Genomic DNA, 226,889 nt, shown 5'->3' with positions numbered 1-226,889 from the left:
CGACTGCAGGCGCCAGCCCTGGTCGAGGCGGTTCTGGAAGACGCGCGCGACCTTCGGGAAGTCCTCGGCGACGCGGGCCTCGCGCTGCACGAGCGAGGCGAACACGACGGTGCGATAGCGGTTCTCGACCGGCACGCCCGCCGCGTCGAGCGACTGGTACATCCGATTCACGAGCGTCTGCAGGATGTCGTGCGCCGAGGTGCCCGGGTCGATGTCGTAGGTCGCCGGGAAGAGGAAGCCCTCGAGGCTCGTCGCCTCGGCGGGGAGACCGTAGGAGCCCCAGTCGGCCGCGGCCGCCTCGAGGTCGGCGAGGGCGACGCCCGAGCCGTCCGCGATCAGCGGCAGCGCGCCCTTGAGCGAGGTGCCCTCCGGGATGACGAAGGTGTTGGCGAGCCTCGTCGAGTCCGAGTCGAGCAGCGCCGACAGCGCCGCCTTCGCGCTCATCTCCGCCTTCAGCGAGTAGGCACCGGGCTGGAAGACGGGCTCGGGGTTCTCCGCGAGGAGCAGCTCGTAGAACGGCGTATACGACTTGATGACGCCGTCCGCGACGAGGTTCTCGGCGATGGTGCTGCCGCCGTCGCCCTGGTGGATGGTGAAGACCACCTCGCTCGTGCCGGTGCCGGTGAAGTCGGTCGGCTCCGGCTCCGCGAACAGCGCGCGGACGGGCTCGACGAAGATCGTCACCGCGATCGCGACCAGGGCCACGAAGACGCCGAAGGCGAGGAGCCCGCCGATCAGCCCGCGACGGCTGCGTCGGGGCCTGTTCTCGCGCTTCGCGCGGCGGCGGCGGGTGGAGGGGGCGGCGTCGGGGTGCGCGGCGGCGACGGCTTCTCCGCGGTCGCGCGGGGCGCCGACCTCGGGGCCGGCGAACAGGTGGTCGATCGAGTCGGCCGCCGTCGGCTCCGTCTCAGAGGCGGGGTGCTGCTCCGGGTCGTGCGGGAGCTGACTCTGCTGATCGGCCTCCGCGGCGCGGGCGGCGCGGCGGCTCGGGGGGACGTCGGTCACGGCTGGGTCGTCCTTCGTTCGGTTCGAGCGCGGATCCGGCGGGGGTACCGGACGAGCGCTCGGAATCGATGGCGTGCTGCAGGATCACCACGGCGGCGACCTGGTCGATCACGGCGCGGGAGCCGCGGGTGCTGCGTCCCGAGCGGTGCAGCGCGCTCTGGGCGCTCACCGTCGAGAGCCGCTCGTCCACGAGCCGCACCGGGGCGGTCGGGACGGCGGAGGCGAGGCGCGCCGCGAAGGCGCGGGCGTCGTCCGTCGAGGCCGTCTCGGCGCCCGACAGCGACAGCGGGAGGCCGACGACGATCGCCGACGCGCCGAACTCGGCGGCGAGGGCCGCGATCCGGGCGACGTCGGCGCCGTCCGGCGCCTCCGCGACGCGCGCGACGGTCTCCACCGGCACGGCGAGGAGGCCGTCGGCGTCGCAGCGCGCGACACCGATGCGGGAACGGCCCACATCGATGCCGAGCCGGACGCCGAACCTCTCCATCTAGCGCGTCGCCTCCTCGACGACGGCGTCGAGCGCCGCGCCGATGGCGGACACGTCCGAGCCGCCGCCCTGGGCGAGGTCGTCCTTGCCGCCTCCGCCGCCGCCGAGGACACCGGCCGCGCGACGGGCGAGAACGCCCGCCTTCCGGCCGAGCTCGCGGGCGGCGGGGGTGGTCGCCACGATCACGGCGGGCTTGCCGGCGACGTCGGCCGCGAGGGCGACGACCGCCGCGTCCTGGCCGAGGCGCTCGCGCACCGAGATGACGAGCGAGCGGAGCTCGTCGCCCGAGCCGGCCGTGCCGACGTTCTCGGCGACGATCGTCACGCCGTTGATCGAGCGCTTCGTCGCGGCGATCGCGGGGACCCGCTCGGCGAGGGCGCGGGCCTCGAAGGTCGCGATCCGCTTCTCGGCGGCCTTGAGGCTCGCAACGAGCTCGGCGATCCGGTCGGGCAGCTGCTCGCGCGGGGTCTTGAGCGAGGACGAGATGGTGCTGACCAGGGCGCGCTCGGCGACGAGCTCCCTCAGCGCCTCGCGGCCGACGAGCGACTCGACGCGGCGGTTGGTCGAGCCGACCGAGGACTCGCTGATCAGGCTGATCAGCCCGATCTCCGCGGAGGTGCCGACGTGGGTGCCGGCGCACAGCTCGCGCGACCAGGGGCCGCCGATGTCGACGACGCGGACGACCTCGCCGTACTTCTCGCCGAAGAGCGCCATCGCGCCGAGCGCCTTGGCCTCGTCGAGCGGGAGCTCGCGGGTGACGACCTCGAGGTTGTCGCGGATCGCGCCGTTGGCGATGTCCTCGATCTCGCTGCGGGTCTCGAGCGAGAGCGCCTGGTTCCAGGAGAAGTCGAGGCGCAGGTAGCCGGCCTTGTTGAACGAGCCGGACTGGTGCGCCTGCGAGCCGAGGACCTGGCGGAGCGCCGCGTGGATGAGGTGGGTGCCGGAGTGCGCCTGACGCGCACCGCGGCGCCAGTCGCGGTCGACGACGGAGGTGGCGGCGTCGCCGACCCCGACCTCGCCGCTGGCGACCTGGATCTTGTGGCTGATCAGGCCCTTGACGGGCTTCTGCACGTCGAGGACCTCGAGGTCGAAGCCGTTGCCGACGATGCGGCCGGCGTCGGCCTCCTGCCCGCCCGACTCCGCGTACAGCGAGGTCGCCTCGAGGATCACCTCGGCGATGTCGCCGGCGACCGCCTTCTGGACCGCGTGGCCGCCGACGATGAGGCCGAGGATCCGGGACTCCGTGTCGAGGACGTCGTAGCCCGTGAAGAGCGTCTCGCCCTTGGCGCGGAAGTCGGCGTAGACCGAGAGGTCGGCCAGGGCGTTCTTCTTCGACTTCGCGTCGGCCTTCGCGCGGGTGCGCTGCGCCGTCATCAGGGAGTCGAACGCCTCGCGGTCGACGCTGAGGCCCGACTCCTCGGCGATCTCGAGGGTGAGGTCGATCGGGAAGCCGAAGGTGTCGTGCAGGAGGAAGGCGGTGTCGCCGGGCAGGGTCGCCGCCTCGGCCTTCTTGGTCTTCAGCACCGCGAGGTCGAGGATCTCGGTGCCGGCCGCGAGCGTGCGCAGGAACGCCTCCTCCTCGCCGTAGGCACTGGTCGACAGGCGCTCGAACTCGGTGGAGACCTCGGGGTAGGCCGAGGCCATCGCGTCGCGCGAGGCGGTGAACAGCTCGGGGAACGTCGCGGTGTCGACTCCGAGCAGGCGCATCGCGCGCACGGTGCGGCGCATCAGGCGGCGCAGGATGTAGCCGCGGCCCTCGTTGGACGGCGTCACGCCGTCAGAGAGCAGCATCAGCGAGGAGCGGACGTGGTCGGCGATGACGCGCATCCGCACGTCGTCCTCGTGCACGGCGCCGTAGCGGCGGCCCGAGAGCTCGGCGGCGCGGTCGAGCACCGGGCGCACCTGGTCGATCTCGTACATGTTCTCGACGCCCTGCTTGAGGAACGCGACGCGCTCGAGACCCATGCCGGTGTCGATGTTCTTGCTCGGCAGCTCGCCGAGGATGTCGAAGTCGACCTTGCTCGTGCCCTGCCCGCGCAGGTACTGCATGAAGACGAGGTTCCAGATCTCGACGTAGCGGTCGTCGTCGGTGGCCGGGCCGCCCTCGATGCCGTAGGCGGGCCCGCGGTCGAAGAAGATCTCCGAGCAGGGCCCGGCGGGGCCGGGCTGGCCGGTCGACCAGTAGTTGGTGTCCTTGTCGAGGCGCTGGATCCGCTCGTCGGGCAGTCCGGCGATCTTCTTCCAGAGCGCGATGGCCTCATCGTCGTCCTTGTAGACGGTGACCCAGAGGTCCTTCTCGTCGAAGCCGAGGTTGCCGTCGCTCTCACTGCCGGTGAGAAGCTCCCAGGCGTAGCCGATCGCCCCCTCCTTGAAGTAGTCGCCGAAGGAGAAGTTGCCGTTCATCTGGAAGAACGTGCCGTGGCGAGGGGTCTTGCCGACCTCCTCGATGTCGTTCGTGCGGATGCACTTCTGCACGCTCGTCGCGCGGTCGAACGGCGCGGGGACGACCCCGGTGAGGTAGGGCACGAAGGGCACCATGCCGGCGACGGTGAAGAGGAGGCTCGGGTCGTCGCTGACCAGGGAGGCGGAGGGGACCACGGTGTGCCCGCGGCTTCCGAAGAAGTCGAGCCAGCGGTTGCGGATGTCTGCGGTCTGCATGGGTTCCGTTACGTTTCGGTCGACCTGGTCGACGCGGGTGTCTGTCGGGTGGTGCGGTTCCAGCGGGTGGTGCGGGTCTGTCGGGTGCGCCGGGACGGGCAGGGCGTCAGCCCTCGCCGATGGCGGCCTTGAGCTCGGCCTCGCGCTGGTGGTAGCCCTCGGAGACGGCGTCGCCGAGCTCCTTCGCCGTGCGGTTGAGGTCCTCGAAGAGACGAGCACCCGCCTCGGTGCGCGCGACCTGGTGCGCGACCGCGAATCCGAGACCGATCCCGATGACGATCAGCACGATGTTCTTCACAGCGATTCCTCCCACAGCGTTTCCTGCTCACGGCAGCCGGCCCGAGGGCGCGGCGACCCCCTCGATTGTAGGGCGCGGGCAGGGGGCTACCTGGAGGACGACCTGCGGGTGCGCCGAGAGCGGCGCGCGGCGCCGCGTCCGACCGCGGCACCCGCCTTGTCGGCGGTGCGGCCGGCGACGAGGACGGCGCGGACTCCTGCGGTGAAGCCGGCGAGCTTGATCAGCGGTCCGCCGATCGTCGCGGCGGTCAGGGCGACGAGCGCGTTGACGTTGCCGGTGACCTCGGCCACGTCCTTCGTGATGGTGTCGACGCGAGCCAGCTGCTGGTTCGCCTCGCGCAGCGTCGACGCCGATTCGTCGAGGATCGGGGTCAGGCCGTCGCTGGCCTGCTTGATGGCCTCGCTCGTGCTGTCGAAGACCCGACCGAGCTTCCAGAGCGGGATCGCGGCGACGGCGACGAGGATCGCGAACACCCCCGCGGCGATGAGCCCTGCGATGTCTCCACCGGACACGATGACCTCCGTTTCGGCGCCGCCGGATGCGGCACCCCAGCCTACCGACGGCGCACGGCGGCCCTGGTCCGGCCGGAGGCGGCACCGGCACGCCTTCGGCACGTGAGAACGGCCCCGGCACGCCGGAACACCCGGAATCCGCGAGCCGGAGCTCGGATCGCGAGCCGGACCGACCTGGCTGCACGGCGGCGGCTGCGCGCCGAGGAGGCCCGGGAACGAGGAAAGGCCCCGGCAGGAGCCGGGGCCTTTCCAACGGGGGTGCGCTGACTAGCGGGCCGCGTAGTACTCGACGACGAGCTGGACTTCGCAGGTCACGGGGACCTCGGCGCGCTTCGGGCGGCGCAGGAGCGTCGCCTGGAGCTTGTCGATCTCGACCTCGAGGTAGCCCGGGGTCTTGGGGAGGACGTCGACGTGTCCGCCGGCGGCCGCGACCTGGAAGGGCTCGGTGCCCTCGGAGCGGGTCTTGACGTGGATGACCTGGCCCGGCTTCACGCGGAAGGAGGGACGGTCGACCGTCTGGCCGTCCACCATGATGTGGCGGTGGGTGACGAACTGGCGGGCCTGCGCCGTGGTGCGGGCGAAGCCCGAGCGCAGGACGAGGGCGTCGAGGCGCATCTCGAGGAGCTCGACCAGGTTCTCACCGGTCAGGCCCTGGGTGCGGCGCGCCTCCTGGAAGGCGATGCGCAGCTGCTTCTCGCGGATGCCGTACTGGGCTCGCAGACGCTGCTTCTCTCGCAGGCGGACCGCGTAGTCGGAGTCGGCCTTGCGCTTCGAGCGGCCGTGCTCACCGGGAGCGTAGGGACGCTTCTCGAGGTAGCGGGCGGCCTTCGGGGTCAGGGGGATGCCGAGGGCGCGCGAGAGGCGCGTCTTCGAACGGGTACGTGAGGTGGTCGACACTGTGGTCCTTCCAGGGTCTGAGAGGTTCGGTCGCAGTCCTCGTCCGCCGGCTCCGGGAGGAGGGCGGGCGCCGAGGTCGTGTCCCCCCGCGGGTGCGGGAGGCAGGGTGACCGCGGTGGCGGACTGCGCGATTCAGAGGGATGCGCTGCTCCGCTCGGCTACAGAGCGGTGGGCAACCTCGCAAGACTACCAGGCGCGGGAGCCCGCGTCACGCGCGGTTCCGGGTCCGCCGTCCCCGACCGTCAGCCGCGGCCTCGGATGATCCGGAGAAGCTTCGCCAGCCGGGCCGACACGTCGCGCTCGTTGCCGTGCTCGGTCGGCGCGTAGTAGCGCGCGCCGCGGAGCTCGTCCGGCAGGTACTGCTGCTCGAGGACGCCGAGCTCGGCGTCGTGCGGGTAGCGGTAGCCCTTGCCGTGGCCGAGCCGCTTGGCGCCCGGGTAGTGCGCGTCGCGCAGGTGCGGCGGCACCCGGCCGGCCTTGCCCGCGCGGACATCGGCGATCGCCCTGTCGATGGCCGTGTAGGAGGCGTTCGACTTCGGGGCGGTGGCGAGGTGGACGACGGCCTGCGCGAGCGGGATGCGCCCCTCCGGCATGCCGATGAACTGGACGGCGTCGGCGGCGGCGATCGCGACGACGAGCGCCTGCGGGTCGGCCATCCCGATGTCCTCGGAGGCCGAGACGATGATCCGGCGGGCGATGAAGCGCGGGTCCTCCCCCGCCTCGATCATCCGGGCCAGGTAGTGCAGCGCCGCGTCGACGTCCGAGCCGCGGATCGACTTGATGAACGCGCTGATGACGTCGTAGTGCTCGTCGCCGTTGCGGTCGTAGCGCAGCAGCGCGCGGTCGACGGCGCGGGCGACCACCTCCACCGTGATCAGCGGGAGCTCGGGCTCCTCGACGACGGCGGGCTCGGCGGAGACGCCCTCGTCCTCGTCCTCCTCCTCCTCGCTCTCGCCCGCGGTCGCCCGCGCGACGCGATCCGCCTCGCGCGCCTCCGACCTCGCGGAGGTAGCGGCGGCCTCGAGCGCCGTGAGCGCGCGTCGGGCGTCCCCGGAGGCCAGCCGGACGATGCTCGCGCGGGCCTCGTCGTCGAGCCGCACCGAGTCGCGGAGCCCGCGCTCGTCGTGCAGCGCGCGGTCGACGAGCAGCCCGAGGTCCTCGTCGTCGAGGGTGTTCAGCGTGAGCAGCAGGGAGCGCGAGAGCAGCGGGGCGATCACCGAGAAGGACGGGTTCTCGGTCGTCGCCGCGATGAGGATCACCCAGCCGTTCTCGACGCCGGGCAGCAGCGCGTCCTGCTGCGCCTTGGTGAAGCGGTGGATCTCGTCGAGGAAGAGGACGGTCGACGTGCCGTAGAGGTCGCGGGTGGAGAGCGCCTCCTCCATCACCTGGCGGACGTCCTTCACGCCGGCCGTGACGGCGGAGAGCTCGACGAAGCGCCGGCCACTGGAGTGCGCGACGGCCTGGGCGAGCGTCGTCTTGCCGGTGCCGGGCGGGCCCCAGAGGATGACGGAGACGGCTCCGCGCTCACCCGTGGTGTCGGCCGCGAGGGCCACCAGCGGCGAACCGGGCGTCAGCAGGTGCCGCTGCCCCGCGACCTCCTCAAGGCTGCGGGGACGCATGCGCACGGCGAGCGGCGTCGCCCCGGAGCGGAGTCCGGCCTGCTGCATGGTCATCGCACCAGCGTAACGACGGCCTCCGACAGTCGGCCCCGGCGCCCGCCCGGCACCCGGCGTCGCGGCGTCCGGCGAGGGCGCGGCGATTCTCGTAGGCTCGACGCGCTCCGCGCTCGCGCGGGGCCGCGCCGGACGCAGGCGCGACGCACGACGGCGGAGGAACACGTGGCCCAGGGCAGGACGAACGATCGCGAGGCGCGCACCCGACTGAGGGCCTACCAGGCGCGGCAGACCCTGCACCGCACGCGCGCCAAGCGCCGGGTCCGCGACAACGTGATCGCGGCCGTCGCGGGCGTCGTCGTGATCGCCCTCGCGGTCGTCGCGCAGCTCCTCTACTTCTCCGGCGGCCCGGGCACCCCGGTCGCCGAGCCGACGTCCTCCGAGAGCGCGACCCCCACGCCGACCCCCGAGGCGACCGGCCAGAACACCGGGGACGTCCCCTCCGCCGACATCGCCGAGGGCCGCGACTGGACCGGCACGATGTCGATCAACAGCGACGAGCTGGGGATCACCCTGGCCGGCGCCGCCGCCCCGCAGGCCGTCTCCTCCTTCCTCTCCCTGTCGCAGTCCGGCTTCTACGACGGCGTCTCCTGCCACCGGCTCACCACCGAGGGCCTCTACGTCCTGCAGTGCGGGGACCCGAACGGCGACGGCACCGGCGGCCCCGGCTACAGCTACGGACCCGTCGAGAACGCGCCCGCCGACGGCGTCTACCCGGCCGGCACGATCGCGATGGCCCGCCAGGGCGGCAACGGCTACAGCCAGGGCAGCCAGTTCTTCGTCGTCTACCAGGACACCCAGCTCCCCGAGGACGCGGCGGGCGGCTACACGGTGGTCGGCCAGGTGACCTCGGGTCTCGATGCGCTGATCGCCGACGTGGTCGCGAAGGGCACGGCGGACGGCTCCGGCGACGGCGCTCCCGCCGAGCCGGTCGCGATCGGCGGCATCTCGCTGCAGTAGCCCTCGCGCGCGCCGCCGACGAGCGGCGCGCGCGACCCGCGGGACCGCGGACGAACGGGGGCGCGGGGAGTGCAATAGGCTTGTCGTCACTGCCCGTTCGCGGCTGAGCGCGGTCGTCGGCCTCCGGCTGTCGAGCACCGAGGCCGAGGGGCGGGACGACAGCGAAAGGCGGCACCCGATGCTGACTCCAGACGGCGACATCGACACCGTGTCCACCCCCGGCACCGTGTCACCCGACGACAGCGCGTCCTCCGAGACGACGGACGCTCCCGAGAGCACCGGCGCCCCCGAGGGCGCCGACGCCCCGGCCGAGACGGACGCTCCCGAGACGGGAGAGGGCTCCCCCGAGACGGCGACGCCCGGATCCGAGACGGCGACGCCCGACGAGGTGGCGGCCCCCGAGGAGGCAGCGGCCTCGGACAAGACGGCGCCCTCCGAGGGCGAGACAACGACCTCGGACGAGACGGCGACCTCCGGCGAGGCAGCGACCGCCGATGAGACGACGGCTCCCGAGAACGCGGCGCCTCCCGTCGTCCCGACGGCTCCCCGCCCGCAGGCGGGCGCCCGGCAGCCGTGGGGCCGCGTGGCCGACGACGGCACGGTCTACGTCCGCGTCGGCGACGAGGAGCGCGAGGTGGGCCAGTACCCCGACGCGACTCCCGAGGAGGCCCTCGCCTACTACGAGCGCAAGTACACCGAGCTCGCCGGGCAGGTCTCCCTGCTCGAGCAGCGGGCCAAGCGCGGCGCTCCGGCGAACGACGTGTCGCGCGGAGTGCAGACGCTCACCGCGGCCATCTCGCAGGCGCACGCCGTCGGCGACCTCGACGCCCTGCAGGCCCGCGTCAGCGCGCTCAGCGGTTCCGTCGAGGATCTGACCGAGCAGCAGGCCGCCGAGACGAAGGCCGCCCTCAGCGACGCGATCGCTCACCGCGAGGCGATCGTCGCCGAGGCCGAGGCGCTGGCCGCCGTCGACCCGGCGAAGACGCAGTGGAAGCAGGCCAGCGCCGCGATCGACGACCTCTTCGCCCGCTGGCAGAGCCACCAGCAGCAGGGTCCGCGCCTCCCCAAGAACGACGCCAACGAGCTGTGGCGCCGCTTCCGCGGAGCGCGCACGACGATCGAGCAGAACCGCAAGGCGTTCTTCGCCGACCTCGACTCGGCGCACCGCGAGGCCAAGCAGGCCAAGCAGTCGCTGATCGATCAGGCCGACGCCCTGGTCTCACGCGGTGCCGAGGCGATCCCGGAGTACCGGGCCCTCCTCGAGCGCTGGCGGGTGGCCGGTCGCGCGGGCAAGCGGTTCGACGACGCCCTCTGGGCGCGCTTCAAGGCCGCCGGCGACGCGATCTACGGCGCGAAGGCCGAGGTCGTCGCGCAGGAGAGCGTCGAGTACACCGAGAACCTCGACCTCAAGCTCGCCCTCCTCGAGGAGGCGGAGCCGCTCCTGCAGGAGCAGGACCGCGAGAAGGCCAAGCGCGTGCTGCTCTCCGTGCAGGAGCGCTGGGACGCCGTCGGCCGCGTGCCGCGCGAGCAGGTGCGCACCGTCGAGGACCGCCTCCGCAAGGTCGAGGCGCACGTGCGCAAGCTCGATGAGGAGCACTGGAACCGCAGCAACCCCGAGCGCAAGGCGCGCTCGGAGGGCCTCGCCTCGCAGCTGACCGCCGCGATCCAGAAGCTGCAGGACGAGCTCGACGAGGCGAAGGCCCGCGGTGACCGCGCCGCCATCGCCCAAGCGCAGGAGGCCCTCGACGCCCGCAAGGTGTGGCTGGACGCCCTGGGCTGATCCCGGCCTGCTCGCGTGCTGGTCGAGCGGCCGCCGGCGGCGGGGTGTGGAGACCCACTCCTCGGACGATGTGGATCTCGATACGCCCGCTGCGCGGGCTACTCGATCAGCATGAGCACGCGTCCGTGACCGACATGCTGGTCGAGTAGCCGCCGGAGGCGGGGTGTCGAGAACCGCCCCTCGGACGACGTGGATCTCGATACGCCCGCTGCGCGGGCTACTCGATCAGCATGAGCACGCGTCCGTGACCAGCATGCTGGTCGAGTAGCCACCGGAGGCGGCGTATCGAGACCCGCCTGTCGCCGGCGGGAACCGCACGGCGATGGTTCTCGCGGATCCGTCCACAGATGTGCTGCGGCTGTCCCGCGGGGACGACGGCTCGGACAGCATGGGCGGATGACGCGCCTCCTCCCCTCCGTGCTGCTCCCGGGGCAGCTGCCGCTCGCGGAGCTCTGCGCCGCCCGTCTCGACGGCGAGGTCGTCGCGCTCGACGAGGGCTTCCTCCTCGCCGATCTGCCGGTGGGCCCGGCCGAGCGCGGCGAGGCGCTGCGGGCGGTCGTCCCGGCGAAGGCGGTGGCCGACCGGCTGTCGGCGGCCTGGGTGCACGGCGCGATGCCCGCCGCTCCCCCGGTGCACAGCGCCTCCATCGACCGACGGAACCGGCTGCACCCGCCGATGCTCGCGCGGGTGCGCTTCCACGAGGTGCGGCTCACCGACGAGGACGTCGTGCTCCTCGGCGGCTGCTCCGTCACGACCCCCGAGCGGACCCTGATCGATCTGGCGCGCACCCGCAGCACCTGCGACGACGACCTCCTGCGCAGCCTGGCGGCCGTCACCGGTGTCTCGCTCGAGCGGGTGCTCGAGCGACTGGACAGCGGTCCTCCGGTCTCGAGCCGCCGGATCGCCCTGCTCCGCCTGACCGCGGCCATCGGCTGACCTCGCACTGCGCCCGGGCACTGCGCCGGCCGCGCCGGGCGATCAGCCCGCGTTCACCCGGTAGACGTCGTAGACGGCGTCGATCCTGCGGACGGCGTTGAGCACCCGGTCGAGGTGCGTCGTGTCGCCCATCTCGAACACGAACCGGCTGATCGCCAGTCGGTCGCTGGAGGTGGAGACCGTGGCCGACAGGATGTTCACGTGGTGCTCGGAGAGCACGCGCGTGACGTCGCTGAGCAGGCCGGACCGGTCGAGCGCCTCGACCTGGATCTGCACCAGGAAGATGCTCTTCGAGGACGGCGCCCACTCGACGTCGACGATCCGCTCCGGCTCCTTGAGCAGCTCCTGCACGTTGTGGCAGTTGGCCTGGTGCACCGAGACGCCGGCGCCACGGGTGACGAAGCCGACGATCTGATCGCCCGGAACCGGGGTGCAGCACTTCGCCAGCTTGACCAGGATGTCCGGCGCGCCCTTGACCAGGACCCCGGACTCGCTGCTGCGGCTGCGCGGACGCGGGGAGCGCGGGAGGGTGACCTCGTGCTCGTCCGACTCCGGGTCGCCCTGGATGGTCGCGACGACCTTCTCCAGCACCGACTGCGTGGAGACGTGCCCCTCGCCGACCGCGGCGTAGAGCGCCTCGACGTCGTTGTAGCGCAGCTGGCTGGCCACCTCGGTGAAGGTGTCCTGGCTCATCAGCTTCTGCAGCGGCAGGTTCTGCTTGCGCATGGCCCGCGCGATGGAGTCCTTGCCCTGCTCGATCGCCTCGTCGCGGCGCTCCTTGGTGAACCACTGGCGGATCTTGTTGCGAGCCCGCGGGCTCTGCACGAAGTTCAGCCAGTCCTGGCTGGGGCCGGAGTCCGGGTTCTTCGAGGTGAAGACCTCGACGACGTCGCCGGTGGTCAGCGAGGACTCGAGCGGCACGAGACGCCCGTTGACCTTGGCGCCCATGGTGCGGTGGCCGACCTCGGTGTGCACGGCGTAGGCGAAGTCGACCGGGGTCGCGCCCGTCGGCAGGCCGATGACGCGCCCCTTGGGCGTGAAGACGTAGACCTCCTTCGCCCCGATCTCGAAACGGAGGGAGTCGAGGAACTCGTTCGGGTCGGTCGTCTCGGACTGCCAGTCGGAGAGGTGCGCGAGCCACGCGAGGTCGGTGTCGTTCGAACCGGAGGCGACCTTGCCCGTCGCCATCTGCTCCTTGTACTTCCAGTGCGCCGCGATGCCGAACTCGGCGTGCTGGTGCATCTCGTTGGTGCGGATCTGGATCTCGACCGCGCGGCCCTTCGGCCCGATCACCGTGGTGTGCAGCGACTGGTACAGGTTGAACTTGGGGGTGGCGATGTAGTCCTTGAAGCGACCGGGCATCGGGCTCCAGCGCGCGTGGATCGAGCCGAGCACGGCGTAGCAGTCGCGCACGGAGTTGACCAGCACGCGGATGCCGACCAGGTCGTAGATCTCGTCGAAGTCGCGGCCGCGGACGACCATCTTCTGGTAGATCGAGTAGTACTGCTTCGGCCGGCCCACGACGCGGCCGCGGATCTTTCCCGCCCGCAGGTCCTCGCCGATGAGGTCGATGATGCTCTGGACGAACTCCTCGCGCTGCGGGGTCCGCACCTTCACGAGGCTCTCGATCTCGTTGTAGATCTTCGGGTAGAGCACCGCGAACGACAGGTCCTCGAGCTCCCACTTGATCGCCTGGATGCCGAGGCGGTTCGCCAGCGGCGCGTAGATCTCGAGGGTCTCGGTCGCCTTGCGGGCCGCGGACTCGGCGGGAACGAAGCCCCAGGTGCGCGCGTTGTGCAGGCGGTCGGCCAGCTTGATGATCAGAACGCGGATGTCCTTCGACATCGCCACGATCATCTTGCGGACGGTCTCGGCCTGCGCGCTGTCGCCGTACTTGACCTTGTCGAGCTTGGTGACGCCGTCCACCAGCATCGCGACCTCGTCGCCGAAGTCGGCTCGGAGCTCGTCGAGCTTGTAGTCGGTGTCCTCCACCGTGTCGTGCAGCAGCGCGGCGGCGATGGTCTTCGAGCCGATGCCGAGGTCGGCGAGGATCTGCGCGACGGCCAGCGGATGCGTGATGTACGGCTCGCCGCTGCGGCGCTTCTGGTTCGCGTGCGCGCGCTCGGCGACCGAGTAGGCCCGCTCGATCAGCGCGATGTCACTCTTGGGGTGGTGCGTGCGCACCGTCCGGACGAGCGTGTCGACCGCCCCGGAGGGCTGTGCGCGCGAGAAGATCCGCGGGACCAGCCGGCGCAGGGCGGCGGTCGAGGACGTGGTCGTGGTGTCGCTCACGCGGAGATCTCCATCGCCTCATTATCGCCCGTCGCGCGGGCGCCGCGTGACCGGTCCGCCGGGAGCGGACAGGCCCGCGATCAGTCGATCCGGCCCGGACGTCCCTCGTCGTCGACGACATCGCCGCCGGCGGCGGCCCAGGCCGTCATCCCGGCCTCGATGTTCGCCGTCTCGTAGCCGGCGCCGTCGAGCGCCTGGACGACCATGGCCGAGCGGACGCCGGAGTGGCAGACGACGAGGATCGCCGCGTCCCGTGGGAGCTCGTCCTGCCGCTCGCCGATGCTGCCCATCGGGATGTGGTGCGCCGCTGCGGCGTGCCCGAGCGCCCACTCGTGCGGCTCGCGCACGTCGAGCAGCCAGACCTCGTCGCGCTCGACGAGGCCGATCGCGTCCGCGGCGGTGACCTGCGCGTAGTCGGCCACGATCAGCCCTGCACGACGGGGGTCGCGGCGCGCTCGCGGGCCGACACGACCCGCGTGTCGTGCTTGCCGATCTCGGCCTCGCCGCTGCGCAGCTGGGCGTAGAGCGGGGCGGCGACGAAGATCGTCGAGTAGGTGCCGACGATGATGCCGATCAGCAGCGCGAGCGAGATGTCGCGCAGCGTGCCGGCACCGAGGACGAAGGCGCCGATCACGAGGATCGCGGCGACCGGCAGGGCCGCGACGATCGAGGTGTTGATCGAGCGCACCAGCGTCTGGTTCTCGGCGAGGTTGACCGTCTCGGAGAAGGTCTTGGTGGTGCTGCCGAGCGCCTCCGCGGTGTTCTCGCGGATCTTGTCGAAGACCACGACGGTGTCGTAGAGCGAGTAGCCGAGGATCGTCAGCAGTCCGATGACCGCCGCCGGCGACACCTCCGTCCCGGTGATTCCGTAGACGCCGGCCACGATCACGAGGTCGTGCAGGAGCGCGACGATCGCGGCGAGGGACATCTTCCAGGTCCGGAAGTACGCCCACATCGCCAGGGCGGCCAGGATCACGAAGATGATCAGGCCGCGGACCGCCTGCTGCGTGACGTCCGAGCCCCAGGCGGCGCCGATGAAGGACGACGCGACCTGCTCCGTCGGGACGGAGTAGGCCTCGGACAGGGCGTTGCGGACCTGGGTCGACTCATCGGTCGACAGCTGGCTGGTCTGCACCCGGATCGAGTCGTCGCCGACGATCGAGACGCGCGGGACCGCGTCGGGCGAGACCGAGGTGACGGCGTCCGTCGCGGCGGTCTGGTCCAGACTCTCCGGCGCGGTGACCGTGAACTCGGAGCCGCCGGTGAACTCGATGCTGAAGTTGAAGCCACCGCGCGCCGCCGTGCCGAGCACGGTGAGCAGGATGATCGCGATCGAGATGAGGTACCAGGTGCGGCGGCGGCCGACGAAGTCGACCGAGCGCTTGCCGGTGTAGAGGTCGTTTCCGAACTGCGAGAAGCTGGCCATCACGCGTCCTTCCCGTTCGAGTCGTTCGAGGAGCTGCGCGCGGCGGCCGCCTCGGCGGCCTTGCGCTCGGCGATGGTCTGGCGGCGGGCGGCCTCGCGGGCGGCGGAGGAGCCCTTGCCCGAGGCCCCCTTGCCGGCGAGCACGGCGTCCTGCGGACGGAACGCCGCTCGGCCGCGGTAGACCGCGCCGAGTGCGCGCGGATCCAGTCCGGAGGCCTTGTGCCCCTCGGAGAAGAACTTGGTCGTCGCGAGCAGCTGCAGCATCGGGTGGGTGAAGAGGATCACCACCACGAGGTCGATCAGCGTCGTGATGCCGAGGGTGAGCGCGAAGCCGCGGACGCTGCCGACCGCGAGGGCGAAGAGCACGACGGCGGCGAGCAGGTTCACCATGTCGGAGGCGAAGATCGTGCGCAGCGCGCGCCGCCAGCCGGCCTCGACCGAGGACTCGAGTCCGCGGCCGTCGCGCAGCTCGTCGCGGATCCGCTCGAAGTAGACGATGAACGAGTCCGCCGTGATGCCGATCGCCACGATCAGACCCGCGACTCCCGCGAGCGAGAGGCGGAGTCCCTCCCGCCAGGAGAGCAGGGTGACGACGAGGTAGGTGACGATCGCCGCCACCATCAGCGACGCGATGGTCACCGCGCCGAGCACGCGGTACTGCGCGATCGAGTAGACGACGACGAGGATGAGCCCGATCAGGCCCGCGAGCAGGCCGCTGGCGAGCTGGGTCGAGCCGAGCGTCGCGGAGATGCTGTCCGAGCTCTGCACCTGGAAGCCGATCGGCAGGGCGCCGTACTTCAGCTGGTCGGCGAGGGTCTTCGACGACTCCTGGGTGAAGGAGCCGGAGATCTGCGCGTTGCCGTCGGTGATCGCCGCGTTGGTGGACGGCGCCGAGATGACGCGGCCGTCGAGGACGATCGCGAACTGGTTCTGCGCGCCCTGCAGGCCGACGAGGCGCGAGGTGACGTCGCCGAAGGCCTGGGTGCCCTGGTCGTCGAAGGAGAGGTTGACGGCCCAGGTGCCGGTGCTGGCGCCGGAGGACGTCGTCATCAGGCCGTTCGAGGCGTCGGAGATGTCCTCACCGGTGATCTCGACCGGGCCGAGGATGTACTTCGCCGTGTCGTTGTCGTCGCAGGTGATCAGGGGCTGATCGGCCGGCGCGAGGTTCGGGTCCTGGTCGTTGAGGAACGCGCAGTCGAACGAGGTGTACTGCGCTTCGAGCGCCGGCGTGATGTAGGCGAGGTCGCTCGCGCTGGTCGGCGCGGCCGTCGGCTCGGTGGCGAGCGAGGGGTCGACCGGGGTCGGCGTGGGCGAGGCGGACGAATCGCCGCCGACCGAGCTGTTGGTCGCCTGGCTGGCGACGAGCACCGGGCGGAAGTCGAGCTTCGCCGAGGCCTCGATGCGCTGCAGCGTCGCGTCGTCCGGCGTGCCCGGGATCGAGACGACGATGTTGCTCGAGCCCTGGGTCGTGATCTCGGACTCGGAGACGCCCGCGGCGTCGATCCGCTGGCGGATGATCGAGACGGCCTGCGTCAGCTGCTCGGACGAGACGGTCTGGCCGTCCGAGAGCTGGGGCTGGAGCACGATCTGGGTGCCGCCCTCGAGGTCGAGCGCGAGCTTCGGCGTCCAGGAGCCGCCACCGAAGGCGACGGCGGCGGCGTTGAGGCCGACGAGCGCGAGGATCAGGACGCCGAGCCAGCTCAGCGAGCGCCGGGCCTTCCGGACGGGGGTTGATGCGGCCACCCAGGGCTCACCTTCTTCTTCGGTCGGCGCCGGCTCTCCGGCCGACGCTGGCTCTGCGGTCGACGTCGATCCTCGCGCAGGCGCCGACCCCGGGGGCCGCGCCTGTCGTCCGATCGACGGTCTTCGGTCCGGGGCGCACCCCGGACGTGGAAGGGCGGGCGGGGTGCCGATGCACCCTGCCCGCCCTGGAGACTACTGCGCGTCGGGCCTGCGGTCGCGCTCGACCGGGTCGACCAGCGGGTCGGACGTGTGCGCGGCGTCGCGCTCGCCGAACGCGGGCGACTCGACGGCCGCCACGGACTCGGCCTCGTCCTCGTCGGCGACGACCGCGTTCTCGGTCGGGTCGATGAGGCGGGCGATGGCCTGACGGTGGATCGTCAGGAGCGTCCCGGGGGTCGACTCGATGACGATCTTGTTCTCGTCGTCGTCGATCGAGACGACGGTGCCGAACAGGCCGGAGCCGGTCATCAGCTCGACACCGGGGACCAGCCCGGACTTCATCTTCTCCGCGTCGCGCTGCCGCTTCTTGTTGTTGCGGAACATGAAGATGATCATCACGGCGAGAAGCAGGACGAGCAGGATGATCGTCGGATCCATGGGTGAGCCTTCCGGAGTTGAGGGTGATCCGCCGCGCACACAAGGGGTGGCGCATGCGGATCGAGCGGCCCGTCGGGCCTTGAAGATTATAGGTCATCTCCGAACAGGGGCCGCTGGGAGGCCGAGGCGGCTCCCCCGCGCGGATCCACGCCGAAGTGCCGGTACGCGGCCGGGGTCGCGACGCGGCCGCGCGGCGTGCGGGTGAGCAGCCCGATCCGGACGAGGAACGGCTCGACGACCGCCTCGACCGTCTCCGCCTCCTCGCCGACGGAGACCGCGAGCGTGTTGAGGCCGACCGGTCCGCCGTCGAAGCGGGTGAGCACGATGTCCATCACGGCGCGGTCGAGGCGGTCGAGGCCGAGCTCGTCGACGTCGTAGAGGTCGAGTGCGGCGCGGACCGCGGTGACGTCGGCACGGCCGCCGTGCACGAGCGCGAAGTCGCGGACCCGGCGCAGCAGGCGGTTCGCGATGCGCGGGGTGCCCCGGCAGCGGCCCGCGATCTCGGCGACCGCCTCGCCGTCGATGTCGAGGTCGAGCAGCCGCGCGGCGCGGGTGAGCACCTGGCGCAGCTCGTCCTCGGCGTAGAACTCGAGGTGGGCGGTGAAGCCGAAGCGGTCGCGCAGCGGATTCGGCAGGAGGCCCGAGCGCGTGGTCGCGCCGACGAGGGTGAACGGCGCGAGGTCCAGGGGGACGGAGGTCGCGCCGGCGCCCTTGCCGACCATGATGTCGATCCGGAAGTCCTCCATCGCGAGGTAGAGCATCTCCTCCGCGGAGCGCGCCATCCGGTGGATCTCGTCGATGAAGAGGATCTCGCCGGGCAGCAGCGAGGAGAGCACGGCGGCCAGGTCGCCGGCGTGCTGGATCGCGGGGCCGCTGGACATCCGCAGCGGCGAGGAGCTCTCCTCCGCCACGATCATCGCGAGGGTGGTCTTGCCGAGGCCGGGCGGGCCGGCCAGCAGGATGTGGTCGGGCGTGCGGCCCTGCATCGCCGCCGCCTTGAGCAGCAGCTCGAGCTGGCCGCGGACCTTGCGCTGGCCGACGAACTCGCCGAGGTTCTTCGGGCGGAGCGCCCCCTCGAAGGCGATCTCGGCCTCGGACGCGACCTCGGGGCCCATCACGTCGTCGCCGCTCACGAGCGCGCCGCCGGACCGAGCCGGGCGAGGGCGAGGCGGAGCAGCGACTGCACGCTCGCGGCGTCGGAGGCCTGGGCGTCGAGCAGGATCTCGTCGACGACCTCGGCGGCGACGCGCTCGGGCCAGCCGAGGCCGACGAGGGCCGAGAGCACGCTCTGCGCGGCCGTCGCACCCGGCCCGGAGCCGCGGGCGGCGCGCGGGCGGACGGCGAGCTTGCCCGCGAGCGACAGGATGATGAGCTTCGCGGTCTTGGGGCCGATGCCGGAGACCTTGCGGAAGACGGCGTCGTCCTCGTCGGCGACGGCCTGGGCGATGCGCTCGGGCTCCACCGAGCCGAGCACGCCGAGCGCGGACTTGGGACCGACGCCGGTGACGCCGATCAGCAGCTCGAAGATCTCGAGCTGCTCCTCGTCCGGGAAGCCGTAGAGGGTCAGCGAGTCCTCGCGCACGATCAGCGTCGTCGTCAGCACGGTCTCGTCGCCGACCCGCAGCTCGAGCGCGTGCTGCGGCGTGACGTTGACCGCGTAGCCGACGCCGTGGACGTCGACGACGGCGAGGCTCCCGCGAGCGGAGAGGACGGTGCCGCGGAGGGAGGAGATCACCGCGTCAGTCTAGAGGCTCGAACAGGCGTTCGAGCGGCGGCCTCCGCGGCGCGCCAGGCCCGCTGGGCCGCGCTCTCCCCCTCGGCGGCGGCGGGGCCCGCGGCGAGGGGACCGCGCCAGGCGTGGCAGACGGCGAGGGCGAGGGCGTCGGCCGCATCGGCCGGCTTCGGCGGGGCATCGAGCCGGAGGATGCGCTGGATCATCGTGGTGACCTGGCGCTTGTCGGCCGCTCCGTAGCCGGTGACCGCGGCCTTGACCTCGCTGGGCGTGTGCATGCCGACGACGAGGTCGCGGCGGGCGGCCGCGACCAGGGCGACGCCGCTGATCTGGGCGATGCCCATCACCGTGCTGACGTTGTTCTGCGCGAAGACGCGCTCGATCGCCACGGCCTCGGGCCGGTGCTCGTCGAGCAGCGCCTCGATCCCGTCGCCGAGGGCGAGCAGCCGGCGTTCCAGTGGAGCATCGGTGGGGGTCCGGAGGACGCTCACGTGCACGAGCGTCGCGCGCCGGTCGCGGCCGACGTCGACGATGCCGACGCCGCACCGGGTGAGCCCCGGGTCGATCCCGAGGACGCGCATCAGCGCGCCCGCTCGGGACGAGCCGGGGTCACCGGGTCACTCCTCGTCGTTCTCGAGCTCGGCCCGGACCTCGGGCGTGATGTCGAGGTTCGTGTAGACGTTCTGCACGTCGTCCGAGTCCTCGAGCGCGTCGATCAGGCGGAAGACCTTGCGCGCCGTCTCGGCGTCGGCCTCGACCTGCAGCGAGGCGACGAACTCGACGTCGGCGGCGTCGTAGTCGATGCCGGCCTCCTGCAGCGCCGTGCGCGCCGGGACCAGCTCGGCGGCCTCGGTGCGGACCTCGAAGGACTCGCCGTGGTCGATGACGTCGTCGACGCCGAAGTCGAGGACCGCGCCGAGCACGTCGTCCTCGGTGACGCCGTCACCGTGCGGGACGGTGATGACGCCCTTGCGCGCGAAGTTGTAGGCGACGCTGCCCGGGTCGGCCATGGTGCCGCCGTTGCGGGTCATCGCGGTGCGGACGTCCGCCGCGGCGCGGTTCTTGTTGTCGGTGAGGCACTCGACGAGCAGCGCGATGCCGTTCGGGCCGTAGGCCTCGTACATGATCGTCGTGTAGTCGATGACCTCGCCGGTGAGGCCCGCGCCGCGCTTAATCGCGCGGTCGATGTTGTCGTTCGGGACCGAGGTCTTCTTCGCCTTCTGCACGGCGTCGACGAGCGTCGGATTGCCGGACATGTCGGCGCCGCCGATCTTGGCGGCCACCTCGATGTTCTTGATCAGCTTGGCGAAGGACTTCGCGCGGCGCGAGTCCTTGATCGCCTTCTGGTGCTTGGTCGTGGCCCACTTGGAATGCCCGGACACGGTGCTCCCTCGGAAATCTCGTTCGTGCGACTCCCTCGGGCGCCGCTGATGGCTGGTCCAGTGTAATCGAGCACCGGGCGGGGCGGCCCGAGCCGCGCCCGAGGGCGGGATGCCGTGGTGCTCCTCGCCCTGGGCGCCGTCCGCCGCAAGAGCGGCTGAACTGCACGAATCCGGCCAGGCCTGCGTCCGCTGCCAGGAATGACCATGTGCAGTCGGGTCTGCGGAAGGGTTGCCGCGGGGCGGACCAGGCCGCCGCGCAGCCGAGACGAGAACGAGGACCGCGATGATGAACGACCCGCAGAGGGACGGCACGACCGGGCAGGACGGGGCTCGTCCTCCGGGGATCGGGCGCCGATCGGCGCTCGCGGTCGCCTGGACGGTCCCGGTGATCGCGGGAGCCGCGGCGGCCCCCGCGGCCTCCGCCTCCACGCCGCCGAAGGAGGACGGCACGTTCCTCGGTGTCTGGCTCGTCTCCGACGGCCTGGAGTCCTCGCGGGCCTTCCGCGTCGAGGTGTACCTCGACGGGACCGGGACCCCGGGCACCCCGGTCGTCCTCCCCCAGGACGCGGTGGTGCGCGTCACCTGCTCGAACCACGACGTCGCCGTCTGGGCGGACGGGATCGTTCCCGAGGGGCCGCGGGCCGGCTCGATCACGATCCCCGCCGGGGTCTACCCGACGGTCGGGGAGTACACGATCGGCGACAGGAGCGTGGTGGTCACCGCCCCGTACCCGGGGCCGCAGACCGTGTGCGAGCTCGCCGCCGAGCCGCGGGGACGGTTCGCGGTGGAGGCGAAGGTGACTCGCGGGCCCACCTATCGTGGCCCCGACCCGTACGCGGTCGGCATCTACGGCCGCCCGTCCGCGGTCGTCGTCCTGGAGTTCTGAGAGGCCTCCGAGTCGCAGAGAACCGTCACCGGTTCGGCGGGGCGGAGTCCGCGCGGAATCGAGCCATCCGGCACCGTTCCCGCCAGAGATTCGGCACGCTTCACGCCCGGTCGACAGAGTGTCCGAGGCGAGGCAGCCCCCCTGAGTCCAGTCGACGCGACCGAGAACGAGGACACCGATGACACCCGATCAGCACCACTCACCGAGCGACGATCGCCCCACATCGATCCCGCCGGGAGTCGCGCGCCGTACCGCGATCGCCGCCGCGTGGACGACGCCGGTGATCGCCGCCGCGGTCGCCGCGCCCGGCGCCTCCGCGTCCCCCGTCGGAGCTGGGATCTTCGCCGGTGTGTCGATCAGCTCCAGCCTCGGAGAAGGCCGCTTCTTCGTCCTCGTCCTCCTCAACACGACTGCGACGACGACCACGACGGACGTCGTCTTCGGAGAGGACGTCCGGGTGGACATCGCCGCTGAGCATGACGTCGCGCCCTGGGGCGAGGGGGTCGTCGCCGACGGTCCGCGCAGCGGGCATCTCGTGATCCCGGCCGGCTCGCACCCGGTCACGAACAGCTACGAGACCGAGGGGAGACACGCTGCGGAACTCACGAGGCTCTGCTTCTGCGGAATCACCGCCTCCCCCAAAGGCAGCATCACCGTCTCGGCCACGGTGATCCGAGGGCCTCTTTATCAGGGGTCGGACCCCGCCGTGAAGGCTCAGTACGGGAGCTCGTCGGCCGTGGGCACGATGACGATCTGACGAGTCGGATCCGCGCGCTCGGGTTCTCCGATCGCGCCACCGGCACCGTCTCCGCCAGCGATTCGTCACTCGCCGCTCCTCGTCGACAGGGTGTCGGGCGAGCCGGGCAGTCCCCGCCGTCCCATCGACGCGAACGAGAACGAGGACACCGATGACACCTGATCAGAGACACCCGGATGCCGGCGATCCCCGTCCGTCCGATCGTGCGGGAGTCGCGCGGCGGACCGCCGCCACGGCCGCCGAGACGGCGCTGGTGGTCGCCGCGACGGCCACCGTGACCCGCGGCCCCGTCCACTTCGGGCCCGATCCCGCCGCCGTCCGGCTGTTCGGAGCGACGTCCTCGACGGAGACGGTGCAGAACTGACGGGCGCGCTACTTCAGCAGTCGGGACAGCACGCGGTCGGCCAGCGGCTTGCCGCCGGTCTGGCAGGTGGGGCAGTACTGCAGCGTCGAGTCGGAGTAGATCACCTGGCGGATCGTGTCGCCGCAGACCGGGCAGGCCTCGCCGGTGCGGCCGTGCACCCGCATCCCGAGCTTCTTCTCGCGCTTGAGATCGGCGGCGTGCAGCCCCTCGGCCCGGCCGAGCGCCTCCTCGAGCGTGTAGTGCAGCGCGGTGTACAGGCGGTCGAGCTCCTCCGGCGTGAGCGTCGCCGGCTTGAACGGCGACATCTTCGCGACGTGCAGGATCTCGTCGGAGTAGGCGTTGCCGATGCCCGCGATCCGGGACTGGTCGCGGAGGACGCCCTTGAGCTGGGCGCGGCCCGCGGTGGCCAGGATCGCCCCGAGGATCTCGCGGGTGAACTCGGGGTCGAGAGGATCCGGACCGAGCCGCTCGACGCCCGGGACGTCCCGCGGGTCTCTCACGATCGAGATCGCCAGGCTCTTCTTCGTGCCGGCCTCGGTGATGTCGAAGCCGGAGCCGTCGTCGAGGATCAGGCGCGCGGCGAGCGGGCCGCGGCCCGGCTTCACCGGCGCGGTCGGCCGCTCGGGGCGCCAGCGCACCCAGCCCGCGCGGGCCAGGTGCAGCAGCACGTGCACGTCGCCGATCGCGAGATCGAGGAACTTGCCGTGCCGGCTCACACCGTGCACCGTCTCCCCCGCGAGCGAGGACGGCGGGATCGCGACGGTCTTCAGCGCGGAGATCGCGAACACGTCGAGTCGCTCCAGCACGCGGCCGCCGAGGCGCTCGTCGAGGTCGCGGGCGAGCGCGTGCACTTCGGGGAGTTCGGGCATGCCCCTACTGTGCCGCGCCGAAGCGGGTGGCCGCGACCTTGCGCAGGAACAGCTCGTGGAAGCGGTAGTCGCCGGTGATCTCGGGGTGGAACGAGGTGCCCAGCAGGGCGCCCTGCTCGACGGCGACGACCCGGCCGTCGGCCAGGGCCGCGAGGGCGTGCGCGCGCTCCCCCAGCTCCTCGACGACGGGGGCGCGGATGAAGACCGCATGCATCGGCGGGTCGCCGATGCCGTCGATGTCGAGGTCGGTCTCGAAGGAGTCCAGCTGGTTGCCGAAGGCGTTCCGACGGACGGTCACGTCCAGGCCACCGAAGCTGCTCTGGCCGTCGATGCGGTCGAGCACGCGGTCGGCGAGCATGATCAGTCCGGCGCAGGTGCCGTAGACCGGCAGACCCGCGGCGATCGCCTCCTTCACCGGCTCGGCGAGGCCGAACAGGCGCGAGAGCTTGTCCATCACCGTGGACTCGCCGCCGGGGATCACGAGACCCGCGACCGACGCGAGCTCGGACGGACGGCGCACCAGCACCACCTCGGCGCCGAGCTCGCGCAGCACGTGCGCGTGCTCGCGGAAGTCGCCCTGCAGGGCGAGGACGCCGACACGGAGCCCTGCGAGGGACCCCCGGGTCTCGTCCTCGCCCGCGACGGGCGCGCTCTCGCTACCAGCCACGCTCGGAGAGGCGGTGCGGCGCGGGCACGTCGGCCACGTTGATGCCGACCATCGCCTCGCCGAGACCGCGGGACGCCTCGGCGACCACCTTGGCGTCGTCGAAGAACGTCGTCGCCTTGACGATCGCGGCGGCGCGCTTCGCGGGCTCGCCCGACTTGAACACGCCGGAGCCGACGAAGACGCCGTCGGCGCCGAGCTGCATCATCAGCGCAGCATCGGCCGGGGTGGCGACGCCGCCGGCGGTGAAGAGCACGACGGGGAGCTTGCCGGTCTGCGCGATCTCGGCGACCAGCTCGTAGGGAGCCTGCAGCTCCTTCGCGGCGACGTAGAGCTCGTCCTTCGTCAGGGACTTGAGGCGGTTCACCTCGGCCGAGATGGTGCGGATGTGCTTGGTGGCCTCGGAGACGTCGCCCGTGCCGGCCTCGCCCTTCGAGCGGATCATCGCTGCACCCTCGGTGATGCGGCGCAGGGCCTCGCCGAGGTTGGTGGCGCCGCAGACGAAGGGAACGGTGAAGTTCCACTTGTCGATGTGGTTCACATAGTCGGCCGGCGAGAGGACCTCGGACTCGTCGATGTAGTCGACGCCGAGCTCCTGGAGGATCTGCGCCTCGACGAAGTGGCCGATGCGGGCCTTGGCCATCACGGGGATGGAGACGGCGGCGACGATCCCGTCGATGAGGTCGGGGTCGCTCATCCGCGCGACGCCGCCCTGCGAGCGGATGTCCGCGGGGACGCGCTCGAGCGCCATCACGGCGACGGCTCCGGCGTCCTCGGCGATGCGCGCCTGCTCCGCGTTGACGACGTCCATGATGACGCCGCCCTTGAGCATCTCGGCGAGCCCGCGCTTGACGCGGCTCGAGCCGAACTGCTCCGAGGCGGAGGAGGACGTGGGGGTGGTGTCGGTCATGTTCGCGAGTCCTGTTCTGTGCGGCGACTTCCGCCGACGGCAGCGTCCAGTCTACGAGACGGGGCTGACCGACATCGGCGCTGGACAAGGCGGGCGGGGCGGGTCTCGAGACGCGGCAGTGGGGCTGGTCGACGAGCATGAGGCGCCGCCACGCCGCTGCCCGACAGGCATCGGGCGCCGGTGCGGGCCCACACGACCAGCAGGGGGCCCACCATGCTGATCGAGTAGCCCGCCGAGCGGGCGTATCGAGATCCACCGGCACCGGGACTGGAGTCTGCAGACTCGGCCTGCTGACGACGGTGGGTCTCGATACGCCCCTGCGGGGCTACTCGACCACCATAGGTGGCCGCTGCGCGACTACTCGAGAGGCGGCGGGCTAGGGGCGGGGCCAGGCCGCGGCGAGGCTCGCGCGGACGTCGCCGAGGAGCTGGGGCAGGGCCTTGGTGCGGGCGATGATCGGGAAGAAGTTGGCGTCGGTCGCCCAGCGCGGCACGACGTGCTGGTGCAGGTGGGCGGCGATGCCGGCGCCGGCGACGGCGCCCTGGTTCATGCCGAGGTTGAAGCCGTCGTTGTTCGAGACCTCGCGGAGGACGCGCATCGCCGTCTGGGTGAGCGCGCCGATCTCGGCCACTTCCTCGGGAGTGGCCTCGTCGTAGAGCGGGATGTGCCGGTACGGGCAGACCAGGAGGTGGCCGGAGTTGTACGGGAAGAGGTTCAGCAGGACGAACGCGTGCTCGCCGCGCGCGACGATCAGCGCCTCCTCGTCGCTCAGCGTCGGCGCGACGCAGAACGGGCAGTCGTCGTCGCCCGGCTGGCCCTTCCGGATGTACACCATCCGGTGCGGGGTCCACAGGCGCTGGAACTCGTCGGGGACGCCGGCGAGGTGCGCGGAAGACTCGGCGCCCTCGGGGACGGCGTCGTCGAACGGCTCCCCCACCGCTAGACCTGGGCCTTGGTCGCGATGGCCTCGCGGATCCGGGCGACGGCGTCGGCGACGGGGATGCCGTTCTCCTGGGTGCCGTCGCGGAAGCGGAAGCTGACCGCACCGGCGTCGCGGTCCTTCTCGCCGACGATCAGCTGGAACGGGACCTTCTGCAGGGTCGCGTTGCGGATCTTCTTCTGCATCCGGTCGCTGGAGTAGTCGATCTCGGCGCGGACGCCGGCCTTCTTCAGCTGACCGACCACGTCCTCGAGGTAGGGCAGGTACTCGTCGGCGATCGGGATGCCGACGACCTGCACCGGCGAGAGCCAGACCGGGAACGCTCCGGCGTAGTGCTCGGTGAGGATGGCGAAGAAGCGCTCGATCGAGCCGAAGAGGGCGCGGTGGATCATCACCGGGCGCTTCTTCGAGCCGTCGGAGGCGGTGTACTCGAGCTCGAAGCGCTCGGGCTGGTTGAAGTCGAGCTGGATCGTCGACATCTGCCAGGTCCGGCCGATGGCATCGCGGGCCTGGACCGAGATCTTCGGGCCGTAGAACGCGGCTCCACCCGGGTCGGGGACCAGCTCGAGGCCGGACTCGACGGCGACGGCGCGCAGCGACTCGATCGCCGACTCCCACTGCTCGGGGTCGCCGACGAACTTCGGGTTGCCCTCGTCGTTGGTGGAGAGCTCGAGGTAGAAGTCGTCGAGGCCGTAGTCGCGCAGGACCTGGAGCACGAACTCGAGGTTGCGGGTCAGCTCGGCCGACACGTCCTCCTGCGTGACGTAGATGTGCGCGTCGTCCTGGGTCAGCCCGCGGACGCGGGTGAGGCCCTGCAGGGTGCCGCTCTTCTCGTAGCGGTACACGGTGCCGAACTCGGCCAGGCGCAGCGGCAGCTCGCGGTAGCTGCGCCCGCGCGAGCGGAAGATCAGGTTGTGGAACGGGCAGTTCATGGGCTTCAGGTAGTAGTCCTGGCCCTGGCGGGTGACGGTGCCGTCCTCGTCCTGCAGCTCGTCGAGGTGCATCGGGGGGAACATGCCCTCGGCGTACCACTGCAGGTGGCCGCTGGTCATGAAGAGGTCGCCCTTGGTGATGTGCGGCGTGTAGACGAGCTCGTAGTCGTGGGCGAGCAGCTGCTCGCGCATGTACTGCTCGATCTCGTAGCGGATGATGCCGCCCTTGGGGTGGAAGACCGCGAGGCCGGAGCCGATCTCGTCCGGGAACGAGAAGAGGTCGAGCTCGTGGCCGAGCTTGCGGTGGTCGCGGCGGGCGGCCTCCTCGAGGCGGGCCTGGTGCGCGCGCAGCTCGTCCTTCGTGGGCCAAGCGGTGCCGTAGACGCGCTGCAGCTGCGGGTTCTTCTCCGAGCCGCGCCAGTAGGCCGCGGCGTTGCGGGTCAGCGCGTAGCCGCTGCCGATCATCCGGGTGTTGGGCAGGTGCGGGCCGCGGCAGAGGTCCTTCCAGACCGTCTCGCCGGTGCGGGGGTCGACGTTGTCGTAGATGGTGAGCTCAGCGCCGCCCACCTCGACCGACTCGCCGTCGGCGCCCGCGCCCTTGAGGCCGATCAGCTCGAGCTTGTACGGCTCGGCGGCCAGCTCGGCGCGCGCCTCGTCCTCGGTGACGACGCGGCGCACGAAGCGCTGGCCCTGGCGGATGATGCGGTCCATCGCCTTCTCGAGCGCCTTCATCGCCTCGGGCGTGAAGGGCTCGGTGACGTCGAAGTCGTAGTAAAAGCCGTCGGTGACGGGCGGGCCGATGCCGAGCTTCGCCTCCGGGTTGCTCTGCTGCACGGCCTGCGCGAGCACGTGCGCGGCGGAGTGGCGGAGGATGCTCAAGCCGTCGGGCGAGGAGATCAGGACGGGCTCGATGCTGTCGCCGGGGACGACGTCGGCGGCCAGGTCCTTCAGCTCGCCGTTGACGCGGATCGCGACGACCGCCCGGTCGGTGAAGTGCGTGAACCCCGTGCCGGCCTCGGTGACGACGGCGGCGTCGGCGGTGGGACGGGACGATTCGGGGACGTTCGACGTTGCGTTCGACACGCGCGGGTGCTCCTCTGGGGCTGGGGGACCCCTCGACTTTAGTCGTCGGCGCGGCCGCCTCGACGCGTCGACGCGGCCCGGAAGGTGACCTCCCGGGCCGCGCAGGGATTCCCGCGCCCCGTCTCGATTCCTGGCGATCGGGGGCGGCAGTGCTCCCCTGGCGCCGGGGCGCGACCCGATCGCACTCCCGGCACCGGGACGATTCTAGGAGGATCGCTGAGGAGCGCCCGGGAGTCGGTCGAGGATGTCACCCCTTCTACGACCCTCTTACTGGGGCCACGCACCGGGTTGCCAGGAGCGCTATGTTCGGCTGAGAACCACCCGACCACCGGGACCGGAGCGCACGAACCCTGTCGTGCCGCGCCGCCCCGACGCGAGGCCCCACCTCGACCGATCTGCTCATCCTGGGAGTACGACGGTCACAGCGGTGCCGACGTGGCGACGATGCATCGCGGCCCCGAAACCGCGACGTCCTCTGAGCCCGCCCTGCAGTACCCCCCTTCCCTGTAAACCCGAAATGCAGGTTGATCCTTTGTATGCACCACTGGTGCGCGCCTCCAGCGCGCCCACACGGCTCCCTCCCTCCTCGAGACCCCGTCGCCTCCCCCCGGCGACCCGGCATACGAGCGGCGGTGAGAGCAGGAGACCGCGGTGACCGCCGTCTCCACCGCGGCCCCGACTCCTCAGCGCGATCCGCGCGCCCTCGTCCTCGTTCCGGCACCGCCGGCGGAGGCCTCGAGCTGGCGACGCCGATTCTCGCGGAGGGTCCTGGCCGCGGACGTCTTGGTCGTGCTCGGGTCCGTGTCGCTGGCCGCCGGCCTGCGCTCGACCGTCGTAGCGCGATCCGCCGAGGCGCGCTCGGCCGACCTCGTGGTCGCCGGCGTCCTCGGCACCCTCTGGGTCTGCTCCGTCCTCCTCGCCCAGCGGCGCCTCGCGCACCGCATCGGAGCGGGAGCGGACGAGTTCCGCCGTCTGCTCTCGGCGACGGTCGCGACGTTCGGCCTCGCCTCCGTCGCCTCGGTCCTCACCCACGTCGACCTGCCGCGGGTGCACGTGCTGATCGCCCTGCCCGTCGGGCTCGGCGGGATGCTGGCGGCGCACGCCCTCAGCCGCGGGCACCTGGCCCGGGAGCGACGGGCCGGCCGTGCCCTGTCCCGGGTGATCGTCGTCGGCAGCGCCGGCGACGTGACGCACATCGTCACGCAGATCGACCGCCGGCGCGGCCGCGTCGAGTACGACGTCGTCGGCGTCGCGCTCTCGACCGGCGGTGAGCGCACGCTCCTCGCCGACCCGCGGCGCTCGATCACCGTGCGCGGCCGCTCGATCCCGGTCGTCGGAGCGATCGACACGATCGCCCAGGCGGTCGTCGAGCAGCGCGCCGACGCGGTCGTCGTGGCCGGTCAGGTGGACGGCGGCGACGCCTACCTCCGCCGGCTCTGCTGGGCGCTCGAGCCGTTCGCGGTCGAGCTGGTGCTCGCACCGGGGCTCAGCAGTGTCGCCGGACCGCGCATCCACTGGCGCCCGGTGGACGGTCTCCCGCTGATGCGGGTCGAGCCGCCGCGCTACTCCGGTCCGCGCCACGCGCTCAAGCGGGTGCTCGACGTGAGCGTCTCGGCCCTCGCCCTGCTGGTGCTCTCGCCGCTGCTGGCCGTGCTCGCGGTGATGATCCGCCGCGACAGCACCGGGCCCGCACTCTTCCGGCAGCAGCGGGTCGGCCGCGCCGGTCACCTCTTCACCATGCTCAAGTTCCGCTCGATGAGCATCGACGCGGAGTCGCGGCTGGCGGAGCTGAGCGCGGCGAACGAGGGCTCCGGCCTGCTGTTCAAGCTGCGCGACGATCCACGGGTGACCCCGCTCGGCCGCGTGCTGCGGCGGTACTCGCTCGACGAGCTGCCCCAGTTCTGGAACGTGCTGCGCGGCAGCATGAGCCTGGTCGGCCCGCGCCCGCCGCTGCTGAGCGAGGTGGAGCGCTACGACGACGTCGTGAACCGCCGCCTCTACATCAAGCCCGGCATCACCGGGCTCTGGCAGACCGGCGGCCGCTCCGAGCTCGATTGGGAGGACGGGATCCGACTCGACCTCTACTACGTCGAGAACTGGTCGCTGGCCGGCGACCTGCTCATCCTCTGGCGGACCCTGCGCGTGATGCTCCGCCCGGTCGGCGCGTACTGACGCACGACCGCTCCCCTCCTCTCCTCTCCCTCTCCTCCTCCGGCGCTCTCCCCGCCGTCCCCTCCCTCGGCGCGCCCTGACGCGCCGTCCCCACCCGTCCGCGCGCTCCTTCTCCCTGGTCGGAGCGCCCGGTCCCCTCGGCGTGCCCGCATGCCGCCCTCCTCACCCGAAGGAACCCGCCATGACCACCACCATCCCCTCCCGGAGGCTCCGCGTCGCGCTCGTCGGCGCCGGCTACTGGGGCCCGAACCTCGCCCGGAACTTCTCCGCCAGCGCCGACTGGGACCTGGTCGCGATCTGCGACCTCGACCCGGTCCGCGCGGAGGCCGTCTCCCGCGCCAACGGCTCCGTGCCGGTGCTGCGCTCGCTCTCGGACGTCCTCGACCTGCCGGGACTCGACGCCATCGCCATCGCCACGCCGGCGCGCACCCACCACGCGATCGCCATGGCGGCGATCGCCGCGGGACTGCACGTGCTGGTCGAGAAGCCGCTCGCCGACTCGAGCGTGCTCGGGATCGACATGGTGAACGCCGCCGAGCGCGCCGGTGTCGTGCTGATGGCCGACCACACCTACTGCTACACGCCCGCCGTGCTGAAGATGAAGGAGCTGATCGCCGCCGGCTCGCTCGGCGACGTGCTCTTCGTCGACGCGGTGCGGATCAACCTCGGTCTGATCCAGCCCGACGTCGACGTGTTCTGGGACCTCGCCCCGCACGACCTGTCGATCCTCGACTTCATCATCCCCGGCGGCCTGCGCCCCGGGAACGTGGCCGCCCAGGGCTCCGACCCGCTCGGCTCCGGGCGCGCCTGCGTCGGCTACCTGACCGTCCCGCTCGGCCAGGGCGCCATCGCCAACGTTCACGTGAACTGGCTCAGCCCGACCAAGATCCGCCGGATGGTGATCGGCGGCTCGCGGCGCACGCTGGTCTGGGACGACGTGAATCCGCAGCAGCGCCTCAGCGTCTTCGACCGCGGCGTCGACCTCGGCACCTCGCTCCGCGGCGGGACCTCCCGCCACGACGCGGCGATCTCCTACCGCCTCGGCGACACCTGGTCGCCCGCCCTGCCCGAGCGCGAGCCGCTCGCCGACATGGTCACTGAGTTCGCGACCTCGATCTCGGAGCGCCGCGCGCCCCGCACCGACGGCCGCGCCGCCCTGCGCGTCCTCAGCGTCCTGGAGCAGGTCAGCGACCGGCTGCTCGACGCCGGCCAGGTCAGCCGCACCACCGCTCCGGCGGTCCGCCTGGAGGAGGCGTCGTGGCTGAGCTGACCCCCTCCCCCGTCTCGCTCGAGGGCGCCGAGGTCCTGGTGACCGGCGGTGCCGGCACCATCGGCTCGACGATCGTCGACCGCCTCCTCGACACCGGCGTCAGCCGGGTCGACGTCCTCGACAACCTCGTCCGCGGGCGCCGGCAGAACCTCGAGCACGCGCTCGCGGACGGCCGGGTCAGGCTGATCGAGGGCGACATCCGCGACCGCGCGATGGTCGACTCGGTCGTCCGCGGCAAGGACGTCGTCTTCCACCAGGCGGCGATCCGGATCACCCAGTGCGCGGAGGACCCGCGCCTGGCCTTCGACGTCCTCGCCCAGGGCTCCTTCACCGTCTTCGAGGCGGCGGCGGCGCACGGCGTGGGCCGGGTGGTGGCCGCGTCCAGCGCCTCCGTCTACGGACTCGCGACGCAGTTCCCCACTCCCGAGAGCAACAACCCCTACGCCAACGACACGATCTACGGCGCGGCGAAGGCCTTCTCGGAGGGCATGCTCACCAGCTTCGGCGCGATGAACGGCCTGCGCTCGACGGCGCTGCGCTACTTCAACGTCTACGGACCGCGGATGGACGTGCACGGCCTCTACACCGAGGTGCTCGTGCGCTGGATGGAGCGGATCGAGGCGGGCGTCCCGCCGCTGATCATGGGCGACGGCGCGCAGACGATGGACTTCGTGCACGTGGACGACGTCGCGCGGGCCAACGTGGTCGCGGCGACGGCGGGCCGCGACGGCGCCTTCAACATCGGCACGGGGGTCGAGACCAGCCTGCTGGAGCTCGCCCGCACGCTGCTGCACGTCATGGAGTCCGACCTCGACGTCGTCTTCGCACCGGCGCGCTCGGTCAACGGCGTCACCCGCCGCCTGGCCGACACCCGGGCGGCGCGCGACGAGCTCGGCTTCGTCACCGCGTACGACCTGGAGAGCGGTCTGCGCTCCCTGGTCGAGTGGTGGCGCGCCGAGCGGCTGGACGCCCCCGTCCTGAGCGGAGCGACCCGATGAGCGCGGCGAGCACCGGCGCGGCGAGCACCGGCGCGGCGAGCACCGGGCGCATCGACGTGATGCGCCCCTGGCTGGGCACCGAGGAGAGCGACGCGCTCGCCGAGGTGATCGCTTCCGGCTGGATCGCGCAGGGCCCCCGGGTCGCGCGCTTCGAGGCGGCCTTCGCCGAGGCGATGGGCGTCGGCCACGCGGTCGCGCTGTCCAGCTGCACCACGGCCCTGCACCTCGGGCTCGTGGTCGGCGGCGTGAGCGCCGGGGACGACGTCGTGGTCCCCTCCTTCTCCTTCATCGCGACCGCCAACGCGGTCGTGCACGCCGGCGGCCGGCCCGTCTTCGCCGACGTCGACCCGGTCACGGGCAACGTCACCGCGGAGACGATCGCCGCGGCGCTGACCCCGGCCACCCGCGCGGTGATCGCGGTCGACCAGGGCGGCGTGCCCGTCGACCTCGAGCCGATCCGCGCACTCTGCGACCCGCTCGGTGTCCTCGTCCTCGAGGACGCCGCCTGCGGCGCGGGCTCGCGCTACCGCGGCCGCTCCGTCGGCGCCGGCGCGGCTCTGACCGCCTGGTCGTTCCACCCGCGCAAGCTCCTCACCACCGGTGAGGGCGGGATGCTCACGACGGACGACGCGAACCTCGCGGCCCGCGCCCGCCGCCTGCGCGAGCACTCGATGTCCGTCTCCGCGGCGGACCGGCACGGCAGCGTGCTCGCCGCACCGGAGCACTACGACGAGGTCGGCTTCAACTTCCGGATGACCGATCTGCAGGCGGCCCTCGGCCTCGTGCAGCTCGGCCGGCTGCCGGCACTGATCGAGCGCCGCCGGGCGCTCGCGGCCCGCTACGCGGCGGCCTTCGCCGACGTCCCGGGCCTGCGCACGGTGACCGACCCGGAGCACGGCACGAGCAACTTCCAGTCGTTCTGGATCGAGGTCGGCGACGACTACCCGCTCGAGCGCGACGGCCTGATGGCCGAGCTCGCCTCCCGCGACGTCTCCGCCCGCCGCGGCATCATGGCGGCCCACCGCCAGCCGCCGTACCGCGCCCACCCGAACGCGGACCGACTGCCCGTCACCGAGCGCCTGACCGACCGGACGCTGATCCTGCCGCTCTTCCACGCCCTCACCGAGCAGGACCAGGACCGGGTGATCGAGGCCGTTCTGGCCCCGTCGCGCCTGGCCCGCGAGCACGAGACGGCGGTCCTCCGTGCGTGATCTGATCCTGGTCGGCGCGAGCGGACTGGCGCGCGAGACCCTCGCCCTCCTCTCCGTGAGCGGCAGCCACCGCGTCATCGGCGTGGTCGACGACGGCGCCGCGCGCTGGGGCACCGAGATCTCGGGAGTCCCCGTGATCGGCGGCCTCGACGCGATCGCCGAGCACCCCCGCGCCGAGATCGCCGTCTGCGTCGGCCACGGCAGCGGCCGGGCGCGCATCGTCGACCGCCTCCGCGCGCTCGGCGTGCACGACCACCGCTACGCGCGGATCGTGCACCCGGCCATCCACGTGCCCGACGACTGCCGGATCGGCGCGGGGAGCATCCTGCTCGCCGGCGTCGTGCTGACCGCGGATGTGGCGATCGGCCGGCACGTGGTGGCGATGCCGAACGTGACCCTCACCCACGGCGACCGCATCGGCTCGTTCGCCACCCTCTGCGCCGGGGTCACCCTCGGCGGCGGGGTGCGGGTGGGCGAGGAGGCGTACCTGGGCATGGGTGCCTCCGTCCGCGAGCGCTCGCGGATCGGCCGCCGGGCGACGCTCGGCATGGGCGCGGTGCTGCTGCGCGATCAGCCGGCCGGCGAGACCTGGCTGGGCGTGCCCGCGGCTCCGCGGATCGAGCCCGACGCCGTCCGGCGCACGGACAGCACCCTCGAAGGAGCGTCCGCATGAGCGCCGTCCGCGGGCACCGGTCGCCGGTGCTCCCCCTCTCCGGCCCGGCGCCGCTCGTCTCGGTCGTGATCGCGGCCGTCGACGGCGCATCTCCCCTCGCCGCGCTGGCGAGCGTCCTCGCGCAGCGCGGCGTCCGGCTGGACGTCGTCGTCGTGACGGACGCGGATCCGGTCGTCGACGACGAGCGCGTGCGCGTGCTCGAGGTGCCCGCCGGCCTCGGCACGATCGCCGCCCGCAACGCCGGGCTCGCGCTCGTCCGCGGCGAGTCCGTGCTGGTGCTGCCGAGCACCGACGCGCTCACCGCCGGGGCGCTCGAGCGGGCGGCGGCCCTGCTGGCCGCGCACCCGTGGGTAGGCGCCGTGCACGGCGACGCCGAGATCTCGGTCCGGCCCGCGACCGCGGCCACCGGGCGCGTGGAGTGGACGCTGTGGAGCGGGGCCGACTGGATCGAGCGCACGAGCCGGCACGGCTCCGACCTCCTGGTCGACCACGCCGTGCTGGTCCGCCGCTCGATCGCCGACGCTCTCGGCGGCTACGCCGAGGACCTCCCCCGCACCGCCGACCTCGACTACGGGCTGCGGCTCGCGGCGCTCGGCGGGATCGGCCGCATCAGCGGCGTCGTCCAGACCCGCTGCCACCCGCAGCCGAGCAGCGACCCGCTGGCGGAGCTGCGCGAGCGCCGCGGCACGATCGAGCACTTCTTCACCAGCGCCGGGCACGACTCCTCCGGCCGCCGGGCGCAGGGCGGGGACCGCCGCGCGAACGCCGGCCGCGCCCTCGCCCACGAGGCGATGGGCCGGGCGCTGCGCAGCCGCGCCTCGGCACGCCCCGAGGATCAGGCCGAGGGCGCCCGCTTCGCCTCGATCGCCGCCGAGTGCTGGCCGGCGGTCGTCGACACGGCCGAGTGGCGGCGGTTCGTCCGCGCCGGCGAGCGCGCTCGGAAGCCGCTCTCGTGACCGCCGTCGAGTCCCCTCCGGTCTCCGCGGGCCGGAGCCGCATCGCATCGGCCCTGGGCTGGAGCGCGCTCAGCACGATCGCGCTCCGGCTCGGCAGCCTCGCCCTGGGCGTCGTGCTGGCCCGGCTGCTCGCGCCCGAGGCGTTCGGCGTCTACGCGCTCGCGCTCACCGTGCAGTCGGTGCTGATGGCGCTGTCCGACTTCGGACTCAGCACCGATCTGATCCGCTCGAGCGAGCCCGAGCGGCGCGCGCCGACCGTGGCCGTGCTCGGCCTGGTCCTCGGCGGGACTCTCGGCGCGGCGATGGCGGCCTCGGCGCCGATGATCGCCGCGGCGACGGGCTCGCCCGAGACGGCCGGCGTGCTGGCGGTCCTCGCGATCACCCTGCCGCTGGCCGGGGCAGGAGTGGTCCCCTACGCCGCGCTGCAGCGCCGCTTCGCTCAGCGGCCGCTCTTCCTGATCGCCGCCGTCGACTTCGTCGTCTCCACCGCGATCACCCTGGCGCTGCTCGCCGCCGGGACCGGGGTGCTGGCGCTCGCCGTCGCCCGCGTCGTCGCGCAGACCTGCACGATGGTGCTGCTCTTCGTCGCCGCCCGCGAGCGGCCGCGCCTGGGGTGGGACCGCGCGATCGCCCCCTCCGCGCTGCGCTTCGGCCTGCCGGTGGCGATCGCCAACCTGATCTCCTGGGGCGTGCTCGGCACCGACAAGGTGGTGATCGCCGGGCTGATCGAACCGGTGGCGCTGGGCTACTACGTCCTCGCGTTCAACATCTCGACCTGGCCGATGACCGCGGTGGGCCAGGTGGTCCGCTCCGTCGCTCTGCCCGCGTTCTCCCGGGCGCACGAGGACGGCCGCCCCCTGCCCGTCGCCGCGGCGACCGGGCTGACCTGGGCGCTCGCCGCTCCGCTCGGCGCGCTGCTCGCCGCCCTGGCCGCCCCGCTCGTGCACGTCGTCTACGGCGAGCGCTGGGCTCCCGCCGCGGCGGCGCTGGGGCTCCTCGGCGTCGTCGGCGCGCTGCGGGTGGTGGCCGATCTCTTCAGCTCGGCGGCACTCGCGAAGGGCGGCTCCGGCCGCGTCGCGATCGTGCAGGGCGTCTGGTTCGCGGCGCTCACGCTCGCGCTCGTCCCGGCGGTCCTGGGCGGCGGCTTCGTCGGCGCGGCCTGGGCGCAGATCGGGGTGGCCGCGCTCGTGGTCGGTCCCGTCTTCGCCTGGCTGCTGCGCTCGATCGACGTCGACCTGCGCGCCGTGGGCCGCTCCCTGCTGCCGCCGGCGCTCGCCGCGGCGGCCGCGGCCGGTGCCGCGCTGCTCGTCCCGATCGGCCTCGACGCCGTCGGCCTCGATGCCGACTGGCTCGCCCTCCTCGGGGGCGGCGCGACCGGCGGCGTCCTCTACCTCCTCCTCCTGCGGACCTGGCTGCTGCGCCGGGTCCGCGAGCTCACCTCCGACCGAAGGAACCCGTCATGACCACCGAGCCGATCGTCCCGCTCGCCGATCTGCACCTCCAGCACCTCGTCGTCGCCGACGTGATCCGGGAGGGCTTCGACCGCGTGCTCGCGGACTCGTCGTTCGTCCGCGGTCCGGACGTGTCCCGCTTCGAGGAGGAGTTCGCCGCGTACTGCGACGTGCGGCACACCGTCGGCGTCGGCAACGGGACGGACGCGCTCGAGCTCGCCCTCCTGGCGCTCGACCTCGCACCCGGCGACGAGGTGCTCGTCCCCGCGAACACCTTCGTGGCGACCGCCGAGGCCGTCGTGCGCGCCGGCGCCCGGCCGGTGTTCGTCGACTGCGACGACGACTACCTGATCGACGTCGACTCGGCCGCGGAGGCCGTCACTCCCCGCACCCGCGCGGTGATGGCCGTGCACCTCTACGGGCAGTGCGCCCCGGTGGAGCGGCTGTCCGCCGCTCTCGGCGAGGAGGTGCGGATCGTCGAGGACGCCGCGCAGGCCCAGGGCGCCCGGCGCTTCGGCGCCCGCGCAGGCTCGCTCGGCGCCATCGCCGGCACCAGCTTCTACCCGGGCAAGAACCTCGGCGCCTACGGCGACGCGGGCGGAGTGATGACCGACGACGACGAGCTCGCCGCGGCAGTCCGGCGCCTCGGCAACCACGGCGGCCTCAGCGCCTACCGGCACGACGTGGTCGGCACGAACTCGCGGCTCGACTCGCTGCAGGCGGTCGTGCTGAGCGCGAAGCTCGCGCACCTGGACGAGTGGAACCAGCAGCGCCGCGACGCCGCCGCCCGCTACGCCGAGCTCCTCGACGGCGTCGACGGGCTGGTCCTCCCCCGCACCGCGCCGGGCAACGAGCACGTGCACCACCTCTACGTCGTGCGCACCCCGGAGCGGGAGCGCCTGCGCGCCGCGCTCGCGGAGGCCGGCGTCGCGACCGGAGTGCACTACCCGACCCCGGTGCACCTGCTGGCCCCGTTCCTCCCCGCCTCCGGCCGCCCGCGCCCGCTGCCGCGCGCCGAGGCGTTCGCCGGGCAGCTGCTGACGCTGCCGCTGTTCCCCGGCATCACGGCGGCGCAGCAGGAGTACGTGGCGGAGTCGCTGATCGCCGCGCTGCGGAGCACGACCTCCGCCGCCCCGAGCCCGGCGGGGGTGCTGTCGTGACGACCGCCGTCGCCGCGGGGACCCGGCGCGGTCGCACGGTGCCGGTCGAGGACGTCGACACCTCCGACGCCACCGTCTCGGTCCTCATCCCGCTGCACGACTACGCGCAGTTCCTGCCCGCCGCCGCGGCGAGCGCCCTCGGCCAGACGGGCGTCCGCGTGCAGCTGGTGATCGTCGACGACCGCTCCACCGACGACTCGCTCGCGGTGGCCCGCTCGATCGCGGCCGGCGACGACCGCGTCCTGGTGCTGGCGAACCCGCGGAACCTCGGTCCCGTCGGCAGCGTGCTCGCCGCGCTGGCCGTGGCGACCGGCGAGTTCTCCTGGTATCTCGACGCCGACGACGTGATCGCTCCGGGCGCCCTGGCCCGCGCGGTCGCCGTCGCCCGCGCGCACCCGTCGGTCGGGCTGGTCTACGGCCACCCCGTGCACTTCCCGGACGGGTCGGTGCTGCCGACCGCGCGGACGACTCCGACGTCGTGGCTGCTCTGGTCCGGCGGCGACTGGCTGCACGAGCGCTGCCGCACCGGGCTCAACGTGATCACCTCGCCCGAGGTGCTCGTGCGCCGGTCCGTCCTCGACCGCGTCGGCTGGCCCCGGCCGCTGCCGCACACCTACGACATGGAGCTCTGGCTGCGCCTCTCGGCCGCGTCCGACGTCGCCTACATCCAGGGCGTCGACCAGGCCTGGCACCGCGAGCACGCGGGCAGCCGCTCGGACACCGTGACGCCGCTGCACGACCTGCGCGAGCGCCTGCTCGCCTTCGAGACCTTCTTCGCCGATCCCGGCGGACCGCTCGAGCGGCGCGACGAGCTCGAGCACCTCGCCCGGCGGGCCCTCGCCCGCGACGCCCTCGTCAAGGGCGCGCAGCGCTTCGACAGCGGCGGCGCCACCGCGGCGGACCTCGAGGAGCACCTCGGCTTCGCGCACCAGGTCTACGGCGACGCGGCCCGGCTGCCCGAGTGGGAGCGCCTGCAGTCGCGGCTGCTGAGCGCGCCGAGCGACCGCTTCTCCCCGCGCTTCCTGCTGGAGCGGGTGCTGCGGCGCCTGCGCACCGACCGGTCCTGGCGCCGCTGGCACCGCGAGGGGAGCTTCTGATGCGCGCCTCCCGCGTCCCCCGCGAGCTCGTCCGGCGCCTGCGGAGCACCGGCGGCCGCGATGTGCTGCAGCGCGCCGTCCGCTCGCTCGGCGACCGCGTCGGCGTCCGCGAGCTCGACATGCCGCTGCTCCCCGGCGACATCGCCGACTCCGGTCTCCTCGATCTGCCCGGCGCCCCGGTCCGCGCCGAGGGCCCCGCGTCGATCGGCTGGATCTGCACCCCGCCCGACCGCGGCTCCGGCGGCCACACCACCCTGTTCCGGATGGTGCAGGGCCTGGTCGCGCGCGGCCACCGCTGCACCCTCTTCCTCTACGACCGGCACGGGGCCGACTTCGAGACCCGCGCCGCGATCATCCGCGCCGGCTGGCCGTGGCTCGACGTGGACATCCGCAGCGCCGACGACGGCGTCACCGGCGTGGACGCGGCCGTCGCGACCTCCTGGGAGACCGCGCACGTGCTCGCCACCCGAGGAACGGCGCCGATGGCCCGGCTGTACTTCGTGCAGGACTACGAGCCGTTCTTCCACCCGCGCGGGACCCTCGCGGCCCTGGCGGAGGACAGCTACCGATTCGGCTTCCGCACGATCGCCCTCGGCGAGATGGTGCGCTCGCACCTCGACGCGCTCGGCGTCACGAGCGACCTCGCGCCGTTCGGCTGCGACACCACCACCTACACGCTGGACAACCCCGACGGCGAGCGCTCGGGCGTGGTGTTCTACGCCAAGCCCGCCGCCGACCGGCGCGGCTACCTGCTCGGCCGGCGGGCGCTCGCGCTCTTCCACGCCGAGCACCCCGAGGTGCCGATCCACGTCTACGGCACGGCGCCCGGAGTGTGGGACGTGCCGGTGATCGAGCACGGCACCCTCGCGCCGAGCGAGCTCGCCGCGCTCTACAACCGCTGCTCGGCCGGCATCGCCCTCTCCTTCACCAACATCTCGCTGGTGGCGGAGGAGCTGCTCGCCTGCGGCGCCGTCGCCGTGGTGAACGACGCCGTCGACGCCCGCGCGGACCTGCCGCACCCCGGCGCGAGCTGGGCCCGCCCGACTCCGGCGGGCATCGCGGAGGCGCTCGGCCGCGCGGTCGACGCCGCCCGTCCCGGCCGCGAGGTCGCCACCGGCGTCCGGCACGGCTGGGGCGTCGCCCAGGAGGTCGTCGAGCGCGTCGTCCTCGACGAGCTCGCCCGGACGACCCTCGCCGGCCCGGCACGCACCGCGGCCGCTGCCCCCGCCCCCGCACTCGTCCCCTCACTCGCCCCCGCTCGATCGGAGAGCTGACCCATGACCCTCGAAACCCACCGCCGGGTCGTCCTCGGCGGCAGCCCCGTCGATCTCGCCCGGCACGAGGAGGCGGTCCGCACCATCGCGGACCGCGCCGCCGCCCTGCACGACGCGCCGCTGGGCGTCCTCTCCGTGAACGTCGACCACGTCAACCACTTCGGCCACGGCGGACGCTGGCAGCACGTGCTCGAGCGTCGCGCCCTGCCGGTCGCCGAGGCGCCGACCCTCGTCCTGGTCCCCGTGGCCGAGGGCGAGACCGAGTGGACCGACGCGCCGCTGGACGTCCCGGCCCGCCCGGTCGAGTGGCTCTCGCTCATCGACGGCAGCCCGATCGCCAAGCAGGCCGAGCGCCTCACCGGCGTCTCCTGGCCGCGCCTGGCCGGCAGCGACCTGATCGGGCCGCTGCTGGACCGCGCCGCGACCGACGGCGTGCGCGTCGGCGTGCTCGGCGGCTCCGAGGTCGCGCAGTCGCGGTTGCGCGCCCGCCTGTCCGAGGAGCGGCCCGACCTGGTGATGGCCGGGCTCTGGTCGCCCTCCCGGGCCGAGCTCGCCGACCCCGCCGCCAACGCCGCGCTGGTCGAGTCGATCCGCGGCGCGCGGGTCGACCTGCTCATCGTCGGACTCGGCAAGCCCCGCCAGGAGCTCTGGATCGACGAGCACGGCCCGCGCACCGGCGCGCACGTGCTGCTGGCCTTCGGCGCGGCCGTCGACTTCCTCGGCGGCTCCGTCCGCCGAGCGCCGCAGTGGGTCGCCGACCGCGGCGTGGAGTGGCTCTGGCGCCTCGCCCTCGAGCCGCGCCGCCTCGCGCGCCGCTATCTCGTCGAGGGGCCGCTCGCCTACGCGAGCCTGCGCCGGCACAGCTCGACCACCCCGCAGCGCGGCCCCGTGCTCGGCAGGGCCGCGCAGCCCGCCGCGCCGTCCCCCGTGCTGCCCGTGGTCCTGCCCGGCGGAAGCGCCCGCTTCGTCGGAGCCGGCGAGCGCGCCGACGTCGCCGCCCTCGTCGTCAGCTACCGCTCGGCCGCGACGATGGAGCGCCTGCTGACGAGCCTGCGCGCGGAGGCCGCGACCGGCGTCCGGATCCGCGTGGTCGTCGTCGACAACGCCTCCGACGACGGCTCGCTCGCCCTCGCCTCGGCGCACTCCGACGTCGTCGCCGTCGACGCGGGGGCCAACGTCGGCTACGCCGCCGCGATCAACATCGCCCGGCGGCACGCGGGCGACGCGGGTGCGCTGCTGGTGCTGAACCCCGATCTGGTCGTGCTGCCCGGCGCCGTCTCGACGCTGCTGGCGCGGATGGACTCCTCCTCCGCGGGCATCGTGGTGCCGCTCCTGCTCGACGCCGCGGGCGCCCCGTCGCGCTCGCTCCGCCGCGAGCCGACCCGGCTGCGCGCCCTCGGCGACGCAATGCTCGGCGACAAGGTCCTCGACCGCCCCGCGTTCTCCAGCGAGACCGACAGCGACCCGGAGAGCTACCGGCACGCCCACCGGATCGACTGGGCCACCGGCGCCGCGATGCTGATCGACGCGCTGGTCGCCGCCCGCCTCGGCGACTGGGACGAGCGGTTCTTCCTCTACTCCGAGGAGACGGACTACTTCCGCCGCGCCCGCGACCTCGGCGCCGAGGCCTGGTTCGAGCCCGCCGCGCAGGTCGTGCACGACGGCGGCGGCTCCGGTTCCTCCACCGCCCTCGCCGCGCTGCTCGCCGTGAACCGGGTGCGCTACGTGCAGAAGTTCCACGGCGCGCTGTACTCGAGCACCTTCCGCCTCGTCGTGCTGGCGGCGGAGTCGGCCCGCAGCGCCCTCCCCGGCGCCCGAGGCCGCGAGCACCGGCACGCGGCCCTCGCGCTCGCGGTCGGCGCCCGGCTCGCCTCGCTCCCCTCCGGCGCGCTCGCCCGCCCGCTCGCCGCACCGCACCCGAGCGGCTCGGTCGTCGTCCCCGCGCACGACGAGGAGGCGGTGATCGCCCGCACCCTGGCGCCGCTGGCCGCCGCCGCTGCGAGCGGAGCCCTGGAGGTGATCGTCGTCTGCAACGCCTGCACCGACGCCACCGCCGAGATCGCGCGCGGCTTCGCCGGCGTCACCGTGGTCGAGATCGCCGAGGCGTCCAAGACCGCGGCCCTGAACGCGGGCGACGCGGTGGCCGCCACCTGGCCGCGCCTCTACCTCGACGCGGACGTCGGCGTCACGGCGGACGCGGTCTGGAACGTCTTCGACGCGGTCACCCGCGGCGGGCTGCTCGCCGCCCGGCCGACGGCGGTCTACGACGCGACCGGAGCCGACCCGCTGGTCCGCGCCTACTACCGCGCCCGCTCGCGCACGGCCTCGCTGCACACCGCGCTCTGGGGGGCCGGCGGCTACGCCGTCAGCGGCCCGGGACACGAGCGGATCGGGACATTCCCCGCGCTGATCGCCGACGACGAGTTCGTCGACGGCCGGTTCTCCGTCGCCGAGCGCGCCGTCGTCGCCACCGCCCCCGCGGTGGTGCAGGTGCCCCGGAGCGCGACCAGCCTGCTCGGCGTCCTGCGCCGCACCCAGCGCGGCAGCGCGCAGCTGGCGGCGGCGACCCCCGGCGGCGAGCGCCGCTCGTCCCGCACGGCCGTGCAGGTGCTGCGGGCCGCCCGGGGTCCGCTCGAGCTCGCCGACGCCGCCGTCTACCTCTGCTTCGCCCTCGCCAGCCGGCTGCCGGAGCGGCAGGCGGCGGGCTGGACCCGCGACGAGACCACCCGCCGGGCCTCCTCCGCGCAGTCGGGGGCCTGAGCCGTGGCCGTCATGATCGAGCGGACCGGACCACCGACGCTGCTGCGCCTGGTCGCCTACGCGCTGTTCCTCTTCCCCGCGGATCAGGTGCTCGCTCCCCTGGGCGCGTCCGGCTCGGTCGCGATGGTGCTCGCGCTGCTGCTCACCGGCGCGTGGGCGGCGTCGGCCCTGCTGGGGCTGCACGACCCGATCCCGATGCGCCACCCGGGGCGGGCCGCGCTCACCCTGCTGCTGCTCGTGAGCATCGCGTCCTACGTCCGCTACGCCGTCAACGACACCATCCCGCGCACCGGCGAGGGGCAGCTCAGCGCCGACCGCTGGCTGCTGCTGCTGCTCGCATCCGCCGGGATCGCCCTGGTCACCACCCAGAGCGTGCGCACCCTCGAGGACGCGCGGGTGCTGCTCGGCTCGCTCGTGAACGCGGCGTCGTTCTGCGCGATCGTGGCGATCATCCAGTTCACCACCCACGTCGACCCGGTCGAGTGGATCCGGAGCGTCATGGTCGGCTTCGTCGACAACGGCGGCAGCACGCCGTTCCAGGACCGGGACGGGCTCACCCGGGTGGCGGGCACCACCTTCCACCCGATCGAGCTCGCGGTCGTCTCGGCGATGCTCCTGCCGCTCGCCGTCTGGCGGCTGCTGTACGACCGGACGTCTCCGCGGTTCCTCCGCGCCGCCTCCTGCGTGCTGCTGGTCGTCGCCCTGGCGCTGACGGTCTCGCGGTCGGGGGTGCTCTCCCTGGTGGTGGGCGCAGTCGTCTGCGCGGTCTTCCTGCCCGCGTACGCGCGGAGGTGGGGCTACGTGATCGCGCCCGTCGCCGTCGCGGCGTTCTTCGTGACCACGCCGGGTCTGCTCGGCACTCTCACCGGCTCGATCGGCGCGGGCACCAGCGACTCCTCGATCACCAACCGCCTCGACAACTACCCGCGCGTGGCGGCCCTCGTCGCGCACCAGCCCCTGCTGGGCACCGGCCCGGGCACCTACCTCCCGGACAGCGCCCTGCTCATCCTCGACAACCAGTACCTCGGCGCCGCCATCACGCTCGGCCTCCTCGGCGCCGTCGCGGTGCTCGCCTACTTCGGCGTCCCGGCCCTCTTCGGGCTGATCGCCGCCCAGTTCGCCCGGGACCCGCGCCTGCGCGCCCTGACCGGGAGCGTCGCCGCCTCCGCGACGGTCGCCGCGGTCGCCTCCGCCACCTTCGACTCACTGGGCTTCCCGGTGTTCGCCCTGCTGTACCCGTTCGTGCTCGGCCTGTCCGGGAGCTGCTGGCTCCTGGTCCGCGCCGAGCTCGGACTCCCCTCCGCCCTGAGCACGGACGCCTCCGTCCCCGCCCGCGGCGCGATCGATCACGTCCCAGAAAGGCTGTCCTGATGGACCCCGTCTCCGTTCTCCGCACCCTCTGGCGCCACCGGCTCCTCGCCGGCGTCGTCCTCGTGCTCACCGTCGCCGCGATGGCCTACGTCCTCGTCCTCTCACCGCGCACCTACGCCTCGACCGCGACCTACGCGCTGGTCAATCCGAAGCTGCCCTCCACCGCGGAGCTGGAGGCCGACCCGGCCCTCGCCGCGCTGAACTCCGACAACCCGTACCTGCGCTCCTCGGACAACTCGCTCGCCGCCCAGGTGCTCGTCACCGTGATGAACAGCGACGACACCGCGGACGCGCTCGCCGCGCAGGGTCTCAGCACCCAGTTCGCGGTCGAGCGCTCGGCCTGGGCCGGCCAGGGGCTGCTGCTGAGCGTGACCGCCGACGCACCGACGGCCGACGGCTCGCTCGCCACGACGACGGCGCTCGGCGACCGGCTCGTCGACACGCTGCGCAGCATGCAGACGATCAACGGCGCGGACGACCGCTACCTCTTCACCGCGCTCGAGGTGCAGACGCCCGGCAAGGCCGTCGAGCAGATCTCGGACCGGCTCCGTGCGGTGATCATGGTCGCCGTCGGCGGCGTGGTGCTGCTCTTCGGCGCGATCTCGATCGCCCGCGCCGTCGACGGCCGGCGCGCCGGACGACGGGGCGCCGCGGCCGGCACCTCGACGGCGGCGGCACCGTCTCCGCGCCTCCCGATCGCCGCGCCGAGCGCGACGACCTCCGCGCACGACGCCCCGCCCGCCTTCCGCGCCGCCCCGCACGCCGGGCACAGCACCCCGCCCGCCCTGGTCCGGCACCGCGACCCCGTCCCCGAGCGGAGCGGGCTCACCCCGCACCGCAGCTGAGCGGGCCGCGGCGCCGGACGCCGTGCGGGCCGGGCCCGGTGCGGGGCAGGCGCGGACCTCAGACCCGGCTCAGCACCCCGTCGCGCTCGACGTACTCCTCGCCGGTCTCCGGGCAGCGCCAGAGAGCGCCGTCCGCACCGTCTCCGGCCGCCTCGAGTCGCGCACCGGCCCGCCCGACCCAGCCGACCCGCCGGGCGGGCACGCCGACCACGAGGGCGAAGGGCGGCACGTCGGCTGCCACCACGGCGCCGGCCGCGACCATCGCCCAGGCACCGATGCGCACCGGAGCGACGCAGACGGCCCGGGCGCCGATCGCCGCGCCCTCCTCCACCACGACCCCGACGGCGTGCCAGTCGTCCGCCGACTTCAGCGCCCCGTCCGGAGTGACGGCGCGGGGCCGCAGGTCGTTCGTGAACACCACGGCGGGGCCGACGAACACCCCGTCGCCGAGCACGGCCGGCTCGTAGACGAGCGCGTGGTTCTGGATCTTGCAGCGGTCGCCGACCACGACGCCGGGGCCGAGGTAGGCGCCCCGGCCGATCACGCAGTCCCGGCCCACCCGGGCCCGCTCGCGCACCTGGGCCAGGTGCCAGACCAGCGTCCCGTCGCCGACCTCGGCGCGCGGATCGACGTCCGCCGACGCCTCGACGCGCGCCGGCCGCAGCGAGCGCCCGAAGCAGACCGAGTGCTCCGAGCCGAGGTAGGAGCCGAACAGCGGGATCGGCGCGTAGCCCTGCCGGGTGTAGAACCGGATCGCGTCCGGCTGCAGCGTGCCCGTCTCCAGCACCAGGCGGACCGCCCCGCGCTCGCGGGCCCTGTCCTCCAGCGCGGCGAGCACGGCCGCGGCGACTCCGGAGCCGCGGGCGGACCGGTCGACGAACATCCGCTTCACCTCGACGACGTCCGGCCCGAGCACCGAGTCCGGCAGCGGGCGCAGCCCGCCGCAGGCCATGGCGGCGCCGCCCTCGTCGACGGCGACGAGGAACACCGGCACGTCCTCGGCGGACGGCGGCGTCCCCGGCTCGTGGTCGTCCGAGCCGTAGCGCTCGTCCAGCTCGACCCGCTGCGCCGACCGCAGGCTCTCGGCCCGGGGGTCCGCCCACTCGACCTCGACGATGCTCCAGCCCATGGCTCCTCCTCCGGCGACCGCGCGGCGAGCCCGCTCGACGGGTCCATCCTGCCCTGCGCCGCGGTCCCGCACCCGGCGGCGACCGGGCGGGACGGCGCTCCCGGTCCCGCCGCCCGGCCGCACTGCTCCGCGCCGCCGTCCTAGAATCAGCGCATGCCCGACGACTCCGCCCCTCTTCCCGCGCCCGGCTGGTACCCGCACCCCGCCGACCTCGGTGCCGAGCTCTACTGGGACGGAGCGGCCTGGACGGATCGCTCGCGCCCCGCCGTGCCGCCCGCTCCCGCCTACGGGACGCCCGAGCCCGAGCAGCCCGCCACCCCCGGCTACGGAGCCGCGCCCGGGTACGGGGCCGCCCCCGGCTACGGAGCCGCCCCGCAGTACCCGGTCGCCCCGGGCTCCGGACCGGCCCCCGGCTACGGCCCGGCCGCCGGCTACGGCGCCGCCCCCGCACGCCGCAACTCCCTCGCGATCGCGAGCCTCGTCCTCGGCATCGCCAGCATCCTGATCAACCCGCTGCTCGTCCCGTCGATCCTCGCGATCGTCTTCGGCGTCCGCGGCCGGGCCGCCTCCGCGCAGCTCGGCGGCCGCGGCTTCGCCACCGCGGGCCTGATCACCGGTGTCATCGGCGTCGTCTTCGGAGTGCTGTCCTTCCTGGCACGCGCCGCCGGGCTCTCCAGCTGACAGGCGTGACGAGGCGGAGCGCCCCCTGGCTCTTCGTCGTCGCCGTGGCCCTGGTCGCGCTGGTCCTCCGCGGCCCGATCGTGGCCGTGGCTCCCGTCATCGACGCGATCCGCGACGACCTCGCGCTCTCCTCCGGCCAGGCGGGCGTCCTCACCAGCATCCCGGTGCTCTGCTTCGCCCTGGCCACGCCGCTGGCCCTGCTCGTGATCCGCCGGGTCGGGCCGGACGCCGCGGTGACCGTCACCGTGCTCGGCGTCGCCCTCGGCACGATCCTGCGCTCGGCCGGCGACGTGGTCTCCGTCGTCGCCGGCACGATCCTCATCGGCGTCTTCATCACCATCGGCAACGTCGTGGTCCCCGTCGTCATCCGCCGCGACGTCGCACCCGAGCGCGTCGACCTCACGACCGGCGTCTACACCGCCGCGCTCAACATCGGCTCGACCATCACCTCGCTCGGCACCGCGCCGCTCGCCCTCGTCCTCGGCTGGCGCGGTGCCCTGCTCGCCTGGCTGGTGCTCAACGTCCTGGCCGTCGCCGGCTGGCTGCTCGCCCGCGGACCCGCCCGGGCCCTCCGCCCCGCCCCGCGCCCGCCGGCCGCGCGCGGACCGCAGGAGCCGGCGCCCCGGATCTGGCGCAGCGCCACCGTGCTCGCGCTCGCGGTCTGCTTCGCCAGCCAGGCCTTCTCCTACTACGGCGTCACCGCCTGGCTGCCCTCGCTCCTGGTCGACCGCAACGGCTTCTCGATCGAGGCGGCCGGAGCGAGCTCCTCCGTCTTCCAGATCGCCGCGATCATCGGCGCGATCGGCGTCCCGCTGGTGGTGCGCCGGCTCCGCCCGCTCGGCAGCATCGTCCTGATCGGCGTGCTCTGGTGCACCGTCCCGCTCGGCCTGCTGCTCGCCCCGCAGCTCTGGGCGCTCTGGTGCCTGCTCGGCGGCGCGGCGCAGGGCGGCGGCATCACCGTCGTCTTCGTCCTGCTCGTGCGCCTCTCCCGCTCCGACCGGCACGCCTCGCGGCTCTCCGCCACCGTGCAGGGCCTCGGCTACGCCGTCGCGGCCACCGCCCCGACCGTGGTCGGCCTCGCGCACGACCTCAGCGGCGGCTGGGACGCCCCGCTGCTGATCGTGCTCACCGCGACCTGCTCCTTCCTGGCCTTCGGGATCCTCGCCGCGAGCCGTCAGGGCCGCAGCGTCTGAGGCACCGGCTGAGGCGCCGTCGCGGGAGCACGGCCCGCGGCCACCCGGTCGACGGCGCTGTCTGAGAGCGCTCCCCTCCCGGATCGGGCGGCGCGGCGTCAAGGGGCCACCGTTCTCCCGCGCGGGGCAATAGCGTGGCGGCATGGCCGAGAAGAGCACGACCCGCGAGAAGACCGCGCCCGAGCCCGACGACGCGCGCAAGCCGGACGACGTCACCGACATCACCAAGCGCTCCTGGTTCTACGTCCTGAAGAAGACCGGACGCGAGTTCGGCGCCGACCAGTGCACCGACCTCGCCGCCGCCCTCACCTACTACGCCGTGCTGGCGCTGTTCCCGGCGCTGCTCGCCATCGTCTCCGTCCTCGGCCTCTTCGGCCAGGCGCAGGCGACCACGCAGACCGTGCTCGACCTGGTCGGCAACCTGGCCTCCGCCGAGGTCGTCGACCTGCTGCGCGACCCGATCCAGTCGCTGGTCAACTCGCCGGCCGCCGGCGTCGCCTTCGTCACCGGTCTCGTCGGCGCGCTCTGGTCCGCCTCCGGCTACGTCGGCGCCTTCGGCCGCGCGATGAACCGCGTCTACGAGATCGACGAGGGCCGCCCGTTCTGGAAGCTGCGCCCGACCATGCTCGGCGTCACCGTCGTCACCGTGATCCTCATCGTCGTCGCCGCGCTCATCCTGGTGCTGAGCGGCCCGGTCGCCACCGCCGTCGGCGACGTCGTCGGTCTCGGCCCCGCCGCGCTGTCGGTCTGGAACATCGCCAAGTGGCCGGTGCTGGTGATCATCGCGGTGCTGACCATCGCGATCCTCTACTACTGGGCGCCGAACATCCGCCAGCCGAAGTTCCGCTGGATCAGCGTCGGCTCGATCCTCGCCCTCGCCATCTGGCTGCTCGCCTCCGTCGGCTTCGCCTTCTACGTCGCCAACTTCTCCAACTACAACAAGACCTACGGCTCGCTCGGTGGCGTGATCGTCTTCCTGCTCTGGATCTGGATCACCAACATCGCCCTGCTCTTCGGCGCCGAGTTCGACGCCGAGCTCGAGCGCGGCCGCGAGCTCCAGGCCGGCATCGAGGCGGAGGAGACCATCCAGCTCCCCCCGCGCGACACCGCCGCGAGCGACAAGAAGGCCGCGGTCCACGAGAAGGACGTGCGCGACGGCCGCTGGCTGCGCCTCTCCAGCGAGAACCGCGGCCAGAAGGGCCCCTCGCAGGACGACGAGGCCGCGAAGGACTCCGAGAAGGCGGCCGCGAAAGACTGAGACACCCGCGGACATGCTGGTCGAGCAACCGCAGCAGGTGGCGCCACGAGCTCATGCCGGTCGAGCAGCCCCGCAGGGGCGTATCGAGACCCACCGCACTCAGCACACCAGCTCCGCGGACTCCTGATCCGACGCCGGCGGATCTCGATACGCCCGCTCAGCGGGCTGCCCGATCAGCATGGCCGAGCTCCCGAGTCGCACTCGGTTCAGGACTCGAGCCGCCACAGCTCCCGGTAGTACTGCGCCCGCTCCTCGTCCGGCTCGATCCCGTACTCGCGGAGCAGCAGCGGCCCCCAGCCCTCGCCGTAGTTCCAGCCGAGGCTGACCGCCGCGACCGCGAGATCCGCCCAGCGATCGCCCACGCCGAGATCGCCCACGTCGACGGAGGCGCACCAGCGGCCGTCGCTGCCGATCAGAGTGTTCGGCGCGCAGGCGTCCCCGTGCACGACGACGGGCTCGTCCAGCGCCGGAGCCGCACCGAGCGCCGCGGGGCGCCGATCGAACCACGAGTCGCCGCGCAGCGCCGCGGGTACGTCGGCCACCGGCAGCGCGTGCACCGCCCGCAGTGCCGCCGCGATCGCCCGCACCGCCTCCTCCGGCCGCGCGATCCACGCCGGAGCGACCGCGCTCGCGCCATCGAGCGGCGCCGTCAGCAGCCACTGCGCCTCGGCGTCCTCCCCGCGCTCGAGGATCCGCGGCACCGGATGCCGTCCGGCGAGCCACTCCAGCCGCACCGCCTCCCGCCCGAGGTCGACGCCGCTCGCCCGCGGGTTCCACTTCAGGTAGCCGTCCCGCACCCGGAAGGTCAGCCCGTCCAGCTGGTTCCGCCACACCAGCTCCGGCGCGACTCCCCCGTTGAGCGCGATCGCCACCTCGGGCACCCGCACCCCGACCATCGACGTCTGCCTGCTCAGATCCGGCCCGCTCATGCCCCCACCCTCCCGCGAGATGCCACTTGTGCACGCAATCCTCGGCGTGTCGTGTGCACAAGTGGCATCTCGCGGGAGGGGTCAGCGCAGGTAGCGGAGGAGGAGGGTGTCGCCGGCAGCCAGCACGTGGGCCAGGCGCATCTCGCGCGGAGTCGCAGCGCCGCGGGCGATGCGGCCGGCGTCGCCCGACTCGAGGGACGGGCTGATCGTCAGGCACAGCTCGTCGACGGCGTCCGCGGCCAGCAGTGTGCCGAGGAGGCCCGGACCGCCCTCGCAGTGGATCCGGCCGAGCCCGCGCTCGACGAGCGCCGCGCGCATCCGTCCCGCGTCCAGCGCGTCCTCGCCGCAGACCAGCACGTCGGCCACCTCCGCCAGCTCCGCGCGCCGCCGCTCCGGCGACGCCCCGGTCGTCACGACGATCGGCCGCACCGGCGCCTCCGTGAAGATCCGCGACCCGGGATCGAGGTCCAGCGACCCCGACACGATCGCGAACACCGGGTGCGGAGGCAGCCCCGCCGCCGTCCGCGCCGCCGCGGCCTCGTCGCCGAGCACCATCGGCCCGTAGCCCTCGGTCCGCACTGTGCCCGCCGCGACGAGCACCACGTCGGCCAGACGCCGCAGCAGGTCGAAGACCCGCAGATCCGCCTCCCCGCCCAGCGCCCCCGAGACCCCCTCGCGGGTCACCGCGCCGTCGATACTCGAGACGAAGTTCACCCGCAGCCACGCGTCACCGGCGCCGTCCGCGTAGGCCGCGAGCAGCTGCTCGTCGTCGAGGTCCTGGGCGGGCGCCGGCCGGAGCCGGTCGATCGCCGCGCTCACGCGCGGTCCGCCGTCTCGCCGGCCGCGACGTTGTGCCGCAGATACGCCGGCGCCCGCCAGCCGAGCACCGCCTCCGTCAGCCGCACCGCGTCCACCGCCTGCCGCACGTCGTGCATCCGCACGATCCGCGCGCCGTTCAGGATGCAGATCACCGCCGCCGCCAGCGATCCCTCCAGCCGCTCGCCCTGCGGCCGGTCCAGGGTCTCGCCGATGAAGTCCTTGTTCGACACCGCCGCGAGCACCGGCAGCCCGAGCACCGCCAGCTCCCCCAGCCGCCGCGTCAGCTCCAGCGTGTGCAGCGTGTTCTTGTTGAGGTCGTGCCCCGGATCGACGATCAGCCGGTCGTCGGGGATCCCCGCGGCCCGCGCACGGTCCACCCGGACGCGCAGGTGCTCGATCACCTCGGCCACGACGTCGTCGTACTGCGGCGCCGTGGGCTCGCTGCGCGGCGCACCGACGCTGTGGGTGACGACGAGCTGGGCGGAGGAGCCCGCGAGCACCGCGAGCATCCCGGGATCGTGCAGCCCGCTGGTGTCATTGACGACGGAGGCGCCCTCGGCGATGCTCGCCCGGGCCACCTCGGCGCGGGTCGTGTCGACGGAGATCACCACGTCGCTGCGCCCGTGGATGGCCGCGACCACCGGCACCACCCGGTCCAGCTCCTCCTGCAGCGAGACGGCGGGCCCGCGGCCGAACGGCACTCCGCCGATGTCGACCCAGTCGGCGCCCTGCTCGGCGGCCCGCACCGCGGCGTCGACGGCCCGGTCGAGCGCGAAGGTGGAGCCCTTGTCGTAGAAGGAGTCCGGCGTGCGGTTCACGACCGCCATCACCGCGACCTCCCGCTCGAAGTCGAACCCGCGTCCGCCGATCGTGCGCCTCATCGTCCGTCGTCCCTCCGGCTGCCCGCGCCGAGCGAGCGTCGGCGCGCTCACCCTAGACGAGCCGCATCGGCGAGGGCTGCGGCGGCAGCAGCGGCGGCGTCGCGGCGTCCTCGAGCAGCACCTGGAAGAGCAGGTGGTCCTGCCACTCCCCCGCGATCCGCAGGTAGCGCCGGGCCACTCCGATCCGCTCGAAGCCGTTGCGCTCGAGCACCGTCTGCGAGCCGACGTTGTGCAGCAGCGTGCCCGCCTGCACCCGGTGCAGCCGCAGCTCGTCGCGGGCGAGGCCGAGGGTCGCGCCGACCGCGCGGGTCATCACCCCGCGGCCCTCCAGCTCGCCGTCGACCCAGTAGCCGAGGTCCGCGCTGTCGAAGGCGCCGCGCACCACGTTCGAGAGCGTCACCCGCCCGACGAGCTCGTCGCCGCGCTCGAGCACCAGCGGGAGCAGCGCACCGGACCGGTGCCCGTGCAGCGCGTCGGCGATCGCGTCGGTCTGCCCGCCGGCCTCGAAGAACCGCGCCGACCGCAGCGGCTCCCAGGGCGCGAGGCGGCGCCGGTTGCGGCGGTACGCCTCGGCGAGCGCGGGACCGTCCTCGCGGACGATCAGGCGGAGGACGGTGCCGTGACCGACGGCGATCGAGGCTGACACCCTGCGAGGCTAGACCGATCCGGTCCGTTAACGCACGAACCCCCGGCCGGGGCCGGGGGTGTCGTCGTGGTGGGCGATACTGGGATCGAACCAGTGACCTCTTCCGTGTCAGGGAAGCGCGCTACCGCTGCGCCAATCGCCCGCTGCCCCCGGAGGAGCGCCTCGCTCGGTGAACGATCGAGGTGGATACGGGATTCGAACCCGTGTATACGGCTTTGCAGGCCGCTGCCTCGCCTCTCGGCCAATCCACCGTGTACGGGATTCGGTGTCGGCGGCCCCTCGGAGCGTGAGCTCCCGGGGCCTACCAGGTGAAACACCGGCCCGAGGGCCGGTTCTTCGAGCGGATGACGAGATTCGAACTCGCGACCCTCACCTTGGCAAGGTGATGCGCTACCACTGCGCCACATCCGCATGATGTGTTGGATTCCTGTCTTGCTGCCGATTGCTGGTCTTGCCTGTCTCCCCGGCGCTTTCGCTGCCCGGCTCGACCTAGAAGACTGTATCCGAACGCCGCGCGAACTTCCAAATCGACGGCGCCCCGATTCATGCACCGCGACGCCGGACCCGCGTCGTTCCGCGCGAAACCGGCCCGCAACCCGCTGTTCACCCGGGCGTGGCGCGCCGTTCCCGGTGCATCGGAGCGCCGCGGATCCGCTACGATCGTTTCTCGGGTCGTCCACAAGACGGCCGTCAGGGCGATTGGCGCAGTTGGTAGCGCGCTTCCTTCACACGGAAGAGGTCATCGGTTCGAGTCCGGTATCGCCCACCACACTCCTCCCTCCACCTTCCGCATCTCCACCCGCGCATCTCCACACCACCCGCGCATCTCCACACCGCGGAGGCACTCTCGTGATGGGTCGCTCCCACGCCGTCTCCGGCGCGCTCGCCTGGTCCGTCGTCACGACCGTCCCGGCCCTCGCCGCGCCGCTCGGCCTCGCCGGCCTGCCGCTCGACCTGCGGCTCGTCGGTCTCGGCGTCGCCGCCGGCTGGGCACTCGTCCCGGACGCCGATCACGCCCGGGCGACGATCTCGCGCTCGGCACCCGGCGCGTCCCTCCTCACCGCGACCGCCGGCCGCATCAGCGGCGGCCACCGGCACGGGATGCACTCCCTGCTCGCCGTGGCCGTCGTCTGGTACCTGATCCCGCTCCTGGTCGCCCTGCGCTTCCCCGTGCCGCTCGTCGGCCCGGTCTCGCTGGCCGCCGTGCTCACCCTGCCGGCGATCGCCTTCGCCGCGAAGGCGGTCAGGGCGGCGCCCTCCTGGCCGATCGCCTGGGCCGGTGCGCTCGTCGTGACCGTGCTCCTGGTCACCCTCGCCGACGGCACCTGGGCCTGGCTGCAGGTCGCCGCGACCCTCGGCTACCTCGTGCACGTCGCCGGCGACGCCCTCACCACCGAGGGGATCAACTGGCTCTGGCCGCTGCGGATCCGCTCCCCGCGCTGGGTGCGCCGCACGCCCGTGCTGAGGCGGCTCTGGACGTCCGGCGGCTACGCCGCGATCCCCGTCCTCGGCTCGGCCGGCTCCTGGCGCGAGACGATCCTCTACTGGCTGATGTCGGCCGCCACGATCGTGCTGACGGCCTGGCTGCTCGCGGAGGAGCTCCTCTGATCCGGGCGGAAGCTCTTAGTACACCGCGCCCGGGTTCATGATCCCCAGCGGATCGAACACCGCCTTGATCCCGCGCTGCAGCGCCATGGAGTCCTCGCCGAGCTCCTCCGCGAGCCAGCGGCGCTTCAGCAGCCCCACCCCGTGCTCCCCGGTGAGGGTGCCGCCGAGCGCGAGCGCCGTGCGGAACAGCTCGCCCGCCGCCGCCCAGACCTCCTCGCCGACCCCGTCGGACCCGGCTGGCACGACGAAGTTCGGGTGCAGGTTGCCGTCGCCCGCGTGGGCCACGGTCGGGATGCTCAGCCCGGTGCGCTCCTCGATCCCGCGGATCGCGGCGAACATCGCGGGCAGCGCCGAGCGCGGCACGCAGACGTCCTCGATCAGCACCTCGCCCTCGGCCTCGAGCGCGGGATGGAAGGCCCGCCGCACCGCGAGCAGCGCCTCGCCCGCCACCGGGTCGTCCGTCGACTCGGCGTCCCCGCCGGCCCCGGTGACGATCGCGAGGATCCGGCGCGCCTCGTCCTCCGCTCCCCCGCCGTCCGTCTGCACGAGCAGGTAGGCGGCGCCGCGGTCGAGCTGTGCGCCCGTGTAGCGGCCGATCGCGGCGAGCGCCCCCTCGTCCATCAGCTCCATCACCGCCGGTCGCAGCCGGGCCGCCGTGATCGCTGCCGAGGCGGCCGCGGCCGCGACGACACTCGGGAAGTACGCGCCGATCGTCACGACGCGGCCCGCGGGGATCGGCCGGAGCTTCACCGTCGCCTCGACGATCACCCCGAGTGTCCCCTCCGAGCCGGTGAGCAGCGCCGTGAGGTCGTAGCCGGCGACGCCCTTCACGCTGCGCCGCCCGGTCCGCACCAGGCGCCCGTCGGCCAGCACGACGGCCAGACCGAGCACCGCCTCGCGGGTGACCCCGTACTTCGCGCAGAGCAGCCCGCCCGCGTTGGTGGCGATGTTGCCGCCGATGCTCGAGATCGCCTTGCTCGCCGGGTCGGGCGAGAAGATCAGCCCGTCCGCGGCGACCGCGTCGGACAGCGCCTGATTGAGCACGCCCGGCTCGACCACCGCGAGCTCGTCCTCGAGCGAGATCTCCAGGATGCGGTCCATGGCCGCCGTCGAGAGCACGATCGCGCCGTCGCGCCCGACGGCCCCCGCGGCGAGCCCCGTCCCCGCACCGCGCGGGACGACCGGCACCCGGTGCTCGGTGGCGAGCCGGAGCGTCGCCTGCACGTCGGCGACCGAGCGCGCGCGGACCAGCGCGAGCGCGCGTCCGCCGGCGGTCCACCCCGACTTGTCGGTGTGCGCGGACTCGAAGTCCGGCCCCTCGGTCGTCACCGCGTCGCCGAGCTCCTCGCGCAGCCTCCGGAGGACGAGCGCACCGCCGACGGCCTCGGCACCGGTTCCGGTGTGAACGGTCTCGGCGGCGCTGGTCTCGGTACGGCTGGTCTCGGTGCTGCTCATGCGGGTCACTCCGGGCGGATCGCGGGTCGGCCCCTCGATCCTTCCACGGCGGCCCGGGCAGGCGGCAGGATGGGCGGATGAGCGGAGCGCGGCGATGACGGGACCCACGAGCGCGGGGATCCTCCTGCACCGGCTGCGCGGCGGCGAGCGCGAGGTGTTCCTCGGCCGGATGGGCGGCCCACTGTGGACCCGCCGCCCGCGGGCCTGGTCGATCCCCAAGGGCCTGCACACGCCCGAGGAGGCACCGCTCGACGCCGCTCGGCGCGAGTTCGAGGAGGAGATCGGCGTCGCCGCCCCGGACCTCGACTACGCGCTCCTCGGCGCCTACCGCCAGCGCTCCGGGAAGACCGTCACCGTCTTCGCCGCCGAGTGCGCCGCCGACATCGCCTTCGTCGCCAGCAACACCTTCGAGCTCGAGTGGCCGCGCGGCTCCGGAGTGATCCGCGCCTACCCGGAGATCGAGCGTGCGGAGTGGCTGCCGCTCGATCGCGCCCGCGAGGAGATCACCGCCGGGCAGGTGCCCGCGCTCGACGATCTCGAGCGGGCCCTGACCGCGACGGACCGACCGGCGGCCGAGCGCTCGGGAGCGCAGGACTCGGCTCAGTAGTCGAGGACGTCCAAAGGGATCGCCAGGTCGTCGTCGGTCGCCATCGGCACGGGCCGGCCGAGTCGGCGGGCGCGGTCGGCCAGCTCCGCGACCAGCGCCTCGTCGACGATCTCCGCGGCGTCCTCGGGCTCGTCCTCGACGAGCATCTGGCTCGACGGTCCGAGCAGCAGCCGGGCCGTCAGCACGCCGCCCCCGCGCCGGACGGGGATCTCCACCGTGGCCGCGGTCGCCGTCGAGGCGAGCATCCGGGCGTACTCGAGCACCGCGTCCGCGATGTCGTCCCCGGTGAGGACGCTCCCCTCGGCGTAGTGGATGCGTCGCACGGCGGACTCCTTCAGTCGGCGGAGCGGCCGGCTGCAGGAGAGCCCGGCCGGCTCCCTCCCCAGGGTGGCACGCGCTCCCCGGCGCGCAGGCGGATCGGCGGACATCCGCCGGGGGCTTTACTTCCCGGCACCGCCCCCGCCGTGCCCGCGGTCGTCGGCCGCCGAGTAGACCCGCAGCGCCAGTGGCACGATCCGGACCCTCGCCTCGTGGAACCCGTCCGGCTCGCCGTCGAACACCTCGCTCTCGCCGTCGTGCGCCCACTCCGGGTCCACGCCGGCCGGTCGCCGCGCGCCGACCACGACGCCCGCGGTGCTGGCCGACTCGACCACCGGCGCGCGCCAGCCGGGCACCCGCCCGACCACCGGCGTCGCGCCCCGCCCGAGCGCCAGCGACACCGCGCCGCGGGTCCGGGGCGTCCGTCCCGAGTGCAGCACGCGGATGTCGAGCTGCCCGTCGTCCAGGCGCCGGCGGGCGAGCGGCGTCGCGGTGCGCGGGTGCTCCCGGTTCACTCCGACGAAGTACGACCAGACCAGCTCCGTCCGCCCGTCGCGCCGCAGCTCGAACGGGTCGGTCGAGCGCACCACCTCGAAGGCGGCGAGGACCGCGGCGAGCGGCTTGCCGATCACCTTCTCGCGCTTCTCCCGCGCGGCCACGAACTCCGGGTACAGCCCGATCGAGACGGTGTTCAGCACCGTGACCGGCTCGGCGTCCCCGGCCGTCACCTCGGCCACATCGACGTCGCGGCGCTCGCCGTGCGCCGCCGCGTCGAGCGCGTCCTGGATCGTCACCAGGCCCAGCGCCTTGGCGAAGTGGTTCATCGTCCCGCCCGGCAGCACCAGGAGCGTCATCCCCTCGGCCCGCGCGAGCCCCGCGCCGACCGCCATCGTCCCGTCGCCGCCGTAGACGCCCAGCACCTCGGGCGGAGCGTCGCCGGCGCGCGCCGAGCGCACCACGTCGCCGAGGTCCTCGCCCTCGGCCAGCCGGTGCACCCGCGCCGCGGGAAAGCGCTGCAGGAGGAGCGGCTCCGGATCCGGCCGGTGCGAGTCGCGCCCGGCGCTCGGGTTGAGCACCACCAGCAGGCCGGCACCGTCGCCGAGCGGACGCACGTCGACCGGCGGCCGGCTCGTCCGCTCCGAGACGGGGACGTGCCGCGGGCGCGCCGGCACCAGCACCTTCCCGAGGCCCGCGACGGCCGCGCCGAGCGCCGCTCCGCCGACCACGTCGGAGAGCCAGTGCACCCCGACGTGCAGGCGCGAGAAGGCGACGGCCGCGGCGAGCGGCGCGACGGCGAGTCCCACCCGCGGGTTCTCGAGCGCGACCCCGGCGGCGAAGGCGGCGGCACTCGCCGCGTGGCCGGAGGGGAAGCTCGGCGAGGTGGGCACGCGGGCGAGCCGCCGCCCCACCGGCACATCCACCACGAGCGGCCGGACCCCGCCGAAGAGCTGCTTGCCGACGAGGTTCGCCGCGGCGCTCGCCGCCGCCAGCGACGCCGCTCCCCGCGCCGCCTCGCGGGGCCGGCCGGCCAGGAGCAGCAGCGCCCCGAGCCCGAACCAGAGCACCCCGTGATCGGCGGCGCGCGAGAGCCCGACCAGCGCTCCGTCCACGAGCGGCACCGGACGGCGCGCGTTGAGCTTCCGGGCGGCGCGGGCATCGGCCCGGCGCACGGCGCGCGGCACCGCGAGGACGCGCCGGAGCAGGACGGACGGGGGTCGGGTTCCGCGCAGAGGCATGCCTCCAGGGTAGGAGGCGCCTTCCGCGACTCCCTGAGCCCTGGGCGGCTAGACCTCGCCGAAGCCCGACTCGACCAGGTCGGCGAGCCGCCCCACGGCCTCCTCCGCCTCGGCGCCGGTCGCCGAGATCGCGACCTCGTCGCCGCGGTCGAGCCCGAGCGACATCACGCCGAGCAGGCTCGTCGCGTCCTTGCCGTTCACGTCGATCCGCGCGTCGAAGCGGGTGGCGAGGGTGACGAAGTCGGCGGCCGGCCGGGCGTGCAGCCCGTTCGGGTTGATCAGCCGCACCGTCCGCCGCACGCTCGCCGACTCGGCGGGGGCCGCGGGCGACTCGGCGAGCAGCGCGCCCCGCGCCGACTCCGCCGCCGCGAGCACGTCCGCCAGCGCGGCACCGGTGCCCGCCGCCACGGCCGCCGCCACGGCACCCTCCACGAGCGGCGCGTCCGCGATCCGGACCCGCTCCCGCGCCTCGTCGTCCAGGAACTCCACCGCGGTCTCCGCGGTCATGATCGCCGAGCCGAGGTCGCAGAGCACTACGGCGCCCTCGCCGGAGTCGGCCTCGGCCAGCGCCGCGGTGATCCGCTCGAAGCTCGTCCCGATCCCGCCGTCGTCCGTGCCGCCCGCGGCGATCAGCGCGACGTCGGGCGCCATCTGCGCCGCCAAATCCACGAGTCCCTCGGCCAGTCGCGCGCTGTGCGAGACGAGGACGAGCCCGACGCTCACGCCGCCGCCTCGGCCGCGGCGCGCAGCAGCAGGACGCTCGACACGCTGCCCGGATCGCGGTGCCCGACGGCCCGCTCGCCCAGGTAGCTCGCCCGGCCCTTCCGTGCGACGAGCGGGTCGGTCGACTCCGCTCCGCCCTGTGCCGCGTCCGCTGCCGCGGCGAGCACGGCGGCCGCCGAGGAGCCGTCGGCCGAGGCGGCCTGCGCGGCCTCGACCGCCGGCGTCCACGCGTCCACCATCGTCTTGTCGCCGACCTCGGCCTTGCCGCGCAGCACGATCCCGTCGCGCGCCGCCGCGAGCAGGGCCGCGACCGCGGCACCGTCGAGCGACTCCTGCCCGGTGACCGCGCCGGACGCCTTGAGGAACGCGGTGCCGAACAGCGGCCCGGAGGCTCCGCCCACCGTCGAGATCAGCGTGGTCGCCACCAGCTTGAGCACCTCGGCCGGAGTCGCGAGCTCGGCAGCCGCGTCGAGCTTCGCGACCACGGCCTGGAAGCCGCGGTCCATGTTCTCGCCGTGGTCGCCGTCGCCGATCGCGCGGTCGAGCGTGATCAGCTCCACCCGGTGCTCCGAGACCGCCTGCGCCGCGGCCCGGATCCACACCACCGCCCATGCCGCGTCGAGCCCCTGCGCTCCCTGTCCGTCCTGCATCGATCCGTCCTCTTTCCCTGTGTCGCCTCTGCGACCGTCGTGTCGTCGTGCGGTCGTGTCGTCGTGTGCGCGCCGCTGTCCGGGCCGGGCGCCCGCCCTCTGCTCGGGGCCGCTCAGCGCCCCCAGCGCAGCGCCGCGGTCTGCACCGGTGCGTCCCAGAGCTCCGTCAGCGCGTCGTCCAGCTTCAGCAGCGTGATCGAGACCCCCTGCATCTCCAGCGAGGTGACGTAGCTGCCGACCAGGCTGCGCCGCACCGTCACGCCCTTCTCGGCCAGCACCTCCGCGGCTCGCCGGTAGACGAGGTAGAGCTCGACCTGCGGGGTGCCGCCCAGTCCGTTGACGAAGAGGAGCACGTCGTCGCCGGAGGAGAAGGGCAGGTCCTCGAGGATCGGCGCGAGCAGGCGGTCGACGATCCGGTCGGCCGGCTCGAGCGGGATCCGCTCGCGGCCGGGCTCGCCGTGGATGCCGATGCCGATCTCGATCTCGTCCTCGGCCAGCTCGAAGCTCGGCTCCCCCGCGTGCGGCACCGTGCAGGGCCGCAGCGCGACGCCCATCGAGCGGACGTTCGCGATCACCGTCTCGGCGATCGCCGCCACCTCGTCCAGCGAGTCGCCGCGCTCGGCCGCCGCTCCGGCGATCTTCTCCACCATCACGGTCCCGGCCACGCCGCGGCGCCCCGCCGTGTAGAGGGAGTCCTTGACGGCCACGTCGTCGTCGACGATCACCGAGCGGACCTCCACGTCGTCGGCGAGGGCCAGGTCGGCCGCCGTCTCGAAGTTGAGCACGTCGCCGGTGTAGTTCTTCACGATGTGCAGGACGCCCGCACCGCCGTCGACCGCCTTCGTGGCGGCGACGATCGGATCGGGAGTGGGCGAGGTGAACACGGGCCCGGGCACTGCGGCATCGAGCATGCCGACGCCGACGAAGCCGGCGTGCAGGGGCTCGTGCCCGCTGCCGCCGCCGCTGACGATGCCGACCTTCCCCTGCCGAGGAGCGTCGATGCGCACCACGAACAGCGGATCGGGCTCGACCCGCACCAGGTCGGCGTGCGCGAGGCCGAATCCGGCCACGGACTCCGCGACGACGTTCTTCGGGTCGTTGATGAGCTTCTTCATCGAGGTCTCCTCCAGGGCGCTCCGCTCCGTCGCGGACAGCGGCTCCACGTTACGCCCGCCGTCCCGGCTCGCGCAGGCCCGGCCGCGCGGCTCAGGCGCCGCGCCGGGTCTCCTCGACCCACTGGTCCAGCTTCGCCGTCGCGGCACCCGAGTCGACCGCCTGCGCGGCGCGGTCGAGCGCCGAGCGGAGGCGGTCGAGGATCGCCGTCCGGATCAGCCCCGGGTCGCGCGCCAGATCGAACGCGATCAGTCCCGCCGCCGCGTTCAGCAGCACGATGTCCCGCACCGGCCCCTCCTCGCCGGCCAGGACCGAGCGCACCACCTGCGCATTGTAGGCGGCGTCGCGCCCGCGGAGCTGGTCGATGCTCGCGCGGCGCAGGCCGAGGTCGCGCGGGTCGAGGTCGTGCTCGACGACCGAGCCGCGCGAGACCTCCCAGATGTGGCTGTGTCCAGTGGTGGTCAGCTCGTCGAGACCGTCGTCGCCGCGGAAGACGAGCGCGGTCGCACCGCGGGTCTGGAACACCCCGACGAAGAGCGGGACCCGGTCCAGGTGCGCGACCCCGACGGCGGACGCCTCCGGCCGCGCCGGGTTGCAGAGCGGCCCGAGGAAGTTGAAGACGGTCGGCACGCCCAGCTCGGCCCGCACGGGCCCGGCGTGGCGGAACCCCGGGTGGAACATCGCGGCGAAGACGAAGGCGATCCCCGTCCGGCGGAACACCTCGGCCACCCGGTCGGCGGAGAGCGTCAGATCGACGCCGAGCGCCGCGAGCACGTCGGAGGAGCCCGATGAGGAGGACGCCGCGCGGTTCCCGTGCTTGATGACCGGCGTTCCCGCGGCCGCCGCGATGATCGACGCGGTGGAGGAGATGTTGACCGTGCCGAAGCGGTCCCCGCCGGTCCCGACGATGTCGAGGGCCATCGGATCCACGTCCAGCGGCACCGCGTGCTCGAGGATCGCGTCGCGGAAGCCGACGATCTCGTCGACCGTCTCGCCCTTGGCGCGCAGCGCGATCAGCAGGCCCGCGAGCTGCGCCGGCGTGGCCTCGCCCTGCATCACCCGCTCCATGGCCCAGGTCGCCTCCGACACCGAGAGATCGGAGGAGTCGAGGAGGGAGCCGAGAATGAGCGGCCAGGACAGGGTTTCCGACATGGCTCTCAGATTATGCGACTACGAAGGCCCCACGGGAAGTGGGAGTTCCCCCCCTTGCGATCGTCCATAATGGTCTGTGTGACGAGCACCTCTCTCTCCCCCACGGCCACCGTGCCCGCAGTGAACCGACCCAACCCGGTCGCGGTCGGAACGATCGTCTGGCTGGGCAGCGAGGTCATGTTCTTCGCGGGCCTGTTCGCGATCTACTTCACCCTCCGCAGCACCTCACCGGAGCTGTGGTCGGCCGAGACCAGCATCCTGAACGTCCCCTATGCGAGCGTCAACACGGTGATCCTGGTCGCCTCGTCGTTCACCTGCCAGTTCGGCGTCTTCGCCGCCGAGCGCCTGCAGCCCCGGTCCACCGGGCTCAGCCCGTTCAAGTGGGGCATGGTCGAGTGGTTCTTCCTCACCTACGCCCTCGGAGCGGTCTTCGTCTGCGGCCAGGTCCTCGAGTACGCGACCCTCGTCTCGGAGGGCGTCACGCTCTCGAGCAACGCCTACGGCTCCGCGTTCTACCTCACCACCGGCTTCCACGCCCTGCACGTGACCGGCGGGCTCATCGCCTTCCTGCTCGTCATCGGCCGCGCCTTCGCCGTCAAGAACTTCGGCCACAAGGAGGCGACCAGCGCGATCGTCGTGTCCTACTACTGGCACTTCGTCGACGTCGTCTGGGTCGGCCTCTTCGTCGTCATCTACTTCCTGAAGTGAGGCCAGCCGCCTCCATGCCCCACCACACTCCCGAACCCCGCAGGAAGGTTGCCTCGATGGCCTCCCCGAAGACGAAGAGCCGCGCCAAGAAGGGTCGCCGTCACCCCCTGGCCACGCTGGCCCTGATCGCGATCGGCCTCGGCCTCACCGGCGGCACCTACGCGGCCGTCGGCGTCGCGACCTCCGCCTCCGCGGAGACCTCGGCCACCAGCCAGCAGACGATCGACGAGGGCTCGAAGCTCTTCGCCGCCAACTGCGCCACCTGCCACGGCCTCGACGCCGCGGGCACCGACAACGCCCCGTCGCTGATCGGCGTCGGCGCCGCCTCGGTCGACTTCCAGGTCGGCACCGGCCGCATGCCGATGCAGATGCACGGCCCGCAGGCCCTCGAGAAGCCGGTGCAGTTCACCGACGACCAGGTCGCCGAGCTGGCGGCCTACGTCGCCTCGCTGGCGCCCGGCCCCGCCATCCCCAGCGGCGAGGTCCTCGACGCCCAGGGCGACTCGGCCAACGGCGCCGAGCTCTTCCGGATCAACTGCGCGATGTGCCACAACGTGGCCGGCGCCGGCGGCGCCCTGACCGAGGGCAAGTTCGCTCCCCCGCTGGGCGGCGTCACCGAGGCGCACATCTACGAGGCGATGGTCACCGGCCCGCAGAACATGCCGGTCTTCAACGACCTCAACATCTCGCCGGAAGACAAGCGCGACATCATCTCCTACCTCAAGTACATCGAGGCCAACCCCTCCCCGGGCGGATTCGCCCTGGGCTCCCTCGGCCCCGTCGCCGAAGGCCTCTTCCTCTGGATCTTCGGACTCGGTTCCATCGTCGCCCTGACGGTGTGGATCACCGCACGATCCAACTAGCAGACACCGGCGCCCTGGCGGGCGCTCGACCCCCACGACGCCGAGCGGCGTCGACACGGCGTGAAAAGGAGAACCATGGCAGAGCACGATGAGGGTGGCACCGACCTCGCCACCTCGTCGGCCACCGGGCACGGGAGTGCTCCGGCCGGCACCGCGGTCGTGACGCGGGACCGCGTCCAGGACCCGGGCCTCCCGCCGCACCGCCCCCGGATGACCGACGTCGACCCCAAGGTCGCGAAGCGGGCCGAGCGCACGGTCTACACGCTCTTCTACCTCTCCTTCGCGGGCTCGATCTTCGCGGTGGCCGCCTACATGGCGTTCCCGATCACGGAGAACATCGAGTCGGTCCGGCTGAACACGCTGTTCATCGGCCTCGGCATGTCGCTGGCACTCCTGGGCATCGGCATCGCCGCCGTCCACTGGGGCAAGCAGCTGATGTCCGACCACGAGGGCATCGACATCCGCCACCCCGTCCGCAGCGCGGAGGACACCCGTGCCCGCGCGCTCGAGATCTTCGACCAGTCCGACAAGGAGTCCGGCTTCGGCCGGCGCTCGCTGATCCGCAACAGCCTCATCGGCTCGCTGATCGTCTTCCCCCTGCCCGCCGTGATCCTGTTCCGAGGCCTCGGACCGCAGGACCAGAACCCCGTCGCCCTCCTCAAGACCACGATGTGGCGCGAGGGCACGCGGCTCACCCTGGACCCCTCCGGAGCGCCGATCCTCGCATCGGACGTCACGCTGGGCTCCGCCTTCCACGTCATCCCCGAGGGACTCGACGAGGTCGAGGGCAAGCTGGAGGAGAAGGCCAAGGCCGCCGTCCTCCTGATGCGCCTGAAGCCCGAGGACCTGACCGTCAGCGAGGGTCGCGAGACCTGGAACTACGACGGCATCGTCGCCTACTCCAAGATCTGCACGCACGTCGGCTGCCCCGTGGCGCTGTACGAGCAGCAGACCCACCACCTCCTGTGCCCGTGCCACCAGTCGCAGTTCGACATCAAGCGCGAGGCCGAGGTCATCTTCGGTCCTGCGAAGCGCCCGCTTCCGCAGCTCCCCATCACCATCGACGCCGACGGATACCTGGTCGCCCGCAGCGACTTCACGGAGCCGGTCGGACCATCCTTCTGGGAGCGATGACACACATGTCCACCACCACACCTTCCCGCCCCGCGGCGTCGCCCGCGGAGCCCGGCGACGGCGTCATCCTCGGCAGCGGCAAGCTGCAGAAGGGCTACGTCGGGGCCGCGTCGAACTACATCGACGAGCGCACGAGCATCTCGGCGGTCGTCAAGGAGTTCGGCCGCAAGATCTTCCCGGACCACTGGTCGTTCCTCCTCGGCGAGGTCGCGCTCTACAGCTTCGTGATCATCCTGCTGTCGGGCACCTTCCTCACCTTCTTCTTCCAGGCCTCCATGGTCGAGACGCACTACGAGGGCAGCTACCTGCCGCTCAAGGGCATCGAGATGTCCGCGGCGATGGCCTCGTCGCTCGACATCTCGTTCGACATCCGCGGCGGCCTGCTGATGCGCCAGATCCACCACTGGGCGGCCCTGCTGTTCGTGGCCTCGATCGGCCTGCACATGCTCCGCATCTTCTTCACCGGCGCGTTCCGCAAGCCCCGCGAGATCAACTGGGTCATCGGCTTCGTCCTCTTCATCCTGGCGATGGCCGAGGGCTTCACCGGCTACTCCCTCCCGGACGACCTGCTCTCGGGCAACGGCCTCCGCATCATCGACGGCATGGTCAAGGGCATCCCGATCGTCGGAACCTGGGTCTCGTTCCTCCTCTTCGGCGGCGAGTTCCCCGGCACCGACATCGTCGGCCGCCTCTACACGCTGCACATCCTGCTGCTGCCGGCGCTGGTGCTCGCGTTCATCGCCCTGCACCTCGTGTTCGTGGTCGTCCACAAGCACACCCAGTTCCCGGGTGCGGGCAAGACCGAGCAGAACGTCGTCGGCTACCCGGTGCTCCCGGTCTACGCCGCCAAGGCCGGTGGATTCTTTTTCATCGTCTTCGGTGTCGTCGTCCTCATCGCCTCGCTGTTCACGATCAACCCGATCTGGAACTACGGCCCGTACGACCCCTCTCCCGTCTCCGCCGGCACCCAGCCCGACTGGTACATCGGCTTCGCCGACGGTGCCCTGCGTCTGGTCCCGCCGGGACTCGAGTGGGCGATCCCGGGCCTCGGCACGATCTCGTTCAACATCCTCCTGCCGCTCTCCGTGGTCGGGCTGTTCATCGTCGTCGTCCTGCTCTACCCGTTCCTCGAGGCCTGGATCACCGGTGACAAGCGCGAGCACCACCTGCTCGACCGCCCGCGCAACGCCGCGGCCCGCACCGCGATCGGTGCCGCCGGAGTCACGTTCTACGCCGTCCTCTGGGCTGCGGCGTCCTCCGACATCATCGCGACGCACTTCCACCTCACGATGGAGGGCGTCATCCACGCCCTGCAGTTCCTCCTCTTCGCCGGTCCGGTCATCGCGTACTTCGTCACGAAGCGCATCTGCCTCGCCCTGCAGAAGAAGGACCGCGAGATCGCCCTGCACGGCTTCGAGTCCGGTCGCATCGTCCGCCTTCCCGGCGGCGAGTTCATCGAGGTGCACCAGCAGCTCGACGCGTACGAGCGCTGGAAGCTGGTCGGCCAGGAGGAGTACGAGCCCCTCATGATCCGCCCGGACTCCCGCGGCCGCATCACCGCCCCGGAGCGCGTGCGCGCCGGCCTCTCCCGCTGGTTCTTCGAGGACCGGATCACCCCCGTCACCCAGAAGGAGCTCGAGAGCTCGCACAGCGAGCACTGACTCCTCCCCCGAAGGGCCCGGACGCACAGCGTCCGGGCCCTTCGTCGTCCCCTGTTCGACCACCCCTCACAGAGCGCGGACACCACCGGTCGAGCGGCACCCCCGCACGGCAGAGTCCGCCCCCTCATGCTGACTGAGTAGCGCGCACCGCGGGCACATCGAGATCCACCACTGTCAGAACGCGAGTCTGCGGACCCGCCCTGCTGAGGACCCTGGTCTCGATACGCCCCTACGGGGCTGTTCGACCAGCATGGACAGCACGGCCGCCCTCATGCTGATCGAGTAGCCCGCGCAGCGGGCGTATCGAGATCCACCACCGCCAGAACACGAGTCTGCAAACCCGCCCTGCTGAGGACCCCGGGGCTCGATACGCCCCTGCGGGGCTACTCGACCAGTATGGACAGCACGGCCACCCTCATGCTGATCGAGTAGCCCGCGCAGCGGGCGTATCGAGATCCACCACCATCAGAACATGACTCTGCAGACCCGCCCTCCTGAGGACCCCGGGTCTCGATACGCCCCTGCGGGGCTACTCGACCAGCAAGAACAGCACCGCCGCCCTCATGCTGATCGAGTAGCCCGCACAGCGGGCGTATCGAGATCCACCACCGTCAGAACACGAGTCTGCAGACACGCCCTGCTGAGGACCGCTGGTCTCGATACGCCCCTGCGGGGCTACTCGACCAGCAAGGAACGCTCCTCCCCCACCCACCCGAGGCGAAGCGGCACGGCAGCGCTCGGAACCATGCTGATCGAGTAGCGACCGCAGGTCGCGTATCGAGATCCAACCACGCCGGAAGACGCAGTCCGCAGACCCGCACTGCGGAAGGAACCGGCTCTCGGCACGCCGCGGGGGCTACTGGACCATCGCGTCGGCGTGCCTCTGTCGAACGCCCTTGTCGCGCGGAGTCGATGATGCTGATCGAGTAGCCCGCGAAGCGCGGCGTATCGAGATCCACCACCCTCAGAACACAAGCCTGCAGACCCGTCCTGCTGAGGAAGCCAGGTCTCAGTACGCCCCTGCGGAGCTACTCGACCAGCATGAAGGGTGCTCCGCCCTTCCAGACTCCCCGGAACGGATGCAGGCAGTCGGCTGAGGCCCGTGACGGGTCCGCTCGCGGCCCAGTGACAGCACGAGTGGAGTCGGGGCGGCCTCAGGGGGCCCTTCAAAGCCTGTTTCGCGCCCGTCCGTGTGTTGGACGCTCGGAGGCAGACCTCAGACGCCCAGACCCGCCCTGCGGGCTCCCTCGCGCCACGCGAAAGGGCCGGGTGCCGGAGATCGAAACCTCCTGCACCCGGCCCTCGGAGCCGTGCAGTCCGCCTAGCGGGCGAAGTACCCGCGGTAGTACTCGTACACCCAGCCGGCGATGGCGACCAGGAAGAGGCCGACCGCGATGTAGGTGATCCAGAAGCCGACCGCGAGGCCGAGGAAGGCCAGCGCAGCGGAGCCGCCGAGGATCAGCGGCCACCAGCTCCACGGGCTGAAGAAGCCCAGCTCGGGATCACCGTCGTCGATGTCGGCGTCGAGGCGGTCCTCGGGCAGCTCGGCGCCCTGGGCCTTGTGCACCCGACCGACGTAGAAGGCGATGAAGCCGCCCAGCACCGACGAGAGCGCGATGCCCACGGTGCCGACCCACTCGACCTGGCCGGTGTCGATCAGCGACCAGAGGATGTAGGTGACGTCCGCGAGGAGGAAGAACCCGGCGAGCAGCCAGAACAGATTGACGTTGGCGCGCATGGCCCTACTTCACCGTGCCTTCGGACTTGTCGTACGTGGGGGCGTCCGGAGCGTCCTTCGCCGGACCGATGCCGACGGGGATGCCGGCCTCGGGGTGGTTGAGGTCGAAGGCCGGAGCCTCGCTGCGGATGCGCGGGATGGAGGTGAAGTTGTGCCGGGGCGGCGGGCAGGAGGTCGCCCACTCGAGCGAGCGAGAGAAGCCCCATGGGTCGTTCACCGTGACCTTCGGCGCCTTGCGGGCCGTGATGTACACGTTGAGGAAGAACGGGATGAGCGAGACCGCGAGGATCATCGCGCCGATCGTCGACAACTGGTTCATCCAGGTGAAGCCGTCCTCGGGCAGGTAGCTCGCGTAGCGGCGGGGCATGCCCACGACTCCGAGCCAGTGCTGGATGAGGAAGGTGGTGTGGAAGCCGATGAACAGCAGCCAGAAGTGCCACTTGCCCAGGGTCTCGTTCAGCATCTTGCCGGTCCACTTGGGCCACCAGAAGTAGAAGCCCGAGAACATCGCGAACACGACGGTGCCGAACACCACGTAGTGGAAGTGCGCGACGACGAAGTACGAGTCGGACACGTGGAAGTCCAGCGGCGGCGACGCGAGGATGACGCCGGTAAGGCCACCGAAGGTGAAGGTGATCAGGAAGCCGATCGCCCAGATCATCGGGGTCTCGAACGTCACCGATCCGCGCCACATGGTGCCGATCCAGTTGAAGATCTTCACGCCGGTCGGGACCGCGATGAGCATCGTCATCAGCGAGAAGAACGGCAGCAGGACCGAGCCGGTGACGTACATGTGGTGCGCCCACACGGTCACGGACAGAGCGGCGATCGCGATGGTCGCGTAGATCAGCGTCTTGTAGCCGAAGATCGGCTTGCGGCTGAAGACCGGGAAGACCTCGGAGACGATGCCGAAGAACGGCAGCGCGATGATGTACACCTCGGGGTGGCCGAAGAACCAGAACAGGTGCTGCCAGAGCAGCACGCCGCCGTTGGCCGCGTCGTAGATGTGCGCATCGAACACGCGGTCGGCACCGAGGGCGAACATCGCGGCGGCGAGGACCGGGAAGGCCAGCAGCACGAGGATCGACGTCACCAGGATGTTCCAGGTGAAGATCGGCATGCGGAACATCGTCATGCCGGGGGCGCGCATCGTGATGATCGTGGTGATGAAGTTCACCGCACCGAGGATCGTGCCGAAGCCGGACAGCGCCAGGCCGAAGACCCAGAGATTGCCGCCGAGCCCTGGCGAGAACGTCGTGCTCGAGAGTGGCGCGTAGGCGAACCAGCCGAAGGACGCGGCGCCCTGCGGGGTGATGAAGCCGGCGACCGCGATCAGCGAGCCGAAGCTGTAGAGCCAGTAGGCGAACGCGTTGAGTCGCGGGAACGCGACGTCCGGAGCGCCGATCTGCAGCGGCATGAGGACGTTGGCGAAGCCCGCGAAGAGCGGCGTCGCGAACATCAGCAGCATGATCGTGCCGTGCATCGTGAAGAGCTGGTTGTACTGCTCGCGGGTCTCGACCACGGCGAGGCCGGGCTCGAAGAGCTGGGCGCGGATGACCAGGGCCATCACGCCCGCGATGCAGAAGTAGATGAACGAGGTGATCAGGTACATGTACCCGATGACCTTGTGATCGGTGGACGTCATCCAGCGAACGAGGACGTTCGCCTTGCGCTCGACCGGCGGTGTGCCGAATGAGCGGGACGGGGCGGGTGCTGTGGCGGTGCTCATGCTCCCTCTACTCCTCGTTCTCGGTGCGGGCCGGCGCGCCGGTGCCGGGCAGGTTGCTGTTGCGGTCGTACTCGGCGCCGAGCTGGCCGGTCTGGCCCGCATCGCGCAGCGACTGGATGTAGTCGTCATACTCGCCCTGCGAGACGACCTTCACGTTGAAGAGCATCGCGGAGTGGTACTCGCCGCAGAGCTCGGCGCACTTGCCGGCGTAGGTCCCCTCCTTGAGCGGCGTGACGTACATGTAGTTCGTCTTGCCGGGGATCATGTCCTTCTTGTAGAGGAAGTCGACGACCCAGAAGGAGTGGATGACGTCGCGGGCGTCGAGCTGGATCTTGATCTTCTGGTTCACCGGCAGATAGAGCGTCGGGACCTCGGACTCGACCAGCGAGCCGGCGCCGTCGGCGCTGTCCTCGTACTGGCCCTGGATGCCTGCGGAATAGACGTCCTCGTCGACGTAGTTGAAGTCCCACGCCCACTGCTTGCCGTACACCTGGATGGTCTCGTCCGGGTCGTCGTAGGCCTGCTCGATGGCGGCCTGGTCGCGCGCGGTGAAGGCGAAGAAGCCGATCACGAGGATCAGCGGCACGATCGTGTAGAAGATCTCGATCGGCATGTTGTAGCGCAGCTGCACCGGGAGGCCGGTCTGGCCCTTCCGGCGGCGGTAGACGACGACCGCCCAGATCGTCAGGCCCCAGGTGATGACACCCACGGCGAGCAGGACGATCCAGGAGGTGACCCAGAGTCCGATGACCCGGTCGACGTGGTTCGTCGTGCCGGGTTCGGTGGGGAGCCAGCCCTGCAGCTGCTCCTGCGTGCAGCCCGCGAGGACGAGGGCGAGAGCTCCTGCGACGGGTACTGCGACCCATCGGCGGAGACGGCGATTGAAGCGCACCGGTGACCTTTCGGAAGACTGGGGACCAGTTCACACGAAACTGTATTAGACCGGCCCTAGCCTACCCGCCGTCGTCGGCAGGGAGTGCATCGGCACCCGCTCTTGACCTCTCGCCGAAGTGGTGCTGCAACGGCGAACGGCGCCCGGCCGCCCGCCGGAGCGGGGAGTCGGGCGCCGTTCGAGCGGGCCGTGCGGCGTGTCGCCGCGGGTGATCAGTGGAAGCTGTCGCCGCAGGCGCAGCTGCCGCCGGCGTTGGGGTTGTCGATGGTGAAGCCCTGCTTCTGGATGGTGTCCTCGAAGTCGATCGAGGCGCCGTCGAGGTAGGGGACGCTCATTTTGTCGACGACGAGGCCGACGCCCTCGAACTCGACCGCCGCGTCGCCGTCGAGCGTGCGCTCGTCGAAGTAGAGCTGGTAGATCAGGCCGGAGCAGCCGCCGGGCTGGACGGCGACGCGCAGGCGCAGGTCGTCGCGGCCCTCCTGCTCGAGGAGGCTCTTCACCTTCGCGGCGGCGACGGGGGTCATCGAGACGCCGTGCGCCGCGGTGGTGGTGCTGGCGGTCAGTGTCGTGTCGGACATGTCACTCCTCGGTGGGATCGGTCGGAACGGAGCCGAGCGTGAACAGCGCTGGCGGGATCGGACGGCGTGCTGCCGACGATTCTACGGTGGCAACCCGGGCGCGGGCCGGGCTATTCCGAATCGCTCAGGCCCGGTGCTCGGCGGCGCGCAGCAGGAACAGCGCCTCCGTCTGCGCCGCGCGCTGGAAGACGCCGAGGTGGAGGGACTCGTTCGGGCTGTGCGCGCGCGAGTCCGGGTCCTCGACGCCGGTGACCAGGATCTGCGCGTCCGGGAACTCGCGCACGAGGTCGGCGATGAAGGGGATGCTGCCGCCGACGCTGGTCTCCAGCGGCGCACGGCCCCAGGCGTCGGCCATCGCCTGCTCGACCAGGCCGACGGCCCAGCCCGAGGTGTCGACCAGGAAGGGCTCCCCCGTGTCGATGTCGGCGATCTCGAGGTGGGCGCCGAACGGGGCGTGCGCCCGCAGGTGCCGCTCGAGGGCGGTGAAGCCCTCCTGCGCCTCCTGGCCGGGAGCGATGCGGGCGCTGATCTTGACCCGCACCGACGGGCTGAGGGTGTTGGAGGCGTCCACCACGCTGGGCGCGTCGATGCCGGTGACCGTGATCGACGGCTTCGACCAGATCCGGGAGAGGAGGGGACCGGAGCCGATCGGCGAGACCCCGTCGAGGAGGCCGGAGTCGCGGCGCAGGTCCTCCTCGGTGGTCTCCGGAACCACACCGTCGTGCTCGGTGAGCCCGGTGACCGCGACCGAGCCGTCCTCGTTCCAGAGCGTGTCGAGGAGGCGGATCGTCGCGAGCATCGCGTCGGGCACCGCGCCGCCGAGCATGCCCGAGTGCGAGGCGTGGTCGAGGGTGCGGACGGTGAGGGTCAGCGTGACGTTGCCGCGCAGGCCCACGGTGAGCGAGGGGGTGTCGATGTCCCAGTTGTCGCTGTCGGCGACCACGATCACGTCGGCCCGCAGCGCGTCGTGGTGCTCGCGGAGGAAGGTCGGGAACGAGCGGGAACCGAACTCCTCCTCGCCCTCGATGAAGAGCACGAGGCCGAGGTCGTGGTCGTCGCCCGCCACCCGGCGCAGGGCCCGGACGGCGGCGAGGTGCGAGACCACGCCCGCCTTGTCGTCCGCGGCACCGCGGCCGTAGAGACGGTCGCCGCGCACGGTCGGCTCGAACGGCGGCGTCTCCCACGCCTCCTCCGCCCCCTGCGGCTGGACATCGTGGTGGGCGTAGAGCAGGACGGTGGGTGCGCCGTTGCGTGCGGCCCGCGTCGCGAGGACGGCGGGCTGACCGAGGAGGTCGGAGTCGCCGAGGGTGGAGCTGCGGATCGAGACCTCGTCGAAGACACCCGTCTCCCGGGCGAGCTCGGCGATCGCCTCGGCGCTGACGGCGACGCGGGTGGCGTCGAAGCCGTCCCAGGAGACGGAGGGGATCCGGACGAGCCGGCCGAGCTCGCCGAGCGAGCGGGGCAGGTCGTCGCGCACGGCGGCGAGCACCTCCTCCTCGGCGGCGGACAGGGTGGAGGACGGAGTCGGAGCGTCGTGAGCCATGGAGGTAATCTTAAGAGACCCTCGATTCCAAGGACGTTCCCCTGTGGCCAAGCACCCGATCGCACCCGACACCCCCGACGACGCCGACGTGACGGCCATCGGGAAGGGCCGGCCGACCCCGACGCGCCGCGAGCAGGAGCTCGCCCGCAAGCGTCCGCTGGTCGTGACCGACCGCAAGCAGGCCGCGCGGGACGCCCGCGTGAAGACCGCGGAGCTGCGCGAGCAGGCGCGCGTCGGCATGGCCGCCGGCGACCAGCGCTACCTGCCGGTGCGCGACAAGGGCCCGCAGCGCAAGTACGTCCGCGACTACGTCGACGCGCGCTTCAGCTTCGGCGAGTTCCTCATCCCGGTGATGGTCGTCGTGCTGCTGATCAGCTTCTTCCCGCAGCCCGAGCTCGCCTCGCTCACCCTGATCATCCTGTGGGCGTTCTTCCTGCTCGCCGTCCTCGACTGCATCCTGCTGGGCCGCCGCCTGAAGAAGAAGCTCGCCGAGCGCTTCGGCGGCGCCGACAAGGTCGAGAAGGGCATCCCGTGGTACGCCGCGATGCGCGCCCTGCAGCTGCGCGTGATGCGCCTGCCCAAGCCTCAGGTCAAGCGCGGAGCGTTCCCGGCCTGACCCGGCGGCGCGAACCGGGCCGGCAGAGGCCGGACCGGTCCCGGCGCCCTCGGACTACGCGGCGCGCAGCCTGGCGAGCCCGCGGTTGATCTGACGGCCCCAGAGCGGACCGCGGAAGACGAACGCCGAGTAGCCCTGCACCAGCGTCGCGCCGGCGTCGAGCCGCTCCTGCACGTCCTCCGCGGTGTCCACTCCCCCGACGGAGATCACGCAGAACTCCGCGGGGACGACACCGCGGATGACCCGCAGCACCTCGAGTGCGCGCGCGGCGAGCGGAGCGCCGGAGAGCCCGCCCGCTCCCGCACGCTCGACGACGGCGCGGTCGGTGCGCAGTCCCTCGCGGGACAGGGTGGTGTTCGTGGCGATGACGCCGGCGAGGCCGAGGCGCACCGCGAGCTCGGCGACGCGGACGACCTCCTCGTCCGAGAGGTCCGGCGCGATCTTGACCAGCAGCGGAGTCGTGTCCGCCGCCTCGGCGACCGCGGCGAGCAGCGGCTCGAGCTTGTCGATCTCCTGCAGGCCGCGCAGACCCGGGGTGTTCGGCGAGCTGACGTTGACGACCAGGTAGTCGGCGAGCGGCGCGAGCATCCGGGCGCTGACCAGGTAGTCCTCGACCGCGTCGTCGACGTCGACCACCCGGCTCTTGCCGATGTTGACGCCGATCACGGGGCGGCCCCGGGCACTGCGCAGGCGGGCGAGGCGACCGGCCGCCGCACGGGCGCCGTGGTTGTTGAAGCCCATCCGGTTGATCAGCGCGCGGTCGGCGATCAGCCGGAAGAGACGCGGGCGGTCGTTGCCGGGCTGGACGCGGGCGGTCAGCGTGCCCACCTCGACGTGGCCGAAGCCGAGCGCGCCGAGACCGAGCACGGCGGTCGCGTCCTTGTCGAAGCCGGCGGCCACGCCGAACGGCGTCCGGAAGCGCAGGCCGAGCGCCTCGACCGAGAGGTCGGCGCGCGGCACGGTGAGCCGGCGGACGAGCGGGGCGACGGGGCCGAGCGCCTGGATCACCGGGAAGGCGAGGTGGTGCGCACGCTCGGGATCGAGGCGCTTGAGCACGGTGGAGAACAGCAGCGGGTACACGGCGGCCCTCACAGCTCGTCGGCGGTGTGCAGGGCGGCGGGGCGCTCGGCGCGCAGCAGGGCGATCGCCGACTCGAAGTCGTCGAGGGAGTCGAACGCCTGGTAGACGCTCGCGAAGCGCAGGTAGGCGACCTCGTCCAGCTCGCGGAGGGGGACGAGGATGGCGAGGCCGATGTCGTTCGCGTCGATCTGCGAGGCGCCGGTGGAGCGGAGGTTCTCCTCGACCCGCTGGGCGAGCACGGCGAGGTCGGTGTCGGTCACCGGGCGGCCCTGGCAGGCCTTCCGGACGCCGCTGACGATCTTCTCGCGGCTGAACGGCTCCACGACTCCACTGCGCTTGATCACGACGAGGCTCGCCGTCTCGGTGGTGGAGAAGCGGCGGCCGCAGGACGGGCACTGGCGGCGGCGGCGGATGGAGAGGCCGTCGTCGCTGGTGCGCGAGTCGATCACGCGGGAGTCGGGGTGCCGGCAGAAGGGGCAGAACATCTCGGGTGCCTCTCGAGGTCAGGCGAAGCGGGCGTCGACGGCGTCGCCGTGCGCGGGGAGCGCCTCGGCGTCGCTCAGCGCGCGGATGTGCGGGGCGACCCGCTGCAGGGCGGCGCGGTCGTAGGAGACGAGCTGCTGCGGGCGGAGGAAGGTGTGCGCGCCGAGACCGGAGGAGAAGCGCGCCTGCCCGAGGGTCGGCAGCACGTGGTTGGAACCGGCCAGGTAGTCGCCGAGGCTCACCGGGGTGGTCGGGCCGAGGAAGACGGCGCCGGCGTCGTGGATCCGCTCGGCGGTGGCCTCGGGGTCGACGGTGTGCAGCTCGAGGTGCTCGGGGCCGTAGGCGTCGCTGAACGCGCAGGCGATCTCGAGGTCGTCGACGATCACGAGGGCCGACTGCGGACCGGAGAGGGCGATGCCGACGCGCTCGGAGTGCTGGGTGCGCCCGGCCTGCTCGACGATCTCGCGGCCGACGGCCTCGGCGAGGGCAGGATCGTCGGTGACGAGCACGGCGGAGGCGGCCTCGTCGTGCTCGGCCTGGCTGACCAGGTCGGCGGCGATCAGGCGCGGGTCGGCGCTGGAGTCGGCGATGACGAGGATCTCGGTGGGTCCGGCCTCGGAGTCGATGCCGACCTGGCCGAGCACCTGGCGCTTGGCGGTGGTGACCCAGACGTTGCCGGGACCGGTGATGATGCTGACCGGGTCGAGGCCGAGGGAGTCGACACCGTAGGCGAGGGCGGCGACCGCTCCCGCGCCGCCCATCGCGTAGACCTCGTCGACGCCGAGGAGCCCGGCGGCGGCGAGGATCGTCGGGTGCACGGAGCCGCCGAACGCCTTCTGCGGTGGCGAGGCGATCGCGACGGAGCCGACGCCGGCGACCTGGGCGGGCACGGCGTTCATGATCACGCTGGAGGGGTAGACGGCCTTGCCGCCGGGGACGTAGAGGCCGGCGCGGCCGACGGGCTGCCAGCGCTGGGTGACGGTGGCGCCGTCGTCGAGCACCGTGGTGCGGGCCGGCGGGATCTGCGCGGCGCTGGCCTTGCGGACGCGGACGATCGCCTCCTCGAGGGCCGCGCGGATCGCGGGGTCGAGGTCGCGGACCGCCGCGGCGATCTCCTCGGCGGGCACGCGCAGGTGCGGCGGGCGGACGCCGTCGAGGCGCTCCGCCTGCTCGAGCAGCGCTTCGGCGCCGCGCGCGCGGACGTCGGCGATCAGCTCGGCGACGACGGGCCCGACGGCGGCGGAGGTGCCCGGATTGCGCGGAACGAGGGCGAGGAGCTCGGCGGCGGACGGACGTCGCCCCCGCAGATCGAGAGTCTGAATCATGGCCGCCCCAGCCTACCGGCCGCGCTCGCGCCGCTCCCCCGCGGGCGCCTCCCGCGCCGTCCAAGCGCGATCTCGAGACGCCGCCCCGCACCGGTCGCCGGGTCTCGAGACGCCGCTCCGCGGCTACGCGACCAGCATGTGCAGCGCGCGCCGCGTCGGCGCGGCTCAGTACAGGCAGTTCGGACCCAGCAGGCTCTTCAGCTCGCCGAAGAGGTCCGGGGTGATCCGGACCGGGAACGGGACCTCGAAGACGCGGGCCGTGTCGCCCTTGATCAGCTTGAGGCGGACCTCTGTGCGGCCGGAGTGGCGGATGAGCACGTCGCTGAGCTGCGAGACGGTGTCGGTGGTCGCACGCGACTCCGGCATCGAGACGGTCAGCGGCCCGGAGTCGCCGTCCTGGCTCATCTCGGGAGCGAAGAGGCTGAACGCGTGCAGGTTCATGCCGTCGTCGCGCATGCTGACGCGGCCGCGCACGACGACGATGGAGTCGTTCGTCAGCGCCGGAGCGAACTCCTGGTACGCCTTGCCCATGAACATGCAGGTGATCTCGCCGCCGAAGTCCTCGACCTGGATCATCCCGTACTGGTTGCCGGAGGCCTTCGCCATCCGGTGCTGCACGCTCGTGACGAGTCCGGCGACGACCACCGTCTCGCCGTCGCCGATCGACTCCGAGACCAGGAGGTCGGCGATCGTCGTGCTGTAGTGCTTGGCCAGCTCCGTCTCGAGCCCGGCGAGCGGGTGATCGGAGACGTAGAGGCCGAGCATGTCGCGCTCGAAGGCGAGCTTGTCCCGCTTGGCCCACTCCGGCCGGGTCGGCACCTGGATCGCGGCCTGCGGCTCGTCCCAGAGGCTGTCGAAGTCGAACCCGACCTGGCCGTTGGCCTCGTTGCGCTTCTCGCCGACGGCGGCCTCGACCGCGTCCTCGTGCACCTCGACGAGCGCGCGCCGGGTCGAGCCGAGCGAGTCGAACGCGCCCGCCTTGATCAGCGACTCGATGGTGCGCTTGTTCGCGACCGGGAGCGGCACCTTGCGGAGGAAGTCGTGGAACGACTCGAAGCGCCCCTTCTCCTCCCGGGCGACCCGGATGCCCTCGACGACGTTGGTCCCGACGTTGCGGACGGCACCGAGGCCGAAGCGGATGTCGGGCCCCACGGCGGTGAAGAAGCCGATCGACTCGTTGACGTCCGGCGGCAGCACCTTGATGCCCATCCGTCGGCACTCGTTGAGGTAGGCGGCCATCTTGTCCTTGGAGTCGCCGACGCTGGTGAGCAGCGCGGCCATGTACTCCGCGGGGAAGTGCGCCTTGAGGTAGGCGGTCCAGTAGGAGATGACGCCGTACGCGGCCGAGTGCGCCTTGTTGAACGCGTAGTCGGAGAAGGGCAGCAGGATGTCCCAGAGGGTCTTCACCGCGGCCATCGAGTAGCCGTTGTCGGCCATGCCGCCGGAGAAGCCCTCGAACTGCTTGTCCAGCTCGGACTTCTTCTTCTTGCCCATCGCGCGGCGGAGCAGGTCGGCCTGCGCCAGCGTGAAGCCCGCGAGCTTCTGCGCGATCGACATCACCTGCTCCTGGTAGACGATCAGCCCGTAGGTGCCGCCGAGCACCTCGGCGAGCGGCTCCTCGAGCTCCGGGTGGATCGGGGTGATCTCCTGGACGCCGTTCTTCCGCAGCGCGTAGTTGGTGTGCGAGTCGGCACCCATCGGGCCCGGCCGGTAGAGCGCGAGGACCGCGGAGATGTCCTCGAAGTTGTCGGGCTTCATCAGGCGCAGGAGCCCGCGCATCGGCCCCCCGTCGAGCTGGAAGACGCCGAGCGTGTCGCCGCGGGCCAGCAGCTCGTAGGCGGCCGGGTCGTCGAGCGCGAGGTCCTCGAGGACGAGGTCCTGACCGCGGTTGGCGCGGATGTTGTCGAGGGCGTCGTCGATGATCGTGAGGTTCCGCAGCCCCAGGAAGTCCATCTTGATCAGGCCGAGCGACTCGCACGCGGGGTAGTCGAACTGCGTGACGATCTGGCCGTCCTGCTCCCGCTTCATGATCGGGATGATGTCCTTGAGCGGATCGCTCGACATGATCACGCCGGCCGCGTGGACGCCCCACTGGCGCTTGAGGTTCTCCAGGCCCAGGGCCGTCTCGAAGACGAGCTTCGCCTGCGGGTCCTCGGCGATGACGTTCCGGACGTCGAGCGCCTCCTTGTAGCGCGGGTGCTCGGGGTCGTTGATCCCGGTCAGCGGGATGTCCTTGCCCATGATCGCGGGCGGCATCGCCTTGGTCAGCTTCTCGCCCATCCCGAACGGGAAGCCGAGCACGCGCGACGCGTCCTTGAGCGCCTGCTTCGCCTTGATGGTGCCGTAGGTGACGATCTGCGCGACGCGCTCGTCGCCGTACTTGTCGGTGACGTAGCGGATGACCTCGCCGCGGCGACGGTCGTCGAAGTCGACGTCGAAGTCGGGCATCGAGACGCGGTCGGGGTTGAGGAAGCGCTCGAAGATCAGGCCGTGCTTCAGCGGGTCGAGGTCGGTGATCTTCATCGCGTAGGCGGCCATCGAGCCGGCTCCGGAGCCGCGGCCCGGGCCGACGCGGATGCCGTTGCGCTTGGACCAGTTGATGAAGTCGGCGACGACGAGGAAGTAGCCCGGGAAGCCCATCTGAAGGATGACGCGGGTCTCGTAGTCGGCGCGGTCGCGCACCTCCTGGGAGATCCCGTCCGGATAGCGCTCGTTGAGCCCGGCCTCGACCTCCTTCACGAACCAGGTGTCCTCGGTCTCGCCCTCGGGGACAGGGAAGCGCGGCATGTAGTTCGCGGAGGTGTCGAACTGCACGTCGCAGCGCTCGGCGATCAGCAGCGTGTTGTCGCAGGCCTCGGGGTGGTCGCGGAAGACCTGGCGCATCTCGCGCGGGGACTTGAGGTAGAACTCGTCCGCGTCGAACTTGAAGCGCTTGGGGTCGTCGAGCGTGGTGCCCGACTGCACGCAGAGCAGCGCCGCGTGCGAGGTGGCGTCGTGCGCGTGGGTGTAGTGCAGGTCGTTCGTGGCCACCAGCGGCAGATCGAGGTCCTTCGCCAGCCGGATCACGTCGCCGATGACGCGGCGCTCGATGTCGAGGCCGTGGTCCATGATCTCGGCGAAGTAGTTCTCCTTGCCGAAGATGTCGCGGTAGTCCGCGGCCGCCTGGCGCGCCTCCTTGTACTGCCCGAGGCGCAGGCGCGTCTGCACCTCGCCGCTCGGGCAGCCGGTGGTCGCGATGAGGCCCTCGGAGTGCTCGGCGAGGATCTCGCGGTCCATCCGGGGCTTGAAGTAGTAGCCCTCGATCGAGGCGCGCGAGGAGAGCCGGAAGAGGTTGTGCATGCCGGTCGTCGTCGAGCTCAGCAGCGTCATGTGCGTGTAGGCGCCCGAGCCGGAGACGTCGTCGCCGCCGCCGTCGCCCCAGCGGATCCGGGTCTTGTCCGAGCGGTGCGTGCCGGGGGTGATGTACGCCTCGGTGCCGATGATCGGCTTGATCCCCGCCGCGGTCGCGGTGCGCCAGAAGTCGAAGGCGCCGAACACGTTGCCGTGGTCGGTGACGGCGATCGCCGGCATGCCCTCCTCCACCGCCGCGTCGATCAGCGGCTTGACCCGGGCGGCACCGTCGAGCATCGAGTACTCGCTGTGCACGTGCAGGTGGACGAAGGAATCGTTACTCGGCAAAGGATGCGCCTCCGACGGACTGCGGGCAGGGAGACCGAAAGTCTACCCGCGTCACTCCCCGCGGAGGACGTCCAGCGCGTGCGCGAGGTCGTCCGGGTAGGTCGCCTCGAACTGCACCCACTCCCCCGTGCCCGGGTGGGTGAAGGCCAGCCGCACGGCGTCCAGCCACTGCCGGGTGAGGCCGAGGCGCTTGGAGAGCGTGGGGTCGGCTCCGTACATCGCGTCGCCCACGCAGGGGTGGCGCTGGGCCGCCATGTGCACGCGGATCTGGTGCGTCCGGCCGGTCTCGAGCCGGATCTCGAGGAGCGAGGCGAAGGGGAACGCCTCGATCGTCTCGTAGTGCGTGACCGAGGGCTTGCCGTCGGCGCGGATCGCGAACTTCCAGTCCGAGGAGGGGTGGCGTCCGAGCGGCGCGTCGATCGTGCCGGTCAGCGGATCGGGGTGCCCCTGCACGACGGCGTGGTAGATCTTCTCGACCAGCCGGTCGTGGAAGGCGCGCTTGAGGTGGGTGTACGCGCGCTCGGACTTCGCGACGACCATCAGGCCGCTCGTGCCGGCGTCGAGCCGGTGCACGATGCCCGCCCGCTCGGCGGCGCCGGAGGTCGAGATCGTGAAGCCTGCCGCGGCGAGGGCGCCGAGCACGGTCGGGCCCTCCCAGCCGACGGCCGGGTGCGCCGCGACCCCGACGGGCTTGTCGATCACCACGATGTCGTCGTCGTCGTGGACGATCCCCAGGTCGGGGACCGCGATCGGGACGATGCGCGGCTCCTCGCGGGGACTCCACTCGACGCTGAGCCAGGCGCCCGCGGCGACGCGATCGCTCTTGTCGAGGACCCGGCCGTCGGCGGTGACGCCGCCGGCGTCGATGACCTCGGCGGCGAAGGTGCGCGAGAAGCCGAGGAGCTTGCCGACGGCCGCGTCGGCGCGGAGGCCGGCGAGTCCGTCGGGGACGGGCAGCGCGCGGGACTGCACCATCAGGCGCCGCCGCGCGGCTCGGAGTCGATCGCCGCGGTGCTGTCGGTGTCCGCACCGTCCTCCGCGGCGGCCTGCTCGGCCTTGCGCGAGGAGCGCGTGCCGTCGAGGTTCACGCCGCGCAGGCTGAGGATCACGAAGAGCCCCATCGCCGTGCAGATCGCGATGTCGGCGACGTTGTAGATCGCCGGCAGCAGCCACGGCGTGTAGAGGAAGTCGACCACGTGGCCGAGACCGAACGACGGCTCGCGGAAGAGCCGGTCGAACAGGTTGCCGAGCGTGCCGCCGAGCAGCAGCCCGAAGAACAGCGCCCACGCCGTCGAGCGGATGCGCCGGGAGAACCAGATCACGGCGACGACCACGCACGCGGCGATGATCGAGAAGATCCAGGTGGAGCCGCTCGCGAGCGAGAACGCGGCTCCGGGGTTCTTCACGTAGTGCAGGATCAGCACGTCGCCGAGGACGTGCACGTCCTCACCGAGCGTGAGCCCGGTGCTGACGAGGTGCTTCGCGGTCTGGTCGATCGCGAACACCGCGAGCGCAACGAGGCCGAGGGTGACGAGCACCCTCGGCCTGACGTTCGCTGCGGTGGTGCTACGCCCCAAAGCCGGGGAACGAGGACGACTCGGCCGACACCGGCTGGGTGTCGAGGTCGCGGAGCTGGCCCTCGATGTAGCTCTTCAGCTTCTGGCGGTACTCGCGCTCGAAGGTGCGGAGCTCGTCGATGCGGTGCTCGACCGTCGCGCGCTCCTCCTCGAGCTTCGCGACCTGGGCACGCTGCTTGGCCTCGGCCTCGGCGACGATGCGCGCGGCGGTGGCACGGCCCTCGGCGACGAGAGCGTCGCGCTTGTCGGCGCCCTCGCGGACGTGCTCCTCGTGGAGACGGCGCGCGAGCTGCAGGAGTCCGCTGGAGCTCTCGGCCTCGTCGACCGGAGCCGACTGCGAGGCGGCGGGAGCGGCCTGGGCGGGAGCCGGGGTGGGCTCCGGCTCGGGCTCGGGCTCCGGCTCGGGAGCCGGGGTCTCGTCGACCACGGGAGCGGGGGCCGGCGTGGACGCGACGGGGGCGTCCATCGGCCGCGAGTCACCGGAGGAGAGGCGCTGGCGCAGCTCCTCGTTCTCCTGGTTCAGGCGGCGGAGCTCCACGACGACCTCGTCGAGGAAGTCGTCGACCTCGTCCTGGTCGTATCCCTCGCGGAACTTCGTCGGCTGGAACCGCTTGTTGACAACATCTTCGGGAGTGAGCGCCATGGCTTTCCACCTTCGATTTCAAGTAGGTACACGTTCAAGAACGTTCGGCTGGAGCTAGCAACGACTAAAGCTAGCAACTGGGAGCGCGCGGCGCAGTGCGGGCACAGCGGAGCACGTCCGATCGACGCCAACGATACAGGGGACGCGGGCGACCCGTGCACCGCCGGGCATCAGACGCGCTGGAGCCAGGTGGCGATGTACATGCCCACGATGACGCAGAGCATGGTGAGGCTCCAGCCGAAGTCGAGGGCGATCGGACCGATCGAGACCGGCTTGATCACGCGGCGGAAGAAGGAGATCGGCGGATCCGTGACCGTGTAGACGGTCTCGGCCGCCACGAGTCCCACGCCGCGAGGGCGCCATTCGCGGCGGATCACCCGGACGAGATCCAGGACGAACCGCGCCCACATGGCGAAGAAGTACAGCAGGAGCGCGAAGTAGAGGACGCTCGCGAAGAGCGAGATGACGGAGCTCACCGAACGACAGGGCTCCCGGGATCAGGACTTCGCGAAGAACGACGCGTCGGCGTCGCTCTCGGCGGAGGCCGAATCGCCCGCGACCGTGATGTGCGACGGGGAGAGGAGGAACACCTTGCTCGTGACGCGCTCGATGCGGCCGTAGAGGCCCTGCGAGAGGCCGCTGGCGAAGTCGATCAGGCGGCGCGCGTCGGCGTCGCTCATCTGCGAGAGGTTGATGATGACGGGGATGCCGTCGCGGAAGTTCTCCGCGATCACCTGAGCGTCGCGGTACTGCTTGGGGTGGACGGTGAGGATCTCGTTCATCTCAGCGTGTGCCGTCGCCTTCGGGGTCTGGGGGGTGGGCTTGCGGAGCGGGGTGACCGTCGCGCGGGGCTGCTGCGGGGTCGGCTCGACCGGCGGGACCGGCTGGACCGGGGAGACCGGGGCGCGGTGCGCTGTCGCGGGGGCCGCCTCGACGGTCTCGGCACGCTCGTACTCGACCTCTTCGTCGGCGAGTCCGAGGTACACCATCGTCTTCTTCAGCGGGTTGGCCATCAGTGTCCTCCGTGTTGTCGTCGCACCCACAGCTGGGTCACGACGAGGCTACGGGCGGGCGGGCCGATTGCCGGTGATTGCCGACCCGATTCGCAGGTGTGTCGCACCCTCGGCGATCGCGTCGGCGAAGTCGTTCGACATGCCGGCGGAGATGCCGGTCGCACCGGGGGCGATCGAGCGGACCCGCTCCGAGATCGCGCGCAGCCGCGCGAAGGCCGGGCGGGGCTCCTCGCCGAGCGGAGCGACGGCCATCACGCCGCGCAGGACCAACCCCGGGGCGGCCGCGAGGGCCTCCGCGAGCGGCTCGACCTCGCCGGGGGCCGCTCCCCCGCGGTCGGGGTCGTCGGTCAGATTGACCTGCAGGAACACGTCGAGCGGCGCCTGCCCGGGCTCCGGCGGGCCGGCGTCGAGCAGCGGCACGAGGGCGAGCCGGTCGACCGAGTGGATCGAGCTCGCGTAGCGCTCGACCTGGCGCGCCTTCTTGCTCTGCAGCTGGCCGATGTAGTGCCAGCGCGCGGGCGTGCCGGCGAGCTCGGCCGCCTTCTCCTGCGCCTCCTGGTGACGGTTCTCGCCGAAGTCGGCGACGCCGAGCTCGAGGAGGTCGCGCAGGAGGGAGACGGGGTGGTACTTGGTGACCACGATCGTGGTCAGCTCCGACGGGTCGCGACCGGCCGAGCGGGCGGCGTCGGCGACCTGCTCGGTCACCGAGGCCCAGCGCTCGGCCAGCTCGCGATCCACCACAGCGGCGACTACTTGAGGAAGTCGGGGATGTCGAGGTCGCTCTCGTCGTCGTCGAACGACGGGTCGGCGACGGGAGCCGGCGCGGCGACGGGGGTGCTCGACCAGATCGACCCGGCCGACGGCGCGGCGACCGGGGCCGGGGCGGGCTCGGACGACGCCTCCGCGGGCAGGCTCTGCTGCGGGCGCGGCGCGGCGACGGCCGCGGGACCGGTCGCGCCGGGCTCACCGCCGTCGAAGCCCGCCGCGATCACGGTGACGCGCACCTCGTCACCGAGGGTGTCGTCGATCACGGCACCGAAGATGATGTTCGCCTCGGGGTGCACGGCCTCCTGGACCAGGCGCGCCGCGTCGTTGATCTCGAAGATGCCGAGGTTCGATCCGCCCTGGATGGAGAGCAGCACGCCGTGCGCGCCGTCGATGCTGGCCTCGAGCAGCGGGGACGCGACGGCCAGCTCGGCCGCCTTGATCGCCCGGTCCGCCCCGCGCGACGAGCCGATGCCCATCAGCGCGGAGCCGGCGCCCTGCATGACCGACTTGACGTCGGCGAAGTCGAGGTTGATCAGGCCCGGGGTGGTGATCAGGTCGGTGATGCCCTGGACACCGGCGAGCAGCACCTGGTCGGCCGTGGCGAACGCCTCGAGCATCGAGATGCCGCGGTCGCTGATCTCGAGCAGGCGGTCGTTCGGGACGACGATGAGGGTGTCGACCTCGTTCTTCAGGGTCGCGACACCCGCCTCGGCCTGGGTCTGGCGGCGGCGGCCCTCGAAGCCGAAGGGCTTCGTGACGACACCGATGGTGAGCGCGCCGATCGACTTCGCGATGCGGGCAACGACGGGCGCGCCGCCGGTGCCGGTGCCGCCGCCCTCGCCCGCGGTGACGAAGACCATGTCGGCGCCCGCGAGGACCTCCTCGATCTCCTCCGCGTGGTCCTCGGCGGCGCGGCGGCCGACCTCGGGGTCGGCGCCGGCGCCGAGTCCGCGGGTCAGCTCGCGGCCGACGTCGAGCTTGACGTCCGCGTCGCTGAGCAGCAGCGCCTGCGCGTCGGTGTTGATCGCGATGAACTCGACGCCGCGGAGGCCGAGCTCGATCATGCGGTTGACGGCGTTGACGCCGCCACCGCCGATGCCGACGACCTTGATCACGGCGAGGTAGTTCTGGTTTGAAGTCACGTGTCCGGCCTCCGGGCTGAACCTTAAACCTGTAGTTGAGGCTTAAAGTTATGCTGAGTATGCATTTGGGGTGTGGGCTCGACGGTAGGCGGAGTGCGCGCCACCCTGCGACAGACACGCCCGCAATCGGAAAAGAGCCGCGCGGATCCGTCCGGCGCGCCGCTCATCGCCGGGCGACGACGGCGGCCTCGGGCGAGGAGACGTCGTAGGAGGCGACCGCCGCGGGGTCCGTCGCCGCCATCAGCTTCTCCAGGACGACGGCCTTGAGCGCGGAGTCGTCCGACCCGCCCCAGAAGACGACCGCGCCGTCCGCGAGGGTCAGGGAGACGTCGTCCCCCGTGGTCGCGGCCGCCGAGGCGACCTGGCTCTCGAGCGACTCGGGCAGGGTGAGCAGCACGCGCGCGGTCGCGCGGAACGCCGCTCCCGAGGCGGAGCCGGTCGGCGTGCTGAGCAGCGGGTAGCCCTCCTGCGCGGCGGGCGCCGTCTCGATCACCACGCCCGCCGGGTCGACGAGGTCGAACTCGGCGCCGTCGGCGATCACGCCGACCGGGGTCCGCTCGACGACGCTGACGATGAGCGTGCTCGGCGGTCGCGTCTGCACGGAGTAGCTGCGCACCAGGGGGTAGCTGCCGAGCACCCGCCCGACGGCGGCGCGGTCCACCAGCGTGAGCGGCACCCCGACCTGGTCGGCGAGCGAGTTCTGGATGTCCTCGGCGCTGACGCGCTGGGTGCCGGTGATCTCGATCGTCTTGACGGCCATCAGCGGCGAGTACGCCGCGACCGCGACGACCAGGGCGAGGACGACGAGCGAGCCGGCCGTGACCAGGGCGATGGTGCGGCGGCGGCGTGCGCGCTTGGTGAAGCGGCGGACCTCGCCGCGCTCGAAGCGCCGGCGCTCCCGGGCCGCCTTCGCGAGCGCGTGACCCTCCGACCCGGGCAGTGGGAGACCCCGGAGCCGGGACAGCGGCGTCCTCCGCGGCTCGGCCGCCGTCCCGGGCGGCGTCCTCTCCGACTCGGCCGTGGCGGGCTCGGCACGCGCGGGTACCGCTTTCTCGGACGTCGCCTTCTCAGGTGCGAGCTTCGCGGGTGCGACCTTCGCCGGTGCGGCCTTCGCCGGTCTCCCGGCCTCCGCCGCCTTCTCCGCCTTCATCCGCTCGGCCTGCAGCTTCCCCGCCGCACTCCGGGGAGCGGACGGCAGCCGCAGCGACGCCGGCGTCGTCAGCCGGATCGGCTCGGTGGGGTGCTCGTCGTCGCCGGACGGACGCGACTGCGCCGGCGGAGGGCTCGCCGGACGAGCGGGCGCGGAACGCACTCCGCTCGGCGGCCGCACGCCGTCCGGCCGCTTCATCGCGCGACCGGCGCGACCTCGCTCGCGCCGAGCGACTCGAGCAGCTGCGGGATGATCCGGTAGACGTCACCGCAGCCGAGGGTGATCACGAAGTCGCCCTCGCGCGCGATCTCCGCGGTGCGGCGGGACGCCTCCTGCCAGTCGGCGAGGAACGAGACGTGCGAGGGGTCGGCGAACTTCTCGCTGACCAGCGCGCCGGTGACGCCGGGCTCGGGGTCCTCGCGCGCGCCGTAGACGTCGAGCACGATCGTCTCGTCGGCGTAGGTCTCCAGCGCCTCGGCGAACTCGCGGGCGAAGAGCCTGGTGCGGCTGTAGAGGTGCGGCTGGTGCACGGCGATGATCCGGCCGGTGCCGACGACGGTCCTCGCGGCCGACAGGGCGGCGGCGACCTCGGTGGGGTGGTGCGCGTAGTCGTCGTAGACGCTCACGCCGCGCACGGCGCCGTGCAGCTCGAAGCGGCGCTCGGTGCCGCCGAACTCGGAGATCGCGGCGAGGGCCGGAGCCGGTTCGAAGCCGAGGCCGACGAGCACGGCGAAGGCGCCCGCCGCGTTGATCGCGTTGTGGCGGCCCGGGATGCGCAGGCGCGTCGTGTAGCGGCGGCCCTCGTACTCGACGGTGAAGCCGACCGGGCCGACCAGCTCGAGATCGACCACGCGGGCGTCCGAGCCCTCCGCCTCGCCGAAGGTCAGGACCTTCGGTCCGTCGATGCGGCGGGTGACGCTCACGGCGCCGGGGTCGTCGGAGGAGATGACGACCAGTTCGCGCGCGCTCGAGGTGAAGGTGACGAACGCCTCCTCGAACGCCTCGAGCGAGCCGTAGTGGTCGAGGTGGTCCGGGTCGACGTTGGTCACGAGCGAGACCGCGGTGTCGTAGAGCAGGAAGCTGCCGTCGGACTCGTCCGCCTCGACGACGAAGACCTCGCCGGAGCCGGCCGCCGAGGACGTGCCGAGGCCCTCGATGATGCCGCCGTTGACGAAGCTGGGGTCGGCGTCGAGACCGAGCAGACCGGTGACGATCATGCCGGTCGAGGTGGTCTTCCCGTGTGCGCCGGCGACGGCGACGAGGCGCTTGCCGCGGACGAGCCAGGCGAGCGCCTGCGAGCGGTGCAGGACGGGCAGGCCGCGCTCCTTCGCCAGCAGGTACTCAGGGTTGTCCGGCCAGAGCGCCGACGTGACGACGACGGCCTCGGCGTCGCCGAGATGCGCCGCGTCGTGCCCGATGGCGACCGGGATGCCGAGCTCGCGGAGCTGCTCGATCGGGTGCGACTCGCGCACGTCGGAGCCGGTGACGCGGTGACCGGCGCGGTGGAACAGCCGCGCGATCCCGCTCATCCCCGAGCCGCCGATGCCGATGAAGTGGACCGAGCCGAGCTCGTCGGGGACGGTGATGCCGAGGTCGGGCTTGATCACGGGGCTCTCGCTTTCGGGTGGTCGGCGCGGCGTGCGGGGTGCCGCAGGCCGGACGAAGGGATCAGTTTAACCGCGGAGGGATCAGTGCGGACGGAGACCGGAGCCGATGAGGTCGACCAGCCGGCCGGAGCCGTCGCGCACGCCGACGGACGCGGCACGGCGACCCATGTCGGCGAGGCGCGGAGCGTCGTGCAGGAGCGGCACCAGGTCGCTCGCGACCCAGGCCGGGGTGAACGCCGAGTCCTCGACGAGGAGCGCTCCGCCCGCATCGACGACACCGCGGGCGTTGAAGCGCTGCTCGCCGTTGCCGACCGGGTAGGGCACGTACACCGTAGGGAGGCCGAGCGCGCTGAGCTCGCTCACGGTGGCCGCTCCGGCGCGGGAGACCGCGACGTCCGCGGCGGCGAGAGCGAGGTCCATCCGGTCGCAGTAGGCCAGCAGCTGGTACCCCGCGACGCCGGGGTCGGCGATCTCGGCGCGGTCGCCGGTGATGTGCAGCACCTGGAAGCCGGTCGCCACGAGCGCGGCGGCGCTCGCGTGCACGGTCGCGTTGATCCGCCGGGCACCGAGCGAGCCGCCGGTCACGAGCAGGGTGCGGCGTGCGGGATCGAGACCGAAGGCGGCCATCGCCTCGTCGCGCACGGCCGCGCGGTCCAGCTGCGCGATCTCGCGGCGCAGCGGCATCCCGACGACCTGCGCGTTGCGCAGCGGCGTGCCCTCGAAGGCGACGCCGACGAACGGGGTGAAGCGGGCGCCGAGCCGGTTGGCGAGACCGGGCCGGGCGTTGGCCTCGTGCACCACGAACGGGATCCCGGCGCGCCGGGCGGCGAGGTAGGCGGGCGCGGCCGCGTAGCCGCCGAAGCCGACGACCGCGTCGATCCGGCGCTCGCGGAGAGTGCGGACGATGCCGTCGATCGTCGCGCGGAAGGCGGAGGGGAAGCGCAGGGCGGCGCCGTTGGGACGGCGCGGGAACGGCAGGCGCGGGATCACCGACAGCTCGTAGCCGCGCAGCGGCACCAGTCGTGCCTCGAGTCCCTCGGCCGTGCCGAGGACGAGGACCTCGTCGTCCGGGTGGCGCGCCCGGATCTCGTCGGCCGTGGCGAGCAGCGGATTGACGTGGCCGGCGGTCCCGCCGCCGGCGAGCAGGTAGCGGGTCATCGGGCGGCGGCCTTCTTGGCGGCGCGCGCGGCGGCGCCGTCGCTCGGCGAGGTCTGGTGGCGTGCGAAGGAGAGCACGACGCCGATGGCAAGGAGCGAGCTGAGCAGGGCGGTGCCTCCGGAGGAGATCAGCGGCAGCGGCACTCCGAGCACCGGGAGCACCCCGAGCACCACCCCGATGTTGACGAACGCCTGGCCGATCAGCCAGACCATGACGGCGCCGGTCGTGATGCGGACGAACGGGTCGGTGGACGCGTGGATGATGCGGAAGAACGCGATCGCCAGGACGACGAAGAGCGCGAGGACCACGATCGCCCCGATCAGGCCGAGCTCCTCGCCGATGATCGCGAAGATGTAGTCGTTGTCGGCCGCGGGCAGCCAGGACCATTTGGCCTTGGAGTTGCCGAGGCCGACGCCGAAGATGCCGCCGGAGGCCATCGCCCAGGTGCCGTGCACGGGCTGCCAGCAGGAGGTCTCGTACTGCTCCGAGCCCGAGCAGTCACCGAGGAAGGACATGATCCGGGTCAGCCGGTTCTCGCTCGAGACCGCGAAGAGCACGGCGCCGACCGCGCCGACGAGCACGATCGGGATCAGCACCTTCATCTGCACGTTCGAGTAGAAGAGCGCAGCCAGGACGATGCCGGCGAGGATCAGGACGGTGCCGAGGTCGCCGCCGCCGAGGACGAGGCCGATCGAGCCGCCCGCGACGATCAGGACGGGCATCAGCGCGTCCTTCCAGTCCTTGGGGCCGCGGTAGCGGCGGGCGAGCAGCAGGCCGAGCCAGAGCGCGAGCGCGAGCTTGATGATCTCGGACGGCTGCATCGTGAAGCCGCCGATCCGCAGCCAGTTGCGGTTGCCGCCGACCTCCCAGCCGAGCGGCGAGAAGAGCACGAGCAGCTGCAGGACGCAGCCGGCCCCGAGCAGGAGGGGTGTCGCCTTCTTCCAGAAGCGGATCGGCACGCGCGACACCACGAGCATCAGCGGCACGCCGAGCAGGGCGAAGCCGCCCTGGCGGAAGAAGCCGCCGAAGGAGTCGTCGCTCCGGACGTAGGAGGTGACCGACGAGGAGGAGAGCACCATCGTCAGCCCGAAGAGCACGAGGAAGAGCGTCGTGCCGAAGAGCAGGAAGAAGTTCGGCGATCCCGAGGCGAGGACGCGGGCGAGCACGATCCGCGCGGTGCGCAGTCCGCCGCGCTCCTTGTGCTGCTCGCCCTCGGACGCCTCGGCGCGCGAGCGGTCAGTGCGCGAGCGGCCCGGGCTGCGGTTCGTCGTCGGAGCGGTCATCGGCTCCCCCTCCCAGATACGTCGCCACGGCGGCCGCGAAGAAGCGGCCCCGCTCCGCGTAGTCGCGGAACTGGTCCATCGACGCCGCAGCAGGTGCGAGCAGGACGACGTCACCCGTGCGGGCGAGCACCGCGGCGGCCTCGACGGCCGCCTGCATCACCGCCCCAGTGTCATCCGGGACCACCTCGGTCACGGGGAGGGCGGGCGCGTGTCGCCGGAATGCCTCGAGGACCTCCGCGCGGTCCGCGCCGATGACCACGGCGCCGCGCAGCCGGCCGACGTGGGCGCCCACGAGAGCGTCGATGTCGACGCCCTTCAGCAGCCCGCCGACGAGCCAGACGACGGACGGGTAGGCCCGGAGCGAGGCGTCGGCGGCGTGCGGATTGGTGGCCTTGGAGTCGTTCACCCAGACCACGCCGGAGCTCTCCGCGACCACCTGGATGCGGTGCGCGTCGAGCTCGAAGGTCGCGAGGGCGCGGCGGACGGCGGCGGGCTCGATGCCGCAGGCCCGCGAGAGCGCGGCGGCCGCCAGCACGTTCTGCACGATGTGCGGGGCGGCGAGTCCGCGAGCGGCGAGCTCGTCGACGGTCGCGATCTCGATCGCGCTCGTCGCGCGGTCCTCGAGGAAGGCGCGGTCGCAGAGGATGCCGTCGACGACGCCGAAGTCGCTCGGCCCGGGGACCCCCAGGCCGAAGCCGATCGCGCGCGCGCCCTCGATCACTTCGGCGTCGACCACCATCTGCTCGGTGGCGGCGTCGGCGCGGTTGTAGACGCAGGCGACCCGGGTGTTCGCGTAGACCTTCGCCTTCGCGGCGCGATAGGCCTCGAAGGTCCCGTGCCAGTCGAGATGGTCGTCGGCGATGTTCAGGCAGGTGCTCGCGAGCGGCTCGATCCGGCCGAGGTAGTGCAGCTGGTAGCTCGAGAGCTCGACCACCAGGACGTCGAAGCCCTGCGGGTCACGGACCGCGTCGAGCACGGGGATGCCGATGTTGCCGCAGGGGGCGGCCCGCAGCCCGCCGGCGACGAGCATCGTCGCGGTGAGCTGCACGGTCGTGGTCTTGCCGTTCGTGCCGGTGACCAGCACCCAGTCGGCCGGGGTGCCGTCGGCACGGACGACCTTGTCGCGCACGCGCCAGGCGAGCTCGACGTCGCCCCAGAGCGCGATGCCCGACTCCCCCGCCCACGCGACGAGCGGATGCGTCGGCGCGAAGCCGGGCGAGACGACGACGAGCTCGGGGTCGAACGACGCCAGCTCCACCGGGACGCGGTCGAGCCGCTCGGCCCGGTGCAGGCGCGCCCCGATCACCTCGAGCAGGCGCTCGCGCTCCTCGTCGGCGCGATCGGCCAGGACGAGCACCTCGGCGCCCAGCTCGGTCAGCGTGTCGGCGACGGAGAAGCCGGTGACCCCGAGGCCGAGCACGGCGACGCGGAGACCGCGCCAGTCGGCGTGCCAGCTGGTCAGCGACTCGGGGCGGGCGGACGAGGCGGGATCGGTCATGCCAGGGAGAGCCATTCGAGGTAGAAGAGCCCGACGCCGGCCGCGACGAAGATGCCGGCGATGATCCAGAAGCGGACCACCACCGTGATCTCGGCCCAGCCCTTGAGCTCGAAGTGGTGGTGGAGCGGGCTCATCAGGAAGATGCGCTTGCCCCGGGTGAGCTTGAAGTAGATCCGCTGCACGATCACCGAGCCGGTGACGATGACGAACAGTCCGCCGATCAGGATGACGAGCAGCTCGGTGCGGGTGAGGATCGCGAGGGCCGCGAGCGCGCCACCGAGGCCGAGCGAGCCCGTGTCGCCCATGAAGATCTGCGCGGGCGAGGTGTTCCACCAGAGGAAGCCCACGAGCGCGCCGGAGATCGCCGCGGCGATGATCGCGAGGTCGAACGGATCGCTCACCTGGTAGCACTTGTCGGCCACCTCGGGGTTGAGCTGTGCGTCGAAGCACCACTGGTTGGACTGCCAGAAGCCGATGATGACGTAGGAGCCGATCGCGAGGATCGACGAGCCGGTCGCGAGGCCGTCGAGGCCGTCCGCGACGTTGACGCCGTTGGACGTGCTGGTCACGATCACGCAGATCCAGAGCACGAACAGCCCGATGCCGATCCAGCCGAGCGCGGCGAAGTCGAACGGCAGGTCGCGGATGAACGAGATCGACGTCGAGGCCGGCGTCAGTCCGTTGGAGTCGCGCACCATGATCGCGATGACCGCGAAGGCCGCCGCGACGATGATCTGCCCGGCGATCTTGGCCCAGCCGCCGAGCCCGAGGCTGCGCTGGTTGCGGGTCTTCAGGAAGTCGTCGATGAAGCCGACGAAGCCGAGCCCGACCATCATGAACAGCACCAGCAGCGCCGACGGCGCGAGCGCCCGGTTGCCGAAGAGCGAGCCGAGGAAGTAGCCCGCCACGGTGGCGATGATGATGACGATGCCGCCCATCGTCGCCGTGCCGTGCTTGACGTGGTGCGACTTCGGTCCGTCCTCGCGGATGAACTGGCCCCACTGCAGGCGGTGGAACAGCCGGATGAACAGGGGCGTCAGCAGCAGCGTGAAGGCGCCGGAGAAGGCTCCGGCCAGAAGGAGTGCTCTCATCGGTGGCGCTCTCCCAGTCGGTCGCCCAGGAATCGCAGCCCGGCGGAGTTGGACGACTTCACCAGGACGGTGTCGCCGCTCCGAAGATAGCCGTCGAGCAGGTCGTACGCCTCGTCGGCGGTCTCGACGAAGACGGACTCGCCGCTCCAGGAGCCCTCGCGCTCGGCGGCGACGTGGATCCGTCGCGCCTTCGCGCCGACCACCACGATCTGCGCGATGTTGAGCCGGACGGCGAGCAGGCCCACGCGGTCGTGCTCCTCGTCGGCCCACTCCCCCAGCTCGCTCATCTCGCCGAGGACCGCGACGGTGCGCCCCTCCGGCTTCGCGATCTGGGCGAGGGTCCGCAGGGCGGCGGCGGTGGAGTCGGGGCTGGCGTTGTACGCGTCGTTGACGACCGTGACGTCGGCGCCGCCGAGCACCTGCATGCGCCAGCGCTCGGCGAGCGTGACGGTGCCGAGCGCGTCGACGATCGCGTCGAGCGGGACGCCGACGGAGAGCGCGGCCGCGGTGGCCGCCAGCGCGTTCATCACGTGGTGCTCGCCGAGGACGCGGAGGAAGAGCTCGGCGCGGGCGGCCTCGCGGCCCTCCCCGGCGCTGATCTCGACGGTGAAGCGGGTGCCCTCGGCCGTCGGCTCGATGTCGACGGCGCGGACGTCGGCCTGCTCGCCGTGGCCGAACCACAGCACCCGGGCGGCGGTCCTCGCCTGCATCGAGGCGACGCGGCCGTCGTCGGCGTTCAGCACCGCGACGTCGTCGGCCGTCAGGTCGGCGACCATCTCGGTCTTCGCCTCGAGCGTGCGCTCGATGCCGCCGAACTCGCCGGCGTGAGCGAGGCCCACCGCGAGGACGATCCCCACGTCGGGCTTCGCCATCCGGACGAGGCGGCGGATCTCGCCGACCGCGCTCGCGCCCATCTCGGCCACCAGGAAGCGCGTCGAGGGCGACACCTTCAGCATCGTGATCGGCGCACCGACCTCGTTGTTGAACGAGCCCTGCGGGGCGACGGTCTCGCCCTCGCGCTCGAGGATCGTGCGGAGGAGGTTCTTGGTGGTCGTCTTTCCGTTGGAGCCGGTGACCGCGAGGACGGTGAGGTTCCCGAGCGCGCGCACGCGGCGGACGACCTCGGTCGCCAGGGCGCCGAGCGCCTCGACGGAGTCGTCGACGAGCACCTGCGGCACGTCGAGGTCGAGCGGCCGCTCGACGATCAGCAGGGCGGCGCCGCGCTCGACGGCGACCGGAGCGAAGAGGTGGCCGTCGGTGTGCTCGCCGCGCTTGGCGACGAAGATCCCGCCGGGCGCGATCTCGCGCGAATCGGTCTCGGTCGCGCCGTCGACGACGGTGCTCGCGTTGGCGGAGGAGCCGGCGAGGTGCAGCCGGCCGGAGACGGCCGCGGCGATCTCGGTGAGGGTCAGGGCGATCATCTAGAGCCAGCCCGCCTCGCGCAGGGCCTGCCGGACGTCGTCTCTGGCCGAATACGGCATGTGCACTCCTGCAATCTCCTGATAGTCCTCGTGGCCGGGTCCGGCGTAGAGGATCGCATCGCCCTCGTCCGCGAGGGCGACGGCCGCCCGCACGGCGGCCCGCGGGTCGGGGATCTCGTGGATCTCCCGGCCGGGCACGGCCTCGGTCGCCGCGCCGACGAGGACGGCGCGGATCGCCGCCGGGTCCTCCCAGCGCGGATGGAAGTCGGTCACGATCACGACGTCGGACAGCTCCGCGGCGATGCGCCCCATGTCGGCCCGCTTCGTGGTGTCCCGGTCGCCGTCGGCGCCGAAGACCATGATCAGCCGGCCGGGCGTCAGCGCCCGCAGCGCCTCGAGTGCGTTCGAGAACGCGTCCGGGGTGTGGCCGTAGTCGACGTAGACGCGCGGACCGCGGTCCCCGGAGACGCGCTCGGCGCGACCGGGGATGTAGACGTCGAGTGCGCCCTCGCCCAGAGCGTGCGCGATGGCCTCGAGGTCGAAGCCCGACTCGACGAGCATGACGATCGCGAGCGCCGCGTTGGCCGCCATGTACCAGCCGATCAGCGGGATGCTCACGACGACCGAGCGGTTCTCGGGCCCCTCGAGGCGGAAGGTCGTGCCGTCGGCGGTGCTCTCGACGACGGTCATCGACCAGTCGGCCGGCGTGCTCGGAGCGACTCCGACGACGGGCGAGCTGGCGAGCGTCGTCACGGGGATGCGGCTGCGCTCGACGAGCTCGCGGCCCCAGCTGCTGTCGACGGTCACCACGCCGCGGCGCGCGCGGTCCGGACCGAACAGGTCGGCCTTCGCCTCGAAGTAGTGCGCCATGTCGGTGTAGTCGTCGAGGTGGTCGTGCGTCAGGTTGGTGAAGCCGACCACGTCGAAGACGAGGCCGTCGATCCGGTGGCGGGTGAGCGCCTGCGCGGAGACCTCGATGGAGACCGCGCGCACCGCGGACTCCCGCATCCGGGCGAGCAGACCGTGCAGCTCACTCGCCTCCGGAGTGGTCAGCGAGCTGACGACCGCCACGTCGCCGATGCGGCGCTCGGCGGTCGAGCTGAGACCGGAGACGACGCCGAGGCGGCGCAGCAGCGCGTCGAGCAGGTAGACCACGCTCGTCTTGCCGTTGGTCCCGGTCACGCCGAACAGCGTCGGCGCGTCCTCGCGGGTGCGGTGGATCCAGGCCGCGACGTCGCCGAGGGCGGCGCGGGGGTCGGGCGTGACCAGCACGGGGAGGCCGCTGCCGGCGGCCAGCTCGGCGCCCTCGGGATCGGTCAGCACCGCGACCGCACCGGCGGCGGCGGCACCGGCGGCGAAGGCGGCGCCGTGCGCGGCCCGGCCGGCGACGCCGACGTAGAGGTCGCCCGGCTCGACGCAGCGCGAGTCGAGGGTGACCCCGCTGACCTCGACGCCCTCGACCCCGCGGACGGGCCCGAGCGAGAACTCGGCGACGAGCTGCGCGAGCGCTCGGGGCGCCGGGTGCTCGGGCCGGAGGGAGGACTGCGGGCGAGTGTCGTGCAATGCCCGCTCTTTCTCTCGTGCTGGTGCTCGTGCTGGTTCTGGTCTGCTGGGTCGTGTCCTGGAGAGGGCGGTCACCACGTGGTGGGGTACTCCACCGGCGGGACCGTGGACGGCTCCACCCGGTTGGTCTTGAGCACCTGCGTCATGACCTGCTGGAACACGGGGGCCGTCGCCTGGGACGTGTTCATCTTAACCGGATCGGCGATGGTGACCGTCACGACGTACTCCGGGTCCTCCGCGGGCGCGAGGCCGGCCAGCGAGACGGTGTAGCTCTTCGAGTAGCCGCCGTTGCCGTCCGGCTGCTGCGCCGTGCCGGTCTTGGTGGCGATGTTGTAGCCGTCGACGTGGATGTCGTTCGCCAGCCAGCCCTCGTTGTAGTGGGTCTGCAGCATGTCCACGACGTCCTTCGCGGCACCGGCGGAGACCACCGGGGTGCCGGTGGTGTCGGGCACGTCGATCACCGAGCCGTCGGGCATGGTGCAGCCCTCGACCAGCTGCGCGGGCAGGCGCACCCCGCCGTTGCCGAGGGTCTGGTAGATGCTCGCGACCTGGACCGCGGTCGCCGAGACGCCCTGCCCGAACATCGTCGTGTAGTTGGTCTGGTTGTCCCAGTCCTCGGAGTCGGCGAGGAGGCCGCCGGTCTCGCCGGGGAAGTCGACAGCGGTCGAGGCGCCGAGGCCGAACTTCTTCAGGTAGTCGTAGCGCTGCGACGCGGAGAGCTTGGAGCCCATCATCGCGATGCCGACGTTCGAGGAGTCCTTGAGGATCCCGGTCAGCGTGTAGTTCGTGGGCGTGTGCGCGAAGTCGTCGCTGAACGAGGCGCCGTCCTTCTCGAAGGTGTCGGGGACGACGACCTGGCTCGTCGGGCTCGCGAGGCCCTGGTCGATCAGCATCGCCGCCGTCATCGGCTTGAAGGTCGAGCCGGGCTCGAACGGGCTCTGGAAGGCGCGCGAGCCGCGGTCGGCCGGTGCGCTCGCCGAGACGTTGTTCGGGTCGACGGTCGGGGTCTCGGCGACGGTCAGGAGCTTGCCGGTCTTGACCTCCTGCACCACGACGATGCCGTAGCTGCCGCCGACCTCGGCGACCCGCTGCGCGAGCACCTGCTGCGAGTAGTACTGCAGGTCGGCGTCGATGGTCAGCTCGAGCGTCCCGCCGTCGACCGCGGGGGTCTCCGCCACGGTGCTGCCGGGGATGCGGACGTAGTCGGCGCTGCGCTCGTAGCTCTCGGAGCCGTTGGCCCCGGCGAGGCAGGCGTTCTCGGCGTACTCCATGCCCTCCTGGGCGGCGCCGTCGCCGCCCACGTAGCCGACCAGGTTGCCGGCGACCGCGCCGTTCGGGTAGGTCCGGCCCTGCTGCGTCTCGAAGTAGGTCCACGGGATGTCGAGGGCGACGAGCTTCTGGTACGCCTCGAGGTCGAGGCCCTCGGAGAGGATCAGGTAGTTCGCCTTCGGGTCCTTCGCGACCGCGTCGCTCACGGCCGTGACGATCTGCGGGACCGTCTGCCCGGTGATGGCGCCGATCTCGGAGGCGGCCTGCTCGACGCTGACCATCACCTCCTGGCCGTCGGGCATCTCGCGCAGGAACTCCGCGACGTTCTTCGGCGAGGTCGTCAGCCGGTACCGGGTCGTGGCGTCGGCGAGCACCGTGCCGGAGCGGTCGACGATCGAGCCGCGGGTGCCGTAGGTGATGACGCTGTTCGACTGGTTCTGCGCCGCCTCGTCGGTCAGCTCGTTGGCGCGGACGACCTGGATGTCGACCAGCTTGCCGATGAACAGTCCGACGACGGCGGCGATGACGAGGAAGGTGACGGCGGTGCGTCGCCTGCTCGAACGGTGATGTCTCACGGCGCTAGGGGCCCTTCGGTGCGTGGTCGGAGCGGCTCAGTGCGTGCTCGGGCGGAGTCAGTGCGTGATCGGGGCGGGCAGCTCGCCCTGCAGAGGTGCGACCGCCGTGGCGGAGCCGGGTGCGGCGGCGGCGGCCGGCGGTGCGATCAGCGCGTTCGGCACGGCGGAGGCGGTCGCGGCGGTGCCGACCTCGCTCGCGGCGGCGGTGGCGGGATCGCCCAGCACGGCACCGTCGGAGAGGCGGAGGTAGACGGGCGCGGTGTTCGCGACCATGCCCAGGCCCTGCGCGGCGGTCGCGAGGTTCTGCGGCGAGCTGAGGGTGTCGACCGTGTCCTGCTTCTCCGCGTTGCCGCGGGTGAGCGTCTTCTGCTCGCCCTGCAGCGTCGCGATCTGGTAGGCGCCCTCGGAGAGGCCGACGCTGACCAGGAGCTGGATCACGATGATCGCGAACAGCCCCGCGACGGCGACGATCCCGTAGACGAGCTTCGGCCGGGCCTGGCGCGCCGGAGCGGGGACCGCCTCGATGCGGGGTCGCTGGGCCGGCTCGGCGGGCTGCGCCGGTCGTGCGGTGCTGCGGTCGATGACGGGGTCGATGACGGCGGTCGCGCTCATGCGGTGCTCCTGATCCTCTCGGCCGCGCGCAGTCGCACGGGTGTTGCTCGGGGGTTGGCGGCCTTCTCGTCGTCCGAGGCGAGCTCTGCGCCGCGGATGACGAGCCGGAACTCGGGTCGGTGCTCGGGCAGCTCCATCGGCAGGCCGACCGGCGCCGTGGAGGAGGAGGCGGCCTGCAGGGCGCGCTTGACGATGCGGTCCTCGAGCGACTGGTACGCCTCGACGACGAGGCGCCCGCCGACGGCGATGCGGCCGAGTGCGGCGGGGATCGCCCGCTCGAGCACGGAGAGCTCCTGGTTGACCTCGATGCGCAGTGCCTGGAAGACGCGCTTGGCCGGGTGCCCGTTGCGCTGGATCGCGACCGGGGTCGCCGCCTGGATGATCTCGACGAGCCGGCCGGAGCGCACGATCGGCGCCGACGCGCGGGCCTCGACGATCTTCTTGGCGTAGCGCGCCGCGAGCCGCTCCTCGCCGTACTCGTGGAAGATCCGCCGGAGCGCGACCTCGTCGTAGTCCGCGAGGATGCTCGCCGCGGTGAGCGGCGCCGACGCGTCCATCCGCATGTCCAGCGGAGCGTCCTTGGAGTAGGAGAAGCCGCGCTCGGTCTCGTCGAGCTGCAGCGAGGAGACGCCGAGGTCGAACAGTGCGCCGTCGATCGTGTCGATGCCGAGCTCGTCGAGGACGTCGGGCAGCTCGTCGTAGACGGCGTGCACGAGGTCGATCCGCGCGGAGTGCGCGGCGAGCCGGGCGCCCGCCAGCTCGAGGGCCTCCCGGTCGCGGTCGAGGCCGACGAGGTGGAGGCGCGGGAAGCGCTCCAGCAGCGCGAGCGAGTGGCCGCCCATGCCGAGCGTCGCGTCGACGAGCACGGCGCCGTCGCGCTCGAGCGCCGGAGCGAGCAGCTCGACGCAGCGCTCGAGGAGCACGGGCAGGTGCCGCTCCTCGGTCGGGCGCACGTCGGCGCGGGGTGCGTCGGCGCTGCTCGCGTCGTCCGCGCTCACGTCGGCGCGGTGCGCAGGGGTGCTCTCGGTGCTCTCTGTCATGGCGGTCCCGCCGTCCTGTTCCTGCCGTCCGATCCCCATCCAGCTCACGACCGGACACCGGGGAAGGTGCGTCCGGGCGCCGAGTGGCTGGGAGTCGCGCGGCAGGAGCTAGAACAGTCCGGGGATCACCTCCTCCTCGGTGTCGGAGAACACGGACTCCTGCTCGGTGAGGTAGCTGTCCCAGGCGTCCTGGGCCCAGATCTCGGCGCGATTGCCCGCACCGATGACGGTGAGGTCGCGGTCGAGACCGGCGTAGGCGCGCAGCGGCGCCGGGAGGGTGATGCGGTTCTGCTTGTCCGGCGTCTCGGCGCTGGCGCCGGAGAGGAACACGCGGAGGAAGTCGCGGGCCTGCTTGCTGGTGACCGGCGCCTGGCGGATCTTCTCGTGCATCGCCTCGAACTCGCGCTGGCTGAAGACGTAGAGGCACCGCTCCTGGCCGCGCGTGACGACGACTCCGGAGGAGAGCTCGTCGCGGAACTTGGCGGGAAGGATGACGCGGCCCTTCTCGTCGAGCTTGGGGGAATGAGTGCCGAGGAACAACGGACTGCCCCCACTTCTCTCCGGCCAAGGTTGGTGTGGGCCCCACAGTACTCCACTTCCCCCCACCCACAACCCTCCGAACCGTCACGGCGCGCCGGGACGGTCCCGTCGATCCGCGTCGTTCTGCGGATCCAGCACGGTAGAGCGCAGTGGAGGGGAATCGCACTCCCGGGGAGCGTCCGGGCATGAAAAAAGGGCCGATCCGTGAGGATCGACCCTGTGGGTGGTGCGGGGTGGAGGACCCGCGCCGTGGAGCGCTAGGAGCGGCCGTCGCCGCGGTTGTCCCACCGGTCGTTCAGACGGTCCATGAAGTTGGACCCCTGGCGTCCGCTCGCGGAGCGCGGCTTCGAGGGCCGGCCCGCCTCGGGGATTCCGGAGGTGGTGGAGCCGCCGGGCGCGGGGCGCATCGCGACGACCACGCCGGCCAGCATCAGCGCGAAGCCGGCGACGCCCACGAGGGGCTGACGGACGATCACACCGGCGACGAGGACTCCCAGGCCGACGATGGCGAGGAGGATGCCGAGCACGAGCGCGCGGTAGTTGGTGCCGCCCCGGCCCTTGCTGACCGCCGCGACGAAGTCGGCGTCGTTCTGATAGAGATTGCGCTCCATCTCGTCGAGGAGCCGTTGCTCGTGTTCCGAAAGCGGCATCGGGACCCCTTCAGGGTGTGGCGTCGACCCGGCGGGGACGGCACCGAGGGTGGGCGGGCGGTCTGCTCGACCGGGCTGGTGGCGCTTCAGTGTAGACCGCGGCCCGCCGAGGCGCCAGGCGCCATCGGTGCATAGGCTGGTCGGGTGAACCACAGCACTCGTCTGGTCGATCGCGTCCAGTTCCGAATCGATGAATTCCTCACCGGGCGCACGCCAATTCTGCGCTCCATCGGAGAGGACGTCTCCGCCCTCGGCGACCTTTCGCGGGACTTTCTCAGCGGGGGCAAGCGCTTCCGGGCGCGCTTCTGCGAGGCGGGCTGGACGGCGGTCTCCGCTGTCCCGAGCGACGCTCACCGGAGCGCCTCGGATCCGGTCGCGCGGGTCGGCGCGAGCCTGGAGCTGTTCCACGCCGCGGCACTGGTCCACGACGACGTGATCGACAACTCCGACACCCGCCGGGGCGCCCCCTCGGCGCACCGCCGCTTCGCGTCGCTGCACGCGGGCGGCGGCTGGTCGGGCGACGCGGACGAGTTCGGCCGCTCCTCCGCGATCCTCCTCGGCGATCTGCTGCTGGTCTGGTCCGACGAGATCTTCGCGGACGCCGAGTGGGCGCTCGAGGACCGCACCGCCGCGGCGCGGGCCCGGGCGGAGTTCAACCTGATGCGCACGGAGGTGACCCTGGGCCAGTACCTCGACATCCTCGAGGAGAGCGCCTGGGTGCAGCACCCCGAGCACGAGCACCTCGAGCGCTCGGAGCGCGTGGTCGTCTTCAAGAGCGCGAAGTACAGCATCGAGGCACCGCTGACCATCGGCGGCTCGCTCGGCGGCGGCGACGACGCCCAGATCGACGCCCTGCGCCGCTTCGGCCTTCCTCTCGGCATCGCCTTCCAGCTGCGCGACGACGTGCTCGGCGTGTTCGGCGATCCGGCCGTGACCGGGAAGCCGGCCGGCGACGACCTCCGCGAGGGCAAGCGGACCGTGCTGCTCGGCCTCGCCCGCGCAGCCGCCTCGGCGGGCGAGCGCGACGAGCTCGACGCCGTGGTCGGCCGTGCGGACGCGAGCGCCGACGACATCGCCCGCGCTCAGGAGATCGTGGCGGGCTCCGGGGCGCTCGATCGGCTCGAGGAGCGGATCGCCCGCGACGTCGAGGCCGCGCTGGCCGTGCTGCCGGACGCGCCCCTGCGCGAGGAGGGCCTCGCGGAACTCCGCGAGCTCGCCGACCGGGTCACCGCCCGGACGGCGTAGAGCGGATCAGCCCGGGACCGGCGCGCTGGTGCCGGCTCGGCTCAGGCGAGCGCCTGGGCGACGCGGCGGACCTCGGCCTTGCGGCCGGCGAGCAGCGCCTGCACGGGGCTGGTGCCGAGGCTGTCCTCGTCCGCGAGCAGCCAGTCGATCGCCTCGTCGTCCGAGAAGCCCTGGTCCGACAGCAGGATCGCCGTGCCGCGGATCTCGCTGAGCGGCTCGCCGTCGCGGAGGAAGACGGAGGGGACGACGAGCTTGCCGTCACGGCGAGTGCCGAGCAGGTGGCGCTCCTCCAGGAGGCGGCGCACCCGGCTGACGCCGAGACCGGTGAGCTCGACCAGATCGGGCACGGTCAGCCATTCGATCTCGGGAGCGGACGGGGAGGCGGAGGCAGCGGACGAGTCGGTCACCCGTCAAGAGTGCCACGAGCCGCCTCCGCGTTGCACGCCGGTTGTCCGGAGGGTCTTGCCTAGACTCGTCGCGTGACCACCAGCCAGCTCGACCCTCTCCTCGGCCGTCTCGTCGACGGCCGGTACGAGGTGCGCTCCCGCATCGCGCGGGGCGGCATGGCCACCGTCTACCTGGCGCACGACCAGCGCCTCGAGCGCCGGGTCGCCATCAAGGTGATGCACGGACACCTCTCCGACGACGCGACGTTCAAGAACCGCTTCGTCCAGGAGGCGCGCTCCGCCGCCCGCCTGGCCCACCCGAACGTGGTCAGCGTCTTCGACCAGGGCCAGGACTCCGACATGGCCTATCTGGTGATGGAGTACCTGCCCGGCATCACCCTGCGCGACCTGCTCAAGGAGCGCGGACGGCTCACGGCCCAGCAGGTCGTCGACATCATGCACTCGGTGCTGTCCGGCCTCGCGGCCGCGCACCGGGCGGGGATCCTGCACCGCGACCTCAAGCCCGAGAACGTGCTGCTGGCCGACGACGGCCGGATCAAGATCGGCGACTTCGGCCTCGCCCGCGCCGCGAGCGCGAACACCGCCTCCGGCCAGGCGCTGCTCGGCACCATCGCGTACCTCTCCCCCGAGCTGGTCACCCGCGGCACCGCCGACACCCGCAGCGACATCTACGCCATCGGCATCATGATCTACGAGATGCTCACCGGCGAGCAGCCCTTCACGGGCGAGCAGCCGATGCAGATCGCCTACCAGCACGCGAACGACTCGGTCCCCTACCCCAGCGCGAAGGTGCCCTCGGTGCCGACCTCGCTCGACGAGCTCGTGCTCTGGGCGACGGAGCGCGACCCGGACATGCGTCCGCGCGACGCCGGCGTGATGCTGGCGCAGCTGCTCGAGGCCGAGCGCCTGATGGGCATCACGCCGACCGACCGCCGCGGCGCGGACACCCAGGCCGTCACCCCCCTTCCGGTGGCGGAGCCCGCCACCGCGCTGCTGTTCGACGAGGCGGTGACCGGGCACACCTCCGTGATCGAGGGCTCGCCGGCGGAGCTCGAGCAGCGCGACGACGACGACGCGGTCGCTCGGCTCGCGACCAAGCGCCGCACGCGGCGCCGCCGCGGCGTGCTGCTGACGGTGATCGTGCTGCTGCTCGCCCTCATCGGCGGCGGGACCGCGTGGTGGTACGGCGAGGGCCCGGGCGCGATCGTGAACGTGCCGGACGTGGTGAGCCGCTCGCAGGACGACGCGACGGCCGCGCTGGTGAGCCAGGGCTTCGAGGTGTCGCCGCAGCAGGCGAACGACCTGACCGTGCCGGCCGGGACCGTGCTCAGCACCGATCCGCCAGGCGGCCAGGGGCTGCACAAGGGCGAGGTCGTGACGCTGGTCGTCTCCAGCGGCCCGCGGCAGATCGAGGTGCCTGCACTGGCCGGTGTCTCCGAGGAGGAGGCGACGGCCGCGATCCAGGCCGCGCCGTTCACCGTGGGCGAGGTGACGCGGATCTTCGACGCCGACGTCCCCGCGGGCGTCGTCGTCTCGGCGTCGCTGCCCGACGGCGGCGAGCTGCCCGCGACGATGTCCGAGACGAGCACGATCGCGATGACGGTCAGCCTCGGGGCGATCCCCAACGTCGTCGGTCTCACCGTCGACGAGGCGACCGCCGCGGCGAAGGACGCCGGGCTCGCCCTCGACCGCGAGCGCGAAGACTGGAGCGACACGGTCGCCGCCGGCGTCGTCCTCACCCAGATCAACCCGGAGGCGCCCGCAACCACCGGCGACACCGTCTCCGTCGTCGTCTCCAAGGGCCCGCAGCCTGTCGCCGTCCCCAACGTCGTCGGGATGACCCGCGACCAGGCGAAGGCCGCGCTCAGCTCCGTCGACCTGAAGTGGAGCTACGGCCTGACGACCCCGCTGATCGACCAGGTGCCGGACGAGGTGACGAAGGTGACCAACCAGTCCGACAAGGAGGGCGCCCTCGTGCAGCGCGGCACCACGGTCCAGCTCTCGATCACGATCACGATCTGACCGCGGAGCACTGCGGCCGAGCGCGGCACGCCGCGTCGGCATGCCGCGTCGGCATGCCGCGTCGGCATGCCGCGTCGGCATGCTGCGTCGGCATGCTGCGTCGGCATGCTGCGTCGGCATGCTGCGTCGGCATGCTGGTCGAGTAGCCCCGCAGGGGCGTATCGAGACCCACCCACCTGACAACGGTGGATCTCGATACGCCCGCTCCGCGGGCTACTCGATCAGCATGGAGGACCCGCCGCGCCGACTACTCGCTCAGCGAAGACTGCCGCGGGCACACGACCAGCGGCGGAAACATGCTGGTCGAGTAGCCCCGCGGGGGCGTATCGAGACCCACCCATCTGACGACGGTGGATCTCGATACACCCGCTCCGCGGGCTACTCGATCAGCATGGAGGGGCCCGCTCCGCGGGCTCCTCGATCAGCATGAACCGCCTCCGGCACACGACCGGCAGCAGAAACATGCTGGTCGAGTAGCCCCGCAGGGGCGTATCGAGACCCAGCCTCCAGACAACGGTGGATCTCGATACGCCCGCTCCGCGGGCTACTCGATCAGCATGGGAGCGCCCGCTCAGCGGCCTCCTCGATCAGCAGGACGGGCCCGCCCAGCGGGCTCCTCGATCGGCAGGGAGGGCCCGCTGGCGGGCAGCGGGCGGCTCAGCGCTCGCGCAGCTCCTCGGCGACGAGGAAGGCCAGCTCGAGGGACTGCATGTGGTTGAGGCGGGGGTCGCAGACCGACTCGTAGCGCGTCGCGAGGGTCGCCTCGTCGATGTGCTCCGAGCCGCCGAGGCACTCGGTGACGTCGTCGCCGGTGAGCTCGACGTGGATGCCGCCCGGGTGCGTGCCCGCGGCGCGGTGCGCCTCGAAGAAGCCCTTGACCTCGTCGACCACGTCGTCGAAGCGACGGGTCTTGTAGCCGGTGGGCGTCGTCAGGCCGTTGCCGTGCATCGGGTCGGTGACCCAGAGCGGCAGCGCGTCGCTCGCCTTGACCGCCTCGAGCAGCGGCGGCAGGGCGTCGCGGATCCTGCCGGCGCCCATCCGCGTGATGAAGGTGAGGCGGCCGGGCTCGCGGTCCGGGTCGAGCTTGTCGATCAGCTCGAGCATCGTCTCGGGCGTCGTCGACGGGCCGAGCTTGACGCCGATCGGGTTGCGGACGCGCGAGAGGAAGTCGACGTGCGCGCCGTCGAGCTCGCGGGTGCGCTCGCCGATCCAGATGAAGTGGCTGGAGGTGTTGTACGGCGTGCCGGTGCGCGAGTCGATCCGCGTCATCGGGCGCTCGTAGTCCATCAGCAGGCCCTCGTGGCCGGTGTAGAACTCCGTGCGCTTCATGCCCTCGAAGTCCGCGCCGCAGGCCACCATGAACTTCACCGCGCGGTCGATCTCGCGGGCGAGCTGCTCGTAGCGCTGGTTCTGCGGGTTCTCGGTGAAGCCCTTGTTCCAGTAGTGCACGAGGCGCAGGTCGGCGAAGCCGCCCTGGGTGAAGGCGCGGATGAGGTTCAGCGTCGAGGCGGCCGTGTGGTAGCCCTGCACGATGCGGCGCGGGTCGGCGGTCCGCGACTCCGGAGTGAAGTCGTAGCCGTTGACGATGTCGCCGCGGTAGGCGGGCAGCGTCACGTCGCCGCGGGTCTCGAGGTCGCTCGAGCGGGGCTTGGCGAACTGGCCCGCCATGCGGCCCATCTTGATGACGGGCATGCTCGCGCCGTAGGTCAGGACGACGGCCATCTGCAGCACGGTCTTCACGCGGTTGCGGATCTGGTCCGCGGTCGCGCCGGCGAAGGTCTCGGCGCAGTCGCCGCCCTGCAGCAGGAAGGCCTCGCCGCGGGCCGCGGCGCCGAGGCGCTCGCGCAGCTGGTCGACCTCGCCGGCGAAGACGAGCGGGGGCAGCGCGGCGACCTCGGCGGACGCGGCGGCGACGGCGGCGGCGTCCGGCCAGTTCGGCTGCTGCTTGACCTCGAGCTCACGCCAGTAGTCCAGGCCGGCGACCACGGAGGGGGCGGCGAGGACGTACGGTTCGTTCGGATCGATGACCACGAGGGTTCCTGGTTCTGACGGGCGCGCGGCGCGCGCAGTGATCGCCGCCCGGTCGGACGGCGACGGTTGACGAGCTTATCGGCTCGGCGGAGCGTTCTCCGGAGGTGCGCGCAGTCGGCCCACCGGACCCGGCGCTGTGCGGCCGGCTCGGCGCGGCGGGTTCAGCGCAGCAGGGCCGCGCGCTTCTCCTTGACCGAGGTCGCGTAGACATCGAGGTACTCCTGGCCGCTCAGAGCCAGCAGCTCGTACATGATCTCGTCGGTGATCGAGCGGAGGATGAAGCGGTCGCCCTCCATGCCCTCGAAGCGGCTGAAGTCCAGCGGCTCGCCGAAGACGATGCCGATGCGCCCGAGCTTGGGCAGCCGCTTGCCGATCGGCATGATGCGGGCGGTGTCGATCATCGCCACCGGGACGACGGGCACCCGCGCCTCGAGGACCATCCGCGCGACGCCGGTGCGGCCGCGGTACATCCGTCCGTCGGGGCTGCGGGTGCCCTCGGGATAGATGCCGAGCGCCTCACCGCCAGCCAGGACGCGGAGCCCCGTGTTCAGCGAGGCCTCGGACGCCTTGCCACCGGAGCGGTCGATCGGCAGCATGCCGGTGGCGGTGAAGAAGAGCTTCGTCGCCCAGCCCTTCAGGCCCTTGCCGGTGAAGTAGTCGCTCTTGGCGAGGAAGACCATGTTGCGCTCGATCACCAGCGGGAGGAACACCGAGTCGATGAAGGAGAGGTGGTTGCTCGCCAGGATGACGCCGCCGGTGGCCGGGACGCGGTCGGCGCCGACCACCCAGGGCCGGAAGATCGTCTTGAGCAGGGGCCCCGCGACGATGTGCTTCATGAACCAGTAGAACAAGGGGCGCTCCTCAGCGGTCCGCGACCGGGGTCACAGCGAGCTCGCGTGCAGGCGGGCGAGGTCGGCGGCGCCGACGACCCCCGCGTCGTTGACGAGCTCCGCGATGCGGAACTCGGGTTCGGGGTGGTACCCCCGGGCGGGCAGGTTGTCGAGGTAGGCCTGGCGGATCGGGTCGAGCAGCAGGTCGCCGGCCTGCGCCACTCCCCCGCCGATCACGAACATCTGCGGGTCGAGGACCGCGCTCAGGCTCGCCGCCGCCTCGCCGAGCCAGTGGCCGAGCTGGCGGAGGGCCGCGAGGGCGCCCAGGTCGCCGGCGCTGATCAGCTCGGCGATGACGCCGCCGTCGAGCTCGCCGCCGTTCCTCGCACGCGCGTCGGCGATGCCCTGGCCGATCCCGCCGGCGTCGGCGAGCTCGGCGGCGAAGCGCTGCAGTGCGCGGCCGGAGCCGTACTGCTCGATGCAGCCGCGAGCACCGCAGCCGCAGGGCAGGCCGCCGGGGACGACCCGCATGTGGCCGATCTCCGCCGCCGCGCCGAAGCCGCCGCGCAGGAGCCGGTCGTTGATGACGATCGCGCCGCCGACGCCGGTGCCGATCGTGAGCATCAGCATGTCGCTCACCAGTCGGCCGGCGCCGTAGCGGAACTCGGCCCAGCCGGCCGCGTTGGCGTCGTTCTCGATGATGATCGGCAGGTCGATCCGCGCCGAGAGCTTCTCGCGGAAGGGCTCGTTGCGCCAGTTGATGTTGGGGGCGTAGTAGACGATCGACTGCGAGGCGTCGATGAAGCCGGCCGCGGCGACGCCGACAGCGGAGACGTCGCCGGCGGGCAGGCCCTCGCGCAGGCGCGCCACCATCTCGACGACGACGTCGACGATGAGCTCGGGATGACCGGCGGGCGTCGGCTGGCGGTCCTCGCGGACGATGCCGCCGAACTCGTCGACCAGCGCTCCCGCGATCTTCGTGCCGCCGATGTCGATACCGATCGCGTGCACGCGAACCGCCTTCCGCTAGCCTCCGACGCCGCTGCGCCGCGGGTCCGCCCTGGAGCGGCGGCCACATCGAGTGTAGTGACCCGCCGAGAACCGACGTGCGGATCGTTATCCTGAGTGGATACACAGTCGGGATGCGCCGGTAGGCTGGACCCGACAATCATTCAGGTACCGAAGGAGTTGCCGTGGAGCAGTTCGATTCCCCCCTCGTGGTCGCGCCGGATCCGCAGGCCAACACGACGGCGCTGCTGCTCGACCGCGTGCGGGAGACGCCCGACCGGGCGCTCTTCGCCCTCCCCGAGGCCGGCGGCTGGCGCGACGTCACCGCCCGCGAGTTCCTCGACCAGGTGACCGCGCTCGCGAAGGGACTCGTCGCGGCGGGCATCGAGCCCGGCGACAAGGTCGGCCTGATCTGCAAGACCCGCTACGAGTGGACGCTGATCGACTTCGCCGTCTGGTTCGCGGGCGGCGTGCTCGTGCCGGTGTACGAGACCTCCTCTCCCGCGCAGGTGCAGTGGAACCTGTTCGACTCCGGAGCGCGGGCCGTCATCGTCGAGACGGCGGACCACTTCGCCCGCTTCGACGAGGTCCGCCCGGATCTCCCGGACGTCCGGCTCGCCTGGCAGATCGGCCTGGGCGACCTCGACAAGCTGGCCGCGCGCGGGGTGGACGTGCCGGACGCCGAGATCGAGCGCCGCCGCTCGATCGCCACCGGTGCGGACATCGCGACGATCATCTACACCTCCGGCTCGACCGGCCGCCCCAAGGGCTGCATCATCCGGCACTCCAACTTCGTCGAGCTGAGCCGCAACTCCGCGGTCGCGCTCACGGAGCTGATCCACCAGCCGGGCGCCTCGACGCTCCTCTTCATCACGACCGCGCACGTGTTCGCCCGCTTCATCGCGATCCTCTGCGTCCACGGCGGGGTCAAGGTCGGGCACCAGGCCGACACGAAGCAGCTGCTCCCCTCGCTCGGCTCCTTCAAGCCGACGTTCCTGCTGGCCGTGCCGCGGGTGTTCGAGAAGGTCTACAACTCGGCCGAGCAGAAGGCCGAGGCCGGCGGCAAGGGCAGGATCTTCCGGCGCGCGGCCGATGTCGCCGTCGCCCACTCGATCGCCGTCGAGGCCGGCTCGGTGCCGCTCGCGCTGAAGCTGCAGTTCCTGCTCTTCGACCGGCTCGTCTACTCGAAGCTGCGCACGGCGATGGGCGGCAACGTCCGCTTCGCGGTGTCCGGATCGGCGCCGCTCGGCGACCGGCTGGGCCACTTCTTCCACAGTCTCGGCATCAAGATCCTCGAGGGCTACGGGCTCACCGAGACGACGGCGCCCGCGACGGTCAACCGGACCGAGCGGTTCAAGATCGGCTCGGTCGGCCCGGCGATGCCCGGCTGCTCCATCCGGATCGCGGCGGACGGCGAGATCCAGGTGCGCGGGATCGACGTCTTCGGCGGCTACTGGAACGACGAGAAGGCGACGGCCGAGGCCTTCGACGGCGAGTGGTTCAAGACCGGCGACCTCGGCTCGCTCGACGAGGAGGGCTACCTCCGCGTCACCGGGCGCAAGAAGGAGATCATCGTCACCGCGGGCGGCAAGAACGTCGCGCCGGCCGCGCTCGAGGACCCGATCCGCGCGAACCCGCTCGTCGGCCAAGTCGTCGTCGTCGGCGACCAGCGCCCGTTCATCGCGGCGCTGGTGACCCTCGACCCCGAGATGCTGCCGACCTGGCTCGCGAACAACGGCCAGGACGCGAAGCTCTCGCTCGATCAGGCGGCGGTGAACCCGGCCGTCCTCGCGGAGGTGCAGCGCGCCGTCGACGCCGCGAACGCCCGCGTCTCGCGCGCCGAGTCGATCCGCAAGTTCGTGATCCTGCCCACCGAGTTCACCGAGGCGAGCGGACACCTCACCCCGAAGATGAGCATCAAGCGGAACGTCATCCTCGACGACTTCGCCGCGACCATCAGCAGCGTCTACAGCGCCGCCCCGGCCACCGAGGGCATCAGCCTCCGCTGACTGGTCCACGTCTGCACCACGGTGGATCTCGATACGCCCGGTCCGCGGCCTACTCGATCAGCATGGGCACACTCATGCTGGTCGAGTAGCCCCGCAGGGGCGTATCGAGACCCGCCCTCGCCAGCAGGGCGGCTCTGCAGATTCTTGTTCTGACGCGGGTGGATCTCGATACGCCCGCTCCGCGGCCTACTCGATCAGCATGCTGCGCAAGCCGGCCGAAGCGCGATGGCCGAAGGCCGAGCCGTATCCGGGAAAGCGCGTCCGAGCGCTTTCCCGTCGGCGGACGCACGACGCTCTGCGGAACGCGGCCACCTCGGAGAGCCGACCGCGCCGAGCCGGGCAGGGACCGGCTCGGAATCAGCTCAGAACCAGGAGCTCTCGCGGACTTCCTTCATGGCGGCTCGGCGGTCGTCCTTGGAGAGGCGGTCGAGGTAGAGGCGGCCGTCGAGGTGGTCGCACTCGTGCTGGAGGGCCTGGGCCATCAGGCCGTCGCCCTCGAGGACGACCTCGTTGCCGTCGAGGTCGGTGCCGCGGACCTTGGCGTGCGGGTAGCGGATCGCGGGGTACCAGAGGTTGGGGACGGAGAGGCAGCCCTCGTCGACGGGCTCGGGCTCGCCGCTGAGCTCGACGATCTCGGGGTTGAGGATGTAGCCGACGGCGCCGTCGACGTTGTAGCTGAAGGCGCGGAGGTTGACGCCGATCTGCGGGGCGGCGACGCCGGCGCGCCCGGGGGTGCGCACGCTGTCGACGAGGTCCTCGACCAGACCGCGGATCCCGTCGTCGACGGTCTCGATCGGGGCGGACACCGTCTTCAGGACGGGATCGCCGAAGATCCGGATCTGGCGTTCGGTCATGCGGTGCGCTCCCTCAGTGCCTCCTCGGCGGAGAGGAGGGCGTTCTCGACGACTTCGCTCGCCGCGGGGTGCGGCCAGTACTGGCTGCGGGCGAGGCCGCGGATCCCGACCCCCGCGCTGGCGGCCTGGACGAGCGGCTGAATGAGGATACTCGCCTGCGGGCCCATCAGGTGCGCGCCGAGCAGCTCGCCGTCGAGTCCGACGACGAGGGTGCAGATGCTCGAGTCGTCCTCCATCGCCCAGCCGTAGGCGGTGGAGCCGAACTCCTGGGTGACGGCGACGACGTCGATGCCGCGCTCCCCCGCCTCCTTCTCGGTGAGGCCGAAGTGCGCGATCTGCGGGTGCGCGAAGATCGCGCCGGGCACGGGGGCGAGGGTGTTCGAGAGCATCTCGCCCGGGTGCAGGAGGTTGTGCGCGACGAGCCGCGCCTCGTGGTTGGCGACGTGCTTGAGCTGCCACTCCGAGGAGACGTCGCCGAGCGCGAAGAGCCCTGGCACGACGCGTCCGCCGGAGAGGACCCGCTGCTCGTCGTCGACGACGACACGGCCGTCCGGGTGCAGGTCGATGCCGACGGAGGCCGCGGCGATGGTGTCGCTGTTCGGGTCGCGCCCGGTGGCGACGAGGATCGTGTCGGTCTCGACGCGGGAGCCGTCGTCGAAGGTCGTGACGAGTCCGCCCGGAGTCGCCTCGACGCTCTCGGCGGAGACGCCGGTGCGGACGTCCCAGCGCTCGCGCGCCAACGCTGTGAAGCCGCGGGCGATGCCCTCGTCGAGCGAGCGGAGCAGACGGTCGCCGCGGACGGCGACCGTCACCGCGGTGCCGAAGGCCGAGAAGATGTGGGCGAACTCGACCGCCACCGCACCGCCGCCGAGCACGAGCATCCGTGCGGGGAGCTCGTCGATCCGCATGATCGAGTCGGAGTCGTGGATCCGCGGGTCGGGCTCGTAGGCCGCGAGGAGCGGACGCGGACGCGAGCCCGCGGCGACGACCACCTGCGGTGCGCTGATCCGGACGCCGCTCGCGCTGACCAGCACGTGCGGCCGGTCGCCGTCGCCGAGCGACTCGAAGCCGAAGCTCTCTCGCAGCACGGTGACGTTCTCGGACCGGTTCGCCCGGTAGTCGAGGCCGCCGGCGCTGATGGCGTCGGTGCGGCCGAACACGCGGTCGCGCACCTCGGCCCACTCCGGCCGGGCCACGCGGCCGTGCACGCCGACCCGGTCGCCCTGGTCGACGTCGGTCACGATGTCGGCGACGTGCACGAACATCTTGGTCGGGATGCAGCCGGCGTTGAGGCAGGTGCCGCCGAACCACTCGCCGTCGTCGAGGATCGCGACGCGGGAGCCGGCCCACTCCGGGCCGACGATCGAGTTCCCGGAACCGGCGCCGAGCACGATCAGATCGAACGTCAGGGTCTCCGTGGAGTCGACCGCCACGGCGTCCTGCAGAACCGCGTCAGGCACGACGGACCGGGATGCCCTCGACGACGAGCGCAGCGAGCAGGCGCGCCGCCTCCTGGGTCGCCGGGCGCAGCTGCTCCCACTTGACGACCGAGCCGGCGGCGAGCACCGGGTCGTACGGGATGCGGACGATGTCGCGCACGCGCGAGCGGAAGTGCGACTCGATCTCCTCGAGCTTCACAAGGCTGGTGCCCTGCGTCGCGGTGTTCAGCGCGACGACGGCGTTCCGGACGAGATCGCCGTAGCCGTTGGCGTCGAGCCAGGTCAGGGTCTCGGAGGCCAGGCGCGCCTCGTCGACGCTGCCGCCGGAGACGATCACGACGCTGTCCGCGCGCTGCAGCGTCGCGCGCATCACGGAGTGCACGATGCCGGTGCCGCAGTCGGTGAGCATGATCGAGTAGAAGCGCTCGACGAGATCGGCGACGACGTTGTAGTCGTCCTCGTCGAAGGCCTCGGAGAGCTGCGGGTCCGTGTCCGAGGCGAGCACGTCGAGCCGGGTCTCGTCGCGCGAGACCATCGTCGAGAACTCGGTGAAGCCGGTCACGCCGGCGGCGCGGTTGACGACGTCGCGGACGGTCGAGCGGGTCTGCTTGGGGACGCGCTCGGCGAGGGTGCCGCGGTCGGGGTTGGCGTCGACCGCGATGATGCGGTCCTCGCGCGAGTCGGCGAGGGCCATCCCGAGCAGGGTCGTGACGGTCGTCTTGCCGACGCCGCCCTTGCGGGTCATCACCGGGACGAAGCGGGTGCCGCCCTCGAACTGGCGGCCGATCCGCTCGTCCATCGCCTTCCAGGCCTGGACCTTCGCGGAGTCGCCGAGGTTGACGGTGTGGAAGGTGAGGCCGTAGACGAAGCGGTTCCAGCCGCCGGTCGGCGCGGGCCGGGTCTTGCGGTTGACCTCGAGGAGCCGGTCGGGGGTCAGCATCGACGCGGACTCGGGCGCGGAGGACGACCCGCCGGTGCCGGACTCGGCGCGGAGGCGGTCGCGCCGGGTGACGCCGGGAGCCGGATCCGCGGCAGCCGTGTCGGGCTCGTGCTCGATCTCCGGGGCGGGCTCGGCAGGACGCTGCTCGCCGCGACCGCGCGGCCGCTCGCCCGAGTCCTCGGGGAGCACCGACACCTCGTCGCGCGAGGCGATGCCGGCCGAGACGGGCCGGACGGCGCCCGGTGCGTCCGGGATGCCGAGGCGTCCGACGTCGATCGTCGGGTCCTCCACGGGTGCCGGAGCGCTCGACCGACGGCGCGCCGGAGCGGGCGAGTCCAGCCGGATGCCGTCGGGGATGCGGGTCGGAGCGGTGTCGCTCGCGCGCGGGGCGTACTGCTCGGAGTCCCGCGCCGCGTCGAGCGCCGTCCGCGGAGTCGGGCCGGTGTCGAGATCGGGCTGGTCGTCGTTGCGCTCATCCATGCGAACGAGCCTCCTTCCGCTTGCCGCCAGTGTACCGACGGGCCCGGCGGCGCACGGGGGCTCGGCTCCCGTCCTCGCGCCTGCTAGGTGCCGAGTGGAACCGTGTGCAGGGAACGGTTAGGTTCTCCCACCCGGAGGAAAGTAAAGTACTCAGCCATGCATGTACTCAGCGTGAGCTCCCTCAAGGGCGGCGTCGGCAAGACCACCGTGACGCTCGGCCTTGCATCCGCGGCGTTCTCGAAGGGCCTGCGAACGCTGGTCGTCGACCTCGACCCGCAGTCCGACGTCTCCACCGGCATGGACATCAACGTCGCCGGTCACCTCAACATCGCCGACGTCCTCACGTCGCCCAAGGAGAAGATCGTCCGCTCGGCGATCGCGCCCTCCGGCTGGACGAAGGAGCGCCAGGGCACGATCGACGTCCTGATCGGCAGCCCGTCCGCGATCAACTTCGACGGACCGCACCCCAGCATCCGCGACATCTGGAAGCTCGAGGAGGCGCTCGCGAGCGTCGAGGCCGACTACGACCTCGTCCTGATCGACTGCGCGCCCTCGCTCAACGCCCTCACCCGCACGGCCTGGGCCGCGAGCGACCGGGTCGCCGTGGTCACCGAGCCGGGCCTGTTCTCGGTGGCCGCCGCCGACCGCGCGCTGCGCGCGATCGAGGAGATCCGCCGCGGTCTCAGCCCGCGCCTGCAGCCGCTCGGCATCATCGTCAACCGCGCGCGCGTGCAGTCGCTCGAGCACCAGTTCCGGATCAAGGAGCTGCGCGACATGTTCGGCCCTCTGGTCCTCAGCCCGCAGCTGCCCGAGCGCACCTCGCTCCAGCAGGCGCAGGGCGCTGCGAAGCCGGTGCACGTCTGGCCGGGCGAGAGCGCGCAGGAGATGGCGCACAACTTCGACCTGCTGCTCGACCGCGTCATCCGCACGGGGCGCATCGGCGAGCAGGCGGTGCCGGCGGCGACGAGCTAGCCCGGCGAGGTCCGCGCACGGCGTCGCAGCCTCGGCTGCGGCGCCGTCGCTGTGTGCGGGAGCGGGTCACGCCGGAACGCCGGCGTCGGACGGCGGGTCTGCAGGGCCGGCGTGCTGGGGACGGTGGGTCTCGATACGCCCCTTCGGGGCTACTCGACCGACATGCGGGAGCGAGCCTCGATCGAACGCCGTGCCCGGACGGCCCAGCATGATGACCGCGCCCTGCGGGGCTCCTCGGCAAGCAGGTGTCGCAGGCGTGCGGCGATCGACCGGCAGGAGGGGCGGGTCAGCCGACCTTGCGGGAGGCGCGGCGGCGGGCGAGCTCGTCGGAGGGGTCGACGGACTGGTGGTCGAGCTCGACGAGGCTGGTCTCGACCTCGCGGAGGACCTTGCCGACGGCGATGCCGAAGACGCCCTGGCCGCGGCTGAGGAGGTCGATGACCTCGTCGTTCGAGGTGCAGAGGTAGACGCTCGCGCCGTCGCTCATCAGCGTGGTCTGCGCGAGGTCGTCGACGCCGGACTCGCGGAGCTGGTTGACCGCGGTGCGGATCTGCTGGAGGGAGATGCCGGTGTCGAGGAGGCGCTTGACGAGCTTCAGCACGAGGATGTCGCGGAAGCCGTAGAGGCGCTGGGTGCCGGAGCCGGAGGCGCCGCGCACGGTGGGCTCGACGAGCTCGGTGCGGGCCCAGTAGTCGAGCTGGCGGTAGGTGATGCCCGCGGCCCGCGCTGCGACGGCGCCGCGGTAGCCCGCGTCGGCGTCGAGGTCGGGCAGTCCGTCGGTGAAGAGGACGAGGTCGCGCTGGCCGCTGACGTCGCGGCTGACTTCTCTCATCCCTGTGCCTTCCGGATACGAACGCCGGTCGCTCCGAACGCGCTCCCTAAGCTACCGACCCGGGGATGCCGAGTAAACGACATCCGCTCTTCCGGGAGGGCGTGTCGTCGGCCCGACCCGGAGATCACGAGCGAGCGAGCCGCGAGAGCGCACTGCGCACCATGGCCTCTCGGATGGTGCCGAGGTGCGCGGCGAGGCCGATCGCGTTCTCGGCGGCGCCGGCCGTGCCGGACGCGTCGCCGCGGCGGGTGCTCGAGGCGACGACGCTCTCGATCAGCGACATCTCGCGCTCCACGGCGATGCGGAGCGGGCGGAGGTGGCGCGGCTCGATGCCCGAGCGGCCGAGGTCGACGAGCGCCTTGAGCGTCGTGACCGCCTCCTCGCCGAAGACGTCCCCGCCGCGGACCAGCCCGGCGGCGATCGCCTCGCGTACCAGCGCCGGGCTCGCCCCGGATTCGCTCGCGAGGCCGTCGCGGGTGAGCCGGGTGGCGGGGGCCAGCAGGGAGGGTGCGGCGCCGCCGGCACCGGCGGGGAGGGACGGCTCGCGTCCGGCGTCGACGTCGTCGAGGTAGCCGCGGATCACCTTGAGCGGCAGGTAGTGGTCGCGCTGGAGCGCGAGGATCATCCGCAGGCGCTCGACGTCACCGGTGGAGAACTTGCGGTAGCCCGAGTCGGTGCGAGCGGGCGAGACGAGCCCCTGCTCCTCGAGGAACCGCAGCTTCGACGGCGTGACGTCGGGGAACTCGGTGGTGAGGTGCGAGAGGACCTGGCCGATGCTCAGGAGAGCGGCCGGGCCGGACGGGAGTGCGCGAGCGGCCGAACGACCCACGGCTACGCGTCCGGAGCGGCGACGAGGTCGGCGCGGGACGCGTAGAAGGTGAGGCGGAACTTGCCGACCTGCACCTCGGAGCCGTCGGTGAGGATCGCGGACTCGATCCGCACACCGTCGAAGTAGGTGCCGTTCAGCGAGCCCAGGTCGCGGACCTCGAACGAGGTGCCGCGGCGCACGAACTCGGCGTGCCGGCGCGAGACCGTGACGTCGTCGAGGAAGATGCCCGCGTCCGGGTGCCGGCCGACGGTCGTCGAGTCGATGTCGAGCAGGAAGCGGGCCCCGGTGTTGGGACCCCGACGGACGACGAGCAGGGCGGAGCCGGAGGGCAGAGCGCCGACGGCCTCGGCCTCCTCGCGGGATGCCCGGTTGTCGAGCGCCGCCAGCTGGGCGCCGATGTCGTCGGTGAACGTGAGGGTCGTCTCCGTCGACGGCTCGACGGGAACGGACGGATCTGCGGATGACGCTCCGCGCACGGACTCGACCAAGACGTACCTCCTCGCTATCCCCTCAGCGTATCGGAATCGGAGGGCCCGCCGGTCGCCCCTGACGGTCCGTCGACCCCCAGGACGAGGCCTCGGGTCTGCACCGCGTAGACGATCCCCGCCCACCAGTAGAGGAACGCGCCCCAGAGCGCGAAGGCCCACGCGACGGGGAGGGACGCCGGGGCCAGCGCCGGGAAGGCCTGCCCGAGCATGATCAGCGGCAGCGCGTAGAAGAGGCAGAACGTGGCGAACTTGCCCAGGTGGTGCACCGGCAGCGGTCCGTAGCCGTGGTTCGCGAGGACGACCGCGAGCACGACGAGCACCAGATCGCGCGCGACCAGCACGGCCACCAGCCACCAGGGCACCAGCTCGCGGACGGCGAGCCCGATCACCGTCGCGAAGATGTAGAGGCGGTCGGCGGCCGGATCGAGGACGGCGCCGAGGCGCGTGATCTGGTCGAAGCGGCGCGCGATCCAGCCGTCGAGGTAGTCGGTGAGGCTGGAGAGGACGAGCGTCAGCAGGGCGAGCGCGTCCTCGCCCTCGATGATGAGCACGAGGAACACCGGCACCAGTGCGAGCCGCACCATGCTGAGGATGTTCGGGACCGTCCAGATGCGGTCCTCCGCCGCGCGCGCCATGCCGGGAGCCCTCGTCAGCGCTTGTCGCGCCAGACCCGCTCGAAGGGGAGCCGCCAGGCGTGCGGGGCGATCAGCTGGTGGATCGCGTTCGGGCCCCAGGAGCCCGGTGCGTAGAGGCGCACGGGCGGCGGGTCCTGCAGGAGCGGCGCCGACACCTCCCAGAGGCGCTCGATGCCCTCGGCGGTGGTGAAGAGCGTGTGGTCGCCGCGCATCGCGTCGAGGATCAGCCGCTCGTAGGCCTCGAGGGCGTCGCCGGCGCGGTCGGTCTCCTGCAGCGCGAACTGCATGCTCAGCTTGTCGAGCCGCATGCCCGGGCCGGGGCGCTTGCCGTAGAAGGACAGCGACACCTTGGAGGCGTCGGCCAGGTCGAAGGTGAGGTGGTCGGGGCCGTGCGCGCCGACGCCGGAGCCCTGCGGGAACATGCTCTTCGGCGGCTCGCGGAAGGCGATGGAGATGATCCGCTGCCCCTCCGCCATCCGCTTGCCGGTGCGCAGGTAGAACGGCACCCCGGCCCAGCGCCAGTTGTCGATCTCGCACTTGAGCGCGACGAAGGTGTCGGTCTCGGAGTCGGGCGCGACGCCCGGCTCCTCGCGGTAGCCGATGTACTGGCCGCGGACGACGTTCTCGGGGTTCAGCAGCCGCATCGAGCGGAAGACCTTGTTCTTCTCCTCGCTGATCGCCTTCGGCTCGAGGGCGGTCGGCGGCTCCATCGCCATGAAGGCGAGGACCTGGAAGAGGTGGGTGACGACCATGTCCTTGTAGGCGCCGGTCGACTCGTAGAACTCGGCGCGGCGGTCGAGGGTGAGCTTCTCGGGGATGTCGATCTGGACGTGGTCGATGAAGTTGCGGTTCCAGATCGGCTCGAAGAGACCGTTGGCGAAGCGGAAGGCGAGGATGTTCTGCGCCGGCTCCTTGCCGAGGAAGTGGTCGATCCGGAAGATCTGCTCCTCGTCGAACGTCTCGTGCAGCTCGGCGTTGAGGACGACGGCGCTCTCGAGGTCGACGCCGAAAGGCTTCTCCATGATGATCCGCGAGCGCTCGACGAGGCCGGCCTCCGCGAGCATGCGGACGACCGAGAGGGCGGCGCGCGGCGGGACGCTGAGGTAGTGCAGGCGGCTGACGTCCGGGCCGAGCACCTTCTCGGCGTCGGTGACCGCCTTCGCCAGCGCGGCGGGGCCGGCGGACTGCGGGACGTAGCGGAGCTTGGAGGCGAACTCGTCCCACTGGGCGGGGGTCAGCGAGCGGCTGCCGAACTCGTCGTAGGCGAGCTTGGCGAAGGCGCGGAAGGACTCGTCGTCGTGCTCCTCGAGCGAGGTGCCGACGATCTGCAGATCGGGTGCGAGCGAGGACAGCGCCAGGTGCGCCATGCCCGGGATGAGCTTGCGGCGGGACAGGTCGCCCACGGCCCCGAAGAGGACGACGACGTGAGGGGCGGCCTGCTCGGTCTGGACGGCGGGGGCGGGAGGTGCAGGGGTCACGGTCACCCCTCGATCATTCCATTCCGCCGCGTGACAGTGGCGTCATCCGCCGGACACGCGCCGCCGCTAAGGTCGTGCCGTGCCTCCGATCTCCGACGCGCCAGCCGCGACCGCAGCACCCGCCTCCTCCGCCTCCTCCGCCGACGGGACCGTCGCGCCGCCGATGGACGACCGCATCCGCGGCGACGTCCATCTGCTCGGCGAGCTCCTCGGCCAGGTCCTGCGGGAATCGGGCGACGACAGCCTCTACACCGACGTCGAGCGGCTCCGCGCCCTGACGATCGGCGCCTACGACAGCGGGCACCCGGACGAGCTGGCCGCGGCGGAGGAGTTCGTCGCGTCGCTGAACGCCGAGCGCGCCGAGGAGGTGGCGCGGGCGTTCACCTGCTACTTCCACCTCGTGAACGTGGCGGAGGAGTTCCACCGCGTGCGGGTCCTGCGCCGCCGCGACGCCGACGCCGGCGCCCAGCGGCCCGAGGACTCGATCATCGCGTCGATGGCGACCCTCACCGACGAGCTGGGCGAGGAGGAGGCGTTCGAGCGCCTCTCGCGCCTGGAGTTCCGCCCCGTCCTCACCGCGCACCCGACGGAGGCGCGCCGCCGCGCGGTCTCCTCCACCATCCGCCGGATCAGCGCCCTGCTCGAGCAGCGGGACGACCCGCGCACGGGCGGCGTCGTGCTGGTCGAGAACCGCCGGCGCCTGCTCGCCGAAGTCGACACGCTCTGGCGCACGGCGCCGCTGCGCGAGTCGAAGCCCAGCCCGCTCGACGAGGTCCGGACCGCGATGAGCGTGTTCGACGAGTCGCTGTTCTCCGTCCTGCCGCGGGTCTACCGCCGGCTCGACGACGCGCTGCTCGGTGACGCCTCCGGCACCCGCAAGCCGATCGCCCCCGCGTTCGTGCGCCTGGGCACCTGGATCGGCGGCGACCGCGACGGCAACCCGTTCGTCACCGCGGAGACGACCCTCGAGGCCGTCGACATCGCTGCCGAGCACGTCCTGATCGGGCTCGAGCGCGTCGCCCGCCGGGTCGGCCGCTCCCTCACGCTGGACGCCGGCACCACTCCCCCGTCGGCGGCCGTCGAGGCGCTCTGGGCCGCGGGGGTCGAGAAGGCGCCCGAGCTCGCCGCGGTCATCGCCGAGCGCTCGCCGAGCGAGACCCACCGCCGCGTCCTGCTCTTCACAGCGGACCGGCTCGCGGCGACCCGCTCCGGCGGCGCGCTCGCCTACGGCTCCGCCGCCGAGCTGCTCGCCGACCTGCGGACCCTGCAGGACTCGCTGATCGAGGCGGGCGACGTCCGCTCGGCCTACGGCGACCTGCAGGACCTGCTCTGGCAGGTGGAGACCTTCGGCTTCCACCTCGCCGAGATCGAGGTGCGGCAGCACTCGAAGGTGCACCGCGAGACCCTCGCGGCGGTCCGCGCCGGCGGTGAGCTCGACGAGCGCAGCATCGAGGTGCTCTCGGTCTACCGCGCCATCGCGACGATCCAGGAGCGCTTCGGCACCGACGCGGCCCGCCGCTACGTCGTGTCGTTCACCCAGTCGGCCGAGGACCTCAAGACGGTCTTCGACCTGGCCGAGGCGGCGACCGACGGGAACCCGCCGATCATCGACGCGGTCCCGCTCTTCGAGACGTTCGCCGACCTCGACGCGTCGACGGACATCCTGGCCGAGATGATCCAACTGCCCCAGGTGCGCGCGCGCCTCGCCGCGACCGGGAACCGGCTCGAGGTCATGCTCGGCTACTCCGACTCCTCGAAGGACGTCGGCCCCGTCTCGGCGACGCTCGCGCTCTACGACGCGCAGGCGCGCATCGCGAAGTGGGCCGAGGACGAGGGCATCGTGCTCACGCTCTTCCACGGCCGCGGCGGCGCCCTCGGCCGCGGCGGCGGACCGGCGAACCGCGCGGTGCTCGCGCAGCCGCCCGGCTCGGTCGACGGCCGCTTCAAGCTGACGGAGCAGGGCGAGGTCATCTTCGCCCGCTACGGCAACCCGGACATCGCCACCCGGCACATCGAGCAGGTCGCCGGTGCGACGCTTCTCGCCTCCTCGCCCTCGATCGGCGAGCGCAACGCCGGCGCCGCGGACCGCTTCCGCGACGTCGCCGCGACGATGGACCGCGAGTCGCGCCGCCGCTTCTTCGAGCTGGTCAAGGCCGACGGCTTCGCGCCCTGGTTCGCCCGGGTCACCCCGCAGGAGGAGGTCGGCCTGCTCGCGCTCGGCTCGCGGCCGGCCCGCCGCGGCCTCTCGGTCGAGTCGCTCGAGGACCTGCGGGCGATCCCGTGGGTCTTCGCCTGGACCCAGGCCCGCGTCAACCTGACCGGCTGGTTCGGACTCGGCAGCGCCCTCGAGGCGGTCGGCGACCTGGACGAGCTGCGCACCGCCTACGAGACCTGGCCGCTGTTCACCACGATGATCGACAACGTGGAGATGTCGCTGGCGAAGACCGACGAGGGCATCGCCCGACGCTACCTGGCGCTCGACTCCCGCGACGACCTCGCCGGTCTGGTGCTCGACGAGATGGAGCTCACCCGCCGCTGGGTGCTCTCGATCACCGGCGAGGAGAGCCTGCTCACCGGGCACCGCGTGCTCGGGCGGGCTGTGCGGCTGCGCACGCCCTACGTCAACGCGCTGTCGCTGCTGCAGCTGCGCGCGCTCCGGGCGCTGCGCACGGATCCGGGCGGCTCGGGCACCGAGCAGAACCAGCGGCTCCTGCTGCTGGCCGTGAACGGCGTGGCCGCCGGCCTCCAGAACACGGGCTGATCCAGCTCGCCGCGGGACTCCCGCGCGAACGACGGAACCCCCGGCGGCCTGAGCGGCTGCCGGGGGTTCCGTCGTCGTGCGGGTGGAGCGGTGCGGATCAGATCTGCGCGCCGTGGTCGAACGTCTGCGGGGCGCCGGACTCCTGCGCGGCCTTCGCCTCCTCGTACTGCTTGCGGACCGCGACCATGTCGAGGCCGCGGACCTGCTCGAGCAGGGAGTCGAGGGCCGGGGCGGGCAGGGCGCCGGGCTGCGCCATCAGCGGGATGCCGTCGCGGTAGACGACGAGGGTGGGGATCGACGAGATGCCGTAGCTGCCGGCGAGCTGCTGCTGGTCCTCGGTGTCCACCTTCGCGAAGGTGACGTCCGGGTTCTTCTCGCTGGTCGCCTCGAAGACGGGGGCGAACTGGCGGCACGGGCCGCACCACTCCGCCCAGAAGTCGATGAGGACGATGCCGTCGGAGACGGTCTGGTCGTGGGTGTCGAGAGTCATCGCTGTCGTGGCCATGAGGGATGCAACCGACCCGATCCGCGCGCTATTCCCGGGCGGCGGGCGGGGTGGTCGGCGCCGCGGAGTCCAGCAGGTCGAGCAGGGTGCGCGGGCCCAGAGCCGTGGCGCCGAGCTCCTCGATCCGGGCGACGAGGCCGCGGTCGGCGGTCACCACGCGGGCGGTCGGCCCGATCGCCGCGACGCGCTCGACGATCGCGTCGTCTCCGGAGCCGGCGGCGCTCTCGACGCTCAGCCGTCCGCGCGGAGCCGCGTCGACCGCGTCGGCGGTGCGTGCCGCCCGGGCGTCGCCCTCGAGGACGACCGCGATCCGCGGCCAGACCGTGTCGGCCTCGACGGCGAACAGCGAGCCGGGGACACCGAGTGCCGCGAGGCGCCCGAGCGCCGCGACGAGGCGCTCCGCCGCGCCGGCGCGGTCGCGCCACCAGCCGTCCGGACGCGAGCCGACGACGTTGGCCGCGTCGACGACGAGGACGCACGGCTCGGTGTCGAGGGCGCGCAGCTCGCGCCAGGAGGCCTCGAACCCCGGGTGCAGCGGGAGCGCGTCGACCTCGGCCGGCGGGACCCAGCGCAGCTCCTGGCTCTCGGCGTCGGCGATCCGCGGGGTGAAGTGCTCGAGGGCCCGGGCGACGACGGTGGTGTAGCTCCAGGGGCCGATGGTGACGACGCGGGAGAGGACGGGCACGACGATCCCGTCGGGCACTCCGGCCTCCTCGACCGATTCGCGCAGGGCGCCCTCGAAGGCGGTCTCCTCGGGGTGGCGGGCGCCGCCCGGGAGTCCCCAGGTGTCGCCGAAGTGGCTCCAGGTGGCGCGGTGCTGGAGCAGGACGCGGCCGTCCGGGTCGCGCAGCAGCAGCCCGGCGGCGCCGAAGCGACCCCAGAAGCGGCGCCCGTCGCCGATCTCGACCCAGCCGTCGCCGAGCGCGGCGTCGAAGGGGTGGCGCGGAAGCGCTCCGCCGTCGGCCGGGCCGTCGCTCGTCATGCGCTCCAGCCTTCCACATCGCGCCGACCGTCCCGGACCGCCCGCCGCACAGCACCGAGTCGCTCACCGGCTCGAATCGAGCACCTGGCAGAATCGACGGATGCGCCGCTCGAGGATCCTCCTGCCCGCGACGCTCGCCTGGCTCGGCGTGATCGCGCTGATCACCCTCACGCCGGCGCCGTACCCGGCCGGACAGCCCTCGGCGCTCGTCCGCGGGATCATCGCGTTCCTCGCCTCCACGCCGCTGACCGCCTGGTTCACCTTCGATGTCGCCGAGTTCGTCGCCAACGTGCTGATGTTCGTGCCGCTCGGCGCGCTGGTCGCGCTGCAGCTGCCGCGGCGGCGCCGGCTGCTCGCCGCGCCGATCGGCCTCGGCGTCTCGATCCTGATCGAGACGATCCAGCTGCTCGCACTGCCCTCGCGCGTCGCGGACGTGCGCGACCTCGTCTCGAACGGCACCGGCGCGCTCCTCGGGGCGCTGCTGGTCGTCGTGCTCGCCCGTCTCCCGCTCCGCCCCCGGAAGGACCGCACCGCCCATGCCCGCTGACACCCTCGTCGTCCTCGGCCGCCCCTCGCTCGACACTCCGGCGCACGACGCAGGCTCCGCATCCGTGCTCGATGCGACCGGTCGGGGCGGGCTGGACGTCACCGACCTCGGCTTCACCCGCGGCGACGGGGTCTTCGAGACGATCAACCTCGTCGACGGACGGCTGCAGGCGCTCGACGCGCACCTCGACCGGTTGGAGACCTCGGCGCGGATGCTGGACCTGCCCCGCCCGGACCGCGCCGCCTGGCGGACGGCGATCGACGAGGCGGTCGCCGCCCACCCGCGGGTGCCCGAGGCGATGGTGAAGACGATCCTGAGCCGCGGGGTCGAGGGCGACGGACGGCCGACCGGCATCGTCTTCGTGCAGACGAGCCCGGACTTCGGGCCGGCCCGCCGGGACGGCGTGCGGGTGGTGCTGCTCGACCGCGGACTGCGCTCCGACGTGCAGCACACGTCGCCGTGGCTGCTCGCCGGCGCGAAGACGCTCTCCTACGCGGTCAACCGGGCGGCCTCGCGAGAGGCGCTGCGGCGCGGGGCGGACGACGCGCTGTTCGTCTCCAGCGACGGCTTCCTTCTGGAGGGGCCCACCTCGAACCTGGTGCTGCTCGCGGGCGGCGAGCTGGTCACTCCGCCGCCGAGCCTGGGGCTGCTGCCGGGGACGACGCAGGCGGACCTCTTCGCGCTCGCAGGCGGGCTCGGGCTCGGCACGGCGGAGCGCCCGCTGCGGGCCGAGGACCTCGCGGCGGCCGAGGCCGCCTGGCTGGTCTCCAGCGCGCGGAACGCCGCGCCGATCCGCGCGGTGGACGTGCAGGAGCGCCGCGTCGACCACGAGCTCACGGCCCGGATCAACGCGGCGCTCCTCGCGCGCTAGGGGCGGTCGCTCGGACCGGCCCGCTCAGGCGCGACCGCTCAGACCTGGTCCTCGATGTCGGCGGTGCCGTGGTGCATGAGACCGCCGCGGGTGTAGTCCAGGGCGGGGTCGGGGCTGCCCTGGACGCGCTCGTCGGCCGCCTCGTCGTTGATCACGGCGGTGACGATGCCGCGCCAGTCGGTGCCCTCGGCGACGGCCTCGTCGGAGCCGACACGGCGGGTGACGAAGACCGCCTCGCCCTCCTCCCCGCTGTGCGAGATGATCGCGAGGACGCCGACCGCGCGGCCCTCGGGGTGGCGGACCTGCCACTCCTCGTGGCCCGACGGGACCAGGGTGAACTCGAGTCCGGCGTGCGGGAAGGGGCTGTCGCGCAGCTCGGACGGCGAGCCGCTGTGCTCGGGCGCTCCGCGGGTGGGGACGCCCTCGCCGGTGTCCTCGCCGTAGCTGTGGTACGTGCTCATGGTGAACCTCCTCGGTCGGCGGCCGGTGGGGCCGCGGATCCCTCGTCGATGGGACCACCCCCATCATGGCTTCGTAGACTGGACGGATGCAGATCCCGGTGACCGGCTCCGTCCGCGTGGACGCCTGGCTGTGGGCGGTCCGCGTGTACAAGACGCGCTCGGCCGCCACGACGGCCGCCCGGGCCGGTCACGTCCGGGTGAACGGCGAGCGGGCCAAGGCCGCGCAGACCGTGAAGGTCGGCGACGAGGTCCGCGCCCGCATCGGCGGCTTCGACCGCGAGCTCGTGGTCCGCGGCCTGATCGTGAAGCGGGTCGGCGCGCCCGTCGCGGCCGAGTGCTTCGAGGACCGCACTCCCCCGCCGCCGCCGCGCGAGGCGGCCCCCGCGATCATCGAGCGCGACCGGGGCGCCGGCCGCCCGACCAAGCGCGATCGGCGCGAGATCGAGCGGCTCCGCGGCTTCTGACGGCCGGCTCCGCGCCTCAAGGAGCGAGCGCGCGTGCCCGCTCGAGGAGCTCCTCGGCGACCTCGTCGAGGAAGCGCTGCTGCAGGGCGTCGCCGACCTGGACGAAGGCGACGTCGGTGAAGCCGGCCTCGATGAAGGGGACGACGCTCTGGGCGAGCTCGTCGAGGTCGGGGCCGCAGGCGATCGACTCGGCGACGTCCTCCGGGCGCACGAACTGGCTGGCACCCGCGAAGCCGGCCGGGGTGGGCAGGTCGGCGTTGACGGACCAGCCGCCCGCGAACCAGCGGAACTGCTCGTGCGCCAGGGCGATCCCCTGCTCCTTGTCCGGCGCCCAGCAGATCGGGATCTGCCCGATCGAGCGCGACGGAGCGGCGTCGGCACCGCGGACGGCGGTCCACTGCGAGATCAGCTCGGCCTCGGGCTCGGTGGTGATCAGGTGGTCGCCGAGCGGGGCGAAGCGCTCGATCGACTTCTCGCCCGAGACGGCGAGGCCGATCGGCACGGGCTTGTCCGGGAGGTCCCAGATCCGGGCGGAGTCGACGCGGAAGTAGTCGCCCTCCCAGGTGACCAGCTCACCGGTGTGCAGGGCGCGGATGATGTGCACCGCCTCCTCGAGCATGTCCTGGCGCGCGGAGACGGCGGGCCAGCCCTCGCCGACCACGTGCTCGTTCAGGTTCTCGCCCGAGCCGAGGCCGAGGAGGAAGCGGTCGTCGGAGAGGATCGCGAGGGTCGCCGCCTTCTGCGCGATCACGGCGGGGTGGTAGCGGATGGTCGGCGCCGTGACGTAGGTGGCGAGCTCGATGGTCGAGGTCGCCTGCGCGACCGCACCGAGCATCGTCCAGGCGTAGGAGGCGTGCCCCTGCTCGGTCAGCCAGGGCGAGTAGTGATCGCTCGAGACCGCGAACTCGAAGCCGTGCCTCTCGGCATCGACCGCGTAGCTCACCAGCTGCTTCGGGCCGCTCTGCTCGGTCATCAGGGTGTAGCCGAATCGCACCATCGTCCGCCTCGTTCCGCTCGTCGTCGTCGCCGTGCCGGAGGGCAGGCGTCCATCGTTCGGCTCCATCGTCGGGCGGGGACGGGTGGCGCCGACAGCCCCTTGCCCGCCGGGCGGGGGCGGGCTAGCGGCGCCGTGCGTCAGACGAAGCGGACGCGGTTCTGGACGCGGGTGCGGACCTCGAAGGACTCGCCGTAGCCGCCGAGGCGCGGGTCGTCGGTGCCGGAGCGCAGCAGCTGCGGGAGGAGGGAGCGGCGGAGGAGCACGTCTCCCGCGTGGCGACCCCGCTCGACCTGCTCGTAGGGCTGCTCGAGGGCGTCGTCGGGGACGACGATCACGCTCGCGGAGAAGCGCACGCCGAGCTCGCGGCCGAGGCGGCGGGCGGCCTTCGAGAGCGAGGCGAGCGGCTTCTCGTCCTCGGCCAGGCCGGCACCCTCGACCTCGCCCTTGCGCAGGCGGACGGGCTCGCCCCAGTCGGCCGAGGTCAGGGCGAGGAGGCCGGACGGGCCGAGCACCAGATGGTCGATCTTGACTCCGCCGTCGCCGACCGCGACGTCGTTCCAGATCGTGAAGGCGATGCCGAGGGCGCCGACCAGGGAGGCCGTCGCCTCCTCCGCGTGGGCCTTGGCCAGCCAGGAGCGGACCTCGCGGGGGGCGGAGCGCACCAGCGCAGGATCGAAGGGGTCGTCGATCTCGACGCCGCGGCCGACCCACTCGCGGACGAGGCGGAGGTAGTACTCGCGAGCGGCGCCACCCGGGTGGCCGTAGGAACGGGCGCGCACAGAGGACGCCGTCTGCTGGCGGGGCGAGCCGGTGTACGGCGCGTGCGAGGAGGCTCCGGGGGCGGGCGCTCCGCGGTCGTAGTCGACGCGGGCGCCGGCGCTGCCGATCCGCTCCCAGGCGACCTGCACGGCGTGGAACGAGGCGGCGTCTCCCCCGGTGTCCGGGTGGGTCTCGCGCAGCAGGCGGCGGTAGGCGCGCTTGAGCTCGTCCTCCGACGCGCTCGCGGGGACGCCCAGCACCTCGTAGGGGGTGCGGGCGGCGTGGCTGTCTGGCATGTGCTTCCGGAGGGTCGGGGGCGGCGGATGAACGCCCGGTCTCCGAGCATATCGACGCCGCCCGGGCGCCCGGTGGGAGCGCGCAGGGCGCACGCTCCACGGCGCCCGGGTGCGGGTCGGCGTCCGGACTCGGGTCAGCGGTCGGCGAGCAGCTCGCGGACGCGCGGGATCACCCGGGTGCCGTAGAGCTCGATGTTCCGCATGATCGCGGCGTGCGGCAGGGTGCCGGCGCTGTACTTGAGGTCGAAGCGGTCGATCCCCAGGGCGCCGACGGTGTTCGCGATCTTCCGGGCGACCGTCTCGGGAGAGCCGAGGTGCAGCGCGCCCTCGGGGCCCGCCTCCTCGGCGAAGCGCTCGCGGGTGAGCGGGGCCCAGCCGCGCTCGCGGCCGATCGAGTCGAGCATGCCCTTGTAGTGGCCGAAGTACAGCTCGTGCGCCTCCTCGTCGGTGTCGGCGATGAAGCCGGGCGAGTGCACGGCGACGGGCAGGCGCGGCTGCTCGAGCTGGTCGAGGGCGCGGCCGAAGAGGTCGACGTAGGGGCGGAAGCGGGCGGGGGCGCCGCCGATGATCGCGAGGACCAGCGGGAAGCCGAAGCGCGCGGCGCGGACGACCGACTCGGGGCTGCCGCCGACGCCGATCCAGGTGCGCAGGCGGCGGTCGCCCTCCATCGTCGGGTAGACGCTCTGCTCGGTCAGGGCCGGGCGGACCGTGCCCTGCCAGGTGACCGGGCCGCCCTGCACGAGCTCGTGGAACAGCTCCAGCTTCTCCTCGAAGAGGACCTCGTACTGGGAGAGGTCGAGGCCGAAGAGCGGGAAGGACTCGGTGAAGGACCCGCGGCCGAGGATGACCTCGGCGCGGCCGTTCGAGAGCCCGTCGAGGGTGGCGAAGCGCTGGTAGACGCGCACGGGGTCGTCGGAGGAGAGGACGGTGACCGCGGAGCCGAGGTGGATGCGCTCGGTCCTCGCGGCGATCGCGGCGAGCACGACGTCCGGGGCGCTGACGGCGAAGTCGGCGCGGTGGTGCTCGCCGACGCCGAAGAAGTCGAGGCCGACCTCGTCGGCGAGGACGCCCTCCTCCACCACGTCGCGCAGGACCTGGCCGTGCGAGAGGAGCGTGCCGTCGGCCGCGGCCGTGACGTCGCCGAAGGTGTCGACACCGAACTTAATTTCATGCGTACTCATGGACTTTGCAACCTCCGAGGGTCGGGGACTATTCCGGCGGCGACGGCCGGCTCGCGGTAGGCCAGCCCCAGCGATGAGACGGTGTCGTGCGCGTTCAGGCCGCTGGGGTTGGGCAGCACCCAGAGCGGGGCGCCGGCGATCGGCTCGTCCTGCCGCCCCTGGCGCGCCTTGGTCCGCCCGAAGGCGGCGCGGTAGGCGGTGATGCCGACCATCGCGACGGCGGCGGGGCGGACGCGCTCGACGGTGCGGATCAGGCGCTCGGCGCCGGCGCGCAGCTCCTCCGGCGTGAGCTCGTCGGCGCGGGCGGTGGCGCGGGGTGCGAGGTTGGTGATGCCGACGCCGCGGTCGGCGAGGGCGCGGCGATCCTCGACGGTCATCCCGTCGGAGACGCGGAGCACGCGGTCGAGGATGCCGGCGGCGGCGAGGGCCGGGTAGAAGCGGTTGCCCGGGTGCGCGAAGTGCGCGCCGGTCGCGGCCGTCCAGAGCCCGGGGTTGATGCCGACGAAGAGGAGGCGGACGTCGCCGTCGAGCAGGTCCTCGACGGTGCGGTCGCGGTACGAGGCGAGCTCGGCGCGGGAGAACGGCATGCGGCCATCCTGCCGTGCGGGCCGCGCGGACGGTGGCAGCATGGGGGCATGACGAACGCATCGCAGGACCACCCGATTCAGCACGGCAGTGACGACGCAGCCCTGGACGAGAAGCTCCGCGGCATCCTGCTGCAGGTCGCCGGCGACGCCGAGCTCCGGCCCGAGGAGGACGTCGAGGCCCTGCTGCGCCAGCGCCTGCGCGACACCCGCATCGAGATCGCGGAGGAGCACATCGCCGGGCTCGCGCGGCGGATCCCCGGGCTGACGCAGCGCGGCGGCGGCGACCTGAGCCCCGGCGCGCACTGAGTCCCGGAGCGCACTGAGTCCCGGAGCGCGCTGAGCGCACCGCGTCACTCCGGCAGCGCCGGTCCCTTCCGGTGGTGGTCGAAGACCAGGCTCGTCCGGGTCGAGGCGACCGCCGGGTGCGCCGAGAGGTTCGACACCACGAAGTCGCGGATGTCGTTCGAGTCGCGCACGGCGACGTGGAGGAGGAAGTCCTCCGAGCCGCCGAGGAAGAACAGCTGCACGACCTCGGGCAGCGCGCGGATCTCCTCGGCGAACCGGGTGATCGCCTGCCGCTGACCGGCGCGGATGTTGACGCTGATCAGTGCCTGCAGGGTCAGCCCGAGGGCCGCGGGGTCGAGCTCGGCGGTGAAGCCGGTGATGATGCCGCGCTCGACGAGGGAGCGCACCCGCGAGACGCAGGTGGAGGGCGCGATGCCCGCCTGCTCGGCGAGGCGGCTGTTCGGGGTGCGGGCATCGGCGCGGAGCAGGCGGACGAGGGTCCGGTCGATCGGATCGAGGTCGCCGAGGTCGTGCAGATCCTGCGGTCTCATGGCGGCACGGCTCCCTCTGATCGCGGATCCTGCGGTGAACACTCCGATTCTCGACGATCCTGCGGATGTTCTCCCGTTCGAAACATGATCTTCGCACGATAGGGGCAGTCCACCGCGAAGGAGCAGTCATGCGCATCGGCATCCCCACCGAGATCAAGAACAACGAGAACCGGGTGGCGGCGACGCCCGCCGGAGTGCACGAGCTGGTGCGGCGCGGGCACGAGGTGCTGGTCGAGGCGGGCGCCGGGCTCGGCTCGCGGGTCTCGGACGAGGACTTCGCCGCCGCCGGCGCCCGGATCGTCGCGGGGCCGGACGAGGTCTGGGGCGAGGCCGACCTGGTGGTCAAGGTCAAGGAGCCGATCGAGGCGGAGTACCCACGGATGCGCTCCGGGCAGATCCTCTTCACCTACCTGCACCTCGCCGCCTCCCGCGCGTGCACCGATGCGCTGCTCGCCGCCGGCACCACCGCGATCGCCTACGAGACCGTGCAGCTGCCCGATCGCCACCTGCCCCTCCTCTCGCCGATGAGCGAGGTCGCCGGGCGGCTCTCGATCACCGTCGGCGGCTACCACCTGATGCGGGCGGCCGGCGGGCGAGGCACCCTCCTCGGCGGAGTGCCCGGGACGCCGAAGGCCAAGGTCGTCGTGATCGGCGGCGGCGTGGCCGGCGAGCACGCGGCGGCGAACGCGCTCGGCATGGGCGCCGACGTGACCGTGGTGGACCTGTCGATCCCCCGGCTGCGCGAGCTCGAGGCGCGCTTCGACGGGCGGATCCAGACGCGCGCGTCCTCGACGTACGAGATCGCGGCGCAGATGGCGGAGGCCGACCTGGTGATCGGATCGGTCCTGATCCCGGGTGCGCGGGCGCCGAAGCTCGTGACGGACGAGATGGTGGCGACGATGAAGCCGGGCTCGGTGCTGGTGGACATCGCGATCGACCAGGGCGGCTGCTTCGAGGGATCGCGGCCGACGACGCACGACGACCCGGTCTTCGCGGTGCACGACAGCGTCTACTACTGCGTCGCCAACATGCCCGGCGCGGTGCCGGAGACGTCGACGCGGGCGCTGACGAACGCGACGCTCCCCTACGTCGTCGCGCTGGCGGACCGCGGCTGGAAGGCGGCGCTCGCGGCGGATCCGGCGCTCGCGAAGGGGCTCAGCACGCACGACGGGCAGGTCGTGAACGCGGCGGTCGCCGCGGCGTTCGGGCTGCCGGCGGCGAGCCTCGAGGACCTGCTGGGCTAGGCGGCCGCGGTCAGCTCAGGCCGAGGGTCTCGACGATCTGCGCGATCTCGTCCTCGGGGGCGGCCGCGAGGTCGACGGTGACGTGCCGCTCGTCGTCGCCGAGCGGCTCCAGGGCCTCGAACTGCGAATCCAGCAGGGCGGGCGGCATGAAGTGGCCGGTGCGCGCGCCGAGGCGATCGGCGATCAGCTCGCGGGTGCCGGCGAGGTGCACGAAGACGAGGTCGTCGCGGCGGAGCACGTCGCGGTAGCGCCGCCGCAGGGCGGAGCAGGTGACGACGACGGAGTCGCCCCCGCTCACGAGGGCGTCCACGCGGGCCGCGATCGTCGCCAGCCAGGGGGCGCGGTCCTCGTCGTCGAGCGGGACGCCCTCGGCCATCTTCGCGACGTTCGCGGCGGGGTGGAGCTCGTCGCCCTCGACGAAGGTCCAGCCGAGGCGGTCGGCCAGCAGGGTGGCGATCGTGGACTTGCCGCTGCCGGAGACGCCCATCACGACGAGGGCGCGGACGGGAGTGGCGGAGGGACTGGCCGATGCGGTCATGACCTCGATTATGTCCGACGAATAGCTGGTCGGGCGAGGCGAGCGCCGGAATACTGGGGGCATGGACGGACCGCGCTCGCTGCACGAGGCGGTGCTCGACGAGCTCGGGTCGCAGATCGTGCAGGGCGCACTGGCGCCCGGGAGCGCCTTCAGCGCGGACGAGCGGGCGGAGCGCCGCGGGGTCTCCCGCTCGGTGATGCGCGAGGCGGTGCGCGTGCTGGAGTCGCTCGGGCTGGTGGTCTCGCGGCGGCGGGCGGGGACGCGGGTGCAGCCGCCGGAGTGCTGGAACGCGCTGGATCCGCGGGTGATCGGCTGGAGCCTCGACGGGCCGGACCGGCAGACGCAGCTGCACCGGCTGAGCCAGCTGCGCCTCGGCGTGGAGCCGCTGGCGGCGCGGCTCGCGGCGGAGCACGCGACGGCCGGGCAGCGGATCGCGCTCGCCGAGGCGGCGGGCGGGATGTCCGGGCACGCTCGGGCGGCCGATCAGGCGGCCTACCTCGCCGCCGACGTCGTCTTCCACCGGACGCTGCTGGCGGCGTCGGGGAATCCGATGCTCGCGCAGCTCGGCGACCTCGTCGCGGAGGTGCTCGCCGGGCGCACGCGGCACGCGCTGATGCCGCGCGAGGCGGACTCGGAGGCGGTGGGGCTGCACCGGTCGGTCGCCGCCGCGGTGGCCGAGGGCGACGGCGAGGCGGCGGAGGCGGCGATGCGCGCGATCGTCGAGGAGGCGGACCGGGCGGTGCAGGCGGGGTGAGGGCGGGTCGTGGCGGGCGGGTCTCGATACGCCCTGCGGGCTACTCGACCAGCATGCAGGGCAGGCGGCTCCCGACGGGGCGGGTCTCGATACGCCCTGCGGGCTACTCGACCAGCAGGGGTCGGGCTGCTCGAGCAGCCTGGCTCGGGCTGGTCGACCGGCGTGACTCGGGTGCTCGACCGGAGGGGGCGGTCGGGCTGCGAATGGGGTGGGGCGGGTTGCTGTGCGGGCCGGCGGGGCGCACAGTGGAGGGATGGCCGAGGGATACTCCTCCGCGCAGGTGCGGGCCGCCGAGGCGCCGCATCTGGCGCGTCGAGAGCCGCTGATGCAGCGGGCAGCGGACGGGCTCGCGCGGGAGCTGCGGGCCGCGCTCAGCACGCGCCGGGACCGGCGCGGCGCGGGCAGCGTGCTCGTGCTGGTCGGGCCGGGGAACAACGGCGGGGACGCCCTGTACGCGGCGGCCGAGATATCCTCCTCCGGCAGCGACGTGTCGCTCGTGCTGACCGCGGACCGGGCGCACCAGCGCGGACTCGCCGTCGCGCTGGACGACGGCTGCGGCCGCGTCGCGGCCGACGACCCGGCCGCCCTCGCGGCCGCCGTCGCCCGCGCGGACGTGATCGTGGACGGCATCCTCGGCATCGGCACGGCGGAGCCGGCGCTGCGCGGGCGGCCGCGCGAGGTGGTGGCGACGGTGATCGAGGCGCTCGGACGACGCGAGGACGCGCCCGTCGTGGTCGCCGTCGATCTACCGAGCGGCATCGGGCCCGACGACGGCGCGGTACCGGACGAGACCGTCCTGCCCGCCGACGTGACCGTGACCTTCGGGGCGATCAAGGCGGGGCTGCTCCTCGAGCCGGCGCGCTCCTACGTCGGGCGGATCCGGCTCGTGGACATCGGGCTCGGGCCCGACCTCGCCGGGGTCGAGCCGATCGTCAGGACGTAGAGATTCGGCCTACGCCTGCGCGCCGCGGGTGAGCAGGTGCGCCCGCTCGGGGTGCTGGTCGAACCACTGTCCGACGTACCAGCACATCGGCACGATGCTGCGGCCGCTCGTCGCCTCGATGTCGTCGACGGCGAAGGCGACCAGCTCGCCGGCCAGCCCCTGGCCGCGGTGCGGCGGCGAGGTGAAGGAGCGCACGAGCGAGACGCTCTCGTCGTTCTCGTGGAAGTCGAGGACGCCGACGAGCGCCCCGTCCTGGTGCAGCTCGTAGCGGGACGCGTGGTCCGCCCGGCGGAAGTCCTTGGCCATCTCCCCAGGGTAGGCCGCTCGCGCTCCGCACGGCCGGGGTGGTCAGGATCCGTCGCCGAGCAGATCGCCGTCGACGTAGTACCAGCGGCCGTCCTCGCGGAGGAAGCGGCTGCGCTCGTGCACCAGCCCCGGCCCCTCGGACGAGCGGTAGGAGGCGCGGAACTCGACGAGCCCCTCCGCGTCGTCCTCGCCGCCGAAGGAGGTGTCGACGATCTGCAGGCGCCGCCAGCGGACGTCGTCGTCGAGGTCGACGCGCTTCGGGCGGGTGGACGGGTGCCAGCTGGACAGCAGGTAGCCGGCGCTGCCGAGGACGTTCGCGCTGTAGCGGCTGCGCATCAGGCGCTCCGCGGTCGGCGAGGGCGTCTCGCCGAGGTGGGCGGGGCGGCAGCAGTCGGCGTAGTGGCGGCGGCTTCCGCACGGGCAGGCGTCGGCGGGGTGCATCCGGACAGTCTCGCAGGGCGCGGGCGCGCCGGATCGCTCTATTCCCCCGCTACCGCAGACCCCGCCAGCAGGGACACCGCGAGCAGCGCTCCCGTCGGCCCGGGTCCGACGGCGTGCAGGGTGACCTCGACGACGCCGTCCTCACCCGTCGACGGGGTGATCTCGTACTCCACCTCGACGGCGTCGTCGAGCGTCCGGACGGCGAGCGGCTCGCCGAGCGGGCGGCCGTCGATCCGGAGCTCGTGCTCGCCGCCGCCGTCGCGGTCGCGCAGCAGGACGCGGAGCACGGCGGCGCGCCGCGACGGATCGACGAGGGTGTAGCCGAACCAGCCGTCCGGGCCCTCGGCGCTGCGCCAGTGCACGCCGTCGGCGCCGCCCGCACGGCTGCGGTGCCCGACGAAGGCGTGGTCCGACTCGGGCTGCTGCTCGCCCGCGGTCACGGAGTCGATCACCGCGGCTGCGGAGGCGGCCTCGCGGTCGAGCGCGGCGAGCTCGGCCCAGCGCGCGGCGGCGTCGGAGCCGGTGGGCCAGTAGAGCGTGTAGCGGCTGTCGTGCAGTGCGGAGAAGGGCTCGAGGCGGACCGGACCGGCGTCGGTGCGGAGCTCCGCGGTCAGGGTCGCGCGGTCGAGGAGGGCGACGGCGCCGACTCCCCCGGTGACGACCGGGGTCGCGGCGAGGTCGCGGAGCGGGCCCGAGGCGACGTGCGCCATCCGCCGGCCGTCGGCGATCAGGCCGTCGAGGTCGGCGTCGTCGGTCCGCGCCGCGAGCACGACCGGGCCGTAGGAGAACGCCGACCAGGCGGAGCCGTCGGGAAGCGGCTCGGCGCGGAAGCCGAGCGCGAAGACGATCCGGATCTCGTGGCGGCCGGGCTCCAGGACGGCGGTGCGGACGAAGCCCTCGACGGCCGCGGTGTCGAGCGCTGCGCCGTCGACCGTCACGGTCATCGACTCCGCCCACGACGGCCGGCGGAGCCGCACGGCGCCGGCGCGCTCCAGGTCCACGGTGATGGTCACGTCGTCCGCCTGCGGGAAGGCGGTGTCGATCCGCGCGCGCAGCCCGTGCTCCGGGGCGTCGAGGGTCGAGGGCAGGTAGAGGGCGATCAGCAGGTCGTCGCCGGTCTGCGCATGGTCACCGTCGCGCGACTCGTCGCCGACGAGGGCGTAGACCAGCTCGCCGTAGCGGGCGTGGTTCTCGAGCCCGGTGCCGACGCAGCACCACATCCCCTCGTGCGGCGCCGAGTAGACCCGGTAGTGCGCGGGGCGCAGCGGCGTGAAGTAGACGAAGCCGCCGTCGGGGTGCTGCGAGGAGAGCAGGTGGTTGTACTGCGCGCGTTCGACGTAGTCGAGGTAGCGCTCCTCGCCGCCCGCCTCGAAGAGGACACCGCTCAGCTCGATCATGTTGGCGGTGTTGCAGGTCTCGGGGCCCTCGCGGTCGAGGATCATCGACGTGAAGTCGCTCGCGCGGTGGAAGTGCTCGCGCACGCTGTTGCCGCCGATCGCGACGGTGCGCTCGCCGGTGACCCGCTCCCAGAAGAAGCGCGCGGCCGGCAGCTGCTCGCCGCCGAGGCGCGCGTAGCCGACCGCCTTCGGGATCTGGGTGTTCGCGTGCAGCCCGTCGAGCGCGTCGCGCCGCTCGAGCATCGGGTCGAGCAGCGCGCGGTGCGAGAAGCGCGCGGCCTCGGCGCGGTACGCGGCGGCGCGCTCGGAGTCGCCGGGGTCCGCGGCGGCCACCTGCTCCGCGAGATCGGCGAACGCCTCGTTCATCCCGCCGAACTCGGCGTGCAGCATCGCCTCGAAGGCGTCGTCGTCGAGCCCGGCGGAGACGCCGAGCCACCAGTCCGCGAACCGCACGGCCATCGCGAGCGCCCGCTCCGAGCCGCCGGCGGACGCGGCGTCGAGCAGGCCCGAGAGCGTCTTGTGCAGGTTGTACAGCGGCACCCAGCGGCCGTTGAGGGTGAAGAGGTCGGCGTCGACCTCGCCGCGGGCGAGCTCCTCCCCCAGTGCGCGCCCGCCGGGGACGCCGCCGAGGTAGCCGGTGCCGACCGCGTCCTGGGCCCGCTCGAATCCGTCGAGCAGGGTCTCCATCCGCTCGCGCGCGGCGGCGTCGCCTGTGGCCGCGAGCATCAGCGCGCTCGCCGAGAGGGCGTGACCGCCCACGTGCCCGTCCAGCCCGTCCGACTCCCAGTTGCCGTAGCCCTCCCCCGCGGGCAGGCCGGCCTCGCGCAGGAACGGCGCGAGCAGGCGGTCGGGGTCGAGCGCGAGGAGGTAGCGCAGGCCCGTGGTCTGGGCGTCGGCGAAGGCGCTCGGCAGCAGGCGGACGGAGCGCAGCGGGAAGCGGCGAACGGGGCGGACGGCGGGGACGGTGCGGGGCAACGGGAGACCTCTCAGCCCTTGACGGCGCCCGCGACGAGACCGCGGACGTAGTACTTCTGGATGGCGGCGTAGAGCAGCAGGCACGGGATCATCAGCAGCACCGCGCCGGCGATGACGTAGCCGAAGTCGGTCTGGCCGAAGGCGCCGGAGGAGATGTTCTGGATGGCGACCGGCAGCGTGAAGAGGTCCTGCCGGGTGAGGAAGGTCAGCGCGCCGAGGAAGTCGCTCCAGGCGCCGAGGAAGGCGAAGAGGAAGACCGTGGCGACCCCCGGGACGATCATCGGCCGCAGCACCGAGAAGAGGATGCGGAACGGCCCGGCCCCGTCGATCCGCGCGGCCTCGGTCACCTCGCGCGGGATCTGCGCGAAGGAGTTGCGCATCAGGAACACCCCGAACGGCAGGTTGAAGGTGAGGTAGAAGAGGATGATCCCCAGGTGCGTGTCGGTCAGGCCGAGCGCGTTCATCTCGAGGAAGAGCGGGGTGAGCACCGCCTGGAACGGGACCATCATCGTCAGCAGGATCAGGCCGAAGGCGACGTTGGAGCCGCGGAACGGGAAGAGCACCAGGGCGTAGGCGGCGAGGGTGGTCACGACCACGCTGAGCACGGCGGTGCCGAGCGCGATGATCAGCGAGTTGACGATGTAGGTCCCCGCGCCGATCGAGCCGAGCAGGCCGGTGTAGTTGTCGAGCGTGAGGTTCGAGAAGGACTGCTCGGCGGCGGGCGCGACGATCTGCGCGCCGGGCTGGAACGAGCGCAGGATCGACCAGGCGACCGGCGCGACGAACGCGACCGAGACCAGCGTACCGAGCACGACGTAGAGGACGGTGCGGAGCCGGGTGGCGGGGGTGCTGCGGCGACGGGCCGGCACCGGGGCGGCGGCGGGCGCCGGCGGGCGGGTGGGCGTCGGAGTGCGAGGGGGCATCAGTCGTCCTTCATCACGCGGAACTGGAGCAGCGTCAGCGCGGCCGCGATGACGACGACCACGAACGACAGCGCGGTCGCGTAGCCGACCTGCAGATCGCCGAAGGCCTTGTTGTAGACGTAGAGCATCACGGTGAGGGTGCCGGTGCCCGGCCCGCCGCCGGTGATCACGTAGAACTGGGTGAAGGCGAGGATCGCGCCGACGAAGCCCAGCACGCTGAGCAGCCCGAGGTAGCGCTTCACCAGCGGCACCGTCACCAGGAACTCCTGCTTCCACCGGCCCGCGCCGTCGATCGCCGCGGACTCGTAGAGGGCGTCGTCGATGCCCTGCATGCCCGACATCAGGACGATCATCGTGAAGCCGGAGCCGACGTAGGCGCCGAGGAGGACGATCAGCGTCGTCGCGCTCGTCGCGTCGAGCAGCCAGGCGGTGGGCGCGTCGGTGAGGCCCAGGGCCATCAGCACCTGGTCGAGCGCGCCGCTGTCGGGGCGGAACTCGAGCAGGGCGACGAAGCTCAGCGAGGTGAGGCCGATGACGTAGGGCACGAAGACGGCGGTGCGGATGATCCCCGCCCCGCGACGGTTCGAGCGCACCAGCACGGCGAGCAGGTAGCCGACGACGATGCCGAGCAGCGTCGAGACGACGGCGAAGCCGAGCGTGTAGAGCACGGACGCCCAGAACGTGGTGTCCGAGAAGGCGGTCGCGTAGTTGTCGAACCCGACGAAGCCGACGGTGCCGACCAGCGGCCAGTCCGTCACCGAGATCACCACCGCGAAGATCAGCGGTACGACGACGAAGACGACGACGAGCACGAGGGCGGGCAGGATCATCAGGAGCCCGGTGCGGGCGTCCTTCTCTCCGAGGGCGACGCTCATGCCTGGTTCACCTCCAGGACGCGGGCCGTCTCCTCCTGGCCGCGGTCGAGGACCGCGTCGAGGTCGTCGTCGCCGAAGACCGCGCCGCGGAACATCGCGAGCCACGGGGACTGCACGGTGTTGGTGAGCTGGGTGTACAGGGTGGTCGGGGCGGCGAAGCCCTCGTTCATCCGCTCCATCCCGGGGACCATCAGCGGGAAGTCGTCGACGAAGCCGGTCTCGAGCACGTCGTCGCGCACCGGGTACCAGCCGAGCGCGGCGAGCTCGGACTGCTGCTCCAGCTCGGTGACGAAGCGCATGAAGTCCCAGGCCGCCTCGGGGTTCCGCGCGCCGCGCGGGATCGAGAGCACCGCGCCGCCGGAGAACTGCGAGACGCCGCCGTCGGGGCCGGGGAACGCGCTGACGCCGAGGTCACCGAGGAACTCGGGGGTGGCTCCGCCGACGATCAGATCGTAGGAGCCGGGGAAGAGGCCGACGGTGCCGTCGAGGAAGTCCTTGCCCCAGGCCGTGCCGCTGTCGGCCGAGGCGCCGGGCTGGGCGAGGCCCTCCTGCTCGAAGGTGCGGTAGAGCTCCAGGGTGCGCCGCAGCGGCTCGTTGCCCGCGACGGTCGCGCTCTGGCGGCCGACGACGCCGTCGTAGAAGGGGCTCTCGTCGGCCCAGAAGTGCGGCTGGATCACGTAGCCGAGGATGCCGGCGGAGTTGCCGGGGAAGGTCACCCCGGAGACGCCGTCGAGCCGCCGGAGCGCCCGGGCGTGGGTCAGGTACTGGTCGAAGTCGGTCGGTCCCTGCTCCGGGTCGAGGCCGGCCTGCTCGTAGAGGCGCTTGTTCCAGAACAGCTGCGAGACGTTGGAGAGGGCGGGCAGGCCGTAGACCTTGCCGTCGTAGGAGGCGACGTCGAGCAGCGGCCGGTTGAGGCGGTCGGCGTAGGGCAGCGCCTGGATCAGCGGGGTCAGGTCGGTCAGCGCCTCGCGGGAGCTGAAGACCGGCGTGGTGACCGAGTCGGGAGCGACGACGTCGGGCACGGCGTCCGCGCGGATCGCCGTGGCGAGCTTGGTGACCATCTGCCCCTCGGGCAGCACAGTCAGCTCGACCCGGACCGCGCTCTGCGCCGCGTGGTACTTCTCGACGATCAGCTGGGCCGGCGTGAAGGCGACGCTGCGGCACCAGAATCGGATCGTGCCGCTCGGGGCGGCGGCGAACGAGGGCGCGGAGACGTCGGCCTCGGGCAGCACGGCGGAGCAGCCGGTCAGGCCGAGCGCGGCCGCCAGGCCCGCACCGCCGAGGGCGAGCGCGCGCCGGCGGGTCAGGTCGGGCAGGTGCGGGTCGAGCAGGCGGAGAGGAGAGTGCATCGTCGGTCCCTCGTCGTTCGGTCGGTGCGGGCGGTCGGGTGCGTGCGGGCGGGTGCGCGGCGGGTGGGCGCCGGATCAGGTGGAGTCGCGGACGATCAGCTGGCAGGGGTGCGCCTCGATCCCGGCGCGGGGGCGGCCGTCGATGGCCTCGAGCGCGCGGGCGCCGGCCGCCCGGCCGAGCTCCTCGAGGTTCATGTCGACCGTGGTGAGCGCGGGACGGGAGTTCATCGCCGCGGCGGCCCAGTTGTCGAAGCCGACGATCGCGACGTCGTGCGGGACGCTCACGCCGGCCTCGCGGAGGCCGTCGGCGACGCCGCGGGCGATCTCGTCGCTGCCGCAGAGCACCGCGTCGACCGGCTCGACCCGCTGGCGCAGCATCTGCGCGGCCTGGCGGCCCCAGGTCTCGGTCCAGTTGCCGTAGAGCGAGCGGTCGCCGACCAGGCGCAGGCCGAAGGAGGGCGCGTGCTCCTGGACCGCCTCGGCGCGGATCCGGGCGGAGTAGTCGAGGCGGGGCCCGGCGACGTAGGCGATGTCGCGGCGGCCGAGCGCGGCGACGTGCTCGAGGGCGAGCAGGATGCCCTGGGTCTGGTCGACGACGACCGACATGTCGGCCGGGTCGTCGGAGGAGCCCATCACGTAGACGATCGGCACGCTGGTCGCCGGCAGCGCCGGGCGCGGACCGGTGAGGTTGGTCATCACGACGATCGCGTCGACGCCGCGGGCGGCGAGGATCTCGACGCAGTGCCGCTCGCGGACCCGGTCGCCGCGGGAGTTGCTGAGCAGCACCGAGGCCTGCTCGGCGGGGAAGGCGTCCTCGAGGCCCCACATCACCGGGATGCTGAAGCGGCCGATGTCGTCGGAGGTCACCAGCCCGATGGTGAGCACCCGCTGCTGGGGCGCCAGCCCGCTCGCGGCGGCCGGCAGCGCGAAGCCGAGCTCGGCGGCGGCGGCGAGGATCCGCCCGCGGGTGTCGCCGCTCAGCTGGCCGCGGTTGTTCAGCGCCTTCGAGACGGTGCCGACCGAGACGCCGGTCGCCGCGGCGACGTCGCTGAGGGTGACGCGGCGGGCGGGGAAGCTCATCGGGGTCGTCCTCTTCTCGTCGTCGAGAGCGCGGGTGCGCGTGACGGCCACGGTAGCTTGCGGTAACTTTCCGCGTCAAGGCAAACCTTGCCGTGTCTTGCGGCGAGGGACGCGGAGGTGTGCATCCCCTCCACGTCCGCGGCTCCGGGTTGAGACGGGCCGGGGATCTCGGCATCGTGGCTCCCTCATCGATCACGGACGGAAGGAACGACCCGATGCTCACGCTCACCGACAACGCCAGCACCGTCGTCAAGACCATCACCGGTCAGACCGAGACCCCCGTCGAGGGCGGACTCCGCATCAGCGGCGACGACCTCGACGCCCGCAACTTCGCCGTCGCCGTCGCGCCGGCCCCGGAGACCACCGATGCGGTCGTGGAGCAGGACGGCGCGCGGGTCTTCCTCGACGTCGCCGCCTCTGTGGCCCTCGGCGACAAGGTGCTCGACGCGCAGGTGGACGAGGGCGGCTCCGTCACCTTCGGCATCACGCCGCAGGGCTGACGCTCAGCCGCTCGAACGACGGAGGCCGCCCTCCCGCTGCTGCGGGGAGGGCGGCCTCCGTCGTTCCGGGCGGCTCAGGACAGGACGTCGCGGGTGGTGAAGCGCGCGATCGCCAGCGAGCCGAAGACGGCGACGTAGGCGAGCTGCAGGAGCGCGTTCTCGCCGAACGAGCTCCAGGCGATCGGGTCGCGGAGCAGGTCGGCGAAGTCGAACCAGCGGTCGGTGAACAGGAACGGGTGGAGGGCGTCGAGCTGCGAGAGCGAGCCGACGATCTGCGCCGCGATCGAGACGACGACGGTCGCGGCCATCGCGCCGACCGGGACGTCGGTGAGCGTCGAGACGAACAGGCCGATCGCCGCGAGGCCGACCAGCGAGAGCGCCGCGTAGACCGCGATCGCGAGCGCGCGGCCGATGGCGTCCGCGAGCGGGACGGTCGTCCCCGAGAGCAGGGTGACCGGGCCGGCCGGGAAGAGCGCCAGGCCGATCAGGATGCCGACGACCATCACGGTCAGCGCCGCGGCGAGGCAGAACGCGATCGCGGCGGCGAACTTGACCGCGAGCAGCCGGATCCGGCCAACCGGGCTGACCAGCAGGTAGCGCAGGGTGCCGAGCGACGCCTCCCCCGCGATCGCGTCCCCCGCGACGACGCCGACGGTCAGCGGCAGGAAGAGCGGGACGGCGACCGTGATCGCCGCGAAGCCGGTGAAGAGGCCGTTGCCGGCGATCGCGCCGACGAAGGAGGGCCCGCCGCCGTCACCGCCGGACAGCCGGACGGCGACCGCCAGCAGGATCGGGATGGCCGCGAGGGCGGCGAGCAGCGCCCAGGTGCGGCGGCGTCGGAAGAGCAGCGCCAGCTCGGAGGCGAGGAGCGAGCCGATGCCGATGCTCCGGCGCGGACGGGCGGGGGCGGCGGAGTTGGTGGCAGCGGCGGCCGCAGTGGTCTCAGCGCTCGACATCGAAGCCCTCCCCGGTGAGCTGGACGAAGCGCTCCTCGAGCGAGGGGCGGCGGACGGAGAAGCCGCGCACGCGGACTCCCGCGGTGACGAGGGACGCGACCACGGACTCCGGGGCGGCGGTCGTCGGCATCGCGGCGACGACCAGCGGCGGATCGATCGGGTGCTCGGCGGGGACGAGCCGCGGCGCGAGTCCCAGTTCGACGAGGGCGCGCTGGGCGTCGACCACATCGGGCGTGAGCAGCTCGAGGGAGGCCGCGTCGCCGCGGAGCTCGTCGAGCCCGCCCTGCGCGACGAGGCGGCCGGTGCGCATCACGGCGGCGTGGGTGCAGAGCTGCTCGATCTCGGCGAGCAGGTGGCTGGAGACGAGGACCGTCGTGCCGTCGGCGTTGAGACTGCGCACGAGCGAGCGGACCTCGCGGGTGCCCTGCGGGTCGAGCCCGTTGGTCGGCTCGTCCAGGACGATCAGGTCGCGCGGCGACAGCAGGGCGACGGCGATGCCGAGGCGCTGCTTCATCCCGAGCGAGTAGGAGCCGACCTTCTTGCCCGCTGCGGCGGACAGGCCGACGCGGGCGAGCGCCTCCTCCGCCCGGCTGTCGCGGCTGCGCGCGGAGGTGCCGGCCTCGGCCGCGTCGAAGCGGCGGAGGTTCGCGCGGCCGGAGAGGAACGGGTAGAAGCCGGGCCCCTCGACGAGCGCGCCGACCCGCGGCAGCACCTCGGCGGCGCCGCGCGGCATCGCCGTGCCGAGGACGGTGATGTCGCCCTCGGTCGGCGCGGCCAGGGCGAGGAGCATCCGGATGGTCGTGGTCTTCCCCGAGCCGTTGGGCCCGAGGAAGCCGAAGACGGCGCCGCGCGGGACGGCGAGGTCGAGACCCGACACCGCCTCCTGGCGCCCGAAGCGCTTGGTGAGGCCCCGGGTCTCGACCGCGAGCTCGCCGGTCGTCACCGACCGGCGGCGGCGGTCAGCGCGTCGACCGGGACGGCGCCCGCGAGGACGCGTCCGTCGTCGGTGAAGAGGACCGTGAACAGCGCGGACGAGAGCACCCGGCCGCCGTCGACGGCCGTGGTCACGGCGTTCAGCTGGGCGAGCGACTCGGCGTCACCGGCCGGCAGCTCGACGATCGAGCCCCACCCGGTGCCGGTGGTGGTGACGCCGGAGTCCCCCTCGGGCGCGGCCGGGACGTCGGTGGCGTCGGTGGAGGGGTCCTGCTCGTGCGTCGGTGCGGCCTTCTCGGTGACCTCCGCGCCGACGGGCGGCGTGAAGGAGAACATCGCGGCGTCGGGCGCCGAGACGTCGAGGCTCGTGTAGGCGACGCTGAAGGCGGGCGCGGTGCCGCCGACGGGAGTGACGGCCACGCCGAGGGGCAGGCCGGTCTCGCCGTCGATCGAGACGGTGACCGAGCCGACGAGGGTGCTGCTGTCGCGCGGAGTGAGCACGAGCTCGTAGGCGTCACGGCCGGCGACGCGGACGTCGGAGCCGACGGCGACGGTGGTCGTCGGGTCGATCGCGGCGAGCAGCTGCTCGGCGATCGAGGACGGGGTCGGGATCTCGCCGGCGGGAGCCTCGGTCGGCGGAGCGGCCGTGTCGCCGGCGGGCGGCAGCAGGTGGGTCGCGGAGTTCTCGGCGGAGTCGTAGATCCAGACGCCGTCGGCCTTCGTCGCGACGACGTCGCGCTCGGCGAGGCGGTCGAGGACCTGCAGGCGCGCGCCGTGCTCGGCGTCGACGAAGACACGGGCCTGGTGAGAGCCGGTCGCGAGCTCCATCAGCGCGCTCGTCGCCGAGGCGTCGTCCGAGCCCTGCGCACCGGAGCCGGTGCTGCCGAGAGCGGAGAGGTCGGGGAGCCCGAGGGCGGAGGTCTGCTGGACCTCGCCCGAGAAGGCGGTGGTGTCGCTCTCGGCGACGAAGGTCAGGAGGTCGGCGGCGGACTTCTCCGGGAGGTCCCCGGCCGCGCTCGCGGACAGGGGCAGGGTGACGGCCGCGGCGACGACGACCAGGGGGACGGCGGCGGCGGGGACCCAGCGCTTCCAAGAGGTGCTCATAGTCGTCGACGCTACGCCTCGAATCGGCGCGCCGCCTCCGAGTGGGGCGCCGTCACGGCGGACCGTCAGGCGATGCGGTCGGCCGAGACGACGACGTTGTCGACGTAGTGGCCGTAGGAGTCGTCGAACACTCCCCCGCAGGTGATCAGGCGCAGCTGCGGAGTCGGGCTCGGGCCGTAGACGTCCTCGGTCGGGAAGTCCTCCTTGGGCACCGAGACGGAGCCGGTGACGGAGAAGGTGCGCGTGCTGCCGTCCGACAGGATCACGTCGACCGTGTCGCCGGGGACGAGGGCCGTGAGGTCCAGGAAGACGCCGGGGCCGATCCGCGAGTCCACGTGCCCCGCGATGACGGAGGGGCCGATGTCGCCGGGGACGACGCCGTCCCGGTACCAGCCGGCCTCGTCGACCTGGACGGGCGGCTGGATCCAGCCGGTGTCGTCGCGGGTCAGCGACTCGAGGGTGGAGTCGACGCCGATCGCGGGGATCACGACGCGGACCGGGGTGACCGCCGAGCGCGCGGGAGCGGCGGCGGCGACCGGGTTCTGCAGCGCGCCCGCGTCACCCGGGGACGGGGTGGCCGGCGCCGTGGTGGCGGGGGCGGCTGAGGAGGCGGACGTCGCCGCGGGGGCGGCCTCCTCCCCCGCGGTGGCGCAGCCGGCCAGGAGCAGGAGCGCCGCGAGGGCGGCTCCCGCTCCGGCGAGGCGGCGCATCAGCTCGCTCGGCCGGTGCCGACCGAGGAGCGGCGCGCGATCAGGGCGAGGGCACCGGCGACCGCGGCGAAGACGCCGAGGACCGAGAGCACGCCGAGGAGTCCGTCGACGAGCGGCGCGGCGGCGGACGTGGTGGAGGCGACGTGCACGGCGGTGGCGCCGCCTCCGGTCTGGATGCCGCCCGTGGGCAGGTCGCCGATGGCGGCCGAGTCGAGCACGGGCGAGACGACGAGGCCGTTCGAGGCGTCGTCGAGGACGAAGAGCGAGGCGACGGACCCGGGCGCGAGGTCGAGGTCGGCCGTCGCGGTCACGGCACCGGCCGAGAGGTCGAGGCTCCACGGGCCGGCGGGGACGCTGGTGTAGCCGGTGGCGGTGCCCTGGGCGGCGCCGGTCGCGAGCAGCGTGCCGGTCGTCGTGGCGACGTCCACCTGGCTCGCGGTGGTCGAGGCCTGGACGACGCGGACCCGGGCCTGGCCGTCGGCGGGCGGGGTGAGGTCGTCGGTGAAGACCGTGGTGCGCAGCACGGCGTTGCGGCCGAGGGCGGCGACGGTCAGCGGGGTGCCGGCCGAGACGTCGACGGACTGCTCGATGACGGGGGCGGTGCCCTCGGGGGCGTCGGACGGGACCATCGCGACGACGTAGGTGCCCGGCTGCAGCGTCCAGTAGGGCGAGACCGCGCCGTACGCGACGCCGTCGAGCTCGAAGCTCGCCCCGCCGCCGCCGAGGGCGGTCAGGGTGACGTCGACCGACTTGGTGTCCGGCGAGAGGTGCGCGACTCGCACCCAGCCGGTGGCCGGCGGCGCCTCGGCCGCCGAGGCGGGCGCGGCGCCGAGGGCGGCGAGCGCGGACACCGCGGCGAGGGCGAGCGCGGCGCGCGCGAGACGGAGGGGGCGGATCGGGTTCATGGCGGGTCCTTCGGGTGGGTCGTGCTACTGAGCGCCCGGGAGCAGCCCGGTCGGCTCATCGAGGTCGAGGGTGACGAGGAGACCCTCGGGGGTCGACTCGACGGACGTCGGGACGAAGTCGCCCGACTGGCTGCCGAGCCAGGTGGTCGCGCTCTGCAGCGCGGCGGCGTCGGCAGGGAGCGCGGCGCCGTTGTAGCCGGACAGGATCATCCGGTGGCGGACGCCGTCGACCTCGCTGGTGCCGACGGGGAAGTCGGCGACCGAGAGCGGGGTGAAGGCGAGCTGCTGGCCGAGCAGGAGGAGGAGCCGCGAGTCGACGCGGCCCCCCTCGAGCAGGGCGCGGGCGGCGTCGGTCGTGGTCAGCGCGGGGTTGGCCGCGAGCTGGGCGCCGGCCGAGGCGCGCGCGGCGGTCAGGACGGTGGCCGCGGCGGCGGCCTGGTCGGTGCCCTGGTCGAGGACGCGGCGCACCTCCACGGCGGTGTCGCCGCTGCCGAAGCTCGCGACGGCCTCCGAGTTGTCGAGCGCCGTCTCGGTCTCGCCGGTCGCGCTCGCCCGCAGGCTCGGCGTGACGAGGATGTAGTCGGCCGCGCGCCAGGCCGAGTCGGGTGCCGCCGCGGAGAGCGTCGACTGCGACACGACGGTGTCGCCGGGGAAGCCGGCGTCGGTGACGTCGCCGACGAGGTCGTCCTGCACCAGGAGCACCGAGGCGGGGTCGATCGTGTCCGCGACCCAGGCGACGGCGGCCTCGGTGGTGCCGGGAGCGGCGGCCGCGACGGGCCCGGTGGCGCCGCCGGCGTCTCCGCCGCCGTTCGTGATCAGCGGGACGGCGACGAGCGCGCCGCCGATGAGCAGCACGGCGGCGCCGATGCCGGCGACGATCAGGACGGTCTTCCGGCGGGGGCGGGGGCTGCCCTCGTCGTCCGCGGCCTCGGCGGAGACGGGATTGCCGTGCCACTGGTGCGCTGTGGCGGGCACGGGCGGCGCGAGGAAGCCGGGGGCGTCGTCGTCGTCGCGGGTGTCGCCGTCGGAGTCGCTGCGGCCGGGGAACGGCGCGGGAGCGAGGAAGCGCTCGCTGAAGAGGTCCTGTGCGGGGTCCTCGGTGCGGTGCTGCGGCGCGGTGTGCTGCTCGGGTCCGCCGATGGATTCCTGCGCGTACTGCTCGGGTGCGTCGTACTGCTCTGGCTCGTCGTACTGCTGCGGCTCGTCGTGCTGTTCGGGCTCGTCGTACGGCTCGGGCTCGACGTGCTGCTCGGGCTGGACGGGCGCGGAGCGGCGGGCCGGATCGGGCAGGAGCAGCCCGAAGGCGCCGCGGCTGCGGCCCTGGACCGGCACGAAGGAGGCGGCGTTCGGGTGCGGGAACTCGAGGTGCTCGGTGTCGAGCTCGCAGACCTCGCCGATGACGGGCGCGAGGGCGGGGCCGTCGGTGTCGGTCGGCGCGAGGGCGAAGCCGCGGAGGAGCGCGGCGTCGACGGTGGGCGCCGGCGGGAGCGGAGGCGCGACGGGCGGTGCGGCCTCGCCAGGGGCCGGCGGCTGGACCGCGGACGGCGCGGAGGTCGGCGGCTCGAAGAACTGCGCGTCGACCGGCTGCGCGTCGGCGGGCGGAGCCGCGGGCGGCCGGGGCGCGGCGAGACGGGTGCCGTCGAACTCGAGGTCCGCGGGCTCCTCGGTCTCGGACCCCTCGGTCTCGTCGGTCTCCTCCGCGGCGGGCTCGACCGGCTGCTCCGCGAGGGGCGGGGCGAGGACGGGCGGGGCCGGGGGTGCGGGCGGCGCCGGAGGCGCGTCGAAGAACTGCGCGTCGACGGGCTGCGGCTCGAAGCGCGACGACGGGGGCGGGGGCGCGAACTCCTCGGCCTGCTGCTCGTGGGTGTGCGGCTCCTCGACCTCCTCGGAGGGCGCGAAGTCGCGCGGGAGGTCGATCATCGGCGACGGCGCGGCGGGCGCCGGGGCGGGCGGCGGCGGGCTGCGGAACGCGCTGTGCGATCCTCCGCCGCGGACCGGGCGCGAGAGATCGGGGACGAAGGAGGCGACCCCCGGATGGGGGAATTCGAGAGCATCCGCGTCGAGCTCGCAGTACTCGCCGATCGCGGGCGCGGGCACGTCGAAGACGTACCCGGCATCCGCGTGCGCCGGAGCGGCGTGCTGCTCGAGGAGGGCGTCCCGGCGGGGAGCCTCCTCGTCGCGCGCCGGAGCCGGCAGGTACTCGGTCACGTCGGGTTCGACTCCGTACGGGGGTTCCCCTTCCCCGGGGGAGTCGCTGCGCCGCGAGCGCGAGAACAGCTGCCGGGCGGCCGAGACGGCGGTGCGCGCCATCAGCGGCGGCTCCGTCCGGCGTCGTTCCGACATTCGAGGGTCACAGCTCCTCTTCGGAGCGGACGCACCGATCGGTCTGGTCTGGCGCGCGTTCCGGAGTGCTGTCCCCACATGCTCATGAGGCGCAGTCTTCCGTATCCGCTGGCGCGAAAGGTACCGGGAGTGGCGCTTGTGATCTGTTCGTCACGCGCTCGACCCTGGGGAGGAGCCTCTGCGGGAGGGGTGCGCCGGGGCCGCCGCGGCGAGGATGATCACAGGATGGACCTCCCGTTCCCCCTCCCCCTCGCCCCGATGCTCGCCAAGGCGGTCGCCGCGGTGCCCGCGCAGGACGCGGTCGACGGCGGCTACTCCTACGAGCCGAAGTGGGACGGCTTCCGCGCCATCGTCTCCGTCTCCGGCGGGGTCTGCGAGATCGGCAGCCGCGGCTCCAAGCCGCTCACCCGCTACTTCCCCGAGCTGGTCGAGGCGTTCCTGCGGCTGCTGCCCGACGGCTGCGTCCTCGACGGCGAGATCGTGCTGGCGACCGGGCCCGGCGGCGCCCAGCGGCTGGACTGGGAGCTGCTCTCGCAGCGCATCCATCCGGCAGCCAGCCGCGTCGCGACGCTCGCGGCCGAGACCCCGGCGATGCTCGTCGCCTTCGATCTGCTCGCCGTGGACGGCCGGAGCCTGCTCGACGAGCCGTACTCGGCGCGGCGCGAGGCGCTCGCCGCCCTGCTGGACGGAGTGACTCCGCCGGTGCATCTTGGCCGGACCACCGCCGAGGAGGCGCTCGCCCGCGACTGGCTGGAGCGGTTCGAGGGCGCGGGGCTGGACGGCGTGATCGCGAAGCCGCTGGCCGCGCCCTACGCTCCGGGCAAGCGGACCATGCTCAAGGTCAAGCACCACCGGACGGCCGACGTGATCGCGATCGGCTACCGCGAGCACACCTCGAAGCCCGGGCTCGGCTCGCTGCTGCTCGGCCTGTACGACACCGACGGGACGCTGCGGCAGGTGGGCGGTGCCTCCGCCTTCACCGACGCCCGGCGGGTCGAGCTGATCGAGGAGCTCGCCGACGTCGTCGAGCGCGGCGCGGACAGCGAGGCGGTGCGCGGCGACGGCGAGCGCAGCCGCTTCTCCGGGAGCCGCGACACCTCGTTCGTGCGGCTGCGACCGGAGAGGGTGCTCGAGGTGCGCTACGACCAGATGGAGGGGGCGAGGTTCCGGCACACCGTGCAGTTCGAGCGCTGGCGGCCGGACCGCGACGCCGGCTCGTGCACCTTCGCGCAACTGGAGCAGCCCACGGCGTATGACCTGGGCGACGTGCTGGGCTGACGCTACTCGGCGGCGTCCTCCCCGGACGCCGCCGCCGGCTTCTTCGCGCGGCTGGGCTGGACGCGGGGCGGCTCGCCCGGCATCTTCGGGAAGTCGGGCGGGAAGGGCAGTTCGCCGAGGCCCGCGGAGAGGTCGCGCTCCCACCAGCCGAGCAGCGCGTCGAGCGTGCCGGGGGCGTCGTGCATCCGCGCCCAGGGGTCGCCCGTCGTGCTCAGGCGCTCGGGAACGGTGCGGATCGTGAACGCGGTCGGATCGATCCCGTCGAGCTCCTCCCACTCGACCGGGCAGGAGACCGGAGCGTGCGCGAGCGGACGCGGACTGTAGGCGCCCGCCATCGTGCGGTCGCGGTTGGCCTGGTTGAAGTCGACGAAGATCCGCTCGCCGCGCTCCTCCTTCCACCACGCCGTCGTGACCTGTTCGGGCATCCGGCGCTCGAGCTCGCGGCCGGCGGCGATCACCGCGTGCCGCACGTCGAGGAACTCGTGCTCGGCCACGATCGGCGCGAACACGTGCAGCCCGCGGTTGCCGGAGGTCTTCACGAACGACTCCAGGCCCGCCTCGCGCAGCACCTCGCGGAGCGCGTGCGCCGCGACGACCGCGTCGGCGACATCGGTGCCCGGCTGCGGGTCGAGGTCGATGCGGAGCTGATCGGGCCGGTCGGAGTCCTCGGCACGGGACGCCCACGGGTGGAAGACGAGGGTGTTCATCTGCGCGGCCCAGACGGCGACGGCGGGCTCGTCGATCACGAGCTGCGGGTGCACGCGGCCGCTCGGATAGGTGACGGGGACGGAGCGGACGTACTCCGGGGCGCCCTTGGGCGGGTTCTTCGAGAAGAACTGGTCGCCGTCGATGCCGGAGGAGAAGCGCTGCAGGGAGATCGGCCGGTCGCCGTTGGCGGCGACGAAGGCCTCGCCGACCGCGATCAGGTACTCCGCCACCTCGCGCTTGGTGATGCCCGGCTCCGGGAACAGCACGCGGCCAGGGCTGGAGACGCGCACCTCCCGGTCGCCGTGCGGTCCGGGGACGGTGAGGACGATGGCGTCGCTGCTGGGCATGTCAGCGAGGCTAGCGGGCGCCGCCGTCGGGCGACAGCGGTCCCCCGGGTCGGCGGCGCAGGCGGATCGGGCCCTTGGCGCGGGAGGGATCGACGATCTGCCCGCCCTGGACGATGTCGATCTCGCCGCGGTCGACGAGGCGGCGGGCGGCGCGGCGGACCGGCTCCATCAGCGGCCGCCACTCCTCTCCCCCGACGCGGCGGGCGACCTCGGACGGGCAGGCGGTGGCGGACGCGGCGCGGGCGAGGAGGACGGTGCGGATCTCCTCCTCGAGGCGCGCCTCCTCCGGGCCGACGCCGCGGCGGCGGCAGGCGTCGGAGCAGTAGCGGACGTTCTCCCAGTCGCGCGCCCACTTCGCGCGCCACTCGATCTCGCGGCCGCAGGAGGCGCAGGTCTTGTTCTCGGGGCGGGTGCTCGATTCGCGAGGGCGGTGGGCCATGGTGTCGAGTCTGCGCGCGTGCGGGCGGGGGTGCCACGGGTTGCGCGGGGAGCGGACGCGGGGATGGGGGTGCTGGGTGTTCGATCTGCAGGCGTTCCGGGGGGTGTGCCGCCCCCGGGGCGGCTGGGAGGGCTCTCGCCGTCGCGTCGCCTGCAGATCGGACGAGCGGTGCGGGCTTCGGGGGGGGGCGGAGGCGGGAGTGTCATACTCCGCAATGAGGCGAACGGACTCCGCCCGGTGCGACAGGCTGGAGGGGCCGTGCTGCGGCGCGATGACGGGCCCGTTCCGCGCCGCATCCCCGATCGATCTGGAGTCTCCGATGAGCCGTGAGAACCTCGCCACCGCATCCGACACCGCCGCGTCCGATCCTGCCGCGTCCGTCGGGTCCGCGCCTGCTGACGGCCGGCCGCACGCCGCCTTCGCCGGGCTCTCGCCCGCGGAGTTCAAGCTCGCGTTCCGCAACCACGCCGCCGGGGTCGCGCTGATCACCGCCGACCCGGGCACCGGACCGGTCGCGCTGACCGCGACGTCCGTCTTCTCGGTGAGCGCCGAGCCGCCGCTGTTCGTGTTCTCGCTGTCCTCGGCGTCGTCGAGTTCGCCGGCCATCCAGGCGTCGGAGACCCTCGTCGTGCACCTGCTCGGCGCCGAGCAGCTCGACCTCGCCCGCCTCGGCTCGACCAGCGGCATCGACCGCTTCGCCGACACCTCGATCTGGTCGCGGCTGCCCACCGGCGAGCCGTACTTCCCCGGCGCGTCCGCGTGGATCCGCGGCACCGTCATCAACCGCATGGAGGCCGGCTCGTCGACGATCGTCGCCGTGCACGCCCTCGAGGCGCACGTCCCCGACGACTCCGACGCCACGGCGCCGCTGGTGTACCACAACCGGACGTGGCACCACCTCGGCGAGCACTCCCGCCTGGGCTGACGCCGGGGGGCGGCCGGCCCACTCCTCGCAAGTTGCGGTAGTCGCGCTCGACTACCGCAACTCTTGAGGAGTCGGCGGCGCCGACCGCGGCTGCGGCCGCGAGTCCGCAGAAGTCGTCGTACCCGAGTGGCCGGTACGACGACTTCTGCGGAGCGATGAGCGGTGAGCGGGGCTCTCGGCTGATGGTCTGGTCGCGGGCGGGTCTCGATACGCGCTGCGCGCTACTCGACCAGCATGGGGCGGCCGCGTACTTCGCCTGCGTGGGGCGCCCGCCTTCTTCGCCCGCATGGGGCGGCCGCGCTCTTCGCCCGTTTGGGGCGCCCGCGTTCTCCGCCTGCATGGGGCGGCCGCGTGCTCGGCCCGCGCCCGGTAACAGCGCGCTCGTTGCGGCCGACGCCGGCGCGCAGGGAGTTCATGCTGATCGAGGAGCGCCCGCAGGGCGCGTATCGAGATCCCGTGTCGGCTCGTCGCGGTGTCGACGTCCTCACGGGTGTCGGCTCTCCCCCGGAGGGTGGGTCTCGATACGCGCTGCGCGCTACTCGACCAGCATGGGGGGCGCTGCGCGCTGCTCGACCAGCTCGGGGTGCGCTGCGCGCTGCTCGACCAGCTCGGGGCGCGCTGCACACTGCTCGACCAGCTCGGGGCGCGCTGTGCGCTGCTCGACCGGCGTGGAGGGGCTGCGCGTGAGCGGCCGAGGCCGGTCAGGCATCCGGGCCGGTGACGACCGGGCGGGCGGGGGTGTTCGACCACTGAGACCAGGAGCCGGGGTAGAGGGACGGGGCGAAGCCGGCGAGGGTGAGGGCGACGGCGTCGGCGGCGGCCGTGACTCCGGAGCCGCAGTAGACGCCGACCGGGGCGTCGGGGCGGACGCCGAGGGACTCGAAGCGGGTGCGCAGGGCGGCGGCGTCGAGGAAGCGGCCGTCGGCGTCGACGTTGCCCGTCGCGGGGGCGTTCAGAGCGCCGGGGATGTGGCCGGCGCGGGGGTCGATCGGCTCGACGTCGCCGCGGTAGCGTTCGGGGGCGCGGGCGTCGAGGAGGACGCCGGAGGACGGCAGCGCGGCGGCCTCGTCGATGTCGAGCACCGGCAAGGCGCCGTAGGCCAGCTCGACGTCGCCCGCGACCGGCGTCACGGGGCCGGCCTCCAGGGTGCGGCCCGAGGCGGTCCAGGCGCGGAGCGAGCCGTCGAGGAGGCGCACGTCGGCGACTCCGGCGGCGCGCAGCAGCCACCAGGCCCGCGCGGAGGAGAGGTTCTTCAGGTCGTCGTAGACGACGACGGCCTGACCCTGGCGCAGGCCCCAGCGGCGCGCCGACTCCTGCAGCGCCTCGATCGGAGGCAGGGGGTGGCGGCCGTCCTCGGGGGCGCCGTGCGCGGCGAGCTCGTGGTCGAGGTCGACGTACACGGCGCCGGGGAGGTGGCCCTCGAGGTACGCGGGGCGGCCGTCGGGCCGGTCGAGGCGCCAGCGCACGTCGAGGACGAGCGGCGGCTCGGGCGAGGCGAGTGCCGCCTCCAGCTCGTCGGGGGTGACGAGCACGTCGGAGCGGAGGGTGGTGGTCATGTCGGTCCTCTCGAGGGGTGCGCTCACAGCGCGGTACCGGGATTCAGGATGCCCTGCGGATCGAAGACCCGCTGCACCGCGCGCTGCAGGGCGACGACGTCGGGGCCGAGCTCGCGGCGGGCCCAGTCGCGCTTGAGGGCGCCGACGCCGTGCTCGCCGCTGACGGTGCCGCCGAGGTCGAGGGCGAGGGCGAAGACGGCCTCGGCCGCGGCGTCGGCCTGGCGGCGGGACCGCTCGGAGTCGTCGCGCAGGCGGATGATCGGGTGCAGATTGCCGTCGCCGGCGTGGGCGAAGACGTAGACGTCGGCGCCGGTGTCCGCGGCGATGGCGTGCACGCGGCGGATCGCCTCGGCGAGGCGGGAGCGGGGCACGGCGATGTCCTCGATCAGCACGCGGCCGCGGGCCTCGATCGCGGGCAGGGCGTCGCGGCGGGCGCTCGCGAGGGCGAGGCCCTCGGCCGGGTCGAGGGTGGTCTCGACGCTGAGCGCGGTCGCGGCGAGCACCGCGCGCACCTCGGCGATCTCCTCGGCGGCGCCGAAACCGTCGGTCTGCACCAGGAGGAAGGCGCCGCCGCGGCCGGCCAGGGTCGAGCCGCGCAGGGCGTCGATGGCCTCGAGTGTGCGGTCGTCGACCAGCTCGAGCACGCTCGGGCGCAGACCCGCACGGGCGAGGGCGACGGCGGCCTCGGCGCCCGCGGCCACGTCGGCGAAGAAGGCGGCGGCGGTCGCGGTCGCCCGCGGCCGGGGCAGCAGGCGGAGGGTCGCGCCGACGACCACGCCGAGGCTGCCCTCGGAGCCGACGACGAGCGCGGTGAGGTCGAGGCCGACGACGCCCTTCACGGTGTCGCGCCCGAGGCGGACCAGCGAGCCGTCGGCCAGGACCACGTCGAGGGCGAGGACGGCGTCGCGGGTGACTCCGTACTTCGCGCCGCGCAGGCCGCCGGCGTTGGTGGCGATGGTGCCGCCGATGGTCGCGATCTCGACGCTGCCGGGGTCCGGGGCGTAGAGGAGGCCGTGCACGGCGGCGGCGCGGTCGAGATCGGCGGTGATGACGCCCGGCTCGACGCGGGCGACGCCGTCGACGGGGTCGATCTCGAGGATGCGGTCGAGGCCCGAGACGTCGAGGACGAGGACGCCCTCCCCCGCGCTGGCGCCGCCGGCGAGTCCGCTGGCGGCGCCGCGGGTGACGACGGGGATGCCGTGGGCGGAGGCGTGCCGGAGCGCGGCGCGGACGTCGTCGACCGAGCGGGCGCGCACGACGCCGAGCGGGGTGCCGCCGGGGGACCAGCCGGAGCGGTCGGCGGTGGGGACGTCGGCGGTGATCTCGACAGGGGTGGGGTCGACGGCGGGGGCGAGCGCGCTCACTCCGCGATCCGCTCGATGATCGGCGCGGCGGCGGCCGACGCCTTCACCCGCTCGAGGAAGAGGACCACCGTCGCGGCGGCCGAGCGGTGCGTCGCGTCGTTCAGCGCGTCGTGGCGGCCGTCGGCGAGGACGTGGATCTCGGCCCGTGGGGCGGTGCGGTAGACGGCGGCCGCCTCCGCGAGCGGGCTGATCGCATCGGCCGCGCCGTGCAGCGCGAGCAGCGGAACGGTGACGGCGCTGGCGGCGACGGCGAGCAGCTCGGGCGGCAGTGCGGCGTCGCGCGCGGCGGAGTCGGTCTCGCGCTCGAGGACGCCGGCGTGGTTCGGGCAGGCGGTCCGCTCGCCGATCCCCCCGCCGCTCTCGGCGCGCACGGGCAGTCCGGCGAGGACGACGGCGTCGACCGGCTCCGTCGCGGCGAGCTCGAGGGCGACGGCCGCGCCGGCGTCGGAGCCGACGAGGACGAGCGGGGCGATGGTCGCGGGGTCGCGGAGGAGGGCGAGCGCGGCGTCGCGGACGCCGGGGGCCGTGGCGTCGCCGAAGGCGCGGACACGGTAGGCGTCGCGGGCGATGCGGCTGCCGAAGCGCTCGTAGACGGCGGGGGTCTCGCCGCGGCCGCCGAGGACGACGAGGGTGCCGCGCGGGGCGATGCCCTCGGGCTCGTCGAAGGCGCGGGCGGCGGGGGCGGTGGTGGGCGGGTGGGTGAGGGTCATGGGGGGCTCCTTGGTAGGGCGGGCGTACCGGCGGGTGAGTGTGCGGAGGGGGTGGGTCTCGATACGCCCCTGCGGGGCCACTCGACCAACATGAGGCTGGCCTGGTGGGGCTGCTCGACCAGCATGAGGACGGGGCTACTCGACCAGCATGAGGACGGGGCTACTCGACGAGCACGGGGACGGGGGCGAGCAGGTCCGCGAGCGGGAGCGGCGCGGCGGCCGCGGCGCGGCCGCGCAGGCCGAGCAGGAGCTGCAGGCGCTCGTTCAGTGGGGCGGGCACGCCGACGCGGCGGGCGAGCAGGACGATCTCGCCGGTGAGGTGGTCGATCTCGCTGCTCGTGCCGCGGGCGGCGCTCTGCCAGGTCGACAGCCGGCCGGCGGTGTGGCCGGGCACGGGATCGACGGCGAGGCGCGTGCCGTCGTCGGGAGCGACCGCGAGGCCGTTGGCGGCGAGGGCGGCGCGCGCCTCCGCGACGAGCAGGACGCGCGCGGCGGCGCGCTGCTCAGCCGGGCCCTCGAACAGGTCGAGGCCGTTGGCCGCGTTGGCGAGCAGCTTGCGGGCCTTCCAGGCACCGATGTCGGGCACGGCGCGGGCGGCGAAACCGGCGTCGCGGAGGATCGCGGCGTACTCCTCCGCGCGCGGATCGGCGGCGTCGGGGTGCCGGCCGATCCAGAGCACGCCCACGGTCGGGAAGGAGGGCGAGACGACCTCGCCGGGCACCAGGAAGCTGGCGGCGATGCCGATCGACACCCCGTAGACCGCGGCGAAGCGGCGCAGCGCGCTGTCCTCGGTGGCGAGTCCGTTCTGCAGGGTCAGCACCGGCAGCTCGGCCCCGGCCCCGCCCCGGGCGAGCGGCGTCCAGGCCCACTCGGCGAGCGCCGCCTCCGCGTCCTGCGCCTTCACCGCGAGCACGAGGACGTCGCCGCGCGCGGGCGCCGCCTCCGCGGGGCCGGCGGCGACGGGCAGCCGGACGATCTCGTCGCCCGCGGGCCGGCGCACCCGCAGCCCGTTCTCGCGGAGGAGCCGCAGGTGCTCCCCGCGCGCCACGAGCAGGACCGGCTGCCCTGCCAGGTGCAGCTGCGCGGCGAGGACCGAGCCGACGGCCCCGCCGCCGATCACGAGGAAGCGGCCGCTCACGGGCGCACCGCCGCTCGGCCGGGGATCGCCGCGAGCAGGGTGCGGGTGTACTCCGCGGCGGGCGAGCCGAAGACGCGGGCGGTGGTCCCAGCCTCCTGCACCCGCCCGCGGTCGAGGACGACGACCTCGTGCGAGACCTCGGCGACGACGGCCAGGTCGTGCGAGACGAAGAGGTAGGCGACGCCGAGGTCGCGCTGCAGCTCGACCAGGAGCTCGAGGATCTGCGCCTGCACGGACACGTCCAGCGCGGAGACCGGCTCGTCGAGGAGCACGAGATCCGGCCCGAGGGCGAGCGCGCGGGCGATCGCGACCCGCTGGCGCTGACCGCCGGACAGCTCGGCCGGCAGCCGGGAGAGGAAGGAGCCGGGCAGCCCGACCCGGTCGAGCAGCTCGCGGGCCCGCTCCAGCCGCGAGGCGCGGTCCCCGATCCGGAACGAGACCAGCGGCTCGACGACCGACTCCAGCACCGTGAAGCGCGGGTCGAGCGCGGCGAAGGGGTTCTGCTGCACGAGCTGGATCCGCCGGCGCAGCGGCCGCCACTGCCGGTCGCTCGCCGCGGTGAGGTCCTCCCCCTCCACGAGCACCCGGCCGCTCGACGCCCGCTCGAGACCGAGGGCGATCCGCAGCGCGGTCGTCTTGCCCGAGCCCGACTCCCCCACCAGCGCGAGGGTCTGCCCCGCGCGGATCGAGAACGAGACGTCGTCGAGCGCGCGGTACGGCGGGCGGCGGCCCGGCAGCGCGAAGTCCTTCACGACGTTCTCGACCCGGACGATCTCCGGAGCGGGCTCGACGTGCTCGAAGCGCGGCACGAGCTCGCCGCCCAGGCCCGGCGCCGCCGCGAGCAGCTCGCGGGTGTACTCCTCCCGCGGCGCGACCAGGATCTGCGCGGGCGGGCCCTGCTCCACCACCCGGCCCTCGCGCAGCACGAGGACGCGGTCGGCCCGGTCGGCGGCGACGGCGAGGTCGTGGGTGATGATCAGCAGCGCGATGCCCTGCTCGCGGACCAGCGACTGCAGGTGATCGAGCAGGCGCTTCTGCACGGTGACGTCCAGGGCCGAGGTCGGCTCGTCGGCGATGATCAGCCGCGGCCGGCCGGCCAGCGCGATCGCGATCAGCGCCCGCTGGCGCAGCCCGCCGGACAGCTCGTGCGGGTACTGCCGGGCGCGCAGCTCCGGATCGTCGATGCCCGACTGCCGGAGCGCCTCGAGCACCTCGGCGTCGACGGAGCGGCGGTCGACGCCGCGCAGGCGCACCGCCTCCGCCACCTGGGCGCCGATGCGCAGCGTCGGGTTGAGCCCGACCATCGGGTCCTGCGGCACGAGGCCGACGAACCGGCCGCGCAGATGCCGGAGCCGCTTCTCGGCCGCACGGGTCACGTCCTCGCCGGCGAGCGCGATCGAGCCGCCGGTGATCCGGCCGCCGGAGGGCAGCAGGCCGAGCACGGCGTTCGCGGTCGTCGACTTGCCCGAGCCGGACTCGCCGACCACGGCGACGATCTCGCCGGCCGCGATCTCGAGCGAGACCTCGTGCACGACCGTGCGCTCGCCGTAGGCGACGCTGAGGCGGTCGAGCCGCACGAGCGGGCCGGAAGCGGCGGGCCCTGCGGAGGGGACCACGCCGGCGCTCATCGCTGCACCTCCTCGAGGCTCTTGGCCACGTGGTTGAGCGCGAAGACCAGCAGCCCGACGAAGAGCCCCGGCAGCAGCGACAGCCACGGGCTGGTGACGAGGTAGTTGCGGCCGCTGGAGATCAGCGTCCCCCACTCCGCTGCGGGCGGCGCCGCGCCGAAGCCGAGGAAGCTCAGCGCGGCGATCGCGATGATCGCGGTGCCGAGATCGAGCACGGCCAGCACGGCGACCGGCCCCCAGGAGTTGGGCAGCACGTGCCGCACGAGCACACGCAGCCGGCTGGCCCCTCCGGTGCGCGCGGCCTCGACGTAGGGCAGCGTGCGCACGCGGAGCACCTCGGCGCGGGTGGTGCGCGCGAAGCCGGGCAGGATGCCGATCCCCACGGCGAGCGCCACCGGCAGCGTGCCGAAGCCGATCGCCGTCACGATCGCCAGGGCGAGCAGCAGCCCCGGGATCGCCAGCAGCACGTCGACGATCCGCATGATCACCGCGTCCACCACTCCGCCCGCGGAGCCGGAGACCACGCCGAGCGTCAGCCCGCCGACCAGGGCGATCGCGAGGGCGATCACCGTCGCCTGCACCGTCAAGGCCCCGCCGTGCAGGACCCGCGCGAACAGGTCGCGGCCCAGCTCGTCGGTGCCGAAGAGGTGCGCGAGGCTCGGCGCCTGCAGCTTGTCGGCCGGCGCGGTCGCCGTCGGGTCGACGCCGGTGAACAGCGCCGGAGCGATCGCCGAGGCCAGGACGAACAGCACGAAGACCAGCGCCAGCACGAAGCCCGGGCGGCGCAGCAGCAGGCGGAGGACCCGCACGCGGCGGGCACCCCGGCCGTGCGCCGCGCGGGTGAGCGGCTCGGGGACGACGAGCGCCTCGGGCCGGGTGAGTTCGAGAGTCATGGTCGGCTCGCCTTCGGTGTCGAGGTGATGCGCGGATCGAGGAGGGGGTAGAGCAGGTCGACCAGGAGATTGATGCCGACGAACACGACGGCCGCCAGCACGACGATCGCCTGGACGACCGGCACGTCCTGGGTGAGCACCGACTCCTGGGCGAGCGTGCCGATGCCCTGCCGGGCGAAGATCGTCTCGGCGACGATCGCTCCCGTGACGGTGTTGCCGGCCAGGATGCCGAGGATCGTCAGCGTCGGCAGCGAGGCGTTGCGGAAGGCGTGCCGCCACTGCACCGCGCCGCGGGAAAGGCCCTTGGCGCGGGCCGTGGTGATGTACGCCTCCGCCTCGACGTCCGCGAAGCTGCGGATCAGCACCTGGGCGAGCATCGCGGAGGTGGGGATCGCCATGGTCACCGCCGGCAGGATCAGGCTCGCCGGGGTCGCGCTGCCGGTGGAGGGCAGCAGGTGCAGCGAGAAGGCGAAGAACTGGATGAGCAGCAGGCCGATCCAGAAGCCGGGGAACGCCACACCCGCGGAGGGCAGCCGGCCGAGCACCGTCTTCAGCGGCCCCCAGCGGACGTACGCCGCCAGGTACGCGAGCACGGTGCCGCCGATCAGCGCGAGGCCGATCGCCAGGGCGCTGAGCTGCAGGGTGCCGGGCAGCTTCTCCGCGATCAGGTCGGTGACCGGGATCCCCTTGGTGATCGAGGTGCCGAAGTCGCCCCGCAGTGCGTTCGCGAGCATCGTCGCGTACTGCTGCCAGACCGGCTGGTCGAGGCCGTAGCGGGCCTGAGCCTCGGCGAGCTGCTGCGGGGTGAGCGAGTCCACCTCGACGTTGTTGGCCGAGAGCAGGAGCGCCAGCGGGTCGCTCGGCAGCAGCCACAGCACCGCGAAGGTCACGGTGTACGCGGCCCAGAGCACCAGCACCGCCTGGCCGAGCCGGCCGAGGAGGTAGCGGCCGAGGCCCGAGGGGGCCGAGCGAGCGCCCGGTCTCCCCGGAGCGGTCCCCGGTGCCGCCGCCGCCGGTGCCGAGCCGAGCGCGGTCACGGCTGAATCCAGGCGTCGGCGAAGTCGCCGAACGCCTCCGAGGTGAAGCGGAAGCCGTGCACCGCCGATGAGACGCCCGCCAGCTGGACCCGCTCGGCGAACGGGAAGACCAAAGCGTTGTCGATCAGGTAGTCCTGCAGCTCGCCGTAGACCTCGGCGCGCGCCGCGGTGTCGACCGTCTGCACGCCCTCGTCGAGCAGGGCCTGCACGGTCGCGGCCTGCTCGGCGTCGAGGCCGTTCGTCGCCTGCGCCTTCGAGCCGGCGTAGCGGGAGTCGATGATCCACTGGATCACTCCCGGGTCGGCCCGCGTGTAGTAGGTCGAGATCAGGTCGTAGTCGCCGCTGTTCAGCACGTCGGCGCGCTGGGCGTTGGTGATCACGTTCAGCTCGAGCTCGATGCCGACCTGCTTCAGCTGGTCCTGGATCAGCTGATCGCCGGCACCGAACTGGGTGACGATCGGCACCGAGAGCGTGAGCCGCCGCCCGTCCTTCGAGCGGTAGCCGTCGTCGCCGAGCTTCCAGCCCGCCTCGTCCAGCAGCTCGCCCGCGCCCTCGGCGTCGAAGGCGAGCTTCGACGACTCGTCTTCGTAGAACGGAGTCGTCGTGTTGTAGATGCTGGTCGCGGCCGGGTAGCCGGAGCCGAAGACCGTCGTCGCGTAGGTGTCGCGGTCGATCGCCTTCTGCACGGCCTGCCGCACCCTCTCGTCCGAGAGGATCTTCCCCTCGGCGACGTTCGGGTAGTAGTTGCTCGCGGGGCCCGGCAGCGAGCGGCTCTCGACCGTGTCGCCGGAGCCCGTGATCACGGCCTGGTCGTTCTCCGAGATCGGGTTCCGCGGCCAGGCGATGTCGATCTCGTCGCTGGTCAGCTGCCCGACGCGGACGCTGTCCTCCGCAACGTAGCTGATGTCGATCCCGTCGAGGTGCGCCTCCCCCGTGTTCTCGCGCAGGGCCGAGCCCCAGGCGTACCCGTCGCGCTTGTCCAGCGTGATGCCGGTGCCGGGGGTGTAGCCGGTCAGCGTGAACGGGCCGGAGCCGACGATCCCGCCGAGGCAGCGCTCCTCGGGCGTCTTCTCGTAGGAGGAGGCGGCGAGGATCGCCAGGTTGGTGGTCGAGGTGCCCTGCAGGAACGCGGCGTTGGGCGTGGAGAAGACGACCTTCACGGTGTCGGCGTCCACGACCTCCGTGCCCGAGTAGCCGGCGAGGTAGACGCCTCCGTAGGCCGAGGGCAGCTGCGCGAGGGTCGCCTTGTCGTTGTCGAACGAGGTCTTCACGCTCTCCGCGGTGAAGGGCGTGCCGTCCGAGAAGGTGACGTCGGTGCGCAGGTCGAAGGTGTACTCGGTGCCCGCGTCGTTGACGCTCCAGTCGGTCGCGAGCCAGGGCTGGATCTCGCCGGTCTCCGGGTCCTGGTCGGTGAGCGAGTCGGCGACGTTGCGGATCACCGTGCGGTGCTCGATCCAGTAGGTCTGGAACGGGTCGACGCAGGAGAACGCGGCGTTGTCGGGGAAGAAGGCGAGTGAGAGCCGGCCGCCGTCGACGGGGGTCGCGTCGTCGGCGGCCGTGCCCGCGCCCGAGGCGCCCGAGCAGGCGGAGAGGGCCAGCGCGGAGGCGAGGGCGAGCGCGGCGGCGGCGGTGCCCGATCGTCGGAGGGGGCGTGAGCGGTGGAACGTCATGGCGGTGGTCTCCCGTGCAGAGAAGTCGGAGTGCGGGGTGTCGGAGTGCGGGGTGTCGGAGTGCGGGCTGTCAGAGCGCGGCGGCCGCGAGCGAGCGCGTGCCGGCGATCAGGAGGGCGGCGTCGTCCTGCGGCGGGTGCACCCGGGACGCCAGGACGTCGCGGAGGTGCCGCTCGAGCGGGTGGTGCCGGGTGAGCCCGGGGTTGCCGAGCGCGGCGACGGCCGTCTCGACCGCGGTGACGGCCGAGCGGGTGGCGAGCAGCTTGCCGACCACGAGGCGCTCGGCGGCGCGCGGATCGCCCGCATCCACTCGCGCGGCCAGCGAGAGCAGCACCTCCTCGGCCTGCACCAGCTGCGCCTGGATCTCGCCGGCGACCGAGCGGATCCGCTCCGTCGTGGCGATCGGCCGGCCGAGCGAGGTGGGCACCCGGTCGTTCGCGAAGCGCACGAAGAAGCTCTGCGCCGCCCGTCCGACGCCGACGTAGAGCGCCGCGACCGCGAGACCGAAGCCGCCGGCCGCCCCGGACTCGGGCGCGAGCTGCGAGCGGGGCGTCCCGCGGAAGTGCTCCAGCGGCAGGCGGACCTGCTCGTAGACCACGTCGTGCGTGCTCGAGGCCCGCTGGCCCAGGTGGTCCCAGGTCCGCTCGATCCGGACCCCGGGGGCGTCGCCGGGCACGATCGCGTGCGCGAGCTCGGGCTCGCCCGACGCCCCGCCGTGATCGACCGCCCAGACCAGGTGGTACGCCAGCCCCTCCGAGCCGGTGGCGAAGCCCTTGCGGCCCTCGAGCAGCCACCCGTCGCCGTCGCGGCGGATCGTCGTGGCGGGCAGGCCGCCCCGGGCGGGAGCGCCCCACTCGGGCTCGGCGCGCACCGCGTTGAGCAGCACGGGGCGCTCGGCGGAGTCGGCGAGCACCGAGCGGTAGAGCTCCTCCGGCCAGAGCGCGGCGCGGTCCTGCGCGGCGTGCTGCAGCACGGTCATCGCCGAGATCAGCGCCACCGCCGGGTCGCCCTGGCCGAGCGCGCCGAAGACGCGGACCAGGTCGACGGTGGTGGCGGGCGTGCCGCCGTAGCGGGTGCCGACTCCGAGGGAGAGCAGTCCCGCCTCGTGCACCGCCTGGATCCCCTGCCAGGGGAACTCGGCGGTGCGGTCGTAGTGCTCGGCGGTCTCGGCCAGGCGGGCCGTGATCCGGGCGAGCGCGCGGTCGGAGACATCGGGCGCGGGCAGGACCGCGGCGGCGGAGCGGACCGTGGCGGCCTGTCCCGTGAGCAGCGTCACGCGATCGCCCCGGCCAGCTCGACCTCGAGCGGCGGCTGCGCGACGACCTCGCCGCGGCGCCCGGTCGCCTCGCGGTGCGCGAGCTCCTCGCGGACCAGCGGGATGACGTACCGGCCGTAGTCGACCGCGTCGTTCAGGTTGTCGTAGCCGCGGATCGAGATCAGGTCGGCGCCGAGGTCGACGTAGTCGAGGATCGCCGCGGCGACCGTCTCCGGCGTGCCGACGAGCGCGGTGGAGGCGCCGGCCGCCCCGGTGGCGGTCGCGGTCGGCGTCCAGAGCGCGCGGTCGTGCAGGTCCTTCCGCCGCGCGATGTCGAGGAGGCGCTGCGAGCCGACGTTCGCCGGGCCGGTGGCGCTCGGCGTCTGCACCCAGAGTCCCTTCTCGCCCTTCCGCGGGTTCGTCGTGCCGCCACGGCTCTGCAGGATGCCGAGGATCCGGTGCGCCTTCTCCCAGGCGAGCTCCTCGGTCGGCGCGATGATCGGCCGGAAGGTGACCCAGGTGCGCGGGGTGTCCGCGCGGCCGGCGGCGAGCGCCGCGTCCGCGATCCGGTCGATCTGCTGCTGGGTGTCGGCCAGCGGCTCGCCCCAGAGGCCGAAGACATCCGCGAGCGCGCCGCCCTGGCGGTAGGCCTCGTCGCTCGAGCCGCCGACCGAGATCGGGATGGTGCCGCGCACCGGCCGCACCCGCGAGACGAAGTCCTCGAAGCGGTAGTACTCGCCCTCGTGATCGAACGGCTCGGTCGCCGACCAGACCTTCCGGAGGATGCGGAGGTACTCCTCCTGCCGGGCGTAGCGCTCGGCCTTGCTCAGCCGGTCGCCCTCGCGGGCCTGCTCGTGGTCGTTCCCGCCGGCGATGAAGTGCACGACGGCCCGGCCGCCCGAGAGCTGGTCGAGAGTGGCGAGCGCCTTCGCCGCGACGGTCGGGTAGACCGTGTTGGGCCGTAGCGCGACGATCGGCTTCAGGTGCTCGGTGTACTGGGTGACCGCGGCGGCGATCGTGAACGGGTCGTGGCCGGCCGAGCCGTAGGGCACCAGCGTGTAGTCGAAGCCGCCGTCCTCGAGGATCCGGGAGTAGCGGCGCAGGTAGGCGACGTCGATGGCCGGGTCGGCCAGGCCGTTGACCTCGTTGGAGTGGTTGACGTTGATCGCGGAGATGAACTCGACGGTCATGGGAGGTCCTTTCGAGAGGGTGCGGAGGCGCACCGGAGGCGCGCGGGCACGCCGGAGGAGCGCGGGAGGGCGCGGAGAGAGGGACGCGCGGCGGGCGGCGGCGCGCACATGCCGGGACAGGCGGCGAGGGCCAGGCCGTCGGGCGGAGGAGTCGGGCGACGCGGAGGCGTCAGCGGGAGACCGGACAGGAACATCCGCGCACCGGCGCGAAGGGGTTCCCGTCCGAGGACATTCGAGTGCCGACGCTCCCGCGGCTCGCTGCACCGGTCGCGCCGAGCGGCGCGGCGGCGGTGAGGGCGGGCGGGAACGTCATGGCTCCGACGCTACGGGCGAGGTGCTCCGGGGGTCCAACGATGATTCCGGATGCGTTCCGATCGGCGATCCCGATCGTTGGTAACGATTCGTCACACCCGCGTCGGCGGCCGCGACGGAGGTCACACTCGCGCGCCCGCGGGCACCGCGACCGGCCGCGCCCGCACGGTGCCGAAGACCTCCGCGAGCGCGGCGAGCGCCGTGTCCTCGACGTCCGGGGCGAGGCCGCGCCGCGAGACGAGGCGCAGGTTGACCGAGCCGAGCGCCGGCAGGTCGTGCCGCTCGACGAGTCCCTCGGCGACCGCGCCGCGGTGCGCGGTCGGCAGCACCGCGACTCCGACACCGGCGCGGGCCGCCGCGATCACGCCCTCCAGCCCCGCCGACTCGGCGACCACCCGCACCTCGTGGCCGAAGGCGCCGAGCTGCTGCAGCGCGCGCTGGCGCATCCCGCACGGCTCGGAGTAGGCGACGAGCGGGATCGGCGCGTCCTCCGGCGGCTGCCAGCCGGGTGCCGAGTACCAGTCGAGCGGCAGCGTCGCGACCTGGCGGCCCGGCAGGTCGCCGCCCACGCCGAGGATGACGGCGAGATCGACGACGCCGCGGGCCACCGCCTCCGCCAGATGAGTGGAGCGGTCGAGCGTGAAGGTGAGCGGGCGGTCGTCGAAGGCGCGGTGCAGCGTCTGGAGGAGGCGCGGCAGCAGCTGCTCCGCGGCCGGCTCGGTCAGGCCGAGGGCGAGCGGGTTCTCGCTCGCCGCGTCGAGCAGCTCCAGCGCGTCGTCGTGCACGGCCAGGATCCGGCGGGCCTGCACCAGGAGGCGCTCGCCGGCCGGCGTGAAGCGGGCCCGGCGCCCGACCTTCTCGATGAAGGTGCGCTCGAGCCGCCGCTCGAGCGTGCGGACGTGCTGCGAGACCGTCGGCTGGCTGATGTGCAGGGCGACGGCCGCCCGGCCGAACCCGCCGCAGTCGGCGATCGCCACGAGCGTGCGCAGGTGGACGATGTCGAGCGTCTCGGGCATCCCCCGACGCTACGCACGCGCCCGACCCGGGGCGACCGACGGCGCAACACGCGGACATCTCCCCTGCGCACGCGAACGGCCGAGGTCCCCGCTGCTGCGGAGCGCCCCGGCCGTCCCGTGCGAACGCCTCTCGGATCAGGCGCCGGAGATGCCCACGTACCCGTTCGGCTGCCAGTCCCAGAGCGCCCGGCCGTTGGCGCTGCGCACTACGAGGTTGCCGTCGTTCTGCATCGTCAGCACCGATCCCGGATTGCCGCCGGTCCCGGAGGACCACAGCGCTCGGCCCGAGGCGCTGTAGACGACCGCGTTGCCGTCGTTCTGCATCACGAAGCGGTTGCCCGCGCCGGAGGTTCCCGTGCTCCACAGGGCGACGTCGCCGGAGGGACTGCCGTAGTACACGACGACGTTGCCGTCGCTCTGCAGCACCGTGCGGACGTCCCCGCCTCGCGAGCGGAGGGACTGGCCGACGGAGAGCTGCGCGCCGGGCACCAGCGAGTCGCGGTACGCCGGGCTTCCGCCGTCGCTCGACCAGAGAGCGCGGAACGAGCTCGAGTAGAGCACCAGGTTGCCGTCGTTCTGGAGCACCAGCTGGGCACCGTTGAAGCCGGACGTGCCGGTGAACCACACCGCCGCTCCGCCCTGATAGCTGACGAGGTCGCCCGCCTCGAGGGCGAGCCGCGTGCCGCCGCTCGTCCCGGCACTCCAGCGGACCCCGCTCTGCCCGATGACGACGAGGTTGCCGTCGTTCTGGTAGACGGCGCGGTAGCGGCCGTCGGCGGAGGCGAGCGCCTGACCGCGGTCGAGCTGCCGACCCTCGACGAGGGTGGTCTCGCCGCGGCTCGCCCAGAGCGGTGCCGCCGTGGCGGAGTAGGAGACGAGGTTGCCGTCGGCCTGGATCGCGAGGAACGACGGCTCCCCGCGGCCGTTGCTGCCGCTGGCCCACAGCGCCGCGCCCTGCGCGGAGTAGATCACGATGTTGCCGTCGCGCTGGAGCGTGAGCGAGTTGCCGGCACCCGAGGTGCCACTGACCCAGAACGCCCCACCGTTCGGGTCGTAGACGACCGCGTTGCCGTCGGTCTGCATCACGAAGCGGAAGACGCCCTGGCTGCCGAGGTTCGACCGGAGCTCCTCACCGGCCTTCAGCGTCGCTCCGACGGCGAGCCGATCGCCGGTCGCGACGGCCGCGGCGGCGGTCTCGGCGTGCAGCGCCGGCGGAGCTGCGAGCGCGGGACCGGCGACGGCGCCGCAGGTCAGGGTGGTGGCGAGGACGACGGCCGCGAGGCGGCCTCGAGTGGACAGGATCATGTGGTTCCCCCGGTGAATCGATCGCCCGCGGCAGTGCGGGCCCGCTCATCCTGGCAGTCGCGCACGACGGCCCGCCGAAGGCGTTCTCACGATCCGATCACGGCCGCACGACGAGGCGGCCCCTCCCCCGGCCCGCCCTGTCGGACGGTCGTGGAAGGGGCCGCGCGACTCGGCGGATCAGTGCGCGAGCACCGGCTCCGCGGACGCCCCGGACGAGACCGCCAGGCCCGCCGAGCGGCGGCGGAACAGCAGCACCGAGAGCACCGCGCCGAGGGCGAAGAAGCCCGCGCCCCAGCCGTAGGCGACCGCGTAGCTCTGCACGGCGGCCTCCGCCGCGGTCGCCGCCGTGGTCGGGGTGTGCGTGAGGAGGTAGTCGGTGACCGCCGTCGCCGCGAGCGTGTTCAGCAGCGCGGTGCCGATTGAGCCGCCGACCTGCTGGCTGGTGTTGACCATCGCCGAGGCGACGCCGGCGAAGCGCATGTCGACTCCGCGGGTGGCGGTCTGCATCGAGCCGGGCATGATCGAGCCCATCGCGAAGCCGAGCACCATCAGCGCCGGCAGCACGTCGGCCGCGTAGCCGCTGTCGAGGTCGAGGCGGGTGAGCAGGAGCATGCCGACCACGCCGAGCAGCATGCCGAAGGTCACCATGATCTTCGGTCCGAAGCGCGGCAGCAGCAGGTTGGTCGAGAGCTGCGCGGCGAGCACGAGCATCCCGATCATCGGCAGGAACGACAGCCCCGTCTGGATCGGCGAGTAGCCGAGCGAGACCTGCAGGTAGTACGTGACGAAGAGGAAGATCCCGAACATCCCCGCGCCGGCGATCAGCACCGAGAGGTACGCGGCACCGCGGTCGCGGTCCAGCACGATCTGCAGTGGCAGCAGCGGGTGCTCGGTGCTGCGCTGGCGGAGCACGAAGCCGACGAGGAGCACGACGGCCGCGGCGAGCGGCACCCAGGTCATCGGCGAGTCCCAGCCGTCGGTCTCCGCGTTGGCGAAGCCGAAGACCAGGCCGAAGAGGGCGGCCGAGACGAGGATCGTCCCGGGCACGTCGAGCCGCGGGCGCGGGCCGACCCGGTCGATCGTCGGCACGAAGACGATCGCGCCGATGACCGCGACGACCGCGATCACGACGTTGATGTAGAGGTTCCAGCGCCAGTCGAAGCTCTCGGTCAGCACGCCGCCGAGCAGGAGACCGACCGCGCCGCCGGCGCCGGCGATCGCGCCGAAGACGCCGAACGCGCGGGCGCGCTCCTTCGGGACGGTGAAGGTGGTGGTGAGCACGGCGAGGGCGGTCGGCGCGAGGAGGGCGCCGAACACGCCCTGCAGGGCGCGGGCCGCGATGAGCAGCTCGAAGTTGGGGGCGGCTCCGCCGAGCGCGGAGGCGATCGCGAAGCCGATCAGGCCGATGACGAAGGTGCGCTTGCGGCCGATCAGGTCGGAGAGGCGCCCGCCGAGCAGCAGGAGGCTGCCGAAGGCGAGCGAGTAGGCGGTGACGACCCACTGGCGGTCGCCGTCCGAGAAGCCGAGGTCGGCCTGGGCGGCGGGGAGGGCGATGTTCACGACGGTGGAGTCGAGCACGACCATGAGCTGGGCGAGCCCGACGGCGACGAGCGTCCACCAGCGGCGGGAGGACGGGGCCGGAACCGCGGGGGCGGCGGAGTCCGGCAGTGATGTGGTCTGCGACATGGAGGAGACCATATACGAGACTCACTAGTTTCGGAACTGCGGAGTTCTTCAATTAGCATGGTGTTCACACGGGCCGTTCGCGCGGCCCTCCCGAACCGATTGGAGAAGCCGCGATGACGCCGCCAACTCCCCCCGCCGCCACTTGCGACGCCCCGGCACGCCCCGGCCGCCGCCGCGATCCGAACCGCGACGGCGAGATCCTCACCGCCGCCCTCGACGTGCTCGCCGAGACCGGCTACGACGGCATGACGATCGACATGGTCGCCGCCCGGGCCAAGGCCGGAAAGGCCACCCTTTACCGCCGCTGGGAGTCGAAGGCCGAGCTCGTGCTCGAGGCCGTCGCCTGCCTGAAGGGCGCCGACCTCGACCAGGACGCGCTCCCCGACACCGGCACCCTGCGCGGCGACCTGGTCGCCCTGATCCGTCCGCGCGCGATCGAGGACGCCGAGCGCAAGCTCCGGATCATGTCGGGCGTCGTCGCGATGATCTCCAAGGCCCCCGAGCTCGCCGACGCCGTCCGCCAGGCCATCGTCGAGCCGCGCGCCCGTGCCAACCGGACGCTGCTGCGCCGCGCCATCGACCGCGGCGAGATCCCGGCCGACGTCGACGTCGACATGCTCGCCGTCCTGACCCCCTCGATGGTCTCCTACCGCGTGCTCCTGATGCGCGAGCCCGTCGACCGCGACTACCTCATCTCCCTCGTCGACAACGTGCTCCTCCCCGCAGTCGGCCTGCGCGCCGGAGCCCCCGCCGCCGAAGCCGAGTCTGCAGACCCACCCTGCTGAACACGCCGGGTCTCGATACGCCCCTGCGGGGCTACTCGACCACCATGAGGGCCACGACCACCATGCTCGCCGCACTGCATTCATGCTGATCGAGTAGCCCGCGCAGCGGGCGTATCGAGATCCACCCCCGCCAGAAGCCGAGCCTGCAGACCCACCCTGCTGACGTTGCCGGGTCTCGATACGCCCCTCCGGGGCTACTCGACCACCATGAAGGCGCGCGGTCGCGCCCTGCCCTTCCGGCCGCCGCTGCGACGGACAGCCGCGGCTAGGAACCGGGACGCACGGGCGTGAAATAGAACGTCCGAGGCTGCTGGTAGGTCCACAGAGCCCGACCGCCCGCACTGTAGACGACGAGGTTCGCGTCGTTCTGCAGCACGAAGCGGGCTCCGGGGTTGCCCGAGGTCCCGGTCTGCCACAGCGCGCGGCCACCGGCGCTGTAGATCACGACATTGCCGTCAGTCTGCTGCACGAGGCGGTTTCCTGCTCCCGAGGTGCCGCTGCTCCAGATCACCTTGTCGCGGCGGACACCGCTGTCGTCGATGGTGCTGACGACCATGTCGTAGAGCACGAAGTTCCCGTCGCCCTGCAGGACGGCGCGGAACCGCTTGTCAGCGCTGGTCAGCTGCTCGCCGACCGCGAGCTCCTGGCCCGCGGTGAGGGTGTCGCGCTTCGCCGGAGCCGGCGCGGCGGCATCGCTCGACCAGAGCGCACGGCCCGCGGTCGAGTAGATCACGAGATTGCCGTCGTTCTGGATGACCAGGCGCGCGCCCGCATTGCCGCCCGTGCCGGTGAACCAGAGGGGTCGGTAGAAGTCGTCGATGACGAGGTTGCCGTCGGCCTGCATCAGGAGGCGCAGGCCGCCGCTGGTCTCCGCGTTCCAGCGCACGCCGTTCGGGCCGTAGGTGACCAGGTTGCCGTCACGCTGGAAGACGGTCCGGTAGGCGCCGTTCTGCGAGGTGATCGACTGGCCGCGCTCGAGGCGCCGGTCGGAGCCGAGCGTGTCGACGCCGCGACTCGACCACAGCGGCCCGCCGCCGTCGAAGCGCGCGTAGGAGACGAGATTGCCGTCGTCCTGCAGCACGAGCCGGTCGGGCTGCTCGTGACCGCTGGAGTCGCTGGCCCACAGCGGCGCGCCGTCCTCGGTGTAGACGACGATGTTGCCGTCGTTCTGCAAGGTGAAGTAGTTGCCCGACCCGCGAGTGCCGGTCGTCCACTCGACGCCGCCCGACGCGGAGTAGAGCACGACGTTGCCGTCGCCCTGCATGACCAGGCGGTACTGCCCGTTCGCCGAGGCGAGCTGCTCGTCCATGTGGAGGGCGGTGCCGGGCGCGAGGGTGTCGCCGACCGTGACGGCGGCGGCGAGGCGGACCACGGAGAACGACGTGGCGGGCGCGGCGAGGGCGGGCGCCGCGGCGACCCCGGAGGCGGAGACGACGACGGCGGCGAGGACGGCGGCCGTGAGGCGGCTCCGAGGGGGCAGGGACACGGGCGAGGGCCTTTCGAACGGGAGCGCATTGGTGCGGACACGGCATCCTGACACGGCGGGAAGCGCCGCGTGCCGCACGTCGGAAGTTGGCGAGCCACGGCTGTTCCGACGGCCCGGAATCGACGAAGGGCCCGCCTCCCGAAGTGGGAAGACGGGCCCTTCGCTCAGTGCAGAGTCCGACTAGCGGGGTGCTCCAGGGAGGCTTTCACAGGGAACGCCGTCGCCGTTCCCGTCGAGGTTGCCGGTGTTCGAGTAGGTCAAGAACCAGGCGTTCGCCTCTGCCCAGGTCGAGAACGATCCGCAGGTGCGCTGAGGACCGACCGGACGGGTGCCAGGTCCCGGCTGCGGCGCGGGCGCCGGTTGGTTGCTCTGCCACAGGGCGCGGCCGTCGGTCGAGTAAATGACCAGGTTGCCGTCGTTCTGCATGACCATGCGCGCACCACCGTTGCCCGAGGTGCCCGACTGCCAGACGGCACGGCTCCCCGAGTAGATGACGGCGTTGCCGTCGCCCTGCATGACGAGGCGGTTGCCCGCTCCGCTCGTGCCGGCGCTCCAGCGGGGTCCGCCGTTGCTGTAGACGACGAAGTTGCCGTCGCCCTGCATGATCGCCTCGCTGCTGCCGTTCGACGAGCGGAGGAGGCGACCCGAGCCGAGCTCGTTGCCCGAGTTCAGCGTGTCGCTGATGACGGGCGCGGGCGGGGCCGGGGGCGTGTAGCTCGACCACACGGCGCGGTTGCCCGAGTAGATCACCAGGTTGCCGTCGTTCTGCATGACCATGCGCGCGCCCGGGTTGCCCGAGGTGCCCGACTGCCAGCGCACAGCGCCACCGGAGGAGTAGACGACCGCGTTGCCGTCGGTCTGCATCGCGAGGCGGTTGCCGCTGCCGGACGTGCCGGTGGAGAAGCGGACCTCGCCACCGCGGTAGACGACGAAGTTGCCGTCGCCCTGCATCGCGGCGCGCGAGCCTCCGTCGCTCGAGACGAGCTGCTGGCCGGCGCGGATCTCGCCGCCGCCGTTCAGCACGTCGCGGATCACGGGGGCCGGCGGCGCGGGCGGGGTGTAGCTCGACCACAGGGCACGGCCCGAGGCGGCGTAGATGACGAGGTTGCCGTCGTTCTGGATGACCATGCGCGCACCCGGGTTGCCCGAGGTGCCCGACTGCCAGCGCACTCCGCCGCCCGCGGAGTAGACGACCGCGTTGCCGTCGCCCTGCATCGCGAGGCGGTTGCCCGCGCCCGAGGTGCCGGCGCTCCAGCGCGCGGAGCCGTTGCTGTAGACGACGAAGTTGCCGTCGCCCTGCATGACGGCGCGCGAGCGCGAGTCGGTCGAGGTGATCTGCTGGTCAGCACGCAGCTCGGTGCCACCGCGGAGGGTGTCGCCGACGACGGCGGGCGGAGCAGCCTGGTAGGAGGTCGCCCAGGCGGGGGTGCCGTTGGTGCGGTAGACGACGAGGTTGCCGTCGTTCTGCATCACCAGGAACGCGCCGGAGTTGCCGCCGGTGCCCGACTGCCAGAGCGCGCGGTTCGCCGTCGTGTAGACGACGAGGTTGCCGTCGGCCTGCATCGTGATGCGGTTGCCGGTGCCGGACGTGCCGGTGCTGAAGGTCGAGCGGCCCGCGGCGTCGTAGACGACCGCGTTGCCGTCGGTCTGCATCACGAAGCGGAACTGGCCGTTGCGCGAGACGATCCGCTGACCGGCGGTGAGCGTCGAGTCGGAGGCGAGTCGGTCGGTCGCCGCGGCCGGGGGCTGCGTCGGAGTGGGGGTCGGCGTCGGCGTCCGCGTCGGGCGCGGGGTCGAGGTCGGAGTGGCGGTGGGCGTCGCCGTGGGAGTGGCGGTGGGCGTGACGGTCGGAGTGGCCGTCGGAGTCGGCGTCGCGGTGGGCGTCGGCTCGGGCGTCGCGGTCGGCGTCGTCGTCGGCTCCGGAGTCGGCTCCTGCGTCGGCGTCGGCTCGATCGTCGGGGTGGGCGTCGGAGTCGGAGTGTCCGTCGGGTCCGCCACCGAGGACGAGAGCGCGGACGCGGTCGGAGCGAGCGCGGCGGCACCTCCCGCCGCGAGGAGGCACGCGAGCGTGAGTGCTGCGAGGCGGCGGGCGGGGGGCTGTGGCATGAAGCGCCTTTCACAGTGCGGATGCAGAGGAGGCCCGCGCGTCATCGAGCGGGCCAGGCGGAGCCTCCCACGCGCCCTCCCCGCCCGTCCATCCTTTTGGGTAGAACTACCCAACAGATGTCGTGCGGCCGCCCGCGTCACGAGGACCCTCGCGAGTCTCCTAAAATTGGAGCCATGTCGAAGGTCTTGAACAGTCTGCCCGTGGGCGAGCGCGTCGGAATCGCATTCTCGGGAGGGCTCGACACATCGGTCGCAGTCGCCTGGATGCGCGAGAAGGGCGCGGTGCCCTGCACCTACACCGCCGACATCGGCCAGGCCGACGAGCCCGACATCGACAGCGTGCCCGCGCGCGCCGCGCAGTACGGCGCCGAGATCTCGCGCCTCGTCGACGCGAAGAGCGCCCTCGTCGAGGAGGGGCTCGTCGCGCTGCAGTGCGGCGCCTTCCACATCCGCTCCGGCGGCAAGACCTACTTCAACACCACCCCCCTGGGCCGCGCCGTCACCGGTACCCTGCTGGTCCGCGCTATGCGCGAGGACGGCGTCGACATCTGGGGTGACGGCTCCACCTACAAGGGCAACGACATCGAGCGGTTCTACCGCTACGGCCTGCTGGCCAATCCGCGCCTGCGCATCTACAAGCCCTGGCTCGACGTGCAGTTCGTCAACGAGCTCGGCGGCCGCACCGAGATGTCGGAGTGGCTCGTCGCCCGCGGCTTCCCGTACCGCGACGCCACCGAGAAGGCGTACAGCACCGACGCGAACATCTGGGGCGCCACCCACGAGGCCAAGCGCCTCGAGGAGCTCTCCAGCGGCATGGAGCTGGTCGAGCCGATCATGGGCGTCGCCGCCTGGCGCGAGGACGTCGAGATCGCCGCCGAGACGGTCAGCGTGCGCTTCGAGGCCGGCCGCCCGGTCGCGCTCAACGGCGTCGAGTACTCCGACCCGGTCGCCCTCGTCCTCGAGGCCAACGCGATCGGCGGACGCCACGGCCTGGGCAACTCCGACCAGATCGAGAACCGCATCATCGAGGCCAAGAGCCGCGGCATCTACGAGGCGCCCGGCATGGCGCTGCTGCACCTGACCTACGAGCGCCTGCTCAACGCGATCCACAACGAGGACACCATCGCGCAGTACCACTCCGAGGGCCGCCGCCTCGGCCGCCTGATGTACGAGGGCCGCTGGCTCGACCCGCAGTCGCTGATGCTGCGCGAGTCCATCCAGCGCTGGGTCGGCTCCGCCGTCTCCGGCGAGGTCACCGTGCGCCTGCGCCGGGGTGACGACTACACGATCCTCGACACCACCGGCCCCGCGCTGAGCTACCACCCCGACAAGCTGTCGATGGAGCGCGTCGGCGACGCCGCCTTCGGCCCCGAGGACCGCATCGGCCAGCTGACCATGCGCAACCTCGACATCGCGGACTCCCGCTCGCGCCTCGAGCAGTACGCCGCCGCTGGCCTGGTCGGCGGCTCGACCGCCGAGCTGGTCGGCCACCTCGAGATCGGCGAGTCCGAGGCGATCACCGAGGGCAACGGCTCCGCCGCCGCCGACGCGCTCGGCCGCGCCACCGACCTCGCCTCCGAGGGCGCCGCCTTCGACGCCGGCACCGACTGACGCACCCCTCCTGAGGGCCGGCGGAGACTCCCTCCGCCGGCCCTTCTCGGTACCCGCAGCCCGTGCCCCACCTCCGGCACGCGAAACCACCCCGGGCACGCTGAAACCCCCGGATGCCGCGAGCCGGACATGCTTCCACGAGCCGAACCCACCGCCCCGCCACCTCCGGCACTCGAAACCCTCCCGGGCACGCCGAAACGGCCCGCTCCCGCCAGCCGAACGTCCTTCCACGAGCCGAACCGTCCCGCCCGCCACCTCCGGCACGCGAAACGACCCTCGGCCCGTCGGAACGGCCCGATCCAGCGAGCCGACCCCGGTTCCACGAGCCGGACGTCCGCCCGGCACCCCGCCCATACCGCCGCGGGCACGGACATCCGCTCTGCGTCCCACGCCCACCACCGCCACCTCCTCCGACCGGAGGGGTGGTCGCGGTGCCTCGTCGCGGCTCCTGGCTCGGGTCTGGCGGGCGCGCCGCAGGCGCGCGGGAAGGAGCCGCGACGAGGCACCGCGTCCACCCCGTTCGCACCGAGCGCGACGTCGCGAAGCGACGAGCACGCCAGCAGTCAGCACCCGGCCTCGTCAGTCCCCCCGCACCAGCCCCAGCGCCGCCTCCGCCGTCGCCACCGACTGCCCCGGATCGACCCGCGCCAGCACCAGCGCCGTCACCAGCAGCGACACCAGCACCCCCGCCTGCCGCCCCCGCCACTCGGCGGGCTCCCCCGGCCACCGCGCCGCCGCCCCCGCGAGCATCGCCCGCTGCAGCTCCGCCCGGTACTCCGCGATCACCTCGCGCACCGCGTCGTCGCGCGCGATCGGCGCCCCCGCCGCATTGAGCAGGAGGCACCCGCTCTGCGCCGACACGGTTCGCGGGTCGGCGAGCGCGTCCCGCAACCCCGAGAAGTAGTCCTCGAGGGCCGTCGGCGAGACCTCGTCGCGCGTCAGCGGTTCCAGCCTCGGCCGCACGATCTCGTCGAGGTAGCTCTGCACCGCCGCGTCGAAGAGCCCGCGCTTGCTGCCGAACGCGTGGTACAGGCTGGAGCGGCCGAGTCCGGTCGCCGCCTCGAGCTCGGGCAGCGACGCCTCCTCGAAGCCGCGGTCCCAGAAGACGGCGCGCGCCGACCGGACGACCTGGTCGGTGTCGAAGCTCTGCGTGCGTCCCACGGCGACTCCCTCTGCTGACTGCCGGAAAGAACCGGACTGTTGTGAACCGGTCGTTCCAGTATAGAGTGAGGCCGTTCGGTAGTGAACCGAGCGATACACAATCAGGAGGTCCCGTCGTGATCGTCATCGGACTCGTTCTCGCCGCCCTCGCGGCGCTGCTGCACGTCTACATCTTCGTGCTCGAGTCGCTGCTCTGGACGACCCCGCGCGCCCGCTCCACCTTCGGCACCACCGCCGGAGAGGCCGAGTCGACGAAGGAGCTCGCCTTCAACCAGGGCTTCTACAACCTGTTCCTCGCGATCGTGACGATCCTTGGCGTGATCGTGCTCGCCTCGGGAGCCACGGCCGTCGGCGCCGCCCTCGTCTTCACCGGCACCGGATCGATGGTCGCCGCAGCCCTCGTGCTGCTGCTCTCCTCCCCCGGCAAGCGGCGCGCGGCGCTCACGCAGATGGCGCCCGGACTGCTCGCGGTCCTCGCGCTCGGCATCGGCCTCGCCGCCTCCTGATCCCCACCCCCACGACCCCTCGGAAGGCTCCATGACCACCGTCACCAGCACCCAGATCCAGCTCGTCCGCCGCCCCGTCGGCTGGCCCGTCGCCGAGGACTTCCGCACCGCGCAGGTCGAGTACGACGAGCCCGCGGCCGGCGAGATCCGCGTCGAGAACGCCTTCCTCTCCGTCGACCCGTACATGCGCGGCCGGATGAACGACGTCAAGAGCTACACCCCGCCTTACCCGCTCGGCGAGACGATGACCGGCGGCGCGATCGGCCGCGTCACCGTGTCGAGCGACCCGGACTTCCCGGTCGGCGCCGTCGTGCTGCACCAGCTCGGCTGGCGCGACATCGTGCAGGCCGCGACCTCGGCCTTCCGAGTCGTCCCCGAGATCCCCGGCGCCCCGCTGTCGCTGCGACTCGGCGTCCTCGGCATGACCGGCCTCACCGCCTTCGTCGGCCTCACCACCATCGCGGGGCTGAAGGAGGGCGACACCGTCTTCGTCTCCGGCGCCGCGGGAGCCGTCGGCTCGGCCGCCGGCCAGATCGCGCGACTGCTTGGCGCGAAGCGCGTCATCGGCTCCGCCGGCTCGGCCGAGAAGGTCGCGCTGCTCACGGAGAAGTACGGCTACGACGCCGCGTTCGACTATCACGCCGGTCCCGTCCGCGAGCAGCTCGCCGCGGCGGCGCCCGAGGGCATCGACGTCTACTTCGACAACGTCGGCGGCGACCACCTCGAGGCGGCGCTCGATGCCTTCAACGACGGCGGACGCGCCGCACTCTGCGGTGCGATCGCCGGCTACAACAGCACCGAGAAGCCGGCCGGCCCCGACAACATGGCCAACGTCATCACCCGTGCGCTCACGCTGCGCGGCTTCACGCTCGCGGCGTACCTCGACCACGCCCCGGAGTTCAACCGCCTGATGGGCGGCTGGTTCCAGGAGGGGAGCATCGCCTACAACGAGACCGTCGTCGACGGCATCGACCACGCGGTCGACGCCTTCCTCTCGATGATGCGCGGCGGCAACACCGGCAAGATGATCGTCCGCCTCTAGGACCTTCCCCGCTGGTCGAGGAGGTGCGCAGCGCCCCCTTCCCTGCTGGTCGAGTAGCCGCGCAGCGGCGTATCGATACCCGCCCACCGGACGACGGCGGATCTCGATGCGCCCTCTGCGAGGGCTACTCGATCACCATGGAATTGCACGCGTCGCAGACGCGCTCCTCTTTTCTGCTGGTCGAGTAGCCGCGCAGCGGCGTATCGAGACCCACCCACCGGACGACGGCGGATCTCGATACGCCCTCTGCGAGGGCTACTCGATCACCATGCAGTGCCCCCGTCCGCCGGTCAGCGCTTGACGGCGTCGATCTTCAGCATCTTGGCGATGACGGAGTCGAGCTCCGAGTCGTCGAAGATCTTCTTCCAGTCGTCCTTGATGAGCGCCTCGCGGCCGTAGCCCATGGCGATGTGGCACGCCTCGGAGAACGGGTTCGAGCCGCGCAGGCCGTTGGTCAGCGCGATCCAGGTGTGGCCGTAGAGCATCGCGCGGGCCGCCTCGTAGGGAACGCCGACGCCGTTGACGGTCTCGTCCAGCGCCTCCTTGAGGAACTCGCCGACCATGCAGGCGATCGTCTCGACCAGGGTCGGCTCGAGCACGGCGAGCTGCTTGACGGTCACCCAGTGCACGGCGATGACGGGCGCGTAGATGGTCGAGATGACCTTCTCCGCGATGGCCCGCACGTCGTCGTCCGCGTCCTCGAGCGCCGCGACGACCTCCTGGGGCGCGGCGATGCCGCCGAACGTGTCGGCCCACTCCTCCGGAGTGGTGCGCTCGAGGAACACCGACGGGTGGCACGGGTGCGCCACGGCGTAGTGGATGTCCTCGCGCTTGGCGAGCAGCCCCGCGTACGCGGCGGCCGGGTCGAGGGTGAGGATGATCGCGCCGCTCTTCATCTGCGGGATCACGTCCTCCGAGACCGCGCCGAGCACGACGTCGGGGACGGCGAGGATGACGACGTCGGCGTCCTTCACGGCGTCCGGGGTCGCGGTGATCTCGCGGCCGGCCTCGCGGGTGCGCTCCTGACCGGCGGGCGAGGCCTCGCTGTAGAGGGCGTTGTACTCGGACTTCTGCAGGTTGTTCGAGACCCGCATGCCCATCTTGCCGCCGGCGCCGATGACGGCGACGGTGAGGGCGGAGGCGGCGGTGCCCGGGGCGGTGGTGGCGGTGGTGTCGGTCATGAGTTCCTTCTCCTGAGCTGGTCGAGGGTGGTGCGGGTCCACTCGGCTTCGAGCCGGGTGGTGACGAGCGCCTGCTCCGCGGCGGGGACGGTGTCCTGCCAGGGGAGCCAGAACTCGATGATCTGGGTGATGCCGCGCTCGGCCGGCCGGAGCAGCGCGAGCATGCCGTCGTAGTCGAGGCGGCCGTCGCCGAGCGCCGTGCCGGTGTAGACGAAGCCGACCCAGCCGGGGTTGCGGCTGAAGTCGAAGTCCTTCACGTGCCAGTTCGCGACGTACGGAGCGCAGCGGGCGGTGACGTCCACCGGCAGCTCGAGGTTCGCGACGGTGTTCGCCGGGTCGAGGCAGATCCGGATCCGCGGGTGATCGAGCGTCGCGATCACGTCGACGAGGTCGGCGGTGCTCACCTGCTCGTAGGTCTCCAGGGCCAGCGTGACGCCGGCCTCCTCCAGTTCGGGCGCGAACTCGCTCAGGCGCCGCAGCGTCTCGGCGCGATCCGGCCGGTCCTCCCCCGACGTCCACATGCTGCGCAGCAGCACGACGTCGAGCGCGCGGGCGAGGCGGAGCCAGCGGCGCAGGTGCGCGGGATCGGTCCCGCGGGTGCCGAGCTCGAGCGCGACACCCTCCGCGGCGGCGACCGCTCGCAGCGAGGCGAGCTGCTCGTCCGAGTACTCCTCGAGCGCCGGCACGTCGCAGAGCTGCAGCAGGTCGACGCCGAGCGCGGCGGTCTCGCGGACCATGTCCTCGACGCCGAGCGGCTCCGGGACGCGGTCGGAGGAGCGCCAGAAGAAGGCGTAGCTGCTGAGGCCGAGGCGGCTCACGAGCGGGCGTCCGAGTCTGCGCGCGCGAGGACGAGCGCCTCGTCGAGGATCGCGCCGACCGCCTCCGGGTCGTGCGCGAAGCGGCCGAGGAACAGCCCGGGCACGCGGCCCTCGAGCGCGGTCAGCAGGCCGGGTCCGGCGCTGCCGCCGTAGATGACGCGGCTGCCGGCGCGGCCGGGCAGCTCCGCGAGGGCCGCCTCGAGCGCGGTGACGACGCCGGCGATGAAGGCCGGCTCGGCGGGCTCGGGTGCGCCGATCGCCCAGACGGGCTCGTAGGCGGCGAGGATCGGGCCGACGGCGCCGGCCTCGTCCGCGTCCGCGAGGGCGGAGCCGATCTGCGCGAGCACGAGCTCGACCGCGTCCTCGACGGAGCCGCGCTCGGCCTCGCCGACGCAGAGCAGCGGGACGAGATCGTTCCGGAACGCCGCCGCGACCTTCGCGCGGACGCGCTCGTCGTCGTCGCCGAAGAGCGCGCGCCGCTCGGCGTGGCCGATCTCGACCAGCCGGCAGCCGATCTCGCGCAGCTCCGCGCCGCTGACCTCGCCGGTGAACGCTCCCGCGTCCTCCCAGAACAGGTCCTGGGCGCCGAGCGCGACGCCGGACTCCGCCGCGAGGGCGCCGACCGGCACCAGCGCGGGGAAGGTCGGCACCACGAACAGCTCGACGGCTCCGGAGGCGGTCGCCTCGTGCGTCCGCGCGATCTCGGCGATGCGCCGCATCCACTCGAGCGTCCGCGCGTGGCCGAAGTACATCTTGAGGCTCACGCCGACGGTGAACGCCGGGGCGTCCCCGGCGGCGCGGCTCAGCACGAGCCGACCGTGGCGGCGTCGTCCGCGACCGGGTTGCCGGCCTCGTACGCCTCGATCACGCGCACCTTCTCCGCGGAGGCGGAGGACGTGTCGAACTCGTAGCCGAGCCACTCCTTCGCGAGGCGGCGGGCCAGCTCGATGCCGACGACGCGCTGGCCCATGCAGAGCACCTGCGCGTCGTTGGAGAGGATCGAGCGCTCGACCGAGAACGAGTCGTGCGCGGTGACGGCGCGGATGCCGGCCACCTTGTTGGCGGCGATCGCGACGCCGAGCCCGGTGCCGCAGATCAGGATCGCGCGGTCGGCCTCGCCGCGGGCGACCATCTCGGCGGCGGCGATGGCGACGCTCGGGTAGGGCGTGTGCGACGACGCGTCGACACCGACGTCGACGACGGACGCGACGCGGGAGTCCTTCTCGAGGTCGGCCTTGACGATCTCCTTGTAGTCGAGACCGGCGTCGTCGGAGCCGACGACGAGGCGGAAGGGTGCGCTCATGGGTGTTCTCTCCTTGCTGGAAGCGGATTCGGGGACGGTGTCGACGCTACGCGCCGCTGCCGACAGAGCCGGGGGCGGCGGCGGCACCGGAGCGCAGCACCGCGCCGATCGCGGTGACGATCAGCCCGAGCGAGTGCGCGCCCGCGTCGGGGGTGCCGAGGCTCTTCTCGGCGTGCGGCCGGGCGCGGCCCATCCTCGGCAGCAGCTGCGCGGTCGCGGCGGCGGCGGCGGTGCAGGCCTCGGCGGCCCGGGTCCACGCCGCGGGCAGCTCTTCCCCCGCGGCGACGGCCTCACCGAGGACGTCGGCGAAGGGCACGAGGGAGTCGACCATCGTCTTGTCCCCCGGCGTCGCGCCGAAGCGGAGGATCGCGGCGCGCGCGCCGTCGACGCCCTCGACCACCGCGGCGGCCGTGGGCGCGGCGGTGTCGCCGAGCGCCGAGCCGACCGCGGCGAGCGCGGCGCCCCAGAGCGCTCCGGAGGTGCCGCCGGCCCGGTCGGACCAGGCGTCACCGGCGTGGGCGAGCACGGTCCCCGCCCCGGCGCCGGCCTCGAGCGCGGCCCGGGCGGCGGCGACCGCCGCGTGCACGCCGCGCTGCATGCCGATGCCGTGATCGCCGTCGCCGGCGACCGCGTCGATCCGGCCGAGCTCCTCGGCGTTCTCGTCGATCGTGGACTGCGTCGCCTCGAGGGCGGCGAGCACGGTGCGGGCGGCGTCGCGGGAGTCGTCGCTCGCGTCGCCGATGACGACCGCGGCCGTCTCCTGCTCGGTCACCGCGGCCTGCTCGGCGGGGCGGACCGAGCCCTTGCGGTAGGCGGGCGCCTCGGCCGGCGCGGCCCACAGCCGCTCCAGCTCGTCGTCCACCCAGAAGAAGGTGAGCGAGACGCCGGCCATGTCGAAGCTGGTGACGAGCTCGCCGACCTCGGGCTCGAGCACCTCGAGGCCGCGCTCGCGCAGGCGTCGCTCGACGCCGGCGTAGACGACGAACAGCTCCTCGTACTTCACCGAGCCGAGCCCGTTCAGCACGACGACGAGGCGCGAGCCCTCGGCCGCGTCGACGCCGTCGGGCAGCTCGGCGAGCAGGGACGAGACCAGCAGCTCGGCGAGACCGTCGGCCGTCGGCACGTCGTCCTCGCGGATGCCGGGCTCGCCGTGGATGCCCATGCCGACCGCCATCCGCCCCTCCGGAACGGTGAACAGCGGCTCGGACGCCCCGGGCAGCGAGCAGCCGGAGAAGGCCACGCCGAAGGAGCGGGTGCGCTCGTTGGCGAGGCGGGCGATGCGCTCGACCTCGTCCAGCGACGCGCCCTCCTCCGCGGCGGCGCCCGCGACCTTGAAGACCGTCAGGTCGCCGGCGATCCCGCGGCGCTTGTGCTTCTCGGCGACGCTCGCGCTCGAGACGTCGTCCGTCACCGTCACGGTGCGGACGTCGATCCCCTCGTCGCGCAGGCGCCGCTCGGCCGCGTCGAAGTTCAGCACGTCGCCCGCGTAGTTGCCGTAGCTCAGCAGCACGCCGCCACCGTGCTCGGCCGCCGCAGCGACCGAGTGCACCTGCTGCGCGGACGGCGAGGCGAAGAGATTGCCCATCGCCGCGCCGTGCGCGAGACCCTGCCCGACGAGTCCGCCGAACGCCGGGTAGTGACCGGAGCCGCCGCCCACCACGAGGGCGACCGAGCCGGGCGCGCTCACGGTCGAGCGCACCACGCCGCCCTGCACCCGCCGCACGAAGCGGCGGTTCGCGGCGACGAAGCCGTCGATCATCTCGTCGGCGAAGTCGGACGGATCGTTGTAGAGCCGGGTCATCAGGAGTCCTGTTCGAGGAGGGGCGTCGGGCGACGGGCGGTCAGCGGGTCGTGCGGGTGATCAGTGCGCGATCACGTCGACGCTGGGGGCGTCGAGCGGTGCGTCCTTGTAGCGGCGCGCCAGCAGGGACATCAGCACGGCCGAGAGCAGCAGGAAGAAGCCGACGATGAACATCGGGACCTCGTAGCCGCCGGTCGCGTCCTTCAGGGCGCCCGTGATGTACGGGGCCGAGAAGCCGGCCAGGTTTCCGACGGTGTTGATCAGCGCGATGCCCGCCGCGGCCGCCGCGCCGGTGAGGAACCGGGTCGGGAAGGTCCAGAAGTTGGGCAGCGCCGAGAAGATCGCCATCGCGGTGACGGTGATCACGGCGATCGTGGCCGCCGGGGAGCCGGCGAAGAGCGCGAGCGGGATGGACAGGCCACCGGCGATCGCGGGGATCACGATGTGCCAGGTGCGGACGCCGCGGCGGGTGGCGTCGCGCGACCAGAGGTAGAGGGCGATGGCCGCGGGCACGTAGGGGATCGCGGTGATCAGGCCCTTCTCGAAGATGCCGAAGGTGGTGCCGTACTGCTCCTGGAAGCCCTCGATGATCGTGGGCAGGAAGAAGGCGAGGGCGTAGAGGCCGTAGATGAAGCCGAAGTAGACGAAGCTCAGCATCCAGACGCGGCCGCTCTTGAAAGCGGACGACATCTTGGGGTGGGTGGTGACGCCCTTGGTCTTCACGTCCTCCTCGCGCTTCAGCGCGGTGGTGAGCCAGACCTGCTCCTCGCGGGTCAGCCACTTCGCGTCGGAGGGCTTGTCCTTGAGGTAGAACCAGGCGATGACACCGATGACGATCGCCGGCAGCGAGACGCCGAGGAACATGAAGCGCCAGCCCTCGAGGCCGAGGATGCCGTCCTGCTCGATCAGCAGGCCGGCGAGCGGGGCGCCGATGACCGTGGTGAGCGGCTGCGCCAGGTAGAAGAGGGCGAGGATCTTCGAGCGGTGCTTGGCCGGCACCCAGAGGCTGAGGAAGAGGATCGCGCCCGGGAAGAAGCCCGCTTCGGCGACACCGAGCAGGAAGCGCAGGGCGACGAGCTGCTCGAAGTTCTGCACCCAGGTGAAGAGCAGCGCGACGATGCCCCAGCTGACCATGATGCGGGCGAGCCAGCGGCGGGCGCCGAAGCGGTGCAGCGCGAGGTTGCTCGGCACCTCCAGCAGGATGTAGCCGATGAAGAAGACGCCCGAGGCGAAGCCGAACTGGGCCGCCGAGAGGGCGAGGTCGGCCTCCATGCCGTTCGGCGCGGCGAAGCCGATGGCCGTGCGGTCGAGATAGTTGATGAAGAACATCAGGGCGACGAACGGCACGAGCCGGATCGACACCTTCCTGATGGCGCTCTTCTCGACGGCGGCGTCCGCCGTCGCGGTTCCGCCTGTGCGGGAGGGAAGGTCCACGTCGATCTCCTGATCCGTGTCAACGACTGTGTTGGATGGTGCGGGGTGGGGCTCGGGCCGCCTTCGGGGGAATTGGCTGACCGGTTGACCAATTAGAGGATGCCGTGCCGGGGCGCCGGTTGTCAACCGGTTCTCCGGTCGAGTCGCTGCGGGTGGGGTGTCGGCGCGGTTGCTACGGTCGGAGCATGCCGGCGTACCCCGAAGACGACCCCTCCCTCGTGCGCCTGGAGCTGCAGGTCCTCCCCCGCGGCACCGCCGTCGCCGAGGTGGCCAAGCAGCTCACCTCGCTGCTCACCCGCGGCGATCTCGTGCCCGGCTCCCGCCTCCCTCCGGAGCGCCAGCTCGCCGAGAGCCTCGGCGTCGGCCGGTCGGCGGTGCGGGAGGCGCTCGCGGCGCTGGAGATCCTCGGCATCGTCACGGTGCGGCCCGGCTCCGGCACCTACCTGCGCGACAGCACCTCCGAGCTCCTGCCGACCACGCTGAGCTGGGGCCTGATGCTCTCCGCGGGGCGCACGGCCGAGCTGATCGAGGTGCGCGGCACCCTGGAGGTGCAGGCCGCGATGCTGGCGGCGCTCCGGATCGACGACGAGGGACTCGAGCGCCTGCGCGCGCATCTGGCGGCGATGGAGTCGCATCTCGACGACATCGCGGCGTTCGTCGAGGCCGACGTGCGCTTCCACCTGCAGATCGCGGTCAGCGCCGAGAACGTGGTGCTGCGCGATCTGCTGCAGACCATCCGCTCGCTGCTGCGACTCTGGGTCGAGCGCGCGCTCAGCAGCCCCGAGCAGGCCCTCGACGCCTTCACCGAGCACCGCGCCGTGCTCGAGGCGATCGAGGCGCGCGACCCGTCCGCCGCCGCGCGGGCGATGGAGGCGCACATGAGCACCGCGTCCCGGCGCCTGGCGGACACCGGGAGCTGATCGCGGGCCGTCGGTCCGGGGCCCTGAGTCCGGGGCTGCTGATCGCGCCCCGCGGTGGCAGACTCGGCCCATGAGCGACCTCCTGCGCCGCGGTGCCGCGGCGGCCCTGACCCTCGCCGCGGTCGGCCTCCTCGTCACCGGCTGCGCGGGGCGCGCCGACATCGCCTCCTCCACCTCGCCGCTGCCGCGGCCGAGCGCGACGGCCACGGCGACGCCCACCGCCTCGCCCACGGCGACGGCGTCGGCACCCGCCTCGATCGTCCCGACCGCGGAGCCGACCGCCGCGCCGACGGCGGCATCCGAGACTCCCGCCCCGCTGCCGACCTCGTCGCAGCCGCCGGCACCGGCTCCCGAGCCTGCGCCCGAGCCCTCGACCGTCCGCTGCGTCGGGAGCGACCTCTCGCTCGAGTACCGCGCCGACCCCGACGCGTCCGGCGCGGGCAGCAGCGCCTTCGACCTGATCTTCACGAACACGACCGACCGGACCTGCACGCTCGCCGGCATCCCCGGTGTCTACGCCGCCGGGGCCGACGGCAGCCGCCTCGGCGCGGTCGCCTCCGCCGACGGCCCGAACCCGGACGGCCTGCTCGCCCTCGCTCCGGCGGCGCAGGCCGATGTCCGGGTCGCCTGGCACTCCCCCCGCGCCTTCGGCTGCCCGACCGCGACGTCGACGTTCCTGGTGGCCGAGGTGATCGACGCGGCCGATGCCGCCGTCCGCGCGCCCGCCGCGATCGAGGTCTGCACCGACGGCACCGTGTACCTGGACGCCTCCACCTACACGCTGCTCGGCTAGGTCCTGCGCCGGTCCCCCGAGGACCGCGCCCAGGTGATGGAATGGACGAGGACAAGGAGAACCCATGCTCATCCCCCCGAACGACACCGGCGCCCGCGCCCGGTCCACCCGCCTGCCCTCCGCGCCGGCCACCCGCTCCGGCGGTCACTCGCCGCTGTCCGAGACGGTCGCCGTCTGATGGCCGAGGAGCGCGCGATCCTCGCCGGCGGCTGCTTCTGGGGCCTGCAGGAGCTGATCCGGGACCTGCCGGGCGTCTTCGAGACCCGCGCCGGCTACTCCGGCGGGACCACCCCGAACGCGACCTACCGCCACCACGGCGACCACGCCGAGGCGGTGGAGATCGAGTTCGACCCCGAGCAGACCTCCTACCGCGACCTGCTCGAGTTCTTCTTCCAGGCGCATGATCCGACCACCCGGAACCGGCAGGGCAACGACATCGGCACGGGCTACCGCTCCGTGATCGTCGCCCTCTCGCCCGAGCAGGAGCGCGTCGCCCGCGAGACGATCGCCGAGATCGACGCCTCCGGCCGCTGGCCGGGCCCGGTCGTCACCGAGGTCCAGCCGGCCGGCGAGTTCTGGGACGCGGAGGAGGAGCACCAGGACTACCTCCGGAAGCACCCCGGCGGCTACACCTGCCACTGGGTGCGCCCGGGCTGGACGCTCGACGCCTGAGCGTCGGGCCGCTTGCGGCATCACCCGGGCAGCGGATCGGGGCCGACGCCACGGTCGCGACCCGGGCGCCGGCGGCGGCGCTCACGTCCCGCGGAGGGCCGCGATCGGCTCGATGCGGGAGGCGCGCCGCGCCGGCACGCTGCCCGCGAGCAGTCCGATCAGCGCGCCGAGGAGCGCGCCGCCGAACGCCACCCCGGGGTCGAGCACCGGGGTCCACTGCTGCGCGAGCGAGACCGCGAGCACCGCGAGGACGCCGGTCGCCGCACCGAGCAGACCGCCGAGGAGGCCGATCACGGCCGACTCGACGACGAACTGCTGCGCGATCCTGCGTCGTGCGGCGCCGAGGGCACGGCGCAGGCCGATCTCGCCGACGCGCTCCATCACCGACAGCGTGGTGACGTTGGCGATGCCGACGCCGCCCGCGAGCAGCACCACCACCGAGAGGATCAGGAACACGAGGTCGACGTCGGCGCGGACGTCGCCGGCCAGCTCGGACGGACCGCCGGGCGCCGAGACGGAGACGGAGTCGGGTGCGTCCGGGGCGAGGGTCAGGGGTGCCTGCGCCGCGACCTGCGGGCCGGCGCCGATGTCGATGCGCGCCTGGAGGTCTCCCGGAGTCGCGAGCGCGAAGTCGGCCCGCGCGGTGCCGGTGGGGAGGACGACCGCGTCGAGCAGCTCGGCGCGGGCCTGGACGTCGGCGAAGATCCCGAGGACCGAGTAGGCGACCCCGTCGATCAGGATCGACGGCCGGGAGTCGACGCGCTCGACACCGAGCCGCTCCGCCGCGCGGCTGCCGAGGACGACGACGCGGTCGGCGCGCGCGTCGTGCCCGGAGTCGAACATCCGCCCGGCGGTCACCTCGCCCTCGAGGGTGCCGAGGAGATCGGCGGAGGCCGCGAACACCCGCGGCGGGGCGGCGGCGGGCGCCGAGGGGTCGTTGACGGGGACGGCGGTGACGGTCGCGCCCTCGCGGAGGGACACCTCGCCGACGAGGGCCGCCTGCTCGACGCCGGCGAGCCGGAGCACCCGGTCGACGGCGTCCCAGGGCAGGCGCCCGGTGGCGACGCTGTCCCCGGTGGAGTCCTTCGCCTCGGCCGGCTGCACGACGACCTGGGTGGCGGCGAACGCGTCGAACCGGCGGGCGAGCTGATCGGCGGTCGTCTGCGCGAAGCCGATCGTGGCGACGAGGGCGCCGATGCCGAGCACCGTGCCGAGCAGGGTCATCACCAGCCGGGCCGGCCGCGTGCCGATGTCGGAGGTGGCCTCGGCGAGCAGGTCGGCGGCGGTGAAGCGGTCCGCTCGGCGGACGGGCCGCAGCAGCGGGGACGCGGCGGCCGAGCGCGGTCGCCGGCGGCCGAGCCGCCGGCGCACGGTCGCGAGCATCGGGCTCATGCGGTCACCTCCTGCATCCGTCCGTCGGCGATGCGGAGGCACCGGCGCGCCCGCCGGGCGACGGCGAGATCGTGGGTGATGACGACCAGGGTGAGTCCGGTGTCCGTCAGCTCCTCGAAGAGCCGCATCACGTCCGCGGTCGTCGAGCCGTCCAGATTGCCGGTGGGCTCGTCGGCGAGGAGGAGGCTCGGGCGGGCGACCACGGCGCGTGCCACGGCGACGCGCTGGCGCTCGCCTCCCGAGAGCGTCGTCGGCAGGAAGCCGAGCCGGTGCCCGAGGCCGACCCGGAGCAGGGCGTCGCGGGCGCGCGCCTCGCGGTCGGCCCGCGGCGTCCCGCTGTAGAGCATCGGCAGCATCACGTTCTCGAGCACCGTGCGCCGCGGCAGCAGGTGGAAGGACTGGAACACGAAGCCGATGCGCTGCGCCCGGACGGCCGCGCGGGTGTCCTCGTCGAGCGCCCCGGTGAGCGCGCCGTCGAGCCGGTACTCGCCGACGCTCGGCCGGTCGAGCAGCCCGAGGATGTTCAGCATCGTCGACTTGCCCGAGCCGCTGGGGCCGACGATCGAGACGTAGTCGCCCTCGTCGATCCGGAGGCTGACGCCCTTCAGCGCCTGCACCTCGGGCGGACCGGGGAACGAGCGGGTGACGTCCCGCAGCTCGACCAGCGGAGCGGTCACCGGCCGACCACGACCAGGTCGCCCTCGTCGAGCGTCCCGTCCACCGGCGACACCTCGACCGCGCCCTTCGCGGCGAGACCGGTGGTCACGACGACGAGCCGGGTGGCGGCGCTCGGATCGCGCGGATCGCCGTCGACGACCTCGACCCGGCTCTCGCCGCCGGAGCCGGCGGACAGCGCGGCGACCGGGACCGAGAGCACGGCGCCCTCCGTCGCTCCGACCGCGACCCTGACCTTGACGTTGGTGTCGCGCAGCTGCTCGATCTGCTCGGGCGAGAGCGGATCGGGGGTGAGCGTCACCGTCCAGCGCCCCTTGCCGTCCTTCGCGGGATCGACACCCGACACGGTGGCGCCGTGCGACGACCGATCCGGGAGCTCGAACGAGGCCTTCTGCCCGACCGAGAGCAGCCGCGCGTCGGCCTCGGCGGCGGAGCCGGAGAGCTCGACCTGCGCGCCGGAGACCGTCATCGCCGCCCCGGACAGGACGCCGCCGCGCTTGGCGGTGACGGCGTCCACCCGCCGCGGGAGCGACGTGAGGAACAGCACCTCGCCTGCGGGGAGCGCCGGCAGGACGGACTGGCGGGCCCGGGTGAGATCCTCCTGCGCCTGCGTCACCTGGGACTGCGCCGACTCGACGGCGCCGCGCTGGGCGCCGGTGTCGGTGCTCGCACCCAGCTGGGCCCGCCGGAGCTCGGCGAGGCCGAGCGCGTCGTCGAGGTCCGCGATGCGGAGGCCGTCCGGCGGCTCGGCCGCGCGGGCGGCCTCCAGCTCACGTCGCGCACTCGCGACCGCGTTGTCCGCCTCGCGCACCTCGACCGGCGAGGAGCCCGCCCGAGCGGCGTCGAGCTCCTTCTGCGCGGCGACGAGCCCCTGCTCGGCCGCGCGCAGCGTCTCCTGGGCGGCGCGGACGACGTCCTCGCCGCCCTCCTGCGTCGCGGGCGCCGCGTAGCCGGCCTGCGCGTAGAGCTCGGTGACCGCGTTCGCGGCCGTCTCGTCGAAGACGTCGTCGGCGGGGTCGCCGGCATCGATCCCGAGGCCGCGCAGCGCCGTCTTGAACTGCACCACGTCCGGCCCGGACACCCCGAACCGCAGGGTCCGGTAGGCCGGCAGATCGCCGGGGAGGACGATGACGGGGCGGCCGGCGATCTCCAGCGCGATCGACAGCGGCGACAGCTCGGTGCCGGCCGCCGGGACCTGACCGGTCACCACCGCCGCGCCCTGGATCCCGGTCGTGTCGATGGTCACCTCGACGGCGTCCGCGTAGCGCACCTCGCCGCGGAGGGTCACGTCGTTGCTCAGCTCGCCGAAGTCGACCGGCGCGGTGATCAGGCCGGGGGCGGGCGGCTCCGCGTTGGCGGCCGCCTCGGCGGGCGACACCACGAACCTCCCGACGAGCAGGCCCGCGACGAGGCTCAGCAGCGCGGCGGCGGCCACGATCCAGAGGACGCGGTTGCGCGAGACGACGGCGGCGAGTGCGGCGAAGCGGCTGCGACGTCGCGGAGCGTCGGACCCGCCGTCGGGACCGTCGGCGGGCTCGATGACCGCGAGGAGGTCGAGCGGATCGGTCGGTGTCGGATCGGAGGTCGGCCGACCGGTCGGCTCCGAGTCGGACGGCGTCGGATCGCCGGAGCCCGAGCGGCGGGGAACGCGCATCTACTCGCCCTGCTCGGCGTCGGCCTTCAGCGCGTCGAGCTCGGCGCGGTGGTCGTCGATGAACTGCTGCTCCAGCGCGTCCTGGACCTTCTTGTGCACCGCTGAGTAGTCGGTCTTCTCCCGGCAGTCCAGATCGGCGAGGGCGAGCTCGATCTCCTCGTCCTTCACCGCGACGAGCTTCGGGTCGGTGGGCTCGACCACCTGGTCGCCGGCCGCGTCGTAGACCGCCGTCAACTTGTCGCTGATCGAGTTCACGGCGTCGTAGGGGGCGGTGAAGCCGGGGTAGCCCGCGTCGCTCAGGCAGGAGGACCACGCTGCATCCAGATCCGCCAGCTCGGGGACCGACTGCAGATCGGTGTAGAACTCGTTCAGCGCGTCCATCACCGGCTTGTGCTTCTCCGCCGACGCCGGATCCTCCCCCTCGAGCTCGTGCTGGGCGGCGCCGAAGCAGCCCGCCGTCGTCCAGTCGTACTCGTACGACCCGTCCTCGGAGGCAGCGGCGTCCTCCGGCTCCGCCGGGCCGTGGAGCGCCCCGGAGTAGGCCGCCTTCTCGGACTCCGAGAGGCTGTCGTAGTACTCGGAGTTGGCGTCGACGTACTCGTCCTCCGGCTCGGCCGAGTCGTAGCGACCGGGAGAGTCGACGACGCCGTAGCCGTACTGCGCGACCCATTCGCGATCGTCCGGCTTGTAGGCGTCGGCGTCGGATGACGAGAACGACGCCGACTGCACGCTCGGGGTGTAGTCGAAGCCCGACTCCTGCATGCAGGTCGCGACGAGCTCCTCGCGCTTGCGGTCCTGCTCCCTGTACTTCTCCTCCTGCTCCTCGGGCGAGAGGTCCCCGCCGTAGAGCGCACCGAGGTAGTCGATCAGCGGAGAGGTCGGCTCGACGGTCTTCGCGTCCTCGGCGGGGGCGGAGCAGCCGGAGAGCGCCAGCACGCCGGACAGCGCCAGAGCGGACAGTGCCAGTGCGGAGCGTGCGATGGTCAGGTGGGCGCGGCGTCGATGCTTCACGGAGGTCCCTCTCGTTCAGGGGCGCGCGGCGCGGGCGGGGGTCCCGCGCTCGCGCGCCGCCGACGACGATACCGACGGATCCTCATCACCGTGTGGTCGGGGCGGGCTCTGGCGTCGCACGTCGGTCGACGCGCCGCGGGACGCCCACGTCGAGCGGTTCCTGCGGCGCGGGACGTCGATCCGCGGACGCGGCTACGGCGTCAGCAGCACCCGCGCGGCTCCGCCCGGTTCGAGCACGAACGACTCGCCGTCCGCTCCCCCGGCCGCCTCCCAGCGCTCGATCCCCGTCGGATCGACCGTCACCGCGGTGCCGCCCGGGTTGCCGAGCAACACCACCCGGCCGTCCGCGGCGACAGCTCCGAGCGCGACGAGTCCCGCTGCATGAGCGTCCAGACGCGGCGACGCGGTGAGGGCCGCCGCCCACTGCAGCACCGCGCCGACGGCCGTGACGCCGGCCGCCGTGACGACACCGCGCGGTCCCCACTGCTCGAAGTAGGCGAGCGAGGCGACGCCCGGGACCGCGAGCGCGTCGAGGCTGCCGACGACCCAGGCCGCGAGCTCGGGCGCGTGCTGGCGCTCGTCGGTCGCTCCCGGGACCATCTCCGGGCCGTAGCCGGACCCGTCGATGTCGGCGGTGCCGGGGTCGAACGCCGAGGTCGACACGGCGTTCATCCGCGCGCCGAGGGTGATCGGCCCGACGTGCAGAGGACGGCCGTCCGCGATCGCCGCCGCGTCGCGGACCACCGTGCGCTGCACGGCGAGGGACTCGACGAGCTGGTGCCCCGAGCGGTCGTGCATGAAGGGGGTGATGCTGAAGGCGAGCGACGCCTCCCCGTTCGCGAGGGCTTCCGCGCCCCGGTTGAGCTCGGTGAAGTGCGAGCGGACGCCGCCGACGACCTCGGCGCCGCGCTCGGCCGCCGCCCGTCGCGCCGCCTCGAGCAGCTCGGGTGTGCTGCGGTGACCCTGGGCGGCGAAGACGCCGAGGCGGGCGAGCGGCGCGTCGCCGAGCTCGTCGAGGACCGCGCGGACGTCCTCCGGCCCGGACGCGACGAGGCGCAGATCGACAGGGCGTCCGCCGGCGTCCTCGAACGCGCGCCGCAACGCGCGACGCCAGCCCGCCCAGCGCACGTCGCACTCGACCAGCAGATCGAGCGCCGGTCGCACGTCCGGCCGGAGGTCCGTCGGCGCGCTCGCGGCGGAGGTGCGGATCTCGGGGAGCGGGTGCCCGGTGCTCCCGGTCCGCAGGACGGAGGGGGACGCGGGCGATTCCCGCGTGACGGTCGGCGGCGCGCCGCCGCAGTCGATCCGCAGGCTCTGCCGGACGATCTCCCCCGCGGCGACCGGCACCGGGAACGGCAGGCTCAGCGGCGTCGAGTAGGTCTTGAACGACGCGTCGGTCCAGTTGCGCTGATCCTCCGTCTCGAACACGTCGCCCTCCAGAGTCAGCTCGACCGGGACGCCCTCGGCGGTCCAGGCGAGACCGGCGAGGTCCTGCGCGGGCTGATGGGGCGCGATCCGCTCGGGGAAGGCCAAGCGGTCGGCGGTGCCGCCCGGGTGGCGCGCCTCGACGGCCGCTCCGGCGCTCTCCGTGCCGTGCAGCACGATCAGCCCCAGGCGGTTGCGGAGGAAGGGCGTGCTCGCGCGTGCCTCGAGTGCGATCGTGAGCGAGTTTCCGGAGAAGTCGGCGCGCAGGGTCCAGGTGACGCGCGCCTCCTCCTGAGCGCTCTCGCCCTCGACCACGAGCGTGCCGCCCTCGATTTCGAGCGCTGCGCGGACGGTCGCGAAGGTCCCCCAGTCCTCGTCGCGGACGACGAACCGGACCCCGCGGAGGATCCGCGCCGTGCCGAACCGGAGGTCGTCGAGCCGGCCGTCCGAGATCCGCAGCGACCACGGGCCGCAGCGGACCGCCCGCTCGTCGCGCTCGGCGTCCTGGAGGAGCCCGGCCGGGACCGTCGGCGCGGCGGGCCGGATCTCGATCGCGGGCACGATCAGAGGGTGGTCATGCCGCCGTCGACGCGGAAGAGCGCGCCGGTGGCGTAGCTCGACTCGTCGCTGGCGAGGTAGACCATGATGCCCTCGACGTCCGCCGCGGAGCCGGGGCGACCGAGCGGAATGCGCGAGGTGATCGCGGCGCGGGCCTCGGCGTCGCCCGAGATCGCGGTCACCAGCGGGGTCTCCGTGTAGCCGGGGACGACCGTGTTCACGCGGATCCCCTCGCCCGCGTACGCGGCGGCGACGGTGCGGGCGAGGCCGTGCATGCCGGCCTTCGAGCTGCTGTAGGCGGTGAAGTCCTGGCCCTCGCCGTTGAGCCCGGTCGGGCTGCCGGTGAGGACGATCGAGCCGCCGCGGCCTCGCAGTGCACGGACGGCGTGCTTGACGGTGAGGAAGGTGCCGGTGAGGTTGATGTCGATCGTGCGGCGCCAGACGTCGAGGTCGAGGTCGGCGATCTTCGCGTCCTGGCCGAAGAGCTGCACGCCGGCGTTCGCGACGACCACGTCGACCGCGAAGCCGTCGGCCGCGAGGCGGGCGAAGGCCTGCTCGACGCTGCTCTCCTCGGAGACGTCGAGCCGGACGGCGACGGAGTCCGGGAAGGCGGCCGCTGCGTCCTCCGCGGCGGCGAGGTCGCGGTCGGTGAAGGCGACCCGGGCGCCCTCGCGCGCGAAGCGCTCCGCGACGGCCCGGCCGATGCCGGAGCCGGCTCCGGTGACGAGGGCGGTCTTGCCAGTGAGGCGTCCGGTCATGCGTGCTCTCCTTCGAGTCGATCTGCTCCGATCATAGGAGGCGAACCGGTTGACCGCCTAGGCCGTGGCTGCTCGATTCCAGCGGTCGGCGCGACCCCTTGACCCGGCCCGGTCCAGCCGCGACGCTCGCTCTACACGTCCCGCACCACCCCACCCCTCCCGGAGGTCACCATGAAGGTCGGCTCGCTCGTTCTCCGTCTCACCGTCGGCGGTCTGTTCATCGGACACGGACTGCAGAAGCTCCGCGGCTCGTTCGACGGCCCGGGCCTCGACGGCACCGAGCAGATGATGAAGAGCCTGGAGCTGCACCCGGCGCGCCGGAACGCGGTCGCCGCCGCCGTCACCGAGACCGCGGGCGGCGCCGCGCTCGCTCTGGGCCTGGCGACGCCGGTCGCCGCGGCCGGGCTGATCGCGACGATGGTCACGGCCGTCCGCAAGGTGCACTGGGCGAACGGCCTCTGGAACAGCGGCGGGGGCTGGGAGTACAACGGCCTGCTCGCGGCCGCCGCGACCGCGATCGTGGCCGACGGCCCCGGCGCGCTCTCCTTCGACGGCCTCGTCGGGAAGCGGAAGTGGGGCGCCGGCTGGGCGCTCTTCGCCCTGGTCGCCGGCGCCGCCGCCTCCACCGCCGTGATCGAGGCCGGACGCCGCGCCAAGGCCGCCGACGTCGAGGGCACCGGCAGCGAGACCCTCACCGCGCCCGACTCCCCCACTGCGTCGGGCGACACCGCGTCCTGAGCGGACCCATGCTGATCGAGGCTTCCGCATGAGCTCGGCCATGCTGATCGAGTAGCCCGCGGAGCGGGCGTATCGAGATCCACCGCCCTCCGAAGGGTGGTCTGCAGACCCGCCCCTCTGGAGGCGCCGGGTCTCGATTCGCCCTGCGGACTACTCGACCAGCATGTGCGCGCCGACCCGCAGCATGGCCCCGGGTCTCGATACGCCACTGCAGGGCCGCTCGACCACCATGAGCGGGCCGATACGCGGCGTGAACGGCGTCCGATCGGCGGGGCTCGGCCAGGGATCCCCTGCTGGTCGAGCAGCCGTCCGCAGGACGGCGTAACGAGACCCGCTAGCGTCGGCACATGACCGCCTCCACTCCCCCCGCCGTCCGCCAGCTGCGCCTCGTCGTCCAGGTGGACGACCTCGACGCGGCGCTCCGCTTCTACCGCGACACCCTCGGTCTGACCGAGCGCGCCGCCTTCGAGGGCGACGGCGACGCGCGCGTCGCGATCCTCGAGGCCGGCATCGCCACCCTCGAGCTGGCGAACCCCGCGCAGGTCCGGATGATCGACGGCCTCGAGACGGACGGCGACACGAGCGACCTCCTCCGCGTCGCCTTCGAGGTCGACGACGCCGCCGCCGCGACCGCGGCCCTCGCCGCCGCGGGCGCCGCGCTCGTCGCCTCCCCGCGGGAGACGCCGTGGCGCTCGCTGAACTCCCGCCTGCGCTCCCCCGACGGCCTGCAGCTGACGCTGTTCGAGGAGCTCGAAGCGGCGTCCGAGGACGGCGCGGACGACGAGCTCCTCGTCTGGCAGCGCGCCGTCGACCGGCTCGACGGCCTCGAGGATCCGGACGGTGTCGTCGAGCGGATGCGAGTGCTCGCCGCGCGCTACCCGGGCAGCGACGGAGTCGCGCACTTCGAGCTCGGCGGTGCCCTGGACAGCGCAGGCCACGAGGCGGAGGCGGCCGCGGAGTACGAGCGCGCCGTCGCCGCAGGCCTCGACGACGAGCGGCTCGCCCGGCTGAGCATCCAGTACGCATCGACCCTCCGGAACCTCGGCCGGACCGACGAGGCGATCGTCCTCCTCTCCTCCGCCCAGCAGCACCCGTCGATCGGTGCGGCGCGCGAGGTCTTCCTCGCGCTCGCTCTGCACAGCGCCGGTCGCACCGACGAGGCGCTGCGCACCGCCCTCGAGGCGCTCGCCCCGACGTTGCCGCGCTATCGCCGATCGGTCGCCGCGTACGCCGCCGACCTCACCGACTCGGCGCCGCAGACCTGAGACGGCCGGTCGCCGGACGGCGCGCCCACCGCCGCGGGTCCTCGGCCCTGCCTACTCCGCGAGCAGCGCGTCGATCTGACCCATCGCCTGGTTCATCCCCTCCTCCATGCCCATCTGCACCATCTGCTCGAGCTGCTCGAGGGTCTCGAAGGAGGAGCGGACGGTCATCCGGGTGCGTCCGTCCACCTCGGCGAGGGTGACCACCGCATGGGTGACCCCCATCGAGTCGTCCGGGTGCCCCTCCTCGTCGGCGAAGCCGTCGTCGAACTCGAGCCGCGTCGGCTCCTCGACCTTCGTCACCACCCAGTAGCCGCGGGCCTTCTCCCCGTCCGGCCCCGTCATGAAGTACCGGCTCCGCGAGCCCTCCACCGCCTCGTGCGTCTCGAAGGTCGCCGGCCAGGTCGGCGGTCCCCACCAGCGCTCGAGCCGCCGCGGATCCACCCAGATCCGCCACACCCGCTCGACGGGCGCCTCGAACTCGGCGGTGATGGTCATGGTCAGGTTCTCGATGTCCTTGACGGACTCCACGACGGTCATCCTGCACGTCCCTTCCTTCGTTCCTCCGGTGGTCGCACCTCGTCCTCGGCGAGGACGTCGGCGATGCGGTCGACGCGATCGCGCCAGAGCAGCTCGTAGGCCTCGAGCAGTCGCGCCGCCCTCCTGAGCGAGGCGACCTCTCCGCTCACGAGCTGCTCCCTCCCGCTGCGGCGCTTGCGGACAAGCTCCGCCCGCTCCAGCACCGCGACGTGCTTCTGCACCGCGGCGAAGGACATCTCGTAGCGTGCCGCGAGCACTGTCACGGACTGCTCCGCTTCCAGCACCCGTGCGACGATGTCGCGCCGCGTTCTGTCGGCCAGCGCCTGGAACAGCCGGTCGACGTCGCTCTCGTCCTCAATTTGTACAACCATTTGGTTGCACGTTACTCTCGCTCGTCCGAGGAGGCAAGAGCCGCCCTCGGCACCTCGTCACCCCGTGCTCTCCGCGCCGGTCACACGTGCGCCGCCGCCCGGTCCAGGGAACGCGTCGCGGAGTCGAGCACCCAGTCGGGCACGGCGCGGATCTCGAGCACCGACCGGTGGAGCCTCGCCAGCGAGTAGTGCGGGTCGATCCGGAGCGCCTCCTCGAGATGCCGGGTGGCGATCGAGGAGACGCCGAGCGCCCACCAGCACCAGGCGAGGACGGTCAGTACCGGCGGCCGCGCCTCGGCGGGCGCGAGCGCTGCCGCCCGAGCGAGCCGACCTGTCGCTCGCTCGGTCCGCTCGAGGTCCGGGCCGGGGCCCGTCCCCATCATCAGCGACGCGGAGAGCAGGTCGTGCGCGTCCTCGAGTCCCGCGTCGGCGTCGCCCTCGACGAGCTCGTCCATCGGGCGGCCGGTGCGCGCCTGCTCCCCCTCGAGCCGCTTCTGACGCCGCCGCTCCTCGATCGCCGTCTCGCAGCCGAGCGCGATCTGCAGGGTCGCCTGATCGCGCAGCGCCGGGGACTGCAGCACCCGGATGAGCGTGGCCTCCTGCCTCGGTGCCGGCGGGCCGTGCAGCCAGCGCTCGACCAGGCCGATCACGTCGTGCGCCCCCGAGGCAGGATGACGCACGATCGCCTCGACCGTCGCACGATCGGAGTCCGAGACCGTCGGCAGTGCGGCGAGCGCCGTCACGTCGAGCGGCTCGGGAGCCGCCGCGCGCGCGAGGACGCCGGTCGGGCTCTCCTCGATCTCGGCGAGCGGGCGCGGCTCGCGCGTCTCCTCGATCGAGGTGTAGCGCCCCCAGCCGTCGGCGGCGACGCAGGCCACGCCGACGATCCCGAGGTCGGTCCGTTCGAGCCGCCGGAGGACGGTGCGGCCGAGGTCGAGCAGCGGGATACCGCGCGCGGTCTCGTACCTCTGCCGCGTGTAGACGATGGCCAGCACCGCGGTCGCCCGGGAGATCGACGCCGTGAAGCGCTCGCACCGGCCCGCCAGCTGGTCGATCTCCGCTCGGCGCAGTCGGTGAGGGATCGGGAAGCGGAAACCGCCTCCCGCCCGGTTCCCGAGGAACGGGACGACGACGAGGGCGTCCTCCGGATGGAGGCCGATCATCGAGGGGACGGCGGCGAGCAGGTCGGGCAGCCCGCTCACGCGGAGGAGCTCCGGCTCCCGGGAGGGGCTGTGGCGGGCGGTGGCGAGGCGATCGGTAGGAGTCATGCGGCTACGGTCGTCGTCTCCCCGCCCGCCGTGGGAGCCGATCGGCCGATCCGTGGAGAGCCGCCGCACCTCATCCCCTGTGGAGGGACACCTCACCTCGACGCAGCGGCGTGCATCCGCTCGAGAGCCGCGCGCACCGCCGAGAGCGTGCCCGGATCTCCGTCCACCCGATGCTCCACCCCCACCGGGATCCAGACCAGTGCCGCGAGCAGACCGGCCACCGTCTCCGCCTCCACCGGCCAGCGCGTCCACCGAGCGCCGAGCGCGACGGATCCCGCCGACCACCGCCCGAAGACCCGCACCACCTCGTCGATCGGCATCGCCAGATCGACGACCAGCTCGTACCGCGCCGTCCGCCCGGACGACGCCACGAACGCCGCGGCGTCGTCCTCGGGGAGCCGCCGCGGCTCGAAGTGCACGCGGGTCTCGAGGAGCCGGCTCACCCGGTCGAGCCGGAACGTCCGCCAGTCCTCGCGCTGCCGGTCCCAGCCGACCAGCACCCAGGAGCGATGCGTGGACACCACCGCGTGCGGCTCGACGACGCGGTCGCTCTCGGCCCCGTCCGCCGCGACGTAGTGGAAGCGGAGCCGTTCGTGGTCGCGGCAGGCCAGTGCCATCCGGCCGAGGATCTCCGGCGGGATCGACGCGGCGCGCGGCCTGGCGGACCGGAGCACCCCGCCGACCGCGCTGACGCGCTCCCGCACAGCACTCGGCAGCACCTGCTCGAACTTCGCGAGGGCGCTCAGCGTCGTCCGCTCGCCGTCGGCGAGCCCCTCGTCGGCCGCGAGCCGGAGCCCGACCGCCACGGCCACGGCCTCGTCGTCGCTGAGGAGCAGCGGGGGGACGCGGCTGCCCGGCTCGAGCCGGTAGCCGCCGAGTGCGCCGCGGGTCGCCGCCACGGCATAGCCCAGCTCGCGCAGCTGCTCGATGTCACGGCGCAGAGTCCGCTCCGTCACGCCGAGGCGCGCCGCGAGAACCGGCCCCGACCACTGCCGATGGGTCTGCAGCAGGGCGAGCAGAGCGAGTGCGCGGGAGGTGGTCGCGGCCATGCCGACATCCTGCTCCTCCATCAGGACGTGAACCGACCTGATGCCGCTCTAGCGTCGACCCCGAGAGCTCAGCCGGGCGCTCGAAGGACACGGAGCAGGAGAGACACCATGGACATGAAGCTCGAGCTCGTCGCCGTTCCGGTGACCGACGTCGATCGCGCCAAGCGGTTCTACGTCGAGCGGATCGGCTTCGTCGCCGATCACGACCACACCGTGCACGAGGGGCTGCGCTTCGTGCAGCTGACGCCTCCCGAGTCTGCCTGTTCCATCGTTCTCGGCATCGGCATCACCGAGATGGTGCCCGGCTCGCAGAAGGGCCTGCAGATGGTCGTCGCGGACGCGGCGAAGGCCCGGGAGGAGCTGCTGGCTCGTGGCGCGGAGGTGTCCGAGGTCGACTCGCAGCCCTGGGGCGAGTTCGTGTACTTCGCCGATCCCGACGGCAACACCTGGGCACTGCAGCAGATCGTGATCCCGGATCTGTCGTAGCGGCGGCGCTCTCCTCGGCGGCCGGATCGGATTCTGAGACGATCCGCGCCCGCCCGACACTGTCAGAGTGAGAGGGAGAGGAGGTCCGCGAATGACGCCCACTCAGGAGAGCACGTCTGTCGGGGGAACGACGGCCGCGCAGAAGTCGGCGAGGCCGTCCGAGCCGCCGCGAGAGCCGCCGTCGGAGCTGCCGCCGGAGGAGACCGACGCGGAACTCGTCCGCCGCGCGGCGGCCGGCAGCGAGCTCGCCTTCCGCTCGCTCTATCGCGCCTACGTCCGCCCGGTCTACTGGCTCGCGCACGGGATCCTCCGCGACCCCCGGGACGCCGAGGACGTCGCGCAGGAGACCTTCGTCCTCGCCTGGAGTCGACTCGGCGGGCTCGAGCTGGTGAGCGATTCCCTCCTCCCCTGGCTCGCGACGATCTGCCGCTTCCAGGCGGCCAACCGCCTCCGCTCCCGCCTCCGCGACCGGGAGCGGACCGTCGAGGCCGACGACCAGACGCCCTCGCCGCACGACCTCGAGCAGCAGATCGTCACCGCCGCACTCGCCGAGGCGATCCTCCGCGAGACGGCCGGGCTCGCCGAGCTCGACCGCGCGATCTTCCGCCTCTGCGCCACCGAGGGGCGCGGGTACGAGGAGGCCGCCGTCACCCTGGGCGTCTCGCACGCCACCGTCCGCAACCGCCTGTCGCGTGTCCGTCGACGCCTCCGACTCGTGGTCGACGACTTCCGAGGAGCCGAGACGTCATGACCGAACCCACCGAAGTGCGCAGCGACGAGCTCCCGGCCCCCGAGCGCCGACCCTCCGATCCGCCGGCGCCCGAGCTCGACGATCTCGACGATCTCGACGACGACCGCGTGTCGGCACTCGAGGCGCGCGTCTTCCGCGCCGTCGCAGCCGCCCGCCGCGAGCGGGGAACCCGTCGCCGACGCGTCGCCGCGATCGGGAGTGTCGCCGCGGGCCTCCTCGTGATCGCCGTCGTCGTCGGCCCCCTGGTTGGAGGCGGTGCCGGAGTGGGGTCCGCTTCGAGCGCGGCAGGGTCCTCGAGCGAGGCAGGCGGTCTCGACTTCGGGCAGTCGGGAGCGGAGTCCGCACCGCAGTTCGTCGACGGCTCGGCACCGGGCGCGGCGGAAGCGCCCGGCGACGCGTCCGCGGAGGGGACCGGCCGGGAGGTCGTGTCCACGGCGAACGCGACGCTCGAGGCAGACTCCGTCGCCGATGCGATCGCGGCGCTCAGCGCGACCGCCGCCGAGCTCGGCGGCTACGTCGAGAGCTCCAGCATCAGCTCCAGCACCCTCGAATCGGCGGCCGGAACCGATCCCGCGCTCGACCCGTCGCAGTACGCGCCCCTGCCGGAGGGCGCGGGGAGCGTCTCGATCCGGGTCCCCGCCGACCGGCTCGCCGACGCTCGAGAGTCGCTGGCGGCCCTCGGCACGGTGACCGGCTCGTCGATCGACCGGCGCGACGTGACCACCCAGGCGATCGACCTCCGCGCGCGGGTCGACGCCGCCCAGGCCTCCGTCGACCGGCTGACCGAGCTGATCGCCCAGGCCGGCAGCCTCGCGGACCTCCTCGCCGCGGAGTCCGCCCTCGCCGATCGCCAGGCCTCGCTCGAGTCCTCCCAGGAGCAGCTCGCCGCCCTCGAGGGCCAGGTGTCGCTGGCGACCCTCGCGGTCACCGTCCTTCCGGGGTCGTCGCCCGTCACCGCCGAGCCCACCGGCTTCCTCGACGGCCTCCTCGCGGGCTGGAACGGTCTGGTCGTCGCCGCGAACGGCGCCCTCATCGGCCTCGGCTTCCTCCTGCCCTGGCTCGCCGTCGTCGCCGTGGTCGCGCTCCTGGTGGTGGCCGTCCGCCGTCGTCGCGGGCCGCCCACCGGCGCGCCGACGTCGGGTCGGCCGGGCCCCGATCGGAGCAAGGGCGCCGACGGAAGCACGGTCGAGAGTGCGGGCAGTGGCAGGAGCCGGGCCGCCGGAGAGTGACCGCGCCGCGAGCAGCGGCGACGTCAGCCGCGCAGCACCTTCGTCATCGCCTTGCCCTTCGCCAGCTCGTCGACCAGCTTGTCCAGCCAGCGGATCCGCTGCATCAGCGGATCCTCGACGCTCTCGACGCGCACGCCGCAGACGACCCCTGTGATCAGAACCGCGCTCGGATTCATGGGCGCCGCGGCGAAGAAGTCCTCGAAGGTCGTCCCAGCCTCGACGTGGCGGTGCAGCTCCTCGTCCGAGAAGCCGGTCAGCCACACGATCACCTCGTCGACCTCGGCCCTCGTCCGCCCCTTCCGCTCGGCCTTCGCCACGTAGTGCGGGTACACGGAGGCGACGCTCGTCGTGAAGATCCGGTGCATGCGTCGAAGGGTAGCCCTCGCGGCGGCCGTCCCTCCAGGTCCGCGGCCTCAGCGATCGGCACGCCGCGCCGCCGATGTCCGCCGCGCCGCTATCCTCCCGGAGTGCCGTCGCGTCGCGAATCGCTGCACACCGCGTCACCTCACCAGAGAGAACCACCGTGAGCCTCCTCCGCACCAAGTCCGTCGAGCAGTCCATCGCCGACACCGACGAGCCCGAGACCCGCCTCAAGAAGTCGCTGAGCGCCCTCGACCTCACCGTCTTCGGCGTCGGCGTCGTGATCGGCGCCGGCATCTTCACGCTCACCGGCCGCGCCGCGCACGACATCGCCGGCCCCGCGATCGTGCTGAGCTTCGTCGTCGCCGCCTTCGCCTGCGCGCTCGCGGCCATGTGCTACGCGGAGTTCGCCTCCACGGTGCCGGTCTCCGGCTCCGCCTACACGTTCTCCTACGCCTCGCTCGGCGAGCTCTTCGCCTGGATCATCGGCTGGGACCTCATCCTCGAGCTGTTCCTCGGCGCGAGCGTGGTCGCCCAGGGCTGGAGCGCCTATCTCGGCTCCTTCCTCGGGCAGCTCGGCATCGTCCTGCCGGAGGCGATCTCCTACGGCGGCGTCGTCGACGTCCCCGCGATCCTGCTCGTGCTCGTGCTGGGCGCCCTGATGACCTTCGGCATCAAGGAGTCGCTGCGCGTCAATCTGGTGCTGGTCGCCGTGAAGCTCTTCATCGTGCTGTTCGTCATCATCGCCGGGCTGCAGTTCATCAACGTCGGCAACTACTCGCCGTTCATCCCGCCCGCGGAGGCGTCGCAGGCCGCGTCCGGCCTCGCCCAGCCGCTGCTGCAGTTCCTCTCCGGCATCGAGCCGGCGACCTTCGGAGTCGGCGGCATCATCGCCGGCGCCTCGCTGGTCTTCTTCGCCTACATCGGCTTCGACGTCGTCGCGACCACCGCCGAGGAGACCCGCAACCCGCAGCGCGACATGCCCATCGGCATCATCGCCTCGCTGATCATCTGCACGGTGCTCTACTGCGCCGTCGCCCTCGTCGTCACCGGCATGGTCCCCTACCGCGAGCTCGACCCGTCCGCCGCCCTGGCGAACGCCTTCGCGTACCACGGCCAGACCTGGATGGCGACCGTCATCTCCGCCGGCGCCGTCGCCGGGCTCACCACCGTCGTGCTGACCCTGCTCATCGGAGCCACCCGCATCATCTTCGCGATGTCGCGCGACGGCCTGCTCCCCCAGCGCCTCGCGAAGGTGCACCCGCGCCTGCGCACCCCGTGGGTCACCTCCGTCGTCGTCACGATCATCGTCGCCCTGCTGGCCGGCCTCACCCCGATCGGTGTCCTCGAGGAGATGGTCAACATCGGCACCCTCTCCGCCTTCGTCCTGGTCTCCGTCGGCGTCATCGTCCTCCGCCGCAAGCGCCCCGAGCTCAAGCGCGGCTTCCGCGTCCCGCTCAACCCCTGGCTCCCCGGCCTCTCCGCCCTGATCTGCACCTACCTGATGCTCAACCTCTCCATCGAGACCTGGCTGCGCTTCCTGATCTGGCTGGCCATCGGCTTCGCGATCTACTTCGCCTACTCCCGCTCCCACGCGAAGCTCGGGCGCTAGGCCTGGACTCCTCTTCGAAGGGGTTCCGCGCCGACCCGACGCGACGTGCCGCGCCCGACCGGCGTGGAAAGCGATCATCACGCGCCAAGGCGAGCAAACCTCTTTTCAGGCCGAGGCAGCGCTTCTACTCTTCCCGTGACGTAGCCGACCGCTACGTGTACCGGCTCGAAGAAGGAGAAGCCCATGTCCGCAGTACTCGACACGATCGACCTCGAAGCAGAGCTGCAAGTGCTCTGTGATCCCGAGAGCAGCCGTCTCGCGCGATTCACCGCCTCGTTCCATGAGTTCCGTGACTCCCTCGCTCCTGAGGAGCGCGACTACCTCGACTTCATTCGGCGTGCCGCCGATGTGGCCGTCGCGGAGCACGGTCGATCCCTGAGCGACGATGTCGACGCGTTCGAGGCCCGGATCGAGGCGATGCTCGGCGACGACTACATCGCGCCGGAGATGGGCGGAATCATCATCCGCACCACCGTGGTTCTGAAGTGCGCGACGTGGCTGCTCAAGTGCTGAAGGCCCTCACCGAGACCGCCGCCGCAAGTCACCCGTAGTCGAAGCGCAGTCAGAGAGAGGAAGACCCGTGGTCGAAGGATCGCCGTTCTCGTGGGCGGAGTACCTCGCCGGTATCGGTGCCGACGGCGCTCCTTCGACCCCGCTCGCCCAGCAGCGGAACGACCTGGTTCTCGCCCGTGTACCCGGCGGGCGCGAACTGGTTCTCAAGCGGGGACGGAAGAGAACGGAGGCAGGAGACGGCGCGCTCCTCTCCGAAGGTCTGACCTACCAGCTGCTGAAGGAGCTGGGAGTCGCCGACATCGCTCCCCGGTGCATCCTTCATGATCGGGAGCACGACGTGCTGGTCCTCGAACACCTGCCGGGGAAGACCGCCCGCGAGGGGTGGCAACAGGTCTCGGAGGAGCCCCAGGAGTGGGCTCGAGTGGGCTCGACCCTCGCTCATCTGCATCTCAGCTCGAGCATCTGGCCCGCCTGGGCCGGACGCCTTCTCGGCGAGTACCGCGATCTGATTCCGAGCGCCGAGCCCATCACTCCGCGGGAGCTCGTTCGAGCGACGCCCGGTCAGCTCCGGACGATGAGCCTCATCCAGGCGGACGAACAGGTCGGTGTGCGCCTGGAAGAATTGGCATCGACGCCGCCGAGCTGCCTGATCCACGGGGATCTCCGTCTGGACAACGTCCTACTCGACCCGCCAGGCAGGCCCAGGCTGATCGACTTCGAATTGGCCAGGATCGGCGATCCGCTCTTCGACCTCGGCACGCTGGTCGGCTCGATGATCGAGCGAGCTGCCTCAGCACGGCCGCAGGAGGACGACGAGCGTGCATCGCAGCTCATCGAGAGAGCCGCCTCCTCTTGCTCGGACCAGGTGCAAGCAGTCGTAGCCGGGTACGGAGCGACTGCCCGGCTCTCCGGGAGCCCGATACGAGACCCGGAGGAGCATCTCTCGCTCCTGGCCAGTCATGCGGGCGTACACCTCCTCCACCGATCGGGAGCGCTGGCCCAGCTGCTTCACGGCGAGACCCGTCAGGGCCGCCTCTACGCCCTTCTCGGCTGCATGATCCTCATGAACCCGTCGACGCTTCTGCGTCCGCTCGGTCTGGACGCGTCGTACCTCTGGCAGCGGAATCGGGAGCGGACCCGTGATTGACCATCTCGTGTCCGAGCTGCTGCAGAATCGCGCACATCTCCCGATCCATGAGGAGTCCCGCCTGACGGAGTCCATCTACCAGCTGGTGCACCTCAGGCGACGTCAACGGTTCGAGTCCCCCTCGGACACCGGTCCCACCTTCGCCTCGGAAGCGGTGTTTGGAATGGTCACGCGGCGCGAGCCCGGCTGGGTTCGCCTCCCCGCTCCGGAGCGCGAGGCACCGGTCTTCGTCCGCAACGGACTGCAACTCTCCATCGGACTCGAGCAGGTCCAGCGAGACGGCTCGCTGAGGCTTCCTGCCGTGCGGGACAGTTACACCCCTGGATTTGCAGCCCTCCTGAGCGAGAACGACCCGCCGAGGACGGGAACTCGTATCTATCTGGCGATCGCCGAGGAGCACGTGCACACCGTGGGCAGGATTCTGGCGTCTCGACTACCAGCGGTCTCCTCTGGCTATGTCGTCAAAGTCCTCGCGGAGCGGGGCGAGTACCCGCGGCCGGACTCGTTCACGATCTTCCTCGCGGACAGCGATCGAGATCCGGCTCTTCGGATGATCGCGGACTGTGAGTTCGACCGTTACACCGACAGATCGTGTCGACGGTCCCTCTTCGCCGAGGCCGGTCCGGGTGGGAGCGCCTGGATGGAAGGAGCTGCGGGTGTCAGCGCAGGCGAATCCCGTGCCGCCTGCGCGGCGACGGCACTGCACGCGCACCCCGACGTCGGCGAGGCCGCGCTGCGTGAGGCACTCCGCTCGGAGTTCTCCCGACGAGGCTTCGACCCGGATCATCCGCATCTCCTTCTTCGGGAGGGTCGCCATGGCTAGCGTCGACCGCCTGCTGCTCGGCGTGTCAGGTTCTCCGGCGGTCCTCTCGGTCCTGCCTGTGCTGGCGGCCGCGCGAGGCTCGCTCGTCGGCAGCTACAGCGTGGTGATGACTCCGTCGGCTTGCCTCCTGGTGTCACCGACGACGGTCGGATCGCTCCTCCACGCCGAGGTGTTCGTCGAAACGTTCGCCCTCACTCGCGGAGAGCCCGCGCACCGATGGCTCGCTTCGCACTGCGATGCCGCCCTCGTCGCACCGGCGACCGCCAACACCCTGAGCGCACTGGCCCATGGCTCCACCGGAACTCTGCTGACGCTCACACTCGCGAACGTGAACGCGCCCGTCGGTCTCGTGCCGGCACTCAACGAGGACATGCTGGCGAGACCGGCGATTCGGCGGTGCGTCACCCTCCTCGAGTCAGACGGTTTCGTCTTCGTGTCGGAGGAGCCGGTCGCCGCCACCGACCTCACGGGCCGCGCTCAATCCGGCGTCAGCAAGCACGGGCTTCGCAGACTGATCGTCCAACTGGGTCGACTCGCGAGCGTCCAGCGCGATCATGACTGACCGGGAAATCGATTCTCGCGGCGAGCAGGCGGAGCGGCTGCTGACGCCCGACCTGCTGCGTGGATTCGGCACCCTCCTCGTCGTCCTCACGAACGTTCCGCTGATCCTCACTCCGATCCGCTACCAGCTCGTCGCCGGACGGACCCCCTTCACCGGAGACCTCACGGATGATCTCGCCGTCGCGGTCTTCCTCGCCGTGCCGACGATGACGGGGATGGGGATGTTCGTGCTCGCTATGGGACCGGGCCTGGCGGATCTCCTGCAGAGACCCGGCGGCCATCGGCGCACGGCGCGACGGCTCGTCGTGCTCGGCATGCTGGGTCTCCTGCACGGCCTGCTCGTCTGGTGGGGCGACGTGCTCTTCTACTACCTGCTGGCCGGCTTGGTCGCGCTGCAGTTCCGGCACCGGCCACCGCGAGCACAGTTGGCGATCGGAATCTCCATCACGCTGCTTCCACTCATCCTGACTGTCGCCGACGCCTTCGCCCGCGGAGGCGTCGTTCGACCTGAGATTACCGATGCGCTGAGCAGCGCCGCCTCGATGTACGAGTCTCTGGGCGACCGAGCCCTCTCGGCCTACACCTCGCAGGACTTCGACGCCGTCAGCGGGCAACGCCTCGTCGATTGGGTGACGTACGCGGAGGATTTCGCGCTGATCGGCGGAGTTCAACTCGCCGGACTCTTCCTCGTGGGCATCGCCCTCGCCCGATTGCGCAGAGAAGACGGCCTTCACGGCCGCTTCGCGCGGGCCGCTCTCGGCCTGAGCAGCGCCATCGCCCTGGGGGCCTACGCCTTTCAGCTCTCCATCCAGCTCTTCCTCCCCACGGACACGGGGCTGCTGAGCGCTCTTGCAGCCTGCTGTCAGGTCGCCGCGCCTCCTGCTCTCGCCGTCGTGATCTACCTTCTCCTCTCGCGCAACGAAAGCCGGCTGGCGCGTATCCGTACCTTGACGTGGTTCGCGGTCGCGGGCCGATACTCGCTCTCGATCTACTTCTCGACGAGCGTCCTCTGCGCGGGGCTGGCGTACGGGCTGGCCCTTTACTCGCGTGTGCCTTTCGCCCTGTCGATGGTCATCGCTCTGGTGACCCACGGGACACTCGTCCTCGCCTGTCAGGTCCTCGCTAGGCGCGGTCTGAGCGGCCCGGTCGAGCGGATGTATCGCGTCCTCGCCGCGTCTGCGCCGTGGCCCCGCACGTCCAATAGAGAGCTGACCGCCGGCAGGAATCCGTCCACAGATCATGAAAGGTGAAGCGAATGGATCGCATCGCAGAGTTCCGGGCAGTGATGGCTGTCGCCGAGGGAGCAGCGCAGCAGGAGGGAGTGGCTGTGTCTGTGGTGCACGTGGCGTTCGCCGCGGCGACGACGACCGGGATCCAAAACAGCACCGCCCTCGCGGTGCAGGCCTTCGGCAACGCACGCGGCTGGGGAGCAGCGGCGGTACGGCGACCCGTCCGCGATCGGCTCCTCCCTCGTCGGCGGGTGCACTACGACGACGCTGTCCGCCGGGCCGTCGAAAAGGCCGCAGCGAGCGGATCGCCGGACATCCGGTCGATGCTCCGGTCGATTCTGGCGGAGGGAGGGCTCGACCCGCTGCGTGAGCCGGTCGAACGTTCCGGCGGCGACCTCGGGCAATGGCTGGCCGCTGATGACTGACGGCGGCACACATCGCACGATCCTCGAGGTCCAGGGGCTCGGCAAGACGATGGGCGCGGTGGACGTGCTCCGCGACGTCTCCTTCACGATCGACGCCGGCGAGGTGGTCGGACTCGTCGGACCCAACGGCGCCGGGAAGACCACCCTCATGCGCACCCTCGCCGGACTGTACGAGCCCTCGCGGGGCAGTGCGCTCGTCCTCGGTCACGCAATCGGCACGACGGGGGCTCGACGAGCCCTCAGCCTCATGCCGGAGGAGCCGGACCTGTACCCGGGTCTGAGCGTTGTGGAGCACGTCCGGCTGATCGAGCGGCTGAGCGGCTCACCCCGGAACGAGTCGCTCGGACCGTCGCTCCTGGAGCGCTACGGACTGAGCGACAAGCAGGACCTCCTCCCCCATCAGCTCTCGCAGGGGATGCGCCGCAAGCTCGCTCTCGTTCTTGCGCTGCTGAAGGGCGCCGGGCTCCTCCTGCTGGACGAGCCGTTCAACGGCCTCGATGCCGTCTCGGTGCGCGAGCTCCGGAACGAGGTCCGGCGGCTGGCCGAGGAAGGCTGCGGCGTGCTGCTCTCCATGCACGGGTTGACCGAGCTGGAGCGCATCGCCGATCGAGCGGTGATCCTGCACGCCGGGAGGATCGCGCACATTGCGCGTCTCGGGCGCGACGATCTCGAGGGGCAGCCGCCTCTGGAGGACGTCTATCTCCGTGTTGTGGGAGCTCTTCGCGATGACGACCACTGAACGAACGCGGCGTCTTCCCCTTGCAGGAGCGCTCGCTCTCTCCCGGGCCTACCTGCGCATCCGCATCCGCAGCACCACGGCCCTCGTGACGAATCCCCTCGCGATCGTCGTCCTCGTGATCGCTGCGTCGAGCGGCGTCTGGCTCCTGGTTCGGGGTGGGGCCGGCGGCTCTCCGACGGAGTCGCCCCCCACGCGGATCGCGGGATTCGTCCTCGGTCTCTCTCTGATCGTGGTGTCACTGACAGCGCAGCGGGGTTCGCCGCTGCGGTTGCAGCCCGCGGACGTGTCCTGGGTGCTGCAGAGCCCGAGTGGTCCGCGCATCGTCGTGGTGGTGCATGCGGTCGCGACCGCGGCGATCGCGTTCGCCAGTACCTCCGCGGCGTCGGCGACGGCGCTGCTTCTCCGTGGCGAGCCGGTCGCGTGGGGCGTGCTCTCGGGGTGCGCGATGACGGCCGTCCTCCTCCTGGTTCGGGCGACGTCCCTGACCAGCCACCTCCTCGGAAGAATCATCCGGCCTGATCGGCGCCGTTACGCGCTGACCTGCGTCCTCGCCGCAGGCGCGGTCTGGATCGCCCTCGGGGTGCAGTCGCTGCTCGTGGGCGAGGACTCCATCGGGTCGGCCGCGATGAGCGCCGCCGGGCTCTTCTTCGAGGTGATCCTCGCGCCCGAGGCGAGCGGACTCGCGCACGCCTCCGCCACCATCGGCGTCCTCCTGCTGTCGAGCATCGCCGTCGTTCTGCTCGTCCGGCGAGCCGGAATCTTCGTCGAACCCGCGGTCGAGGAGAGCATCCTCGCGAACCAGCTCACCCGAGTCCTCTCCGGCGAGTCGAACCGGACTCTTTCCGGCCGGGGCTACGCCGTCGGCCGTCCCTCATGGACGCGATGGCCCGACTCCGCGGTCGGCGCGGTCCTCGTGTGCCACCTGGCACAGACTCGGCGCCGGCGCTGGCAGGAGCCCCGCACTGCGCTCGCCCTCCTCGCCGTGGCGGTGCTCTCCAGCCTGCTGCGGGACAGCGTGCCGATGCCGCTGGGCGGACTTCTCCTCGTGCTGATCCTCGCGCTTCCGGGTCCGTCTCAGGCGACCGCGCAGGACCTCGACCACCAGCACCTTCCGCTCTCCGACGTCTCGATCGCCCGAGCCGGATTCGCCGGTGTCGGGCTTCACGCCCTCCTCTCGTCGGCCGTGTCGCTGCCCGCCGTCGTTCTCTGGGCCTCGGTGTACTTGCACGGGATCGGCTGGGGTCTGCTCGCAGTCCTTCCTCTCGCGCTCTGCTGCACGAGCGCTGCGCTCGCGGGGATCGGATCACGCGCCTTCTCGGATCTGCTTCTCGGTCGGGTGGTCGCGGCGGTCGCGCTCACCATGCTGCCGGTGGCCGGCGCCGCCTCCAGCCTTGCGCTCCACGGCCAGGAGAACGACGCACTCCGTGTCCTGGTGACTCTCTCCGCCGCACTGCTGATCTCCTGCCTGCTCTCCTCCGGTCTTGCCTGGGCCGTCCTCGAGTCCGCCAGACCTGCCCGATCGTCACGCGCACCCGGGGTCTAGGGTGCAGTCATGCCCCGTGCCATGGCCGACCTCGACTTCCGCCGGCAGCAGTGGGAGCAGCGCTACGCGCCCCACGTCGCCCCGATCAACCGCTGGATCGACGAGCTGCGGAATCCGTACGACCGCGGCTGGCTCCCCTACGTCGCTACCCTGCACGGCGGCACCGAGGCGCGGGTGCTGAGCATCCTCCGCGACCCGGGCCCCGGCACTCGGGACGGCGCGGGCAGCGGGTTCCTCTGCACGGAGAACGACGACGGCTCCGCCGAGCTGATGTCGCGCCTCCTCATGGACGTCGGACTGTCGCCGTTCGATCTCCTGCCCTGGAACGCCTACCCCTGGTACATCGGCAAGGCGCCGACCGCGGAGCAGCTCGACGCGGGGATCCCGACCGTCCTGCACCTGCTCGACCTCGCACCGAGCATCGACGTCGTCCTGCTGCAGGGCGCCGACGCCGACCACGGCTGGCGCCGCCTGCTCCGGCTGCACCCGGGCATCGAGCGCGAGCGCGGCCTGGCCGTTGTGCGCACGTTCCACCCCTCGCAGCAGGCCCTCTTCACGAAGGACCCGATCGAGCGGGCGGCGCGGGTGGCTCGCCGCGAGGCGGCCTTCGCGGAGGTCGCGGAGCTGCTGCGCTGAGCGGCTCGGCACGCGCGCACAGCGGCGCCAGAAACGACGAAGCCCTGACGAGTGCTGTCCGCGATCGGACATCCCATCAGGGCTTTCTGTCGGGCTGACAGGATTTGAACCTGCGACCCCTTGACCCCCAGTCAAGTGCGCTACCAAGCTGCGCCACAGCCCGTGGCAGTCCGGACCGAGGCCCGGGCAACTCGACTACCTTAGCGGATCGCGGGGCCGAGAGTGAAAACGACCGACGCTCGGCGCCCGTAGAATCGCTGAGGCGGTGCGCGCCGGGCGGACCGGAGCGCGCGCCCTACAGGAGGCAGCAGCAGTGGACGCGCGGCAGAAGCGATCGCAGGTGGCCCTGCACCGAGCCATCATCGATCTGGCGACTGCCAGGGACGTCTCCAGCCTCACGGTCTCCGAGATCACCGATCGTGCCGGCGTCAATCGCTCCACCTTCTACGCGCACGCGACCTCGGCCGCCGAGCTGCTCTGTGCGGCACTCGCCGACGAGCTCGACGCGATCCGCGACGAGTATCTCTCCACCCTCCGCACCGGCGCGGCGACCGACGCGACCATCCGCCAGGGCACCGCGCGGATCCTCGCTCACCTCGAGACGCGCCGCGACCTCTACCTGCGGGCGTTCGATGCTCCCGGCGGCGACTCGGGTGTCCGGGCGATGCTCGCGCTGCACTTCCGCGCGGCCGTCCTCGCGACGCTCGAGACCGGGACGCTGCAGCTGCCCGACGGCGACGACATCACCGCGTTCCTCGCGGACGGCACCGCCTCCTTCCTCGCCGCCGGTTCGACCGGCCTGATGGAGGCGTGGCTGCGGCTCCCCGAGCCGCGCACTCCCGAGACCTACCTCGCGGCGTACCGGCGGCTGCTGCCGTCCTGGTGGCCGTTCGCCACGCAGGACTGACGCCCGCGGGCATCGATCCGTCACGAGTGGTCGGGTCGGCGCGCGGAGCACGACCGTTCCTGACCATCGATCGCCGGATGCGCGGGCGGGGGTGGATCTCGATACGCCCGCTCCGCGGACTACTCGATCAGCATGCTCCGGCACGCAGAACGACGAGCCGGAGCCGCCGTGACAGAACGTGTCAGCGCGCGCGCTTCTCCCGCACGCGCATGTTGACGTTCACCGGCGAGCCCTGGAAGCCGTAGATCTCGCGCAGGCGGCGCGCGATGTAGCGCCGGTAGCCCGGGTCGAGGAAGCCGGTGGTGAACAGCACGAATGTCGGCGGGCGCGAGGACGCCTGGGTGCCGAACAGCACGCGGGGCTGCTTGCCGCCGCGCAGGGGGTGCGGGTGCGCCGCGGTGAGCTCGGCGAGGAACGCGTTGAACTTGCCGGTCGGGATGCGGGTGTCCCAGGACTCGAGGGCGAGCTCGAGCGCGGGCACCAGCTTCTCGAGGTGACGCCCGGTCTTCGCCGAGATGTTCACGCGCGGAGCCCACGCCACGTGCGCGAGGTCCTTCTCGATCTCGCGCTCGAGGTAGCGGCGGCGCTCGTCGTCGAGGAGGTCCCACTTGTTGAAGGCGAGCACGAGCGCGCGGCCCGACTCGAGCACCAGGTCGATGATGCGGACGTCCTGCTCCGAGATCGGCTCGGAGACGTCGATCACGACGACCGCGACCTCCGCCTTCTCGAGCGCGGTCGAGGTGCGCAGCGACGCGTAGAAGTCGGCGCCCTGCTGCAGGTGCACGCGGCGGCGGATGCCCGCCGTGTCGACGAAGCGCCAGATCTTGCCGGCGATCTCGACCTGCTCGTCGACCGGGTCACGGGTGGTGCCGGCCAGCTCGTTGACGACGACCCGCTCCTCCCCCGCGGCCTTGTTCAGCAGGCTGGACTTGCCGACGTTCGGGCGGCCGAGGATGGCGACGCGGCGCGGGCCGCCGACCTCGCGCTTGGCGACGAGCGACTCGAGCGGCAGCTTCTCCAGCACCGTCTCGAGCAGGTCGGCGACGCCGCGGCCGTGCACGGCCGAGACGGGGTGGGGCTCACCGAGGCCGAGCGACCACAGTGAGGCGGCGTTCGGCTCCTGGCGCACGTCGTCGACCTTGTTGGCCGCGAGGAACACGGGCTTCCTGGTCTTGCGGAGCAGCTTCACGACGTGCTCGTCGGTCGCGGTCGCGCCGACGTTCGCGTCGACCACGAAGATGACGGCGTCGGCAAGGTCGATCGCGATCTCAGCCTGCATCGCGACGGAGGCGTCGATGCCGCGGGCGTCGGGCTCCCAGCCGCCGGTGTCGACGACGGTGAACTGGCGGTCGAGCCAGTCGGCCTTGTACGAGACGCGGTCGCGGGTGACGCCGGGGGTGTCCTCGACGACGGCCTCGCGGCGGCCGAGGATGCGGTTGACCAGCGCCGACTTGCCCACGTTGGGCCGGCCGACGATCGCCACGACCGGCAGCGCCGGGAGGTAGCGGATCTCGTCGGGGTCCTCGCTGGCGTACTCGAGGAGGTCGCGGTCCTCCTCGTCGAGGTCGTAGTCCTCGAGTCCGCTGCGCAGCGCCTGGGCGCGCGAGGAGGCGAGCTGCTCGTCGAGGTCGCCGAGGCGCTCGACGAGGTCGTCGTCTCCGAAGTTCAGCTCGTCGTCACCGACGTGCGTGTCCTGTGCCATGACCGGCCCTTGCTCTCGAAGTTCGGACCTCGGCGATGACCGCATCGACGGTCTGCTCGAAGTCGAGGTGAGTGGAGTCGAGAAGAGTGACTCCGTCTGCGGCGTTCATGAAGTCCACCACCTGGGAGTCGGCGCGGTCCCTGGACCGCAGTGCCTGACCCGTCGCTTCAGCGGATTGCGTGGTGACTTCGCGCGAACGCCTCGCCATCCTAGCCTCTTCGCTCGCCGTCAGGAGGATCCGCACCCCGGCGGTCGGCGCCACGACCGTCGTGATGTCGCGCCCCTCGACGATGATGCCGGCCTTCCGGGTCTCGCCGATGATGCGGCGGAACAGCAGCGTGATCCGCCGGCGCACCTCCGGGACCTTCGCCACGGCCGAGACATGACCGGTCACCCGGGGCTCCCGGATCGCGGCCGTGACCTCGGTCCGGCCGACCCAGACCGAGTAGGACTCGGGGTCGGTGCCGATGGAGTAGTCGAAGCCGTCGAGCGCGTCGACGATCGCGTTCTCGTCGGCGAAGTCGAGCCCGGTGTCGAGGCCGTGCCAGGCGAGCGCGCGGTACGCGGCGCCGGTGTCGAGGAACTCGAAGTCGAGCCGTCGGGCCGCCTCGCGCGAGACGCTCGACTTGCCGCTGCCGGCCGGTCCGTCGATCGCGACGACGACCGCGTCGCCGAAGTCGGGCACGTCGTCGGTGTGCGAGCCGCTCGCGCGCTCGGGCGCCGCTCCCCCGTCCTCCGGGATGCTCTGCTGCGCGCGGCGGGCGGGCGTCATCCGGTTCAGACCGCCCTCCTGCCTGTTCTGCTCCGTGCTCATCCGGCGATCCTCCAGCCGCGTGCGGTCAGTTCCTCGGTCAGCGGGCCGACGGCCTCCGGCACCACCGAGATCTCGGCGAGGCCCACGCGGCGCCCCTCCGCATGCTCGAGGCGCACGTCCTCCAGGTTGACCCCGGCCTCGCCGATCTCGACGAACAGCCGGGCGAGAGTGCCCGGGGTGTCGTCGACGAGGACGATCAGGGTGGAGAAGCGCTGGTCCTGGCCGTGCTTGCCGGGCAGGCGGGCGACGCCGGCGTTGCCCGCGGCGAGGTGCTCGGCGAGCAGGCGGCGGGCACCCGGGGCGTCGAGGTCGCGCAGGGCGTCGGCGACCGCGGCGACGTCGTCACGGAAGGCGTCGAGCACGGCGACCACGTGCTCGCGGTTCGCGCCGAGGATCTGCACCCACAGCTCCGGGGCGGAGGCGGCGAGCCGCGAGACGTCACGGACTCCCTGGCCCGCGAGCCGCAGGGCGTCGTTCGGCGCGTCGACGAGCCGCTGCCCGAGCAGGGAGGAGATCACCTGGGGCGCGTGCGAGACGAGGCCGACCGAGCGGTCGTGCTCCTCCGGGCCCATCTCGATGATCGAGCCGCCGAGGTCCAGCGCGAGCGCCTCGACGCGGGCGAGTGCGTCCGCGGGCGTCTCGCCGTCGCGGCAGATCACCCAGGGCCGTCCGACGAAGAGGTCGCCGCGGGCCGCGACCGGGCCGCCGCGCTCGCGACCGGCCATCGGGTGCGAGCCGATGTAGCGGCTGAGGTCGAGGCCGCGGGCGCGCAGCTCGCGCAGCGGCTGCATCTTGACGCTCGCCACGTCGGTGACGACCGCCTCGGGGAACGCGGCGAGCTCGCGCTCGACGACGCCGGCGACGACGTCCGGCGGCACGCAGACCACGATCAGCACGGGCCGGTCGCCCGCGGAGGCGGCGCGGCCGGCCCCGTAGTCGATGGCGAGCGAGAGGCTGGCGGGCGAGGCGTCGTCGAGGACGACGTCGACCCCGCGCGAGGCGAGGCCCAGGCCGATCGACGCGCCGAGCAGGCCGGAGCCGACCACCCGCACCGTCCCCGTCGTCCGCATCGCGGGCGGGGCGGGGTGCAGGAGCTCGTTCACCCCGACAGCCTACCGATCAGGCCGACGCCGCTTGTCCTGGCCGCTGCGCCGCACACCGGAGTCGGGCCGCTCGGCACCGTTCGCGGAGGGGCGTCGCCGGTCCTGCGGCGGCGTCGCGCGGTCGTCGGCGCGCAGCGCATCGGAGGGGCGCTCGCGCGGCCGCTCGTCGCGACGGCGCTCGTCCGAGCGACGCTCGCCGCGGTCGTCGGCGCGACGCTCGGGCCGCTCCTCGGAGCGACGGACCGGGCGATCGTCCGAACGGCGCTCGGGCCGTTCGTTCGACCGGCGCACGGGGCGGTCCTCCGACCGGCGCTCCGGCCGCTCCTCGGACCGCCGCACGGGCCGCTCCTCCGAGCGCCGCACCGAGCGCTCCTCGGTCCGCCGCTCTCCGCGCCCCTCGGTCCCCCGGTCGTCCGCGGTCTGCGGCCGCGGCCGCCGCGCGCCCGCGCTCGCCTGGCGTGTCGGCTCCGGCTTCGCCACCGGCGCCTCGCCGCCCTGGCGCGAGATGGTCAGCAGCGCACCCAGCTCGTCGCGGGTCAGGTCGCGTAGGTCGCCGGACCGCAGCGAGCCCAGGTGCAGCGGGCCGAACTGCCGGCGCACCAGCTCGAGCACCGGGTGCCCGACGGCCGCCATCATCCGCCGGACGACGCGGTTGCGCCCGGAGTGCAGCGTGATCTCGACGAGCGACGCGTTCGAGCGCCCCTCCGGCCGGCCGAGCAGCCGCGCCTTGTCGGCCGCGACCGTGCCGTCCTCCAGCTCGACGCCGGCGGTCAGCGCCGCGATCGTCTGCGGCAGCACCTGCCCGTGCACCTTCGCGATGTAGGTCTTCGTCACCCCGAACGACGGATGCGCGAGCACGTGCGCCAGCTCGCCGTCGTTGGTCAGCACCAGGAGCCCCGAGGTCTCGGAGTCGAGACGGCCGACGTTGAACAGCCGCTCCTCGAAGTTCTGCGTGTAGGTCCGGAGGTCGGGCCGGCCGTTCTCGTCGGAGAGCGAGCTGACCACGCCGACCGGCTTGTTCAGCATCACGTAGCGGCGCGAGGTGTCCAGCTGCACGGCGACGCCGTCCACCTCGATCCGGTCGTTCTCCGGGTCGATGCGGCGGCCGAGCTCGCTCGCCACCTCGCCGTTCACGCGGATCCGCCGCGCGACGATCATCTCCTCGACGACGCGGCGGGAGGCGACCCCCGCGGCCGCGAGGACCTTCTGCAGTCGTTCGCCCTCGGGCAAGTCAGCCGCGCTCATCGAATCCGTTCCGTCCGTCGCTCAGTAGGGGGGAGATCTTCGGCAGCTCGTCGAGCGAGGCGAGGCCGAGATGGACGAGCAGCTGCTCGGTGGTGCCGTAGAGGACCGCGCCGGTCTCGGGGTCGCTGCCGACCTCCGCGATCAGGCCGCGGCCGAGGAGGGTGCGCGCGACGGAGTCGACGTTGACCGCGCGGATCTGCGCGACCTGGCCGCGGGAGATCGGCTGCTTGTAGGCGATGACCGCGAGCGTCTCGAGGGCCGCCTGCGACAGCTTGGTCGGGTTCTGGGTCAGCACGAAGTCCGAGACGACGGAGTCGTACTCGCGGCGCACGTAGACCCGCCAGCCCCCGCCGACCTCGCGCAGCTCGAAGCCGCGGCGGATGCCGCCGTCCGTGCCGTCGAAGTCCGCGGCGAGCCGCTCGACCGACTGCCGGACGACCGGGATCGGCCGCGAGAGCGCCGTGGCGAGCGCGGCGAGCGACTGCGGCTCGTCCGCGATCATCAGGATCGCCTCGACGGCGCGGTCGATCTCGAACGCAACGGTCCCGGGACCGGCGACGGCCGCGGAGTCGGTGCTCGTGGGCTCACTGGTCATAGTCGGCCCCCAGGTGCGCGAGGCTCGCGTCCGACCAGTTCTCGGCCACCCACTGCAGGGTCAGCTCGCCGAGCGGCTCCGGCTGCTCGAACGCGATCGCGGCGTGCCGGTAGAGCTCGAGCACGGCGATGAAGCGCGCCACGATCACGCCCTTCTCGTCCGCATCGGCGACGAGCTCGCGGAAGGTCGCCGTCGTCCGCTCGCGCAGCACGGCCACGATGTACGCGGCCTGCTCGCGGATGCTGATCAGCGGCGCGTGCAGGTGGTCGAGCCCGACGGTCGGGATCTCGCGCGGCGCGAGCGCGAAGTCGGCCAGCGCCGCGAAGTCCTCGGGCGAGAGCGTCCAGACCAGCTCCGGCTTCTTCGCGCGGAACTCCTCCTCGAGCGGCACCTGGCGCACGTGCCGGCCGGTCTCGGCGTCGATCCGCTCGGCGAACCACGCCGACACCTGCTTGAAGGCGCGGTACTGCAGGAGCCGGGCGAAGAGCAGGTCGCGCGCCTCGAGCATCGCCGCGTCCTCCGCGTCGACCAGCTCGCCCTGCGGCAGGAGCCCGGCGATCTTGAGATCGAGCAGGGTCGCCGCGACGACCAGGAACTCGGAGGCGCGGTCGAGCCCCTCGGCCGTGTCGATGCCGTGCAGGTAGGAGAGGAACTCGTCCGTCACCGCGCTCAGCGCGATCTCGGTGATGTCGACCTGCTGCTTCGCGATCAGGCTCAGCAGGAGGTCGAAGGGCCCCTCGAAGTTCGACAGCGCGACGGTGAAGCCGCGGGAGACGGGGGCGGTGTCCGCCTCCTGGTCGAGCAGGAGCGCCTCAGGCGACCGCGCCACGCGAGATCAGCTCCCTGGCGAGCTTGCGGTACGCCTTCGCCGCGTTGTGCTCCGGCGCGAACGTGGTGATCGGCACCCCCGACACGCTCGCGTCGGGGAACTTCACCGTGCGCCCGATCACGGTCTCGAGCACGCTGTCGCCGAAGGCGTCGACCACCCGGTCGAGCACCTCGCGCGAGTGCAGCGTGCGCGAGTCGTACATGGTCGGCAGGATGCCGTCGAGCTCGATGACCGGGTTCAGCCGGTCGCGGACCTTGTCGATCGTCTCGATCAGCAGCGCGACGCCGCGCAGGGCGAAGAACTCGCACTCGAGCGGGATGAGCACGCCGTGGCTCGCGGTGAGCGCGTTCACGGTGAGCAGGCCCAGCGACGGCTGGCAGTCGATCAGGATCACGTCGTACTCGGCGCTGACCTTGCGCAGCACGCGGGCGAGGATCGTCTCGCGGGCGACCTCGTTGACGAGGTGCACCTCCGCGGCCGACAGGTCGATGTTCGCGGGGATGATGTCGAGGCCGGGGACGCGGGTCGGGCGGATCGCCTCGCTCGGGTCCTTGACGGTGCCGAGCAGCAGGTCGTAGATCGTGATCGCGTCGTAGGTGGCGACGCCGAGACCGGCGGACAGCGCGCCCTGCGGGTCGAAGTCGATGGCCAGCACGCGGCGGCCGTACTCGGCGAGCGTCGCGCCCAGGTTGATGGTCGTCGTCGTCTTGCCGACGCCGCCCTTCTGGTTGCAGAGCGAGATGATGCGCGCGGGCCCGTGCCCGGTCAGCTCGACCGGGAGCGGGAAGTCGCGCAGGGGCCGGCCGGTCGGGCCGAGCGTCGGGGCTTCGAGACCGGTGAGCTCGGCCTTGTCGTCCGTCTTGCGTGTCACCTGCGTCGCCTCGCTTCCCGTGTCGGCGTGCGCTCCCGCGCGGCCTCCGTCGAGTGTACCGGCGACCTCGTCGTCGTCCCCGCCGCCGCCCCGGCGTCCGCCGATCTCGAGGAGACCGCTCCCGACCCGTGCTGGTCGAGCAGCCGCGAAGCGGCGTATCGAGACCCGCCGTCGTGAACACGCCGGCCCCTCGGCCCCACCGTTCCGGAGCAGCCGGATCTCGATACGCCCGCTCCGCGGACTACTCGATCAGCATGATGCGCCCCGCCCCCTCAGCGCCGCGCCCGCGGGTGCGCCGTCGTGTACACGTCGCGCAGCGTGTCCGCCGTCACCAGCGTGTAGATCTGCGTCGTCGCCACCGAGGCGTGCCCCAGCAGCTCCTGCACCACCCGCACGTCCGCCCCGCCCGCGAGCAGGTGCGTCGCGAAGGAGTGCCGGAACGTGTGCGGCGAGATCTCGCGATCCAGCCCCGCCTTCTCGGCGACCGCGCGGATCACCAGCCACGCGCTCTGCCGCGACAGCCGGCTCCCGCGCACGCCGAGGAACAGCGCCGGCGTCGCCCGCCCGCGCCGCGACAGCTCGGGCCGCGCCCGCACCAGGTAGTCCTGCACCGCCTCGCGCGCGAAGCTCCCGAGCGGCACCATCCGCTGCTTCGAGCCCTTGCCGGTCAGCCGCACGACCTCCGAGTCGAAGACGTCGTCGACACTCAGGTCCACCGCCTCCGAGATGCGCGCCCCGGTGGCGTAGAGCAGCTCCAGCAGCGCCCGGTCGCGCAGCTCCGACAGCTCCTCACCCCGGGCCGCCTCGAGCAGCGACGCCATCTGCTCGACCGTGATCGCCTTGGGCAGCGTCATCGGCAGCTTCGGCGGCAGCACATCGTGGGCGACGTCGTCGGCGACGTGCCCCTCCTCCAGCGCGAAGCGGTGCAGCCCGCGCACGCTCGAGAGGATGCGCGCCCGCGAGCTCGCCGCAAGCGGCCGCTCGGCCCGCGCCGCGAGCCAGGAGGCGAAGTCCCCCACGTCCGAGCGCCGGAGCGTTGCGAGATCGGTGACGCCGCGCTCCTCGAGCCAGCCGAGGTACAGCCCCAGATCGCGCCGGTACGCCGCGATCGTGTGCGCCGAGAGTCCGCGCTCGACGCTCGCCTGCCGGAGGAAGGCGTCGGCGATCGCGGGCGGAGTCACCCCCGGCGGACCCGCGGGTGCCGCGTCCACGGCGAGGAGGCGTCGCCCAGCCCGGCCCAGCCGCGCGCGCGGAAGGCGTGCGCCGCGAGCACCGCGAGGCACAGCGACGGGTTCTGCACCCGCCGTGCGAGCACGGCGTCGACCGCCTCGTCGAGCGCGACCCAGCGCAGCTCCATGTCGGCCTCCTCCGCCTCGCGCTCGAAGGCGGCGTCGGTGGCGGAGAGATCGCGCGCCAGGTAGATGCGGATCACCTCGTCGCTGCCGCCGGGCGAGGTCGCGAACTCCGAGAGCAGGTCCCAGCGGCCGGCCCGCAGGTCGGTCTCCTCCCCCAGCTCGCGCTGCGCGGCGAGGAGGGCGTCCTCCCCCTCGATGTCGAGGAGGCCCGCCGGGATCTCCCACTCGCGGGTGCGCACGGGGTGGCGGTACTGCTTGATCAGCGCGACGCGGTCCTCGTCGTCCAGCGCGAGCACCGCGACGGCGCCGGTGTGGTCGAGGAACTCGCGGCGCAGCTCGCCGTCGCCGTAGCGGAAGGTCTCGGCGCGGACGCCCCAGACCATGCCGTCGAAGACGCGCTCGCTGGTGAGGATCTCGGGCTCGACGAGCTCGTCCGAGAGCAGGAAGTCGGAGGCCGGCGCGTCCGAGGGCACGGAGTCGGTCGCGTCAGTCATCGGAGCCGGCCTCCGACGCCGGGAACAGCCGCGACGCCTCCTGGCGCTCGAGCGCCGCGGTCACGAGCCCCTTGAAGAGCGGGTGCGCGTTGTTCGGCCGCGAGCGCAGCTCGGGGTGCGCCTGCGTGCCCACGTAGAACGGGTGCTTCTCGCGCGGCAGCTCGACGTACTCGACGAGGCTGCCGTCCGGGGACGTCCCCGAGAACCACAGGCCGGCCTCGGCGATCCGGTCGCGGTAGCCGTTGTTCACCTCGTAGCGGTGGCGGTGGCGCTCCGCCGCCTGCGGCGCTCCGTAGACCTCTGCGACGATCGAGCCCTCGGCGAGGTCCGCCGTGTAGAGGCCCAGGCGCATCGTGCCGCCCATGTCGCCGGCGGCGAGGATCTCGACCTGCTCGGCCATCGTCGCGATGACGGGGAACTCGGTCTCCGGGTCGAACTCGGAGGACGACGCGCCCTCGAGTCCGGCCTCGTTGCGTGCGTACTCGATCACCATGCACTGGAGCCCCAGGCACAGGCCCAGGGTGGGGATGCCGTTCTCGCGGGCGAAGCGCAGCGCGCCGAGCTTGCCCTCGATGCCGCGGATGCCGAAGCCGCCGGGGACGCAGATGCCGTCGAGCTCGGAGAGCGCCTTCGCGGCCGCCTCCGGGTCCTCGAGTCCGTCGGACGCGATCCAGCGCAGGACGACCTTGGTCTGCTGCGCGAAGCCGCCGGCGCGCAGCGCCTCGGTGACCGAGAGGTACGCGTCCGGCAGGTCGATGTACTTGCCGACCAGGCCGATGGTCACCTCGTGCTTGGGCTCGTGCACGGCCTCGAGCAGCTGCGACCAGCCGTCCCAGACGACCTCGCCGGCCGACAGGTCGAGCTGGTCGATGATGTACGAGTCGAGCCCCTGCTCGTTGAGCATCGAGGGGATCTCGTAGATCGAGGCGACGTCCTTCGCGTTGACGACGGCCTGCTCGTCCACGTCGCACATCAGCGCGATCTTGCGCTTGTTCGACTCCGACACCGGCCGGTCGCTGCGCAGCACGAGCGCGTCCGGCTGGATGCCGATCGAGCGCAGCGCGGCGACGGAGTGCTGGGTCGGCTTGGTCTTCTGCTCGCCGGAGGCGTCCATGAACGGCACGAGCGAGACGTGCACGAAGAAGACGTTGCGGCGGCCGAGCTCGTGGCGCACCTGGCGGGCCGACTCGATGAAGGGCTGCGACTCGATGTCGCCGACGGTGCCGCCGATCTCGGTGATGATCACGTCGGGCTGCGGGTCGTCCTCGGCCTGCAGGCGCATGCGGCGCTTGATCTCGTCGGTGATGTGCGGGATGACCTGGACCGTGTCGCCGAGGTACTCGCCGGCCCGCTCGCGGGCGATCACCCGGGAGTAGATCTGACCGGTGGTGACGTTCGCCGCCTGGTTGAGGTTGATGTCGAGGAAGCGCTCGTAGTGCCCGATGTCGAGGTCGGTCTCGGCGCCGTCGTCGGTCACGAAGACCTCGCCGTGCTGGAACGGGTTCATCGTCCCGGGATCCACGTTGAGGTACGGGTCGAGCTTCTGCATCACGACGCGCAGTCCGCGCGCGGTGAGCAGGTTGCCGAGGCTGGCGGCCGTCAGGCCCTTGCCGAGCGAGGAGACGACCCCGCCCGTGACGAAGATGTGCTTCGTGACCTTCGCGGGGGCGGTGTCGCGCCCGGCCGCAGAAGTGTCGGAAGAGGAAGAGGAAAGGCCCGAGTTCGAATTGTCCACCACGGGGTTCCACCGTAACAGCAGAACCGGGTCCGGGCGCCGCCCCCGCCGATTTCGCACCGGTCGGGGGGCGGCGCACCGCGCGTCGTCAGCGCCGCCGGCTCGACTCGAGCAGCTCGCGCGCGTGCGCCAGCGCGTTCTCGGAGTCGGTCAGCCCGGACAGCAGGCGCGCCATCTCGGACACCCGCTCCTCCGCGTCCAGCTGGGTCACCGCACTCGAGGTGACCGAGCCGTCCGAGCCCTTCTCGACCCGGAGGTGGTTGGTCGCGAAGGCCGCGACCTGGGCCAGGTGCGTCACCACGATGACCTGCGAGGTCTCTGCCAGGCGCGCCAGCCGGCGCCCGATCTCGATCGCCGCCGCACCGCCGACGCCCGCATCGACCTCGTCGAAGACGAACGTCGGCACCGGATCGTTCGCCGCCACGACCACCTCGATCGCGAGCATCACCCGCGAGAGCTCTCCCCCGGAGGCGCCCTTCGCGAGCGCGCGCGGAGTGGCGCCGGTGTGCGGCTGCAGCAGCATCTCGACCGTGTCGCGCCCGTGCACCGTCGGCTCGCTCGCGCTGCCGACCTGCACGTGCAGGCGCGCGTCGGCCATGGCCAGCGCGGTCAGCTCGTCGCTCACCCGCGCGCCCAGCTCGGCGGCGGCCGCGGTGCGCAGCTCGGTCAGCCGGTCGGCGAGCCGCTCGACCAGATCGGCGTCGGCGGCGGTGTCGGCCTCGAGGGCTGCGATCCGCTCGTCGTCGCCGTCGAGCTCGAGCAGCCGCAGCCCGGAGGAGTCGACGAGGTCGAGCACGTCGTCGAGAGTCGGTCCGTAGGTGCGCGCGAGCGCGGAGAGCTCCGCCCGGCGGTTCTCGATCAGCTCGAGGTCGTGCGCGCCGTCGAGGTCGAGCTCGGCGAGGTAGGAGGAGAGGCCGGCCGCGACGTCGCCGAGCAGGACCGACGCCTCGCCGAGGGTCTGGGTCAGCGGCTCGAGCGCCGCGTCGTGCTCCGCCGCGCGCTCGAGCACCCGGCGGGCGATCTCGACGAGACCGAGGGCGTCGCGGCCATCGAGCTCCTCCGAGGACACGGCCTCGCGGGCCTCCCCCGCGGCGATGCGCAGCTGCTCGATGCTGCCGAGCCGCTCGGACTGCGTCGAGAGCTCGACGTCCTCGCCGCGCTGGGGGGCGACCACCTCGATCTCGGCGAGGGCGCTGCGGAGTCGCTCCGCCTCGCGTGCCCGCGACTCGCGCGCCGTGGTCAGCTCGTCGAGCTCCTCGCGGTTGGCCCGCCAGCGCTCGAAGGCGCTCGCGTAGTCGCGCAGGGCCTCCCCCAGCTCGGGTCCGCCGAAGCGGTCGAGCGCGTCGCGCTGCGCGGCCGCCGAGCGGAGCCGGATCTGGTCCGACTGCCCGTGCACCACGACGAGCTGATCGGCGAGCTCGCTGAGCACGCTGACCGGGGCACTGCGGCCGCCGACGACGGCGCGGCCGCGCCCCTCGGCCGAGACCGAGCGGGCGAGCAGCAGCTCGGGGCCGTCGAGGTCGCCACCTGCGTCGTGGACGCGGTCCGCGACCGCACCCTCCTCGGGCACCAGCCAGCGACCCGACACCCAGGCCTGCTTGCTGCCGGAGCGGACGGCGGACGCGTCGGAGCGCGCGCCGAGCACGAGGCCCAGGGCGGTCACGACCATGGTCTTGCCGGCACCGGTCTCACCGGTGACGGCGGTGAATCCCGGTCCGAGCGGGAGGGTCGCCTCGGCGATGACACCGAGGTCGCGGATCTGCAACTCCTCGAGCATGCGGCTACTCCGTCTCCGCCGACCCCCGCCATCCGCGGATGGGGAGACCGAACTTCTGCACGAGGCGATCGGTGAACGGGGCGTCGTGCAGGCGCGCGAAGCGCACCGGCACGGGCGAGCGGCGGTAGACCACCCGCGCCCCGGGCGGCAGCTCGTAGGTGCGCCGGCCGTCGGCCCAGAGCACGCCGACGCCGTCGGTGCGCTCCTTCACCTCGACGGCGAGGCTGGAGTCCGGCCCCACGACGAGCGGGCGGGCGAACAGGGCGTGCGCGCTGAGCGGCACGAGCAGCATCGCCTCGAGCGTGGGCCAGACGACGGGACCGCCGCCGGAGAAGGCGTAGGCGGTCGAGCCGGTGGGCGTCGAGACGACGATGCCGTCGCAGCCGAAGCTGGAGAGGGGACGACCGTCGACCCCGACCATCACCTCGAGCATCCGCTCGCGGCTGCCCTTCTCGACGGTCGCCTCGTTGAGAGCCCAGGTCTCGTAGACGACGGCGTCGTCGATCTTGACGCGCACCTGCAGCGTCATCCGCTCCTCCACGGCGTAGTCGCCGTCGAGCGCGCGCGCGACCGCGTCGTCGAGGTCGTCGCGCTCGCTCTCGGCGAGGAAGCCGACATGGCCGAGGTTCACTCCGAGCAGCGGAGCCGTGCCGGTCCGGACGATCTCGGCCGCGCGCAGGATGGTGCCGTCCCCGCCGAGCACGAAGACCAGCTCGATCTCTTCCAGCGTGACGTCGGTACCGAGGACGGCCACGTCGCTGAGCTCGGGCGCGGTGCGGACGATGTCGCCCTTGTCGTCGGCGCAGAGCACGGGCCGGGCTCCGGACCCGCGGAGGCGTCCGACCACGAGGATCGCCGCTTCGAGGGAGTCCGCCCGTCCGGTGTGGGCGATGACGAGGATGTTGCGCTCGCCAGGAGGGGACTGCATCGAGTGGGTGTCCTTCGGGTCGATCGACGGCGGCGGACACGATCGCGTCACCCGAGGGTGAGCGCGGTGACCGCGTCCCTCCATTCTGTCGGAATCGTTCCGCGGTCGCGGTGGAGGTGCACCAGATACTCCTGATTCCCAGCGCCACCCGGGAGCGGCGAGGCGATCAGACCGCCCACTCCGAGTCCCGCGTCCCAGGCGGACCAGAGCACGTCGGAGAGTGCCTCGCGCCGGAGCTCCGGATCGCGAACGATCCCCTCCTTGATGCCGAGGCGGCCCACCTCGAACTGCGGCTTGACCAGCACGACGAAATCGGCGGTCGGCGTGACGGACGCGGCGACGGCCGGCAGCACCATCGACAGGGAGATGAAGGAGACGTCCGCGACGACGAGGTCCGGCACGACATCCGTTCCGGAGGCCGCTGCGAGCGAGGTCGCCGTCATCTCCCGAGCGTTGAAGCCCTCGACGACGCGCACTCGCTCCTCGGAGCGGATCCGAGGAGCCAGCTGCCCGTGTCCGACATCGAGCGCGATCACCGTCGCGACTCCACGCTCCAGGAGGACCTGGGAGAACCCGCCCGTGGAGGCGCCGACATCCAGGGCATTCGCGCCGTCGACTCGCACAGTGGGGAAGGCGTCCAGGGCGGCGATGAGCTTGTGGGCCGCCCGGCTGACGTAGTGGTCCAGCGAGGCGACGGCGACCTCCTGCTCGGGCCGCACTCGGATCGACGGTTTGAGCGCCGGCGCACCGTCCACAGTGACGACGCCGTCGGCGATCATGCGCGCAGCATGCACTCGGGAGCGGGCGATGCCTCGCGTGGCGAGTGCGGTATCGAGCCGCTGGTCCTCGGAGTCGGTCATCGAGCGGAGTCACCACCCTCGAGCCGGATCCGAAGCTGCTCCTGCAGTTCCGCGTAGGCGGCTGCCCGCGATGCCAAGGGCGACTGCTCGATGTCGTCGAGACGATCGCCGAGCTCGACGCTCTCGCTTCCGGACGTGCGGTCCTCGGACATCGTCACTCCTCACGGCGCCGCGTCGAGCGGCTAGCGGCTCTCCTGGAGAACCTCTGGTTAAACAGCGATGGCCACCCATTTCTGGGTGGCCATCGTGAATTGGTGTCCGGCGGTGTCCTACTC

General features: G+C 72.7%; 211 protein-coding genes, 5 tRNA genes and 2 pseudogenes (1 of these 218 running past the window's edge). 68 read left to right on the top strand and 150 right to left on the bottom strand.

The features are described 5' to 3' along the window. The 7 genes from mltG to MT350_RS15560 all read right to left on the bottom strand — a co-directional run. A protein-coding gene (gene mltG / locus MT350_RS15590; protein ID WP_243599940.1) for an endolytic transglycosylase MltG crosses the window boundary here: on the bottom strand, positions 1–1,005 show its 5' portion. The gene continues 303 nt to the left of window position 1, outside the view; 1,005 of the gene's 1,308 nt are visible here — the first part of the coding sequence; the start codon lies at positions 1,003–1,005; its stop codon lies beyond the left edge, outside the window. Continuing rightward, positions 908–1,492: a Holliday junction resolvase RuvX gene (gene ruvX, locus MT350_RS15585; RefSeq protein ID WP_123446210.1), complete on the bottom strand. Its 585-nt coding sequence runs from the start codon at positions 1,490–1,492 to the stop codon at positions 908–910. Before ruvX ends, mltG begins: the two co-directional genes overlap by 98 nt. After that, a complete protein-coding gene (gene alaS, locus MT350_RS15580) occupies positions 1,493–4,150 on the bottom strand; it encodes an alanine--tRNA ligase (protein ID WP_243599939.1) in 2,658 nt (885 codons plus the stop codon). A 106-nt stretch (positions 4,151–4,256) separates the two neighbouring features. After that, positions 4,257–4,448: a hypothetical protein gene (locus MT350_RS15575; RefSeq protein WP_123446208.1), complete on the bottom strand. Its 192-nt coding sequence runs from the start codon at positions 4,446–4,448 to the stop codon at positions 4,257–4,259. 86 nt (positions 4,449–4,534) lie between these two features. Continuing rightward, a complete protein-coding gene (locus tag MT350_RS15570) occupies positions 4,535–4,960 on the bottom strand; it encodes a DUF948 domain-containing protein (RefSeq protein ID WP_123446207.1) in 426 nt (141 codons plus the stop codon). A gap of 267 nt (positions 4,961–5,227) precedes the next feature. Further along, a complete protein-coding gene (gene rpsD, locus MT350_RS15565) occupies positions 5,228–5,857 on the bottom strand; it encodes a 30S ribosomal protein S4 (protein ID WP_123446206.1) in 630 nt (209 codons plus the stop codon). A gap of 242 nt (positions 5,858–6,099) precedes the next feature. Continuing rightward, entirely contained in the window at positions 6,100–7,530 is a 1,431-nt protein-coding gene (locus MT350_RS15560) for a replication-associated recombination protein A (RefSeq protein WP_243616246.1), read from the bottom strand. 165 nt (positions 7,531–7,695) lie between these two features. Here MT350_RS15560 and MT350_RS15555 point away from each other — a divergent pair, with 165 nt between their 5' ends. The 3 genes from MT350_RS15555 to MT350_RS15545 all read left to right on the top strand — a co-directional run bounded on the left by MT350_RS15555 (position 7,696) and on the right by MT350_RS15545 (position 11,206). Next, the gene (locus tag MT350_RS15555; RefSeq protein ID WP_243616245.1) at positions 7,696–8,490 is read left to right on the top strand and encodes a peptidylprolyl isomerase; all 795 of its coding nucleotides are present in this window, start codon (positions 7,696–7,698) and stop codon (positions 8,488–8,490) included. A gap of 178 nt (positions 8,491–8,668) precedes the next feature. After that, complete coding sequence (locus tag MT350_RS15550; protein ID WP_308197482.1) at positions 8,669–10,270, top strand: DUF349 domain-containing protein; 1,602 nt, start codon at positions 8,669–8,671, stop codon at positions 10,268–10,270. Between the two features lie 396 nt (positions 10,271–10,666). Next, positions 10,667–11,206, top strand: coding sequence for a type IV toxin-antitoxin system AbiEi family antitoxin (locus MT350_RS15545; protein ID WP_243599935.1), 540 nt, complete (start codon positions 10,667–10,669; stop codon positions 11,204–11,206). Positions 11,207–11,248: 42 nt separating this feature from the next. Here the strand turns inward: MT350_RS15545 and MT350_RS15540 are convergent, their stop codons facing one another. From MT350_RS15540 to MT350_RS15500, 9 genes are all read right to left on the bottom strand, one after another. Then, positions 11,249–13,498: a bifunctional (p)ppGpp synthetase/guanosine-3',5'-bis(diphosphate) 3'-pyrophosphohydrolase gene (locus MT350_RS15540; RefSeq protein WP_123446201.1), complete on the bottom strand. Its 2,250-nt coding sequence runs from the start codon at positions 13,496–13,498 to the stop codon at positions 11,249–11,251. An 80-nt stretch (positions 13,499–13,578) separates the two neighbouring features. Further along, complete coding sequence (locus MT350_RS15535; RefSeq protein WP_132436284.1) at positions 13,579–13,920, bottom strand: rhodanese-like domain-containing protein; 342 nt, start codon at positions 13,918–13,920, stop codon at positions 13,579–13,581. A 2-nt stretch (positions 13,921–13,922) separates the two neighbouring features. Further along, the gene (gene secF / locus MT350_RS15530) at positions 13,923–14,924 is read right to left on the bottom strand and encodes a protein translocase subunit SecF (protein WP_243599934.1); all 1,002 of its coding nucleotides are present in this window, start codon (positions 14,922–14,924) and stop codon (positions 13,923–13,925) included. Further along, positions 14,924–16,666, bottom strand: a complete 1,743-nt coding sequence (gene secD, locus MT350_RS15525) for a protein translocase subunit SecD (protein ID WP_243599933.1) — start codon at positions 16,664–16,666, stop codon at positions 14,924–14,926. The genes secF and secD overlap by 1 nt, the downstream gene beginning before the upstream one ends. A gap of 192 nt (positions 16,667–16,858) precedes the next feature. Then, positions 16,859–17,263 carry a preprotein translocase subunit YajC gene (gene yajC / locus MT350_RS15520; protein WP_123704427.1) on the bottom strand — a complete coding sequence of 135 codons (405 nt, stop codon included), beginning with the start codon at positions 17,261–17,263 and terminating at the stop codon, positions 16,859–16,861. Positions 17,264–17,349: 86 nt separating this feature from the next. Further along, a complete protein-coding gene (gene ruvB, locus MT350_RS15515; RefSeq protein ID WP_123446196.1) occupies positions 17,350–18,378 on the bottom strand; it encodes a Holliday junction branch migration DNA helicase RuvB in 1,029 nt (342 codons plus the stop codon). Between the two features lie 14 nt (positions 18,379–18,392). Then, complete coding sequence (ruvA, locus tag MT350_RS15510; protein ID WP_123446195.1) at positions 18,393–18,998, bottom strand: Holliday junction branch migration protein RuvA; 606 nt, start codon at positions 18,996–18,998, stop codon at positions 18,393–18,395. Continuing rightward, complete coding sequence (gene ruvC / locus MT350_RS15505; protein WP_243599932.1) at positions 18,995–19,576, bottom strand: crossover junction endodeoxyribonuclease RuvC; 582 nt, start codon at positions 19,574–19,576, stop codon at positions 18,995–18,997. The genes ruvA and ruvC overlap by 4 nt, the downstream gene beginning before the upstream one ends. A gap of 36 nt (positions 19,577–19,612) precedes the next feature. Then, positions 19,613–20,377, bottom strand: a complete 765-nt coding sequence (locus tag MT350_RS15500) for a YebC/PmpR family DNA-binding transcriptional regulator (protein WP_123446193.1) — start codon at positions 20,375–20,377, stop codon at positions 19,613–19,615. 286 nt (positions 20,378–20,663) lie between these two features. On the opposite strand from MT350_RS15500, the gene MT350_RS15495 reads away from it, so the two are divergent. From MT350_RS15495 to MT350_RS15485, 3 genes are all read left to right on the top strand, one after another. Then, positions 20,664–21,263 (top strand): hypothetical protein, encoded by a 600-nt coding sequence (locus MT350_RS15495; protein ID WP_243599931.1) that lies wholly within the window; start codon positions 20,664–20,666, stop codon positions 21,261–21,263. Positions 21,264–21,441: 178 nt separating this feature from the next. Continuing rightward, positions 21,442–22,020 carry a hypothetical protein gene (locus MT350_RS15490; RefSeq protein ID WP_243599930.1) on the top strand — a complete coding sequence of 193 codons (579 nt, stop codon included), beginning with the start codon at positions 21,442–21,444 and terminating at the stop codon, positions 22,018–22,020. Positions 22,021–22,171: 151 nt separating this feature from the next. Then, complete coding sequence (locus tag MT350_RS15485) at positions 22,172–22,384, top strand: hypothetical protein (protein WP_243599929.1); 213 nt, start codon at positions 22,172–22,174, stop codon at positions 22,382–22,384. An 8-nt stretch (positions 22,385–22,392) separates the two neighbouring features. Here the strand turns inward: MT350_RS15485 and MT350_RS15480 are convergent, their stop codons facing one another. The 5 genes from MT350_RS15480 to thrS all read right to left on the bottom strand — a co-directional run bounded on the left by MT350_RS15480 (position 22,393) and on the right by thrS (position 27,782). After that, positions 22,393–23,253 carry an Fpg/Nei family DNA glycosylase gene (locus MT350_RS15480; protein WP_243599928.1) on the bottom strand — a complete coding sequence of 287 codons (861 nt, stop codon included), beginning with the start codon at positions 23,251–23,253 and terminating at the stop codon, positions 22,393–22,395. A 4-nt stretch (positions 23,254–23,257) separates the two neighbouring features. Further along, entirely contained in the window at positions 23,258–23,920 is a 663-nt protein-coding gene (pdxT, locus tag MT350_RS15475; protein WP_308197380.1) for a pyridoxal 5'-phosphate synthase glutaminase subunit PdxT, read from the bottom strand. After that, positions 23,910–24,827, bottom strand: a complete 918-nt coding sequence (gene pdxS, locus MT350_RS15470; protein WP_159984516.1) for a pyridoxal 5'-phosphate synthase lyase subunit PdxS — start codon at positions 24,825–24,827, stop codon at positions 23,910–23,912. The genes pdxT and pdxS overlap by 11 nt, the downstream gene beginning before the upstream one ends. A 376-nt stretch (positions 24,828–25,203) precedes the next feature. After that, positions 25,204–25,764 (bottom strand): HIT domain-containing protein, encoded by a 561-nt coding sequence (locus MT350_RS15465; RefSeq protein WP_243599927.1) that lies wholly within the window; start codon positions 25,762–25,764, stop codon positions 25,204–25,206. Between the two features lie 2 nt (positions 25,765–25,766). Continuing rightward, on the bottom strand, positions 25,767–27,782 hold the full coding sequence (gene thrS / locus MT350_RS15460) for a threonine--tRNA ligase (RefSeq protein WP_374206646.1): 2,016 nt from the start codon (positions 27,780–27,782) through the stop codon (positions 25,767–25,769). 651 nt (positions 27,783–28,433) lie between these two features. Here thrS and MT350_RS15455 point away from each other — a divergent pair. From MT350_RS15455 to MT350_RS15395, 13 genes are all read left to right on the top strand, one after another. Continuing rightward, positions 28,434–29,954 (top strand): sugar transferase, encoded by a 1,521-nt coding sequence (locus MT350_RS15455; RefSeq protein WP_243616244.1) that lies wholly within the window; start codon positions 28,434–28,436, stop codon positions 29,952–29,954. A gap of 181 nt (positions 29,955–30,135) precedes the next feature. Next, entirely contained in the window at positions 30,136–31,224 is a 1,089-nt protein-coding gene (locus MT350_RS15450; protein WP_123733029.1) for a Gfo/Idh/MocA family protein, read from the top strand. Continuing rightward, positions 31,212–32,222 carry an NAD-dependent epimerase/dehydratase family protein gene (locus MT350_RS15445; RefSeq protein WP_243599925.1) on the top strand — a complete coding sequence of 337 codons (1,011 nt, stop codon included), beginning with the start codon at positions 31,212–31,214 and terminating at the stop codon, positions 32,220–32,222. Before MT350_RS15450 ends, MT350_RS15445 begins: the two co-directional genes overlap by 13 nt. After that, on the top strand, positions 32,219–33,433 hold the full coding sequence (locus tag MT350_RS15440; RefSeq protein WP_243599924.1) for a DegT/DnrJ/EryC1/StrS aminotransferase family protein: 1,215 nt from the start codon (positions 32,219–32,221) through the stop codon (positions 33,431–33,433). The genes MT350_RS15445 and MT350_RS15440 overlap by 4 nt, the downstream gene beginning before the upstream one ends. Continuing rightward, on the top strand, positions 33,426–34,106 hold the full coding sequence (locus MT350_RS15435; protein WP_243599923.1) for a NeuD/PglB/VioB family sugar acetyltransferase: 681 nt from the start codon (positions 33,426–33,428) through the stop codon (positions 34,104–34,106). Before MT350_RS15440 ends, MT350_RS15435 begins: the two co-directional genes overlap by 8 nt. Continuing rightward, a complete protein-coding gene (locus tag MT350_RS15430) occupies positions 34,103–35,062 on the top strand; it encodes a glycosyltransferase family 2 protein (RefSeq protein WP_243599922.1) in 960 nt (319 codons plus the stop codon). The genes MT350_RS15435 and MT350_RS15430 overlap by 4 nt, the downstream gene beginning before the upstream one ends. Then, positions 35,059–36,525, top strand: a complete 1,467-nt coding sequence (locus MT350_RS15425; RefSeq protein WP_243599921.1) for an oligosaccharide flippase family protein — start codon at positions 35,059–35,061, stop codon at positions 36,523–36,525. The genes MT350_RS15430 and MT350_RS15425 overlap by 4 nt, the downstream gene beginning before the upstream one ends. After that, positions 36,522–37,673: a DegT/DnrJ/EryC1/StrS aminotransferase family protein gene (locus MT350_RS15420; protein WP_243616243.1), complete on the top strand. Its 1,152-nt coding sequence runs from the start codon at positions 36,522–36,524 to the stop codon at positions 37,671–37,673. The genes MT350_RS15425 and MT350_RS15420 overlap by 4 nt, the downstream gene beginning before the upstream one ends. Further along, entirely contained in the window at positions 37,670–38,770 is a 1,101-nt protein-coding gene (locus MT350_RS15415) for a glycosyltransferase family A protein (protein WP_243599919.1), read from the top strand. Before MT350_RS15420 ends, MT350_RS15415 begins: the two co-directional genes overlap by 4 nt. Beyond that, positions 38,770–40,044: a glycosyltransferase family 1 protein gene (locus MT350_RS15410; protein ID WP_243599918.1), complete on the top strand. Its 1,275-nt coding sequence runs from the start codon at positions 38,770–38,772 to the stop codon at positions 40,042–40,044. The genes MT350_RS15415 and MT350_RS15410 overlap by 1 nt, the downstream gene beginning before the upstream one ends. Before the next feature lie 3 nt (positions 40,045–40,047). Beyond that, positions 40,048–42,804: a WecB/TagA/CpsF family glycosyltransferase gene (locus MT350_RS15405; protein ID WP_243599917.1), complete on the top strand. Its 2,757-nt coding sequence runs from the start codon at positions 40,048–40,050 to the stop codon at positions 42,802–42,804. 12 nt (positions 42,805–42,816) lie between these two features. After that, positions 42,817–44,175 carry an O-antigen ligase gene (locus tag MT350_RS15400; RefSeq protein ID WP_243599916.1) on the top strand — a complete coding sequence of 453 codons (1,359 nt, stop codon included), beginning with the start codon at positions 42,817–42,819 and terminating at the stop codon, positions 44,173–44,175. Beyond that, entirely contained in the window at positions 44,175–45,020 is an 846-nt protein-coding gene (locus MT350_RS15395; RefSeq protein ID WP_243599915.1) for a chain-length determining protein, read from the top strand. The genes MT350_RS15400 and MT350_RS15395 overlap by 1 nt, the downstream gene beginning before the upstream one ends. 58 nt (positions 45,021–45,078) lie before the next feature. Here the strand turns inward: MT350_RS15395 and MT350_RS15390 are convergent, their stop codons facing one another. After that, entirely contained in the window at positions 45,079–45,684 is a 606-nt protein-coding gene (locus MT350_RS15390) for an acyltransferase (protein WP_243600277.1), read from the bottom strand. A 72-nt stretch (positions 45,685–45,756) separates the two neighbouring features. Beyond that, a pseudogene (locus MT350_RS20210) lies at positions 45,757–46,149 on the bottom strand (GNAT family N-acetyltransferase); the annotation flags it as partial. Positions 46,150–46,302: 153 nt separating this feature from the next. On the opposite strand from MT350_RS20210, the gene MT350_RS15380 reads away from it, so the two are divergent. The 3 genes from MT350_RS15380 (at position 46,303) to MT350_RS15370 (ending at position 49,281) form a co-directional block, all read left to right on the top strand. Then, on the top strand, positions 46,303–46,830 hold the full coding sequence (locus MT350_RS15380; protein WP_127886932.1) for a DUF4190 domain-containing protein: 528 nt from the start codon (positions 46,303–46,305) through the stop codon (positions 46,828–46,830). 5 nt (positions 46,831–46,835) lie between these two features. Next, positions 46,836–48,023 carry a CynX/NimT family MFS transporter gene (locus MT350_RS15375; protein WP_243599914.1) on the top strand — a complete coding sequence of 396 codons (1,188 nt, stop codon included), beginning with the start codon at positions 46,836–46,838 and terminating at the stop codon, positions 48,021–48,023. Between the two features lie 142 nt (positions 48,024–48,165). Next, positions 48,166–49,281: a YihY/virulence factor BrkB family protein gene (locus MT350_RS15370; protein WP_123735867.1), complete on the top strand. Its 1,116-nt coding sequence runs from the start codon at positions 48,166–48,168 to the stop codon at positions 49,279–49,281. A 206-nt stretch (positions 49,282–49,487) separates the two neighbouring features. Here MT350_RS15370 and MT350_RS15365 read toward each other — a convergent pair whose 3' ends face one another. The 7 genes from MT350_RS15365 to MT350_RS15335 form a co-directional block, all read right to left on the bottom strand. Beyond that, entirely contained in the window at positions 49,488–50,210 is a 723-nt protein-coding gene (locus MT350_RS15365; protein ID WP_243599913.1) for a phosphotransferase, read from the bottom strand. An 81-nt stretch (positions 50,211–50,291) separates the two neighbouring features. Further along, complete coding sequence (locus tag MT350_RS15360) at positions 50,292–51,029, bottom strand: pyrimidine reductase family protein (protein ID WP_243599912.1); 738 nt, start codon at positions 51,027–51,029, stop codon at positions 50,292–50,294. Then, positions 51,026–51,910 carry a dihydropteroate synthase gene (gene folP / locus MT350_RS15355; RefSeq protein ID WP_243599911.1) on the bottom strand — a complete coding sequence of 295 codons (885 nt, stop codon included), beginning with the start codon at positions 51,908–51,910 and terminating at the stop codon, positions 51,026–51,028. The genes MT350_RS15360 and folP overlap by 4 nt, the downstream gene beginning before the upstream one ends. A gap of 52 nt (positions 51,911–51,962) precedes the next feature. Continuing rightward, the gene (locus MT350_RS15350) at positions 51,963–52,556 is read right to left on the bottom strand and encodes a GNAT family N-acetyltransferase (RefSeq protein WP_243599910.1); all 594 of its coding nucleotides are present in this window, start codon (positions 52,554–52,556) and stop codon (positions 51,963–51,965) included. A 67-nt stretch (positions 52,557–52,623) separates the two neighbouring features. Next, a tRNA-Val gene (locus tag MT350_RS15345) sits at positions 52,624–52,698 on the bottom strand. Positions 52,699–52,736: 38 nt separating this feature from the next. Then, positions 52,737–52,807 (bottom strand) — tRNA-Cys (locus MT350_RS15340). Between the two features lie 88 nt (positions 52,808–52,895). Further along, positions 52,896–52,967, bottom strand: a tRNA-Gly gene (locus MT350_RS15335). 282 nt (positions 52,968–53,249) lie between these two features. On the opposite strand from MT350_RS15335, the gene MT350_RS15330 reads away from it, so the two are divergent. Both MT350_RS15330 and MT350_RS15325 read left to right on the top strand, forming a co-directional pair. Further along, positions 53,250–53,325, top strand: a tRNA-Val gene (locus MT350_RS15330). An 83-nt stretch (positions 53,326–53,408) separates the two neighbouring features. After that, positions 53,409–54,164: a metal-dependent hydrolase gene (locus tag MT350_RS15325; RefSeq protein WP_127886939.1), complete on the top strand. Its 756-nt coding sequence runs from the start codon at positions 53,409–53,411 to the stop codon at positions 54,162–54,164. A gap of 15 nt (positions 54,165–54,179) precedes the next feature. Here MT350_RS15325 and MT350_RS15320 read toward each other — a convergent pair whose 3' ends face one another. Next, positions 54,180–55,619: an FAD-binding oxidoreductase gene (locus tag MT350_RS15320; protein ID WP_243599909.1), complete on the bottom strand. Its 1,440-nt coding sequence runs from the start codon at positions 55,617–55,619 to the stop codon at positions 54,180–54,182. A 94-nt stretch (positions 55,620–55,713) separates the two neighbouring features. Here MT350_RS15320 and MT350_RS15315 point away from each other — a divergent pair, with 94 nt between their 5' ends. Further along, a complete protein-coding gene (locus MT350_RS15315; protein WP_243599908.1) occupies positions 55,714–56,226 on the top strand; it encodes an NUDIX domain-containing protein in 513 nt (170 codons plus the stop codon). Here MT350_RS15315 and MT350_RS15310 read toward each other — a convergent pair. The 6 genes from MT350_RS15310 to trpD all read right to left on the bottom strand — a co-directional run bounded on the left by MT350_RS15310 (position 56,220) and on the right by trpD (position 61,918). Then, a complete protein-coding gene (locus tag MT350_RS15310; RefSeq protein WP_123735875.1) occupies positions 56,220–56,549 on the bottom strand; it encodes a hypothetical protein in 330 nt (109 codons plus the stop codon). The two genes, MT350_RS15315 and MT350_RS15310, sit on opposite strands and share 7 nt — an antisense overlap. 117 nt (positions 56,550–56,666) lie before the next feature. Beyond that, positions 56,667–58,280, bottom strand: a complete 1,614-nt coding sequence (locus MT350_RS15305) for a bifunctional phosphatase PAP2/diacylglycerol kinase family protein (protein ID WP_243599907.1) — start codon at positions 58,278–58,280, stop codon at positions 56,667–56,669. Positions 58,281–58,328: 48 nt separating this feature from the next. Continuing rightward, positions 58,329–59,003: a dihydroxyacetone kinase phosphoryl donor subunit DhaM gene (gene dhaM, locus MT350_RS15300; protein WP_243599906.1), complete on the bottom strand. Its 675-nt coding sequence runs from the start codon at positions 59,001–59,003 to the stop codon at positions 58,329–58,331. Next, positions 59,000–59,653: a dihydroxyacetone kinase subunit DhaL gene (gene dhaL / locus MT350_RS15295; RefSeq protein WP_243616242.1), complete on the bottom strand. Its 654-nt coding sequence runs from the start codon at positions 59,651–59,653 to the stop codon at positions 59,000–59,002. Before dhaL ends, dhaM begins: the two co-directional genes overlap by 4 nt. Positions 59,654–59,766: 113 nt before the next feature. Then, positions 59,767–60,768: a dihydroxyacetone kinase subunit DhaK gene (gene dhaK / locus MT350_RS15290; protein ID WP_243616241.1), complete on the bottom strand. Its 1,002-nt coding sequence runs from the start codon at positions 60,766–60,768 to the stop codon at positions 59,767–59,769. A 91-nt stretch (positions 60,769–60,859) separates the two neighbouring features. Beyond that, positions 60,860–61,918 carry an anthranilate phosphoribosyltransferase gene (trpD, locus tag MT350_RS15285; RefSeq protein WP_123735877.1) on the bottom strand — a complete coding sequence of 353 codons (1,059 nt, stop codon included), beginning with the start codon at positions 61,916–61,918 and terminating at the stop codon, positions 60,860–60,862. A gap of 69 nt (positions 61,919–61,987) precedes the next feature. Here trpD and MT350_RS15280 point away from each other — a divergent pair, with 69 nt between their 5' ends. The 4 genes from MT350_RS15280 (at position 61,988) to MT350_RS15265 (ending at position 66,284) form a co-directional block, all read left to right on the top strand. Continuing rightward, complete coding sequence (locus tag MT350_RS15280) at positions 61,988–62,626, top strand: heme-copper oxidase subunit III (protein ID WP_123446158.1); 639 nt, start codon at positions 61,988–61,990, stop codon at positions 62,624–62,626. A gap of 56 nt (positions 62,627–62,682) precedes the next feature. After that, positions 62,683–63,489, top strand: coding sequence for a c-type cytochrome (locus tag MT350_RS15275; RefSeq protein WP_123735878.1), 807 nt, complete (start codon positions 62,683–62,685; stop codon positions 63,487–63,489). Between the two features lie 75 nt (positions 63,490–63,564). Continuing rightward, positions 63,565–64,623 (top strand): ubiquinol-cytochrome c reductase iron-sulfur subunit, encoded by a 1,059-nt coding sequence (locus MT350_RS15270; protein ID WP_123735879.1) that lies wholly within the window; start codon positions 63,565–63,567, stop codon positions 64,621–64,623. A gap of 5 nt (positions 64,624–64,628) precedes the next feature. Further along, a complete protein-coding gene (locus MT350_RS15265) occupies positions 64,629–66,284 on the top strand; it encodes a ubiquinol-cytochrome c reductase cytochrome b subunit (protein ID WP_243616240.1) in 1,656 nt (551 codons plus the stop codon). Between the two features lie 1,321 nt (positions 66,285–67,605). Here MT350_RS15265 and MT350_RS15260 read toward each other — a convergent pair. From MT350_RS15260 to MT350_RS15240, 5 genes are all read right to left on the bottom strand, one after another. Further along, positions 67,606–68,022, bottom strand: a complete 417-nt coding sequence (locus tag MT350_RS15260) for a cytochrome c oxidase subunit 4 (RefSeq protein ID WP_123446154.1) — start codon at positions 68,020–68,022, stop codon at positions 67,606–67,608. Between the two features lie 4 nt (positions 68,023–68,026). Next, the gene (gene ctaD, locus MT350_RS15255) at positions 68,027–69,751 is read right to left on the bottom strand and encodes a cytochrome c oxidase subunit I (RefSeq protein WP_123446153.1); all 1,725 of its coding nucleotides are present in this window, start codon (positions 69,749–69,751) and stop codon (positions 68,027–68,029) included. 7 nt (positions 69,752–69,758) lie between these two features. Further along, positions 69,759–70,643, bottom strand: coding sequence for a cytochrome c oxidase subunit II (gene coxB, locus MT350_RS15250; RefSeq protein ID WP_123446152.1), 885 nt, complete (start codon positions 70,641–70,643; stop codon positions 69,759–69,761). A gap of 212 nt (positions 70,644–70,855) precedes the next feature. Beyond that, positions 70,856–71,221: an iron-sulfur cluster insertion protein ErpA gene (gene erpA, locus MT350_RS15245; protein WP_123446151.1), complete on the bottom strand. Its 366-nt coding sequence runs from the start codon at positions 71,219–71,221 to the stop codon at positions 70,856–70,858. Between the two features lie 124 nt (positions 71,222–71,345). Beyond that, complete coding sequence (locus MT350_RS15240; protein ID WP_243616239.1) at positions 71,346–72,764, bottom strand: dipeptidase; 1,419 nt, start codon at positions 72,762–72,764, stop codon at positions 71,346–71,348. 43 nt (positions 72,765–72,807) lie between these two features. On the opposite strand from MT350_RS15240, the gene MT350_RS15235 reads away from it, so the two are divergent. Then, complete coding sequence (locus MT350_RS15235; RefSeq protein ID WP_243587142.1) at positions 72,808–73,380, top strand: DUF3043 domain-containing protein; 573 nt, start codon at positions 72,808–72,810, stop codon at positions 73,378–73,380. 54 nt (positions 73,381–73,434) lie between these two features. On the opposite strand, the gene MT350_RS15230 is transcribed toward MT350_RS15235, so the two are convergent. The 24 genes from MT350_RS15230 to MT350_RS15115 form a co-directional block, all read right to left on the bottom strand. After that, positions 73,435–74,460, bottom strand: coding sequence for a quinone-dependent dihydroorotate dehydrogenase (locus MT350_RS15230; protein ID WP_243600276.1), 1,026 nt, complete (start codon positions 74,458–74,460; stop codon positions 73,435–73,437). Between the two features lie 8 nt (positions 74,461–74,468). Further along, complete coding sequence (gene nrdR / locus MT350_RS15225) at positions 74,469–74,945, bottom strand: transcriptional regulator NrdR (protein WP_123446147.1); 477 nt, start codon at positions 74,943–74,945, stop codon at positions 74,469–74,471. Positions 74,946–74,963: 18 nt separating this feature from the next. After that, on the bottom strand, positions 74,964–76,268 hold the full coding sequence (gene hisD, locus MT350_RS15220) for a histidinol dehydrogenase (protein ID WP_243599899.1): 1,305 nt from the start codon (positions 76,266–76,268) through the stop codon (positions 74,964–74,966). A gap of 165 nt (positions 76,269–76,433) precedes the next feature. Then, on the bottom strand, positions 76,434–79,895 hold the full coding sequence (gene dnaE / locus MT350_RS15215) for a DNA polymerase III subunit alpha (protein WP_243600275.1): 3,462 nt from the start codon (positions 79,893–79,895) through the stop codon (positions 76,434–76,436). A gap of 102 nt (positions 79,896–79,997) precedes the next feature. Continuing rightward, positions 79,998–80,918, bottom strand: coding sequence for an RluA family pseudouridine synthase (locus MT350_RS15210; protein WP_123733325.1), 921 nt, complete (start codon positions 80,916–80,918; stop codon positions 79,998–80,000). 2 nt (positions 80,919–80,920) lie between these two features. Further along, on the bottom strand, positions 80,921–81,484 hold the full coding sequence (gene lspA, locus MT350_RS15205) for a signal peptidase II (protein ID WP_123735886.1): 564 nt from the start codon (positions 81,482–81,484) through the stop codon (positions 80,921–80,923). Between the two features lie 28 nt (positions 81,485–81,512). Further along, complete coding sequence (locus MT350_RS15200) at positions 81,513–82,166, bottom strand: DivIVA domain-containing protein (protein WP_123446143.1); 654 nt, start codon at positions 82,164–82,166, stop codon at positions 81,513–81,515. A 170-nt stretch (positions 82,167–82,336) separates the two neighbouring features. Next, the gene (locus MT350_RS15195) at positions 82,337–82,642 is read right to left on the bottom strand and encodes a YggT family protein (protein WP_260300677.1); all 306 of its coding nucleotides are present in this window, start codon (positions 82,640–82,642) and stop codon (positions 82,337–82,339) included. Positions 82,643–82,663: 21 nt separating this feature from the next. Continuing rightward, the gene (locus MT350_RS15190) at positions 82,664–83,179 is read right to left on the bottom strand and encodes a cell division protein SepF (RefSeq protein WP_123446142.1); all 516 of its coding nucleotides are present in this window, start codon (positions 83,177–83,179) and stop codon (positions 82,664–82,666) included. A gap of 48 nt (positions 83,180–83,227) precedes the next feature. Continuing rightward, complete coding sequence (locus MT350_RS15185) at positions 83,228–83,920, bottom strand: YggS family pyridoxal phosphate-dependent enzyme (RefSeq protein WP_243599898.1); 693 nt, start codon at positions 83,918–83,920, stop codon at positions 83,228–83,230. A gap of 8 nt (positions 83,921–83,928) precedes the next feature. Further along, positions 83,929–85,089, bottom strand: a complete 1,161-nt coding sequence (gene ftsZ / locus MT350_RS15180; RefSeq protein WP_123704523.1) for a cell division protein FtsZ — start codon at positions 85,087–85,089, stop codon at positions 83,929–83,931. A gap of 163 nt (positions 85,090–85,252) precedes the next feature. After that, positions 85,253–86,437, bottom strand: coding sequence for an FtsQ-type POTRA domain-containing protein (locus MT350_RS15175; protein WP_243599897.1), 1,185 nt, complete (start codon positions 86,435–86,437; stop codon positions 85,253–85,255). Then, positions 86,434–87,846 (bottom strand): UDP-N-acetylmuramate--L-alanine ligase, encoded by a 1,413-nt coding sequence (gene murC, locus MT350_RS15170; RefSeq protein ID WP_243599896.1) that lies wholly within the window; start codon positions 87,844–87,846, stop codon positions 86,434–86,436. The genes MT350_RS15175 and murC overlap by 4 nt, the downstream gene beginning before the upstream one ends. An 81-nt stretch (positions 87,847–87,927) precedes the next feature. Further along, positions 87,928–89,004 carry a glycosyltransferase gene (locus MT350_RS15165; protein WP_243599895.1) on the bottom strand — a complete coding sequence of 359 codons (1,077 nt, stop codon included), beginning with the start codon at positions 89,002–89,004 and terminating at the stop codon, positions 87,928–87,930. After that, a complete protein-coding gene (gene ftsW, locus MT350_RS15160) occupies positions 89,001–90,287 on the bottom strand; it encodes a putative lipid II flippase FtsW (RefSeq protein ID WP_243599894.1) in 1,287 nt (428 codons plus the stop codon). The genes MT350_RS15165 and ftsW overlap by 4 nt, the downstream gene beginning before the upstream one ends. After that, a complete protein-coding gene (gene murD / locus MT350_RS15155) occupies positions 90,241–91,785 on the bottom strand; it encodes a UDP-N-acetylmuramoyl-L-alanine--D-glutamate ligase (protein WP_243599893.1) in 1,545 nt (514 codons plus the stop codon). Before murD ends, ftsW begins: the two co-directional genes overlap by 47 nt. Further along, positions 91,782–92,876 carry a phospho-N-acetylmuramoyl-pentapeptide-transferase gene (mraY, locus tag MT350_RS15150; RefSeq protein WP_123446135.1) on the bottom strand — a complete coding sequence of 365 codons (1,095 nt, stop codon included), beginning with the start codon at positions 92,874–92,876 and terminating at the stop codon, positions 91,782–91,784. Before mraY ends, murD begins: the two co-directional genes overlap by 4 nt. Then, positions 92,873–94,297, bottom strand: coding sequence for a UDP-N-acetylmuramoyl-tripeptide--D-alanyl-D-alanine ligase (murF, locus tag MT350_RS15145; protein WP_123446134.1), 1,425 nt, complete (start codon positions 94,295–94,297; stop codon positions 92,873–92,875). The genes mraY and murF overlap by 4 nt, the downstream gene beginning before the upstream one ends. After that, entirely contained in the window at positions 94,298–95,860 is a 1,563-nt protein-coding gene (locus tag MT350_RS15140) for a Mur ligase family protein (RefSeq protein ID WP_243599892.1), read from the bottom strand. A gap of 71 nt (positions 95,861–95,931) precedes the next feature. Beyond that, positions 95,932–97,704 carry a penicillin-binding protein 2 gene (locus MT350_RS15135; protein ID WP_243599891.1) on the bottom strand — a complete coding sequence of 591 codons (1,773 nt, stop codon included), beginning with the start codon at positions 97,702–97,704 and terminating at the stop codon, positions 95,932–95,934. 57 nt (positions 97,705–97,761) lie between these two features. Continuing rightward, complete coding sequence (locus MT350_RS15130) at positions 97,762–98,316, bottom strand: hypothetical protein (protein ID WP_243599890.1); 555 nt, start codon at positions 98,314–98,316, stop codon at positions 97,762–97,764. Continuing rightward, entirely contained in the window at positions 98,313–99,356 is a 1,044-nt protein-coding gene (gene rsmH / locus MT350_RS15125) for a 16S rRNA (cytosine(1402)-N(4))-methyltransferase RsmH (protein WP_243599889.1), read from the bottom strand. The genes MT350_RS15130 and rsmH overlap by 4 nt, the downstream gene beginning before the upstream one ends. Before the next feature lie 108 nt (positions 99,357–99,464). After that, entirely contained in the window at positions 99,465–99,896 is a 432-nt protein-coding gene (gene mraZ, locus MT350_RS15120; protein WP_123446130.1) for a division/cell wall cluster transcriptional repressor MraZ, read from the bottom strand. A gap of 257 nt (positions 99,897–100,153) precedes the next feature. Next, positions 100,154–100,546, bottom strand: coding sequence for a DUF3040 domain-containing protein (locus MT350_RS15115; protein ID WP_123704544.1), 393 nt, complete (start codon positions 100,544–100,546; stop codon positions 100,154–100,156). A gap of 144 nt (positions 100,547–100,690) precedes the next feature. On the opposite strand from MT350_RS15115, the gene MT350_RS15110 reads away from it, so the two are divergent. Continuing rightward, positions 100,691–101,791: a polyprenyl synthetase family protein gene (locus tag MT350_RS15110; RefSeq protein ID WP_243599888.1), complete on the top strand. Its 1,101-nt coding sequence runs from the start codon at positions 100,691–100,693 to the stop codon at positions 101,789–101,791. Positions 101,792–101,832: 41 nt separating this feature from the next. Here the strand turns inward: MT350_RS15110 and MT350_RS15105 are convergent, their stop codons facing one another. Further along, positions 101,833–102,198: an Rv2175c family DNA-binding protein gene (locus MT350_RS15105; RefSeq protein ID WP_243599887.1), complete on the bottom strand. Its 366-nt coding sequence runs from the start codon at positions 102,196–102,198 to the stop codon at positions 101,833–101,835. A gap of 72 nt (positions 102,199–102,270) precedes the next feature. Between MT350_RS15105 and pknB the strand changes: the two genes are divergently transcribed. Beyond that, positions 102,271–104,220 (top strand): Stk1 family PASTA domain-containing Ser/Thr kinase, encoded by a 1,950-nt coding sequence (gene pknB, locus MT350_RS15100; protein WP_243599886.1) that lies wholly within the window; start codon positions 102,271–102,273, stop codon positions 104,218–104,220. A 657-nt stretch (positions 104,221–104,877) separates the two neighbouring features. Here pknB and MT350_RS15095 read toward each other — a convergent pair. The 3 genes from MT350_RS15095 to MT350_RS15085 all read right to left on the bottom strand — a co-directional run bounded on the left by MT350_RS15095 (position 104,878) and on the right by MT350_RS15085 (position 108,092). After that, positions 104,878–106,206 (bottom strand): class II 3-deoxy-7-phosphoheptulonate synthase, encoded by a 1,329-nt coding sequence (locus MT350_RS15095; RefSeq protein ID WP_123446548.1) that lies wholly within the window; start codon positions 106,204–106,206, stop codon positions 104,878–104,880. A 206-nt stretch (positions 106,207–106,412) separates the two neighbouring features. Next, entirely contained in the window at positions 106,413–107,102 is a 690-nt protein-coding gene (locus MT350_RS15090) for a 1-acyl-sn-glycerol-3-phosphate acyltransferase (RefSeq protein ID WP_123735898.1), read from the bottom strand. Between the two features lie 30 nt (positions 107,103–107,132). Continuing rightward, complete coding sequence (locus MT350_RS15085) at positions 107,133–108,092, bottom strand: ROK family glucokinase (protein ID WP_123446125.1); 960 nt, start codon at positions 108,090–108,092, stop codon at positions 107,133–107,135. A 182-nt stretch (positions 108,093–108,274) separates the two neighbouring features. Here MT350_RS15085 and MT350_RS15080 point away from each other — a divergent pair, with 182 nt between their 5' ends. After that, positions 108,275–110,098 (top strand): long-chain fatty acid--CoA ligase, encoded by a 1,824-nt coding sequence (locus tag MT350_RS15080; protein ID WP_123735899.1) that lies wholly within the window; start codon positions 108,275–108,277, stop codon positions 110,096–110,098. A 362-nt stretch (positions 110,099–110,460) separates the two neighbouring features. Here MT350_RS15080 and def read toward each other — a convergent pair whose 3' ends face one another. The 3 genes from def to MT350_RS15065 are packed head-to-tail and all read right to left on the bottom strand — an operon-like array spanning position 110,461 to position 113,811. Then, positions 110,461–110,952, bottom strand: coding sequence for a peptide deformylase (gene def / locus MT350_RS15075; RefSeq protein WP_243599885.1), 492 nt, complete (start codon positions 110,950–110,952; stop codon positions 110,461–110,463). Continuing rightward, positions 110,949–112,412: a mycothione reductase gene (locus tag MT350_RS15070; RefSeq protein WP_243599884.1), complete on the bottom strand. Its 1,464-nt coding sequence runs from the start codon at positions 112,410–112,412 to the stop codon at positions 110,949–110,951. The genes def and MT350_RS15070 overlap by 4 nt, the downstream gene beginning before the upstream one ends. After that, positions 112,405–113,811 (bottom strand): MinD/ParA family protein, encoded by a 1,407-nt coding sequence (locus MT350_RS15065; protein ID WP_243599883.1) that lies wholly within the window; start codon positions 113,809–113,811, stop codon positions 112,405–112,407. Before MT350_RS15065 ends, MT350_RS15070 begins: the two co-directional genes overlap by 8 nt. A gap of 156 nt (positions 113,812–113,967) precedes the next feature. On the opposite strand from MT350_RS15065, the gene MT350_RS15060 reads away from it, so the two are divergent. After that, entirely contained in the window at positions 113,968–114,783 is an 816-nt protein-coding gene (locus MT350_RS15060) for a ParA family protein (RefSeq protein ID WP_123446122.1), read from the top strand. Positions 114,784–115,069: 286 nt separating this feature from the next. On the opposite strand, the gene MT350_RS15055 is transcribed toward MT350_RS15060, so the two are convergent. From MT350_RS15055 to zwf, 5 genes are all read right to left on the bottom strand, one after another. Then, complete coding sequence (locus MT350_RS15055) at positions 115,070–115,615, bottom strand: MerR family transcriptional regulator (protein WP_123446121.1); 546 nt, start codon at positions 115,613–115,615, stop codon at positions 115,070–115,072. Between the two features lie 124 nt (positions 115,616–115,739). Next, on the bottom strand, positions 115,740–116,444 hold the full coding sequence (locus MT350_RS15050; protein ID WP_243599882.1) for a MerR family transcriptional regulator: 705 nt from the start codon (positions 116,442–116,444) through the stop codon (positions 115,740–115,742). A gap of 2 nt (positions 116,445–116,446) precedes the next feature. Beyond that, positions 116,447–116,932 carry an FHA domain-containing protein gene (locus tag MT350_RS15045; RefSeq protein WP_279392406.1) on the bottom strand — a complete coding sequence of 162 codons (486 nt, stop codon included), beginning with the start codon at positions 116,930–116,932 and terminating at the stop codon, positions 116,447–116,449. A 14-nt stretch (positions 116,933–116,946) separates the two neighbouring features. Further along, positions 116,947–117,567: a CDP-alcohol phosphatidyltransferase family protein gene (locus MT350_RS15040; RefSeq protein ID WP_243599881.1), complete on the bottom strand. Its 621-nt coding sequence runs from the start codon at positions 117,565–117,567 to the stop codon at positions 116,947–116,949. Between the two features lie 14 nt (positions 117,568–117,581). Further along, entirely contained in the window at positions 117,582–119,045 is a 1,464-nt protein-coding gene (gene zwf, locus MT350_RS15035) for a glucose-6-phosphate dehydrogenase (protein ID WP_123704898.1), read from the bottom strand. Positions 119,046–119,208: 163 nt separating this feature from the next. On the opposite strand from zwf, the gene MT350_RS15030 reads away from it, so the two are divergent. Continuing rightward, positions 119,209–121,806: a phosphoenolpyruvate carboxylase gene (locus tag MT350_RS15030; RefSeq protein ID WP_243600273.1), complete on the top strand. Its 2,598-nt coding sequence runs from the start codon at positions 119,209–119,211 to the stop codon at positions 121,804–121,806. 97 nt (positions 121,807–121,903) lie between these two features. On the opposite strand, the gene trxA is transcribed toward MT350_RS15030, so the two are convergent. Further along, the gene (trxA, locus tag MT350_RS15025; RefSeq protein ID WP_123735903.1) at positions 121,904–122,311 is read right to left on the bottom strand and encodes a thioredoxin; all 408 of its coding nucleotides are present in this window, start codon (positions 122,309–122,311) and stop codon (positions 121,904–121,906) included. Positions 122,312–122,339: 28 nt separating this feature from the next. Continuing rightward, complete coding sequence (locus MT350_RS15020) at positions 122,340–123,293, bottom strand: NUDIX hydrolase (RefSeq protein WP_243599880.1); 954 nt, start codon at positions 123,291–123,293, stop codon at positions 122,340–122,342. 100 nt (positions 123,294–123,393) lie between these two features. Here MT350_RS15020 and MT350_RS15015 point away from each other — a divergent pair, with 100 nt between their 5' ends. Together MT350_RS15015 and MT350_RS15010 are read left to right on the top strand one after the other, a co-directional pair. Beyond that, positions 123,394–123,840: a VanZ family protein gene (locus tag MT350_RS15015; RefSeq protein WP_243599879.1), complete on the top strand. Its 447-nt coding sequence runs from the start codon at positions 123,394–123,396 to the stop codon at positions 123,838–123,840. Further along, the gene (locus MT350_RS15010; RefSeq protein ID WP_243599878.1) at positions 123,830–124,711 is read left to right on the top strand and encodes an aminotransferase class IV; all 882 of its coding nucleotides are present in this window, start codon (positions 123,830–123,832) and stop codon (positions 124,709–124,711) included. Before MT350_RS15015 ends, MT350_RS15010 begins: the two co-directional genes overlap by 11 nt. A gap of 38 nt (positions 124,712–124,749) precedes the next feature. Here the strand turns inward: MT350_RS15010 and MT350_RS15005 are convergent, their stop codons facing one another. Next, positions 124,750–125,172 carry a hypothetical protein gene (locus MT350_RS15005; protein WP_243599877.1) on the bottom strand — a complete coding sequence of 141 codons (423 nt, stop codon included), beginning with the start codon at positions 125,170–125,172 and terminating at the stop codon, positions 124,750–124,752. A gap of 86 nt (positions 125,173–125,258) precedes the next feature. Between MT350_RS15005 and MT350_RS15000 the strand changes: the two genes are divergently transcribed. After that, positions 125,259–125,636 carry an RNA-binding S4 domain-containing protein gene (locus MT350_RS15000; protein ID WP_123446113.1) on the top strand — a complete coding sequence of 126 codons (378 nt, stop codon included), beginning with the start codon at positions 125,259–125,261 and terminating at the stop codon, positions 125,634–125,636. Between the two features lie 16 nt (positions 125,637–125,652). Here MT350_RS15000 and MT350_RS14995 read toward each other — a convergent pair whose 3' ends face one another. The 4 genes from MT350_RS14995 to MT350_RS14980 form a co-directional block, all read right to left on the bottom strand. After that, positions 125,653–126,633 (bottom strand): TIGR03557 family F420-dependent LLM class oxidoreductase, encoded by a 981-nt coding sequence (locus MT350_RS14995; protein ID WP_243599876.1) that lies wholly within the window; start codon positions 126,631–126,633, stop codon positions 125,653–125,655. A gap of 137 nt (positions 126,634–126,770) precedes the next feature. Then, a complete protein-coding gene (locus tag MT350_RS14990) occupies positions 126,771–127,688 on the bottom strand; it encodes a J domain-containing protein (protein WP_123735909.1) in 918 nt (305 codons plus the stop codon). Positions 127,689–127,822: 134 nt separating this feature from the next. Continuing rightward, complete coding sequence (locus MT350_RS14985; protein ID WP_243599875.1) at positions 127,823–128,869, bottom strand: LLM class flavin-dependent oxidoreductase; 1,047 nt, start codon at positions 128,867–128,869, stop codon at positions 127,823–127,825. Beyond that, positions 128,866–129,456, bottom strand: a complete 591-nt coding sequence (locus MT350_RS14980; RefSeq protein WP_243599874.1) for a mismatch-specific DNA-glycosylase — start codon at positions 129,454–129,456, stop codon at positions 128,866–128,868. Before MT350_RS14980 ends, MT350_RS14985 begins: the two co-directional genes overlap by 4 nt. 48 nt (positions 129,457–129,504) lie before the next feature. On the opposite strand from MT350_RS14980, the gene MT350_RS14975 reads away from it, so the two are divergent. Continuing rightward, positions 129,505–129,762, top strand: a complete 258-nt coding sequence (locus MT350_RS14975; RefSeq protein ID WP_243599873.1) for a hypothetical protein — start codon at positions 129,505–129,507, stop codon at positions 129,760–129,762. A 44-nt stretch (positions 129,763–129,806) separates the two neighbouring features. Here the strand turns inward: MT350_RS14975 and MT350_RS14970 are convergent, their stop codons facing one another. Continuing rightward, positions 129,807–130,292 (bottom strand): Lrp/AsnC family transcriptional regulator, encoded by a 486-nt coding sequence (locus tag MT350_RS14970; protein ID WP_123446107.1) that lies wholly within the window; start codon positions 130,290–130,292, stop codon positions 129,807–129,809. Positions 130,293–130,420: 128 nt separating this feature from the next. Here MT350_RS14970 and ald point away from each other — a divergent pair, with 128 nt between their 5' ends. After that, positions 130,421–131,536 (top strand): alanine dehydrogenase, encoded by a 1,116-nt coding sequence (ald, locus tag MT350_RS14965; RefSeq protein ID WP_243599871.1) that lies wholly within the window; start codon positions 130,421–130,423, stop codon positions 131,534–131,536. 10 nt (positions 131,537–131,546) lie between these two features. Here ald and MT350_RS14960 read toward each other — a convergent pair whose 3' ends face one another. Next, complete coding sequence (locus MT350_RS14960; RefSeq protein WP_243599870.1) at positions 131,547–132,074, bottom strand: gluconokinase; 528 nt, start codon at positions 132,072–132,074, stop codon at positions 131,547–131,549. Positions 132,075–132,135: 61 nt separating this feature from the next. On the opposite strand from MT350_RS14960, the gene MT350_RS14955 reads away from it, so the two are divergent. Then, positions 132,136–132,828 carry a FadR/GntR family transcriptional regulator gene (locus MT350_RS14955; protein ID WP_243599869.1) on the top strand — a complete coding sequence of 231 codons (693 nt, stop codon included), beginning with the start codon at positions 132,136–132,138 and terminating at the stop codon, positions 132,826–132,828. A gap of 253 nt (positions 132,829–133,081) precedes the next feature. Then, entirely contained in the window at positions 133,082–133,771 is a 690-nt protein-coding gene (locus MT350_RS14950) for an NAD(P)H-hydrate epimerase (RefSeq protein ID WP_123735915.1), read from the top strand. Positions 133,772–133,780: 9 nt separating this feature from the next. On the opposite strand, the gene MT350_RS14945 is transcribed toward MT350_RS14950, so the two are convergent. The 7 genes from MT350_RS14945 to MT350_RS14915 all read right to left on the bottom strand — a co-directional run bounded on the left by MT350_RS14945 (position 133,781) and on the right by MT350_RS14915 (position 141,117). Then, positions 133,781–134,077 carry a GNAT family N-acetyltransferase gene (locus MT350_RS14945; protein ID WP_123706542.1) on the bottom strand — a complete coding sequence of 99 codons (297 nt, stop codon included), beginning with the start codon at positions 134,075–134,077 and terminating at the stop codon, positions 133,781–133,783. A 42-nt stretch (positions 134,078–134,119) separates the two neighbouring features. After that, a complete protein-coding gene (locus MT350_RS14940; RefSeq protein ID WP_123446101.1) occupies positions 134,120–134,518 on the bottom strand; it encodes a YchJ family protein in 399 nt (132 codons plus the stop codon). Positions 134,519–134,556: 38 nt separating this feature from the next. Further along, entirely contained in the window at positions 134,557–136,890 is a 2,334-nt protein-coding gene (locus MT350_RS14935) for a beta-L-arabinofuranosidase domain-containing protein (protein ID WP_243599868.1), read from the bottom strand. Positions 136,891–136,901: 11 nt separating this feature from the next. Continuing rightward, positions 136,902–137,813 carry a carbohydrate ABC transporter permease gene (locus tag MT350_RS14930; RefSeq protein WP_243599867.1) on the bottom strand — a complete coding sequence of 304 codons (912 nt, stop codon included), beginning with the start codon at positions 137,811–137,813 and terminating at the stop codon, positions 136,902–136,904. Continuing rightward, positions 137,813–138,688 carry a carbohydrate ABC transporter permease gene (locus tag MT350_RS14925; protein ID WP_243599866.1) on the bottom strand — a complete coding sequence of 292 codons (876 nt, stop codon included), beginning with the start codon at positions 138,686–138,688 and terminating at the stop codon, positions 137,813–137,815. The genes MT350_RS14930 and MT350_RS14925 overlap by 1 nt, the downstream gene beginning before the upstream one ends. Then, positions 138,685–140,037 (bottom strand): ABC transporter substrate-binding protein, encoded by a 1,353-nt coding sequence (locus tag MT350_RS14920; protein WP_243599865.1) that lies wholly within the window; start codon positions 140,035–140,037, stop codon positions 138,685–138,687. Before MT350_RS14920 ends, MT350_RS14925 begins: the two co-directional genes overlap by 4 nt. 75 nt (positions 140,038–140,112) lie before the next feature. Beyond that, positions 140,113–141,117, bottom strand: coding sequence for a LacI family DNA-binding transcriptional regulator (locus MT350_RS14915; protein ID WP_243599864.1), 1,005 nt, complete (start codon positions 141,115–141,117; stop codon positions 140,113–140,115). A gap of 215 nt (positions 141,118–141,332) precedes the next feature. Between MT350_RS14915 and MT350_RS14910 the strand changes: the two genes are divergently transcribed. Beyond that, the gene (locus tag MT350_RS14910; RefSeq protein ID WP_123446096.1) at positions 141,333–141,617 is read left to right on the top strand and encodes a hypothetical protein; all 285 of its coding nucleotides are present in this window, start codon (positions 141,333–141,335) and stop codon (positions 141,615–141,617) included. 74 nt (positions 141,618–141,691) lie between these two features. On the opposite strand, the gene MT350_RS14905 is transcribed toward MT350_RS14910, so the two are convergent. From MT350_RS14905 to MT350_RS14880, 6 genes are all read right to left on the bottom strand, one after another. Next, positions 141,692–142,573 carry an ABC transporter permease gene (locus MT350_RS14905; RefSeq protein WP_243599863.1) on the bottom strand — a complete coding sequence of 294 codons (882 nt, stop codon included), beginning with the start codon at positions 142,571–142,573 and terminating at the stop codon, positions 141,692–141,694. Then, positions 142,560–143,516 (bottom strand): ABC transporter ATP-binding protein, encoded by a 957-nt coding sequence (locus tag MT350_RS14900; protein WP_123446094.1) that lies wholly within the window; start codon positions 143,514–143,516, stop codon positions 142,560–142,562. Before MT350_RS14900 ends, MT350_RS14905 begins: the two co-directional genes overlap by 14 nt. After that, on the bottom strand, positions 143,513–144,610 hold the full coding sequence (locus MT350_RS14895; RefSeq protein WP_243600291.1) for a hypothetical protein: 1,098 nt from the start codon (positions 144,608–144,610) through the stop codon (positions 143,513–143,515). Before MT350_RS14895 ends, MT350_RS14900 begins: the two co-directional genes overlap by 4 nt. A gap of 65 nt (positions 144,611–144,675) precedes the next feature. Beyond that, on the bottom strand, positions 144,676–145,320 hold the full coding sequence (locus MT350_RS14890) for a class F sortase (RefSeq protein WP_243616238.1): 645 nt from the start codon (positions 145,318–145,320) through the stop codon (positions 144,676–144,678). After that, on the bottom strand, positions 145,320–146,225 hold the full coding sequence (locus MT350_RS14885) for a DUF4397 domain-containing protein (protein WP_243599861.1): 906 nt from the start codon (positions 146,223–146,225) through the stop codon (positions 145,320–145,322). The genes MT350_RS14890 and MT350_RS14885 overlap by 1 nt, the downstream gene beginning before the upstream one ends. A gap of 24 nt (positions 146,226–146,249) precedes the next feature. Further along, the gene (locus MT350_RS14880; RefSeq protein ID WP_243616237.1) at positions 146,250–148,535 is read right to left on the bottom strand and encodes a hypothetical protein; all 2,286 of its coding nucleotides are present in this window, start codon (positions 148,533–148,535) and stop codon (positions 146,250–146,252) included. Between the two features lie 258 nt (positions 148,536–148,793). On the opposite strand from MT350_RS14880, the gene MT350_RS14875 reads away from it, so the two are divergent. Then, complete coding sequence (locus MT350_RS14875; protein ID WP_243616236.1) at positions 148,794–149,846, top strand: ATP-dependent DNA ligase; 1,053 nt, start codon at positions 148,794–148,796, stop codon at positions 149,844–149,846. A 2-nt stretch (positions 149,847–149,848) separates the two neighbouring features. Here the strand turns inward: MT350_RS14875 and ligD are convergent, their stop codons facing one another. Both ligD and MT350_RS14865 read right to left on the bottom strand, forming a co-directional pair. Beyond that, complete coding sequence (gene ligD, locus MT350_RS14870; RefSeq protein WP_243616235.1) at positions 149,849–150,901, bottom strand: non-homologous end-joining DNA ligase; 1,053 nt, start codon at positions 150,899–150,901, stop codon at positions 149,849–149,851. Positions 150,902–150,911: 10 nt separating this feature from the next. Further along, complete coding sequence (locus MT350_RS14865; RefSeq protein WP_123732960.1) at positions 150,912–151,340, bottom strand: DUF2256 and DUF3253 domain-containing protein; 429 nt, start codon at positions 151,338–151,340, stop codon at positions 150,912–150,914. Between the two features lie 319 nt (positions 151,341–151,659). Here MT350_RS14865 and MT350_RS14860 point away from each other — a divergent pair, with 319 nt between their 5' ends. Then, positions 151,660–152,265: a flavin reductase family protein gene (locus MT350_RS14860; protein WP_243599857.1), complete on the top strand. Its 606-nt coding sequence runs from the start codon at positions 151,660–151,662 to the stop codon at positions 152,263–152,265. A 701-nt stretch (positions 152,266–152,966) separates the two neighbouring features. Here the strand turns inward: MT350_RS14860 and MT350_RS14855 are convergent. The 13 genes from MT350_RS14855 to MT350_RS14795 all read right to left on the bottom strand — a co-directional run bounded on the left by MT350_RS14855 (position 152,967) and on the right by MT350_RS14795 (position 169,025). Next, positions 152,967–153,821 (bottom strand): sulfurtransferase, encoded by an 855-nt coding sequence (locus tag MT350_RS14855; protein WP_243599856.1) that lies wholly within the window; start codon positions 153,819–153,821, stop codon positions 152,967–152,969. A 23-nt stretch (positions 153,822–153,844) separates the two neighbouring features. Continuing rightward, entirely contained in the window at positions 153,845–155,185 is a 1,341-nt protein-coding gene (locus tag MT350_RS20520; RefSeq protein WP_243599855.1) for an FAD-binding oxidoreductase, read from the bottom strand. Beyond that, positions 155,182–155,895 carry an alpha/beta hydrolase gene (locus tag MT350_RS14845; RefSeq protein WP_243599854.1) on the bottom strand — a complete coding sequence of 238 codons (714 nt, stop codon included), beginning with the start codon at positions 155,893–155,895 and terminating at the stop codon, positions 155,182–155,184. The genes MT350_RS20520 and MT350_RS14845 overlap by 4 nt, the downstream gene beginning before the upstream one ends. Before the next feature lie 160 nt (positions 155,896–156,055). Further along, positions 156,056–157,033 carry a ketopantoate reductase family protein gene (locus MT350_RS20515; RefSeq protein WP_243599853.1) on the bottom strand — a complete coding sequence of 326 codons (978 nt, stop codon included), beginning with the start codon at positions 157,031–157,033 and terminating at the stop codon, positions 156,056–156,058. Next, the gene (locus tag MT350_RS14835) at positions 157,030–158,661 is read right to left on the bottom strand and encodes an ABC transporter ATP-binding protein (protein WP_243599852.1); all 1,632 of its coding nucleotides are present in this window, start codon (positions 158,659–158,661) and stop codon (positions 157,030–157,032) included. Before MT350_RS14835 ends, MT350_RS20515 begins: the two co-directional genes overlap by 4 nt. Further along, positions 158,658–159,554, bottom strand: a complete 897-nt coding sequence (locus MT350_RS14830; RefSeq protein ID WP_243599851.1) for an ABC transporter permease — start codon at positions 159,552–159,554, stop codon at positions 158,658–158,660. The genes MT350_RS14835 and MT350_RS14830 overlap by 4 nt, the downstream gene beginning before the upstream one ends. Next, entirely contained in the window at positions 159,551–160,591 is a 1,041-nt protein-coding gene (locus tag MT350_RS14825; protein ID WP_243599850.1) for an ABC transporter permease, read from the bottom strand. Before MT350_RS14825 ends, MT350_RS14830 begins: the two co-directional genes overlap by 4 nt. Beyond that, positions 160,588–162,261, bottom strand: a complete 1,674-nt coding sequence (locus tag MT350_RS14820) for an ABC transporter substrate-binding protein (RefSeq protein ID WP_243599849.1) — start codon at positions 162,259–162,261, stop codon at positions 160,588–160,590. Before MT350_RS14820 ends, MT350_RS14825 begins: the two co-directional genes overlap by 4 nt. A gap of 70 nt (positions 162,262–162,331) precedes the next feature. After that, a complete protein-coding gene (locus tag MT350_RS14815; protein ID WP_243599848.1) occupies positions 162,332–163,537 on the bottom strand; it encodes an acyl-CoA dehydrogenase family protein in 1,206 nt (401 codons plus the stop codon). Then, positions 163,534–164,706 (bottom strand): LLM class flavin-dependent oxidoreductase, encoded by a 1,173-nt coding sequence (locus MT350_RS14810; RefSeq protein WP_243599847.1) that lies wholly within the window; start codon positions 164,704–164,706, stop codon positions 163,534–163,536. The genes MT350_RS14815 and MT350_RS14810 overlap by 4 nt, the downstream gene beginning before the upstream one ends. Before the next feature lie 434 nt (positions 164,707–165,140). After that, on the bottom strand, positions 165,141–166,034 hold the full coding sequence (locus MT350_RS14805; RefSeq protein WP_243599846.1) for a LysR family transcriptional regulator: 894 nt from the start codon (positions 166,032–166,034) through the stop codon (positions 165,141–165,143). Positions 166,035–166,169: 135 nt separating this feature from the next. Further along, positions 166,170–167,339, bottom strand: coding sequence for a hypothetical protein (locus MT350_RS14800; RefSeq protein ID WP_243616234.1), 1,170 nt, complete (start codon positions 167,337–167,339; stop codon positions 166,170–166,172). 177 nt (positions 167,340–167,516) lie between these two features. After that, complete coding sequence (locus tag MT350_RS14795) at positions 167,517–169,025, bottom strand: MFS transporter (protein ID WP_243599844.1); 1,509 nt, start codon at positions 169,023–169,025, stop codon at positions 167,517–167,519. A 113-nt stretch (positions 169,026–169,138) separates the two neighbouring features. On the opposite strand from MT350_RS14795, the gene MT350_RS14790 reads away from it, so the two are divergent. After that, positions 169,139–169,810, top strand: coding sequence for a TetR/AcrR family transcriptional regulator (locus tag MT350_RS14790; protein ID WP_243599843.1), 672 nt, complete (start codon positions 169,139–169,141; stop codon positions 169,808–169,810). Between the two features lie 265 nt (positions 169,811–170,075). Here MT350_RS14790 and MT350_RS14785 read toward each other — a convergent pair whose 3' ends face one another. Further along, entirely contained in the window at positions 170,076–171,296 is a 1,221-nt protein-coding gene (locus MT350_RS14785) for a hypothetical protein (protein WP_243599842.1), read from the bottom strand. A gap of 180 nt (positions 171,297–171,476) precedes the next feature. After that, positions 171,477–173,402 carry a hypothetical protein gene (locus MT350_RS14780; protein ID WP_243599841.1) on the bottom strand — a complete coding sequence of 642 codons (1,926 nt, stop codon included), beginning with the start codon at positions 173,400–173,402 and terminating at the stop codon, positions 171,477–171,479. A gap of 174 nt (positions 173,403–173,576) precedes the next feature. On the opposite strand from MT350_RS14780, the gene argG reads away from it, so the two are divergent. Continuing rightward, positions 173,577–175,013, top strand: a complete 1,437-nt coding sequence (gene argG, locus MT350_RS14775) for an argininosuccinate synthase (protein WP_123446074.1) — start codon at positions 173,577–173,579, stop codon at positions 175,011–175,013. 579 nt (positions 175,014–175,592) lie between these two features. On the opposite strand, the gene MT350_RS14770 is transcribed toward argG, so the two are convergent. Then, the gene (locus MT350_RS14770; protein WP_243599840.1) at positions 175,593–176,174 is read right to left on the bottom strand and encodes a TetR/AcrR family transcriptional regulator; all 582 of its coding nucleotides are present in this window, start codon (positions 176,172–176,174) and stop codon (positions 175,593–175,595) included. Positions 176,175–176,290: 116 nt separating this feature from the next. Here MT350_RS14770 and MT350_RS14765 point away from each other — a divergent pair, with 116 nt between their 5' ends. Both MT350_RS14765 and MT350_RS14760 read left to right on the top strand, forming a co-directional pair. Further along, entirely contained in the window at positions 176,291–176,680 is a 390-nt protein-coding gene (locus tag MT350_RS14765; RefSeq protein WP_127887003.1) for a DUF1304 domain-containing protein, read from the top strand. Between the two features lie 31 nt (positions 176,681–176,711). Beyond that, positions 176,712–177,722, top strand: a complete 1,011-nt coding sequence (locus MT350_RS14760; protein WP_243616233.1) for an NADP-dependent oxidoreductase — start codon at positions 176,712–176,714, stop codon at positions 177,720–177,722. A gap of 290 nt (positions 177,723–178,012) precedes the next feature. On the opposite strand, the gene MT350_RS14755 is transcribed toward MT350_RS14760, so the two are convergent. The 6 genes from MT350_RS14755 to MT350_RS14730 are packed head-to-tail and all read right to left on the bottom strand — an operon-like array spanning position 178,013 to position 184,154. Continuing rightward, entirely contained in the window at positions 178,013–178,903 is an 891-nt protein-coding gene (locus tag MT350_RS14755) for a phosphogluconate dehydrogenase C-terminal domain-containing protein (RefSeq protein ID WP_123732941.1), read from the bottom strand. Then, the gene (locus MT350_RS14750) at positions 178,900–179,721 is read right to left on the bottom strand and encodes a sugar phosphate isomerase/epimerase (RefSeq protein WP_243616232.1); all 822 of its coding nucleotides are present in this window, start codon (positions 179,719–179,721) and stop codon (positions 178,900–178,902) included. Before MT350_RS14750 ends, MT350_RS14755 begins: the two co-directional genes overlap by 4 nt. Beyond that, positions 179,718–180,530: a triose-phosphate isomerase family protein gene (locus MT350_RS14745; protein WP_243616231.1), complete on the bottom strand. Its 813-nt coding sequence runs from the start codon at positions 180,528–180,530 to the stop codon at positions 179,718–179,720. Before MT350_RS14745 ends, MT350_RS14750 begins: the two co-directional genes overlap by 4 nt. After that, positions 180,524–181,024 carry a ribose-5-phosphate isomerase gene (locus MT350_RS14740; protein ID WP_127887006.1) on the bottom strand — a complete coding sequence of 167 codons (501 nt, stop codon included), beginning with the start codon at positions 181,022–181,024 and terminating at the stop codon, positions 180,524–180,526. Before MT350_RS14740 ends, MT350_RS14745 begins: the two co-directional genes overlap by 7 nt. A gap of 46 nt (positions 181,025–181,070) precedes the next feature. Further along, positions 181,071–182,825, bottom strand: coding sequence for a dihydroxyacetone kinase family protein (locus MT350_RS14735; RefSeq protein WP_243616230.1), 1,755 nt, complete (start codon positions 182,823–182,825; stop codon positions 181,071–181,073). A gap of 60 nt (positions 182,826–182,885) precedes the next feature. Beyond that, a complete protein-coding gene (locus MT350_RS14730; RefSeq protein WP_221181106.1) occupies positions 182,886–184,154 on the bottom strand; it encodes an MFS transporter in 1,269 nt (422 codons plus the stop codon). Positions 184,155–184,444: 290 nt separating this feature from the next. Between MT350_RS14730 and MT350_RS14725 the strand changes: the two genes are divergently transcribed. From MT350_RS14725 to msrA, 3 genes are all read left to right on the top strand, one after another. After that, positions 184,445–185,179 (top strand): FadR/GntR family transcriptional regulator, encoded by a 735-nt coding sequence (locus MT350_RS14725; RefSeq protein WP_123735949.1) that lies wholly within the window; start codon positions 184,445–184,447, stop codon positions 185,177–185,179. A gap of 70 nt (positions 185,180–185,249) precedes the next feature. Further along, positions 185,250–185,972: a DUF4232 domain-containing protein gene (locus MT350_RS14720; RefSeq protein WP_243599835.1), complete on the top strand. Its 723-nt coding sequence runs from the start codon at positions 185,250–185,252 to the stop codon at positions 185,970–185,972. A 177-nt stretch (positions 185,973–186,149) separates the two neighbouring features. Further along, entirely contained in the window at positions 186,150–186,644 is a 495-nt protein-coding gene (msrA, locus tag MT350_RS14715) for a peptide-methionine (S)-S-oxide reductase MsrA (protein WP_123446063.1), read from the top strand. 81 nt (positions 186,645–186,725) lie between these two features. Here the strand turns inward: msrA and MT350_RS14710 are convergent, their stop codons facing one another. The 6 genes from MT350_RS14710 to MT350_RS14685 form a co-directional block, all read right to left on the bottom strand. Beyond that, entirely contained in the window at positions 186,726–188,036 is a 1,311-nt protein-coding gene (locus MT350_RS14710) for an ABC transporter permease (RefSeq protein ID WP_243616229.1), read from the bottom strand. Then, positions 188,033–188,713, bottom strand: coding sequence for an ABC transporter ATP-binding protein (locus MT350_RS14705; RefSeq protein ID WP_123732934.1), 681 nt, complete (start codon positions 188,711–188,713; stop codon positions 188,033–188,035). Before MT350_RS14705 ends, MT350_RS14710 begins: the two co-directional genes overlap by 4 nt. Continuing rightward, the gene (locus MT350_RS14700) at positions 188,710–190,365 is read right to left on the bottom strand and encodes a hypothetical protein (RefSeq protein WP_243599833.1); all 1,656 of its coding nucleotides are present in this window, start codon (positions 190,363–190,365) and stop codon (positions 188,710–188,712) included. The genes MT350_RS14705 and MT350_RS14700 overlap by 4 nt, the downstream gene beginning before the upstream one ends. Next, the gene (locus MT350_RS14695; protein WP_243599832.1) at positions 190,366–191,376 is read right to left on the bottom strand and encodes a hypothetical protein; all 1,011 of its coding nucleotides are present in this window, start codon (positions 191,374–191,376) and stop codon (positions 190,366–190,368) included. 192 nt (positions 191,377–191,568) lie between these two features. Next, positions 191,569–193,362, bottom strand: coding sequence for a hypothetical protein (locus MT350_RS14690; protein WP_243599831.1), 1,794 nt, complete (start codon positions 193,360–193,362; stop codon positions 191,569–191,571). Between the two features lie 2 nt (positions 193,363–193,364). After that, positions 193,365–194,117: an SDR family NAD(P)-dependent oxidoreductase gene (locus tag MT350_RS14685; protein ID WP_243599830.1), complete on the bottom strand. Its 753-nt coding sequence runs from the start codon at positions 194,115–194,117 to the stop codon at positions 193,365–193,367. Between the two features lie 171 nt (positions 194,118–194,288). Here MT350_RS14685 and MT350_RS14680 point away from each other — a divergent pair, with 171 nt between their 5' ends. Both MT350_RS14680 and MT350_RS14675 read left to right on the top strand, forming a co-directional pair. After that, on the top strand, positions 194,289–194,855 hold the full coding sequence (locus MT350_RS14680) for a DoxX family protein (RefSeq protein WP_243599829.1): 567 nt from the start codon (positions 194,289–194,291) through the stop codon (positions 194,853–194,855). 347 nt (positions 194,856–195,202) lie between these two features. Further along, positions 195,203–196,120 carry a tetratricopeptide repeat protein gene (locus MT350_RS14675; RefSeq protein ID WP_243599828.1) on the top strand — a complete coding sequence of 306 codons (918 nt, stop codon included), beginning with the start codon at positions 195,203–195,205 and terminating at the stop codon, positions 196,118–196,120. Between the two features lie 51 nt (positions 196,121–196,171). On the opposite strand, the gene MT350_RS14670 is transcribed toward MT350_RS14675, so the two are convergent. From MT350_RS14670 to MT350_RS14655, 4 genes are all read right to left on the bottom strand, one after another. Beyond that, positions 196,172–196,657, bottom strand: a complete 486-nt coding sequence (locus tag MT350_RS14670; protein ID WP_243599827.1) for an SRPBCC domain-containing protein — start codon at positions 196,655–196,657, stop codon at positions 196,172–196,174. Then, positions 196,654–197,028 (bottom strand): helix-turn-helix domain-containing protein, encoded by a 375-nt coding sequence (locus tag MT350_RS14665; RefSeq protein WP_243616228.1) that lies wholly within the window; start codon positions 197,026–197,028, stop codon positions 196,654–196,656. The genes MT350_RS14670 and MT350_RS14665 overlap by 4 nt, the downstream gene beginning before the upstream one ends. Before the next feature lie 80 nt (positions 197,029–197,108). Continuing rightward, on the bottom strand, positions 197,109–198,296 hold the full coding sequence (locus MT350_RS14660) for a DUF4192 family protein (RefSeq protein WP_243599825.1): 1,188 nt from the start codon (positions 198,294–198,296) through the stop codon (positions 197,109–197,111). Positions 198,297–198,388: 92 nt separating this feature from the next. Further along, a complete protein-coding gene (locus MT350_RS14655; protein WP_243599824.1) occupies positions 198,389–199,345 on the bottom strand; it encodes a YafY family protein in 957 nt (318 codons plus the stop codon). A gap of 108 nt (positions 199,346–199,453) precedes the next feature. Here MT350_RS14655 and MT350_RS14650 point away from each other — a divergent pair, with 108 nt between their 5' ends. The 3 genes from MT350_RS14650 (at position 199,454) to MT350_RS14640 (ending at position 201,811) form a co-directional block, all read left to right on the top strand. Beyond that, positions 199,454–199,831: a VOC family protein gene (locus MT350_RS14650; protein ID WP_243599823.1), complete on the top strand. Its 378-nt coding sequence runs from the start codon at positions 199,454–199,456 to the stop codon at positions 199,829–199,831. Positions 199,832–199,922: 91 nt separating this feature from the next. Next, positions 199,923–200,582: an RNA polymerase sigma factor gene (locus MT350_RS14645; RefSeq protein WP_243599822.1), complete on the top strand. Its 660-nt coding sequence runs from the start codon at positions 199,923–199,925 to the stop codon at positions 200,580–200,582. Then, complete coding sequence (locus MT350_RS14640) at positions 200,579–201,811, top strand: DUF4349 domain-containing protein (RefSeq protein ID WP_243599821.1); 1,233 nt, start codon at positions 200,579–200,581, stop codon at positions 201,809–201,811. The genes MT350_RS14645 and MT350_RS14640 overlap by 4 nt, the downstream gene beginning before the upstream one ends. Positions 201,812–201,834: 23 nt before the next feature. Here the strand turns inward: MT350_RS14640 and MT350_RS14635 are convergent, their stop codons facing one another. Next, a complete protein-coding gene (locus MT350_RS14635) occupies positions 201,835–202,176 on the bottom strand; it encodes a DUF2200 domain-containing protein (RefSeq protein ID WP_243599820.1) in 342 nt (113 codons plus the stop codon). A 158-nt stretch (positions 202,177–202,334) separates the two neighbouring features. Between MT350_RS14635 and MT350_RS14630 the strand changes: the two genes are divergently transcribed. From MT350_RS14630 to MT350_RS14585, 10 genes are all read left to right on the top strand, one after another. Further along, positions 202,335–203,783, top strand: coding sequence for an amino acid permease (locus MT350_RS14630; protein ID WP_243599819.1), 1,449 nt, complete (start codon positions 202,335–202,337; stop codon positions 203,781–203,783). Between the two features lie 183 nt (positions 203,784–203,966). Then, positions 203,967–204,296, top strand: coding sequence for a hypothetical protein (locus MT350_RS14625; protein ID WP_243599818.1), 330 nt, complete (start codon positions 203,967–203,969; stop codon positions 204,294–204,296). 67 nt (positions 204,297–204,363) lie between these two features. Then, positions 204,364–205,443 (top strand): aminoglycoside phosphotransferase family protein, encoded by a 1,080-nt coding sequence (locus MT350_RS14620; protein ID WP_243616227.1) that lies wholly within the window; start codon positions 204,364–204,366, stop codon positions 205,441–205,443. Beyond that, positions 205,436–206,266 (top strand): T3SS effector HopA1 family protein, encoded by an 831-nt coding sequence (locus MT350_RS14615; protein WP_243599816.1) that lies wholly within the window; start codon positions 205,436–205,438, stop codon positions 206,264–206,266. The genes MT350_RS14620 and MT350_RS14615 overlap by 8 nt, the downstream gene beginning before the upstream one ends. Beyond that, positions 206,259–206,828 (top strand): flavoprotein, encoded by a 570-nt coding sequence (locus MT350_RS14610; protein WP_243616226.1) that lies wholly within the window; start codon positions 206,259–206,261, stop codon positions 206,826–206,828. The genes MT350_RS14615 and MT350_RS14610 overlap by 8 nt, the downstream gene beginning before the upstream one ends. After that, a complete protein-coding gene (locus tag MT350_RS14605; protein ID WP_243599814.1) occupies positions 206,821–208,077 on the top strand; it encodes a DUF418 domain-containing protein in 1,257 nt (418 codons plus the stop codon). Before MT350_RS14610 ends, MT350_RS14605 begins: the two co-directional genes overlap by 8 nt. Before the next feature lie 5 nt (positions 208,078–208,082). Further along, a complete protein-coding gene (locus tag MT350_RS14600; RefSeq protein ID WP_243599813.1) occupies positions 208,083–208,481 on the top strand; it encodes a hypothetical protein in 399 nt (132 codons plus the stop codon). Further along, positions 208,474–209,220 carry an ABC transporter ATP-binding protein gene (locus MT350_RS14595; RefSeq protein WP_243599812.1) on the top strand — a complete coding sequence of 249 codons (747 nt, stop codon included), beginning with the start codon at positions 208,474–208,476 and terminating at the stop codon, positions 209,218–209,220. The genes MT350_RS14600 and MT350_RS14595 overlap by 8 nt, the downstream gene beginning before the upstream one ends. Positions 209,221–209,512: 292 nt before the next feature. Next, the gene (locus MT350_RS14590; RefSeq protein ID WP_243616225.1) at positions 209,513–210,763 is read left to right on the top strand and encodes a hypothetical protein; all 1,251 of its coding nucleotides are present in this window, start codon (positions 209,513–209,515) and stop codon (positions 210,761–210,763) included. A gap of 9 nt (positions 210,764–210,772) precedes the next feature. Further along, the gene (locus tag MT350_RS14585) at positions 210,773–211,399 is read left to right on the top strand and encodes a uracil-DNA glycosylase (RefSeq protein ID WP_243616224.1); all 627 of its coding nucleotides are present in this window, start codon (positions 210,773–210,775) and stop codon (positions 211,397–211,399) included. Between the two features lie 89 nt (positions 211,400–211,488). Here the strand turns inward: MT350_RS14585 and MT350_RS14580 are convergent. After that, a tRNA-Pro gene (locus tag MT350_RS14580) sits at positions 211,489–211,562 on the bottom strand. Between the two features lie 177 nt (positions 211,563–211,739). Between MT350_RS14580 and MT350_RS14575 the strand changes: the two genes are divergently transcribed. Further along, complete coding sequence (locus tag MT350_RS14575) at positions 211,740–212,306, top strand: TetR family transcriptional regulator (RefSeq protein WP_243599809.1); 567 nt, start codon at positions 211,740–211,742, stop codon at positions 212,304–212,306. 181 nt (positions 212,307–212,487) lie between these two features. On the opposite strand, the gene der is transcribed toward MT350_RS14575, so the two are convergent. The 14 genes and pseudogenes from der to MT350_RS14505 all read right to left on the bottom strand — a co-directional run bounded on the left by der (position 212,488) and on the right by MT350_RS14505 (position 226,766). After that, positions 212,488–214,008 carry a ribosome biogenesis GTPase Der gene (gene der, locus MT350_RS14570; RefSeq protein WP_123735983.1) on the bottom strand — a complete coding sequence of 507 codons (1,521 nt, stop codon included), beginning with the start codon at positions 214,006–214,008 and terminating at the stop codon, positions 212,488–212,490. Then, positions 213,983–214,822 carry a (d)CMP kinase gene (gene cmk, locus MT350_RS14565; protein ID WP_243616223.1) on the bottom strand — a complete coding sequence of 280 codons (840 nt, stop codon included), beginning with the start codon at positions 214,820–214,822 and terminating at the stop codon, positions 213,983–213,985. Before cmk ends, der begins: the two co-directional genes overlap by 26 nt. Then, entirely contained in the window at positions 214,819–215,892 is a 1,074-nt protein-coding gene (locus MT350_RS14560) for a prephenate dehydrogenase (protein WP_243600272.1), read from the bottom strand. Before MT350_RS14560 ends, cmk begins: the two co-directional genes overlap by 4 nt. A 501-nt stretch (positions 215,893–216,393) precedes the next feature. Next, positions 216,394–217,170 (bottom strand): annotated as a pseudogene (locus tag MT350_RS14555) (pseudouridine synthase); the annotation flags it as partial. After that, positions 217,157–217,765 (bottom strand): SMC-Scp complex subunit ScpB, encoded by a 609-nt coding sequence (gene scpB, locus MT350_RS14550; RefSeq protein ID WP_243599807.1) that lies wholly within the window; start codon positions 217,763–217,765, stop codon positions 217,157–217,159. The gene scpB and the pseudogene MT350_RS14555, both read right to left, overlap by 14 nt. Continuing rightward, a complete protein-coding gene (locus MT350_RS14545) occupies positions 217,755–218,594 on the bottom strand; it encodes a ScpA family protein (protein WP_243599806.1) in 840 nt (279 codons plus the stop codon). Before MT350_RS14545 ends, scpB begins: the two co-directional genes overlap by 11 nt. Then, positions 218,578–219,465: a ParA family protein gene (locus tag MT350_RS14540; protein WP_243599805.1), complete on the bottom strand. Its 888-nt coding sequence runs from the start codon at positions 219,463–219,465 to the stop codon at positions 218,578–218,580. The genes MT350_RS14545 and MT350_RS14540 overlap by 17 nt, the downstream gene beginning before the upstream one ends. Positions 219,466–219,737: 272 nt before the next feature. Next, complete coding sequence (gene xerD, locus MT350_RS14535; RefSeq protein ID WP_159422428.1) at positions 219,738–220,646, bottom strand: site-specific tyrosine recombinase XerD; 909 nt, start codon at positions 220,644–220,646, stop codon at positions 219,738–219,740. Further along, positions 220,643–221,314, bottom strand: a complete 672-nt coding sequence (locus MT350_RS14530; RefSeq protein WP_243599804.1) for an NUDIX hydrolase — start codon at positions 221,312–221,314, stop codon at positions 220,643–220,645. Before MT350_RS14530 ends, xerD begins: the two co-directional genes overlap by 4 nt. Further along, entirely contained in the window at positions 221,307–223,070 is a 1,764-nt protein-coding gene (locus MT350_RS14525) for a CTP synthase (RefSeq protein ID WP_279396484.1), read from the bottom strand. Before MT350_RS14525 ends, MT350_RS14530 begins: the two co-directional genes overlap by 8 nt. Before the next feature lie 67 nt (positions 223,071–223,137). Next, positions 223,138–224,826 (bottom strand): DNA repair protein RecN, encoded by a 1,689-nt coding sequence (gene recN / locus MT350_RS14520; protein ID WP_123446036.1) that lies wholly within the window; start codon positions 224,824–224,826, stop codon positions 223,138–223,140. 4 nt (positions 224,827–224,830) lie between these two features. Beyond that, positions 224,831–225,754: an NAD kinase gene (locus MT350_RS14515; protein ID WP_243616222.1), complete on the bottom strand. Its 924-nt coding sequence runs from the start codon at positions 225,752–225,754 to the stop codon at positions 224,831–224,833. Positions 225,755–225,801: 47 nt separating this feature from the next. Next, entirely contained in the window at positions 225,802–226,614 is an 813-nt protein-coding gene (locus MT350_RS14510; protein WP_243599802.1) for a TlyA family RNA methyltransferase, read from the bottom strand. Then, complete coding sequence (locus MT350_RS14505; protein ID WP_165909240.1) at positions 226,611–226,766, bottom strand: hypothetical protein; 156 nt, start codon at positions 226,764–226,766, stop codon at positions 226,611–226,613. The genes MT350_RS14510 and MT350_RS14505 overlap by 4 nt, the downstream gene beginning before the upstream one ends. Positions 226,767–226,889 lie beyond the last annotated feature (123 nt).

Source organism: Rathayibacter sp. VKM Ac-2928 (assembly GCF_022815545.1).
GTDB lineage: Bacteria > Actinomycetota > Actinomycetes > Actinomycetales > Microbacteriaceae > Rathayibacter > Rathayibacter festucae.
The sequence above is the reverse complement of the archived record's forward strand: the minus strand, read 5'-3'. Positions and strand labels throughout refer to the sequence as shown.

Coding starts and splice junctions, on each gene's coding strand:
- MT350_RS15410 (WP_243599918.1), top strand. CDS start 38,770: ATGCGCGCCTCCCGCGTCCCCCGCGAGCTCGTCCGGCGCCTGCGGAGC.
- MT350_RS14920 (WP_243599865.1), bottom strand. CDS start 140,037: ATGCACTCTCCTCTCCGCCTGCTCGACCCGCACCTGCCCGACCTGACC.
- MT350_RS14645 (WP_243599822.1), top strand. CDS start 199,923: ATGACGCCCACTCAGGAGAGCACGTCTGTCGGGGGAACGACGGCCGCG.
- MT350_RS15430 (WP_243599922.1), top strand. CDS start 34,103: ATGAGCGCCGTCCGCGGGCACCGGTCGCCGGTGCTCCCCCTCTCCGGC.
- MT350_RS14830 (WP_243599851.1), bottom strand. CDS start 159,554: ATGACTCTCGAACTCACCCGGCCCGAGGCGCTCGTCGTCCCCGAGCCG.
- secF (WP_243599934.1), bottom strand. CDS start 14,924: ATGGCCAGCTTCTCGCAGTTCGGAAACGACCTCTACACCGGCAAGCGC.
- MT350_RS14875 (WP_243616236.1), top strand. CDS start 148,794: ATGGACCTCCCGTTCCCCCTCCCCCTCGCCCCGATGCTCGCCAAGGCG.
- MT350_RS14595 (WP_243599812.1), top strand. CDS start 208,474: ATGACTGACGGCGGCACACATCGCACGATCCTCGAGGTCCAGGGGCTC.
- MT350_RS14885 (WP_243599861.1), bottom strand. CDS start 146,225: ATGAACCCGATCCGCCCCCTCCGTCTCGCGCGCGCCGCGCTCGCCCTC.
- recN (WP_123446036.1), bottom strand. CDS start 224,826: ATGCTCGAGGAGTTGCAGATCCGCGACCTCGGTGTCATCGCCGAGGCG.
- MT350_RS14955 (WP_243599869.1), top strand. CDS start 132,136: ATGGACGGACCGCGCTCGCTGCACGAGGCGGTGCTCGACGAGCTCGGG.
- MT350_RS14670 (WP_243599827.1), bottom strand. CDS start 196,657: ATGACCGTCGTGGAGTCCGTCAAGGACATCGAGAACCTGACCATGACC.
- mraY (WP_123446135.1), bottom strand. CDS start 92,876: ATGAGAGCACTCCTTCTGGCCGGAGCCTTCTCCGGCGCCTTCACGCTG.
- MT350_RS14810 (WP_243599847.1), bottom strand. CDS start 164,706: ATGACCGTCGAGTTCATCTCCGCGATCAACGTCAACCACTCCAACGAG.
- dnaE (WP_243600275.1), bottom strand. CDS start 79,895: ATGCTCGACGGTGCCGCCCGGGTCAAGCCGCTGATCGACGCGGCGGTG.
- MT350_RS15055 (WP_123446121.1), bottom strand. CDS start 115,615: ATGAGAGAAGTCAGCCGCGACGTCAGCGGCCAGCGCGACCTCGTCCTC.
- dhaK (WP_243616241.1), bottom strand. CDS start 60,768: ATGAAGAAGCTCATCAACGACCCGAAGAACGTCGTCGCGGAGTCCGTG.
- MT350_RS15060 (WP_123446122.1), top strand. CDS start 113,968: ATGCATGTACTCAGCGTGAGCTCCCTCAAGGGCGGCGTCGGCAAGACC.
- MT350_RS15270 (WP_123735879.1), top strand. CDS start 63,565: ATGGCAGAGCACGATGAGGGTGGCACCGACCTCGCCACCTCGTCGGCC.
- folP (WP_243599911.1), bottom strand. CDS start 51,910: ATGAGGCGCACGATCGGCGGACGCGGGTTCGACTTCGAGCGGGAGGTC.
- MT350_RS15480 (WP_243599928.1), bottom strand. CDS start 23,253: ATGCCCGAACTCCCCGAAGTGCACGCGCTCGCCCGCGACCTCGACGAG.
- MT350_RS14780 (WP_243599841.1), bottom strand. CDS start 173,402: ATGCCACAGCCCCCCGCCCGCCGCCTCGCAGCACTCACGCTCGCGTGC.
- MT350_RS15365 (WP_243599913.1), bottom strand. CDS start 50,210: ATGAGCGGGCCGGATCTGAGCAGGCAGACGTCGATGGTCGGGGTGCGG.
- murD (WP_243599893.1), bottom strand. CDS start 91,785: ATGACCGATCCCGCCTCGTCCGCCCGCCCCGAGTCGCTGACCAGCTGG.
- ftsW (WP_243599894.1), bottom strand. CDS start 90,287: ATGACCGCTCCGACGACGAACCGCAGCCCGGGCCGCTCGCGCACTGAC.
- MT350_RS15040 (WP_243599881.1), bottom strand. CDS start 117,567: ATGGCGCGCGCGGCGGAGGACCGCATCTGGACGGTCCCGAACATCCTC.
- MT350_RS15405 (WP_243599917.1), top strand. CDS start 40,048: ATGACCCTCGAAACCCACCGCCGGGTCGTCCTCGGCGGCAGCCCCGTC.
- MT350_RS14530 (WP_243599804.1), bottom strand. CDS start 221,314: ATGACTGACGCGACCGACTCCGTGCCCTCGGACGCGCCGGCCTCCGAC.
- MT350_RS15000 (WP_123446113.1), top strand. CDS start 125,259: ATGCAGATCCCGGTGACCGGCTCCGTCCGCGTGGACGCCTGGCTGTGG.
- trpD (WP_123735877.1), bottom strand. CDS start 61,918: ATGTCGGAAACCCTGTCCTGGCCGCTCATTCTCGGCTCCCTCCTCGAC.
- MT350_RS15315 (WP_243599908.1), top strand. CDS start 55,714: ATGACGGGACCCACGAGCGCGGGGATCCTCCTGCACCGGCTGCGCGGC.
- MT350_RS14960 (WP_243599870.1), bottom strand. CDS start 132,074: ATGACCGCATCGGCCAGTCCCTCCGCCACTCCCGTCCGCGCCCTCGTC.
- MT350_RS14940 (WP_123446101.1), bottom strand. CDS start 134,518: ATGCACCCCGCCGACGCCTGCCCGTGCGGAAGCCGCCGCCACTACGCC.
- MT350_RS14585 (WP_243616224.1), top strand. CDS start 210,773: ATGCCCCGTGCCATGGCCGACCTCGACTTCCGCCGGCAGCAGTGGGAG.
- hisD (WP_243599899.1), bottom strand. CDS start 76,268: ATGATTCAGACTCTCGATCTGCGGGGGCGACGTCCGTCCGCCGCCGAG.
- dhaL (WP_243616242.1), bottom strand. CDS start 59,653: ATGCAGGACGGACAGGGAGCGCAGGGGCTCGACGCGGCATGGGCGGTG.
- msrA (WP_123446063.1), top strand. CDS start 186,150: ATGGCCGAGGAGCGCGCGATCCTCGCCGGCGGCTGCTTCTGGGGCCTG.
- MT350_RS14640 (WP_243599821.1), top strand. CDS start 200,579: ATGACCGAACCCACCGAAGTGCGCAGCGACGAGCTCCCGGCCCCCGAG.
- MT350_RS14975 (WP_243599873.1), top strand. CDS start 129,505: ATGACGAACGCATCGCAGGACCACCCGATTCAGCACGGCAGTGACGAC.
- MT350_RS15240 (WP_243616239.1), bottom strand. CDS start 72,764: ATGGCTCACGACGCTCCGACTCCGTCCTCCACCCTGTCCGCCGCCGAG.
- MT350_RS14505 (WP_165909240.1), bottom strand. CDS start 226,766: ATGTCCGAGGACCGCACGTCCGGAAGCGAGAGCGTCGAGCTCGGCGAT.
- MT350_RS15280 (WP_123446158.1), top strand. CDS start 61,988: ATGGTCTGTGTGACGAGCACCTCTCTCTCCCCCACGGCCACCGTGCCC.
- MT350_RS14980 (WP_243599874.1), bottom strand. CDS start 129,456: ATGCCGTTCTCCCGCGCCGAGCTCGCCTCGTACCGCGACCGCACCGTC.
- MT350_RS14700 (WP_243599833.1), bottom strand. CDS start 190,365: ATGCGCGTTCCCCGCCGCTCGGGCTCCGGCGATCCGACGCCGTCCGAC.
- MT350_RS15030 (WP_243600273.1), top strand. CDS start 119,209: ATGGACGACCGCATCCGCGGCGACGTCCATCTGCTCGGCGAGCTCCTC.
- MT350_RS14860 (WP_243599857.1), top strand. CDS start 151,660: ATGAGCCGTGAGAACCTCGCCACCGCATCCGACACCGCCGCGTCCGAT.
- MT350_RS15490 (WP_243599930.1), top strand. CDS start 21,442: ATGACACCCGATCAGCACCACTCACCGAGCGACGATCGCCCCACATCG.
- MT350_RS14805 (WP_243599846.1), bottom strand. CDS start 166,034: ATGCCCGAGACGCTCGACATCGTCCACCTGCGCACGCTCGTGGCGATC.
- alaS (WP_243599939.1), bottom strand. CDS start 4,150: ATGCAGACCGCAGACATCCGCAACCGCTGGCTCGACTTCTTCGGAAGC.
- MT350_RS14665 (WP_243616228.1), bottom strand. CDS start 197,028: ATGGTTGTACAAATTGAGGACGAGAGCGACGTCGACCGGCTGTTCCAG.
- MT350_RS15485 (WP_243599929.1), top strand. CDS start 22,172: ATGACACCTGATCAGAGACACCCGGATGCCGGCGATCCCCGTCCGTCC.
- MT350_RS15065 (WP_243599883.1), bottom strand. CDS start 113,811: ATGGATGAGCGCAACGACGACCAGCCCGATCTCGACACCGGCCCGACT.
- MT350_RS14740 (WP_127887006.1), bottom strand. CDS start 181,024: ATGAGCGCACCCTTCCGCCTCGTCGTCGGCTCCGACGACGCCGGTCTC.
- MT350_RS14845 (WP_243599854.1), bottom strand. CDS start 155,895: ATGACCCTCACCCACCCGCCCACCACCGCCCCCGCCGCCCGCGCCTTC.
- argG (WP_123446074.1), top strand. CDS start 173,577: ATGTCGAAGGTCTTGAACAGTCTGCCCGTGGGCGAGCGCGTCGGAATC.
- MT350_RS14800 (WP_243616234.1), bottom strand. CDS start 167,339: ATGATCCTGTCCACTCGAGGCCGCCTCGCGGCCGTCGTCCTCGCCACC.
- trxA (WP_123735903.1), bottom strand. CDS start 122,311: ATGGCCACGACAGCGATGACTCTCGACACCCACGACCAGACCGTCTCC.
- MT350_RS14820 (WP_243599849.1), bottom strand. CDS start 162,261: ATGACGTTCCACCGCTCACGCCCCCTCCGACGATCGGGCACCGCCGCC.
- MT350_RS14855 (WP_243599856.1), bottom strand. CDS start 153,821: ATGACCACCACCCTCCGCTCCGACGTGCTCGTCACCCCCGACGAGCTG.
- MT350_RS14650 (WP_243599823.1), top strand. CDS start 199,454: ATGGACATGAAGCTCGAGCTCGTCGCCGTTCCGGTGACCGACGTCGAT.
- scpB (WP_243599807.1), bottom strand. CDS start 217,765: ATGACCAGTGAGCCCACGAGCACCGACTCCGCGGCCGTCGCCGGTCCC.
- MT350_RS15305 (WP_243599907.1), bottom strand. CDS start 58,280: ATGCCTCTGCGCGGAACCCGACCCCCGTCCGTCCTGCTCCGGCGCGTC.
- MT350_RS15165 (WP_243599895.1), bottom strand. CDS start 89,004: ATGACCCGCTACCTGCTCGCCGGCGGCGGGACCGCCGGCCACGTCAAT.
- def (WP_243599885.1), bottom strand. CDS start 110,952: ATGACCGAACGCCAGATCCGGATCTTCGGCGATCCCGTCCTGAAGACG.
- MT350_RS14890 (WP_243616238.1), bottom strand. CDS start 145,320: ATGCGCCGCCTCGCCGGAGCGGGAGCCGCCCTCGCGGCGCTCCTGCTC.
- MT350_RS14905 (WP_243599863.1), bottom strand. CDS start 142,573: ATGTCGAGCGCTGAGACCACTGCGGCCGCCGCTGCCACCAACTCCGCC.
- der (WP_123735983.1), bottom strand. CDS start 214,008: ATGGCACAGGACACGCACGTCGGTGACGACGAGCTGAACTTCGGAGAC.
- MT350_RS15370 (WP_123735867.1), top strand. CDS start 48,166: ATGGCCGAGAAGAGCACGACCCGCGAGAAGACCGCGCCCGAGCCCGAC.
- MT350_RS14915 (WP_243599864.1), bottom strand. CDS start 141,117: ATGAGCTTCCCCGCCCGCCGCGTCACCCTCAGCGACGTCGCCGCGGCG.
- MT350_RS14880 (WP_243616237.1), bottom strand. CDS start 148,535: ATGGCGCGCACCGCCGTCTCGGCCGCCCGGCAGCTGTTCTCGCGCTCG.
- MT350_RS15545 (WP_243599935.1), top strand. CDS start 10,667: ATGACGCGCCTCCTCCCCTCCGTGCTGCTCCCGGGGCAGCTGCCGCTC.
- MT350_RS15015 (WP_243599879.1), top strand. CDS start 123,394: ATGCGCCGCTCGAGGATCCTCCTGCCCGCGACGCTCGCCTGGCTCGGC.
- MT350_RS15495 (WP_243599931.1), top strand. CDS start 20,664: ATGAACGACCCGCAGAGGGACGGCACGACCGGGCAGGACGGGGCTCGT.
- ald (WP_243599871.1), top strand. CDS start 130,421: ATGCGCATCGGCATCCCCACCGAGATCAAGAACAACGAGAACCGGGTG.
- MT350_RS14910 (WP_123446096.1), top strand. CDS start 141,333: ATGCTCACGCTCACCGACAACGCCAGCACCGTCGTCAAGACCATCACC.
- murF (WP_123446134.1), bottom strand. CDS start 94,297: ATGATCGCCCTGACCCTCACCGAGATCGCCGCGGCCGTCTCCGGCCGG.
- pdxS (WP_159984516.1), bottom strand. CDS start 24,827: ATGACCGACACCACCCCCACGTCCTCCTCCGCCTCGGAGCAGTTCGGC.
- MT350_RS14950 (WP_123735915.1), top strand. CDS start 133,082: ATGGCCGAGGGATACTCCTCCGCGCAGGTGCGGGCCGCCGAGGCGCCG.
- MT350_RS14660 (WP_243599825.1), bottom strand. CDS start 198,296: ATGACTCCTACCGATCGCCTCGCCACCGCCCGCCACAGCCCCTCCCGG.
- MT350_RS14925 (WP_243599866.1), bottom strand. CDS start 138,688: ATGAGCGTCGCCCTCGGAGAGAAGGACGCCCGCACCGGGCTCCTGATG.
- MT350_RS15130 (WP_243599890.1), bottom strand. CDS start 98,316: ATGAGCGCGACCGCCGTCATCGACCCCGTCATCGACCGCAGCACCGCA.
- MT350_RS14930 (WP_243599867.1), bottom strand. CDS start 137,813: ATGCCCCCTCGCACTCCGACGCCCACCCGCCCGCCGGCGCCCGCCGCC.
- MT350_RS15010 (WP_243599878.1), top strand. CDS start 123,830: ATGCCCGCTGACACCCTCGTCGTCCTCGGCCGCCCCTCGCTCGACACT.
- MT350_RS14610 (WP_243616226.1), top strand. CDS start 206,259: ATGGCTAGCGTCGACCGCCTGCTGCTCGGCGTGTCAGGTTCTCCGGCG.
- MT350_RS15320 (WP_243599909.1), bottom strand. CDS start 55,619: ATGAGCAGCACCGAGACCAGCCGTACCGAGACCAGCGCCGCCGAGACC.
- MT350_RS15380 (WP_127886932.1), top strand. CDS start 46,303: ATGCCCGACGACTCCGCCCCTCTTCCCGCGCCCGGCTGGTACCCGCAC.
- MT350_RS14755 (WP_123732941.1), bottom strand. CDS start 178,903: ATGACCGACACCACCGCCACCACCGCCCCGGGCACCGCCGCCTCCGCC.
- MT350_RS15020 (WP_243599880.1), bottom strand. CDS start 123,293: ATGACGAGCGACGGCCCGGCCGACGGCGGAGCGCTTCCGCGCCACCCC.
- MT350_RS15190 (WP_123446142.1), bottom strand. CDS start 83,179: ATGGCCAACCCGCTGAAGAAGACGATGGTGTACCTCGGACTCGCCGAC.
- MT350_RS14605 (WP_243599814.1), top strand. CDS start 206,821: ATGACTGACCGGGAAATCGATTCTCGCGGCGAGCAGGCGGAGCGGCTG.
- ctaD (WP_123446153.1), bottom strand. CDS start 69,751: ATGAGCACCGCCACAGCACCCGCCCCGTCCCGCTCATTCGGCACACCG.
- MT350_RS15400 (WP_243599916.1), top strand. CDS start 42,817: ATGATCGAGCGGACCGGACCACCGACGCTGCTGCGCCTGGTCGCCTAC.
- MT350_RS14760 (WP_243616233.1), top strand. CDS start 176,712: ATGACCACCGTCACCAGCACCCAGATCCAGCTCGTCCGCCGCCCCGTC.
- MT350_RS14835 (WP_243599852.1), bottom strand. CDS start 158,661: ATGAGCGCCGGCGTGGTCCCCTCCGCAGGGCCCGCCGCTTCCGGCCCG.
- MT350_RS14790 (WP_243599843.1), top strand. CDS start 169,139: ATGACGCCGCCAACTCCCCCCGCCGCCACTTGCGACGCCCCGGCACGC.
- MT350_RS15265 (WP_243616240.1), top strand. CDS start 64,629: ATGTCCACCACCACACCTTCCCGCCCCGCGGCGTCGCCCGCGGAGCCC.
- MT350_RS14680 (WP_243599829.1), top strand. CDS start 194,289: ATGAAGGTCGGCTCGCTCGTTCTCCGTCTCACCGTCGGCGGTCTGTTC.
- MT350_RS15440 (WP_243599924.1), top strand. CDS start 32,219: ATGAGCGCGGCGAGCACCGGCGCGGCGAGCACCGGCGCGGCGAGCACC.
- MT350_RS15275 (WP_123735878.1), top strand. CDS start 62,683: ATGGCCTCCCCGAAGACGAAGAGCCGCGCCAAGAAGGGTCGCCGTCAC.
- MT350_RS14600 (WP_243599813.1), top strand. CDS start 208,083: ATGGATCGCATCGCAGAGTTCCGGGCAGTGATGGCTGTCGCCGAGGGA.
- MT350_RS14795 (WP_243599844.1), bottom strand. CDS start 169,025: ATGTCGCAGACCACATCACTGCCGGACTCCGCCGCCCCCGCGGTTCCG.
- MT350_RS14515 (WP_243616222.1), bottom strand. CDS start 225,754: ATGCAGTCCCCTCCTGGCGAGCGCAACATCCTCGTCATCGCCCACACC.
- MT350_RS14725 (WP_123735949.1), top strand. CDS start 184,445: ATGCCGGCGTACCCCGAAGACGACCCCTCCCTCGTGCGCCTGGAGCTG.
- rsmH (WP_243599889.1), bottom strand. CDS start 99,356: ATGACAGAGAGCACCGAGAGCACCCCTGCGCACCGCGCCGACGTGAGC.
- ruvB (WP_123446196.1), bottom strand. CDS start 18,378: ATGGGCCCCGAGGTCGCGTCCGAGGCCGAGATCGCCTTCGAGGGGGCG.
- ruvC (WP_243599932.1), bottom strand. CDS start 19,576: ATGCGCGTCCTCGGGATCGACCCGGGGCTCACCCGGTGCGGCGTCGGC.
- MT350_RS14685 (WP_243599830.1), bottom strand. CDS start 194,117: ATGACCGGACGCCTCACTGGCAAGACCGCCCTCGTCACCGGAGCCGGC.
- MT350_RS15005 (WP_243599877.1), bottom strand. CDS start 125,172: ATGAGCACGTACCACAGCTACGGCGAGGACACCGGCGAGGGCGTCCCC.
- MT350_RS15560 (WP_243616246.1), bottom strand. CDS start 7,530: ATGACCATGCAGCAGGCCGGACTCCGCTCCGGGGCGACGCCGCTCGCC.
- MT350_RS15450 (WP_123733029.1), top strand. CDS start 30,136: ATGACCACCACCATCCCCTCCCGGAGGCTCCGCGTCGCGCTCGTCGGC.
- MT350_RS14945 (WP_123706542.1), bottom strand. CDS start 134,077: ATGGCCAAGGACTTCCGCCGGGCGGACCACGCGTCCCGCTACGAGCTG.
- MT350_RS15260 (WP_123446154.1), bottom strand. CDS start 68,022: ATGCGCGCCAACGTCAATCTGTTCTGGCTGCTCGCCGGGTTCTTCCTC.
- MT350_RS14735 (WP_243616230.1), bottom strand. CDS start 182,825: ATGACCCGGCTCTACAACGATCCGTCCGACTTCGCCGACGAGATGATC.
- MT350_RS15115 (WP_123704544.1), bottom strand. CDS start 100,546: ATGCCGCTTTCGGAACACGAGCAACGGCTCCTCGACGAGATGGAGCGC.
- MT350_RS14655 (WP_243599824.1), bottom strand. CDS start 199,345: ATGGCCGCGACCACCTCCCGCGCACTCGCTCTGCTCGCCCTGCTGCAG.
- ruvX (WP_123446210.1), bottom strand. CDS start 1,492: ATGGAGAGGTTCGGCGTCCGGCTCGGCATCGATGTGGGCCGTTCCCGC.
- nrdR (WP_123446147.1), bottom strand. CDS start 74,945: ATGTTCTGCCCCTTCTGCCGGCACCCCGACTCCCGCGTGATCGACTCG.
- MT350_RS14970 (WP_123446107.1), bottom strand. CDS start 130,292: ATGAGACCGCAGGATCTGCACGACCTCGGCGACCTCGATCCGATCGAC.
- MT350_RS15200 (WP_123446143.1), bottom strand. CDS start 82,166: ATGGCGCTCACTCCCGAAGATGTTGTCAACAAGCGGTTCCAGCCGACG.
- MT350_RS14865 (WP_123732960.1), bottom strand. CDS start 151,340: ATGGCCCACCGCCCTCGCGAATCGAGCACCCGCCCCGAGAACAAGACC.
- cmk (WP_243616223.1), bottom strand. CDS start 214,822: ATGAGCACGGAGCAGAACAGGCAGGAGGGCGGTCTGAACCGGATGACG.
- MT350_RS14990 (WP_123735909.1), bottom strand. CDS start 127,688: ATGCCAGACAGCCACGCCGCCCGCACCCCCTACGAGGTGCTGGGCGTC.
- MT350_RS14710 (WP_243616229.1), bottom strand. CDS start 188,036: ATGAGCCCGATGCTCGCGACCGTGCGCCGGCGGCTCGGCCGCCGGCGA.
- MT350_RS15175 (WP_243599897.1), bottom strand. CDS start 86,437: ATGAAGCGGCCGGACGGCGTGCGGCCGCCGAGCGGAGTGCGTTCCGCG.
- MT350_RS14995 (WP_243599876.1), bottom strand. CDS start 126,633: ATGGTGCGATTCGGCTACACCCTGATGACCGAGCAGAGCGGCCCGAAG.
- MT350_RS14560 (WP_243600272.1), bottom strand. CDS start 215,892: ATGCGGACGACGGGGACGGTGCGGGTGGTCGGCTCCGGCCTGCTCGGC.
- MT350_RS14510 (WP_243599802.1), bottom strand. CDS start 226,614: ATGACCGACTCCGAGGACCAGCGGCTCGATACCGCACTCGCCACGCGA.
- MT350_RS14895 (WP_243600291.1), bottom strand. CDS start 144,610: ATGAGCACCTCTTGGAAGCGCTGGGTCCCCGCCGCCGCCGTCCCCCTG.
- yajC (WP_123704427.1), bottom strand. CDS start 17,263: ATGGATCCGACGATCATCCTGCTCGTCCTGCTTCTCGCCGTGATGATC.
- MT350_RS15420 (WP_243616243.1), top strand. CDS start 36,522: ATGACCACCGAGCCGATCGTCCCGCTCGCCGATCTGCACCTCCAGCAC.
- MT350_RS14625 (WP_243599818.1), top strand. CDS start 203,967: ATGTCCGCAGTACTCGACACGATCGACCTCGAAGCAGAGCTGCAAGTG.
- MT350_RS15550 (WP_308197482.1), top strand. CDS start 8,669: ATGCTGACTCCAGACGGCGACATCGACACCGTGTCCACCCCCGGCACC.
- ligD (WP_243616235.1), bottom strand. CDS start 150,901: ATGCCCAGCAGCGACGCCATCGTCCTCACCGTCCCCGGACCGCACGGC.
- MT350_RS15325 (WP_127886939.1), top strand. CDS start 53,409: ATGGGTCGCTCCCACGCCGTCTCCGGCGCGCTCGCCTGGTCCGTCGTC.
- MT350_RS15395 (WP_243599915.1), top strand. CDS start 44,175: ATGGACCCCGTCTCCGTTCTCCGCACCCTCTGGCGCCACCGGCTCCTC.
- MT350_RS14985 (WP_243599875.1), bottom strand. CDS start 128,869: ATGAGTACGCATGAAATTAAGTTCGGTGTCGACACCTTCGGCGACGTC.
- erpA (WP_123446151.1), bottom strand. CDS start 71,221: ATGTCCGACACGACACTGACCGCCAGCACCACCACCGCGGCGCACGGC.
- MT350_RS14675 (WP_243599828.1), top strand. CDS start 195,203: ATGACCGCCTCCACTCCCCCCGCCGTCCGCCAGCTGCGCCTCGTCGTC.
- MT350_RS14635 (WP_243599820.1), bottom strand. CDS start 202,176: ATGCACCGGATCTTCACGACGAGCGTCGCCTCCGTGTACCCGCACTAC.
- MT350_RS14730 (WP_221181106.1), bottom strand. CDS start 184,154: ATGTTCTTCATCAACTATCTCGACCGCACGGCCATCGGCTTCGCCGCG.
- MT350_RS14720 (WP_243599835.1), top strand. CDS start 185,250: ATGAGCGACCTCCTGCGCCGCGGTGCCGCGGCGGCCCTGACCCTCGCC.